191 protein-coding genes, 6 pseudogenes and 1 riboswitch are annotated in these 229499 nt (G+C 74.3%); of the genes and pseudogenes, 91 read left to right on the top strand and 106 right to left on the bottom strand.

The window, feature by feature from the left end; all coding sequences use genetic code 11:
- Positions 1-135: 135 nt before the first annotated feature.
- Together RM844_RS13080 and RM844_RS13085 are read right to left on the bottom strand one after the other, a co-directional pair.
- On the bottom strand, positions 136-1725 hold the full coding sequence (locus RM844_RS13080) for an AMP-binding protein (RefSeq protein ID WP_311667283.1): 1590 nt from the start codon (positions 1723-1725) through the stop codon (positions 136-138).
- Between the two features lie 331 nt (positions 1726-2056).
- Complete coding sequence (locus RM844_RS13085; RefSeq protein ID WP_311667284.1) at positions 2057-2608, bottom strand: hypothetical protein; 552 nt, start codon at positions 2606-2608, stop codon at positions 2057-2059.
- 95 nt (positions 2609-2703) lie between these two features.
- Between RM844_RS13085 and RM844_RS13090 the strand changes: the two are divergent.
- Positions 2704-2918 (top strand): annotated as a pseudogene (locus RM844_RS13090) (IS5/IS1182 family transposase); the annotation flags it as partial.
- Positions 2919-3144: 226 nt separating this feature from the next.
- Positions 3145-3459: pseudogene (locus tag RM844_RS13095) on the top strand (type II toxin-antitoxin system PemK/MazF family toxin); the annotation flags it as partial.
- A gap of 774 nt (positions 3460-4233) precedes the next feature.
- Here the strand turns inward: RM844_RS13095 and RM844_RS13100 are convergent.
- The 8 genes from RM844_RS13100 to RM844_RS13135 form a co-directional block, all read right to left on the bottom strand.
- A complete protein-coding gene (locus RM844_RS13100) occupies positions 4234-5178 on the bottom strand; it encodes a C40 family peptidase (protein ID WP_311667286.1) in 945 nt (314 codons plus the stop codon).
- Positions 5175-6017 carry a replication-relaxation family protein gene (locus RM844_RS13105; protein WP_311667287.1) on the bottom strand — a complete coding sequence of 281 codons (843 nt, stop codon included), beginning with the start codon at positions 6015-6017 and terminating at the stop codon, positions 5175-5177. Before RM844_RS13105 ends, RM844_RS13100 begins: the two co-directional genes overlap by 4 nt.
- Complete coding sequence (locus RM844_RS13110) at positions 6014-8482, bottom strand: type IV secretory system conjugative DNA transfer family protein (protein ID WP_311667288.1); 2469 nt, start codon at positions 8480-8482, stop codon at positions 6014-6016. Before RM844_RS13110 ends, RM844_RS13105 begins: the two co-directional genes overlap by 4 nt.
- Positions 8479-10284 carry a VirB4 family type IV secretion system protein gene (locus RM844_RS13115; RefSeq protein ID WP_311667289.1) on the bottom strand — a complete coding sequence of 602 codons (1806 nt, stop codon included), beginning with the start codon at positions 10282-10284 and terminating at the stop codon, positions 8479-8481. Before RM844_RS13115 ends, RM844_RS13110 begins: the two co-directional genes overlap by 4 nt.
- Positions 10281-11186, bottom strand: coding sequence for a PrgI family protein (locus RM844_RS13120; protein ID WP_311667290.1), 906 nt, complete (start codon positions 11184-11186; stop codon positions 10281-10283). Before RM844_RS13120 ends, RM844_RS13115 begins: the two co-directional genes overlap by 4 nt.
- The gene (locus RM844_RS13125; RefSeq protein ID WP_311667291.1) at positions 11183-12643 is read right to left on the bottom strand and encodes a hypothetical protein; all 1461 of its coding nucleotides are present in this window, start codon (positions 12641-12643) and stop codon (positions 11183-11185) included. The genes RM844_RS13120 and RM844_RS13125 overlap by 4 nt, the downstream gene beginning before the upstream one ends.
- A gap of 233 nt (positions 12644-12876) precedes the next feature.
- Positions 12877-13224 carry a pilin gene (locus RM844_RS13130; RefSeq protein WP_311667292.1) on the bottom strand — a complete coding sequence of 116 codons (348 nt, stop codon included), beginning with the start codon at positions 13222-13224 and terminating at the stop codon, positions 12877-12879.
- A 245-nt stretch (positions 13225-13469) separates the two neighbouring features.
- Positions 13470-14159: a hypothetical protein gene (locus tag RM844_RS13135; protein ID WP_311667616.1), complete on the bottom strand. Its 690-nt coding sequence runs from the start codon at positions 14157-14159 to the stop codon at positions 13470-13472.
- Between the two features lie 533 nt (positions 14160-14692).
- On the opposite strand from RM844_RS13135, the pseudogene RM844_RS13140 reads away from it, so the two are divergent.
- From RM844_RS13140 to RM844_RS13180, 9 genes and pseudogenes are all read left to right on the top strand, one after another.
- Positions 14693-14986, top strand: a pseudogene (locus tag RM844_RS13140) (urease subunit gamma); the annotation flags it as partial.
- Between the two features lie 42 nt (positions 14987-15028).
- The gene (locus RM844_RS13145; protein ID WP_311667617.1) at positions 15029-15496 is read left to right on the top strand and encodes an urease subunit beta; all 468 of its coding nucleotides are present in this window, start codon (positions 15029-15031) and stop codon (positions 15494-15496) included.
- A gap of 35 nt (positions 15497-15531) precedes the next feature.
- The gene (locus RM844_RS13150) at positions 15532-17541 is read left to right on the top strand and encodes an urease subunit alpha (RefSeq protein WP_311667293.1); all 2010 of its coding nucleotides are present in this window, start codon (positions 15532-15534) and stop codon (positions 17539-17541) included.
- 110 nt (positions 17542-17651) lie between these two features.
- Positions 17652-18326 (top strand): urease accessory protein UreF, encoded by a 675-nt coding sequence (locus tag RM844_RS13155; RefSeq protein WP_311667294.1) that lies wholly within the window; start codon positions 17652-17654, stop codon positions 18324-18326.
- Positions 18327-18352: 26 nt separating this feature from the next.
- A complete protein-coding gene (ureG, locus tag RM844_RS13160) occupies positions 18353-19051 on the top strand; it encodes an urease accessory protein UreG (protein ID WP_311667295.1) in 699 nt (232 codons plus the stop codon).
- Positions 19048-19902, top strand: a complete 855-nt coding sequence (locus RM844_RS13165) for an urease accessory protein UreD (protein ID WP_394814497.1) — start codon at positions 19048-19050, stop codon at positions 19900-19902. The genes ureG and RM844_RS13165 overlap by 4 nt, the downstream gene beginning before the upstream one ends.
- A 373-nt stretch (positions 19903-20275) precedes the next feature.
- Positions 20276-20953, top strand: coding sequence for a hypothetical protein (locus tag RM844_RS13170; RefSeq protein ID WP_311667297.1), 678 nt, complete (start codon positions 20276-20278; stop codon positions 20951-20953).
- A gap of 14 nt (positions 20954-20967) precedes the next feature.
- On the top strand, positions 20968-21834 hold the full coding sequence (locus RM844_RS13175; RefSeq protein ID WP_311667298.1) for a hypothetical protein: 867 nt from the start codon (positions 20968-20970) through the stop codon (positions 21832-21834).
- A 30-nt stretch (positions 21835-21864) separates the two neighbouring features.
- Entirely contained in the window at positions 21865-22470 is a 606-nt protein-coding gene (locus RM844_RS13180; protein ID WP_311667299.1) for a dihydrofolate reductase family protein, read from the top strand.
- A gap of 141 nt (positions 22471-22611) precedes the next feature.
- Here the strand turns inward: RM844_RS13180 and RM844_RS13185 are convergent, their stop codons facing one another.
- On the bottom strand, positions 22612-22920 hold the full coding sequence (locus RM844_RS13185; protein ID WP_311667300.1) for a hypothetical protein: 309 nt from the start codon (positions 22918-22920) through the stop codon (positions 22612-22614).
- Between the two features lie 128 nt (positions 22921-23048).
- Here RM844_RS13185 and RM844_RS13190 point away from each other — a divergent pair, with 128 nt between their 5' ends.
- The gene (locus tag RM844_RS13190) at positions 23049-23279 is read left to right on the top strand and encodes an e9imm peptide (protein WP_311667301.1); all 231 of its coding nucleotides are present in this window, start codon (positions 23049-23051) and stop codon (positions 23277-23279) included.
- A gap of 225 nt (positions 23280-23504) precedes the next feature.
- Here RM844_RS13190 and RM844_RS13195 read toward each other — a convergent pair whose 3' ends face one another.
- Complete coding sequence (locus tag RM844_RS13195) at positions 23505-24518, bottom strand: saccharopine dehydrogenase (RefSeq protein ID WP_311667302.1); 1014 nt, start codon at positions 24516-24518, stop codon at positions 23505-23507.
- 157 nt (positions 24519-24675) lie between these two features.
- On the opposite strand from RM844_RS13195, the gene RM844_RS13200 reads away from it, so the two are divergent.
- Together RM844_RS13200 and RM844_RS13205 are read left to right on the top strand one after the other, a co-directional pair.
- The gene (locus RM844_RS13200) at positions 24676-24879 is read left to right on the top strand and encodes a helix-turn-helix domain-containing protein (protein WP_311667618.1); all 204 of its coding nucleotides are present in this window, start codon (positions 24676-24678) and stop codon (positions 24877-24879) included.
- Positions 24839-25213 carry a hypothetical protein gene (locus tag RM844_RS13205; protein ID WP_311667303.1) on the top strand — a complete coding sequence of 125 codons (375 nt, stop codon included), beginning with the start codon at positions 24839-24841 and terminating at the stop codon, positions 25211-25213. Before RM844_RS13200 ends, RM844_RS13205 begins: the two co-directional genes overlap by 41 nt.
- Positions 25214-25444: 231 nt before the next feature.
- Here the strand turns inward: RM844_RS13205 and RM844_RS13210 are convergent, their stop codons facing one another.
- Entirely contained in the window at positions 25445-26833 is a 1389-nt protein-coding gene (locus tag RM844_RS13210; RefSeq protein ID WP_311667304.1) for an FAD-dependent oxidoreductase, read from the bottom strand.
- An 84-nt stretch (positions 26834-26917) separates the two neighbouring features.
- Between RM844_RS13210 and RM844_RS13215 the strand changes: the two genes are divergently transcribed.
- Positions 26918-27289 (top strand): ArsR/SmtB family transcription factor, encoded by a 372-nt coding sequence (locus tag RM844_RS13215; RefSeq protein ID WP_311667305.1) that lies wholly within the window; start codon positions 26918-26920, stop codon positions 27287-27289.
- 39 nt (positions 27290-27328) lie between these two features.
- On the opposite strand, the gene RM844_RS13220 is transcribed toward RM844_RS13215, so the two are convergent.
- The 3 genes from RM844_RS13220 to RM844_RS13230 form a co-directional block, all read right to left on the bottom strand.
- Entirely contained in the window at positions 27329-27862 is a 534-nt protein-coding gene (locus RM844_RS13220; RefSeq protein WP_311667306.1) for a GNAT family N-acetyltransferase, read from the bottom strand.
- 154 nt (positions 27863-28016) lie between these two features.
- A complete protein-coding gene (gene arsB / locus RM844_RS13225; RefSeq protein ID WP_311667307.1) occupies positions 28017-29129 on the bottom strand; it encodes an ACR3 family arsenite efflux transporter in 1113 nt (370 codons plus the stop codon).
- Complete coding sequence (locus RM844_RS13230; protein ID WP_311667308.1) at positions 29126-29440, bottom strand: ArsR/SmtB family transcription factor; 315 nt, start codon at positions 29438-29440, stop codon at positions 29126-29128. The genes arsB and RM844_RS13230 overlap by 4 nt, the downstream gene beginning before the upstream one ends.
- 97 nt (positions 29441-29537) lie before the next feature.
- Between RM844_RS13230 and RM844_RS13235 the strand changes: the two genes are divergently transcribed.
- Entirely contained in the window at positions 29538-29966 is a 429-nt protein-coding gene (locus tag RM844_RS13235; protein ID WP_311667309.1) for an arsenate reductase ArsC, read from the top strand.
- Positions 29967-30074: 108 nt separating this feature from the next.
- Here the strand turns inward: RM844_RS13235 and RM844_RS13240 are convergent, their stop codons facing one another.
- Both RM844_RS13240 and RM844_RS13245 read right to left on the bottom strand, forming a co-directional pair.
- Positions 30075-30758, bottom strand: coding sequence for a response regulator transcription factor (locus RM844_RS13240; RefSeq protein ID WP_311667310.1), 684 nt, complete (start codon positions 30756-30758; stop codon positions 30075-30077).
- Positions 30755-31939: a sensor histidine kinase gene (locus RM844_RS13245; protein WP_311667311.1), complete on the bottom strand. Its 1185-nt coding sequence runs from the start codon at positions 31937-31939 to the stop codon at positions 30755-30757. Before RM844_RS13245 ends, RM844_RS13240 begins: the two co-directional genes overlap by 4 nt.
- A 134-nt stretch (positions 31940-32073) precedes the next feature.
- Between RM844_RS13245 and RM844_RS13250 the strand changes: the two genes are divergently transcribed.
- A complete protein-coding gene (locus RM844_RS13250) occupies positions 32074-33246 on the top strand; it encodes an alpha/beta hydrolase (RefSeq protein WP_311667312.1) in 1173 nt (390 codons plus the stop codon).
- A 94-nt stretch (positions 33247-33340) separates the two neighbouring features.
- Positions 33341-33685, top strand: a complete 345-nt coding sequence (locus RM844_RS13255) for a VOC family protein (RefSeq protein ID WP_311667313.1) — start codon at positions 33341-33343, stop codon at positions 33683-33685.
- Positions 33686-33724: 39 nt separating this feature from the next.
- Here the strand turns inward: RM844_RS13255 and RM844_RS13260 are convergent, their stop codons facing one another.
- The 5 genes from RM844_RS13260 to RM844_RS13280 form a co-directional block, all read right to left on the bottom strand.
- The gene (locus RM844_RS13260) at positions 33725-34066 is read right to left on the bottom strand and encodes a hypothetical protein (protein ID WP_311667314.1); all 342 of its coding nucleotides are present in this window, start codon (positions 34064-34066) and stop codon (positions 33725-33727) included.
- Between the two features lie 233 nt (positions 34067-34299).
- The gene (locus RM844_RS13265) at positions 34300-35550 is read right to left on the bottom strand and encodes a caspase, EACC1-associated type (RefSeq protein WP_311667315.1); all 1251 of its coding nucleotides are present in this window, start codon (positions 35548-35550) and stop codon (positions 34300-34302) included.
- Positions 35550-36053: an effector-associated constant component EACC1 gene (locus RM844_RS13270; RefSeq protein ID WP_311667316.1), complete on the bottom strand. Its 504-nt coding sequence runs from the start codon at positions 36051-36053 to the stop codon at positions 35550-35552. The genes RM844_RS13265 and RM844_RS13270 overlap by 1 nt, the downstream gene beginning before the upstream one ends.
- A 130-nt stretch (positions 36054-36183) precedes the next feature.
- Entirely contained in the window at positions 36184-36693 is a 510-nt protein-coding gene (locus tag RM844_RS13275; protein WP_311667317.1) for an AAA family ATPase, read from the bottom strand.
- Between the two features lie 49 nt (positions 36694-36742).
- Positions 36743-37366, bottom strand: a complete 624-nt coding sequence (locus tag RM844_RS13280; protein WP_311667318.1) for a GNAT family N-acetyltransferase — start codon at positions 37364-37366, stop codon at positions 36743-36745.
- Between the two features lie 192 nt (positions 37367-37558).
- Between RM844_RS13280 and RM844_RS13285 the strand changes: the two genes are divergently transcribed.
- Both RM844_RS13285 and RM844_RS13290 read left to right on the top strand, forming a co-directional pair.
- The gene (locus RM844_RS13285; protein ID WP_311667319.1) at positions 37559-38611 is read left to right on the top strand and encodes a DUF1996 domain-containing protein; all 1053 of its coding nucleotides are present in this window, start codon (positions 37559-37561) and stop codon (positions 38609-38611) included.
- Positions 38612-38789: 178 nt separating this feature from the next.
- Positions 38790-40628, top strand: coding sequence for an adenylyl cyclase (locus tag RM844_RS13290; protein ID WP_311667320.1), 1839 nt, complete (start codon positions 38790-38792; stop codon positions 40626-40628).
- 166 nt (positions 40629-40794) lie between these two features.
- Here the strand turns inward: RM844_RS13290 and RM844_RS13295 are convergent, their stop codons facing one another.
- The 3 genes from RM844_RS13295 to RM844_RS13305 form a co-directional block, all read right to left on the bottom strand.
- Complete coding sequence (locus RM844_RS13295) at positions 40795-42564, bottom strand: galactose-binding domain-containing protein (RefSeq protein ID WP_394814503.1); 1770 nt, start codon at positions 42562-42564, stop codon at positions 40795-40797.
- Positions 42565-42828: 264 nt separating this feature from the next.
- Positions 42829-43890: a LacI family DNA-binding transcriptional regulator gene (locus RM844_RS13300; protein WP_311667321.1), complete on the bottom strand. Its 1062-nt coding sequence runs from the start codon at positions 43888-43890 to the stop codon at positions 42829-42831.
- A gap of 116 nt (positions 43891-44006) precedes the next feature.
- Positions 44007-45233 (bottom strand): phospholipase D-like domain-containing protein, encoded by a 1227-nt coding sequence (locus tag RM844_RS13305; protein ID WP_311667322.1) that lies wholly within the window; start codon positions 45231-45233, stop codon positions 44007-44009.
- A gap of 246 nt (positions 45234-45479) precedes the next feature.
- On the opposite strand from RM844_RS13305, the gene RM844_RS13310 reads away from it, so the two are divergent.
- Together RM844_RS13310 and RM844_RS13315 are read left to right on the top strand one after the other, a co-directional pair.
- A complete protein-coding gene (locus tag RM844_RS13310; protein ID WP_311667323.1) occupies positions 45480-46214 on the top strand; it encodes a hypothetical protein in 735 nt (244 codons plus the stop codon).
- A gap of 78 nt (positions 46215-46292) precedes the next feature.
- Positions 46293-46886, top strand: a complete 594-nt coding sequence (locus RM844_RS13315) for a hypothetical protein (RefSeq protein WP_311667324.1) — start codon at positions 46293-46295, stop codon at positions 46884-46886.
- A gap of 16 nt (positions 46887-46902) precedes the next feature.
- On the opposite strand, the gene RM844_RS13320 is transcribed toward RM844_RS13315, so the two are convergent.
- Positions 46903-47538, bottom strand: a complete 636-nt coding sequence (locus tag RM844_RS13320; protein WP_311667325.1) for a hypothetical protein — start codon at positions 47536-47538, stop codon at positions 46903-46905.
- A 749-nt stretch (positions 47539-48287) separates the two neighbouring features.
- Between RM844_RS13320 and RM844_RS13325 the strand changes: the two genes are divergently transcribed.
- Positions 48288-48740: a LytR C-terminal domain-containing protein gene (locus RM844_RS13325; RefSeq protein WP_311667326.1), complete on the top strand. Its 453-nt coding sequence runs from the start codon at positions 48288-48290 to the stop codon at positions 48738-48740.
- 121 nt (positions 48741-48861) lie between these two features.
- Here the strand turns inward: RM844_RS13325 and RM844_RS13330 are convergent, their stop codons facing one another.
- The 3 genes from RM844_RS13330 to RM844_RS13340 all read right to left on the bottom strand — a co-directional run bounded on the left by RM844_RS13330 (position 48862) and on the right by RM844_RS13340 (position 51900).
- Positions 48862-49686 (bottom strand): carbohydrate ABC transporter permease, encoded by an 825-nt coding sequence (locus RM844_RS13330; RefSeq protein ID WP_311667327.1) that lies wholly within the window; start codon positions 49684-49686, stop codon positions 48862-48864.
- Positions 49683-50498, bottom strand: a complete 816-nt coding sequence (locus tag RM844_RS13335) for a carbohydrate ABC transporter permease (RefSeq protein ID WP_311667329.1) — start codon at positions 50496-50498, stop codon at positions 49683-49685. The genes RM844_RS13330 and RM844_RS13335 overlap by 4 nt, the downstream gene beginning before the upstream one ends.
- A gap of 103 nt (positions 50499-50601) precedes the next feature.
- Positions 50602-51900, bottom strand: coding sequence for an ABC transporter substrate-binding protein (locus RM844_RS13340; RefSeq protein ID WP_311667330.1), 1299 nt, complete (start codon positions 51898-51900; stop codon positions 50602-50604).
- 178 nt (positions 51901-52078) lie between these two features.
- Between RM844_RS13340 and RM844_RS13345 the strand changes: the two genes are divergently transcribed.
- Complete coding sequence (locus RM844_RS13345; protein ID WP_311667331.1) at positions 52079-52699, top strand: TetR/AcrR family transcriptional regulator; 621 nt, start codon at positions 52079-52081, stop codon at positions 52697-52699.
- Positions 52700-52715: 16 nt separating this feature from the next.
- Here the strand turns inward: RM844_RS13345 and RM844_RS13350 are convergent, their stop codons facing one another.
- The 5 genes and pseudogenes from RM844_RS13350 to RM844_RS13370 all read right to left on the bottom strand — a co-directional run bounded on the left by RM844_RS13350 (position 52716) and on the right by RM844_RS13370 (position 60840).
- Positions 52716-53489 (bottom strand): alpha/beta hydrolase, encoded by a 774-nt coding sequence (locus RM844_RS13350; RefSeq protein WP_311667332.1) that lies wholly within the window; start codon positions 53487-53489, stop codon positions 52716-52718.
- Between the two features lie 181 nt (positions 53490-53670).
- A pseudogene (gene serS, locus RM844_RS13355) lies at positions 53671-54906 on the bottom strand (serine--tRNA ligase); the annotation flags it as partial.
- 472 nt (positions 54907-55378) lie between these two features.
- Positions 55379-57565: an MMPL family transporter gene (locus RM844_RS13360; protein WP_311667333.1), complete on the bottom strand. Its 2187-nt coding sequence runs from the start codon at positions 57563-57565 to the stop codon at positions 55379-55381.
- Between the two features lie 142 nt (positions 57566-57707).
- On the bottom strand, positions 57708-58268 hold the full coding sequence (locus RM844_RS13365; protein ID WP_311667334.1) for a TetR/AcrR family transcriptional regulator: 561 nt from the start codon (positions 58266-58268) through the stop codon (positions 57708-57710).
- Positions 58269-58431: 163 nt separating this feature from the next.
- Positions 58432-60840: a PEP/pyruvate-binding domain-containing protein gene (locus RM844_RS13370; protein WP_311667335.1), complete on the bottom strand. Its 2409-nt coding sequence runs from the start codon at positions 60838-60840 to the stop codon at positions 58432-58434.
- A gap of 87 nt (positions 60841-60927) precedes the next feature.
- Between RM844_RS13370 and RM844_RS13375 the strand changes: the two genes are divergently transcribed.
- On the top strand, positions 60928-61503 hold the full coding sequence (locus tag RM844_RS13375; RefSeq protein WP_311667336.1) for a TetR/AcrR family transcriptional regulator: 576 nt from the start codon (positions 60928-60930) through the stop codon (positions 61501-61503).
- A 210-nt stretch (positions 61504-61713) separates the two neighbouring features.
- Complete coding sequence (locus RM844_RS13380) at positions 61714-62178, top strand: DUF3885 domain-containing protein (RefSeq protein ID WP_394814504.1); 465 nt, start codon at positions 61714-61716, stop codon at positions 62176-62178.
- A 12-nt stretch (positions 62179-62190) separates the two neighbouring features.
- On the opposite strand, the gene RM844_RS13385 is transcribed toward RM844_RS13380, so the two are convergent.
- The gene (locus RM844_RS13385) at positions 62191-63000 is read right to left on the bottom strand and encodes an inositol monophosphatase family protein (protein WP_394814505.1); all 810 of its coding nucleotides are present in this window, start codon (positions 62998-63000) and stop codon (positions 62191-62193) included.
- A 115-nt stretch (positions 63001-63115) separates the two neighbouring features.
- Between RM844_RS13385 and RM844_RS33550 the strand changes: the two are divergent.
- A pseudogene (locus RM844_RS33550) lies at positions 63116-63323 on the top strand (Tn3 family transposase); the annotation flags it as partial.
- Between the two features lie 37 nt (positions 63324-63360).
- On the opposite strand, the gene RM844_RS13395 reads toward RM844_RS33550, so the two are convergent.
- Positions 63361-64002 (bottom strand): TetR/AcrR family transcriptional regulator, encoded by a 642-nt coding sequence (locus RM844_RS13395; protein WP_311667339.1) that lies wholly within the window; start codon positions 64000-64002, stop codon positions 63361-63363.
- Between the two features lie 137 nt (positions 64003-64139).
- On the opposite strand from RM844_RS13395, the gene RM844_RS13400 reads away from it, so the two are divergent.
- Together RM844_RS13400 and RM844_RS13405 are read left to right on the top strand one after the other, a co-directional pair.
- Positions 64140-65009 carry an NmrA family NAD(P)-binding protein gene (locus tag RM844_RS13400; protein WP_311667341.1) on the top strand — a complete coding sequence of 290 codons (870 nt, stop codon included), beginning with the start codon at positions 64140-64142 and terminating at the stop codon, positions 65007-65009.
- Between the two features lie 324 nt (positions 65010-65333).
- Positions 65334-65549: a Rossmann-fold NAD(P)-binding domain-containing protein gene (locus tag RM844_RS13405; RefSeq protein ID WP_311667342.1), complete on the top strand. Its 216-nt coding sequence runs from the start codon at positions 65334-65336 to the stop codon at positions 65547-65549.
- Positions 65550-65871: 322 nt separating this feature from the next.
- Here RM844_RS13405 and RM844_RS13410 read toward each other — a convergent pair whose 3' ends face one another.
- From RM844_RS13410 to RM844_RS13425, 4 genes are all read right to left on the bottom strand, one after another.
- Entirely contained in the window at positions 65872-66618 is a 747-nt protein-coding gene (locus RM844_RS13410) for a phosphotransferase family protein (RefSeq protein ID WP_311667343.1), read from the bottom strand.
- Between the two features lie 111 nt (positions 66619-66729).
- Complete coding sequence (locus tag RM844_RS13415; RefSeq protein ID WP_311667344.1) at positions 66730-67578, bottom strand: DeoR/GlpR family DNA-binding transcription regulator; 849 nt, start codon at positions 67576-67578, stop codon at positions 66730-66732.
- 75 nt (positions 67579-67653) lie between these two features.
- A complete protein-coding gene (locus RM844_RS13420; protein ID WP_311667345.1) occupies positions 67654-69033 on the bottom strand; it encodes a GntP family permease in 1380 nt (459 codons plus the stop codon).
- Positions 69034-69143: 110 nt separating this feature from the next.
- On the bottom strand, positions 69144-70526 hold the full coding sequence (locus RM844_RS13425) for a homoserine dehydrogenase (RefSeq protein WP_311667346.1): 1383 nt from the start codon (positions 70524-70526) through the stop codon (positions 69144-69146).
- Between the two features lie 192 nt (positions 70527-70718).
- Here RM844_RS13425 and otnK point away from each other — a divergent pair, with 192 nt between their 5' ends.
- The 4 genes from otnK (at position 70719) to RM844_RS13445 (ending at position 74941) form a co-directional block, all read left to right on the top strand.
- Positions 70719-71990, top strand: coding sequence for a 3-oxo-tetronate kinase (gene otnK, locus RM844_RS13430; protein ID WP_311667347.1), 1272 nt, complete (start codon positions 70719-70721; stop codon positions 71988-71990).
- Positions 71991-72090: 100 nt separating this feature from the next.
- On the top strand, positions 72091-72795 hold the full coding sequence (locus tag RM844_RS13435) for a class II aldolase/adducin family protein (protein ID WP_311667348.1): 705 nt from the start codon (positions 72091-72093) through the stop codon (positions 72793-72795).
- Positions 72796-72856: 61 nt separating this feature from the next.
- Positions 72857-73774 (top strand): AEC family transporter, encoded by a 918-nt coding sequence (locus RM844_RS13440; protein ID WP_311667349.1) that lies wholly within the window; start codon positions 72857-72859, stop codon positions 73772-73774.
- Positions 73775-73966: 192 nt separating this feature from the next.
- Entirely contained in the window at positions 73967-74941 is a 975-nt protein-coding gene (locus tag RM844_RS13445; RefSeq protein WP_311667350.1) for an alpha/beta hydrolase, read from the top strand.
- 231 nt (positions 74942-75172) lie between these two features.
- On the opposite strand, the gene RM844_RS13450 is transcribed toward RM844_RS13445, so the two are convergent.
- Both RM844_RS13450 and RM844_RS13455 read right to left on the bottom strand, forming a co-directional pair.
- The gene (locus tag RM844_RS13450) at positions 75173-76360 is read right to left on the bottom strand and encodes an MFS transporter (protein ID WP_311667351.1); all 1188 of its coding nucleotides are present in this window, start codon (positions 76358-76360) and stop codon (positions 75173-75175) included.
- 196 nt (positions 76361-76556) lie between these two features.
- Positions 76557-77444, bottom strand: a complete 888-nt coding sequence (locus RM844_RS13455; RefSeq protein WP_311667352.1) for a formate/nitrite transporter family protein — start codon at positions 77442-77444, stop codon at positions 76557-76559.
- Positions 77445-77764: 320 nt separating this feature from the next.
- Between RM844_RS13455 and cynS the strand changes: the two genes are divergently transcribed.
- The gene (cynS, locus tag RM844_RS13460) at positions 77765-78214 is read left to right on the top strand and encodes a cyanase (protein WP_311667354.1); all 450 of its coding nucleotides are present in this window, start codon (positions 77765-77767) and stop codon (positions 78212-78214) included.
- Between the two features lie 104 nt (positions 78215-78318).
- Here the strand turns inward: cynS and RM844_RS13465 are convergent, their stop codons facing one another.
- Positions 78319-80067, bottom strand: a complete 1749-nt coding sequence (locus RM844_RS13465; protein WP_311667355.1) for a glycoside hydrolase family 6 protein — start codon at positions 80065-80067, stop codon at positions 78319-78321.
- Positions 80068-80588: 521 nt separating this feature from the next.
- Here RM844_RS13465 and RM844_RS13470 point away from each other — a divergent pair.
- From RM844_RS13470 to RM844_RS13515, 10 genes are all read left to right on the top strand, one after another.
- Positions 80589-81671, top strand: coding sequence for a FecCD family ABC transporter permease (locus tag RM844_RS13470; RefSeq protein WP_394814498.1), 1083 nt, complete (start codon positions 80589-80591; stop codon positions 81669-81671).
- A complete protein-coding gene (locus RM844_RS13475) occupies positions 81668-82522 on the top strand; it encodes an ABC transporter ATP-binding protein (protein ID WP_311667357.1) in 855 nt (284 codons plus the stop codon). Before RM844_RS13470 ends, RM844_RS13475 begins: the two co-directional genes overlap by 4 nt.
- Positions 82519-83565 (top strand): ABC transporter substrate-binding protein, encoded by a 1047-nt coding sequence (locus tag RM844_RS13480; RefSeq protein WP_311667358.1) that lies wholly within the window; start codon positions 82519-82521, stop codon positions 83563-83565. Before RM844_RS13475 ends, RM844_RS13480 begins: the two co-directional genes overlap by 4 nt.
- A 6-nt stretch (positions 83566-83571) precedes the next feature.
- The gene (locus RM844_RS13485; RefSeq protein ID WP_311667359.1) at positions 83572-85341 is read left to right on the top strand and encodes an ABC transporter ATP-binding protein/permease; all 1770 of its coding nucleotides are present in this window, start codon (positions 83572-83574) and stop codon (positions 85339-85341) included.
- Positions 85338-87038, top strand: a complete 1701-nt coding sequence (locus RM844_RS13490) for an amino acid ABC transporter ATP-binding/permease protein (protein ID WP_311667360.1) — start codon at positions 85338-85340, stop codon at positions 87036-87038. The genes RM844_RS13485 and RM844_RS13490 overlap by 4 nt, the downstream gene beginning before the upstream one ends.
- A 245-nt stretch (positions 87039-87283) precedes the next feature.
- On the top strand, positions 87284-88528 hold the full coding sequence (locus RM844_RS13495; protein ID WP_311667361.1) for an AAA family ATPase: 1245 nt from the start codon (positions 87284-87286) through the stop codon (positions 88526-88528).
- Positions 88529-88548: 20 nt separating this feature from the next.
- Positions 88549-90168, top strand: coding sequence for a VWA domain-containing protein (locus tag RM844_RS13500; protein ID WP_311667363.1), 1620 nt, complete (start codon positions 88549-88551; stop codon positions 90166-90168).
- A gap of 216 nt (positions 90169-90384) precedes the next feature.
- A complete protein-coding gene (locus tag RM844_RS13505) occupies positions 90385-90780 on the top strand; it encodes an MmcQ/YjbR family DNA-binding protein (RefSeq protein ID WP_311667364.1) in 396 nt (131 codons plus the stop codon).
- Entirely contained in the window at positions 90777-91145 is a 369-nt protein-coding gene (locus tag RM844_RS13510; protein WP_311667365.1) for an MmcQ/YjbR family DNA-binding protein, read from the top strand. Before RM844_RS13505 ends, RM844_RS13510 begins: the two co-directional genes overlap by 4 nt.
- A 508-nt stretch (positions 91146-91653) precedes the next feature.
- Complete coding sequence (locus RM844_RS13515) at positions 91654-91776, top strand: hypothetical protein (RefSeq protein WP_311667366.1); 123 nt, start codon at positions 91654-91656, stop codon at positions 91774-91776.
- A 284-nt stretch (positions 91777-92060) separates the two neighbouring features.
- On the opposite strand, the gene RM844_RS13520 is transcribed toward RM844_RS13515, so the two are convergent.
- Together RM844_RS13520 and RM844_RS13525 are read right to left on the bottom strand one after the other, a co-directional pair.
- Positions 92061-92948, bottom strand: coding sequence for a GNAT family N-acetyltransferase (locus tag RM844_RS13520; RefSeq protein WP_311667367.1), 888 nt, complete (start codon positions 92946-92948; stop codon positions 92061-92063).
- A 504-nt stretch (positions 92949-93452) separates the two neighbouring features.
- On the bottom strand, positions 93453-94202 hold the full coding sequence (locus tag RM844_RS13525) for a class I SAM-dependent methyltransferase (protein ID WP_311667620.1): 750 nt from the start codon (positions 94200-94202) through the stop codon (positions 93453-93455).
- A gap of 236 nt (positions 94203-94438) precedes the next feature.
- Between RM844_RS13525 and RM844_RS13530 the strand changes: the two genes are divergently transcribed.
- Positions 94439-94936 carry an ArsR/SmtB family transcription factor gene (locus RM844_RS13530; RefSeq protein ID WP_311667368.1) on the top strand — a complete coding sequence of 166 codons (498 nt, stop codon included), beginning with the start codon at positions 94439-94441 and terminating at the stop codon, positions 94934-94936.
- 90 nt (positions 94937-95026) lie between these two features.
- Here RM844_RS13530 and RM844_RS13535 read toward each other — a convergent pair whose 3' ends face one another.
- Positions 95027-95692, bottom strand: coding sequence for a TetR/AcrR family transcriptional regulator (locus RM844_RS13535; RefSeq protein WP_311667369.1), 666 nt, complete (start codon positions 95690-95692; stop codon positions 95027-95029).
- Positions 95693-95792: 100 nt separating this feature from the next.
- Here RM844_RS13535 and RM844_RS13540 point away from each other — a divergent pair, with 100 nt between their 5' ends.
- Both RM844_RS13540 and RM844_RS13545 read left to right on the top strand, forming a co-directional pair.
- Positions 95793-96716, top strand: a complete 924-nt coding sequence (locus tag RM844_RS13540) for an SDR family NAD(P)-dependent oxidoreductase (RefSeq protein WP_311667370.1) — start codon at positions 95793-95795, stop codon at positions 96714-96716.
- Positions 96717-96768: 52 nt separating this feature from the next.
- A complete protein-coding gene (locus tag RM844_RS13545) occupies positions 96769-97569 on the top strand; it encodes a hypothetical protein (protein WP_311667371.1) in 801 nt (266 codons plus the stop codon).
- A gap of 72 nt (positions 97570-97641) precedes the next feature.
- On the opposite strand, the gene RM844_RS13550 is transcribed toward RM844_RS13545, so the two are convergent.
- Positions 97642-98214 (bottom strand): TetR/AcrR family transcriptional regulator, encoded by a 573-nt coding sequence (locus RM844_RS13550; RefSeq protein WP_311667372.1) that lies wholly within the window; start codon positions 98212-98214, stop codon positions 97642-97644.
- Between the two features lie 38 nt (positions 98215-98252).
- Here RM844_RS13550 and RM844_RS13555 point away from each other — a divergent pair, with 38 nt between their 5' ends.
- Positions 98253-99140, top strand: a complete 888-nt coding sequence (locus RM844_RS13555) for an NAD(P)H-binding protein (RefSeq protein WP_311667622.1) — start codon at positions 98253-98255, stop codon at positions 99138-99140.
- A gap of 98 nt (positions 99141-99238) precedes the next feature.
- Here the strand turns inward: RM844_RS13555 and dnaE are convergent, their stop codons facing one another.
- The gene (gene dnaE, locus RM844_RS13560; protein WP_311667373.1) at positions 99239-102835 is read right to left on the bottom strand and encodes a DNA polymerase III subunit alpha; all 3597 of its coding nucleotides are present in this window, start codon (positions 102833-102835) and stop codon (positions 99239-99241) included.
- Between the two features lie 89 nt (positions 102836-102924).
- Here dnaE and RM844_RS13565 point away from each other — a divergent pair, with 89 nt between their 5' ends.
- Positions 102925-103884, top strand: coding sequence for a LysR family transcriptional regulator (locus RM844_RS13565; RefSeq protein ID WP_311667374.1), 960 nt, complete (start codon positions 102925-102927; stop codon positions 103882-103884).
- Between the two features lie 10 nt (positions 103885-103894).
- Here the strand turns inward: RM844_RS13565 and RM844_RS13570 are convergent, their stop codons facing one another.
- Complete coding sequence (locus RM844_RS13570; protein ID WP_311667375.1) at positions 103895-105079, bottom strand: S8 family peptidase; 1185 nt, start codon at positions 105077-105079, stop codon at positions 103895-103897.
- Positions 105080-105366: 287 nt separating this feature from the next.
- Between RM844_RS13570 and RM844_RS13575 the strand changes: the two genes are divergently transcribed.
- Together RM844_RS13575 and RM844_RS13580 are read left to right on the top strand one after the other, a co-directional pair.
- Positions 105367-105900 (top strand): EF-hand domain-containing protein, encoded by a 534-nt coding sequence (locus RM844_RS13575; RefSeq protein ID WP_311667376.1) that lies wholly within the window; start codon positions 105367-105369, stop codon positions 105898-105900.
- 56 nt (positions 105901-105956) lie between these two features.
- Complete coding sequence (locus RM844_RS13580; RefSeq protein ID WP_311667377.1) at positions 105957-106613, top strand: hypothetical protein; 657 nt, start codon at positions 105957-105959, stop codon at positions 106611-106613.
- Between the two features lie 67 nt (positions 106614-106680).
- Here the strand turns inward: RM844_RS13580 and RM844_RS13585 are convergent, their stop codons facing one another.
- On the bottom strand, positions 106681-107751 hold the full coding sequence (locus RM844_RS13585) for a LacI family DNA-binding transcriptional regulator (protein ID WP_311667378.1): 1071 nt from the start codon (positions 107749-107751) through the stop codon (positions 106681-106683).
- Between the two features lie 205 nt (positions 107752-107956).
- Between RM844_RS13585 and RM844_RS13590 the strand changes: the two genes are divergently transcribed.
- The gene (locus RM844_RS13590) at positions 107957-109996 is read left to right on the top strand and encodes a glycoside hydrolase family 127 protein (RefSeq protein ID WP_311667379.1); all 2040 of its coding nucleotides are present in this window, start codon (positions 107957-107959) and stop codon (positions 109994-109996) included.
- A 56-nt stretch (positions 109997-110052) separates the two neighbouring features.
- Here RM844_RS13590 and RM844_RS13595 read toward each other — a convergent pair whose 3' ends face one another.
- The gene (locus RM844_RS13595) at positions 110053-110418 is read right to left on the bottom strand and encodes a hypothetical protein (protein ID WP_311667380.1); all 366 of its coding nucleotides are present in this window, start codon (positions 110416-110418) and stop codon (positions 110053-110055) included.
- A gap of 141 nt (positions 110419-110559) precedes the next feature.
- On the opposite strand from RM844_RS13595, the gene RM844_RS13600 reads away from it, so the two are divergent.
- Both RM844_RS13600 and RM844_RS13605 read left to right on the top strand, forming a co-directional pair.
- Positions 110560-111495 (top strand): MerR family transcriptional regulator, encoded by a 936-nt coding sequence (locus RM844_RS13600; protein WP_311667381.1) that lies wholly within the window; start codon positions 110560-110562, stop codon positions 111493-111495.
- Between the two features lie 77 nt (positions 111496-111572).
- Positions 111573-112139 (top strand): GNAT family N-acetyltransferase, encoded by a 567-nt coding sequence (locus RM844_RS13605; RefSeq protein WP_311667623.1) that lies wholly within the window; start codon positions 111573-111575, stop codon positions 112137-112139.
- A 161-nt stretch (positions 112140-112300) separates the two neighbouring features.
- Here the strand turns inward: RM844_RS13605 and RM844_RS13610 are convergent, their stop codons facing one another.
- On the bottom strand, positions 112301-113944 hold the full coding sequence (locus tag RM844_RS13610) for a phytoene desaturase family protein (RefSeq protein WP_311667382.1): 1644 nt from the start codon (positions 113942-113944) through the stop codon (positions 112301-112303).
- A gap of 97 nt (positions 113945-114041) precedes the next feature.
- Entirely contained in the window at positions 114042-115247 is a 1206-nt protein-coding gene (locus RM844_RS13615) for an epoxide hydrolase family protein (RefSeq protein ID WP_311667383.1), read from the bottom strand.
- Positions 115248-115329: 82 nt separating this feature from the next.
- On the opposite strand from RM844_RS13615, the gene RM844_RS13620 reads away from it, so the two are divergent.
- Positions 115330-115905, top strand: coding sequence for a CGNR zinc finger domain-containing protein (locus tag RM844_RS13620; protein ID WP_311667384.1), 576 nt, complete (start codon positions 115330-115332; stop codon positions 115903-115905).
- A 379-nt stretch (positions 115906-116284) separates the two neighbouring features.
- On the opposite strand, the gene RM844_RS13625 is transcribed toward RM844_RS13620, so the two are convergent.
- From RM844_RS13625 to RM844_RS13640, 4 genes are all read right to left on the bottom strand, one after another.
- A complete protein-coding gene (locus RM844_RS13625; RefSeq protein WP_311667385.1) occupies positions 116285-117337 on the bottom strand; it encodes an NAD(P)/FAD-dependent oxidoreductase in 1053 nt (350 codons plus the stop codon).
- Between the two features lie 288 nt (positions 117338-117625).
- Positions 117626-118138: a hypothetical protein gene (locus RM844_RS13630; protein ID WP_311667386.1), complete on the bottom strand. Its 513-nt coding sequence runs from the start codon at positions 118136-118138 to the stop codon at positions 117626-117628.
- A 317-nt stretch (positions 118139-118455) separates the two neighbouring features.
- The gene (locus tag RM844_RS13635; RefSeq protein ID WP_311667387.1) at positions 118456-119130 is read right to left on the bottom strand and encodes a hypothetical protein; all 675 of its coding nucleotides are present in this window, start codon (positions 119128-119130) and stop codon (positions 118456-118458) included.
- 190 nt (positions 119131-119320) lie between these two features.
- Entirely contained in the window at positions 119321-120373 is a 1053-nt protein-coding gene (locus tag RM844_RS13640) for a helix-turn-helix transcriptional regulator (RefSeq protein ID WP_311667388.1), read from the bottom strand.
- A 226-nt stretch (positions 120374-120599) separates the two neighbouring features.
- Here RM844_RS13640 and RM844_RS13645 point away from each other — a divergent pair, with 226 nt between their 5' ends.
- The 6 genes from RM844_RS13645 to RM844_RS13670 all read left to right on the top strand — a co-directional run bounded on the left by RM844_RS13645 (position 120600) and on the right by RM844_RS13670 (position 128890).
- Complete coding sequence (locus tag RM844_RS13645) at positions 120600-120860, top strand: phosphopantetheine-binding protein (RefSeq protein ID WP_311667624.1); 261 nt, start codon at positions 120600-120602, stop codon at positions 120858-120860.
- Complete coding sequence (locus tag RM844_RS13650) at positions 120853-122448, top strand: acyl-CoA ligase (AMP-forming), exosortase A system-associated (protein WP_311667389.1); 1596 nt, start codon at positions 120853-120855, stop codon at positions 122446-122448. The genes RM844_RS13645 and RM844_RS13650 overlap by 8 nt, the downstream gene beginning before the upstream one ends.
- Positions 122442-123275 carry an ABC transporter ATP-binding protein gene (locus RM844_RS13655; RefSeq protein ID WP_311667390.1) on the top strand — a complete coding sequence of 278 codons (834 nt, stop codon included), beginning with the start codon at positions 122442-122444 and terminating at the stop codon, positions 123273-123275. Before RM844_RS13650 ends, RM844_RS13655 begins: the two co-directional genes overlap by 7 nt.
- Complete coding sequence (locus tag RM844_RS13660; protein WP_311667392.1) at positions 123265-124050, top strand: ABC transporter permease; 786 nt, start codon at positions 123265-123267, stop codon at positions 124048-124050. Before RM844_RS13655 ends, RM844_RS13660 begins: the two co-directional genes overlap by 11 nt.
- Before the next feature lie 27 nt (positions 124051-124077).
- A complete protein-coding gene (locus RM844_RS13665) occupies positions 124078-127335 on the top strand; it encodes a beta-ketoacyl synthase N-terminal-like domain-containing protein (RefSeq protein WP_311667394.1) in 3258 nt (1085 codons plus the stop codon).
- Between the two features lie 100 nt (positions 127336-127435).
- Positions 127436-128890, top strand: coding sequence for a prenyltransferase/squalene oxidase repeat-containing protein (locus RM844_RS13670; RefSeq protein ID WP_311667396.1), 1455 nt, complete (start codon positions 127436-127438; stop codon positions 128888-128890).
- A 7-nt stretch (positions 128891-128897) separates the two neighbouring features.
- Here the strand turns inward: RM844_RS13670 and RM844_RS13675 are convergent, their stop codons facing one another.
- A complete protein-coding gene (locus tag RM844_RS13675) occupies positions 128898-129419 on the bottom strand; it encodes an NUDIX hydrolase (protein ID WP_311667397.1) in 522 nt (173 codons plus the stop codon).
- A 214-nt stretch (positions 129420-129633) separates the two neighbouring features.
- Here RM844_RS13675 and amcB point away from each other — a divergent pair, with 214 nt between their 5' ends.
- From amcB to RM844_RS13700, 5 genes are all read left to right on the top strand, one after another.
- The gene (gene amcB, locus RM844_RS13680; RefSeq protein WP_311667398.1) at positions 129634-130785 is read left to right on the top strand and encodes a cyclophane-forming radical SAM peptide maturase AmcB; all 1152 of its coding nucleotides are present in this window, start codon (positions 129634-129636) and stop codon (positions 130783-130785) included.
- Positions 130782-130973 carry a multiple cyclophane-containing RiPP AmcA gene (amcA, locus tag RM844_RS13685; protein WP_311667399.1) on the top strand — a complete coding sequence of 64 codons (192 nt, stop codon included), beginning with the start codon at positions 130782-130784 and terminating at the stop codon, positions 130971-130973. Before amcB ends, amcA begins: the two co-directional genes overlap by 4 nt.
- Before the next feature lie 75 nt (positions 130974-131048).
- Positions 131049-131735, top strand: coding sequence for a pentapeptide repeat-containing protein (locus RM844_RS13690; RefSeq protein WP_311667400.1), 687 nt, complete (start codon positions 131049-131051; stop codon positions 131733-131735).
- Between the two features lie 29 nt (positions 131736-131764).
- Positions 131765-132490 carry a hypothetical protein gene (locus RM844_RS13695; RefSeq protein WP_311667401.1) on the top strand — a complete coding sequence of 242 codons (726 nt, stop codon included), beginning with the start codon at positions 131765-131767 and terminating at the stop codon, positions 132488-132490.
- 44 nt (positions 132491-132534) lie between these two features.
- Positions 132535-133044: a hypothetical protein gene (locus RM844_RS13700; protein WP_311667402.1), complete on the top strand. Its 510-nt coding sequence runs from the start codon at positions 132535-132537 to the stop codon at positions 133042-133044.
- A gap of 486 nt (positions 133045-133530) precedes the next feature.
- Here the strand turns inward: RM844_RS13700 and RM844_RS13705 are convergent, their stop codons facing one another.
- Positions 133531-135207, bottom strand: a complete 1677-nt coding sequence (locus RM844_RS13705) for an ABC-F family ATP-binding cassette domain-containing protein (protein ID WP_311667403.1) — start codon at positions 135205-135207, stop codon at positions 133531-133533.
- A 470-nt stretch (positions 135208-135677) separates the two neighbouring features.
- Here RM844_RS13705 and RM844_RS13710 point away from each other — a divergent pair, with 470 nt between their 5' ends.
- Positions 135678-136328 (top strand): class I SAM-dependent methyltransferase, encoded by a 651-nt coding sequence (locus RM844_RS13710; protein ID WP_311667404.1) that lies wholly within the window; start codon positions 135678-135680, stop codon positions 136326-136328.
- Between the two features lie 703 nt (positions 136329-137031).
- Here RM844_RS13710 and RM844_RS13715 read toward each other — a convergent pair.
- The 8 genes and pseudogenes from RM844_RS13715 to RM844_RS13750 all read right to left on the bottom strand — a co-directional run.
- Entirely contained in the window at positions 137032-137799 is a 768-nt protein-coding gene (locus tag RM844_RS13715) for a thioesterase II family protein (protein ID WP_311667405.1), read from the bottom strand.
- Positions 137796-138878, bottom strand: coding sequence for an HAD-IIIC family phosphatase (locus RM844_RS13720; protein WP_311667407.1), 1083 nt, complete (start codon positions 138876-138878; stop codon positions 137796-137798). Before RM844_RS13720 ends, RM844_RS13715 begins: the two co-directional genes overlap by 4 nt.
- A complete protein-coding gene (locus RM844_RS13725; RefSeq protein ID WP_311667408.1) occupies positions 138875-140005 on the bottom strand; it encodes an acyl-CoA dehydrogenase family protein in 1131 nt (376 codons plus the stop codon). Before RM844_RS13725 ends, RM844_RS13720 begins: the two co-directional genes overlap by 4 nt.
- The gene (locus RM844_RS13730; RefSeq protein WP_311667409.1) at positions 140002-140286 is read right to left on the bottom strand and encodes an acyl carrier protein; all 285 of its coding nucleotides are present in this window, start codon (positions 140284-140286) and stop codon (positions 140002-140004) included. Before RM844_RS13730 ends, RM844_RS13725 begins: the two co-directional genes overlap by 4 nt.
- Positions 140287-140296: 10 nt before the next feature.
- Positions 140297-141145 carry a 3-hydroxyacyl-CoA dehydrogenase family protein gene (locus tag RM844_RS13735; RefSeq protein ID WP_311667410.1) on the bottom strand — a complete coding sequence of 283 codons (849 nt, stop codon included), beginning with the start codon at positions 141143-141145 and terminating at the stop codon, positions 140297-140299.
- Between the two features lie 61 nt (positions 141146-141206).
- The gene (locus tag RM844_RS13740; protein WP_311667411.1) at positions 141207-150548 is read right to left on the bottom strand and encodes a type I polyketide synthase; all 9342 of its coding nucleotides are present in this window, start codon (positions 150546-150548) and stop codon (positions 141207-141209) included.
- A gap of 7 nt (positions 150549-150555) precedes the next feature.
- Positions 150556-155169: a type I polyketide synthase gene (locus RM844_RS13745; RefSeq protein ID WP_311667412.1), complete on the bottom strand. Its 4614-nt coding sequence runs from the start codon at positions 155167-155169 to the stop codon at positions 150556-150558.
- A gap of 72 nt (positions 155170-155241) precedes the next feature.
- Positions 155242-163722 (bottom strand): annotated as a pseudogene (locus RM844_RS13750) (SDR family NAD(P)-dependent oxidoreductase); the annotation flags it as partial.
- A 722-nt stretch (positions 163723-164444) separates the two neighbouring features.
- Here RM844_RS13750 and RM844_RS13755 point away from each other — a divergent pair.
- From RM844_RS13755 to RM844_RS13770, 4 genes are all read left to right on the top strand, one after another.
- The gene (locus RM844_RS13755; protein WP_311667414.1) at positions 164445-165698 is read left to right on the top strand and encodes a pyridoxal-dependent decarboxylase, exosortase A system-associated; all 1254 of its coding nucleotides are present in this window, start codon (positions 164445-164447) and stop codon (positions 165696-165698) included.
- Positions 165699-165784: 86 nt separating this feature from the next.
- Positions 165785-168217, top strand: coding sequence for an AfsR/SARP family transcriptional regulator (locus tag RM844_RS13760; RefSeq protein WP_311667415.1), 2433 nt, complete (start codon positions 165785-165787; stop codon positions 168215-168217).
- The gene (locus RM844_RS13765) at positions 168214-169143 is read left to right on the top strand and encodes a TIGR03564 family F420-dependent LLM class oxidoreductase (protein ID WP_311667416.1); all 930 of its coding nucleotides are present in this window, start codon (positions 168214-168216) and stop codon (positions 169141-169143) included. Before RM844_RS13760 ends, RM844_RS13765 begins: the two co-directional genes overlap by 4 nt.
- A gap of 102 nt (positions 169144-169245) precedes the next feature.
- Entirely contained in the window at positions 169246-169878 is a 633-nt protein-coding gene (locus tag RM844_RS13770) for a dihydrofolate reductase family protein (protein ID WP_311667417.1), read from the top strand.
- A gap of 16 nt (positions 169879-169894) precedes the next feature.
- On the opposite strand, the gene RM844_RS13775 is transcribed toward RM844_RS13770, so the two are convergent.
- The 12 genes from RM844_RS13775 to RM844_RS13830 form a co-directional block, all read right to left on the bottom strand.
- Positions 169895-172858: a helix-turn-helix transcriptional regulator gene (locus tag RM844_RS13775; RefSeq protein WP_311667418.1), complete on the bottom strand. Its 2964-nt coding sequence runs from the start codon at positions 172856-172858 to the stop codon at positions 169895-169897.
- A 69-nt stretch (positions 172859-172927) separates the two neighbouring features.
- Positions 172928-173254, bottom strand: a complete 327-nt coding sequence (locus RM844_RS13780) for a hypothetical protein (protein ID WP_311667419.1) — start codon at positions 173252-173254, stop codon at positions 172928-172930.
- The gene (locus RM844_RS13785; protein ID WP_311667420.1) at positions 173251-176373 is read right to left on the bottom strand and encodes a type 2 lanthipeptide synthetase LanM family protein; all 3123 of its coding nucleotides are present in this window, start codon (positions 176371-176373) and stop codon (positions 173251-173253) included. Before RM844_RS13785 ends, RM844_RS13780 begins: the two co-directional genes overlap by 4 nt.
- A 55-nt stretch (positions 176374-176428) precedes the next feature.
- Positions 176429-177205 (bottom strand): 4'-phosphopantetheinyl transferase family protein, encoded by a 777-nt coding sequence (locus RM844_RS13790; RefSeq protein WP_311667421.1) that lies wholly within the window; start codon positions 177203-177205, stop codon positions 176429-176431.
- Positions 177202-180444 carry a S41 family peptidase gene (locus tag RM844_RS13795; RefSeq protein WP_311667422.1) on the bottom strand — a complete coding sequence of 1081 codons (3243 nt, stop codon included), beginning with the start codon at positions 180442-180444 and terminating at the stop codon, positions 177202-177204. Before RM844_RS13795 ends, RM844_RS13790 begins: the two co-directional genes overlap by 4 nt.
- Positions 180441-181025 carry a GNAT family N-acetyltransferase gene (locus RM844_RS13800; RefSeq protein WP_311667423.1) on the bottom strand — a complete coding sequence of 195 codons (585 nt, stop codon included), beginning with the start codon at positions 181023-181025 and terminating at the stop codon, positions 180441-180443. Before RM844_RS13800 ends, RM844_RS13795 begins: the two co-directional genes overlap by 4 nt.
- Positions 181013-181474, bottom strand: a complete 462-nt coding sequence (locus tag RM844_RS13805; protein WP_311667424.1) for a hypothetical protein — start codon at positions 181472-181474, stop codon at positions 181013-181015. The genes RM844_RS13800 and RM844_RS13805 overlap by 13 nt, the downstream gene beginning before the upstream one ends.
- Positions 181467-181943: a hypothetical protein gene (locus RM844_RS13810; RefSeq protein WP_311667425.1), complete on the bottom strand. Its 477-nt coding sequence runs from the start codon at positions 181941-181943 to the stop codon at positions 181467-181469. The genes RM844_RS13805 and RM844_RS13810 overlap by 8 nt, the downstream gene beginning before the upstream one ends.
- Entirely contained in the window at positions 181940-182443 is a 504-nt protein-coding gene (locus RM844_RS13815; protein ID WP_311667426.1) for a hypothetical protein, read from the bottom strand. Before RM844_RS13815 ends, RM844_RS13810 begins: the two co-directional genes overlap by 4 nt.
- Positions 182440-183579, bottom strand: coding sequence for an acyl-CoA dehydrogenase family protein (locus RM844_RS13820; protein WP_311667427.1), 1140 nt, complete (start codon positions 183577-183579; stop codon positions 182440-182442). Before RM844_RS13820 ends, RM844_RS13815 begins: the two co-directional genes overlap by 4 nt.
- Entirely contained in the window at positions 183567-184169 is a 603-nt protein-coding gene (locus tag RM844_RS13825) for an acyl-CoA dehydrogenase (RefSeq protein WP_311667428.1), read from the bottom strand. The genes RM844_RS13820 and RM844_RS13825 overlap by 13 nt, the downstream gene beginning before the upstream one ends.
- A gap of 67 nt (positions 184170-184236) precedes the next feature.
- The gene (locus RM844_RS13830; protein ID WP_311667429.1) at positions 184237-184422 is read right to left on the bottom strand and encodes a hypothetical protein; all 186 of its coding nucleotides are present in this window, start codon (positions 184420-184422) and stop codon (positions 184237-184239) included.
- A gap of 265 nt (positions 184423-184687) precedes the next feature.
- On the opposite strand from RM844_RS13830, the gene RM844_RS13835 reads away from it, so the two are divergent.
- From RM844_RS13835 to RM844_RS13900, 14 genes are read left to right on the top strand one after another with little or no spacing between them, the layout of a single operon-like run.
- Positions 184688-186316: a condensation domain-containing protein gene (locus RM844_RS13835; protein WP_311667430.1), complete on the top strand. Its 1629-nt coding sequence runs from the start codon at positions 184688-184690 to the stop codon at positions 186314-186316.
- A gap of 53 nt (positions 186317-186369) precedes the next feature.
- Positions 186370-187656, top strand: a complete 1287-nt coding sequence (locus tag RM844_RS13840) for a preATP grasp domain-containing protein (RefSeq protein ID WP_311667431.1) — start codon at positions 186370-186372, stop codon at positions 187654-187656.
- Complete coding sequence (locus RM844_RS13845; RefSeq protein WP_311667432.1) at positions 187653-188954, top strand: type III PLP-dependent enzyme; 1302 nt, start codon at positions 187653-187655, stop codon at positions 188952-188954. The genes RM844_RS13840 and RM844_RS13845 overlap by 4 nt, the downstream gene beginning before the upstream one ends.
- A complete protein-coding gene (locus RM844_RS13850; protein WP_311667433.1) occupies positions 188954-189217 on the top strand; it encodes an acyl carrier protein in 264 nt (87 codons plus the stop codon). The genes RM844_RS13845 and RM844_RS13850 overlap by 1 nt, the downstream gene beginning before the upstream one ends.
- A gap of 1 nt (position 189218) precedes the next feature.
- Entirely contained in the window at positions 189219-190169 is a 951-nt protein-coding gene (locus tag RM844_RS13855) for a 3-oxoacyl-[acyl-carrier-protein] synthase III C-terminal domain-containing protein (RefSeq protein WP_311667434.1), read from the top strand.
- Entirely contained in the window at positions 190166-190774 is a 609-nt protein-coding gene (locus tag RM844_RS13860) for an acyl-CoA dehydrogenase family protein (RefSeq protein ID WP_311667435.1), read from the top strand. Before RM844_RS13855 ends, RM844_RS13860 begins: the two co-directional genes overlap by 4 nt.
- Positions 190771-191901 carry an acyl-CoA dehydrogenase family protein gene (locus tag RM844_RS13865; RefSeq protein ID WP_311667436.1) on the top strand — a complete coding sequence of 377 codons (1131 nt, stop codon included), beginning with the start codon at positions 190771-190773 and terminating at the stop codon, positions 191899-191901. Before RM844_RS13860 ends, RM844_RS13865 begins: the two co-directional genes overlap by 4 nt.
- Positions 191894-192655: a hypothetical protein gene (locus tag RM844_RS13870; RefSeq protein ID WP_311667437.1), complete on the top strand. Its 762-nt coding sequence runs from the start codon at positions 191894-191896 to the stop codon at positions 192653-192655. Before RM844_RS13865 ends, RM844_RS13870 begins: the two co-directional genes overlap by 8 nt.
- The gene (locus RM844_RS13875; RefSeq protein WP_311667438.1) at positions 192652-193149 is read left to right on the top strand and encodes a holo-ACP synthase; all 498 of its coding nucleotides are present in this window, start codon (positions 192652-192654) and stop codon (positions 193147-193149) included. The genes RM844_RS13870 and RM844_RS13875 overlap by 4 nt, the downstream gene beginning before the upstream one ends.
- The gene (locus RM844_RS13880) at positions 193146-194723 is read left to right on the top strand and encodes an amino acid adenylation domain-containing protein (protein ID WP_311667439.1); all 1578 of its coding nucleotides are present in this window, start codon (positions 193146-193148) and stop codon (positions 194721-194723) included. The genes RM844_RS13875 and RM844_RS13880 overlap by 4 nt, the downstream gene beginning before the upstream one ends.
- The gene (locus RM844_RS13885) at positions 194720-194980 is read left to right on the top strand and encodes an acyl carrier protein (RefSeq protein WP_311667440.1); all 261 of its coding nucleotides are present in this window, start codon (positions 194720-194722) and stop codon (positions 194978-194980) included. The genes RM844_RS13880 and RM844_RS13885 overlap by 4 nt, the downstream gene beginning before the upstream one ends.
- Before the next feature lie 18 nt (positions 194981-194998).
- On the top strand, positions 194999-196078 hold the full coding sequence (locus tag RM844_RS13890; RefSeq protein ID WP_311667441.1) for a 3-oxoacyl-[acyl-carrier-protein] synthase III C-terminal domain-containing protein: 1080 nt from the start codon (positions 194999-195001) through the stop codon (positions 196076-196078).
- Complete coding sequence (locus RM844_RS13895) at positions 196075-197202, top strand: acyl-CoA dehydrogenase family protein (RefSeq protein ID WP_311667442.1); 1128 nt, start codon at positions 196075-196077, stop codon at positions 197200-197202. Before RM844_RS13890 ends, RM844_RS13895 begins: the two co-directional genes overlap by 4 nt.
- Positions 197195-197950: a hypothetical protein gene (locus tag RM844_RS13900; RefSeq protein WP_311667443.1), complete on the top strand. Its 756-nt coding sequence runs from the start codon at positions 197195-197197 to the stop codon at positions 197948-197950. The genes RM844_RS13895 and RM844_RS13900 overlap by 8 nt, the downstream gene beginning before the upstream one ends.
- A gap of 72 nt (positions 197951-198022) precedes the next feature.
- On the opposite strand, the gene RM844_RS13905 is transcribed toward RM844_RS13900, so the two are convergent.
- Complete coding sequence (locus tag RM844_RS13905) at positions 198023-199354, bottom strand: aminotransferase class V-fold PLP-dependent enzyme (protein WP_311667444.1); 1332 nt, start codon at positions 199352-199354, stop codon at positions 198023-198025.
- A gap of 152 nt (positions 199355-199506) precedes the next feature.
- Positions 199507-199623, bottom strand: a riboswitch (SAM riboswitch).
- Between the two features lie 91 nt (positions 199624-199714).
- Between RM844_RS13905 and RM844_RS13910 the strand changes: the two genes are divergently transcribed.
- From RM844_RS13910 to RM844_RS13920, 3 genes are all read left to right on the top strand, one after another.
- Positions 199715-200698 (top strand): phosphotransferase family protein, encoded by a 984-nt coding sequence (locus tag RM844_RS13910; protein WP_311667445.1) that lies wholly within the window; start codon positions 199715-199717, stop codon positions 200696-200698.
- 72 nt (positions 200699-200770) lie between these two features.
- Positions 200771-201271, top strand: coding sequence for a hypothetical protein (locus tag RM844_RS13915; RefSeq protein WP_311667446.1), 501 nt, complete (start codon positions 200771-200773; stop codon positions 201269-201271).
- An 11-nt stretch (positions 201272-201282) separates the two neighbouring features.
- On the top strand, positions 201283-203148 hold the full coding sequence (locus RM844_RS13920; RefSeq protein ID WP_311667447.1) for a M48 family metalloprotease: 1866 nt from the start codon (positions 201283-201285) through the stop codon (positions 203146-203148).
- Here RM844_RS13920 and RM844_RS13925 read toward each other — a convergent pair.
- The 13 genes from RM844_RS13925 to RM844_RS13985 all read right to left on the bottom strand — a co-directional run bounded on the left by RM844_RS13925 (position 203070) and on the right by RM844_RS13985 (position 214439).
- Positions 203070-203612 (bottom strand): hypothetical protein, encoded by a 543-nt coding sequence (locus RM844_RS13925; RefSeq protein ID WP_311667448.1) that lies wholly within the window; start codon positions 203610-203612, stop codon positions 203070-203072. The two genes, RM844_RS13920 and RM844_RS13925, sit on opposite strands and share 79 nt — an antisense overlap.
- A 61-nt stretch (positions 203613-203673) precedes the next feature.
- On the bottom strand, positions 203674-204684 hold the full coding sequence (locus RM844_RS13930; protein ID WP_311667449.1) for a methyltransferase: 1011 nt from the start codon (positions 204682-204684) through the stop codon (positions 203674-203676).
- Positions 204685-204915: 231 nt separating this feature from the next.
- Positions 204916-205116: an antitoxin gene (locus RM844_RS13935; protein ID WP_311667450.1), complete on the bottom strand. Its 201-nt coding sequence runs from the start codon at positions 205114-205116 to the stop codon at positions 204916-204918.
- 89 nt (positions 205117-205205) lie between these two features.
- A complete protein-coding gene (gene paaE, locus RM844_RS13940) occupies positions 205206-206312 on the bottom strand; it encodes a 1,2-phenylacetyl-CoA epoxidase subunit PaaE (protein ID WP_311667451.1) in 1107 nt (368 codons plus the stop codon).
- A complete protein-coding gene (gene paaD / locus RM844_RS13945) occupies positions 206312-206824 on the bottom strand; it encodes a 1,2-phenylacetyl-CoA epoxidase subunit PaaD (protein WP_394814499.1) in 513 nt (170 codons plus the stop codon). Before paaD ends, paaE begins: the two co-directional genes overlap by 1 nt.
- On the bottom strand, positions 206821-207666 hold the full coding sequence (paaC, locus tag RM844_RS13950; protein ID WP_311667453.1) for a 1,2-phenylacetyl-CoA epoxidase subunit PaaC: 846 nt from the start codon (positions 207664-207666) through the stop codon (positions 206821-206823). Before paaC ends, paaD begins: the two co-directional genes overlap by 4 nt.
- A 50-nt stretch (positions 207667-207716) precedes the next feature.
- Entirely contained in the window at positions 207717-208028 is a 312-nt protein-coding gene (gene paaB / locus RM844_RS13955; RefSeq protein ID WP_449657324.1) for a 1,2-phenylacetyl-CoA epoxidase subunit PaaB, read from the bottom strand.
- Positions 208025-209008 carry a 1,2-phenylacetyl-CoA epoxidase subunit PaaA gene (gene paaA, locus RM844_RS13960; protein WP_311667454.1) on the bottom strand — a complete coding sequence of 328 codons (984 nt, stop codon included), beginning with the start codon at positions 209006-209008 and terminating at the stop codon, positions 208025-208027. Before paaA ends, paaB begins: the two co-directional genes overlap by 4 nt.
- A gap of 71 nt (positions 209009-209079) precedes the next feature.
- A complete protein-coding gene (locus RM844_RS13965; RefSeq protein WP_311667455.1) occupies positions 209080-209886 on the bottom strand; it encodes an enoyl-CoA hydratase/isomerase family protein in 807 nt (268 codons plus the stop codon).
- Between the two features lie 44 nt (positions 209887-209930).
- Positions 209931-211244: a dihydrolipoamide acetyltransferase family protein gene (locus RM844_RS13970; protein WP_311667456.1), complete on the bottom strand. Its 1314-nt coding sequence runs from the start codon at positions 211242-211244 to the stop codon at positions 209931-209933.
- The gene (locus RM844_RS13975; RefSeq protein ID WP_311667457.1) at positions 211241-212260 is read right to left on the bottom strand and encodes an alpha-ketoacid dehydrogenase subunit beta; all 1020 of its coding nucleotides are present in this window, start codon (positions 212258-212260) and stop codon (positions 211241-211243) included. The genes RM844_RS13970 and RM844_RS13975 overlap by 4 nt, the downstream gene beginning before the upstream one ends.
- A complete protein-coding gene (locus RM844_RS13980; RefSeq protein WP_311667458.1) occupies positions 212253-213386 on the bottom strand; it encodes a thiamine pyrophosphate-dependent enzyme in 1134 nt (377 codons plus the stop codon). Before RM844_RS13980 ends, RM844_RS13975 begins: the two co-directional genes overlap by 8 nt.
- A 234-nt stretch (positions 213387-213620) precedes the next feature.
- Positions 213621-214439 carry a class I SAM-dependent methyltransferase gene (locus RM844_RS13985; RefSeq protein ID WP_311667459.1) on the bottom strand — a complete coding sequence of 273 codons (819 nt, stop codon included), beginning with the start codon at positions 214437-214439 and terminating at the stop codon, positions 213621-213623.
- 215 nt (positions 214440-214654) lie between these two features.
- Between RM844_RS13985 and RM844_RS13990 the strand changes: the two genes are divergently transcribed.
- Both RM844_RS13990 and RM844_RS13995 read left to right on the top strand, forming a co-directional pair.
- A complete protein-coding gene (locus tag RM844_RS13990; protein WP_311667460.1) occupies positions 214655-215653 on the top strand; it encodes an aldo/keto reductase in 999 nt (332 codons plus the stop codon).
- A gap of 57 nt (positions 215654-215710) precedes the next feature.
- Positions 215711-216571 (top strand): aldo/keto reductase, encoded by an 861-nt coding sequence (locus RM844_RS13995; RefSeq protein WP_394814500.1) that lies wholly within the window; start codon positions 215711-215713, stop codon positions 216569-216571.
- A 383-nt stretch (positions 216572-216954) separates the two neighbouring features.
- On the opposite strand, the gene RM844_RS14000 is transcribed toward RM844_RS13995, so the two are convergent.
- Positions 216955-217635: a TetR/AcrR family transcriptional regulator gene (locus RM844_RS14000; RefSeq protein ID WP_311667461.1), complete on the bottom strand. Its 681-nt coding sequence runs from the start codon at positions 217633-217635 to the stop codon at positions 216955-216957.
- 257 nt (positions 217636-217892) lie between these two features.
- Between RM844_RS14000 and RM844_RS14005 the strand changes: the two genes are divergently transcribed.
- Positions 217893-218981 carry a zinc-binding dehydrogenase gene (locus tag RM844_RS14005; RefSeq protein WP_311667462.1) on the top strand — a complete coding sequence of 363 codons (1089 nt, stop codon included), beginning with the start codon at positions 217893-217895 and terminating at the stop codon, positions 218979-218981.
- A 119-nt stretch (positions 218982-219100) separates the two neighbouring features.
- On the opposite strand, the gene RM844_RS14010 is transcribed toward RM844_RS14005, so the two are convergent.
- From RM844_RS14010 to RM844_RS14060, 11 genes are all read right to left on the bottom strand, one after another.
- Positions 219101-220057: a C-terminal binding protein gene (locus RM844_RS14010; protein WP_311667463.1), complete on the bottom strand. Its 957-nt coding sequence runs from the start codon at positions 220055-220057 to the stop codon at positions 219101-219103.
- Positions 220054-221262, bottom strand: coding sequence for a fumarylacetoacetate hydrolase family protein (locus RM844_RS14015; protein WP_311667464.1), 1209 nt, complete (start codon positions 221260-221262; stop codon positions 220054-220056). The genes RM844_RS14010 and RM844_RS14015 overlap by 4 nt, the downstream gene beginning before the upstream one ends.
- Positions 221259-221627, bottom strand: coding sequence for a hypothetical protein (locus RM844_RS14020; RefSeq protein ID WP_311667465.1), 369 nt, complete (start codon positions 221625-221627; stop codon positions 221259-221261). Before RM844_RS14020 ends, RM844_RS14015 begins: the two co-directional genes overlap by 4 nt.
- Complete coding sequence (locus RM844_RS14025) at positions 221624-222490, bottom strand: amidohydrolase family protein (protein ID WP_311667466.1); 867 nt, start codon at positions 222488-222490, stop codon at positions 221624-221626. Before RM844_RS14025 ends, RM844_RS14020 begins: the two co-directional genes overlap by 4 nt.
- Position 222491: 1 nt before the next feature.
- Entirely contained in the window at positions 222492-223292 is an 801-nt protein-coding gene (locus tag RM844_RS14030; RefSeq protein ID WP_311667467.1) for an enoyl-CoA hydratase, read from the bottom strand.
- Positions 223289-224500 carry a CaiB/BaiF CoA transferase family protein gene (locus RM844_RS14035; RefSeq protein WP_311667468.1) on the bottom strand — a complete coding sequence of 404 codons (1212 nt, stop codon included), beginning with the start codon at positions 224498-224500 and terminating at the stop codon, positions 223289-223291. The genes RM844_RS14030 and RM844_RS14035 overlap by 4 nt, the downstream gene beginning before the upstream one ends.
- 43 nt (positions 224501-224543) lie before the next feature.
- A complete protein-coding gene (locus RM844_RS14040) occupies positions 224544-225899 on the bottom strand; it encodes an ABC transporter substrate-binding protein (RefSeq protein ID WP_311667469.1) in 1356 nt (451 codons plus the stop codon).
- Positions 225900-225910: 11 nt separating this feature from the next.
- Complete coding sequence (locus RM844_RS14045; protein WP_311667470.1) at positions 225911-226804, bottom strand: carbohydrate ABC transporter permease; 894 nt, start codon at positions 226802-226804, stop codon at positions 225911-225913.
- A complete protein-coding gene (locus tag RM844_RS14050; protein ID WP_311667471.1) occupies positions 226801-227628 on the bottom strand; it encodes a carbohydrate ABC transporter permease in 828 nt (275 codons plus the stop codon). Before RM844_RS14050 ends, RM844_RS14045 begins: the two co-directional genes overlap by 4 nt.
- A 211-nt stretch (positions 227629-227839) precedes the next feature.
- Positions 227840-228706, bottom strand: coding sequence for an NAD(P)-dependent oxidoreductase (locus RM844_RS14055; RefSeq protein ID WP_311667472.1), 867 nt, complete (start codon positions 228704-228706; stop codon positions 227840-227842).
- A 62-nt stretch (positions 228707-228768) separates the two neighbouring features.
- On the bottom strand, positions 228769-229455 hold the full coding sequence (locus RM844_RS14060) for an RraA family protein (RefSeq protein WP_311667473.1): 687 nt from the start codon (positions 229453-229455) through the stop codon (positions 228769-228771).
- Positions 229456-229499 lie beyond the last annotated feature (44 nt).

The following is a 229499-nucleotide window of genomic DNA, read 5'->3' on the forward strand; positions in this document are numbered from 1 at the left end:
CACCGCGCGGCTACCGCGTCAACCCGCCCGACCCACCCACCAGAGGCAGCGCCCCGGTTCCGGCACCTCGATAGCAGACCGCGTGGCGGTGCTCCCACCAATCGGTGGGAGCACCGCCAGGTGAGGGGCAGGGACCTACGTGAGCTGGTTGCCCGCCTGGGCACCGCGTCGCCGCAACAGCTTCTTGTCCGGCTTGCCCGCGTCCGTGAGGGGCAGTGCTTCGGTGAAGTCGATGTGGTCGGGCTCGTACATGGCGCCGCGCCCTTCGCTCACCCAGGTCCGCAGGTCGTCCGCGGTGACGGCGACGGCGGGATCGGTGCAGACGGTGGCGTGGACGCGTTCGTGGCCGCTGTCGCCCTTCACACCGTAGACCGCGCTCTGGCGCACGGCGGGGTGCGTGTTGAGGAAGTCCTCCAGTTCGGTGGTGTACACGTGGCCGCCGACCACCACGATCATGTCTCTGATCCGGTCGACGACGCGCAGGTAGCCGTGAGCGTCCAGCAGGCCGAGGTCGCCGGTGTGCAGCCATCCGTCGCGCAGGACCTGAGCGGTGAGTCCGGGGCTCTTCCAGTAGCCCTCCATCACCTGCTCGGAGCGGACACAGATCTCGCCGACCTCACCCACCGGCAGTACCCGGCCCGCCTCGTCGCGGATCTCGACCTCGACCCCGGGCACCGGCCGCCCTGCGGTGCGCAGAAGGTCGGGGCGGTTGGGGTCGTGTTCGGCGGCGGACAGCACGCTCACCGCGCCGGCCTCGAACTGCCCGTACCCCTGCTGGAGCACGGGCCCGAAGCGGCGCACGGCCTCGGAGATGCGCACCGGCGAGGAAGGGGTGCCGCCGTAGGTGAGCTGGCGGAGGCTGGAGGTGTCGGCCTGCTCGACGTCCGGGTGGTCGAGGAGCTGGTACAGCAGCGGGGGCAGCAGCATCATGTTGGTGATCCGCTCACGTTCGATCGTGGCCAGGATGTCGGCCGGGTCGAAGGCGTAGTGGAGCACGACCGTGCCCCCGGCGGAGAGGGTGCCGTCCGCGATGAACCCGGCGGCGTGGGACAACGGCGTGCACACCAGGTCCCGGCGACCGGTGCCGCTGAACAGCTGCCGAGTCAGGGCGATACCTGCCTGCATCCGGCCGAACGTGCTCCGCACCCCCTTGGGGTGGCCGGTCGTCCCGCCCGAGTGCCGGATGAAGCAGAGGTCATCGGGTCGCGCACCGCTCGGCAACGGGGCGCCCGGCTGTTTCCCGGCGAGAGCGAGGAGGTCGTCGCCGAGGCCTCCCGGTGTGCTGTCACCCCGCGCGCGCACGTCTTCGGGGTCGTCGCCCAGGAGTAGGACGTGTGCCATCGGGGGCACAGCCCGGATCAGTTCGGCGGCTCGCCCGGCGAGGCGCGGGTCGACGACGAGGGCGTGGGTCTCGACGTCGGCCATCATCGCCGCCTGCACATCGGTCCCGAGCCGGTTGTAGAGGTGGTTGAAGTGCGCGCCCAGCAGGTTGACGGCATAGCGCACGGCAATCGTCTCGGGAAGGTTCCCGCACAACAGCGTCACCGTCCGCCCCGGACCGACGCCGCGCTCCCGCAGCACACGTGCCATTCGGTAGACCAGGGAACGGAACTCGGCAGCGGTGAGACGGCGCGTACCGGCCACCACGACCGGGTGGCCCGGCTCGTCGTTCAGGCCGTCGAGGATGATCTCGGCGTAGTTACGAAACACGGGCGACGCAGACAAGACGCATGTCCCTTCCGAAGCGCGGGAGCGGGAACCCGCGGACCATCAGTGGCATCCCCCGGGGCGACCCCTCCCCAACGTGATCGCTCACGGGATGGCTGAACAACCCCCGGCGGCACGCGGTGTCGTCGAAGCCACGACAGCGCGCGGTGGAACAGCGTCCCCGGCCCCTCGGCGTGAGCCGACGCACGACCGTGCCGGAACCAGTGCAGACTCCCGCCCCCTCGCCGGCTGGCACAGTCGCGGCGCTTGGGCCGTCCCTGTGTCTATGGGCTGTCCCGCAAAGATCTTGGCTCCGAGTACGGAGCCGTTTGCAGAGCTGGCGAGGTGCTCAGCCGGCGGTTCGTGAGGTGCCCACGGACCGGGCGAAGTCGGCGAGCGTGTGGAAGTCGTGCTCCCGGAGGCCGGCCCGCGGGTTGATGTGGTGGAGGAGTCCAGGCCCTTGGTGGTGCGCGGTCACGTAGGCCTGATCCAGCTCGCCCTGCTCGTCGTCCACCCAGGCGAAAGGGCGGCCGCCTGCGTAGTCCACTAGCGGTCCGGTCTTCCAGTGCACCCCATCAGGGCGTTCTTGGAGCAGGGCGTCGCCGAAGTCCACGAAGGGAAGTTCCGGAAGGCCGAGGACCGGTGCGATCCACCGGTTGGCGTCGTGCATCCATGTGGTGGCCCAGCACAGCTCGAAGCCGAGCTGGAGCAGGATTCGTCCGTGCTGCGGGTTGAGCCAGACTCGCAGGGGACGTCGTCGGGACGATAGGCCCCTGTCGTCTTGATGGGCGTCGTTCCGGGGGACTCGGAGTGTGGTGTAGCCGTCGGGACGCCTCTCCGGCTTGGCCGCATAGGGGTTGAGCGGCCCGTCCACGTCGAGGAACAGCAGAGGTCGGTTCACGGTTTCCCCCCGGTTCTGCTCACTGCGGACTGCCCCGATCAGCGTAGCTGTGGGCATGCTCCTGAGCGAGCGCCGGCCTGAGTGAAAATCACGATGTGGCAAGTGTGATCACGGCATCGGAGCCGTCCTGGATAACCCCGTTCGCGGGGCCGGGCCCGCGCTGCTCCGGCACACTGCTGACCACGCTCCGACGCGATGGAGCAGATGCGGTCCACCGAGGCCGGCCGTGGAGTCTGCCCCTGGAGGACCGAGTGCTGCCGTCACGGCCTACTGGCGAACGAACCTGACGTTGCGACAGCTCGCTCCGCTCCCCTCGAACGTCTTCTGCCACCGGGCAGGTCTACGCTGTAAGCGGTGGCCATCTTGTGATCTTCGTTTGTCCACACGGTTCACGATGGTCATCGGTGGCCGCAGCCGTCTTCTCACCGGCCCTGACCAGCCAACATCGCGATCTGATCCGGGAGTAGGCGGTGGTCGGAAGGGCGACGCTGGCGCGCCGTCTCGTAGCAGGAGGACATGTGTGACGTGGCGAAGTCTGGTGGGCGAACTTTGACGAGCAGCGGGCAGTCGTGCTGCTTTCGGGAGATGAGGCGTCCGGTTTCCTGGCGATGCAGGTCGTCGCTCCCGCGGGCACCGATATCAGCGGCGTGGCCGTTGAGGTGGCGGTAGGTGCTCCCGAAGGACTGCCCCTCGAAGGCGTCCTGAGAGTCGCGCTTCCCCGTCCCGGCCTCATCCCTTGCACTTGGCTGGTCACCCTGGCCAGGGAAGACCTGATTGGGCGGGCGGGCGTCCTGCCGTCCGCGAAGCTCAGCGAGATCGAGGACGCCCTTCGTCTCGGCGGCCTCACGTAGGCAGAGAAGGATGGACGCCGCCGATGGCGCGGCCGGTCTCGTCGAGATGGTCCATGGTGGCCGTGGCGTGCCAGCGGCGCCCCCAACTCACGAGATCACGATCTACGGTTGGAGTGCTACGGGCCATCATCGGCGCCGGGCAGGGGTTTTGGTGGGGCCGGGGTTGGCTTCTTTACCTCTCCGGCCGTTGGTAACGTCGCTGGCAGGGCCCGGGGCGCGGTGGCGGGCTGGTTGTAGCGTGAGACTCAAGCCTCATCTGAAAGGTTCCCCCTTTGTTGATCGTGCTTGTGTTCATGGGTGTCTTCTTCGTGGGTTTGGGTAACTGGCTCATAGTGGGCTTGTGGAAGAACCGCCCAATCCGCTCCGTTCCAGCTGTCGAGGTAGCGGAGAACACTTACTTCTATCTCAGTAAGCCTCGAAGTCGACGGGCGGCTGTTCGCGCCCTGCCCGTAACACTCGTAGGGGTCGAGTCCATTTGGTGCATCCTGGTGTGGGATGAGCTGGTAAGTGAGTCGATCGGACCGTTCACGATCGTGGCCTTCATGGTGTTCTTCGCGTGCCTTCTCTCAGTCATATCCATTGCGCTGTTCAATCGTCCAAGATCTCTGGTGCCGCCGGCAAGGAGATCGGACACCGGTATTCTCGTCGAATGGTTTCGAGGGAGACGCCGCCGATGAGCATCAGGGGCGCTGGCGCCGAGGTGAAGCAGGAAGCCTTCGCATCGGTCAGCAAATGAGTTCGTTCACCGACTCTTCCTTCTCGCCGTGCGCATGTTCAGGTCCCGGTGGGGTGGGACGCCCAGGGTCGGGTGGCTCCCAGGTAGTCGTCGCCCGGGTAGCGGTAGGGCTCCTCGCGGATGAGTGCGTCTGGGTTCGGGGCGTTGATCATGTGGCCGTTGCCGATGTAGACGCCGACGTGGTGGATGTGGTCGGGGGTGCCGTAGAAGACGAGGTCGCCGGCCAGCAGGGGTGTGTCCGGCGGGAGTTGGGGGCCGTGGGCGTGCTGGTCATGGGCGACGCGGGGGAGGGGGATGCCGGCTTGGGCGTAGGCAGCCTGGGTGAGGCCGGAGCAGTCGAAGCCCGGGTCGCCGGCGGCCGGGCCGTTGCCGCCCCACTGGTAGGGGAGGCCGAGTTGGGCGCGGGCGTAGGCGAGGGCGATGGCGGCCTGGCGGCTCGGCGCGGGGGCGGTGCCGCTGGGTTCGTGGCGGGCGGCGTACTGGTCCGCCTGGTCCAGGACCTGGTCGACGTACCAGTCGGCGTGGTTGTAGTGCCAGATGGCGCGTTCGAGGTCGGCGCCGTGGCGTGCGCCGTGGGCGCAGAGGAGGCGGGCGGCGGCGTGGATGGCGTTGACGGGGTCCCAGGGGGTGGGTGGGTCGGAGCCGCCGGGCGGGACGGGCTGGTCGTAGCGGACGAAGGTGCTGGGGAGGAACTGCATCGGGCCGATGGCGCCGGCGGTGGAGACCATGGTGGGGTGGCGGCCGTGGTCGGTCTCGACCTTGCCGATGGCGGCCAGCACGGTCCAGGGGAGCCCCGGGCATTCGGTGGCGGCCTGGTGGTAGAGGGCCAGGTAGGTGGGTGGGATGTCGTCGAGCGCGGCGCGGCTGGGCGGCGCGGGTGTCCCGGCTCGGGTGGCTTGTTGGAAGAGGCCGGTGATGCCGGCGGCGGTGGCGATGACCAGGGTGAGCGTGGCGGCGAGGGCGGCGCCGATGGCCTTCTTCACCGAACGGTGAGTGGGAGCGGCGGGACGGGGCGCCACTGGGGCCTGCCCTCGGCGGGGAGGTGTTCGGCCTGCTCCGGGGTCAGGGCCGGGGTGAGGTGCGGCCAGTGGTGGGCGAGTTGATCGAGGGTGAGGCGGTCGCGGCTGGGCGGGTTGAGGGGGAGCCAGGCGTGGGGGTGGTGCGCGGTGGCCACCGGCAGGTTCTCGTGTCGGGCGGTGGGGGCGAGGCGCTGGTGGAGGTGGGCTTCGCGGGCGGGGGACGGGGTGTGGATGAGGACGGGGGTGGTGGTGGGGAGGGCGGCGTAGCCGGCGAGTTTGGCTTCGACGCGGCGGAGGGTTTCGCTGCCGGTGTCGTGTTCGAGGAAGAACGGCAGCACGGTGGTGTCGTGTTGCCAGTGGGCGTAGGCATCCGGTCGGGCGTGGTCGCCCCAGAGGCGGGCGGCGGAGCGGGCGGAGAGCCAGAGGGTGAGTTGGCGGTGCGGGTCGTGGTGGTGGGTGGCGGCCAGGGAGGTGAGGAGGGTGGTGGTGGCGAGGTCGTGTTCGAGGGTGGGGGAGAAGGCGGTGCGGGCGGTGCTGTCCGGGCGCCAGCTCAGGTGTTTGACGTCGGTGGCCCAGCGCGCGGCGAGCAGGGCGGCGCCGCGGCGGCCGAGGGTGTAGTGCTCGGGGGCGGAGCCGCGGGGGGTGAGGGGGCGGAAGGAGTCGAGAACGTGGAGTTGGTGGAGTTGACGCAGCCGGCGGTTGGTGACGCGGTGGGCGGTGTGCCACAGGGCGGTGATGTGGTGTGAGGTCAGCACGCGGTGCTCGTGGAGCATCTCCAGCAGCCACAGGTCGCGGGGCGTCACGCGGCGGGCGAGCGCGGCGGTGTCGCGGGCGGCGTGGGGGCGTTGGCGCTGGAGGGCGGCGCGGGGGATGGAGCGGGGGTGGGGGTGGATGAGGTCGCCTCCCGGGTCGTGGGCGGGGGAGTGGCGCCCTGGTTGGCGAGGGCGCGGAGCTGGTCGGCGCGTCCGGGGACGCGCGCGGCCGCCGGGTGGGTGGTGAGGGTGAACGCGGCGGTGGGGGTGTGCTGGACGAGGAGCCGGGCGGCTACCCGGTGGCGGCCGAGGTGGGTGAGGTCGTGGGCCGCCAGGCCGGGCTGGGTGTGGTGTTCGAGGTGGCGGGCGTCCTCGGGGGAGGCGGCGAAGAACACCTTGTTGCGGGCGTTGGTGGAGATGGCCTCGCGCAGCTCGGTGGGGAGTTGGGCGAGGTGTTGGTGGGCCAGGTTGAAGCTCACGCGGTAGCCGCGCGCCTCGGCGAGCATCTCCTCCAGGGGGTAGGGGAGGTGGAGGAAGTTGTGGCATTCGTCGAGGTAGACGGAGGCGTCGATGCGGGCGTGCTCGGGGCGGCGGGCCCGGGCGGTGGCGGCCTGCCAGGTCTGGGCGAGGAGGAAGGAGCCCAGGAGGCGGGCGGTCTCCTCGCCGAGGGAGCCCTTGGGCAGGCGGGCGAGGAGGATGCCGCCGTCCAGCACGTCGGAGAGGTCGGCGGTGGAGGGGCCGTGTGCGATGGCGCGGCGGGCGAAGTCCCGCAGGAGCAGCGCGCGGAGTTTGTTGAGCAGGGGCGCGGTGACGGCCTGGCGGGCGGGTTCGGACAGGGCGTCGTACCCGGCCCAGAAGCCGCGCAGGACCGGGTCGCGCACGCCGGCGGTGACGCGGAGACGGTAGGCGGGTTCGGCGAGCAGGCGCGGGATGTCGGCGAGGGTGACCGGCTGGCCGGTGGCGGCGCGGTGGCGTACCAGGGTCAGGCAGCAGCCGCGCATCAGGTCGTCGGTGCGCGGGCCCCAGAAGGCGTGGTGGATCTTGCGGAAGACGCTGGTGGCGTTGTCCACGACGACGTCGGTGTCCTGGCCTTCGAGGACGTTGAGGCAGGGTGGCGGCCGCGGGTCGTCGGGGTCGATGAGGGTGAGCCGGGAGCCGCACTCCGCCGGCAGGCGGTCCAACAGGTCGGTGACGAGGTCGCCCTTGGGGTCGACGACGAGCAGCCCGCGGCCGTGCCGGACATCGTCCAGGGCCAGGTTGGTGATGAGGGTGGACTTCCCCGAGCCGGTGGCACCCATCAGGTGCAGGTGGTGGCGGGCGTCGCCGGTGGCCAGCGCCACGTGGCGCCGGGCGTCGGTGTCGCCGCGCCCCAAGGGCCGGGCATCCGGTGCGGGGGCGGGGATGCCGGGCGGCGGCGGCAGGGAACGGGCCCCGGCCCTGGCCAGCCCCGGGGCGTCCGGGTCGGTGGGCAGATGCGCCAGCGTGGCCAGTTCGGGAACGGACAACAGTGCCGCCCGCCGGGGGAGGTGCCGCCGCGCCAGGTGCCGGTGGGGGCGGGGAAGTCGGGCGCGGACCAGCCAGTTGCGGGCGGTGTAGAGACCGAACGACGAGGCGAGGGCGTGCGCCCTGGCCCTCGCCCGCCGCCGCGCGTCCGGCCCGGGCGGCGCGCTGACCGCGTACAGGAGCGAGACCGCCCACAGCGAGCCGGAGAGCTTCTCCGCCGCCTGCCGCACCGCGCCGGAGTGTTCGGCGTCCTGCCGCACCTCCAGCCCCGGTTGGGGACGATGGGTGGCCTGCGCCAGGGTCCCGCGCAGACCCCGCAGGGGCTGGGTCCGCCCGGTCTTGAGGACGCGGGCGGCGCGCCTGGTCCGGCCACGACGCCGCCCGGTGGCCGGCCGGGCCAGCACCTGGACGACCGCCCGCTCCGCCCCGCGCAGCCCGGCGGCCGCCTGCAGCAGGGCGCGCAGCGGGTCGTTGCGGTGGGCGGTGCGCAGCGGCAGCACCTCCGAGCGGGCCAGCCGCAGCCGGCCGCCCCGCGCCGCCTGGCCGGCCGGGACCGGGGGCGCGGCCGGGACGACGACGGTGTGGGCACCCGGCCAGGCCGCGTGCACGGCCTGCCGCACCAGCCCGACCGGCACGCACCTCGGCACCCACAGGCGGATGGTCATGCCCTCCCGCGTCCAGGCGTACTCGAACGCCACATGCGGCTGGCCGGCCAGGAGCCGGTGCCACCAGGGGCGCAGTAGCCCGGACAGGGAGGACCACAACACTTCGGCGCCGTGCTCGTCCACCCGGGGCGGCGCCTGGACGACGACGCACCGCCCACCCCTGGCCAGCCGCCGCGCCCGCCACCGGGCCAGCAGCGCCCGGCCGCCGATGACCGTCAGCGTCGCGGCAGGCAGCGCGGTCAGCGGCGCCCGGTGCTCGGCCAGCGCCGAGCGGGCGTGCTCGGCGACGGCCGGCCACACCGCCACGGGGTCGACCAGGTAGGTGGTGAGCCAGTCGGGCGCGGTCACCGCTCCGCCACCTCCTGCTCGGCCTCGCGGGCGGCGAGTTCGGCGGGGTCGGTGGTGACCAGGTGGTGTTCGTGGCCGGCGGCCACGGCGGTGACCGCGGCCCGGTGGCGGTGGCCGGCCAGGAGCAGCGTCTCGCCCCTGCGGGCGGTCAGCAGGAAGTCGCGCTCGCCCCGGGAGAGGAGGAAGGTCTCGGTGATCTGGTCGATGGCCTGCGCGGACTGCCGCAGCAGCAGCTGGGTGGCGGCGTTGGAGACGATCGCCCGGCCCAGCGGCGAGGTCAGCACGTCGTCGGCGTCCTGGGTGACCAGCGAAAGGCTGCACCAGTACCTGCGGCCCGACTTCGCCAACCGCAGCAGGAAGCGGGCGCCCTCCCGCTCCCGCATCAGCAGCCACGCCTCGTCCACCACCACGAGGTGTCGCCGCCGGGGCCCGGTGGTGACGCGGCGCCACACGGCGTCCAGGGCCAGCACCATCGCCGGCGCCCGCACCTCCTCCGGCAGGTGCCGGACGGCGAACACCAACAGGTGGTGTCCGGACAGCTGGCCGCTGCTGGGGCCGTTGAACAGCTGTGCGTGCGAGCCGGAGACATACGGCACCAGCTGGTCGGCCAACTCCCGCGCGGCCGGGCTGGGATGCTCGCCCAGCACCTGGTGCAGGTCGCCGAGGGTGGGGGGCGGGTTGTTGAACGTGGACACGTCGGGCGTGATGCCGGCCCGCTCGTAGGTCAGCAACAGCGCCTGGTCCAGGACGGCCGTGCGCGCCGCGTCCGGTTCGGCGCCCAGCAGGACGGCGAGGAAGCCGTGCAGGAAGAGCACCTTGCGGACCAGGCCCTGGAGGCCGTCGGCCGGGTCCGGTGCCGGCAGGTCGAACGGGTTGATCCGGGCGCCCGCGCCGAGCCGCACGGTGTGCCCGCCGACCGCCTCGGCCAGCCGCACGTACTCGTCCTCCGGGTCGATCACCGCCGCCCGGGCCCCGGTGAACAGCAGCCGCAGCAACTCCAGCTTCGTCTGGTAGGACTTGCCGGCCCCGGAGCGGGCCAGGGTGACCGAGTTGTAGTTGTCCAGGCTCCGGGCGAAACGGTTCCAGAAGACCGGGGTGCGGGAGAGCGCGTTCACCCCGTACAGCACGCCGCCACCGCCCGCCTCGTGGTCGGCGGTGTGCGGGATGTCCGGGCTGGCGAACGGGAAGAACGAGGTCAGCGCGATGGTGTCCACGGTGCGGCGCACCCGCAGCGGGTCCAGGCCGAGCGGACGGGTGGCCAGCCAGCCGGCGAGCGCCCGGAACGTGGTCGGCTCCACCGTCAGCAACAGCGACTCGGCCACCGCCCGCACCGAGGCCACCTCCTCCGCCAACGCCTCCTCGTCCGGCGCGTGCACGGTCACATACAGCCCGACGCGAAAGAGCCGGGACTCCCCGCGGGCGACGCGGTAGGCCAGCTCGGCGGCGTCGGCCGCGGCGGCCTCACCCTCCGGGTCGTCCAGGTGCCCACCACGCACTGCGGCCCGGCGGGCCGACTCCAGCCGCGCCCGCTGCTTCCGCAACCGCGACGCGGCGACCCCGGTGGGCACCGGCTCGATGTGCAGGGCGACATCCAGCCGCCCGGGATGGTTGAGCAGCGGAGCCAGCCAGCCGGGGTTGGCCTCGGCCGGGTAGCCGGTCACCACCAGCGTCCGGGCCACGCCGCCCGCCGTGGTGACCTGGTGCGCGCCCACCTGGATCGCCCGCGGGCCCACCGGCTGGAGCAGGCCCCGTGCCGAGACCGCCTCGGGCCGTCGACGAAGTCGTCGCAGCAGACCGGTCAACGCGGCCCACCGTCCTTCGGAAGTGCGGGCGGCGTCGGGTCGCACGTCTCCCGGAGCGTGGCGGTGACCCGTTCGGCGCCCAGGGGCTGGACGTCGAGGTCGGCGCCGGCGAGGGCCTCGGCCGCCTCCCCGAGTCGTTGCCGGACGCGCCGGTCGGCGAACGCCCGGCGCCCCTCCTCGCGACTGACCAACAGGACCTCCTGGCGCCGCAGGACTTCGCGCTCTCCACCCAGCTGCCCGAGGAAGTCGGCATGGGCCTGGGCGGCGCGCACCAGAGCGGGGTGCCCCAGCCCGTGGGCGGCCCCGCGTACCGCCTCGGTGGCCGGCGACAGGTCCACCGGCCGCGAGCGCACCACGATCTGGGTCGGACCGGTCAGCGAGTTCAACCACCGGCCGAACGAACCGGTCAGCACCGCCTGCTCGGACGCACTGCGCAGCCCGAAGTTCACCGTCGAACACGCGGCGAGCGCGGCCTGCCCGCCGTCCCCGAGGTCCAACAGGCCAGCCCCGTCCACTCCACGGCACGGCACCGCCGGATCGGCGGCCGGTGGGGGGCCCGCGGACCGGGTGAGGGACCTGTTCAGGAAGCTCGGCAGCGCGGGTACCCCCTCGGGGGCGTGCACCATCCTCTTGGCGCTGCCGGCGTGGACGAGACCGGCCAGCACGAACCGATCCATGGTGATGCCTTCGCGGCGCCCGAGCGCGACGGCGACCACGGCGCCGGCCAACGGCACGGCCAGCGCGAGGAACAGCCGCACGTCGACCACCGGCCGGCCGGCCCAGTAGGCGCCGTACAGCAGCAGGCCGCCGCAACCGACGATCGCGGTCTGCCGCGCGGTCAGCGGACCCAGCACGCGGTCCGCCCGCTCGATGTCCGCGGGGATACGTACGGGGTGGCTCATCGCTCAGGCCTTTCCGGTGGATTCTTGGCGCGGTCGGTGTCCTCGGCCGGCTCCCGGAAGAGCGGCCGAGGAGGAGGGAGCGGAGCGGGGGCCCGGCGGGTCGGCGGCGGATCCTCGACGACCGGCGGTCGGAAGAGACCGGGCCCGGCCGGCGGCGAGGGTCTGGGCTTCGCCTGCGCGGGAGGTGGGAGGGCGGCCGCCGGCGGGGCCGGTGGCGGGTTCGGCGGCGCGTCGCCGCGCTGGACCCGCGGCCGGGGGATCACCGGCCGCGGGGCGGCGCCGTGCGGACGCGCGGCGGCGGGGCCGAACGACACCGGGGCAGGGGCGGTCGGCGGGCGCGGGCCGCGCGGCGGACCGGGCCGCCGCCCCAACCCGCCACCCGGAGGAGACGGGGGAGGGGCAGCGCCCGCGGCTCCGGCTCGGCCCGCCGCTCCGGGTCGGCCCGGCAGATACCGGTAGAGCAGCATCGCCATGGCCACCCCGCGCAGCGCCCGCACCGGGGCCGGCGCGTGCGGCATGGACACCGGCGTCCCCCGCAGGATGACCTGCACCACCCAACCGGGAATCTTCCACAGCACCCAGAACAGGCACAGCGCGGACAACAACGTCTCCAACTGGCCCGCCCGGCCGACCAGCAGCGAGTTCCCCGGCGCCAGGAACAGCCGAACCCCCATCGCCAGCGCGGCCGACTGCGCCACCTGGATCAGCAGCGCACCGCCCAACCCGCGCCACCACAGCGTCGCCACGCCCTCGGTCTGCGGCAATCCGTGACAGGACAACGCCAGCGGACCGCAGACCGCCAGCAGCGCCACCACCGCGATCCGCACCAGATAGCCGACCAGCACGGACGCGACCAGGACCACCAACACCAACGCCAGGATGAGGAGATGGGCTGGGTTGCCGCCGCCGAGCGTGTCTCCCATCAGCATCCGCGCCAGGGCCGGGCCGCCGCCGTCGAGGAGACCACCGCCCAGGATCGCGGCGGACAGGGCGTTGGACAGCTCGACGCCGTGCCCGACCACCAGCAGCGACAGGCCGGAGGCCACCAGACCGAGCACCAGGCGCGGCGCGATCTGCTTGAGCGCGTACCGGGTCTGCACCGTCTCGTAGCCCATCAACGTCAGCCCGCCGGCCACCACCAGCAGCACATAGGAACCGAGGGCCACGCCCCACGACGTCGTCCACATGTCGACCAGCACCGAATGCCCCGACAGGTCCGGCGTGGTCAGCAGCGTCTCACCCAACAGGCTGAGAAACGGCTCGCCGGCCGCCTCCACCAGCTCGGCGACGAACGCCAGCAGCGCGTCGGTGACCATGCCCGGCAGATCGAACACGCCGCCGCCGAACAGGCCGCCGAACCAGTCGCCCAACCACCCGAACCCGCCCCCGCCGCCATCCCCCTCGGCCGGCAGGTCCCCCAACTCCTCGGCCGAGGGGGACGGCCCCGGCGTCCCCACCTCCGGGCCTTCGGCCGGCGCCGGCTCACCCGGGCCCTCCACAGCTGGCGGCTCGCCTGGCGGTTCGACCGGCGCCGGCTCCGGCCCTGGCTCGGGCCCTGGCTCCGGCTCCGGCTCCGGCTCCCGAGGGTGGCCCGGCACCGTCACCGGACGGGCCCCCGCGGTCGGCGCCCCCGCCCAACCGGCCACCACCGCCGACACCCACCCCACCAGCGGCGCGCACCCCCACCGGCTCACTCGTCCCCCACGATGCCCCTGAGCACCGCCACCAACACCGGCGCCAGCACGACGATGCCGTAGCCGATCGCAGCCGCCCGCAACGCCCGCTTCGCCGACTCGACCTCGCCCGGATCACCCCCCGCCATCAGATACCGCAGGCCACCCACCGTCAGGAACAACGTCGCCAACAGGGCCACGATCCCGGCGATCCAGGTGATCAGGTTGGTCACCACCGCCTCAAGCGACGCCTCCGCCGCCCGCGCCAGCCCCACCCCGACCGTCACCACCCACACCCCGGCCACCGGCACGGCCAGCGCGAGACGGTGCCGCCAGCACATCGCCGACGAACGCGAACAGCACACGACGCCTCCCGAGAGCACAACCAGAACCAACGGACCAGGCCCCCGCCCCCGGCGACGGCCAAGCCCACGCCCCGCCGGCACGCACCTCCCATCAACGAGGAGAAAGCAGCGGGATGGACTCGGTCGTCAGCACCAGCCAGGAACCTGACCGCCACCGGGAACGAGAGGAGAAGCCCGACGCCCGGGCCCTCGATCCCAATAGGGAAACAGCACCCCACGGTGTGCCAAACCCCAGGTCACAGCCGTTATCGCCACGACCTCGCCAGGTAGGCGACCAGCCCCCGCTCCGCCTGCTCCCGGTACCGGTACAGCTGCCGACGACTGGCCCGCCACTCGTGCGCCAACGCCGTCATCGACTCACCCCCCACCCGCGTCCGCCCGATCAACCGCGCCTGCCGACAGGTCAACGCCCCCGCACGCACCGCCTCCCGCAGCACCCCGTACTCATCGCCCGCCACCACCCCGGCAGCCGCCTCCGGCACCGGCCGATCCACCGCCGCCCCCGCGGCCGTCGTCTCGGCCCGCCGCCGCGCCGCATAGGCGGCACGATGCGCCGCCCGATCCGCCGCCCGGAACAACTCCCGATCCACCCCCGCGCCGGCCGGATCGACCGCCCGCACCGCCGCCACCACGGCCGCCAACATCTCCTGCTCCACCTCACCCCGCTCCACGACCCCCCGCGGAATCCGGGACACCACCCGCCGCAACACCGGCACCGCGAACCCCACCACCACCGTCACCCACGGCTCACCATCCCCCTGCGCCCGCCGCACGGCCGCCCCCCAGATCCGGGCCCGCCGCTCAGGCGTCGTCGCCGCGTGCGCCAACTCCACCCGCAACGCGTCCACCGGCAACCCCGGCCCCTCCTCCGCCGGCAACGGCAACCGCACCGGCGCCCCCGCCCGGCGCCCCAACTCCAGAAACCCCCGGTCCACCTCTTCCAACGGCGAGAACCTCGCCCCCACCTCGGCCACAACCCGCGGACCACGAACCCGACGACGGTGCATGAACGCCTCCAACAGCGATCGGTGCTGCACGAACACCGCCATCCCTCCCAACCACCCCCACCACCTCCGCCCCACCCGACCACCACCCCCCGACCGCCCCCTGCCCACCACCGCGCCACCGCCGCGCGACCACCACGCCACGCCGCTGGCGAACAGGGTGCTGACCTGCACAAGAACGAACGCCGGCGTCGTGGGGGAGCTCTGGCACATCACGAAAAAGACTCTCCCGCGACAGAGCGGCGGCACCGTGCGGCCGGCCCCTGTGCACGGCGGGGCGGGCACCGCACCCCGTTCGCCTCCGGGATCACCTGATCGTGTACGCGATCCGATCCGTGGCCCACCCGACGGGTTCTCGCGCTGAAAGATCGACGCGTGCCGGGCGTCTCGCCGGAACGTCCTTCGTGCCCTTCGGCATGCCCGGCCGCACCCCCTGTCCGCTCCAGAGAAACGGAAACGGCTCAGTGCATTTGACCCCGCATGAGCAGGAACGCTTGCTGATCCATGTGGCGGCTGACGTGGCTCAGCGGCGCCGTGACAGTGGACTTCTCCTCAACTATCCCGAGGTGATGGCCCTGCTGACGGTGCACGTCTTCGAGCAGGCACGCGCCGGCAAGACGGTCAGCGACGTGATGGATTCGGGTCGGCAGTTGTTCGATCGGGAGGAGGTGATGGCCGGCGTCCCGGAGATGATCAAGGACGTGCAGGTGGAGGCTACCTTCCCGGACGGCACCAAGCTGGTCACCATCCACGACCCCTTCCCGGAGGCGGCAGAGGTGCCCGCGGTGCATCCCGGCAAGGTGGAACACCCGTCGCCGCCACGCAGGCCGAGTTGCCCGGTCGACTGCGACGGCGGCACCGGCAACGGTTCGTGCGGTGGCAAGTGCCGGGAGCAGGAAGCGGCGTCCTGGTACAAGGCGATCGAGTTCAACGCGGACCTGCAGGAGGACGCCACCGAGTTGCCGGGTGCGGGCCGGACCAGGATCAGGGTGAAGAACATGTCGGACCGTCCCATCCAGGTCGGTTCCCACTATCACTTCGCCGAGGTCAACCCCGGGCTGAAGGTCCTCAGGGTCGAGGTTCCTCCCGGTCCGGAGTCCGGGCCGCCTCAGGAACTGCGGGACTGCGCGGCGGCCCAGCTGCGGCGGCTGAACATCGCCGCGGGTACGTCCGTGCGCTTCGAACCGGGCGACGAGTGCTGCGTCGAGCTGGTGGAGATCCAGGGGGATCGACAGGTCAAGGGGCTGCGCGAGGTGACGTACCAGTGAGCACCAACTCGGGTACTCCGTCCAGCACCGGGCCCGTGGACAGGCCGAAGACCCAGGCGAGCAACCTGCTGAAGCGCGCCGAGTACGCCACCTTGTACGGGCCGACCACCAAGGACCGCGTCCGGCTGGCCGACACCGCCCTGACCGTCGAGGTCGAGGCGGACTGGAGCGGTGGCCCACAGCACAGCGGCAACGAGATGATCTTCGGCGGCGGCAAGGTGATCCGCGAGTCGATGGGCATGTCCCACATTCCCAGAGGCGGGGACGCCGAAGGCCGCACCCCCGTGGACACGGTCATCACCGGGGCGTTGATCCTGGACTGGTGGGGGGTGGTCAAGGCCGACGTCGGTCTTCGCGGCGGGAAGATCGAGGCTATCGGCAAGGCGTACAACCCCGAGACCATGGACCCGATCCCGGACGCGGAGTTCGAGATGCCGCGCCGTGAGCTCCCAGGCGCCACCCTGCCGGAGACGGCGAAGCCGACGAATTTCGTGGTCGGCCCGAACACCGAGGTCATCACCGGCAACGGGCGGATCCTCACCGCGGGCGGCGTGGACACCCACGTCCATTTCATCTGCCCGGAGCAGATCCACGAGGCCCTCGCCTCGGGCGTGACCACCCTCATCGGCGGCGGCACAGGCCCGGCCGAGGGCAGCACGGCCACCACGGTGACCCCGGGCGAGTGGCACATCACCCGGCTCTTCAAGAGCCTGGACGCGTATCCGGTCAACATCGGCCTGCTCGGCAAGGGCAGCACGGTCAGCACCGAAGCCCTCAACGAGCAGGTCGACGCCGGCGTCATCGGTTTCAAGGTCCACGAGGACTGGGGTGCCACGCCCGCCGTGATCGACGCGGCGCTGGAGGTGTGCGAGGACCGTCAGGTCCAGCTCGCCCTGCACGCCGACTCGCTGAACGAGTCCGGTTTCCTGGACAGCACGCGCGCCGCCTTCACCAAGGACGGCAAGGCGCGTTCCGTGCACATCTTCCATGTCGAGGGTGCCGGAGGTGGACACGCCCCGGACATGATCGAGCTGGTCAAGGAGACGAACGTCCTGCCCGCCTCGACCAACCCGACGCGACCCCTGACGGTGAACACCGTCAAGGAACATATCGACATGATGGTGGTCTGCCACCACCTCAACCCGGATTCTCCGGCGGACATGGCCTTCGCGGACTCCCGGATCCGCCCGTCCACCATGGCCGCGGAGGATCTCCTGCACGACATGGGCGCCATCTCGATGATGTCCTCCGACGCCCAGGCGATGGGACGCATCGGCGAAATGATCATGCGCACCTGGCAGACCGCGCACGTCATGAAATCCCGTTACGGCCCCCTGCCGGAGGACCTCGCCCATGCGCGGATCCACCCGATCGCCGACGACGCGGAGCAGGTCAGTAGGCACGCGCACAACGCTGACCCGCTGGCCCCGAACGACAACTACCGGGCCCGCCGGTACGTCGCCAAGTACACGATCAATCCGGCGATCACCCACGGCATCGACGGCCATGTCGGTTCCGTGGAGACCGGGAAGCTCGCCGACTTGGTGCTCTGGGAGCCCAAGTTCTTCGGCGTCAAGATGCACATGGTCCTCAAGGGCGGGCAGCTCGCCTACGCACAGGTGGGCGACGCCAACGCGTCGATCACGACACCGCAGCCCTACCTGCCACGGCCGGTCTGGGGCGCGACGGGCCGCGCCCCGCTGGGAAACTCGTACAACTTCGTGGCCCCGGGCGTGGCCGCCAAGCTCAACCCGACCGTCCTCACCCTCCAGGACAGCGACGGGAACGCCCCAGCGGCGGAGACCTCAGGGCCCGGTCTCGCCAAGGAGTTCGTGGACATCTCGGCGGACATCCGGGACGTGACAAAGGCCGACATGAAGCTGAACGACATGGTGCCGGAAAGTCTCCATGTCGACCACGACAGCTTCGAGGTCACCATCGGCGGGGCGACGACAGGGGACGTCCGCACGGAACTCAACGGAGCGACCGTGCCGCGCACCTACGTGAGCGAAGTCCCGATGGCACAGCGGTACTTCCTCTTCTGAGACCGGCTTCGTCCGATGGTGAACCTCGTCCCTGTGGCCGTGGCCCGGCCGGCCGACAGCCGGTCCGGACCACGGCACCGTCCGACCCCGCGAAAGGCAGCCGTGCGCCCATGAGCCGTGCTTCCCTGCTCCTGCTGGCCGACGGCCGTTTCCCCGCCGGCGGGTACGCCCACTCCGGCGGTGTTGAAGCCGCCGTCGCACGCGAAGCCGTCCACGACAGTGCCAGCCTCGAAGCCCTCTGTCGCGGGCGCCTGCACACCACCGGCCTGACCGCGGCCGGCCTGGCCGCCGCGGCAGCCACCGGATGCGACCCGCTGCTCCTGGACGACGCCGCCGACGCGCGCACCCCGGTCCCGGCCCTGCGTGCCGTGGCCCGCCGGCTCGGGCGGCAGATGATGCGAGCGGCTCGCGCCACCTTCCCGTCCACCGAACTCGACCGCCTGGCCGCCGCGCGACCCCAGGGTGCCCACCAACCCATCGTCCAGGGCCTGGCCGCCCGGGCCGCGGCTCTCACCCCGATGGACGCGGCCTGCGCCGCGGCGTACGAGAGCATCAGCGGCCCGGCGACCGCGGCGGTGCGCCTGCTCAGCCTCGACCCGCTTGACGCCTCGCGGCTGCTGGCACGCCTCAGCGAAGAGGTGGACGCGGTCGCCGCGGCCGCTGACGACGCGGCGGCCCGGGCGGCCACCGAGGGCCTCGGCGCCCTGCCGTCGGCATCCTCCCCGCTCCTGGATATCACCGCGGAGCAGCACGCCGCCTGGACCGTGCGGCTCTTCGCCTCCTGAACCGACCCCCGCCCCCTGGAGTTTCCATGCACCTGGACCACCCCGAGCGCTACCCGCAGCGCCACAGCTACTCAGCCGCCGGCCCGCACCGCCCCGACGGCAGCCGGCGCGCGCTGCGGATCGGGCTCGGCGGCCCGGTCGGCTCCGGCAAGACCGCCACCGTGGCCGCGCTCTGCCGGGCGCTCCGCGACCGGCTGGCCATCGCCGTGGTCACCAACGACATCTACACCAGGGAGGACGCCGACTTCCTGCTGCGGAACGCGGTGCTGCCGGCCGAGCGGATCGCCGCGGTGGAGACCGGCGCCTGCCCGCACACCGCGATCCGGGACGACATCTCGGCCAACCTGGAGGCGGTCGAGGAGCTGGAGGACCGCACCGGACCACTGGACCTCGTGCTGGTGGAGTCCGGCGGCGACAACCTCACCGCGACCTTCTCCCGCGGCCTCGTCGACACGCAGATCTTCGTCATCGACGTCTCCAGCGGGGACGACATTCCACGCAAGGGCGGCCCCGGCATCACCACCGCCGACCTCCTCGTCGTCAACAAGACCGACCTCGCCCCACATGTCGGCGCCGACCTCGCCGTCATGGCCGCCGACGCCAAGCGGCAGCGCGGCGACCTCCCCGTCATCTTCACCAGCCTCACCTCCGCCGACGGCATCCACGAGATCGCCGACTGGGTCACCGGACACCTCACCCGGTGGCGGGCGAAGGCGTCGACATGAGCACGGGCACCCCACTCGCCGGGCCCAGGACCGGCTTCAACCCTGGCGTTCCCGCCGTCGACAGCGCGGAGCCCTGCGGACACCCGGACGCTGTGCGGGCCACTGCCCGCATCCGCGCCACGTACAACGGGCGCGTCACCACACTCCCGCAACTGAGCAGCGACGGCCCGTTCCACCTCCGACGCATGCGTACCAGCGAGAAGGCCGCCACGGTGGGAATCATCGGGGCGATGAGCGCCCCGCTCGGCGGCGACCGACTCGCCCTGGACATCACCGCCGAGGACCGCGCCGAACTGGACGTCACCACCGCCGCCGCCACGCTCGCCCTCCGCGGCCCCACCACCGCGCCGGCCACCTACCACGTACGGCTGACCGCCGGGGAGCACGCCCGCCTGCGCTGGCTGCCCCAACCACTGATCAGCGCCGCCGGCAGCAACCTGCACCAGACCTATACCGTCAATCTCGCCTCGACATCCCGACTGCTGCTGCGCGAGGAGCAGATTCTGGGCAGAGCCGGCGAGGAACCCGGTCATCTGGTCACCCGGATCCGGGTCCACCGCGCCGGACGCCCGCTGCTCGACCAGCGCACCGCCTACGGGGATCCAGCGCCTGGATGGGACGGCCCCGCGGTCCTGGCCGGACACCGTGCCGTCGGTCAACTTCTCCTCGTGGGCCCAGAGCTGGACGACGGGCGTCCCCCCATCCTCCTCCGTGAAGGGGCCGAGGACGGCTGTGCCGTCCTCGCGCCCCTGGCCGGCGGTCCCGCACTGCTCGCCACCGCCGTCGCACCGACCTCCTCCGCCCTGCGGGAGCTACTCGACGAAGCACTCAGACACGCCTTCGGCGGCTAGCAGGTGAACCACACCGACAACCTTCGGCCAGAGGGGAGGTGAGTACCGCGCTCGTACCGCACCGCGCCACTACGAGCCCAAGGATCAAGTCGTGCACCGTGTGCCTCCCGTGGCCGGCGCCGCTGGCAGCGCGAGGCGTCGAGCCCAACGATTCGGCGCCCGTCCGCGGCAGTGTGCGACCACGCGCACGAACAGCACGAGCTGCGCGGACGGGTGCCCGTCCGCCGTTGGTTCGGTGCTGGCGAACACGCGACTGACCGGCACCGATCGCTGCTGCGGCCGGGCGAATCAGGCCTCTGATCCGGCACGGGCCAGGACGCGTGTCCTCTATCAAGGGGTGTCAGCACCCGTACGCCCCGGTGGCACGTTCCCCATGTGCGCACCACGAGTCCCCCGGCCGCGATCGGCCGGCCAGCGCCAGACGTCCGTCTGGTTCGCTCCGCTCCCACACCAGACGCGGCCGCGGGCCGTCGAGCAGCCCGCGGCGAACGCCGGTTCGCTGCTGCCCCCGTGGGCCGTGCGGCGGCTCCGCGCCGAGTGCACCCCACCCGGCCGGCGGGCCACGGAGACCCCGCTGCTCCGGCTGGACGTGCGGGACAACGGCCTCGGCGTCCGGGAGAGCACCTACCTGCGGGCGTCCTGCGATCACGCCATCCGACGGGGCGCGCCGCTGGTCCTGTCCCAGGTGACGCCCGAACTGGCGCGTGACCTCGTCGACCGCGTCCGCGAGAGTCACCTGGCGCTCGCCGGCTTCTTCCACCGGACCTATCGACTGCTCCACGACTCCACCGGCACCCTCGTCGTCGCCTGCCGGCAACAGCACGCGGCCAGCGCGGAGTTGATCGATTCGTGCCCGGTTCTGATCGCCAGCGCCCGCAGCGTGGGCTTCTTCTACCGCCGACACATCGTCGTCGCCCACACCACCGCCCGGCCCACCGAGCTGGAACCCACGGACGACACGCCCGTCGACGAGCCCGCGGCCAACGCGCGACGACACCGGACCATCCACACCGACCTGCTGGTCTTCACCCCCCGCCTGAGCACCACCTGAGGAGACCCGCCGGCATGCCGTACTCGGTGTGGAACACCATGCCCTCCCGCGCCACCACCGGATTCCGAAGCCCCCACCTTCCGGACGGCTCACCACCTCCCGGCACGACCTTCCCCGCCATCGTCGCGCACGCCGTCCGCCACTACACCCGGCCCGGCGAGCTGGTGCTCGACCCGCGGTGTGCCTCCGGCGCCGCCCTGGCCGAAGCCGTCCGGCTCGGGCGCGGAGCCATCGGAATGGCGCGGTCCCGGCCCCAGGCCGAAGCCGCCCAGACCAACCTCCGCCGAGCCGCGGGCCCGGCGCGGGCCCGGCGCGACGCCGTCGTGGTCAGCGGACACGATGTCGACCGGCTGGAGCGGGTGCTATCCGAGAGGGTCGCGCTGATCGTCATCGCCATGCCCCACCACCCACCCCCGGCGGGACGCGGCGACCCCACCGGCCCGGTCAGCGGCCCACCGAGTCACCTCGGACAGCTCGTCCGAGCCGGCGCGGACCGTGAGCTGTTCACGTTCTCCCGCCTGCTCCGCCGGATGCGTCCGCTTCTGCGCCCGGGAGGAACGCTGCTGGTCACACTCCGCCCCTGGCACGCCTACGGGGAGCTGGTTGACCTGCCCGGCGCGGTTTGGACCCTGGGCCGGCGCGCCGGCCTGCCGCTCAGCGAGCGGTGCGCGGCCCTCCTCGTACCGGTCGGCGACGGGGAGCTGTTGCTGCCCGCGTTCCCCGCCCGTCGGCGCGACCGGTGCCTCGTCGTGCACGAGGACGTGCTGGTCTTCCGCGAGCCGGGCGGCGAACCAGGAGGACGAGAGAAGGGAGGGAGCCCGCCGACGCGTGGTGAACCGCGGCCGATGAGTTCGTGGCCGCCGGCCGGTCAGAGCTTGTGACGCCGTGACGCCCTACGAAAGGACCCCGCCATGTCGGAGCTTCTCGTCGACTTCATCACCTCCCTCGACGGCTACGCGTCGGGAGAGGGCTGGCCCGGGTTCTGGGGCCTGGAGGGCCCGGAGTACCTCGCGTGGCTCGGCGAGCAGCCCAAGGTCACCCACCTGATGGGAGCGAACACCTACCGCCTGATGTCGGGCTTCGCCGCCGGCCAGGTCCCGGACGGTCAGGACGACTTCAGGCCCGAGGAAGAGGCGTCCGTCGACGAGCTCACGCAGGCGCCCAAGGTGGTGTTCTCCTCCTCCCTTGAGGAGCCGCTGACGTGGGCCAACTCCACGCTCGTCCGCGACGACGCCGTCGAGGCGGTCCGCGCCATGAAGGCGAGCGGTTCGGGCCTGCTCAGCACGATCGGCAGCCTGAGCCTGTCCCGGTCCCTGCTGCGCGCCGGACTCGTGGACCGCTTCCGGGTCGTGATGTTCCCGGTGATCACCGGGGCCACGGGCGCGGAACGCATCTACGACGGCTATCCGGACGTCGCCCTTGAGATGACCGAGCACCGCACCTTCGACGGCCGTATCCAACTGGTGGAGTACAAGCCCCGCGTGCTCGAGCACCCGCCGCTCGGCGCTCCCGCGTGATGTCGCCCCGTCCACCGGCCCGGACCACCGCCAGCCCGGCGGGCGCGGAGCGGGCCCCCACCGCCGGGACGGCCGGGTGGCCCGTCGACCGTCACCCACTGCGGAACCTCTGAGGGAACCGCCCCACGCGGCGCCGCGCGGTTACGCGCCGACGCCGCTCAACGGGCGCCAGGTGGGCGTGGGGGTCGGGGTCAGCTCCACCGGGTGGGCCTGTTCGACGCGGTCGCGCCTGGTGTACATGTCCCAGTAGTGATCGGCGAGTTGGTCCGGGTGCACAGTGGGGAAGTCCGCGAGGTGGCCGTCCGGCGCCGGCGCGTCCTGGTCGCCGATCGCCAGCTCGGCCGCCTCACTGTGCAGGACGAGCGCGGCGACGGTGAGGGTGCCCGCGTAGACGCCCGCGTCGGCCAGCTCCGCGTTCAGCGCGTACAGCCAGTTCCGGGCGGCGGCCATGCCCGGACCCGGGCCGCTCAGGTGGGGTACGGGCTGGTCGGCCGAGTAGCCGGTGGTCCTCAGGGCCCTCGACTGGGACCGTTCGGGCGATCACGTGTCCCGTTAGGGTGACTCGGTGGAGGGACGTGATGAGTGCCGGGGAGATGAGTCGGGCGCAGGCGGTCGCGCTCGTGCGGCGGATCATGGACGCGGACTACGCCTCGGACGACGAGGTGGACGGCTGGCTGGACAGGCTGGACAGGGCCCTGGCGTGCCCGTCTGGTCATGTCAGCGGCTTGATCTTCTGGCCGCGGGAGCGGGAGCTTTCTGCTGATGAGGTAGTCGACCAGGCTCTGGCGTACCGGCCGTTCCCTCTGTGAGGGGGGCGGCTCAAGCTCCGGCCAGATGAGTAGAGCCGCGGTGGTGGCAGTGCGCGGAGGAAGACGTGGCCGCGGCACCTACCGTCGGGCGGGTGCCGGGAGGTTCCTCACCCGGGCCCATGCTGCGTGGCCCGGTAACGGTCCAGCAGGACGCGCGGCACCACGATCACCGCCAGCGCGAGCGGGGCCGCCTGATCGGCAGGAACGGGCACGTTGGCAGGGCGCTCAGCTGTTGACCCGCGGGTTGACGAAGGCAGCGCCGATCTCCAGCAGCCGCTCGACCGCGTAGGTCGGGTCGACCAGTGCTTCGGGGGTGTGGATACCCGGCCGGGCGGCTTCGCCGCGCAGCCCCAGCAGCCGCTCGACCCCGAGGGCGATGCCCAGTGCCGTCAAGGGGCGCTGCCCCGCCGGGTGGACGAGGTAGCGACTCGTGCTCAGCGGTGCGCCGGCCGGATCGGCGCCTTCGAGGTCGATCCGGACCTCGAAGGAAGCGGGTGCGCCGCGGCGGCGGCCCGCGGACTCACCCACCGCGAAGTCGAAGCGGACGTTGGGCGCGCCCGTCGCGTGGGCGAGGCTTGGCACGTCGAGGACGGCGATGCTCTGGCCGGGCAGCACGGTTCCGTCGACGCTGGTCACCTCCGCCTGGGCGGCGGAGCCGTCGATCCAGGTGAAGACGCCGTCACGACGCACCAGCCCCGCCGAGGTGGCGGTGGACCACCGCTCCAGATCCGCTCGTCCCGCGGGTCCGCCGGTGTCCGACGCGTCCAGTACGGCGCTGATCCGGATGGTGTCGATCCGGTCGAGCTCCCGGGCCGCGCCCAGCGCCGCGAGGACGGCTGCCCCGGCGCAGTAGTGGCTGGCCACCAGGACCGGCGCGGCGTCCGCTCGCTGGGCGCTCGCGACGACCTCGGGGGCGATCTCCACCAGACCGCTGGAGATGCTGAGGTAGGGCAACCCGCGGTCCTGCGCGTAGCGCAGCCCGTTCAGGCGGTCGTCCCACAGCGCGGCGACCACCGCCGAGGAGCGGTGGTCTCCCGGCAGACCGAGATCGCCGCGCCGCAGGTCGACGGTCACGGCGGTGGCGGCGCCGAGTGCGTCGGCCATCCGCCGCGCGCGGTCGAGGTCCCGGCCCGCGATCGTCAGCGGCAGCGTCGGGTGCCAGCGGCGCAGGAGCGCCGCGGCGTCCCCGCCCGCCTGGCCCGTACCGCCCAGGATCAGTACCGATTGCGACTGCTCCACTGTGGTTTCCCCTCACGCCCATGAAACTACACTTTGTAGCTTACTTTTTGTAGCCTAACCTGTGGCACGACGCAAGGGAGAGGCCATGGCCACCACACCGACCCGCCTGTCCCGGCAGGCCAGGCGGGAGTAACTGCTCGACGTCGCCGTGGCGATCGTGCGCATCCGGGGCGCCGACGGCCTGACGCTGGTCACCCTCGCGGAGGAGGCCGGGGTCAGCCGGCCGATCACCTACGACCACTTCGGTACGCGCCCCGGCCTCCTGCTCGCCCTCTACCGACGGCTCGACGGCTCGACGACTCGACGACCGCCACCGAGCCGTGGTCGCACGGGCGTTGCAGGCCGCCGGGCCCACCGTTGACGAGGTCGCCCGCGTCGTCAGCGCCGCCTACTTCGCCTGCGCCACCGACATGCCCGAGTTCGCCGCCGTCTCCGCCGCGGTGAAGGGGAATCCGGCGATGGAGGCGGTCCAGCACGAGATGCTCGACAGCTACACGGACCTGATAGCCGCCGCACCGCGGCCCTGCTCCGGCCGCCCGCCCGAGGCCCCCCGGCTGTACCGCGTCGGCGTGTTGGGCGCGGCCGAAGCGCTCGCCGCCGAGCTGAACCGGGAGCGGGTCACCGTCGACGGCGCGGGCACCGCACTGACCGACCTGATCGTGGGCGGCCTCGCGGCCAGGTCCGACCGCGCGTAGGCCTGGTCGTGTCCGGACCGGGTGTGGCCGTGCCATCGTGATCGGCCGTGTCGCCGACCGTGCCTGCCGAATGGGGAGTTGGCCGTCGGCCTTGCCGCTGCTGACGACGAGCACGCGTCGCCGTGCGCACGATCCGCCTCGGACGGTGTCGACCGGTGCAGCGCTGCTTCGCCCGTTCCGCCTCGGCGCGGATCGGCTCCGGCGGGTCGTCGCCCCCCTCAGCTCTGGCGGTCACCCGCCGCAGCAACCGCCGCCCTCCGAGGGCTCCTTGCCGGCGGCCGGGGCCGCGGTGAGGGGGACGAGTCGCGGTGCGGCGCGGCAGCCGGACTCCTGTTGCTGGGCGGGGGTGTCGAAGAGCCCGGCGCCGCCGCAGACTCCCGTCTCCGGCAGGGTCAACTCCACCCGGCGGGCGGCCGCCAGATCGCCGGCCAGGGCGGCGGCGAGGGAGCGGACCTGCTCGTAGCCGGTCATGGCGAGGAAGGTCGGGGCGCGGCCGTAGGACTTCATCCCGGCGAGGAACAGGCCCGCTTCGGGGTGGGACAGCTCGTCGAAGCCGTGCGGGTAGACGGTGCCGCAGGAGTGGACGTTGGGGTCGATGAGGGGGGCCAGGGCGGTGGGGGCGGAGAGCCGTTCGTTCAGGCCGAGGCGGACCTCGGAGAGGAAGGAGAGGTCGGGCCGCAGGCCGGTGAGGACGAGCACGTGGTCGACGGGCTCGGTGCGGCGGCCGTCCTCGCCGACCAGGATCAGCCGGTCCTCGGCGTCCCGTTCGACGGCGGCGGTGCGGAAGCCCGTGACGGCCCGCGCGTGTCCCGCCTCGACGGCGGCCTTCGCGGCCAGCCCCAGGGCGCCCCGGGCCGGGAGTTGGTCGGCGGTGCCGCCGCCGAAGGTGGCGCCGGAGACGCCGCGCCGGCTCACCCACAGCGCGCTGGTGCCGGCGCCCTCGCCGGTCCTGGCCAGCTCGGCGAGGCCGGCGAGGGCGGTGAAGGCGGAGGCGCCGGTGCCGACCACGGCGGTCCGCCTGCCGGCGAACGCGGCGCGCACGGCCGGGTCGTGCAGGTCCGGGACGCGGTAGCTGACGCGTCCCCGCGCGGCCAGGGCGCGCTCGCCGACGGCGGGCAGCCCGTCGGTGCCGAGCGGGTTGGGGGTGGCCCAGGTGCCGGAGGCGTCGATGACGGCGCGGGCGCGGACGCGCTCCTCGCCGCCGTCGGCGGTGGTCAGGTGGAGGGTGAAGGGCTGGTCGGCGCGGCCGGCGTCCACCACCCGGTCGCGGCCGGCGCGGGCCACGCCGGTGACGGTGGCGCCGTAGCGGACGCGCTCGCCGAGGGCGTCGGCGAGCGGCTGGAGGTAGTCAACGACCCACTGGGCGCCGGTCGGGTAGTCGCCGGCCGGCGGTGGGGTCCAGCCGGTGGGGGCCAGGAGCTTCCCGGCGGCCGGGGCGACGAGTTCCGACCAGGTGGAGAAGAGCCGCACATGCCCCCAGGAGCGGACGGCGGTGGCGGCCGTCGGCCCGGCCTCCAGGACCAGCGGCTCCAGGCCGCGCTCGACGAGGTGGGCGGCGGCGGCCAGGCCGACGGGGCCGGCGCCGATGACCGCGACCGGGAGCGGGGTGGTCTCCGACATGAGCGACACTCCTTCGCTGATTCGACGTTTGTCGATGTCCAGCGGAGCTTGCCACTCGATATTGATGAGTGTCAACATAGACGCATGTCGAAGAAGAGTGGGCGGTTGCCGACGCCGGAGCCGGCGGACGTGGTCGTGCCGTGCTGCCCGCCGCTGACCGCGGGGGAGTTGTCCGAGGCGGACGCCGAGCGGATGGCCGGCATGTTCAAGGCGCTGTCCGACCCGGTCCGGCTGCGGCTGTTCTCCCGGATCGCCTCCCACCCCGGCGGCGAGGCCTGCGTCTGCGACATCGCCGATGTCGGCGTCTCCCAACCCACCGTCAGCCACCACCTGAAGAAGCTCCGCGAGGCCGGACTCCTGACCTCCGAGCGCCGCGGCACCTGGGTCTACTACGCCGTCGCCCCCTCGGTCCTCGCCGCGCTGTCCGCGACGCTCGCCCCACGCGTCGCTCCCTGACGCGAAGGGGGTATCCGCCGCCCGCCGGCGTCGGGCGTGTCAGAGCCGTCTCGTGGTGAACAGCATGGTCCCGTGCACCGCGTCCACTTCTTCTCGATCGGTCTCGGTGAACCCGACCTTGGCCAGCACGCGGCGGGAGGCGGTGTTCCAGTCCCAGACCGTGGCCCACAGGCGTTCGTGCCCAGACGATCGCGCCCATTCCACAACCGCCACCGCGGCCTCGGTGGCGTAGCCCTGACACCAGACCCGGCGTAGCAGCTCGAATGCCAGCTCCGGTTCCCCCGCCGACCCCCGACCGCTGTCGACCAGCCCGCAGTAGCCGATGACGTCACGGGAGGTCGTCCGCTCGACCGCCAGCAACCCGGTCGACCACATCCGGTTGGTGCGGATCGCATCCGCGAGCTCCGCGACCGTGGGGCGTCCGTCCTTGTCGATGCGGCGATGCGGCGGGACGCGTGGATCACGTTCGGTCCACAGTTCACGCAGGACGCCTGCCTCGGCTGCCCGCCACGGTCTGAGCAGCAGGCGACTTGTCTCAAGCACGACTTCGCTACCCGGCGCGCCAACTGTCATGACAGCAACCCTTTCACGGGCGAACGCGTTGTCCCACCACGGGGCGCGGTCGGCCCTGACGACCGTGGAGCGCTTGATGCCCGGGACAGTCGAGATCCGTTCCCCCGAGGGGACACGCGGGCGCGGCGCCGCCCGTCGGCCCCCACCGCGCCCTTCAGGCCGCGGTGGCGCGGCGCCGCAGGGCGAGGGAGACGTAGACCAGGGCGACCAGCACCGGGACCTCGATCAGCGGGCCGACGACCCCGGCCAGCGCCTGGCCGCTGGTCACCCCGAAGGCGCCGATGGCGACCGCGATGGCCAGCTCGAAGTTGTTGCCGGCGGCGGTGAAGGCGAGGGTCGCCGTGCGGTCGTAGGGCAGCCCGGCCGCCCGCCCCAGGGCGTAGGAGCCGAACCACATCGCGGCGAAGTAGACCAGCAGGGGCAGCGCGATCCGGGCCACGTCCCACGGCTCGGAGGTGATGCGGTCGCCCTGGAGGGCGAAGAGCAGCACGATGGTGAACAGCAGGCCGTACAGCGCCCACGGGCCGATCGCCGGCAGCACCCGGGCCTCGTACCGCTCGCGCCCCAGGCGGCGCTCCCCGAGGTGGCGGGTGAGGAAGCCGGCGAGGAGGGGCACGCCGAGGAAGACGGCCACGTTCAGCACGATCTTCCCGGTGGAGACGTCGAGTTGTTCGCCCTCGCCCAGGCCGAGCCAGCCGGGCAGCAGGTCCAGGTAGAACCAGCCGAGCAGGCCGAAGGCCAGCACCTGGAAGACGGAGTTGAGCGCCACCAGCACCGCGGCGGCCTCCCGGTCGCCGCGCGCCAGGTCGTTCCAGATGATCACCATGGCGATGCAGCGGGCCAGCCCGACGATGACCAACCCGGTGCGGTACTCCGGCAGATCGGCCAGGAAGAGCCAGGCCAACGCGAACATCACCGCCGGCCCGAGCAGCCAGTTGACGACCAGGGAGAGGACCATCAGCCGGCGGTCGCCGGTGACGGCACGCAGGCTGGTGGCGTCGTAACGCACCTTGGCCAGCACCGGATACATCATGACCAGCAGGCCGACGGCGATCGGCAGCGAGACGCCGCCGACCTCCAGGTCGGCCAGGGCCTCGTCCAGACCGTCCACGGCCCGGCCGAGCAGCAGCCCGGTGAGCATGGCGGCGATGATCCACACCGGCAGGAAGCGGTCCAGGGTGGACAGCCCCGACACGATGCCGGACGGCTCGCGCGGGTCCCCGCCGCTCGAACGTCGGGGTGGGGCGGGCGGCTTGACGGTGGTCACGGGCAGGCCCGCTTCCGGTCCGAGTCGACGGTGGCGCGGGCGGCGGCGGCCAGCTCGGTGAACTGCCCGGCCAGGGCTTCGAGGGCCGCCGGCCGCAGGCGGTAGTAGGTGAAGCGGCCACACGGCTCGGTCTCCACCAGGCCGGCCTCCCGCAGTACCCGCAGGTGGTTGGAGAGGTTGGTCTGCTTGGCCCCGGTCTCCTCGACCAGATGCGTGGTGCAGAGCGTCTCGCGGGCCAGCAGGGCCACGATCCGCAGCCGGAGCGGGTCGGCCAGCGCCCGCAACGGATCAGCGTCGACTGAAGTCAGCATGCGCTGATACTGTCACATCAGTCACGGCTGATGCCAGCTCCGGTTGATGCCGGTGACCTCCACCCCGAAGCCCGTCCGCCCCGAGGGAAGTAACGCCATGCCCACTGACCCGACCCCGCCGCTCGCCTCGGTGCTCTTCGTCTGCGTCCACAACGCCGGCCGCTCCCAGATGGCCGCCGGCTTTCTCGGACACCTCGCCGGCGACCGGATCGAGGTCCGCTCCGCCGGCTCCCTCCCCGCCGACCAGGTCAACCCCGCCGCCGTCCAGGCCATGGCCGAGGTCGGCGTCGACATCTCCGCCGAGCGGCCGAAGCCGCTCACCACCGACGCCGTCCAGGCGTCCGACTACGTCATCACCATGGGCTGCGGCGACGCCTGCCCGGTCTTCCCCGGCAAGCGCTACCTCGACTGGACACTCGACGACCCGGCCGGACAGGGCCTCGCGGCCGTCCGCCCCATCCGGGACGAGATCCGCGCCCGTGTCGAGCGCCTGATCGCCGAGATCGACAACGGGCCGGCGGCATAGGTCCCGTCGTCAGATGGCAGACCCATATCCGCTGCGAGGTGCTGGGAGTGCGGCGCGAGGTGCAGGGGCAGGGAGGAGGGCGTAGCCTCCCGAGCGTGCGCCACCCGCTCACTCCCGGCGCCTACCGGGGGTGACAAGCCCTGACTCAAAGGCGAACACCGCCGCCTGGGTGCGGTCCCGCAGCCCCAGCTTGTGCAGAATCCGCCCCACATGTGTTTTGACGGTCTCCTCCGCGACCACCAGAACTCGGGCGATCTCCGCGTTGGACAGCCCCTCCGCCACGCGCGCCAGCACCTCCGTCTCCCGGGCGGTGAGCCCCGACGCCGGCGCCCCCTCCCGGGCGGGGGCCGCCCCCGGCGCCGGGGACAGCCGGGCGAACTCGGCGATCAGCCGCCGGGTCAGCTCCGGCGACAACAGCGCCTCACCGCCCGCCACCACACCCACCGCCTCGGCCAACTCCCCGCCCGACGCCTCCTTCAGTAGAAAACCAGCGGCGCCGGCGCGCAGCGCCTCGTACACGTACTCATCCAGATCGAACGTGGTCAGCACCAGAACCCGGGTGCCGGACCCCGCCCGCCCGACGATCCGCCGCGTCGCCTCGATGCCGTCCAACACCGGCATCCTGATATCCATCACCACCACATCCGGGACCAGCTCCCCGGCCAGTGCCACCGCCTGGGCCCCGTCCTCGGCGGCGCCCACCACCTCGATGCCGGGCCGAGCCGCGAGCAACACCGACAGCGCCTCCCGCACCATCGCCTGATCGTCCGCGATCAGCACCCGGATCGTCATGCCACACCCCCTGCCGCCGGCACCGGCAGCACCGCCGACACCTCGTACCCGCCGCCCGGCACCGGCCCGGCCGCCAACTCCCCGCCCAGCATCGCGGCCCGTTCCCGCATCCCGGTGATCCCGTGCCCGGCACCCGGCGACGGCACGGCTGGGGACCCGGCCGCCGCGCCGTTGCGTACCCGCACCGTGAGCGTCGCCCGCCGATAGCCGATCACCACCCCGGCCTCCGCGCCCGGAGCGTGCCGCAACACATTGCTCAGCGCCTCCTGCACGATCCGGTACGCAGACAGTTCCACCCCCGGTGGCAGCGGCCTGGCCCGCCCCTCGACCCGCACACGGACGTTGCCCCCGGCCGCCCGTACCTGCTCGGTGAGCGCGTCGAGCTGCCCCAGCGACGGCTGCGGGGCGGTGCTACCCGCCGGCCCGGTGACCCCCTCCGGTCGCAGCAGCCCCAGCAGCCGGCGCAACTCGGCCAGCCCTTCGAGCGCGGTGGTCCGGATGGTGCCGAACCGGTCGACCAGCACCGGCGGCGGATCCGGCGTCCGGTGCGGCGCCGCCTCCGCCTGGAGGGCGATCACCGACATGTGGTGGGCCACCACATCGTGCAGCTCCCGGGCGATCCGGGCACGCTCCTCCCACACCGTGCGCAGCGCCCGCTCCCGCGCGGTGGCGGCGATCTGTTCGGCCAGCCGCTCCCGGTCCCGGCGGCGTTCCCTGGCCAGCACGCCCAGCAGCAGCGCGACCGCCGACAGCACGGCGCTGGCCAACACCAGCCGCCAGGAGCCGACGCCGGCACCGGCCCACTTCAGTGCCACAGCCGCCAGCGGCCCCGCGCCGGCCGCCACCGCCGCCACGAGCGGCGGCAGGCGCAGCGCGAGCAGCAGCACCACGGACGCCTGCACCAGCCACGCCCACAGCTGATTGTCATGGCTGGGCGGATGGCCGACAGCGATGCCGACGACAAAGCCCAGCGACAGCCACCAGGCCGTCACCGGCCACCGCAACGCCACCACGAGGGTGGCGGCGTGTGCGATGGCCAGCAGACGGGCGACCGTGTCCGCCCCGGTGAGCGACAGCGAGACGGCCGCCAGCACCGCCAGCACGTGTGGCGACCGGCCCAGCCAGCGTGGCCAGGCCAGCGACGGCAGCGGCCGGGCCCGGAAGGAGATCAGCTCATGCACCCGAACATTGTGAGCCGGGCGCCTCTCCTCCCGGAGCAGGAACTTTCCCGCCCGGGTAGCTCCGCGGAGCTACCCACGAACCCGGCTCTGCCGGGGGACGACCGGCAGGGGGCCCGGCGGCGAGAGTCAACGGCATGAAGACGCTCTTTCGCACCACGGCCAGGACGGCCGCCGCACTGCTGGCATCCCTGCTGGCCCTGCTCACCGGACTGATCATGCTGGGCGCCTATGTGCCGGCCATCCCCAAGGTGGGCATCATCGGCCCGGTGCTGGGCGGCCAGTACCCGTTTCACATGGCGCTGTTCGCGCTGGCCGGCCTGGGCCTGGCACTACTGGCGTGGCGTGGCCGGCCGCGCCGCTGGGGACGGGCCGTGACCGTGATCACCGCCGGGTCCACGGTGGCCGCGCTGCTCATCGGCGGCGTCCAGCTGAACGCCGCCGTACGGGCCGGAGCCCAGATCTCCCCGCGCGACATTCTGACCCAACTCGCCTACCCCGGCGCGACCCCGGACCGTACCGAGACATACGCCGCCCGGAACGACCAGAACCTGGACGTGGACATCTACCTCCCCGAGCACACCGAGAACGCTCCGGCGATCATCCTGGCGCACGCCGGCGGCTTCCACGTCTTCGACAAGAGCGACCTGCGCGGCACCGGGCGCTGGCTGGCCGACCACGGGGTCGCGGTCTTCGCCATCGACTACCGGCTGGCTACCGAGGACCGTCCCACCTGGGACAAGGCGCCGCAGGACCTGCTGACCTCACTGCGCTGGGTGCGGGAGCACGCCGACACCCTCGGGATCGACCGGGACCGGATAGCGATGGGCGGCATGTCGGCGGGCGGCACCCTGGCCATGAACACCGCCTACCGGCTCCAGAACGGCACCATCACCGCCACGGACGGCCCCACCCCCGAACCCCCGGCCACGGTGGTCGGCTTCTACCCCGGCACGGACGTCACCCACATGTGGCAGCGGGACGTGGCCGGCAGCCGCAACGCCGCCGAACTCTTCACCGGTGGGACCCCTGAGCAGTACCCCGACCGTTACCGGGAGGTCTCCCCCCTGGCGGAGGTACGCCCCGGCCTTCAGCCGACCCTCATGGTGGTGGGTGACCGTGACCGCAGCGCACCGCCCGCGACCATCAGGCAACTGGCGGACGCGCTGCACGGGGCCGGCGTGGACACCACGGTGAAGGAGCTCCCCTTCGCCGAGCACGCCTTCGACGACGCCTACGGCAGCCTCACCTCGCAGACCAGCCGGCAGCTGCTGCTGGACTTCCTCACCGACGGGGAGCCCACCCCATGAAGTGAGAACGGCGTCATCCGCCGAGCGCCGGCGCACTCGCCCCGCCCAACCGCCGCCCTTGGAACCGGCGGCGGCCCGGCCTAGGCTCCCGCCCATGCGCGCGCGCCTGCAACAGATCGTCGTGGACTCCCGTGAACCGCGGACCCTGGTCCGGTTCTGGGCCCGGCTCTTCGACGCCGACCCCGTCGACCGGGCCCACGACTGGTCACACATCGAACTGCCCGGCGTCGCCCGGCTCGCCTTCCAGCCAGTACCCGAGGACAAGGCCACCAAGAACCGGCTCCACCTCGACATCGAGGTCGACGACATCCAGGCGGCGGCCACCGAGGCGGTGGGCCTGGGCGCGACGCGGGTCGGCGGGACCGTCACCGACGAACAGGGGTCCTTCCAGGTCATGCGGGACCCCGAGGGCAACGAGTTCTGCTTCGTCAGCGGCTGAGCCCGGCCCGCGACAGCGCCCCGGCCGGGACACGGGCCGTCAGAGCACCTTGTAGGTCAGCTCGTAGAGGGACAGCGACAGCGCGCCGATGGCCTGCTTGCGTTCCCCGAGGCCGACCTCGGAGGGGATGATCTTCGCCCCGCCGATGAAGTTGACCTTGCCGGTCGCCTCGTTCACCTCGTGCAGCACGATATCGATCGGCGCCTGGTTGACGAACGGCACGAACCGCTCGTCGAACTCGTACACGTCCCCCTTCCGCAGGCGGACCTTCTCGAAGGTGCCGCCGTCCCCCCGGCCGACGAGGATCTCGTCCGCGCCGTCGGGGTCCTGAACTCGCTGCGCTTCCAGCCACAGAAGCTTGGCGAAGGCCGCGTCTGCCATGGGGTTCTCCTTTCGCTCCCGTGCGGCGCAGCCTATGGCGGCGGGGTGACACAGCTCTTGAGGCGGCGCACGCCGGATGCTGACCGCCGGCCGGGAGAGGCGGCGTATCTGCTGGTCAGAGCGGGGCAGGGCCGTGCGGATTCACCGATCCGGCCGCTGCCTGGTCGGCTCAGCGGCACCCGCGGGCCGGCGATCCGCACGCCTGCACCCGGCGGCCGGACCCGTCACCGCGCTCACCAGGACGCCCCCCGCCGCTGGTCGGACGGCTGACGCGACGGCACCACCCGGACCACTTCCTCCATGACGCGGGCGTCGGAGATCCGGTGGGAGCGCAGCTCGACGCTGTCCGGGTCGGGAATGGCGACGATCACGAGATGACGGCCGTTGCGGTCCTCGTCCAGAAAGGCGATGTCGAGCTTCGACAGGTAGGCGCCCGGCTCGGGACGCGAATGGTAGACGACGACCAGATCCTCGCCGTTCCGCTCCATGCGCCGATACGCCCTGACCGTCTCCATGGCGTCGAACTCCCACCGCGTCTCGGGCGCGGGGGACGCGTTGGTGATCCGGATCAGGTGCTCGGGGCGATCCGAGCCGGCCGGGCCCACCACCATGCCGCAGGCCAGTCGGGGATACTCCTCCCTGGCGTGCGCGACGATCTGGTCGCAGACGTCCTGGCTGATGGTCAGCACGACACGCTGGTCCGGGCCGCGCACCGACGCGGGGCGCGGCGGCTCGTGGAGCACGACGTCGGGCGGCGCCCAGGAACGGTTCCGGCCGAGGGCGAGACGCTTGGCCGTGTTCCGGAACGCGCTCTGCGGCGCCGGCCGCCCCTTCGCCCGCAACGCGCGCTCCATCCCGCCGAAAAGGGTCTCCAGATCGAGCAGTTCCGGCCCGCCCGGGATACCTCGGGAGAGCAGCTCGACCAGCTCACCGGTGAACGCGGTGTACGGCTCGCCCGGCGGCGCGACGGCCACCCGGTTCTCGTGCGCGGCGGCGAGCACGGCGGTGCCCTCCGCCGCGGTGACGGCCGTGATCCGGTCGTCGGCCATGCTGTTCAACGCCCGTCCACTGAAGCAGCAGTCGAGCATGACCAGGCGTCGTTCCGGCCCCCGCGGCAGGCTGCGACGGACCCATTCGTACGGAGTCGCGGTCGCGTGCACCCGGGCCGGGTCCGTACGGTGCGAACCGAGGTGCAGCGTCCCGTCGTACTCGTCGATCAGGCCGTGCCCGGCGTAGTAGACGATCAGGGTGTCGGTCGCCTCGGCCGCCGCCGCGACGATGGCCCGGTCCATCTCATCCGGGGAGACCGAGCCGTCCAGGACCGTGCAGCGGTCGGGCGGCAGGCCGAGCAGATCCGGGGCCGTGAACAGCGTGTACAGGGCGGACAGGTTGTTGGTGACGCCGGGGAGTTCGGGCAGCAGCTCGTACGCCCCGACGCCGATCAGCACGGCACGGGTTCCGCCCGGGTCCGGGAGCCCGCCCATCAGTCGCTTCCCCCCTGCGCCGCGTCGCCGCCCCGGATCTCCTGGCCTCGGCTCTCCCGCTCCGCGGCCAGCACGGTCTCGATCAGGGCGGGAGCGTCCCGCACCCGCTGCGCGGTGACCGACACGTGCCTGCCGTCGCTCGCCGTGATGTCGATCCGCACGTCTGACCGGCGCTGCCGCAGCCACCCGGACAACGAGCCCGCCAGCACCGTGACCGCGCCACCGGCCCCCAGCGCCACCGTCAGCGTGTCCGCCAACGCCCCCATCTCCCCGGTGCCGACCGGGCGTCGCTCGACGTCGACGGCGCCCCGCAGCCCGGCCTCGGCCGCCAGCCAACGCCGCAGCGACGCCAACTCCCGTGCCCCGTCCTCGCCTGCCACGACGCGCATCCGTACCCGCATGCCCACCCCCGTGTGCCCCGACCGCCGACTGCCCTGCCTCGCCTCGATGGTGTCACAGCCGGGGGTCACGCCGTGGCTGATCGCGACGTCATCCGGTGCCATGGCGTGGGGGCCACGCCGGGGGAAGACCCGGGCGCGGCACGGGAGTTGCCTGGCACTGGCGCGCCGGGCGCGACGAACCGCCCGCAGCCGCCGCCGACACCGGTCCCGCCACGGCGAAGTCCGAGCGGCCTCACCGAAGGTGCAGCACGGCCTCCGCGGTCTTCTCCGGCGTGAGGCCGGTGGAGTCCAGGACGTTCTTCTCGTACGGGCCGAGATCGGCGAAGCCGTCGTAGATCTGGCTGAGGATCTGCCGGTCGGTCAGCGGGTGCGGGGAGCGGGACGCCCCGCGATCCAGCGCGGTCTCCCGGTCGGGCCGCAGCACCACGTAGACAAGCCCGACGCCCGCGGCCCGCGCCGCCTTCTCGTACACCTCCAGGAACCACGGCCCGATCACGCCGTCGACCACCGTGTGGTAACCCCCCGCGGCGTAGCCGGCGGCGGCCTGGGCGATCACCCCGGTGACGACCTGGTTCTGCGCGTGCGCCTCCGGCAGATACGGCGCCAACGCGCCCTGCCTGATCGTCGCGTAGAAGTCGTCGGTATGCAGATGCGCGCTGGGGGAGAGCCGGCTCTCGGCCAGGATGCGCGCCACGGTCGTTTTGCCCGACCCCGAGGGCCCGCTCAACAGGATGATCCGCACCCTCCGATCCTAGGCTCCCCGCGGTGCCACGGTCATCCGAGATGACTCGTCAACCCGCGCTGCCACCGGACCCCGCCGCACCGCGGGCGTCGACCTCCGCGGGGGAGCGCCCCGCGGCCTGGGGCGACGGCCGCCAGTCGCGCCTGAGTAGCCCGAACACCCAGGTGTCGGAGACCTCACCGTCCACGACGCACTCCTCCCGCAGGGTCCCCTCCCGCACGAATCCGTTCTTCTCCAGCACCCGGGCGGACGCCCCGTTGCGCGTGTCGGTCTCGGCCTGGACCCGGTTCAGGTCCAGCGTGTCGAACGCCCACCGCAGGACCGCGTGGGCGGCCTCGGTCGCGAAGCCGTGGCCCCACGCCGCGTCGTCGAGGCAGTAACCCAACGACGCGCTGCGGTAGTCCGGGTTCCAGTGGGACAGCGTGCACCAGCCGACGAAGGTCCCGTCCGAAACCCGGTCGATGGCCACCCGCACCCCGGTGCCCTCGTCCGCCAACGTGCGGCACATCGTGAGGAAGCGTTCGGCACGGGCCCGTTCGTGCCACGGCGGGGAGTCCCAGTACCGCATCACGTGGGCGCTGCTGTGCAGGGCGAAGAGGGCGTCGGCGTCGGCGTCGCTGAAGGGGCGCAGGCGCAGGCGGGCGGTGTGCAGGGTGGGAGTGGTCAGCGTCATGACCACCATCCTGGGTCCCAAAGAGGAAGCGGGACAGCGAGTATCCGCCCCCGGCTCCGGCCCGCCGAACCGCCGCCGGTTCCGGGAAAGTTCCGGTCCCGTGGGGCCGCTCGCCGAGCATTGACACGTTCGCGTCATCCCGACAACACTGCCCGCAACGGGAGAGCGCTCTCCCAGACTCGGAGGTCCCGCATGCCACGGAGAACGGCCCTGAAGTCCAGCACCCTCGCGGCGGCGGCGTTCGCGCTCGTCGTCGCCGGGTTGGGCACGATGGGCGCCGAAGCCGCGCCGGCCGGGGAGGCCGCTCCCGCCCCGGTGGCGGCGGAACACCTGAACCACCAGATGATGGAGCCGCCCCCGCCGGGGGAGTGGGTCCCGGTGGACGAGCCGGTGGCGGGCATCCCGCCCAACCCGGACGCACCCTTCCGCGAGCACCGCGAGTTCCAGGCCAACTGCTCGGTGACCCATACCGGCGACGACGACCCGATCGTCTACCCCGGGATGCCGGGCGCCTCACACAACCACACCTTCATGGGCAACGACACCACCGACGCGTTCAGCGATGTCGAGTCCCTGAACGAGGGCACGACCAGCTGCAAGGTCCCCGCCGACCTGTCGGCCTACTGGATGCCGACCATGTACAACGGCGACGAGGAGATCCGCCCCGCCGGTCCCCAGGTCATCTACTACAAGTCCGGCATCCGCGACCACGAGTCGGTGCGGCCCTTCCCCACCGGCCTGCGCTACGTGGTCGGCGACCCGATGCAGAGCGCCGACGAGTTCCTGGCCCACCCCGGCTACGTCCAGGGCTGGGAGTGCGGCGACGACTACGACAACGTGCGGTTCCCGACCGACTGCCCGGCCGGCTCCCAGATGAACGTCCGCTTCCAGGCGCCGAGTTGCTGGGACGGCCGGCACCTGGACTCGCCCAACCACCGCGACCACATGGCCTACCCCGTGGTGGTGGACAACCAGGACGTCTGCCCGCCCGAACACCCGGTCGCCGTGCCGATGATCGAGTTCAAGATGGCCTTCCCGGTGGACGGCGACACCTCCCAGGTGCGGCTGGCCAGCGGCGACGCCTACTCCTTCCACTACGACTTCTTCAACAACTGGGACGAGGCCACCCTCGCCGCCCTCGTCGAGCACTGCGTCAACGGCGGCCTCCAGTGCGACACCCGCGGCTACGACCAGTTCCACCCCGAGGAGGGCGCCGCCCTCAACGAGGACCACGAACTGCCCTGAGCCCGCCGGCCCGCACCGGCAGTCCGCAGCTGATCCCGGCCGACCCGGCACCCCGCCGGGTCGGCCGTGCCAGGCCCGGCGAGGAACGCGCCCGCACCCCCGGCCCCCACGACCCGGTCAACCCCGCCCCACCAACCGGCCCGGCCCGTGCACGGCCGGGTGGAACAAGGAGATCCCCGTGCCATCCCCCCAAACCCCCGCGGCCTCCGAACCACGCCGCCCCCACCGGCTCAGCCGACGCGCCGCCCTGGCCGGACTGGCCGCCACCGTGGTCACCGCGACCGCCGCCCCCGCCGCACTGGCCAACGCCCCCGCCCCGGCCACCGCCAGGCGCCCCGCCCACCGCCCGACCGGCACCCCCATCACCCAGGCGGACCCGGTCCTCGGCCCGCACGTCACCGTCTTCGACCCCTCGATGCCCATCGGGGACATCCAGGCCACCCTGGACGCCGCCTTCCGACAGCAGGAGACCGCCCAGTTCGGCACCGGCCGCTTCGCCTTCCTCTTCCGGCCCGGCCACTACCAGGACCTGGACGTCAACATCGGCTACTACACCCACGTCGCCGGTCTCGGGCGATCGCCCGACGACGTCGACATCACCGGCTGGGTCCGCGTCGAGGCCGACTGGTTCGACGGCAACGCCACCCACAACTTCTGGCGCACCGCCGAGAACCTCTCCGTCACCCCCTGGGACGGCTACAACCGGTTCGCCGTCTCCCAGGCCGCCCCCGTCCGCCGGCTGCACATCCGGGGCGAGATGCCGCTGTGGAACGGCTACGACGGCTGGGCCAGCGGCGGCTTCATGGCCGACAGCAAGGTCGACCGGGTGGTCTCCGGCTCCCAGCAGCAGTGGCTGACCCGCAACAGCGAACTCGGCGAGTGGGCCGGCTCGGTGTGGAACATGGTCTTCGTCGGCGTCGACGGCGCCCCGCCGCACCACTTCCCCAACCCGTCGCACACCGTCGTCGACCGGGCTCCGCTGGTCAAGGAGAAGCCCTACCTCTACCTGGACGACGCCGGCGAGTACGCCGTCCTCGTGCCCGAGATCCGCCGCGACGCGCGCGGCACCAGCTGGAGCGGCGGCCCCACCCCCGGCACCTCGCTGCCGCTGAGCGCCTTCCACGTGGCCCAGGAGGGCGACACCGCCGCCGACCTCAACGCCGCGCTGGCCGCCGGCAAGCACCTGCTGCTCACCCCCGGCGTCTACCGCGTCACCGAGACCCTCCAGATCACCCACCCCGGCACCGTCGTGCTCGGCATCGGACTGGCCACCCTGGTCCCCGAGGGCGGAATCAACGCCGTCAAGATCGCCGACGTGGACGGGGTGCAGCTCGCCGGCGTCCTGATCGACGCCGGCCCCGGCGGCTCCGAGACGCTGCTGGAGATCGGCGACGCCGGCACCACCACCCGCCACCGGGACGACCCGATCCACCTGCACGACGTCTTCGCCCGGATCGGCGGCGCCGGCCCCGGCAGCGCCGAGCGCAGCGTGGTGGTGCACAGCCACGACACCCTGATCGACCACGTCTGGCTGTGGCGCGGCGACCACGGCGAGGGCGTCGGCTGGGACGTCAACCCGGCCACCAACGGCCTGGTCGTCAACGGCGACGACGTCACCGGCTACGGCCTCTTCGTCGAGCACTACCAGGGTCACCAGGTCATCTGGCGAGGTGACCGCGGGCGCACCTACTTCTACCAGTGCGAACTGCCCTACGACCCGCCGGACCAGGCCGCCTGGATGAACGGCGACGAACTCGGCTGGACCGCCTACGTGGTGGCCGAAGACGTCACCGAGCACACCGCCTACGGCCTCGGCGTCTACACATTGATGCTGGAGGACGAGACCATCACCACCGAGCGGGCCATCGCCGCCCCCGACGGCGCCGGCATCGACTTCACCAGCATGGTCATCGTCTCGCTCGGCCAGCTGGGCATCATCAACCACGTCATCAACGACCTGGGCGGCCCGGCCGGCCCGGGCCTCAACGACGGCATCTTCTACCTGCCGAGCAACTGACCCACCCCACCCCCGCAGGCCGCGCGCCCACCCCGGGCCCGCGGCCTGCGGCCTGCGGCCTGCGGCCTGCCAGGACCGGCCCTTCCGCCCGCGGTGGCCGCCGGCACGGGAACGGCCCCGGCGCGTGCCGCGCCGGGGCCGTCGTCGGGCCGGGCCCGACGGGGACTCAGGAGGAGTACACCCCGAACTCGTAGAGCGAGTACCCCCAGCCGGTGCCCCGTTCGGTGCCCAGCACCCGGACGTACCGGCCCGTGGCGTCGACCTCGACCGTCTCCACGCCACCGGCGCCGCCCGTGACGGTGTGGATCGACGTCCAGTCCTGTCCGTTCTCCGAGACCTGTACCTCGTAGGCCCGGGCGAAGGACGTCTCCCAGTGCACCTGGACGGTGTCGATGGCGGTGCTGGCGCCCAGGTCCACCTGGAGCCACTGCGGGTCCGACCAGTCGCTGGCCCACCGGGTGGTCGGGTCGCCGTCCGTGGCGTGCTCCGGCAGGAACGGCGCGCCGTCGCCCTGCTCCTGGAAGGAGGACGCGGTGGTCGGGGCGCCCAGCGCGACGTTGGTGCCGTCCACCGGCGGGGCCACCACCCGCACGGACGTCGTCTCGATGCCCAGGTTGCCCTGGCCGTCCCGGGCCGCCAGGTAGACCTTCCACACCCCCGGCCGGGTGGGCGCGGTGACCGTGAAGCCGCCGTCGCCGCGCTCGGTGAACTCGGCCGGCGCCAGGGCGCCGCTGTCGTCCAGGTACTTGCTGTTGAGCAGCACCTGGTAGGCGATCGGGTCGCCGTCCGGCTCCGCGACCGAGGCCCGCACGGTGAACTCGCCGCCCGCCGGGACCGCGGTGGCGTCGCCTTCGACCGCGAAGTCGGTGATCACCGGCGGGGTGTTGGCCGGCGCCGCGCCGCCGAAGAGCTCGGACACCGCGTAGTAGGAGAGCCGCTTCTCGCCGCCCGGCAGCAGGTTGAACCACACGCCGCCGAAGTCGTACTCCAGCCCGTAGTGGAAGAGGGTGCCGCCCAGCGCGACCCCCTCGTGGTCCATCAGGCACTCCCAGGCGGCCCGGTAGCCGTCGGCCTTGGCCACGTCGGTCGGCTCCAACGGGACGCCGTTGATGTCGTCCTCGACCTCCCACTCACCGGCGGGGCCGCCCTCGGTGAGCAGGTAGGGGCGGGTGTAGCCCTCGTCGATCCAGGTCTGCTGGATGTCGCAGACCGCGTCGTAGGAGTTGACCTGGAGCAGGTCCAGGTCCGGCGCGTACGCCTCGTAGTACTCCCAGGCGCCGGTCCAGGCGTCCGTCGAGGTCACCGGGTGGTTGGGGTCGAGCGCCTTGATCTCCAGCGCGGCGATGTTCACGAACTCGGCGTAGGCGACCCGCTGGGCCTCCAACTCCGCGCCGCTGTAGCAGTTCTGCAGGCCGAGCACGGACTCGTTGCCGACGCTCCACATCAGCACGCCGGGGTGGTCCCGGTAGGCGGCCACCCAGGTGTTCATGGCCGCCAGCTGCTCGCCCTTGTAGTCCCAGTCGTTGACGTAGTCCACACAGCCGCCGCTGCCGGGCCCGCCACCGGGCTGCAGCCAGAAGCCGGCGATCACCCGGATACCGTGCGCGGCGGCGGCGTCGAGCAGCGGCTCGCTGCTGGCGTCGGTGCCCCAGGTGCGGGTGGTGTTGACGCCCATGGAGGCCAGGTCGGGCATGAAACGGTCGGCCTGGTCGGCCGGCGGGCCCCAGGTCAGGCCCTCGACGGTGTAGGGCGCGCCGTTCACGGTCAGCTGCCAGGCGCCGTCACCCCCGGTGACCTCGACCACGCTGGCGGCGGTGAGGGCGACGTCCGAACCGGCCGGACCGGCGGCCTCAACGGCGTGCGTGGTCCCGGGGGTTGGGGGCGCGGCGGTCGCGGTCTGGCCCGTCACCGTGAGGGCGCCGCCGAGCAGCGCCAGGACGGCGCCGGCGACGACGCCCCGGCGTCCTCGGCTGCTGCGGGCCGTCCGTTCCGAGGTCTGTTTCCTGTGCGGCACAACGTCTCCTTAGCGCGGGGGGTGGCCGTGGCACGCGTCCGGCGGTGCGGAACGGCCGGGAGAAAGGTGTTGGAGAGCGCTCTCCCGAAGAGGGTGGCCCGGGCGTGGGGGAGTGTCAACGGCCGTGCGCGGTTCCGGATCGGGAACGGCGGGCGCCGCGCGACGGCCCAGGGCCGGCCTGGCCGGTCAGGCCGACTGGCGTACGACCAGGGTCGGTTCGAAGATCACCGAGGTCAGCCGGCGGTCGGGCTGGTCCACCCGGTCCAGCAGCAGCCGGGTCATCTCGGCCGCCATCTCCTCGATCGGCTGCCGCACCGTGGTCAGCGCCGGCCGGCTGGAGACCGCCGCGCTGCTGTCGTCGAAGCCGACCACCGCCACCTGCTCCGGCACCCGCCGGCCCTGCTCGCGCAGCACGTGCAGGGCACCCTGCGCCATCAGGTCGTTGGCGACGAACAGGCCGTCCAGGTCGGGCTGTTCGGCGAGCAGCCCGGCCATCGCCCGCTCCCCGCTCTCCAGCGTGAAGTTCCCCTCCACGGCCGGCACATAGGGGTGGCCGTGCCGGGCCATCGCGTCCTGGAAGCCGGCCAGCCGCTCCCGGCTGGCCAGCACGTCGAGCGGCCCCGTGACGCTCGCGACGCGCTGACACCCCCGTGCCACCAGGTGGTCGGCGGCCAACGCGCCCCCGTCCCGGTGTGCGACGTCCACATAGCTGATCGGCAGCGGCCTGGCCGGCCTGGCGAACAGCACACAGGGCAGCCCCGCCCCGACCAGCAGCTCCGGCAGCGGGTCCCGGGCGTGCGTGGAGACCAGCAGCGCGCCGTCGGCGTGCCCCTGGCGGAGGTAGTCGACCACCTGCTTCCTGGCGTCGGTCGAGTCCGCCAGCATCAGCACCGGGTGCATGCCGCGAGCGCGCAGGAACCCGACCACGCCGGTGGTGATCCGGCCGAAGAACGGGTCGGCCAGCACCTGGCCCCGGAACGGGGCCTGCGGCCCCTCGCCCGCCGCCTCGTCCTCGCCGGCCCCGGAGACCACCAGCGCCACCGCCCCGGCCCGGCGGGTGACCAGCGAACGGGCGGCGCGGTTGGGCACGTAGCCGGTGGCCTCGACGGCCCGGCGCACCACGTCCTGGATGCCCGGGTCGACGTTCCGGACGCCGTTGATCACCCGCGAGACGGTGGCCCGGGAGACGCCCGCCTCCCGGGCCACGTCCTCCAACGTCGGGGACGCCTTGGCCGGGCCATCGTTCATGGGGGCTTTTATAACACACTCAGAGAGCGCTCTCCCAGGTGCCGACCCGGCCGTCTCCCGGCCATCTCCCGAGCATCTCCCAGGGGTGCCAAGGCACTTGACCACGACCGCCGGCCTCACCCCCGAGGCGCCGCCCCGACCTCCCAGAGCCGCTCGAAGTTCGCCGCGTAGGAAGCGACGACCTCGGGGAGGGCGACATCCACCAGCGCCTCGTCGTTCCGGTACAGCGAGGTGGCGTTGAAGTTGTGGCTGCCGGTCAGCACGAAGCCGCGCCCGGAGCCGCGGCCCGTGGCGTCCCTGACCACCGTGTACTTGGAGTGCACCCGGCCGGCCTCGGTGGACCCGTCCAGCAGCCGCCGCTCGACGCCCGAGGCGTCCAGCACCGCGGCGACCTCGTCGGCCAGCGGGCCGTGCGCCACCCGCACCCGGCAGCCCTCGGCGGCCAATCCGGCCAGCAGCTCGGCGATCGCCACCCGCTCGGCGTCCCACTCGGACATGCCGACGTCCACCTGGGTGCGGCCGTTCCGCTTGCAGCCGATGCCGTCCAGCCGCTCGACGATCGGGTCCACCTCGGCGCTCGGGAAGAAGTGCGCGGTCACCCGGCCGCCGCGCATCCCCGTGGTCACCGTGCGGTAGTAGTCCGGGTCCTGCACCTCGGCCGCCAGGTCGGCGAAGTAGGCGCCGTAGGCGTCGAACAGCCGCCCGTTGCCCGGCAGCACCACGGCGTTGTTCCAGTACGTCCGGGAGTTGACGTCGGTGAGGTTGTTGGACGCCTGCACCACCACGTCCCGCCGGCCGCCCGTCTCGGAGAACAGGTAGAACTTGTTGTGCTGGCCCTTGGTGCCCTGGCAGGAGGAGGTGTTGCCCTCCGGCGACAGGTGCGAGCAGACGTGCACCCAGGAGCGGGCCGAGCGGTCCTGGCCAAGGCCGGCCAGCATCGCCTGGGCGGCCGGGTTGTCCATCTGGTAGCCGTCCATCACCACCCGCACGTCGACCCCGCGCCGGTGGGCGTCCAGCAGGACCTCGACGAAGTCGGCCCCGGCGTCGCCGGAGATCACGAACTGCGCCAGCTCGATGGACGAGCCGGCCGGCGCCTGCTTGATGAGCGAGCACAGGTGCGCCACCACCGCGGTCGGGGTGCCGGCGACCGGATCGTTGAACACCGCCCCGGTGGCGACCGGCACCTCTGCCGCGTCCCGGCAGGCGCTGGCCGCCGGCCCCTCCAACGCGGCGTTGGCGGCCGGGGCGAGGGCGAACTGGGCGGAGACGAGGGCGGCCAGCGCGGCCAGGGCCGCCACGGGAGCCGGTGCGCGGAGCCGGGTGGGACGGGGAGTCGCGGCCATCGTGGTGCCTCCAGGGCGATCGTGCCGTTGCCGGAGGCAGAACCTACGGACGCCCGCTGACCACCGACCGAACGGCACGGCGCGCTCAGGTGAACGCCAGGGTGGCTGCCGTGGCGCACGGGACCGTCCCGTTTCTGAGCCCCCGTGCGGACTGCCGCTGGGCCGCGACGCGCGACGACGCCATCGGTGAGGGGGTGGCGGGCCGTCAAAAGTGGATTATCAGTGCCGGGTCGTAGGGTCCCCGACATGATCACGCGTCCCACAGGGAAGGCGGCCGGTCCGTACGAAGCCGCCTTCCTCCCACGCCGGCAGTTGGTTCTCCGAGCGCCCGAGCGGCCGATCACCGATCCGGTGGCGAAGCTCGGCGGCGATCCGGTCTGGCTGTCCGAGCCCACCTGGCCCGTGGACCCGTGCACCAAGGAGCCCTTGGTGTTCATCGGCCAGTTCCCGGTCCCGGGTGACGAACTTCGCCTGGCCTACCTCTTTCTCTACGAGGAGGGCATGATCATGGGCGGGTTGGGCCCGGAGGACGGAGACGGTGTCCTGCTGATCCAGCCTGGTGGCCGCATCCCCTCCTCCGCCGAGATCGGGCCGCCCGGGACGCGCGGTCGGACGCTCTGGCGCTACGGGCCCGACTGGCATTCGGAGATACCCGTCGAGTGGCATCTCGACCTGGAACCGGTATCGCCGGAGGTCGACCGATCGATTGACGAGCAGGCCGCCTGGGAGCGGAGCATGCGCGGGGAAGGACCTGACGTCGAGCTTCCCGACGGCCCGGAGCTGAACGACTACCTCGGCGGTATCGCCTGCTACCCCAACTTGCGCGCGGGGATCGACGCTCCCTGGCAGTTTCTTTTCAAGATCAGGGACTCCTGTGATGGCGGGGACGACCCGTACTTCCTCAACTTCGGCTACGGGTACGGATTCGGTTTCGTGAGTCCCGACCACCGCGAAGGGCGCTTCTACTGGGAGCGCTCGTAGCGGCGGGGTCCTCCCGGTGGGGTGCGCGTTCCGGCCGCCCTCGCCGCCGGCCGGAGACCGTGGGCCAGAATGCCGGGCATGGACGTTCCTCAGTTGCTGGAAGCCGCGTCTCTGCTGGTGCCGGAGGAGATCGCCACGGAGAACGACATCACGGTGAGCGACGTCTGGGAGTACCTCATCCACGACGAGTGGGAAGTCGCCCTGAGCCTGCTGGAGGAGCTGGGTGACGACCACCCGCTGCCGCACGGCTTCTGGGACGCGCTGGCCGGCGCGGCCGAGGCGATGCGGCTGGAGCGGAGCGCCGCCTGGTGCCACTGGCGCGGCTACGAGACCCGTCACGGGGTGATCCGCGCCGACCTCACCCTCCCGCCGCCCGCCGAAGCGCGACGGCGCACCCCCATCGCGGGAGCCGGCGTGCTGCGACCGATGTGGGACATCGGCAACCGGACCGCGACCGGCGGACCGGTGCTGAACATCGCCCGCCTCTGGGTGGAGGGCGCGCCGTTCCTGGCGCCCGGGGGACAGGCCCCGGTACGCCTCGCGCCCCTGGACCCGTCGGGCTGGCAGCACCTTCGGCCCGGCCAGCTGATCACCATGCACGAGGACCGATCCGTCGCGGGAACGGCGGTCGTTCGGCAGGTCGAGCGCCCTCCGGCCACGCCCGGCCCGTAGGAGCGCCCTTCGGAGGTCAGCCGGTGAGCCGCTTGGCCAGACGCGCCAGGTCGGCCAGCCGGCCGTCGAGGTCGACCGGGTCGCACAGGCCGTCGAACCGCAGGGACAGGACGCCGTCCCGCAACGTCCAGCCCGGCAACCGCAGGTCGAGCGTCGCGGCCCTGACCTCCTCGGTGACCAGCGCCCGGGCCTGCGGCTCGCGGGTGACGATCCGGTAGCGCCGGTCGAACGCGTCGCGCCCGCGTAACAGCTGCCTGGCGAGCGGGTTCCGGACGACCAGCCGGACCCGGGGCGCCCCCTCGGCCGCATGCCTGGGCCGCAGGTGCAGGCCGAGCGAGTGGAGCACGGCGGAGCCGCCCGGACCGGTGGTGTGCGCCTCCCGGCACACCACCCACATGTCCACGTTCCGCGCCCGCCGATGGGCCAGCAACCAGACGTCGCCGCCGCGCGCGCCCTTCCGCACCACCTCCGGCGACTCCGCCGTCTCCTCGACCTCCCGCCAACCGGCCCGATGGGCGCGGGCCCTGCGCGGCGCGAGGGCGCGTCGCTGGGCCTCCCGCTGGCGCCGCATTGTCGCGGGCATCCGGAACATCATGTAGAGGACGGCTCCGAGGAACAGCAGCACCGCCGGGATGAACAAGAACCAGGACATGCCTCCTCTCTACCCGACCGGCCGCCGTGAACGACAGGCCCCGGGGCGGACGGGCCGGGCCCCGACTCCGATACACATCTCGCGGAAGGCACGAGCGAGCGCCGTGACGTGCGACCTCAGGGGTATCTACGTCGCTGACCTGCAAGTGCGTTCTTTTTTGGGGGCGTGCGTGCGCTCTCATGCGGCCGAGAGCCCCAGAGACCGTCAGGTCCTGTAGCCGCCGTTCCCTCATCCGCGTCGCGGGAACGTAGCTTCTCGGCGGTGGCCGAGTAGCCGCCGTGTGCCGCGAGGTGGGGCCACCTTCTGCGCATCCGCGCGGCCGTGGTCCGTGGAGCCAGGTCGTCCCGTCTGGCGAGGTACTCGATGGGTGACGCGGGGCGGTCGGCGGGGCCGGTGTGGAGCCCCTGATCGTGTTGCCCCACTGACAGGGCATCATCTTCACACGGCGTGCTGAGATTCGGTGGCCGCCTCGTTCACCGTTCGACCAGAGGACGCCCGTGGCCCACGTATCGACGCCTGTCAGTCTCCGCCGCTGTCCGTGGTTCGCGAGCGTGCTGTACCTGGCCGCCGGGTGTCTGCTGCTGCTCCTGCCGCTTCTGCCGGGTTCGGCCACCCGGCCTCCGCAGGGCGGGCTGCCGGGGACCCTCGTGTCCGCCGAAGTGGCCACTCGGTCCCCGGGCTCAGCGGCCCGGCAAACTCTGTTGCCCGGCACCCACATATCGGCGGGGTACCACGGTGTCGCCGACGGGATGCCCTGGGACACCCAGGGCCAGCGCCCGCGTGGCTCCGCCGTTCTCGGGCCACGCGCGGCTCCCCGCCGCCCGCAGCCGCGTCGGGACGGTGACGCCGTCGAACAGCGTGTCCAGGCGAGCGTCGAGGCCTCCGACGTGGCGCCTGGCGAGGTCCGGGTGCACCTTCGCAACGGCACCGGCGACCCCGAACTCGCCCTCCGGGCCGCGACCGCGCTCCGGGCCCTCGGGTTCGACGTGGTCTCCAGCGACGACGCCCCGGGGCCGGCGTCCGCTACGGTCATCGGCGCTCCCGTCGCTCGCGCCGGACAGGCCCGTGCCCTGGCCGCACGGGTCCCCAACGCGGTCATCCACCTCGCTCCGGGGACGACCGACGCGCTCACCCTGACCCTCGGCCCGGACTACACGGGGGTGCGCGCGCCCCTTCCCGGTGTCCCGAGACAGCGCGGCTGACCGAGAGCGTCGGTGTCCCCGATGGCGGCCGTTTCCCTCATGGGGAGCGTAGCCCCGGGCGGCGGCCGGGTGACCGGATGCCCCGCTCTCGTCGTGCGGTCCACCGCGTGGGCGTGGGGGCTCACCCCTTGACGGCGCCGGCGAGGAGCGCGCGGACGAAGTACCGCTGGAGGATGAGGAACACGACCACGGTAGGGGTCATGATCAGCAGCGCACCGGCGCACAGGAGCACGATGTCGGTGCCGTGTTCCCCCTGGAACGCGCCGAGCGCTCCGGCCATGGTGCGCTTGGCCGGGTCGTCGACGAGCACGACGGCCAGGAGGAACTGGTTCCAGGCGTTGATGAACTGCAGCAGGCCGAGGGTGGTCAGCGCGGGGACCGCCAGCGGCAGGTGTACGTACCGGAAGAGTCGCCAGCCGTTGGCGCCGTCGATGCGTGCGGCGTCGGTGAGGTCCGGGGGCACGCTCGCGAAGTGGCCGCGCATCCAGAAGACACCGAACGGGACGAACAGCCCGATCAGGGGGAGCACGATGGCGAGGCGGGTGTTGAGCAGGCCCAGTGACTGCATCTGCTCGTAGAGCGGGATCACGGTGGACTCGAACGGAATGGCCATGCCCAGCAGGATCAGCGCGTACAGGGCCGCCCCGCCGGGCACCCTGAGGTGGCCCAGACCGAAGCCGGCCATGGTGCACAGCAGCAGCGAGGCCGGCACGACGCCGAGGACGATCAGCGTGCTGGACCTGAGGAGCACCTCGACGTTGGCCTGGTCCCAGGCGAGGGAGAAGTTGCCCCAGTGTGGGTCCTCGGGCCAGGTCAGGCCGGCGGGCTGGGAGCCGGGGGCGTGCAGCGCGGTGACGAACATCGAGACGAGCGGAACGACGGTCAGGACCATCATCATCAGCAACATCAGGGTGCTGGTGGTTCGTCGGGTTCGGCTGGTGATCATCGCGACTTCCGGTTGAGTAGCTGAATGGGCAGCGCGACGACGATCACCAGCAGGAGGAGCACCACGGCCAGGGCGGAGGCGAGGCCGACGTTGTTCTCGGTGAACGCGAGCCGAACGATCTGGACTCCGGGCACCATGGTGGAGTAGCCGGGTCCGCCCTGGGTGGCGACGTAGACGATGTCGAAGCTGGCCAGGGCGGCGATGGTGGTCACGGTGAGCGCCACGGTGATCTCGTGGCGCAGGTTGGGCAGGGTGACGGCGAAGAACTCCCTGACCGGCCCGGCCCCGTCGAGCTGGGCGGCCTCGTACAGGGTCGGTTCGATCCGCGCGATCCCGGACAGCATCAGCACGGTGCAGAAGCCGGTGGCGACCCAGCAGCCGATGAGACCGATGGCGGGCAGCGCGGTGCCGAAGTCGCCCAGCCACCCCCGGCTCAGCTGGTCGAGGCCCACCCAGCCGAGGGCTTGGTTGACCAGGCCGTCCTGGGCGTAGAGCCAGCGCCAGGCGATCGCGGCGCCGACCAGGGGGATGATCTGGGGCAGGAACAGCACCGTGCGGGACACGGTGCTGAACGGGCCCTCCTGCAGGCCGCGCAGCAGCGCTCCGATCAACAGGCCCAGGGCGACGGGGATGAAGCTGAAGAAGATCACCAACTGGAAGGAGTGCAGGACCGACCCGTACAGCTGGGGGTCGTCGAACACGGTGAGGTAGTTGCGGATCCCGACCCAGGTGGCGGTGCCGATGCCGTTCCAGTCGTAGAAGGAGTAGCGCACCGTCTGCGTCAGCGGGTAGAGCACGAACCCGGCGTACATGACCAGAGCCGGAAGTACCCACAGCAACCCGGCCCACCGTGTGCCGCGGCGTTCGCGGGAGACCCGCCGCGGGAGAACGCGGTGGGGTGCGGCCGGGGTTGGGCTAGTCGCGGAGGTCGGACTCATACTCGGCCTGGAGATTGGCGATGTACTCCGCGGGCGTGATCTGGCCGCTGACGAGGAGCTGGGTCTGGGGGTTGAGGGTCGCACTGAGCATTCCCGGGGTCGCGTTGGGTAGGAAGTCGATCAGGGTGTCCTGCTCGCTGGCGACGGCGAAGGCCTCCAGCGTCTGCGACAACACGCTGCCGGGGGCGGCTTCGGGGGTCGGTAGGTCGGTGCTGCCCCCGGGTGCGAGCCCGGCCTGGTCGACCTGGATCTGGCGTCCCTCCTCGGAGGTGTTGGCCCAGTTCAAGAACGCGGCCGCCTCGTTCGGGTGCTCAGCCGCCTCGGGGATCACCAGACCGTTGGGCGCCGACATCGCATAGCGTGGATCACCGGCGGTCTCGGGCGGGAACAGCACGAACCCCACCTTGCCGGCCAGGTTCTGGTCCATCGCGCCGGCCAGCCAGCCCCCTTGGTACAGGAACAGGGCCTCGCCCTCGAACCAGTTCCCCAGGGCCTGCTCGTCGTCGAGGGAGAGCGGGTCCTCGGGGTAGTAGCCCGCCTCGACCCACTCTCGCACGGTGCTGGCGGCCGCGACGGTCTCCGGGGTCTGGATGCTCGCCCGCGGGGCGTTGCCGACCCAGGCGGAGACCTCCTCGGCGGCGCCGTAGGCGTGCATCAGCGCCTGCAGCACGAAGGCGTTGTTGCCCGAGGCCATCATCGGAGTCTTTCCGGCCGCGGCGGCGTCGTCCATCGCCGCGACCAGTTCCTCGATCGTCTCCGGCGGCGTCTCCATGCCGATCTGTCGAGCCAGGTCGATGTTGTAGTAGAGGCCGGTGAGTTGGAAGCCGATCCCGACGCCGTACAACGCCCCCTGGCCGCGGTGGCGGCCGTCGTCGGAGACGCGCAGCTGCTCGAGTTGACTCTCGGGCCACTGGTCCCAGCCGTAGGCGTCGGCGTACTCGTCGAGGTTCAGCAGCAGTTGATCCTTGACCGCGTCACCAGGGGCGGGCAGCCGCAGCAGGTCCGGGGGGTTCTCCGCGGCCAGGTACCGGGGGGCGTTCTGCTGGAGCGTGGCGAAGTCCTCGGTGGTCAGCTGGATTGTGACCGAGGGCTCGGCTTCCTCGAATCCGGCGGCCAGGGCGCTCCACAGCGCCTCTTGGTCGGTGTTGACCCGCATGGTGAGGGTCACCGGGTCCGGGCCGATCGTGGTGCTGACGTCGCTGGGGGTGGTGTCCCGATCGGTCTCGGAGCCGGGATTCCCGCAGCTCGCCACCGCCACCACGCCGGCGACCAGCACACCGGCCCTCCGCCAGGACCGACATCGTCGAGAGGATCGAACGCGCATCGCTTGCACCCTTCACCGAAGAGTTACCTACTGAGCACTCAGTAGAAACGCCCCGAGCCTACTGACTGCTCAGTTGGCTGTCTAGAATGCTCTCCGGACGGATTGGTTTCGGCAGCCCAGGAGGCCCCACATGCCCACCCGACTTGAGCCGGGACTCAAGAGCCCGACCGCCAAAGGCGCCGCCCGACGCGCGATGCTCGTCGAAGCCGCCGCGACCTTCGTCGCCCGCAACGGAGCCCGGGGCACCAGCCTGGCCCAGATCGCCGAGGCCGCCGGGGTCTCCCAGGCCGGGCTGATCTACCACTTCCACACCAAGGAAGAGCTGCTGCACGCGGCCCTTGACCTCCGCGACGAGGCCGAGGCGTACCTGGCCTGGCCGGAGGAGGAGAACCCCGGGCTGGCGGCGTTGGACATCATCGCCACCGCGATCGGGAACTGGTCAGAGGAGCCGAGCCACGTCGGAATGCACAGCGTGCTCGTCGCCGAGAACGCCGCCCAGCGGGACTCCCCGATGCACGCCCGCCTGACCGCCCGGTACGAGGCGGGCGTCTCCCAGCTCGCCGCCGCACTCGAACAGGCCCAACAGGCCGGCGAGGTGCGCCGGGACCTGGATCCGCGGCACAAGGCGATGGAGGTGCTGGCGTTCGTCAACGGGCTGGAGACCGCCTGGCTGATGAACCCCGAGATGCCGGCCAAGGAGATCGCGCGACAGTGGCTCGCCGACCAGAAGGCGGCCCTGCGACCTGGGTGATCCGACGGCCGGCGGGTCACGCGCGGGGTTCGGGCAGCCACTCCAGGATGGTCCGCAGGTGGTGGTCCCAGTAGGACCACTCGTGGGCGCCCTCGTCGAAGACCGAGGTGACATCGACCCCCGCCTCCCGAGCGGTCCCGCAGAACAGCACGTTCTCCTCGTACAGCGGGTCCTGGACGCCGCAGCAGAGGAAGAGGTCCGGCGGCGCGACCGCCCGGGAGGGCGCCTGCCGGACCAGCCACATCAGGTCGTCCTCGGTCCCGACCGCCGACCGGCGGTCGAAGATCTTGTCCCACAGCCGGCTCTCCAGCGGGCCGGTGGCATCAGGCGCGGTGCGCTGGGCAACCCCCATGGCCCCGGACATGCTGGCCGCCGCCGCGAACAGCTCGGGATGGCGCAGCGCCCACTTGAACGCTCCATAGCCACCCATCGACAACCCCGCGACGAAGGTGTCCGAGCGCCGCTCCGAGAGTCGGAACAGCCGGCGCGCGGTGGCCAACACCTCCTCGGTCAGATAGGTCCAGTAGTCGCCGCCGTGCGCCTCGTCGGTGTAGTAGCTGCGGTGCACCTGAGGCATCACGACCGCCAGGTCCCGCTCCCGGGCATAGCGCTCCAGCGAGGTCATCCGCGTCCACATCGAGTCGTCGTCGCTGAGCCCGTGCAACAGGAACAGCGTCGGATAGCCGTCCACCGGGACCGGGGAATCCGGCAGCAGCACCGTCATCGACGTGCCGAGCTCCAGCACTTCGGAACGAAAGGAGCAGAGCAACTTGGTCATGGTGAGCGCCATCGCGTGTCCTCAATCTCGAAACCGACTGACTACACGGTAAGTTATGTGTCAAGATGGCGAGAGCCCGACTCGGCGGCTGCTGTCGCACGGGAGCGCGTGGCTCGGTCGCCGTCGGCGACAGCCTTCGGCCGCACCCCGGGACGCCGGCTGACGCGACGGCCTCGGGGAACCAGGGGCGCAGCGCCTCCGGCACGGCGACCGTCCCGTCCGGCCGCTGGTGTTGTTCGAGGAGGGCCGGCAGCAGGCGGCTGGTGGCCAGGCCCGAGCCGTTCAGCGTGTGCACGAAGCCGGACCTGCCCCGGCGGGGCCGGTAGCGGATGTTGCCGCGTCGCGCCTGGTAGTCGCGGGCGTTGGAGACCGAGCTGACCTCCACGTAGCCGCCGATGCTGGGCAGCCAGACCTCGACGTCGAAGGTGCGCGCCATGGCGGCGCTGGTGTCCCCGGCGGCGAGGTGGGTGACCCGGTAGGTCAACCCCAGCTCGGCGACGAGGCGTTCCGCCTTGGCCAGCAGCTCCCGGTGGGCCTCCTCCGACCGCTCCGGATGGGCGAACTGGAACATCTCCACCTTGTCGAACTGGTGCCCGCGCAGGGTGCCGCGCTCGGCGGCGCGGTAGCCGCCGATCTCCTTGCGGTAGCAGGGGGAGTACGCGAAGTACCGCAGGGGCAGTTCGGCCTCCGGAAGCGTCTCGTCCCGGTGCAGGTTCACCAGGGCGGTCTCCGAGGTGGGCAGCAGGAACCGCGCCGGCCCGGCGTCCCCCTGCTCGACGGTGAAGACCTCGTCCGCGAACTTGGGGAACTGGCCCGCCGTGTACCCCGCCTCCTGGGTCAGGATGTGCGGCGGCAGCACGAACTGGTAGCCGTCGCGGAGGTGGGCGGCGACGAAGTAGTTGAGCAGGGCCCATTCGAGCCGAGCGCCGTTGCCGCCGTACACCCAGAAGCCGCTGCCGCCGAGCTTGGCGCCCCGCCGGTAGTCGACGAGGTCGAGGGCGCGGGCCAGCTCCACGTGGTCCCGCGCCGGGGACGGCAGGGCCGGTGGGGTGCCGACCACCCGCAGCACCTCGTTGTGCTCCTTTCCGCCGGCGGGCACGTCCGCGTCCGGGAGGTTGGGCAGCGGGTCGAGGAACGCCTGGCAGGCGCGCTCCAGCTCCGTCAGCCGCGCCTCGTGCTCGGCCAGGCGCACCCCCAACGCCTTTGCCTGGGCGTGCAGTTCGTCCGTGTTCTCGGCCTGCCGCCGGGCGGTGGCGACGCGTTCGGAGACGCGTTTGCGTTCGGCCCGCAGGCGTTCGGTCTCGGTCCTGGTGCCGCGCCGCTCGCCGTCGAGGGCCAGGAAGGCCGAGAGGTCGACGTGCACGCCTCGCTTGGCCAGGCCCTCGCGCACGCGGTCGGGGTCCTCCCGGATCACGCTGACGTCCAGCATCGTTGCCGCGCTCCCTCTCACTCGTCCGTCAGTTCGCTCCCTGGGGAGCGCGGGCGAGCGGGGTACTCGCGGTGCCACCGCGCTTCACCGCCGCACGGGGCGGCGGCCTCGTTGGGCCCGGTGACGGGGGCTGGCCGGCGGGGCATGGGGCGTGGGGCACGCCGTTCCTCCCCGCACTCGGGAGGGGATTCGCCTCGGGCGCGAGGCTGTCTTCTCAGCTGCCGACAGCTCTCTGGACTCGCGTGATCCCGTGGTTACTCGGCTCCGTCATCGCGTTGCGGGCAGCGTAGACGAGCCCCCGCCGGCCGGCAACGACATAGGCGCCGGCCCCACCCTGGCGAGCGGCCCCCGCACGGGGAGTTGACGTTTCCACCGGGCAGAGCGGTGGGCGCGACGGGTGTGCCGAACCACCGGGTGGTCGGCCCCGGGCAACGACGGGGCCGACCACCCGGCGGACGCGCCGGGGCGGTGACTAGGCCGACCGCGCGGGCTCGCTCGGTTCGCTCGGTCGGGCGGCGAGTTCGCGCTGGAGCTGCTCGCCCTCGATGTCGAGGTTGGGCAGCGCCCGGTCCAGGAAGCGGGGGAGCCGCCAGGCGGTGCGGCCGAGGAGGGCCATCGTGGCGGGGACGAGGGTCATTCGGACGATGAACGCGTCGATCAGGACGCCGACCGCGAGGGCGAACCCGATGGACTTGATGATGGGGTCGTCCGCGAGGGCGAAGCCGGCGAAGACCGCGATCATGATGACGGCGGCGGCGCTGACGACGCGGCCGTTGTGGCCCAGGCCGTTGACAGTGGCCTGGCGCGGGGTGTGGCCGTGGACGTAGTCCTCGCGCATCCGGGAGACGAGGAAGACCTCGTAGTCCATGGCCAGGCCGAAGAGGATGCCGATGAGCAGGATCGGCAGGAAGCTCACCAGCGGGCCCGTGGTGTCCAGGCCGATCAGCCCGGCGAGGTGGCCCTGTTGGAAGACGGCGACGGTGAGGCCGAACGTGGCGCCCACGGTCAGCAGGAAGCCGACGGCGGCCTTCAGCGGGACCAGGACGGAACGGAAGACCAGCATCAGCAGGAGCACGGACAGGCCGACGACCAGCAGGAGGTAGACGGGCAGCGCGTCGGCGAGCTTCTCGGAGACGTCGATCCCCACGGCGGTGGTGCCGGTCAGGGCGATGTCGACGCCCTCGATGTCGGCGACCTGGTCGCGGATGGCGTGGACGGTGTCCTCGGTGGCGGCGTCGGTGGGGCCGGTGGCCGGGGTGATGTTGAGCAGCGCGGTGGTGCCGGTCTCGTTCGGCTGCGGCGGCGTGACCGTGAGGACGCCGTCGGTCGCGTCGATGACGCCGGCCGCCCGCTCGGCGGCCTGGCCGGTCGCCTCGGGGGTGTCGCCGGTGACGACGGCGACCAGGCGGGCGTTGAAGCCCGGGCCGAAACCCTCGGTGGTCAGGTCGAACGCCTGCCGCTCGGGGCTGTCCTCGGCGGCGGTGGAGGCGTCCGGCAGGGCCAGCCGCATGTCCTGCATGGGCAGGGCCAGCAGCCCGAGGCCCGCCACGCCGACCAGGAGGACGGGGATCCGCAGTCGGGTGACGAGGCGGCCCCAGGCGAAGCCGGCGCCCTGCTCGGGGCGTCGCTGCTCGGTGCCGGTGCTGGCGTTCGCCTTGCCGCGCTGGGCGCGGGGCAGCACCCGGTCGCCGGTGAAGCCGAGCATGGCGGGCAGCAGGGTGAGCGCGACCAGCACGGCCACGGCGACGGTCGCGGCGGCCGCCAGGCCCATCACCGTCAGGAACGGGATGCCCACGACGGACAGGCCGCACAGGGCGATGACCACCGTGGCGCCGGCGAAGACGACGGCGGACCCGGCGGTGCCGGTGGCGCGGCCGGCCGCGTCCTCGGGGGCCACCCCGTCGGTGAGGAACTGGCGGTAGCGGGAGGCGATGAACAGCGAGTAGTCGATGCCGACGGCCAGGCCCAGCATCAGCGCCAGGATGGGGGCGGTCGAGCTGAGTTCGACGGACCCGCTGAGCGCGAACAGCCCGGCCATCCCGACGCCGACGCCGATCAGCGCGTTGAGCAGCGTCATCCCGGCCGCCACGAGTGAACCGAAGGTGATGACCAGCACCACGGCGGCGACCAGCACGCCGATGACCTCGGTCGCACCGGTGTGGACCCCCGCGTGGGCGGTGACGATCTCGCCGCCGTGCTCCACCCGCAGGCCCTCCGCGTCGGCGCCGACCTGCTCGAAGGCGTCGGTCTGGGCCTGGGTGATGTCGGCGGCGGGGCTGTCGAACTGCGTCTGGATCAGGGCGTAGCGGCCGTCCTCGGAGACCGCGCCGGTGGCGAAGGGGTCCATCGCGGCGACGACGCCGGGGATGTCGGCCGCCTCCTGGAGCAGGGGCGCGAGGTCCGCCGGGGCGAGTATGTGGCCCTCGGGGGCGGCGACCACGACGGTTCCGGAGGCGCCGGACGCCTGGGGGAAGTCCCGCTCCAGCGCGTCCATCGCCTGCTGGGACTCGGTGCCCGGCATGGTGAAGTCGTCCGTCATCGTTCCGCTGAAGGCGCCGGCGGCGCCGCCGAGCAGGCCCAGGAGGAGTAGCCAGGCCGCGAGCACCCGCCCGCGGCGGCGGAACGCCGCGCGGCCGAGCCGGTAGAGCAGGGTAGCCATGGTGGGTGGTTCTTCCTTCGGCAGGTCGTTCGGGTCGTTCGGGTCGTTCGAGTTGTTCGGGTCGTTCTGGTCGGTTGGGTCGGCAGGTCGGTTTGGTTGTCGAGTCGGAGGCGTCGGGTGTGCGGCGCGGGCTCGTGGCGGATCAGTGGCCGAGGGCGCGGAGGGCGGCGTCGATCAGGCCCTGTCGCAGGTCCGTGTCGGAGACGTCGTCGCCCAGGGCGGCGTCGGCCGACGCGCCTGCGGTCAGGGCGATTCCGGTCAGCACCATCCACGCTGCCACCCGGGCCCGGGGATCGCGCGATCTGCCGGTCAGACAGTCCAGCGTCCGCTCGGTGGTGTCGGGGACCAGGTTGAGCTCCGGTCGGTGGGGCAGCCGGGGCAGGTCCTCGAACAGCAGGCGGATCTCCAGCCGGTACTCCACCGCGCTGTCCACCAGGGCGGACACGGTCGCCCTGACCAGAGCCTCGCCCGCCAGCGGCGCGACCTCGTCCAGGAGGCCGGCCAACCGCCGCGTCACGGGGGTCAGCAGCTCGATGAGCAGCGCGTCCTTGTTCTTGAAGTGGTAGAGCAGCGACGCCTTGGAGCAGCCCACGTCGGAGGCGATGTCCTGTAGCGATGTCGCCTCGTAGCCACGTTCGGAGAACAGGCGGCGGGCGGAGTCCAGGATGTTGCCGCGCAGGGCGGCGGAGGAGCGAGGAGACACGCCCCCCACCGTAACTGACCGATCGGACAGATTTGACCGATCGGTCAGTGACGAGGTTCACGTGGCGCACCGCTCAACCCGGGTGCCACGTTTCGCGTCGCCCGGCCGCCGGCGCGCATGGCGCCTGACGAGGGGCGACGTCCGGCCTCCTGCCTCCGCCCCGCTAGCCGGCGGTGTCCGGCGCGTGCACGGTGACCGTGCCGGCGGCGCCGTCGACGGTGACCAGGGCTCCGGTGCGCAGCCGCTCGGTGGCGCCGGGCACGCAGATCACCGCCGGGATGCCGTACTCCCGCGCCACGGTCGGGCCGTGCGCCATCACCGCCCCGGTCTCGGTGACCAGCCCGCCCGCCGTGAGGAACAGCGGCGTCCACCCCGGGTCGCTGGTCGCGGTGACCAGGATCTCGCCCGGCTCCAGGCGCGCGTCGGCCGGATCGTGGACCACCCGGGCCCGGCCGCTGACCCGCCCGGCCGAGGCGCCCATACCGGTGAGCGTGCGGGCGTCCGCCGGCGGCGCCGGGAGCAGCGTCTCCACGTCGGTCCCGTCCGAGAGCAGGGCGACCGGCACCGCCCGGCGGCGCGACTCCCGCGCGTACCCGGCCCGCCGGCGGGCCACCGTCGCCGCCGGGTCCGTGTCGCCCTCGACCACCGTGCGCAGCTCGGGCAGCGTCAGGAAGAAGACGTCGTCGGCGCGCGCCAGCCGTCCCGCCGCCCGGAGTTCGGCGCCGATGAGCAGCAGCCGCCGGCGGCGGTCGCGCAGCGGGTAGAGCCCGGCGAACTTCCCCGCCTCGCGCAGCCCGGCCAACTCCCGGGCCCGGCGCAGCAGCAGGCCGGCGAACCGGCCGCGCACCGGCCGCCGGCGGCGGGCCCGCCGCGCCAGCTCGTCGAGCTTCGCCTCCGCCTCCGCCGCGGCCCGCGCGAACCGCCGGTCCGGCGCCTGCTCCGGGTCCGCCACCCGCAGGTAGTTGGCGAGCATCGCGAAGACCGGGGCCGGCTCCTCCGACCAGCGGGGCACGCCGACATCGACCTCGGCCGCCGAGCGGTGGCCGTAGGTGTCGAGGAACCCGGCGAGGCCGAACTCGGGCAACCGGCCCGCGAGCTGGGCGGCGGCCAGGTCCTCCGGCGGGGTGTGCAGCAGCAGTTCGCGGTGCGGCGCCGCCCGCTCGGCCACCCGCCACAGCGCCAGGCCCATCTCGATCGTGACGTTGTGCGGCACGCCGCCGAGCACGGTCCGGATCTCCTCCTCGTCGGCGACGCCCCGCAGCAGCGGGGGCAGCACGGCGGACGCCAGGAGCCCGGAGACGACCGGCCAGGTGAGCGCGGCGAGCCGGGGGTCGGGCCGGCCGGTCTCCTCGACCAGCGGCAGCAGTTCGGCGGCGGTCGTCGGATCGGCGACCGGCGCCCGGTGCAGCGCCTCGATGGTGCCGAACACCCGGGCCCGGGCGGCCGCCGGCCGGACCAGCGCGCGCAGGACGCCGGCCACGGCCCTCGGCGTGGTCCCCCAGGCGGCCGGGTCGCGCCGGCGGCTGCGGCGCTCCGGGGCGAACCGCGGGTCGGTGAGCAGGTGCGCGACGACGGCCTGGGCGCGCGGCCCGAAGTCGACCGCCATCAGCCGCACCAGCCGCTTGCGCGTCGCGGGATCGCGCAGCGCGTCGGTCAGGTCGCCGTAGAGCCGGCCCCCGATGTCGACGATGTCCACCCGCAGGCCGAACGCGGCGAGCACGCCGGCCAGCAACTCCCGCAGCGTCGACATGCCCATCGGGGTGGCCGGTCGCAGCATGCCCTGGACGTGCCCGAACTCGACGTAGAGCCGGGTGCCGGGGCGTTCGCTCGGCGGCGGCGCCGGGAAGAGCGTGGTGATCGGCCGCGCCTGGAGCAGCCACAGCGTGCCGGCCCGGTCGTAGGCCCACTCGATGTCCTGCGGTCCGTCCAGCGCCTCTTGTAGCCGCTCGCCGGTCGCGCGCAACTCCGCCAGTTGGGCGGGGGTCAGGCAGCCCCGTTCCTCGGGGGCCGAGTCGTCGGTCAGCACGTAGTGGTCGACCGGGCCGGCGCCGTCGACCACGGCGGTGCCGGGCCCGGGAGCGGCGTCGATGATGTACTCACCGCGGCGCCCGGTCAGCGGGTTGGCGGTGAACAGGACGCCGGCGACCTCGGCGTCGACCATCCGCTGGACGACGACCGCCATCCGCGCCTCCCCGTCCCCGATGAGCGCGGCGGCCCGGTAGGCGCGGGCGCGCTCCCCGTGCAGCGAGTCCCAGCAGCCCCGGATCGCCGTGCCCAGCTCCGCCGCTCCTTCGACGTTCAGGAAGGTGTCCTGCTGGCCGGCGAAGCTGGCCGCCGGCAGGTCCTCGACGGTGGCGCTGGAGCGGACCGCCACCGGCCCGCCGCCGAGCCGCCGGTAGGCGGCGCTGAGCTCGCCGCCCGGTATCGCGGCGCGGCGGTGTGCCTCGGTGGTGAGGCAGAACCCGGCCGGTACCCGTTCGCCCAGCCGGATCAGCGCGGCGAGCCCGGCGGCCTTGCCGCCCACCAACTCCCGCTGCCGTGGGTCGATCGCGGTCAGGTCGAGCACGTCCATGGGGCACCCCCGGTTTCCATACGAGTGCAATGCAATACGGGTGCAATGTAACCCGGAGTCATGGCGGCCGCAAGGTAAAGTGACCCGGTGCCCCGCAGAGTCGATCACCGAGAGCGCCGGGAGCTGCTCGCCGACGCGCTGATGCGACTGGCCGCCGCGCGCGGGCTGGAGGGCGTCAGCCTGCGGCAGGTCGCCGCCGAGGCCGGGGTCTCGACCGGGATGGTGCAGCACTACTTCCGCACCAAGGACGAGATGATGACCTTCGCCCTCGCCATGGTCATGGACCGGGTCCGCGAACGGTCCGGAGCCGAGCTGACGTCGACCGCGCCGCGCGAGCTGGTGCGCGGCCTGCTGTGCCAGGTCCTCCCGCTGGACGAGACCCGCCGGCTGGAGAACCACGTGGTGCTGGCCTTCCTGGCCTACGCGGCGGTGAAGCCGTCGATCGCCGCAGGACTGCGCGAAGCCGCCGCCCAGACCAGGACCTTCCTCGCCGAGCAACTGCGGGCCGCCGGCCCGCCGGCCGGCGTGGACCCCGACCGCGCCGCCGCCGGACTGCTCGCCCTGGTCGACGGGCTGGGCCTGCAACTCCTTTCCTCGCAGTACACCGAGGAGGCGGCCCTCGCCGCGCTCGACGCCCAACTCACCCTGCTCTTCGGCGCGTAGCCGCCGGACGCGGCCGGCGGCCAGGCCGTTTCGCCCGGGCGCGCGGACGCCGGCCATGATGGCGGTCGACACGGTCCAGGCACGAGACGGGGGGCGAGTACTGCCGTGACGGGAGACTCACAGCCGGCCCTGACGGAGCTGTGGCAGCGGCGCTGGCCCCACTGCCCGCCGGTGGGCCACCTGCTCCGTGACCCGTATCAGAACGTGTGGGTGCGCTTTCACAGCCTGCCGGGGTCGAAGCGGTACCCGCAGGACGAGAGCGAGTACGCCATCCTCCTGGAGCGCCACAACACGGTCCTGGACGAGCTGTTCGCCGGCACGGACGTGTACGTGATCACGCCCCGCTGGTCGAGCGAGGCCGAGCCGCCACCGGCCCAACTCACCCCCGACTACTGGCGGACGCTTCTGGTGGCGGACGACCCGGACCCGGAGTTCCGCACCTACTGCCACCTCTTCGCCGCCCGCCGGCCCTGGCGACGCGGCTGCGTCGACCCGCTGCTCCGGGACATCGCCGACGACAAGGTCGCCGGAGTCCTCATCACCGACACCGCGCTACGGCGCGTCCACCACCCCTACGACGGCGGCGCCGACGTCTTCCTCCCCACGCCCGACGAGCGGGACCGGACACGGGCCCGGCACACCGACTGGCTCTCCCGCCACCCGTCGGGCCTCTGACCGGCAGCTCCGCTATGCGCCGCGGCGCAGCATCGACAGCAGCAGCCCGTGGGTCCCGGCGTCGGCGGCGGCCACCAGCCCGCGCCCCGCTTCCCCCAGCGGGGCGCCGTCGATCCCGGTGACCACGCAGCCGGCCGCCCGGCACAGCGCGATCCCGGCCGCGAAGTGCACGCTCCCGGAGAGGTCGCCGCCGTCGGTGACATACGCGGCGCGCCTGCCGGCGGCGACCCAGGCCAGCGCCAGCGTCGTGGACACCACCCGCGGCCGGAAACGCTCGACGAAGTCGGGATGCGCCAGCAGCTCGACGGCCCGCAACCCGGGGGCACTTGGGAACGGCGGGTCCAGGTTGACGTCCACCAACCGGGAGGTGGACGTGGGCACCAGCGGCCCGTCGGCGGCGCCGTCCCGCCGCACCCGGGCGATCCGCCCGTCGGTGAAGAAGACCTCGCCGCCGAACGGGTCGGCTACCGCCGCCGCCCCGCCGCGCAGCGCCACGTTGACCGCCACCAGCATGCTGCCGACGGCGTAGTTGAGCGTGCCGCACAGGGGGTCCACCAGCCACTGGCGCCGCGCGCCGGCCGCCCCCCGCTGCCCGCCTTCCTCCCCGAGCACCGCGTCATGCGGCCGGGCGGCCCGGATGACGTCGACGATCGCCTTCTCGGCCGCCACGTCGGCGGCGGTGGCGAAGTCCCCGTCCCCCTTGTCGACGCGCTCCAGCCGCCGGCCGTACCGGGAGCGGACCACGTCCGCGCCGGCCCGCGCCCCGGCTATCGCGACCTCGGCGTCGTCAGCGGGTAGATGGGGATCGATCACGGCGGGCAGCCTAACGACTTCCCGGTCGTGGCGGCGTGTCACTCCCTCTCCTCGACGACATCGACCAGGACCTGATCGCGCTCCGACACTCTGCACTACCCACTCGGCTTTGCCCTGATGTGCACTGCTCTGGACCACGAAGTACATCGACGCCGCCGTCGCACAGCTCCGCGCCTCAGGTGACGAGATCCGTGACGAGGATGCCGCCCGCCTGTCCCTGCTCAGACATCCCAACCTGAACCTGACCGGCCGCCACGGCTCACCCCCCTACCCCGGCCGCCGGTGTCCCACGCCCGCCGCGCGACCCGGACTCGCCGGAGCCGGACGAGGACGGAAGAGATCAGCAGCGGGTTCCGTCCGGCCAGGCGGTCAACGAGGGGGAAGATACGAGCCGGTGGGAGCCTCCCCTGTCTCCCGGGAGCTGCTGCCGGGCAGGGTGGCCAGTCCGTCCAGCAGCAGTCCCACCACCCGGTCGGTCTGGGCACGGGATGCGGGGGTGTCGGGCAAGTCCCACACCCCGCACAGGGCCAGCAGCACGTCGCCGCCCCTGACGTCGGGACGGGCGTGCCCGGCGGCCGCCGCGCCGGCGATCAGCAGGTCCAGGGCCTGGACGGTGACCTGGTAGGTCTCCTCCAGCAGTTCCTCACCCGTGAGGGCGGCGGTGCGGAAGGCGTCTCCCAGGCCCGGGCGGGTGCTGCCGTACCGGCCAAGGCGGTGCAGCCAGCGTTGCAGGGCCTGTTCGGCGGGGAGGGTGGCCGCCAGTTCCCCGGCCTCGTCTGCGAGCGAGGTCATCTCCTGGTGGTGGACGGCCAGGATCAGGGCCTCTCGGGTGGGGAAGTGCCGGTAGAGGGTGGCGATGCTCACCCCGGCCCGGCGGGCGACCGCTTCCAGGGACAGCTGCGAGCCCTTCTGCGGCAGCAGGGCGATGGCGGCCGCCAGGAGCTGGTCGCGGTTGCGTCGGGCGTCGGCCCGCAGGGGCTTGACCGCGGCCCTGGCCGTGGTGCGTTCCATGTGTCCTCCCTCGAACCAGATGACTGCGCCAGGTGCACACCCGGGCCGTAAGCGTAGGGCCCTTCGTTTAATGTACCGTCGAGTGAAACGGAGGGGCCTACGTTTAAGGCTCCGGTGCTCACCGAAGGGAACCTGACATGACCACCATCGCCGTGACCGGTGCGACCGGACGCCTGGGCGGACGCATCATCGAGCAGCTACTCGACGCCGGAGTGGCCGCCGCCGACATCGCCCCCCTGGTTCGCACCCACGACAAGGGCGCCCCGTGGCGCGAGCGCGGCATGGACGTGCGCGTGGGCAGCTACGACGACCCCATCGCCTTGACAGCGGCGCTGGCCGGGGTCGACAAGGTCGTTCTGGTGCCCCCGCCCTCGCTGGACAACGCCGTGCGCGTTCACCAGCAGCACCAGGCGGTGCGAGCCCTGCACGCCCTGGGGGTCTCCCATCTGGTGTATGTGAGCCTGGCCGACCCCGAGCGGCGGCCCTTCGACCTGGAGGACGTGGACCTGGCCACCGAGCACATCATTCGGGCGGTGGGGCTGCCCTTCACGTTCATGCGCAACAGCGTCTACATGGACGAGCTGGGGCCGGAGCTCAGGGTGGCCGCCAAGACCGGTGCGCTGGTTTCGGCGACCGGCAACCGGCCGCTGAACTGGGTGTGCCTGGACGACCTGGCCACGGCCACCGCCACGGTGCTCGCCGGGCGGGGACATCAGGGGCTGACCTACCAGCTGACCAACACCGAGCTGTTCACCTACGACGACCTGGCCGACCTGCTCGCCGAGGCGACCGGCCGCACCATCAACCACCGCCCGGCCTCGCCCCAGCAGGCAGTGCAGGCCCTGGCCGAAGGGGGCATGGACGCCCACCACGCGGAGATGATGGTCGGTTCCTTCCACGCGGCCATCGCCAAGGACACCTTCGACACCACCTCAGCCGACGTGCGGAAGCTGACCGGCCGCGCCCCGGCCGTGTCGGTCGAGCGGGTGCGCCGACTCCTCGGCTGAGCACACCCCGATCCGAGGCGGCCCGGCCCTGCTTCGCCGGCGCCCGGGAGGGACCCGACCCTCCGGGTCCGGGCCCCGCCGGCGGGAAGGCATCCCGTTCACCCCCTGCGCTGCGGCCGGTGCCTCCGACGGAACCGGGAGCGGTGCGCGACCAGCCCCAGCACCCGAAGGACTCCCTCATCAGGTGGGACACCCACCTGAACACGACCGACACCGGCAACCGCCCGCGTCGTCGATGCCCGAAGCGTCCCTCGGCTTCGCGCTGGCCGCGGCTTGACTCACGAAGAAATCCACCGAAAGCCGGAAAACCATGCATGTCAGAGCGTGCTCTTCGGCGTCGCCGCCACCGACCTCGCGACGGACGGCTATGACGGACCCGTGATCGATCCGCGTGAAGTACCCCGTCGCTCCTTCGATGGACTGGCCTCGGGATCGATCGAGGTCATCGTGGACGACACGACCGCCATGGTGAAGGAAGCACTCGCCGGGGACCCCGCCCTGTTCTACGCGCAGATCACCGACAGGCTCGGTGTCAGCTGAGCACGGCGACAGGCGCCCGGCGGTCGCCGGATCGCGAACCATCGTGCCCCGGATGACCGCAGCCCTGTCGCACACAATCGTTTGCCGCCAGGCAGGCGACGCCCCCAATGACCCCGGACCTTCTCCCGGCCGTGCACCGCGGGCTCCTCGCCAGCCGCCAACCGCTCGACATCCAGTGCTTTCCTTCCCTTCCCACACAGGGTGGGGCCCGCCGCTGCCAGAGCGCCCCGCGCCCCACGCGGCGCCCGGACGCGGCACCGGCAGCACCGCTCCGGCACGGGCGCCCGTCAGAACCCACGCGCGGCAGTCGGGGCGCGCGGCCTCACATCCGGGACTTCAGCACGTCCACCTCACAGCCCGGCGCGAACGCGTCGAAGCCGTGCTCGACCAGCCAGCGGACCCCGAGCAGGCTGCGCAACGACCACCACGCGCGGATCACGTCGAGGTCCACGTCCGTGCCGTAGCCGGCGAGGACGTCACCCAGGTGTTCCTCGTGTCCGAGCGTGACGGTGGCGAGGTCGAACAGGGCGTCACCCGGGCCCGCTTCGGACCAGTCGATGATGCCCGTGACCTCGTCGCCATCGACGAAGACGTGATTGATCTGCAGGTCGCCGTGTGCGAACACCGGCGTCCACGGGCGGATCGCGGCCTCGGCGACCTGGCGGTTGCGGGAGACCAGGTCGGCGGGCAGGACACCGTTCGTCACCAGCGCCGCGCACTCGCCGTCGAGTTCGGCCGCCAACTCGGCGGGATCCCGTCGGCGCCGGCCGGGCCAGGGCGGCAACGGCGCCTCGTGCAGCCTCCGGATGGCGGCACCCGCCGCGGCCCACGCCGCCGGGGACGCGGTCGACGGCTCACCGAGGCGGCCGAGCGCCGCCCCCGGGAGTGCGGCGATCGCGAGCGCCGGCGGCTTGCGCCACAGGACCTTTGGGGTCGGGACCGGCACCAGGGCCATCGCCTCGACCTCGACGTCGAGGCGCGCCTGATCGGCGTCCACCTTCAGAAACACGTCACCGACGCGCAGAGTGGCGCGCTCGGAATGGGCGACGACGACGTTGACCTCATCCATGGGTGACGAGTATCCCGGGGACGACGGCCGCCGTCGCCGGGTTTGTCGCGTGCGAGCGCGCGGCCGACCCGGCCCGACGCCGCGGAGGCGACGCGGCCGCCCCGCCGGCTGTCAGGCCGGGGTGGTGGCCGGGTGGGCCTCGTCCGTGGGGGGTGTGCCGTCCGGGGGTTCGGCGATGAGGGTGTCGGCCTTCAGGCCGCGCAGGCCCTCGCGGGCCGAGGTCGGCAGGCCGGAGTCGGTGACGATGGCGTCGAACTCGTCGAGGCCGGCGACCCGGTACATGCCGAACGAGCCGTACTTGGCGCTGCCGCCGACCAGCACGGAGCGGGCGGCGCCGGCCATCGCGGCCCGTTTGACCTCGACCTTGGCGGCCGAGGGGGTGGTGACGCCGTGCCGCAGGTCCCAGGAGCTGGTGGAGACGAAGGCGATGTCCAGGGCGAGTTGGGCGAGGGTCGCGGCGGCGAGGCGGCCGACGGCGGAGCGGTTGGCCTGTTCGATGCGGCCGCCGGTGTGGATGACGTGCACCTCGGGGTTGCCCATCAGCGCGTTGGCGGTGATGAAGTCGTTGGTCACCACGGTCATGCCGCGCAGGGCGGCCAGGTGGGGGACCAGCGCCTGGCAGGTGGTGCCGGCGTCGAGGTAGACGGTGGTGTCCTCGTGCAGGAAGGTGGCGGCCAGCTCGGCGATGGCGAGCTTGGCCGGGGTGTCCATGGTGCTCTTGTCGGCGAAGCTGGGCTCCTGGTGAAGCTGGCCCGCGATCCGCACCCCGCCGGGTACGGAGACGGCGCGGCCCTGGCGCTCCAGCGCGGCGATGTCCCGACGGACGGTCATGTGGGAGACGCCCAGCAGCTCGGTGAGCTGGTGGACGCTCAGCACGGCGTGGTCCCGGAGCAGGGCGATCAGCAACTCGCGGCGCTGGTCCGGGATCAGCGGGGCCTCACGGCCGTGCTCGGGCGGCATGGTGCTCCTCGGCGGCGTCGGTAAGGGGGAGGCCGGGGCGGTGTCCGCCGCGGTGTGCGGCGGACACCCGCTCCGTCATATCAGGCCAAGACCGTACAGCAGGTAGACGATGGCGAAGCCGGTCACCCCGGAGAGCGCCGAGGCGACGCCGACCGACCGGATGCCCTGGCCCACGGTGAGGTTGGACAGGGTGGTGGTCACCCAGAAGCCGGAGGAGTTGGCGTGCTTCATGATCTGCGCGCCGGTGCCGCAGGCGAGGTAGATGGCGAGCATCGAGATGCCGAGTCCCTCGGCGAGCGGCTCCATGATGGCGGCCGCGGTCATCACGCCGAGGATGTTGGACCCGGTGATGGTGCAGATCGCGGCGGCGACCAGGAACGGCACGATGATGGGGGAGACGCCCCAGTTGCCGATCATGTCGGCGACGGACTCGGCGACCTCGGTGTCCCGGATGACGGCGGCCAGCGCGCCGCCGACACCGGTCAGCGCGATGGGCAGCGCGGCCAGCCGCAGGCCGGCCTCGAACAGGTCGTTGAGGGTCTCCTTGCTGTTCCACGCGCGGCCGAAGAGCGGCAGGGCGGAGAGGCAGCCGAGGAAGAGCGCGATGGTGGGCTCGCCGACGAAGGCGATGACCCCGCCGACGGCGTTGTCCAGCTCGGCCATGTCGATCACGTAGGAGCTGACGACGATCAGGACGATCGGCAGCAGCACCGGCACCAGCGACATCCACAGCGGGGGCAGTCGCTTCGCCTCGACCTCGCCGTCCCCGCCGGTGCCGGCACCGGCACCGGTGCCACCGCCGGCCGGCTGCTGCAGGTGGGCGACGAACTCGGGCTTGGGGTCGACATGGGTCTTGATGGTCAGCAGGTACAGGGTCGCGACGAAGATGCCGGGCAGCGCGACCAGCGTGCCCCACAGCATGGCCTCGCCGAAGTCGACGCCGAGCAGCCCGGAGGCGGCCAGCGGCCCGGGGCCCGGCGGCACCAGGGAGGTCATCACGTAGGCGCCGATGTAGAGGATCGGACCCAGCTTCATCATGGAGATCTTGGTGCGGTAGGCCAGCGCGGAGACCACCGGGATCAGCATCACCACGGCCGTGTCGGCGATCAGCGGGATGCCCAGCACGACGGAGGCGACGGCCACCGCCCAGGGCGCCCGCTTGCCGGGGAAGACGGTCAGCGCGGACACCGTGATGCGTTCGGCGGCGCCGCTGAGTTCGAGCATCTTGCCGAGCACGCACCCGAAGATGACCAGCAGTCCGACCTTGGCGAGGGTGCTGCCGAAGCCCTCCGAGACCAGCTCGACGGTCTTCGTCCCGCCCATGCCGAGGACCAGGCCGAGCGTCACCACCACGAGGAAGAGCGTGGCGACCGGATGGACCTTGAACCTGGCGATCAGCAGCACCAGGGCCGCGATCGCCACCGCGAACGCGCCCAGCGTGTAGATGTCTGACATGACGTACCTCTTGCGGGTCGGGACCGCGACTGCGCGGTTCCACTGGGAAGGGGGAGGAGCGGGAGGGGCGGCCGGGCCGCCCGGTGGTCACCCGGGTCGGGTGGCCGGGGTCAGCCGCGGGGGACGGCCAGGCCGGCCTGCCAGGCGGCCAGCAGCGCGGGGTCGGCGCCTTCGAGGTCGTCGAGGGTCAGCAGCGTCCCGGCCGGCACGTGCCGGGCCAGTCGGGTGCCGGCGGCCAGGTAGAAGGGGGCGACGTCGGCCGGTACCGCGTCGGTGTCGCAGAGCGCCGGTGCCACGCCGGCGACCTGGTGGTGGTGGCCGTAGAGGGTCAGCTCGGTGCCGGCGGCCAGGTCGGTCTCGGCGCGGCCGGCCAGCACCGCGTGCTGGCGCGGCGGCCGGGGTGAGGCGCCGACACCGTGCCGGACGGCGTCCACCAGGGTGCCCGGGGTCTCCAGGCCCATGGCGTGGTAGGGCAGGTAGAGGCAGCCGTAGCGGCCGTCCCGGCTGACCACATGGCCCTTGGCGCGCAGCAGCTCCCAGGTGGCCGGGTCGTGGGTGCGCACCACGGCGAAGACGCCGCCGGCGAAGCTGGCCTCGTCGGGCAGGCGCAGCACGCTGAAGACGTCCAGCACCCGGTCGCGGGTGCGGATGCCGCCGTGCTCGCGGTGGGCGTAGACGTCGGCCAGCTCGGCGACCCGGGCCACGGGGTAGTGCAGCTCGGGGCGGTCGGCGGTGAAGCCGGTGGCGGAGGCGACGACGGCCATCTCGCAGTGGTCGGCGGCGGCCGAGCGGGTCAGTCCGCTGACGGCGGCGGCCCGGGCGGCGAGGGTGGCGCGCGGGTCCTCGCCCAGTCGCAGCAGCCCGGCCAGTTCCGGCGCCGGCAGGGTGGTGTCGAGCTGGGTGACGGTGCCCTGCTCCGGGTCGTAGACCAGGTCGTACTCGCTGGACTTGCCGAGCGCCACGATCTCCAGGCCGAGTGCGGCCAGCCGCTCGTACCAGCGGATCAGGTTGGCCGGCTGGTCGCCCTCGGCCGGGGTGTAGACCACGCCGTGCTCGGTGGCGAGCCGGGCCAGCTCGACGCCGGCGACGGAGTCGACCTCCTTGCTGACCATGGCGACGTGCCGGCCGTCCAGCAGCGCCTGGCGGGCGGCGCGGTAGCCGGCGGCCGGGTTGCCGGTGGCCTCGACGAGGATGTCGTACTCCGCGCCGGCCAGCAGGTCGAGGTCGGCGACGACGGCGATCCGGCCGGCCTGGACGGTGGCCCGCACCGTCTCGGGGTCGGCCGCGGTGACCAGCTGGTCCGCGGGGTAGCCGAGGTCGGCGGCGAGCGCGTGCACCCCCTCGACGTCCCGGTCGCACAGGACGGTGGGGCGGACGGCCCGCGCGCCGCGGGCGGGGGCCAGCAGCGTGCGCGCGAAGCCCCCGCACGCGCCGGTGAGGGCGTACGTGACCGTGTGGCCCTGCGGGGTCCCGCCGCTGGTGAGGGAGGTCATGGGGTGCCTTTCGATCAACTCGGGAAGCGGACTATCTCGCCTCCCGGACCAGGAACGTAACGTCGATTAACATGTGCGTCAACTGTAGTAACATAAATTCACAGGCTCACGGTGCTGGGGTCGGGGCATGCCGCCCGCCGCTCACCGAGACCGCCATGGAAGACGACTCTTCGTGACGAGGAATGGTGACGCATGGTCACATGGGGCGGAATCGCCGATGATTTCACCGGTGCTACCGATCTGGCCGGCAACTGGGTCGCCCGCGGGCTCCGCACCGTGGTGACGCTCGGCGTCCCGGACGCGGCGGACCTGGCCGGGATCACCGACGCCGACGCCGTCGTGATCGCCCTGAAGTCCCGCACCGCGCCGGTGCGCGAGGCGGTGCGCGAGTCCCTCGACGCGCTGGCCGCGCTGCGCGCCCTCGGCTGCACCCGGTACTACCAGAAGTACTGCTCGACCTTCGACTCCACCCCGGCCGGCAACATCGGCCCGGTCACCGACGCCCTGCTGGCCGCCCTCGACACCGACCGCGCGGTCGTCGTCCCCGCCTTCCCCGACGCCGGGCGCACCGTCTACCAGGGCCACCTCTTCGTCGGCGACCGGCTGCTCTCCGACAGCTCCATGCGCCACCACCCGCTCACCCCCATGACCCGCTCCGATCTGCCCGGCCTCCTCGGCCCGCAGACCAGCCACGGGGTCGCCGTCGTCCCGCTGCCCGTGGTGCGGGCCGGCGCCGCGGCGCTGGGCGCGGAGCTGGACCGGATCGCCGCCGAGACCGACACCCCCGTGCTGCTCGTCGTGGACGCCGTCGAGAACGCGGACCTGGCCGTCATCGCCCGCGCCACCGCACACCACCCGCTGGTCACCGGCGGCTCCGGGCTGGCGCTCGGCCTGCCAGCCACCGGCGAGCCCGCGCACGCGGCCATGCCTGTCGAGGACGGCCACCGGGTGATCCTCGCCGGCAGCGCCTCCACGGCCACCCGCGCCCAGATCGCGCACGCCCGCGCCGCCGGCGTGCCGGCCCGCAAGCTCGACCTCGCCGCGCTGCGCGCCGACCCGGACGCCGAGGTCGACGCCATCGTCGCCGAGGTCACCGCCGCCTGGGCCGCGGCCCCGCGCACCCCCTTCCTCGTCTACGCCGTCGGCAGCCAGGACGACATCCAGCGGGAGACCGCCCCCGACCAGACCCCCGCCGGCGAGCTGGTCGAGGCGGCGCTCGCCGACTGCGCCCGCCGGCTCGCCGACGCCGGCGCCCGCCAGTTCATCGTCGCCGGCGGCGAGACCTCCGGCAGCGTGGTGCGGGCGCTGGACGTCCGCCGCCTGGAGATCGGCCCGGCGCTGGCCCCCGGCGTCAGCTGGGCCCGGGCCACCACCGCCGACGGGCTGCCCTTCAACCTGGCACTGAAGTCCGGCAACTTCGGGGCGACCGACATCTTCACCGACGGCTGGCAGGCGCTCGACTGAGCCCGGGCCCACCCCTGAGCCCGGCCCGCGCCGTCCCCCTGTCCCCGTACCGCCCCACCCCGGCCCCCGCGCCGGGGCGCCCTCCCCAAGGAGCCCGAACATGACCGACCCGCGCACCGACCTCGTGGCCGCGGGCCGCGCCCTCACCGCCGCGGGCCTGAGCCCCGGCGCCTCCGGCAACCTGAGCGTGCGGGTGGGCGACCACGTCCACATCACCCCCACCGGGGTGCCCCTGGACGCCCTGGAACCCGACGGGCTCGCCGTCCTCGACGCGGCCGCCGGCCCCGCGACCCCACGCGAGGCCGCCCGGCTCGCGGGGCCGCCGCCCTCCAAGGAGTTCCCGCTCCACCTCGCGCTCTACCACCGGGACCCCACCGTCACCGCCGTCGTCCACCTGCACAGCGCGCACGCCGCCGCCCGCTCCTGCCTGCCCGCCTGGTCCGAGCGCAGCGCGATACCCCCGCTCACCCCCTACTTCGTGATGCGCGCCGGCCAGACCCCGCTGATCAGCTACGCCCCGCCGGGCGACATCGCGCAGGCCACCGAACTGGCCGCCCTCGACTTCCCGTTCCGCGCCGCGCTGCTCCAGAACCACGGCTCCCTCACCTGCGGCCCCGACATGGCCACCGCCGTCGGCGCGGCCGTCGAGGTCGAGGAGACCAGCCGCCTCCTGCTGCTGCTCGGCACCCAGACCCCCCGACTCCTCACCGAGGCCGAGACCACCGCGCTCGCCGAGCGCTACCACAGCCCCTGGACCCCCGCCGGCGCGACCCCGGCCGGCGCGCCGCCGGCCGCACCGCGCTGACCGCACACCGGGAGAGACAGACGGAGAGCCCCCGACGGAGGGGGAGAGGGAGGAGAACGGCGTGGGCGACGTGCTCGCCGGCTTCCTGACCATCGGCGTGATCATCACCGTCGGCTACCTGGCCGGCCGCCGCAACGTACTCGGCGAGACCGGCCCCCCGGTCCTCACCCGACTCGCCTTCTCCGTCGCCACCCCCGCGCTGCTCTTCACAGTGCTGGCGGACGCCGATCTCGCCACCGTGCTCTCCGCCCCGCTGCTGGTCATCGCGCTCAGCTCGCTGGCCGTCGCCCTGCTCTTCCTGCTCGCCGCCCGCGTCCGCCGGTGGGGCGTCGGCTACGCCACCATGGGCGCCCTCTGCGCCAGCTACGTCAACGCCGGCAACCTGGGCATCCCCATCGCCGCCTACGTCCTGCACGACGCCTCGCTGGTCGCCCCCGTGCTGCTCCTCCAACAGCTGGTCATCACCCCGGTCGCGCTCACCGTGCTCGACCTGACCACCGCCGAACAGCGCCCGGGACCGCTCCGCCGGCTCACCACCCCGTTCCGCAACCCGGTCGTCATCGGCTCCCTCGCCGGCCTGGCCGTCAACGCCGCCGGGGTCACCGTCCCCGCCCCCGTGCTGGACCCCATCACCCTGATCGGCGGCATGTCGGTACCGGCCGTGCTGCTCGCCTTCGGCATCTCCCTGCACGGCCGGAGCGTGCCGGCCCGCGGCCCCGACCGCTGGCCGGTGCTGCTCGCCGTGCTCCTCAAGACCGGCGTCCAACCCCTGCTGGCCGCCCTCATCGGCCACGCCCTCGGGCTCGACGGCGCCACCCTCTTCACGGTCACCGTGCTGGCCGCGCTCCCCTCGGCCCAGAACCTCTACACCTACGCCGCGCGCTACGCCACCGCCACCACCCTCACCCGCGACGCGGTGCTCCTCTCCACCCTCCTCGCCGTCCCCGCGCTGCTGCTGATCACCCTCCTGCTGGGGTGAGGAGGCGGTACCCAGAACGCGACACCAGCGCAGCCGCGAGCCCGCCCTCGGTCACCCGGTTGGGCGAGCGGAGGACGGGAGCGCCCCCTGTCGGCTTGCCGGGTCGGGCGCGGGAGCTTTCAGTCGTATGGAGGCCACTCGGGGGCGAGGGCCACGCGAGGCAGCCCGTTGACCCGCTCGTAAGGAGCCAGCATGACCGCCGTCATCCCCCCGCCCGTCACCCCCCACCTCGAACCCGCGGCCAGGGAACTGGCGAAGGCGACCGACCCGCATCCCCGCATCTACGAGGTCCCGCCGGAGAAGGGGCGGGAGATCCTGCTCGACCTCCAGAACGGCAAGGACGTGCCGCGGCCCGAGGTCGACGAGGAGTGGGTGACCGTCGACGCCGGCGAATGGGGTCAGGTCCGCACCCGGATCATCAAACCGAAGGGCGCCACCGGGCCGCTGCCCGTGGTCTTCTACATCCACGGCGCCGGCTGGGTGTTCGGCGACGACAAGACGCACGACCGACTCTTCCGGGAACTGGCCGTCGGCGCCGGGGCGGCGGGAGTGTTCCCCGTCTACGACCGCGCGCCCGAGGCGAAGTACCCGACCCAGGTCGAGCAGAACTACGCGGTCGGCCGGTGGCTGGCGGAGCACGGCGCCGAGCACGGTCTGGACACCAGCCGCGTCGCCGTGACCGGCGAGTCGGTCGGCGGGTGCATGGCGACCGTCTTCGCGCTGATGAACCAGGAACGTGGCGGCCTGGACCTCAAGGCACAGGTACTGCTCTACCCGGTCACCAACGCGGACTTCGACACGCCCTCCTACCAGCAGTTCGCGGAAGGCTACTACCTCACCCGCGACGGCATGATCTGGTTCTGGGACCAGTACTCCGAACCGTCCCAGCGCACCGAGGTACACGCCTCGCCGCTCCAGGCGGACAGCAAGCAGCTGAGGGCCATGCCCAAGACCCTGATCATCACGGACGAGGCGGACGTCCTGCGTGATGAGGGCGAGATGTACGCGAACAAGCTGCGCGACGCCGGAGTGGACGTCACGGCCGTTCGGGTCGCCGGCATGGTCCACGACTTCCTGCTCCTGGACAGCGTCCGCGACACCAAGGCCGCCAACGTCGCCCGGCACCTTGCCATCGACGCTCTTCGCGACGCGCTCCACGAAGCCTGACGCGGAAGCCGTCACCCGGCACGCCCGGCCGGAAGGCCAGCCCGGTTTCCCGGGCGAACGGCCCGTGCACCGGCCGGGCGGGCCACCTCGAAGTGCCGGTGGCCACCCTGGCAGGTCCCGCGCTGGTGGTGCGAGAACCGGGGCCGGGCCAAGAATTTCGGTGGTGGTGGCACCCGCCACCACCACCGAGGTGGGGCGTATCCGACCTGGCCGGACACCGGCCGGCCCCGGTCACCCCCGGCGCCCGGCCCCCGGGCGCAGCAGGGCCGCCGAGGCGGTGAGGGTGACCGTGGCCAGGGCCGCGAAGCCCATCGCGAACGAGCTGACCTGTGCGCTGAACCCGAGCAGCAGCGAGCCCAGGCCGGTGCCCGCGTCGAAGCCGATGTTCCACGCGACCGACGCCGTGGTGCGGCTCCGCTCGCCCGCCAGGTCCAGGGCCTGGACCAGGGTGACCGTCTGCAGCCCGCCGTAGGCCGTGCCGAGCAGGAGGATGCCGGCCAGCAGGGCGGGCGCGGACATCGCGTCCGACCGCAGCGCGAACGCCACCAGCAGCAGGCCGGCGCCGGCGACCGGCAGCAGCACCGCGCCCAGCAGCCGCGGCGAGAGCCGGTCAGCCAGCGTGCCGAACGCCCACCGGGCCACCGCCGCCGGCCCGGTGAAGGTCAGCAGCGCGCCGGCGGCCAGCGCCGAGGAGGACACGAACTGCGGGGTGAAGGTCAGTACCGCCCCGCCGCTGGTGGTGACCAGCAGCAGGAGCAGCAGCGGCCGCCGGACGCGGCGCAGCGTCGCCGCCGCCGAGCCGGCCGCCGGCCGCGGCGCCTGCGGCGCGTCACCGGCCCCCGCCAGCCCGGCGGCCTCGACCGCGCGCCCCAGCGGCAGCACGCCGGCCAGGGCCAGGACGGGCACCGCGCCGCAGGCGATGATCGCCGGCAGCGCGAAGCTGTCCACCAGCCAGGGCGCGGCCGGGGTGAGCACGATCTGCGGCACCGCGATGGCCAGCCCGTAGAGCCCTATCACCGCGCCCCGCCGGCCGGGCGGCGCCAGCGCCGCCGCCGCGATGGAACCGCAGACGGTGATCACGCCGAACCCCGCCCCGCGCACCGCCGTGGTCAGCAGGATCAGCCACAGCTCGTCGCCCAGCGCCTGGACCAGGGCGGGCAGGCCGAGGAGCAGGGCGCCCAGGGCGAGCGTCCGGGCCCAGCCGAGCCGGTGCAACACGGCGTTCAGCGCCAGCTGGGCGAGCACGGTGGTCAGCATCAGCACGGCGGTGACCAGCCCGGAGCCGAACTCGTCCGCCCCGCCGTGCCGCGCCCAGGCGGGCGTGACGGGCAGCAGCAGGGCGAATCCGGAGAAGCAGCAGAGCGTGACCAGCAGCAGGCTGGCGATGCCGGAAGTGCGCAGGGTGGAGCGGTGGTGCACGGGGGTCCTTCATGGCCGGCGGTGCCGGCGGTTCGCGGGTGCGCCACGGGCGGCTCGGTGGCGTCCCTCGCATGGTAGGCCGACCTGGCCCCGCGCCCGCCGCCGGGTCCGGCCCCCCCGGCCGGCTGACCAGCGAACACGACGAAGCGCCCGCCTCGGAAGGCGGGCGCTTCGCGGTGCGCTGGACGAGCCGGGGTCAGCCGACCTTCGTCTGCTCCGCGGCCGACGGCTCCACGGGCTCCGCGGCCTCGGCGGGCTCCGCCGGCTTCGCGGCGGGCCGCGGCCGGGCCGCGCCGGTACGGGCGTGGGTCGCGTACAACGTGAACCCGACGAACGTCAGGCCGCCCACCAGATTGCCTACGACGGTGGGGATCTCGTTCCACACCAGGTAGTCCATGACCGAGAAGTCGCCGCCGAGCATCAGGCCGGAGGGGAAGAGGAACATGTTGACGATCGAGTGCTCGAACCCCATGTAGAAGAAGAGCAGGATCGGCATCCACATGGCGATGACCTTGCCGGAGACCGAGGTCGACATCATCGCGGCGACCACGCCGGTGGAGACCATCCAGTTGCACAGCACCCCGCGGATGAACAGGGTCAGCATGCCAGCCGCGCCGTGGTCCGCGTACCCGACCGTGCGGCCCTCCCCGATGTCGCCGAGCCGCTGGCCGACCTCGTTCGGGTCGACCGAGAAGCCGTAGGTGAGGATCACCGCCATCATCACCGCGACCAGGATCGCGCCGGCGAAGTTGCCGACGAAGACCAGGCCCCAGTTGCGCAGGATCGCCCGGGGCGTGACACCCGGCCGCTTGTCGAGCCAGGCCAGCGGGGTCAGCGTGAAGACGCCGGTGAGCAGGTCGAAGCCGAGCAGGTACAGCATGCAGAAGCCGACCGGGAACAGCAGCGCCCCGAGCAGCGGCTGACCGGTCTCGACGGTGATGGTGACCGCGAACGCGGCGGCGAGCCCCAGGATCGCGCCCGCCATGGTGGCGCGGATCAGGGTGTCGCGGGTGGACATGAAGACCTTCGACTCGCCGGCGTCGATCATCTTGCCGGCGAACTCCGGCGGACTCAGATAGGACATCTCGTGCGCATCTTTCACGGAGGGGCAGAACGCACGCGGTGGCATGCATCGATCGTTATGGCCTGATCAAGACCGTCCGGACGAGATTGGGCTCCGGACATTTCCGCGCCGTGACGGCGAGGGAAGCATCAGATCACACCGGTCGCCTCGCTCGAACGTCGCCTCGGCGAACAGTGTTTCCCACGCGTTTCCGCACGGACGGCGCGACCCGTCCCACGTTGAGTTCCCGTTAAACACTCATGTCAGGAATGCCCCGAGCTGGCCCCCCGCCGCGTGCGCGGGACAGGCTGTTGACGCTCGTACCAAGCAAGGAGTTCGACATGACCCCGATCATGAGCAAGTCCACCGCCGCCGAACTGGTCGTCTCGGCGCGCATCCGGCGCGGCCTGACCTGGGCCGGGATCGCCGAGCAGCTCGGCACGCCGGTCGTGTGGACCACCGCGGCGCTGCTCGGCCAGCACCCGATGAGCGCCGAGCAGGCCGATCGGGCCTGTCAACTCCTCGGCCTGGGCGAGGAGGTGGCCGAAAGCCTCCAGCTCCAGCCGTCCCGGGGCAGCGACCCGGCCACCATGGCCGATCCGACGATCTACCGCTTCTCCGAGGCGCTGTCCGTCTACGGTCCGGCGCTGAAGGCGCTGATCCACGAGGAGTTCGGCGACGGGATCATGAGCGCGATCAACTTCCAGGTCGACATCTCCCGCCGCCCCGACCCGGACGGCGACCGCGTCGTCATCACCTTCGACGGCAAGTTCCTCGACTACAAGTGGTGATCTCCCGCTGAGCAGGGCCGGGCCCCGGCGGCACTGCCGCCGGGGCCCGGTGCGGGGAGTGGTGATCCGGTCAGGGAGTCACCGCGGGGTGGTCCGCCGTTCGATCACAGCGGAGGGTAGGCGTTGGCCAGCAGCTCCTGGAACTGGGCGGAGAACCAGTGCCCGGAGATCGGAGCGTCGGGCAGCGCGCCGGACATGTTGTGGTTGTTGCGCGGGTTCCCCTCGTAGGTGGGGTCGCACATCCGGTCGAAGCCCTTGCCCTCGTTGTTCGGGATCTCCTCGCTGGAGCCGTCCGACTCACCCGGGGGCTTCACCCACACGTAGGCGTCGATCCCCGGGGCGGGCGCGACCTCGGGCCGCTCACCGAGACCGGCACCGGCCTGGTTGCACCAGTTGCCGGTCTGGAAGCGCTGGTCGACGCGGCTGCCCTCGACATAGGCGTTCACGTCGGTCAGCGGGCCGGGGCCGGTGGGACGGTCGGGGCCGCCCCAGCCGCTACGGGAGGTGTCGATCAGCATGCCGATGTCCGAGTTGAAGCCCTGGGACACCAGCTCGGTGCGGAACGCCTGGGCGAAGGACTGGTTGTCCACGTAGCGGTTCCAGTCGACCCACTCGCTCTGCCGCACCGAGGTGCCGCCCACCGAGTCGTTGATGTCGTAGTGCGGCTCGACCGCCGGGCCGTAGTTGGCCGTGTTCACGATGAAGCCGTGCACGTCGTCCACGCTGGCGCCGCCGGTGTTGGCGGTCTCGGCGAACAGCTCGGCCGAGGCGCCGAAGTTGTCGTCCCAACCGATCCAGCCGTAGTGGCCGGCGTCGATGTAGTTGTAGACGTTCGGGATGTCGCCCAGCGTGTCGATCGCGTAGGAGACACCGTTGACGTAGTTGCCGTTGGCCAGCATCTCGTCGCACTCGGGCGTGGCGGTGGCCCGGGGGCTGACGTTGGTGACCAGGTTCGGCAGCGAGTCGATCTCGATGACGGTGACGATCCGCAGGTCGGCGTAGGCCGGGTCGCCGAGGATCTCCGCGATCGGGTCGATGAACTCGGACTGGTAGACGTCGAGTTCGTCCGGCCCCAGCTCACCGTTGGAGGCGAGCGCGGCACAGTCGCGACCGGGCAGGTTGTAGATCACGACCTGGAACACGAAGTTCTCGTGGTCCTGGGCCTGGACCAGCGCGTTGTCGAGGTGCTCGCGCAGGCCGGTGCTGTTGCCGGCCGAGCCACCCTCGATCGCGGCCCGGCGGTCCAGCCAGACCGCGGTCGGCTGGTCGGCGATGGCCTCGCCGCCCGGCTCGGCGGCGGCGTTCGCCGACCAGTCCGGGTTCACGTAGACGCCGGCGTCCTCGTACGGGTTGTTGACCCGGTCGCCGGGCTCCGGGTCAGGGCCGGGGCCGGGGCCCGGGCCAGGACCGGAGCCGCCGTCCTCACCGCAGACGACCCCGTTGACGGTGAACTCGGTCGGTGCCGCGTTGCTGCCCGAGTAGGTGAACTGGCCGCCGACGCTCACCGAGCCGCCGGCCGCGACCGTGCCGTTCCAGCCGGTGTCGGTGACGGTGACGGTCTGCCCGGACTGCGACCACACGCCGTTCCAGCCCTGCGCCAGGCGCTGGTTGCCGGTGTAGGAGTAGGTCAGCTCCCAGCCGTTGGCCGCGGTGGAGCCGGTGTTGGTGATGGTGAGGTCGGCGGTGAAGCCCGAGCCCCAGTCGTTGGTCGAGTAGTCGACCTCACAGGCGAAGTCGGCGGCGGACGCGGTGCCCTGGAGCATGGTCCCGGTGCCCAGTGCGGTGACGGTCATGACCCCGGCGGTCAGCAGCGCGCGGCGTCTGCGTCGGGGTGGAGGGGTGGTGCGGCTCATGGAGTGTCCTTTCGGTGAAGACCGAGTCCGGTGCCGTGCACGACGGCCGGTGGCGAATAGCCGGGACGAACGATGCGTGACTGACAGCCAGGCGGATGGAAGCGCTCCCACTTGCTGAAGGGAAGTTAGCGCCAAGTGGAGGGCGGCGCCAGACTTCTGTGCGAGAAATGTGACGGCGATGCAACCGGCAAGTGGCCTCTCACCGTGGGTGCTGAGGGTTTCTCACAACCTGTCGAGGGTGGTTTCCAGGTCCCCGCACCGTGGTCATATCTCTGGGAGCGCTCCCAGAAGTGGCGCCGCGGACGACGTTTTCCCGGGCGCCCTGGCGTGGCTGGGTGTGGGCGGCGGTCGCTCCTCGCGGGTCAGGCGGGTCGATCGCGGGTGACGCCGGGGTGTACGTGACCGGGGTCACGGTCGACGGGTCGCGCGTTGCGGTCCGTTGCGCGGAGCGCATATGGTCATGAAAACCGTTTTCCCGTTGTTGAGTCGGCAGGGTCATGTCCAGGCCGCCGAAGGAGGCCATGCCCGTGTCCACCCCCGCCCGAGGGGTCCGCCGCTCCAGCCGGGTGCCGCTGATCGCCCAACTCGGCCTCGGTGTCGGCATCCTGGCCGTCATCGTGGTCTCAGGCGCGACCGGCCCGGTCGAGGTGTCGGTGCCCGACGCCGGCCGGATCATCCTCGGTCACCTCTTGCCCGACGCCCCCTGGATGCGCGACGGCTCGCTGACCCGGCTCCAGGACCAGGCCGTCTGGCAGTTCCGGCTGCCGCGCACCCTGCTCGCCGGGCTGGCCGGCGCCGGCCTCGCCCTGGCCGGCGCGCTGATGCAGGCGGCGGTCCGCAACCCGCTCGCCGAGCCCTATGTGCTCGGCGTCTCGGCCGGCGCCGGGCTCGGCGCCGTCGCCGTGATCACCCTCGGCTCGGCGGCGGTCGCCGGGCTGACGCTCAGTGGCGCCGCGTTCCTCGGCGCGCTCGCCGCCACCGCCGCAGTCGCGCTGCTCTCCCGGCAGCACGGGATGCTCGCGCCGACCCGGATGATCCTCACCGGCGTGGCGCTGGGCTCGCTGCTCTCCGCGCTCACCAGCTACCTCACCCTCACCACCGAGGCGCAGAACGTCTTCAGCGTCCTGTTCTTCCTGCTGGGCAGCGTCTCGGCCGCCTCGATGGAGCAACTGGCCGTGCCAGCCGTGGCGTTGCTGCTGGTTGGCGGCTTCGCGCTGGGCCGCGCCCGGGCGTTGAACGCGCTGCTGGCCGGCGACGAGAGCGCCACCGCGCTGGGCCTGCGGGTGCACCGGCTGCGCGGCCAACTGATCGTCGCGGCCTCGCTGTTGACCGGCTCCGTGGTGGCGGTCAGCGGCGGCATCGGCTTCGTCGGGCTGGTGGTCCCGCACACCGCGCGCATCCTGGCCGGCGCCGACCACCGCCGGATGCTGCCGGTCACCGTGCTGGCCGGCGCGCTCTTCCTGATGGTCGCCGACCTGCTGGCCCGCACCGTCGCCACCCCCACCGAGATCCCGCTGGGCATCGTCACCGCCGTGGTGGGCGCCCCGTGCTTCCTGTGGCTGCTGCGGCGCGGCCGCGCCGGCCGGGCGGGGATGCCGCGGTGAACGTCGACTTCGAGCGGGTCTCCGTCGCCGTCGGCGGCCGGACCGTCGTCCACGAGGCCACCCTCCGGGTGCCGACCGGCCGGTTCCTGGGGCTGGTCGGCCCCAACGGCAGCGGCAAGTCGACCCTGTTGCGCACCCTCTACCGAGTGCTGCGGCCGAGCGCCGGCACCGTCCGGCTGGCCGGCGACGACGCGTGGCGGCTGCCGCCGCGCGAGGTGGCCCGGCGGGTCGCGGTGATGACCCAGGAGACCAACGCCGACTTCGACCTGGACGTGCTCGACGTGGTGCTGCTGGGCCGGCTGCCCCACCACGGCGGCTTCGGCGGCGACTCGGCCCGCGACCTCGCCCTGGTCGGCCGGGCGCTGGACCAGGTCGGGGCGGACGGGCTCGTCGACCGGCCGTTCGCCGCGCTCTCCGGCGGTGAACGGCAGCGGGTGCTGCTGGCCCGCGCCCTCACCCAGCAGAGCCGGGTCCTGGTGCTGGACGAGCCGACCAACCACCTGGACATCGCCTTCCAGCTCGAACTGATGCGGCTGATCGGCGGCCTGGGCATCACCACCATCGCCGCCCTGCACGACCTGAACCTGGCCGCCGCCCACTGCGACCTGGTCGCCGTGCTGCGCGACGGCCGGATCACCGCGTTCGGGCCGCCCGACGAGGTGCTCACCCCCGAGGTGATCCACGACGTCTTCGGCGTCCGGGCGCACCGGCTGCGCCACCCGGCCAACGGCCGTCCCCTGATCGCGTTCTCGGGCGCCACCCAGGACACCCCGGGCAGCCCGAAAACCCCGGACGGCCCGGTTCTCCCCGGCGCCTCCGACACCCATCCGCCTCAGGAGCACCAACCATGACACCGTCCCGTCCCCGTCCCCGTCTCCGGCTGCCCCGCGCCGCGCTCGCCGCCACCGCCACCGCGCTGCTCACGCTCAGCGCCTGCGGCTCGGGGGTGAGCGACCCAGCCGACCCGGCCGACGACCCGGCCGCCGAGGGAACCACCGAACAGGCCGGCACCACCTTCACCAACTGCGGCCGGGAGGTCACCCTCGACGCCACCCCGCGGGCCGTGGTCGGGCTCAGCCCCGCCCAGACCGAGCTGCTGCTGCGCCTCGGCATCGGCGACCGGCTGGTCGGCCAGGCGCAGACCGCGACCGCGCCGCTGCCCGACGACCTGCGGGACCAAGCCGCGGACATCCCGGTGCTCAGCGAGGACGCCCCGCCCAACCGCGAGGTGCTGCTGGAGGCCGCCCCCGACCTGGTCACCGCGCCCACCGCCTACGAGTTCTCAGCCGAGGCCGGCTTCGCCGGGCTCGACCAGCTCGAACAGGCCGGCGCTGCCGCCTACATCGCCACCGGCGGCTGCGCCGAGCGGCGGATGACCGCCACCGTGGACGACCTCTTCACCGACCTGGAGACGCTCGGCCGGATCCTCGACGTCGAGGACGCGGCGACCGAGGTCGCCGCCACCCAGCGGGCCGCGCTGGACGAGGTCGACGCGCGCGTCGCCGACCGGTCGCCGGTCAGCGTGGCACAGGTCTACGTGGAGGGCGAACGACTCTCCGCCGTCGGCGCCGGCGTCGAGTACGACATCGTCCGCCGGGCCGGCGGCGCGAACGTCTTCGGCCCCGAGGACGCGGCCTTCGCCGACTTCTTCGCCGCCGAGATCAACCCGGAGGAACTGGCCAACCGCGACCCGGCGGTGCTCGTCTTCGGCGTGCACGACGAGGCGCACGAACAGGCCACTCGCGACTACCTGACGCGCACCTTCCCCGACCTGGCCGCCGTCCGGGACGACCGGCTGGTCGCCGTCTCCAGCGCGGACCTCTTCCCCGGCACCATCGGCAACGTCCGCGCGGTCACGGCCATCGCCGACGGCCTGCACCCCGAGGCGTCCTGACCCGCGATGCTGCACCGCCGCCTCCTCGTCCTGGCCGGGGCCGCCGTCCGCCCCGTGGCGCTGTGCGCCCTGCTCGGCCTGCTGGTCAGCGCCGCCTCCCTGGTCCAGGCGGTCGCCCTGGCCCGGGCGTTGGCGGAGCTCTTCCCCGGGGGCGGCGGCGCCACGGCGGCCGGCACCGCGCTGGCCTGGGCCGCCGGCGGCATGCTGGCGCGGGCCGCGCTGCTGCGGGTGGACGCCCCGCTGCGCGCCTGGTGCGGCACGGAGATCCGGGCCCGGCTGCGGGACCGACTGGTCGCCAGGCTCGGCGAGTTGGGACCGGCCCACGCGGCCGGCGCCCGGGCCGGGCAGGTCCAGCACACCCTGGTGACCGGCGTGGAGGGGCTGGACGCCTACTACACCCGTTACCTGCCCCAACTGCTGGTGGTGGCGGTGGTGCCGGCGGCCGTCGTCGGCTGGCTGGCGACGGTGTACGCGCCGGCCGCGCTGGTGCTCGGCGGCGCGCTGGCCGTCGCCGTGCTGCTGCCCCGCTGCTGGGACGCGACGCTGCTGCGGCGGGGGCGGGAACGCTGGGCCGGCTGGGGCCGGTTGGGCGCCGACTACCTGGAGGCCACCTGGGCCGTCCCGACGCTGCGGGTGCTCGGCGCTGGGGAGCGGGTCGGCGCCCGGCTCGCCGCCCGCGGCGCGCACCTCTACCGCACCACCATGGCGCAGCTGCGCGTCTCCCTGGTCGAACACGGGATCAGCGCGCTCGCCCTGCACGCCGGCACGGCGGCCACCCTGCTGGTGGTCGCCGGGGCCGCGCTCGACGGTGACCTGTCGGCCGGCGGCGCGTTCCTCTTCCTGCTCTGCGGGCGGGAGTGCTTCCGGCCGCTCAGCGACCTCTCCGCCGCCTGGCACGCCGGCTACCAGGGTCTGACCGCGGTCGACGGGATCGAGGAGCTGTTCGCCGCCACCCCGACCGTGCCGGACGACGGCACCCGGCCGGTGCCCGCCGGGGTGCCGGAGATCCGCTTCGACGCGGTGGTCTTCCGGCACCCGGACGGCGCCGGCCACCCGGCGCTGGCCGGGGCGAGCCTGCGCTGCCCGGCCGGCGCGCTGGTCGGCGTCGTCGGTGCCTCCGGCGCGGGCAAGAGCACCCTGGCCCGGCTGCTGGCGCGGCACCACGACCCGGACGCCGGGCGGATCTCGCTCGCCGGGCACCCGCTGCCCGACTACCCGCTGGCCGAGCTGCGGGCCACGGTCGCCGTCGTCCACCAGGACCCCTACCTCTTCCAGGCCAGCGTCGCCGACAACATCCGGCTGGCGCGGCCTGGGGCCACCGACACCCAGCTGCGCCGGGCCGCCGAACTCGCCGGCGCGCACGGTTTCGTCAGCGCGCTGCCGGCCGGCTACGCCACCGTGCTCGGCGAGCGCGGCGGCACCCTCTCCGGCGGCCAGCGGCAACGCCTCGCGCTGGCCCGCGCGTTCCTGTCCACCGCGCCCGTCCTGGTGCTGGACGAGGCGACCTCGCAGCTGGACGCCGAGACCGAGAACGCCGTCACCGAGGCGCTCGCCAGCGCGCCCGAGCTGGCCGGCCGGACCCGGATCGTCGTCGCCCACCGGCTGTCCGCCGTGCGGCACGCCGACCTGATCGCCGTGGTGGACCGGGGCCGGGTGGTGGAGTGCGGCGACCACGCCGAGCTGATGGGCCGGCCCGGCGGCGCCTACCGCGCGCTGGTCCACCGGCAGCGCGGCGCCGCGCCGGAGACCCGGGCCGCGTCGGAGCCGGCCGGGTGACCGCCGTCCGGGCCGCACTGGCCCCGCTGTGGCGGCTGTTGCCGCTGGTCACCCGGCACCGGGGCGCGTTCTGGTGGACCCTGGGCGCCGGCCTGCTGACCCAGCTGGGGGTGCTGGCCCTCGGCCTGCTCGGCGCCTGGCTGCTGACCTCGACGCTGCGCGGCGACCGGGCCGCCGTCGTCCCGCTCGCCGCCGCGCTGCTGCTCACCGCGGCGCTGTGCGCCCTGACCAGCTGGCGGGAGGCGTATGTCGCGCACGACCTGGCCTACCGGGTGCTGGCCGACCTGCGCGGCCGGGTCTTCGGCGCGCTGCGCCGCTCGCTGCCGGCCCGCCGGCGCCAGCGGCACAGCGGCGACCTGGGCGCGGTCGCGCTCGGGGACGTCGAGACCCTGGAGTGGCTCTACGCCCACACCGCCGCCCAGGCGCTGGTCAGCGGCGTGCTGCTGGCGGTCACCACCGGGTTCTCGCTCCTCCTCACCCCCTGGCTGCTGCTGGCCTGGGGACCGGCGCTGCTGGTGATCGTGGCGCTGCCCTGGTGCACCGGGCGGATGGCGGCCCGCCGGGGCGCCGAACTCGCCGCCGCCAACGCCGGGTTGCACGCCCAGGTCGTGGAGACGGTGGCCGGCCTGCGGGAGTTGACGGAGGCCGGCGCCCTGGGCCGGCACCGTGCGCAACTGGCCGACGGCACCCGTGCGTTGAGCCGGGCGCAGCGCCGGGTCGCCGCGGTCGGCGGCCTGGAGACGGCCGTCGCCGACCTGGCGGTCGCCGTCGCCGGCGCCGCCGCGCTCGGCATCGCCGCGACCGGTATGGCCGGCGACCCGACGCTGGCCCCGGTGACGTTCACCCTGGCCACCGTCGCGCTCGGCCCGATCGGCCAACTCTCCAACCTGCTACGGAACCTGGGCAGCCTGCTGGCCTCGGCCGGGCGGATCGACGCGGTGCTGGCCGCGCCGCCGGCCACCGTCCCGCCGGCCGCCCCGGCGGCGCCGGCCGACGGCCCGCTGGTCTTCGAGCGGGTCGGCTTCCGCTACCTGCCGGACGGGCCGGCGGTGTTGACCGACGTCGCGCTGACCGTGCGGCCGGGCGAGACGGTCGCGCTCACCGGCCCGTCGGGCGGCGGCAAGTCCACCCTGGTCAGCCTCGCGCTGCGGCTGTGGGACCCGGACCAGGGGCGCGTCACGCTGGGCGGGGTCGACCTGCGCGAGCTGGCCGACGCCGAGCTACGCGCCCGGGTCACCGCCGTGCCGCAACAGGTCGACCTGCTGACCGGCACCGTCGGCGAGAACATCGCGCTGGCCGCGCCCGAGGCGTCGGCCGAGCGGCTGCGGGCGGCGGCGGCCGCCGCCGGGCTGCTGGACCCGGCCGCCGGGCTGCCGCGCGGCCTCGACACCCCGGTGGGGGAGCGCGGAGCCGGGCTGTCCGGCGGCCAGCGGGCCCGGGTCGGCCTGGCCAGGGCGCTGCTGCCCGAGCCGAGGGTGCTGATCCTGGACGAGACGCTGGCGCACCTGGACGCGCACGCGGAGGCCGCGCTCACCGCGGTGCTGCGGGCGCGGTCCGCCGACCGCGTCACGCTGGTGGTGACGCACCGGGCCAGCACCCTGCGGGCGGTCGACCGGGTGCTTGGGGTCCACGGCGGCCGGGTCACCCCGGCGGACGCCGTGACCGGACCGGACCCGGGAGCCGCGCCAGCCCACTGACCCCCACGCGGCTGCCCCCCGTTGACCCCCACGCCGGCTGACCCCGTTGACCGCCGGCCGCCTGACCGCCTGCCCGTTGACCGACGCCCGTTGACCGACCCCCGCCGGCCGGCCGCCGCACCGGTTGGGAGAAGCTGACCGGATCGGGACCCGCCCTGGAGCGCCGTGGCTAGTTTGGTGTTCTTCGGCGGGGCGCCGTCCTCCGTCGCGGCGCGCGACCGGACGGCACGGGCAGGGAAGGGTCAATGGGCACACAGGACGAGCGGGCCGGCACCGACGACGCGTGGGCGGACGCCCCGCCCGACGCGGCGGACACCGGGCGCCGGCTGCGGGCGATCAGTGAGGAGCTGTCGGACCGCTTCTACGAGCGGGACGACGTGGTGCGCACCCTGCTGGTGGCGCTGCTGGCCGGCCAGCACTCGCTGCTGCTCGGCCCCCCGGGCACCGCCAAGTCCGAGCTGGCCAGGGAGTTGACCAGCCGGATCGACGGCGCCGCCTACTGGGAGATCCTGCTGAGCAAGTTCACCGCCCCGACCCGGATGTTCGGCCCGGTGGACGTCGCCGCGCTGGCCCGTGGCGAGTACCGGCAGGTCTACGAGGGCCGCGCCACCACCGCGCACATCGCCTTCATCGACGAGATCTTCAAGTGCTCGACGGCCGCGCTCAACGAGACGCTCGGCTTCCTCAACGAGCGGATCTACCACCCGGAGAGCGGCGGTGAACCCATCCGCTGCCCGCTGATCGGAGCCATCACGGCCAGTAACGAACTGCCCGACGGCCAGGACACGGCCGCGATCTACGACCGGCTGCTGGTGCGGATCGAGGTCGGCTACCTGGCCGATCCCGCCAACTTCGCCGCGCTGGTCCGCTCGGCCGTCCGCCGCCCCACCCCGCGCGCCAGGACCACCGTCGAACTGGCCGCGCTCCAGGGGGCGGTGGCCGAGGCCGTGCCGGCCACCGAGGTCCCCGACGACATCGTCGACGCGGTCTGCACGCTGCGGGCCGCGCTGCGGGGCCGGGAACTCGTCGCCTCCGACCGCCGCTGGCGGCAGGCGGTGGGCCTGCTCCAGGCCGCCGCCTACCTCGACGGCCGCCCGGCGGTCGCCGAGGCCGACCTGTCGGTGCTCACCCACGTGCTGTGGGACACCCCCGCCCAACGGCCCACCGTGGAACGGGAGGTGCTCCAGCTGGTCCACCCGGACGCCAAGGAGGCGCTCGACCTGGCCGACACCATCGAGGAGCTGGCGGCCCAACTCGACACCATGGCCGGCCAGTCCCGCGAGGCGCTCAGCGAGTGGGTGATCAAGCAGGCCCACAACCGGCTGGCCAGGGCCGGCCGGCGGCTGGAGGAACTGCGCCGGGAGGCGGTCGGCGCCGGTCGCTCCACCGCGGCCGTCGACCGGGTCATCGGCCAGCAACGCGCCGTCCGGGCCAGGGTGTTGACCGAGGCCCTCGGCGTGGACGCCCGCGCGGTGCAGGCCCAGCTCTGAGCCCGGTGAGGAGGACGACCATGGGCGGCACACCCGAGGAGCCGACCGGGCTGACCGAACGGGCCGCGCGGTGGCTGGCCCACGGCGCCGCCGAGCCCGAGCGGCACACCACCGCCGTGGTCGGCGACCACTTCGACCGGCTGGCCTGGCGCGACACCTTCGCCCAGTCGGCCGGGCTGCGCGAGCTGGCCGCCGAGCTGACCGCCCGGCACCCTTACGCCGACGAGCTGCTGGCCGACACCTTCCTGACCGCCTACCAGGCCAACCCCAGGCTGCGCGACCGCGCCGCGATGGACCCGAGCCGGCTGGTCAACCACCAGGTCGTCGGCGCGCTGCTGGACTCGCCCGGCTGCGCCGAGCTGCGCCGGGAGACCGCCGGCGACCCGTACGCCGCCGCCCTGGCCGTGCTCGCCCAGGCCGCCGCGCTGCGCCGGATGCTGACTCACGCACGGGACGCCCAGGCCCGGGCTGACCAGGCGGACGCCGCCGCGCGAGCCGCCGGGACGGCGGCCGACGCCGTCGCCGCCGCGCTCCAACGGGCCGCCGAAGCGGGCGCGTTGGCCGGCGCCCCGGCGGCCGGGGAGGCCGCCGCCGTCCAGCGGGCGACCGAGGCCGCCGAGGCGGCCGGCGCCGCGGCCCGGCAGGCCGCCGACGCCGCCGCCCGGGCGCTCGACGCGGCGGCCCCCGAGGTGCGGGCCACCGCCCGGCGCGCCACGGCACGGGCCGCCGCAACCGTCCGGGACGAGACGGAGCTACTGCGGGCCTGGGGTGTCGAACCCGGCGAGCTGGAGCGGATGCCGTTCGACGAGCGCGCCCGACTCGCCGAACGGCTCCGCACCGGCCGGCTCGCCCGGTGGGCCGGGCTGATCGGCCGGTTCCGGCAGCTGGCCAGCGGCGAACGCGCCCGCCGGGTGCCGCACGCCACCGGCGAGCTGGTCGGCGTCACCCTCGGCGACGACCTGGCCCGGATCGTCCCCTCGGAACTGGCCAACCTGGGCCTGCCCGTGCTGCGCGCCGTCTTCGCCGCGCGCTACGCGGCCGGGGAGCTGATGCTCTTCGACAGCCAGGGCGAGCAGACCACCGGCCGGGGCGCCATCATCGCCTGCGTGGACACCTCGCACTCCATGTACGCGGAAGGGCCGGGCGGCGTCACCCGGGAGGCATGGGCCAAGGCGTGCGCGCTGGCGCTGCTGGACCACGCGCGCGCCACCCGGCGGGACTTCGTCGGCATCCTCTTCTCCTCCGCCGACCGGCTCCAGGTCCACCGCTTCCCGGCGAGTGGGCGCGCCGGCATCCACGAGGTGCTCGACTTCGCGGAGACCTTCCTCGGCGGCGGCACCAGCTACCAGAGCCCGCTGAGCGCGGCCGGCGCGCTGCTCGCCGAGGAGTTCGACCACGCCGCCCGGGCGCGCGGCGACATCGTGCTGATCACCGACGACGAGTGCCAGGTCACCGAGGCGTGGACGCGGGAGTGGCACGCGGCCAGGCGCCGGCTGGACTTCCGGGTCTTCGGGGTGGCCGTCGGCGCCCCGACGGCCGCCGCGGACGGCTCGGTGCTGGACGCGCTGTGCGACAACCTCCGCTCCATCGAGGACTTCACGGACGTCCACGCGGCGGCCGACCTGTTCCGGCTGATCTGACCCCCGACCGCTGCCACGTCCTCGCGCCACGGAACGCACGCCGGCGGGCGGGACCGGCCCCGGCCGGGGACCTCTGGGTTCTCCACCTTCGACAAGATGGCCTCGAAGATCCGCACGATGTGTCGGCTTCCGCGCGAGGATGGGCAGTGCCGCCGCGACCGCGCGGCGAGCCCTTCGATGCCGCAGACCGTCACCGCCCGAGGAGCTTCGCCACCCATGAACGGTCCGACCCTGCACAAGACCGCCGCCGACTGCGCGGAGCAACTTCCCGGAGCCCACCTGGGGCATCCCTTCGGCCCCGACTGGGAGGTCTTCAAGGTGCGCGACAAGGTGTTCATGCTGCTGACCGAGGTCCTGGGACGTCCCGTCGTGATCCTCAAGGCGGACCCCGGCGAGGCCCTCGCCCTGCGGGAACACAACAGCCACATCACCCCCGGCTACCACATGAACAAGAAGCACTGGATCACGCTGGAAGGCGGGGACGGCATCGACAGGAGGCTCGTCCAGGAACTCGTCACCGAGTCCTACCGGCTCGTCGTCGCCCACTTGCCCAAGGCCGAGCAGCCCGTCGACCCGCACACCTACGGCACCAGCACGAAGGCGGCCCGGTGAGCGCGGCCGGCGACCGGCTCCAGGACACCGCCCGCCGATCGGCCCTCGCCCTGCCCGACGTCAGCCACGGACGCCCCTTCACCCCCCGACTCGACGTGTACAAAGTCGCGGGCAGAGTGTTCCTGATCGTCACCGACGACCCGGACGAGCAGATCATCACCGTGAAGTGCGAACCCGAACACGCGCGGGCCCACGTACACGCGCACGCCTCGATCACCCCGGGCCGCTACCTCGACAAACGCCACTGGATCACGCTCGGGCCGGGCCCCGGCATCACCAGAAGCCTGGTCACCGACGCGGTCGAAGACTCCTACGACCTCGTCGTCGAGCGGCTGCCGCGACGCGACCGCCCGCGTGCGCGATGAGCGCGGACAGGTGGTTGGGGCCGAGCGGCTGGCCGGTCCGGCGGCCGGGGAAGAGCCAGTGGGATGCCGGGTTGGTTGTGGTGTTCGCAGAGCCGTCCGCCCAGGAGCTTGCCCTCGAAGCCGCAGCGTGAGCAGTGGAAGGACTGGGAGAAGCCGGCGCAGGTGGTGCGGATCGCGCCCCCGTCACCGGGGCGGAACCCGGGAAGGGCACGGTCCTGGCCGCATCCCGGGCAGGTGCCCCGTGTCCGGACGGCGCGGTCCGAGCAGGTCCGGCAGACGTATCCGTCCGGCCACCTGCCGGCTTTGTGCCTGCGGCGACCGCAGCGGCAGCACTCGGTCACGAACCAGCGTTGGTACTGCTCGTCGGTGGCGTAGGGGCGGGTCATGCGTCGGGCAGGATGCGGGCGGCGCGGGGGCGGGGCTTGGCGACGTTCGCGGGCGGGGTGGGCAGGTCGCCGGGGGCGGTCCTGCGGGCGCCGGCGTTCTCGGCCGCAGGGTGCGGGTGCGGGTGCGGAAGTCCGAGGACTCGCAGGGCCGCTGGCAGCCGATACGCAGCGACCAGGGAATGGGGTTGGGCGGGGGTGGTCGTGCCGGGCACACCATCCGCCTGGACCGGATACGCGCCCACTGAGGCGACATGCTCCGCGTGGCAGGCTCCCTGATCCTGGGCGAGGTCCGCGGACACTTCAGTACGACCACACCAACTTCCTCGCCCGCTACGCCTTCACCCGGCCGACCGCGCCGGCTTGCGGCAGCCACGTGACCCGCACACCGATGACGAGGGCGACGACGGCGAGCAGGACTGAGCGTCACCGACCAGAAAGCTGACCAGAGTGCCCGCCACCGCTTTCGTGAGCCGCTCCGCGACGGTCACAGCCGGTACTGGGGGCAGGTGTGTGCGGGGCGATCAAGAACTCACCCGGCTTGTGGTGCGCCGTGGGAGAACTTGTACCCGGCGAAGTCGGCGATGTGGACGTACCCTATGCGCTGGTAGAGGGCGTTGCTGGTGGGGTTGTCCGGGTCAGCGAACAGGACGACGTCCGTCGCGCCCGCGGCCAGAGCAGCCCGGCTCGCTTCGACCGTCACGGCGCCCGCGTAGCCGCGGCCCCGGAGGTGGGCCGGGGTGTAGACGGGGTCGATCCGGACCATGCCGCCGACGACCGAGGTCGCGGCCGCCATCGAGACGGGGGTGCCGTCCGGGGTCTCCCAGAAGGTGAAGTGCCGGTCGCCGAAGCGCGAGCCGTCCCAGGCGCCGGCGTCGATCACGTCGATGGAGGACTGCTCCCCGACATCGACGCAGAACTCACGGCACCAGCGCACCACGTGTTCGCGGTCTGTCCCGCCCGTGAGTCGGCCCCGGCCCTCCGGGTGCGGCTGTGGCGGGGTGATTCTGCCGAGACGGTAGAGATGTGTCCGCCAGAAGAGTGCTGCCGCCGCGCCCGTGTGCCGCTGCCAGGAGTCGGCGAACGCGGTGGCGGTGTCGTGGTCCGCGATGACGTTGGCGGGCGAGTGGCCGAGGACGGCCAAGTGGGCGGCGAGAGCGTCGGTCTGCTCGACAGAGAGGGGGGTGAGGCCCAGGCGGCCGCGCGACGTGAGGTAGAAGAGCGCGTGGACCTCGCCGCCGGCCTCCAGTCGGCCGAAGACGCCGGTGACGGGGCCGTGTGCGTCCGGCCTGCGTATCCGCAGTTTCTCGATGTCCGTCAGCGGCGTGTTGTGCAGGGCGGGGCGCGAGCGCAGGAAGTCCCCGGCTCGGGCGAGGAAGTCGTCAACGTCTTGGGTGAGGTGCCAGTCGTCCGGGAGCATGCTTCATGATCCCGGATCTCCGCGACTCGGGGAGCACCTGCTCAATGCCTTTCAGCCACGTGCCACAGCTGCCCCGATCAGCCGCAGGTTCTTGTCGGCAAAGGTTGGCGACAGGCGGCCGAGGCGACCAATGAACCGGTGCAATCCGAGGGTTCGCGGCGGCGCGAACCCAAGCAGATCCGGTGCCAGTTGCTGACAGCGTTTGGCGACAGAAAGGGTCCGAATCCTCCGCACGGAGGGGGCCCTCGGTGGCGAACCTGGTCCACAAGCGGGTCTCGACCGATCAGCAGTCCACCGCCCGGCAGAACCTCGTCCTGGACGAGGCCGGGATCGAGGACCCGGTCGTCTTCGAGGAAGACCCGGGCACCTCAAGCCGCCTCCATCCCCTCCCAGGGCCGAAGTTCCGCGCGCTCCTTCGACGCCGGGGCCTACCCGCTGTGGGTCCGCTTCGAGGCGTGCGTGGGGCCGGCTCCTGAGCCGACGGCCCGCGCCTCCGGGCGGAGGCTATGCCTTCGTGAGGACGAAGAACAGGAAGCACAGGAACTTGCCCGACTCCTTCTGCTCGAAGACCTCGGGGAACCGTTCGCGGGCGCCGGGCCCCGGGGCCGGTTCGCTGATGACGTCGATCCGGAAGCCGGCCGCGGTGAACGCGTCGGTGATCGCGTGCAACGGCCGGTCCCAGAAGGTCATCAGGTTCTTGGTGCCGCCGAACTCCCACCACTGGGAGGTGGCGCGGATCGCGAAGTAGTCGGTTCCGGGCGGCGCCGTCAGGTGCTGGACGAAGGGGTGGTGGACGGACCCGATGAGGCGGCCGCCGGGCTTCAGCACGCGCCGTAGTTCGGCCAGGGCCGTCGTCCAGTCCTCCAGGTAGTGCAGGACCAGGGAGGCGACGACGTCGTCGAACCCGGCGTCGGCGAAGGGCAGCGGGCCGCCCAGTTCGGCGTGTTCCAGCACCACGTCGTCGCCGAGCCGCCGCCGGGCCAGCGCCAGCATCCCGGCGCTGGAGTCGAAGCCGGCGACGACGGCGCCCCGCTCGCGCAGGTCCGCGGCCACGGGGCCGGCGCCGCAGCCGGCGTCGAGGATGCGGCGGCCCGTCACGTCGCCGGCCAGGTCCACGATCGCGGGCCGCGCGTAGTAGGCGTTGAGGAGGCTGGTCTCGTTCTCGGCCGCGTACGCCTCGGCGAAGCTGTCGTAGTCGTTCGCCCTTTCCCCGGGCCCCGGGGGAGCCTCGACGGGACTGACCCAGGACGCCATCTGCCGGTTCGGCGGGACATCCGCCTGTTCTGCGGGGTTCTCGGGAGCGGCGGTCCCGCCGGTCGTTCCGGGACGGTTCGGCATGGTTGACCTCGTTCGTTCGGACCACGGTGGGCGTGGCGGGGATCCCTCAGCTGTAAGGGGCACAGCGGCACCCTGGCCGAGTGATTGGGTTTTGTCAATCACTCGTGTCCGGGCCTTCACCGGGCCGTCCGCTCTTGAGTAGGCTGCTCGGCATGACCGAACGCCGGCTGGCGACCGACGCGGAGGCGAAGGCGCTCGCCTCCGCCCTCCGCCTGCGCATCCTGCGCATCTGCGTGCGGCAGCCGCGCACGAACAAGGAGATCGCGGAGATCCTCGGCCGCGACCCGGCCAGCGTGCTGCACCACACCAGAACGCTGGTCCGCACCGGGTTCCTGGAGGCGCAGGAAGAACGGCGCGGCGCGCGCGGAGCGCGAGAGATCCCGTATCTGGCGACGCGCAAGAGCTGGCACCTCGAAGCGCCCGCGCTGGACCGGTCGATGCTTGACGCGTTCCTGGAGGAACTCGCCCTCGTCCCCGCGAGCGAGGCCGAGGGCACCAGGATGGCGCTTCGTCTGCCACCGCCGCAGATGGAGGAGTTCCGCACCCGGCTCAAGGATCTGCTGGACGAGTTCGCCGCCCGCCCGGACGACCCGGCCGCGCCCGCCTGGTCGCTCTTCCTGGTGGTGCACGCCGACCCGAACCGGCCCTGACGGCGGCATCCGGCGGCTTCCCCCGCCCAGGGGGATTCAAAATCAACTCGTGGCCCCGTGGCGCGCGTCTGGGGCACGCCCCGGCAGCGTTCAGGCGCGCGGCAGCACGCCCAGCAGCGTCGAGGTGAGGGCGAGCCGCAGGGCGTCCCGCAGATCCGGGTGGAGCGCGCTGAGGGCGGGCTCCTCCGCGTAGGCGGCGAGGAGATTGGGCGCCGGCGGGACGTATGCCGACAGGGCGCCCGCGGTCATCAGGCTCATCATGCAGAACACCTGTGCGCCGTCGCCGAGTTCGGGCACGTGGCGGCGGACGAGCGCGGTCATGGTCGCGAGCTGCGCGTGGGTGGCCCGCTTGTGCCGCTTGATCGCCTCGACCGAGACGTTGTGCTCAAGCACGCCGCCCTGCGCGCCGAAGAGGTCGCACAGCACCAGCTGGTCCGCCAGTGACCGGCCGAGAACCTCGGCCAGCTGGCCCGCCCGGGCCTCAGGGGCCGCGTCCGCCTCGATGCCGGCGGCCAGCTCCTCCGCCAGCTCGGCGAGCCAGCGCTCCAGGAAGAGGTTCAGCAGTTCGAGCAGCACCGCCTCGCGCGACTCGAAGTAGCGCAGGACGTTCGACTTGGCCAGGCCCACCCGTCGGCTCAGCTCGTTGAGGCTCACCTCGGCCACGGGCATCTCGTCGAGCATCGCCGCCGCGGTGTCCAGGATCGCTTGGCGGCGGATCTCCCGCTGCTCCTCGCTTCGCGCCCGCTGGAATGTCACGCCCCCAGCCTAGCTTGGAGACCGCCGGTCCCTTGACAGGAGACCGGCGGTCTCTTAAGTTGGTCCGCGTAACAGACCGATGGTTCTTTAGGGGTGCGTCGTGAGCGACAACTGGACTGAGCAGCACATTCCCGATCAGCACGGCCGCGTGGCGATCGTGACCGGAGCCAACACCGGGCTGGGCTTCGCGACCGCCCAGCTGCTCGCGGCGCGCGGCGCGACGGTGGTCCTGGCGGTCCGCGACGTCGAGAAGGGCGAGCGGGCAGCCGCCCGCATCACCGGCGACGTCACCGTCCAGGCCCTCGACCTGGCCTCCCTGGACTCGATCCGGTCCGCGGCGGCCGAGCTGCGCGCCGCCCACCCGCGCATCGACCTGCTGATCAACAACGCGGGCGTGATGTACACCCCGCGGCAGACCACCGCCGACGGCTTCGAGCTGCAGTTCGGCGTCAACCACCTCGGCCACTTCGCCCTGACCGGCCTGCTGCTGGACCGGCTCCTGCCCGTCCCCGGCTCCCGCGTCGTGACGGTCAGCAGCAACGGTCACCGCATCCGGGCCGCCATCCACTTCGACGACCTGCAGTGGGAGCGCTCGTACAGCCGCGTCGGCGCCTACGGCCAGGCCAAACTCGCCAACCTGCTGTTCACCTACGCACTGCAGCGCCGACTCGCGCCGCACGGCACCACGATCGCGGTGGCCGCCCATCCCGGCGCGTCCAACACCGAGCTGGCCCGCTACACACCCACCGCGTTGCGCGTGCCCGTCGGCTGGGTCACGCCGCTGTTCACCCAGAAGGCCGAGATGGGCGCCCTGCCCACCGTGCGCGCCGCCACCGACCCGGCCGTCACCGGCGGCCAGTACTACGGCCCCGCCGGCCGCGCCCAGGTCCGCGGCTACCCGCGGCTGGTCGCCTCCAGCCCCGCCTCCCACGACCAGGCCGTCCAGCAGCGCCTGTGGACCGTCTCCGAGGAACTGACCGGCGTGACCTTCCCGACGCTGACCCCAGAGCCCAAGGCCTCCTGAGCCCACCCCCTGGGAGCTGCCCCTGGGCGCTGCTCCCTGAGATCATGGCCGGATGCCCGAGGAGCCGAACCCGTTCCCTGACGTGTGGTCGCTCGTGCCGCCCGGGGCCACCGACTGGCTGCGGGAGCTGTGTGGCGACGGTCTGACCGGATTCATGCCGCCGGCGATGCCGGACGCGGTGTGGGTGCTCAACGCCATGTACGAGCACGAGTTGGGGCCACACGAAGCGTCGTACGACGAGTATCACCGGGCCCGTCTCGCCGACGGGAGCACCCAGCCCCACGTCGTCGGCGGCATCGACCTCGACGCCGTCAGCATCGTCACGGGGGGAGGTCTGGGCCGTGCCCGGCACCCCGGCCCCGGCTGGCGGCGGCTGCGCTGGGCCGAGCTGGCCCGGCGGACCGGCGACCCGATCGTGCCCGACGGGCTGATGCCCTCCTACCGCTGCTTCCCCTCGGCCAAGAAGGCGGGCAGCTGGCCACCGAACATGCTCCCGCCGACCGAAGGAAGCCTGGACCGGGAGACCTGGCACCGGCTGATCGCCACCCTCACCGAGCACAGCCCCGCTGGCCCGGCCACCCGCTGCCTGGCCTACTACAGTCCGCTGACACTCGGCGCCACGGACTTCGACACCCCGCACGTGCGAGCCGGCCGGCTCGGCGACGCTCAACTCCTCTACGACCAGTCCGACGCGGGCTTCAGCCCGTCCAACCTCTGGCCCGTTGACCGCTCCTGGCTCCTGTGCACCGACTACGACCTGTGGGCCACCAAGGTCGCCGGTTCCCCCACCCTGATCGACGCGTTGCTGAACGACTCCGAGATCGAGGCGGTTCGCCTGCCCTGGGCCTCCTGACGGCGGGCCGCCCGCTACCCGACCCCGGCGCGCGCACGATCCGATGACCCGCGGCCTCAGGTTGGCGGCAGCTCAGCGTTGCGGTGCCGAGCCGCCGACCGCTCGGCGGAGGGTTCGGCGGATCAGTCGGTCTGCCCCGTGTCGGGGTATGAGGCCGTCAGAGATCGCCTGGAGGCCCGTGTAGACGGTGCTCCAGATCATCAGCTCGATCCATCGTGCCGGGACTGTCGCGTCGAGCGTGCCTTCGCGCTGGCCGCGTTCGATCTCGGCGAGGAGGATGTCGTCGACCTCCTGGGCGACGCCGGCGTCGGCTTCGGAAGGTGTTCCCTCGGTGGCGGCGAACAGGAAGCGCACCCGGTCACCGGCGTGCACCATGGCCGTGACGATCCGCTGGATCACGTCCAGCGCCGAGCCGGTGGTCGGGTCGGCTTCGTCGATCATCGCGCGCAGCGTTCGCCACGAGTCCGACACGAGCGCGGTGTGCAGGGCGTGCCGGTCGGAGAAGTACCGGTGCAGCGTCGCTCGCCCCACTCCGGCGACGGCGGCGACATCGCCCAGGCTCGCGGTGGGATCGCGGCACCACTGCGCTGCCGCGGCATCGAGGATCGCCTGACGGGTACGGGCGCGCTGTGGTGAAAGATCCATTGCGGCATGGTACTTGGGCCGCTTACATTGAGACGGTGATGTCTCGGGAAGAGTCGGATGATCTCGTGGTGGTCACAGGTGCGACCGGGGCCGTGGGTCGGCTGGTCGTGGCAGGACTGCTGGCAGCCGGCAGGTCGGTGCGCGCGGTGTCACGGCGCCCGCACCGGGCCTCGCTGCCCCAGGGGGCGGAGGTGGTCTTCGGCGACCTCGACGCGCCTTCCACGTTGGCGGCCGCTTTCGACGGCGCGCGGCAACTCGTGCTGATCGCCGTCCCCGACACCGTCGAAGACGTCGTCACCCGCGCCCGGCTCGCCGGCGTCGAGCATGTGGTCGTGGTCTCCTCGGCGGCGGTCACGGCGGGCTACGACACCACATACCACGCGATCGTCGAACAGGCCGTGAGGGCCTCCGGGTTGGCGTGGACGATCGTGCGGCCCGGCGAGTTCGCGACGAACGCGCTCCTCATCTGGGGGCCATCGATCAGGGCGGACCGTCGCGTCGTCGAGCCCTTTCCCGATCAGATCGGACATCCCCTCCACGAGGCCGACATCGCCGACGTCGTCCTCGCCGATCTGGTCGATCCCCATCGCCGTGGGCGGGTTGACACGATCATCGGACCCGACGTGCTGACCAAGCGCGAGCAGGTCGCGGCGATCGCGGACGCGATCGGGGAGCGGATCGCCCTCGACGACGTCTCCCCCGAGCAGGCCCGCTCCTTCTACCAGGCCCAGGGAGGCTTCGCGGCGGCGAACGCGGACTTCCTGTTCGGCTTCGAGAGCTACGACGGCGTCGAGGGCGCCGCCGACGAGCCGCACGCGACCAGCGCCCCGGACGATGCCGCCTACCGCACCCTCGCGCAGGTGACCGGCGCCCCGGCCCGCACCTACCGCCAGTGGGCCCGGGACCACAGCGCCGACTTCACCTGAGGGCCGCTCACCCGGGGCGAGGACGGTGGCAGGCCACTGTGGCCTCGGCCGGCACCCGGCTCGCGGGCCCACGGTGGCCGCGGACCCGATCTGGGAGGCTACGCGGTGCCCTGCCAGGCGTCGGCCCCGAAGGTGCCTTTGATCTCGGAGGCGATGGTGGTGGGGTCGACGGTCGCCTGGAGGGCGAAGACGGTGGTCTTGTGCGGGCCGCGGACGCTGAGGTGCACGGGGCTGCTGCCCGGGTGGGCGGCGAGGATGTGCTTGAGTTCCCTGACGGTCCGCTCGGTGACGCGATGCAGGGGCAGGGCGAGCTTCACCGGCGGCAGGCCGCCGTGCGCGGCCGAGGAGATGTCGAGGACGGAGAGTTCGCGGCCGTGCATGCTCAGCGTGCCGTCCCGGTCCTCGATCCTGCCCCGCACGGAGATCACGTTGTCCTCGGTCAGGGCGTGCTGGACGAGTGGGTAGGCGGCGGGGAAGAAGAGGACCTCGATGCTGGCGTCGCGGTCCGCGAGGTGCACGATGGCCCAGTGTTTGCCCTGCTTGGTCAGCTTGAGCTGGACGCCCGTGATCAGTCCGGAGAGCTGGACATCGCCGGTGACGCGGCCGGCGGTGAGCAGTTCGGCGATGGAGCGGTCGCGTGCGCGGGAGAGGATGTGCTCGGCGCCGTCCAGCGGGTGTGCCGAGACGTAGAGGCCGAGCATCTCGCGTTCGGTCGCGAGGAGTTGCCGGCGTGGCCACTCCGCCTCGTCGATGGGGAGGTCGAGGCCGAGGACGGGGGCGTCGCCCGCCGGGTCGGTGAGTCCGGCGAAGAGGTCGTCCTGCCCGAAGCTCGCCGCCTTCTTCACCGGGGTGATCGCGTCGATCGCGGCCTCGTGGATCGCGGCGAGACCTCTGCGGGAGTGCCCCAGGGAGTCGAAGGCGCCGGCTTTGACCAGTGAGTCCACGGCCCGTTTGTTCAGCCCGGGCATGGCGACCTTGTCGAGGAAGTCGGGAAAGGACGCGAACTTCCCGGCCTGCCGGCGGGCGCCGACGATGGCCTCGATGACGTGGTCGCCGACGTTGCGGACGGAACGCAGCCCGAACCTGACGTCGTCGCCGATGGCGGTGAACTCGGCGGCGGACTCGTTCACGTCGGGCTGGAGGACGCGGACCCGGTTTCGGCGCGCGTCGGCGAGGTAGACCGCGGCCTTGTCCTTGTCGTCGCCGACGGAGGTGAGCAGGGCGGCCATGTACTCGGCCGGGTAGTTGGCCTTGAGGTAGGCGGTCCAGTACGAGACGAGGCCATAACCGGCGGTGTGCGACTTGTTGAACGCGTAGCCGGAGAAGGGCAGCATCACGTCCCACAGGGCCTTGATGGCCTCGTCGCCGTAGCCGTTGCCGCGCATGCCGTCGTGGAACTTCTCCCACTCCGCGGCCAGCACCTCCGGCTTCTTCTTGCCCATCGCGCGGCGCAACAGGTCCGCGCCGCCGAGGGTGTATCCCGCGAGTTCCCGGGCGATGGCCATGATCTGCTCCTGGTAGACGAGCAGGTGGAAGGTGGTGCCGAGGATGGGTTCCAGGGCGTCCCGGAGGTCGGGGTGGATCGGGGTGATCTCCTGGCGGCCGGTCTTGCGGAACGCGTAGTTGGTGTGCGCGTTCGCCGCCATCGGCCCGGGCCGGTAGAGGGCGTTGACCGCGGCGATGTCCTCGAAGCGGGTCGGTTCCATCAGCTTGAGGAGCACCCGCATGCCGCCGCCGTCGAGTTGGAAGACGCCGAAGGTGTTGCCGTCGGCCAGCAGCCGGTAGGTCTTCACGTCGTCCAGGGGGATGACGTGTGTGGAGGTGTCGCCGTCCAGCGGATCGACCGTGGCCAGGCTGATGCCCCGGTTCTCCCGGATGTTCTCGATCGCCTGGTCGATCACCCCGAGGTTCCGCAGTCCCAGGAAGTCCATCTTGATCAGGCCCATGGCCTCGCAGGACGGGTAGTCGAAGCCGGTGATCTTCACGCCGTCCGAGGCCCGCATGTGCAGGGGGATCCGGTCGGTGAGCCTGGTCTTGGAGAGGATCACGGCGGCCGCGTGCACCCCGGTGCCGCGGGTGAGCCCCTCGACCCCGCGGGCGGTGTCGATGACCCGCCGCACGTCCGGGTCGCTCTCGTACAACTGGCGGATGTCGCCGGCCTCGCCGTACCGCTCGTGGGTGGCGTCGAAGAGGGCCGCCAGCGGGGCGGGCTTGCCGTTCTGGTCCGGCGGGAGGGCCTTGGTGATCCGCTCGCCGTGGGCGTAGGGGTAGCCGAGGATGCGCGACGAGTCCTTGATCGCGTTCTTGGCCTTGATGGTGCCGAAGGTGTTCACCATGGCGGTGTGGTCGCCGCCGTACTTCTCGGTGACGTACCGGACCATCCGGTCGCGCTGGCGGTCGTCGAAGTCGAGGTCGACATCGGGTGGGTTGATGCGTTCGGGGTTCAGGAACCGCTCGAACAGCAGCCCGTGTTCCAGTGGGCACAACTCGGTGATGCGGGTGGCGTAGGCGACGATCGAGCCGGTGCACGAACCCCGACCCGGGCCGAGGGGGACCCGGTTGTCGCGGGCGTAGCGGCAGATGTCCGCGACGACGAGGAAGTAGGAGCTGAATCCCATCGGGCCGATGACCGACATCTCGGTCTCGAAGCGGTCCAGGACGTGTGGGGGAACGGGGTCCCCGTAGCGCGTCGCCAGCCCCCTGAGGGTTTCCGCGCGTAGCCACGACTCCTGGCTTTCGCCGTCGGGCACGTCCGGGAAGCGCGGCATCTCGTCGACGTGGTCGAAGACCTCGTCGTAGGACTCGACGCGTTCCGCGATCAGCAGGGTGCTGTCGCAGGCATCCGGGAGTTCCGCGAACAGCTCGCGCATCTCCGCCGCGCTCTTGAGGTAGTAGCCGGAGCCGCTGAACCGGAAGCGGCGCGGATCGTCCTTGTTCTTGCCGACACCGATGCAGAGCAGGCTGTCGTGGGCGTCGGCCTGGTCCTCGGTGACGTAGTGCGCGTCGTTCGTGGCCAGGAGCGGGATCCGCAGGTCCCGGGCGAGTCGCAGCAGGTCGTCGCGGACGACGCGTTCGATGTCCAGGCCGTGGTCCATCAGCTCGAGGAAGTAGTTCTCGCGGCCGAAGATCTCCTGGTACGCGGCGGCCGCCTTCCTGGCCTCCTCGTACTGGCCGAGGCGCAGTCGGGTCTGGATCTCGCCGGACGGGCAGCCGGTGGTGGCGATGATGCCGCCGGGCCGCTCGGCGATGAGCTCGCGGTCCATCCGGGGCTTGCCGGCCGGGAACTGGCCCTCGTAACTGGCGTGGGTACTCAGCCAGAAGAGGTTGCGCAGCCCGCCGGCATCCCGCGCCCACATCGTCATGTGAGTGAAGCGCCCGCCGCCCGAGACGTCCTTGGACCCCTCTCCGTCCTCGCTCACGGCCCGGCGTCCGCCCGGCCCCCAGAACTCCTGCTGGCGCGAGAAACGCGACGAAGGAGCCACGTACGCCTCGATGCCGATGATCGGGGTGATGCCGTCGTGGCCCTTGGCGACCTGCGCGAACTCGTACGCGCCGAACATGTTGCCGTGGTCGCTCATGGCGATGGCGGGCATCTTCTGGCGGGCGACCTCGGCGAACATCGGCCGGAGTTTCTGGGCGCCGTCGAGCATCGAGTACTCGGTGTGGTTGTGCAGATGAACGAACGACTTCGGCATGGCGCCATAAAAGCCCTGCTGGGAAAGGAGATCAAACAACCAACTGTTCCGGTGTAACAACTGCTGGTTGTACGCATAGGGTGATGGCCGTGGATCTCAACGCCGTCCGTACCTTTGTCGCCGTAGCCGAAGCGGGACAGTTCCAAAGAGCCGCGGCCGACCTCTCGGTGACGCAGCAGGCCGCCTCCAAACGCGTCGCGGCTCTGGAACACGCCCTGGGCGTGCGGCTCTTCGTGCGCGCCCCCAGCGGAGCGCGGCTCAGCATCGACGGGCAGGCGTTCCTGCCGCACGCGCGGGCGCTCCTGGATGCCGCGGAGCGCGCGGCGGCCTCCGTGCGCCCCGGTAGCAGGGCGCTGCGGGTGGATGTCGTGCACCGGCAGGTCGCCACGGCCAGGCTGCTGCGGGCCTTCCACCGGGCCTACCCCGACACCGCGCTCGACATCGTCACCCTGCACGGCGGCGCCGAGGCGGTGGAGGCCGTGCGCTCCGGCGCCATCGACGCGACGGTCCGCGCGGTCACCCTCCTCGACCAGCCGCTCCCCGAGGGCGTCGCCTCCACCCCCGTGCTGGACGAGCCCCTGCGCCTGTTCACCGGACCCGGCCACCCCTTCGCCCAGGCCCGCTCGGTCACCCCCGCGCAGCTCGCGGGCCACCGCGTCTGGATGCCGGGCAACGCGCCCGGCGCCGAGTGGACGGCCTACTACGAGCGGCTCGCCGCCGAGTTCGGCTTCACCATCGACGCGGTCGGCCCCGACTTCGGTATCGAGGTGCTCTTCGACACCATCGCGGAGTCCTCGACCGTGGCCACCTTCGTCGGCGACGAGACGCCGCTGGTGTGGCCCGTCGGGCACGCCCTGCGCCGCATCCCGCTGGTGGACCCGACCCCCGTCTACCCCGGCGAGCTGGTGTGGCGCACCGACAACGCCCACCCCGGCCTGGCCGCGCTCCGAGGTCACCTCACCGCCGCGTATCCCGGCCGTGCCAACAGCGGCGTCTGGACCCCGGAGGAGGCCGGGCGGGGCGGGTCCCGAACGGGCCTCCCGGCGTGATCTCCGGGCGTCAGTCGACCACCTGGAGCAGCTTGTTGGGGGTGTTCGGCGGGACGCCGGTCAGCCGGTCGAGGACGGCCGCCGCGTCGATGGCCGCCCAGACCTCGGCCGGGGTGGCGGTCGGGTGGTCGGCGAGGTGCAGCGCCGCGACGCCGGCGACGTGGGCGGCGGCGGTCGAGCCGCTGGTGAGGGTGGCGGTCGCCGTGTCGGAGGTGTGCCAGGTGGAGACGATGTCGGCGCCGGGGGCGAACAGGTCGACCGCGGGCCCGTGGTTGGTACTGGGCAGTGCCTGGTCGGCGCAGGTGGCGGCGGCGGTGGTGACGGCCTCGGTGACCCGGGCGGGGGAGATCCCTCCGGCGTCCACGCCGGAGTTGCCGGCCACCACGCTGTAGCTGACGCCGGCCGCGATCGACTGGCGCACGGCGTCGTCCAGCACCGTGCTGGCCGCGCCGCCGATGCCCAGGCTGGCGACGGCGGGACCGTCGGCGTCGGCGGTCAGCCAGTCGATGCCGCCGACCACGCCGGCGATGGTGCCGGCACCGCCCGCGTCGAGGACCTTCACCGACACCAGCGTGGCCCGCTTGGCCACCCCGTGCTCGGTGCCGCCGACCGTGCCGGCCAGGTGGGTGCCGTGCCCGTTGTCGTCCGAGCCGTCCCCGCCGGTCGCGTCGTAGCCCGGTCCGGCCCGGCCGCCGAAGTCCTGGTGGCCGTAGTGGATTCCGGTGTCCACCAGGTAGACGGTGACACCCTCGCCGGCCGAGTCCGGGTAGCTGTAGGAGCCGTCCAGCGGCAGGTCGGGCTGGTCGATGCGGTCCAGGCCGCAGGAGGGCGGGGCGGGCTGGGTGAGGTCGGCGGTGCCCACGGCGGTGTTCTGCTCGACCCGCGCCACGGCCGGGTCGCCGGCCAGCAGCCGGGCCTGCGTCGGGGTGGCCTCGACGTGGTAGCCGGTCAGCGCGTTGTGGTAGCTGTCCAGGACCCGCGCTCCGTAGCGCTCGGGCAGGGTGTGGTCGTCGGCCGTCCGGCCGTCGGCCAGGACGACGAGATAGCTGCCGGGCACGGCGTTCGGCGCCTGGGCGTTGGCGACCGGACCGGTCCTCTCCTGGGGTGTGGCGGACCAGGCGGCGCCGGCCGGCTGGGCGACGGCGGCCAGGCCCAGCAGGGCGGCGACCAGGGCGAGGCGTCTGACGGGTTTCACGGAACTCCTCGGGGTGCGGATGGTGGCGCGGACATGACAGATCTGACCAGCGTCCCGCATCCGGACCGCCCCGGGCAAGCACCCGCCGCCCCGGGCCGGCGCGCCCGGCGCACGCCGGGGGCGCTTGCCTGGGCGCCCGCTCCGAAATCCCCCGATCGAATGGAGCCGGCGCCCGGCCGGTCCCCAACCACCCGGCCACGCCCGATAGTTGGGGGCGGCCCGCCCTGGAAGGGGCCGGCCTGGGGGTGTCGTGTCGTCGGACGCGGCCGGGAGAGAGCGGGACGTCGATGCGGGACGAGGCGGTCAACCGGGCGCGGGGCATCTTCACCGTGCTGGACGCCGACGGCAACGGTGTCCTGGAGGAGGCGGACTTCCACCTGCTCAGCAGCCGGCTGGAGGCGGCGGCCGTTCACTCCACGCCCGCCCAACGGGAGGCCGTGCGCGTCTCCCTGCGCGACTGGTGGACCGCGCTGGTCGCCGGCCTGGACCAGGACGGCGACGGGCGGGTCGACTTCGAGGAGTACCGGGGCGGCGTGCTCTCCCCGCAGCGGTTCGGGGCGACGGTCGCCGCGTTCGCCCGGGCGCTGGCCGCCCTCGGCGACCCGGAGGGTGACGGGACGGTGACCCGGGAGCGGTTCACGGCGCTGATGACCGCGATCGGCTTCGCCCCGGACCGCGTCGCGGCCGTCTTCGACGCCTTCGGCCCGTCGGCCGACGACCGGATCGAGGCGACCGCCTGGCAGGCCGGCGTGCTGGACTACTTCGACCCCGCCAAGACCGACATCCCCGGCGACCACCTGGCGATCCCACCCGCGAGCTGAACCGGCCGACCGGCCCGCCCCGGCCGACTGTCAGCGCCCCGACCTAGACTCGCGGCATGTCAGCGCTCTCCCGGCTCGCCGCCCTTCCCGCGCCGCACCGCATCCGCGCGCGGCTGCGCACCCTCACCCTCCTTGAGGTCTGCTTCGACCCCAAGTGGCCCCGCTACACGTACACGCCGGCCGGCGACGACGGCTTCGAGCGGTTCGTGTTCAAGAACGCCGGCGGCGCCAGCTACCGGGTCTACCTCGGCCGGTCGCTGACCTTCCTCCGCGCCTTCGACCCGCAGTCGCCGCTGAGCCCCTACGCGTACGGCGACATCTGGCCCGGACTGCTCGACGGGCTGCCCGAGCCCCTCGTGCCGCTGACCCGCCTGCCGGACGAACGGCCCTACCCGCACATCACCCTGGCGCTCTGGCACGACGGCGCCTCCTGGAAGCACGGCGACCCGCGCCCCCTCGACGGCGAGGAGGCCCCGCTCAGCCGCTGGCTGCTCGGGCCCCTGCCGGACTTCACCGCCACCGCGATAGCCGACCACCTCAACTACTTCTACGAACGTCCGGTGGACCCCGAGGCGGTGTCCGAGGTCATCGGCGGGGCGCCGATCGACGGCGCGCTCCTGGAGCGCCTCGCCCCGGGCGCGGACCTCGCGCCGGTCCAGGAGATCGCCCGCGTTCTGGACGGCCGGCCGGCGACGCCGAGCACCACGTCCTGACCCCGGGGCGGGCCAGGTGGAGGGGGGCCGCGCTGACCGCCGCCACCGCTACCCGCCCCTGGCCCCGCTACCCGCCGTCGCCCGCGCGGCGCTGCCGCGGTTGCGCCGTCGGCACGCCGGTGGAGTCGCGGACGACGAGACGGCAGGGGACCGTCCGCACCCCCCGGGCGGGCCGGCCGTCGATGGCGTCCATCAGGGTGAGGGCCGCGGTGCGGCCGAGTTCGGCCAGGTTCATGTCGACGGTGGTCAGCGTGGGCCGGCAGGCCTCCGCCATGACGTCCCAGTTGTCGTAGCCGACCAGCGCGATCTCGTCCGGCACCCGGCGGCCCGCCTCCCGCAGCGCGTCCGCCGCGCCCCGGGCGATCTGGTCGTTGCCGCAGAACAGCGCGTCCACCGCCGGGTCGGCCAGCAGCGCCATCCGCGCGGCCTGCCGGCCCCAGGCCTCGTCCCAGGAGCCGAAGTGCACCCGGCCGCCGGAGAGTTCCACACCGGCCTCCCGCAGCGCGCGCACCGTGTGTTCGGCCCGCACCGAGGCGGCCAGGTGGTGCTCGGGGCCGGTGAGATGGGCGATCCGCCGCCGGCCCGTGGCCAGCAGGTGCGCCACCACCAGTCGGGCGCCCTCCGCGTCGTCGGTCACCAGGGAGACGTCCGCCGGATCGGTGGACGGGCCCAACGCGTAGACCACCGGCACCGGTTGGGGCAGCCGCAGCGGCGGGCGCGGGTCGGTCCTGCGGCCGGTCACGATCAGCCCGTCGATCCGCCGGTCCAGCAGGGTGCGCACATAGTGCTGTTCGCGGATCTGGTCGCCCCGGGTGTCGCAGAGGAAGACGGAGATCCGCCCGGCCCCCAGGGCGTCCTCGGCCCCCAGCAGCACCGGCAGGCTGAACCGGCCGACGCTGTCGGTGGTGACCAGCCCCACCGTGAAGGACCGCCCCGAGGACAGGCCGCGGGCCATCTCGTTGGGCCGGAAACCCAGCCGCCGGGCCGCGTCCAGCACCCGCTCCCGGGTCTCCGGGCGCAGCTTCCCGCGCCCGTTGATGGCCTTGGAGACGGTGCCGGGCGAGACCCCGGCCAGCGTGGCGACATCGTGGATGGTGACCGCGCGCCCCGCGGCGCCGTCCGCTGCTGTCGGGGGCATCGGAAACCCGTTTCCCTCCTGCTCGCGCCGGGGGCGGGCCGCACCCCGGGGCGCGCCATCATGCCACGCCCCGCCGGCCGCCGGCCACTTGGTGGGAACGGGGATGCGGCCGGGCTCCCTTGACGCCCCCGCGGGGCCGCTCCTAGCATCGCCGTGCAGGAAACCGATTTCCCCAGTTTTCCCGTCCGTTGATCGGAGCCGCGCCTTGACCGCCGTCCCACCCACCCCCACGCCGGGCGCCGACCAGGCCGCACCCACCAGGACCGCCGGCCCGGTCCGCCTCGGCCCGGACGCGCACGCCACCCTCCGGCCCGACGCGCGGGCCACCATCAGCGACGGCTTCTGGGCCGACCGGCGCCGCACCAACGCCGAGACCAGCCTCCGGCAGGGCCCGCAACGGCTCGCCGAGGCCGGCAACCTGGAGAACTTCCGGCGCGCCGCCGACCGGGAGACCGGCGGCTTCCTCGGCGGGCACCCCTTCCAGGACACCGACGTGCACAAGTGGCTGGAGGCCGCGGCCTGGCAGCTCGGCGACCCGGACCTCACCCCCGAGCGCGCCGCCGAACTCGCGGGCTACGTCGAGGAGTTCACCGCCCTGCTGGGGCGCGCCCAGGAGCCCTCCGGCTACCTGAACAGCTTTTACCAGGTGGCCAAGCCCGAGGTACCGCACTTCACCGAGCTGGCCTGGGGCCACGAGCTGTACACCGCGGGCCACCTGATCCAGGCGGCCGTCGCGCTCAGCCGCACCACCGGCCGCCGGGAACTGCTCGACCTCGCCGTCCGGTTCGCCGACCACATCGACGAGAGCTTCGGCCCCGCCGGCTCCGGCAAGCCGGTGGACAGCGTCGACGGCCACCCCGAGATCGAGACCGCGCTGGTGGAACTCGCCCGCGAGACCGGCCAGGCCCGCTACACCGCGCTCGCCCAGTACTTCGTCGACCGCCACGGCGGCGCCCTGGACACCAAGGGCCGGCGCAGCGGCCACGGCAGCCCCGGCTACTACCAGGACCACACCCCGCCCCGCGAGGCCCCAGCGGTCACCGGGCACGCCGTGCGCCAGCTCTACCTGCTGGCCGGCGTCGCGGACGTCGCCACTGAAACCGGCGACGCCGAACTCCGCGCCGCAGCCGAGCGGTTGTGGACCGACATGGCCGCCCGCCAGACCTACCTCACCGGCGGCATCGGCGCCCACCACTCCGACGAGGCCTTCGGCGACCCCTACGAGCTGCCCAACGAACGCGCCTACGCCGAGACCTGCGCCGCCATCGCCTCCGTCCACCTCAACTGGCGCATGACGCTGCTCACCGGCGAGGCCAGGTACTCCGACCTCGCCGAACGCACCCTGTACAACGGCGTGCTGTGCGGCGTCTCGCTCAGCGGCGACCAGTACCTCTACGACAACCCGCTGCACGTACGGGACACCTACGCCGACCGGGAGGGCGACAAGCCGCGCCGCACCCCGTGGTTCTCCTGCGCCTGCTGCCCGCCCAACCTGATGCGGCTGCTCGCCAGCCTGCCCCACTACCTGGCGTCCACCTCCGCCGACCGCTCGGAGGTGCAGGTCCACCAGTACGCCACCGGCACCGTCCACGCCGAACTGGCCACCGGGCCGGTCGCGTTGCGGGTGGCGACCGACTACCCCTGGCAGGGCTCCGTCGGGTTCACCGTGGAGACCGGCGGCGCCGGCCCGTGGACGCTGGCGCTGCGGATCCCACACTGGTCGGCCGGCACATGGAAGCTCACCCTGGACGGCACGGAACTGGCCGCCGACACCCACCAGGAGCGCGACGGCTGGCTGCGCGTGACCCGCGACTGGCGCGCCGGCGAGATCCTCGTCCTTGACCTGGACGTCACGCCCCGGCTCACCCGCGCCGACTCCCGGGTGGACGCCGCCCGCGGCTGCGTCGCGATCGAACGCGGCCCCCTCGTCTACGCGGTCGAACGCCTCGACCAGCCCGCGCTGCCCGCCGGTTGCGGCCTGGACGACCTGGTGGTCGACCCGGCGACCGAGCTGGCCAGCGTCCACCGCCCCGACCTTCTCGACGGCGTCACCACGGTGACCGCCACCGCCCGGGTCCGCCCGCGCCCGGCGCCGGCCGACCGGGGCGACTGGTGGCCCTACCGCCCCGCCGACGCCGGCCACCCGGCGCCGACCGGCGAACCGATCACCCTGACCGCGATCCCCTACTACGCGTGGGCCAACCGGGAGAACAGCCCGATGCGGGTCTGGCTCGCCGCCGAGTGACCACCGCGCCCCGCCCGGGCACCGAACCCGGGCGGGGAACAGCCGGCACGACGGCCTCAGTTGGCCGGCGCGACCCGGTAACTCAGCGCCGGGTAGGGGAAGGTGCCGGTGTGCAGACCTCCCAGCACATACGTCAGGTCACCGCCGCCTCCCGGGGCGCCCGGCCGGCAGTCCGCGTGGAAGTAGAGGGTGACGTCCTGGCCCGACAGGTTGACGCCGGACCGGGCGGGCTCCGGCAGCGCCTGGCAGGTCCCGGCATCGGCCAGGTCCAGGTCGATCGCGGCGCCGGTCAGCTCGGGCCCGGTGTGGAGGGTGGCACCGCCGGGCGCGGCGGCGGCCTGGCCCGCGCCGGCCAGGCCAAGCAGCACGGCGGCGGCGGTGGCCGCGACGGCGCGCACACGGTTGCGGGGCAGGGCGGTCATGGGCGTGCTCCTTCGGCTCCGGGACGGGGAACGGACCCGGGGCGCCGCCGGGTCCAGGGCCAGGATGGCGGAGCCAGCCCGGAAGCGGTACCGGGCGTCGGGGCTTGAGCCTCCAGTAGGGGGAGACACGAAGGTGGGGGCATGGACGGCGACACGCTCTACTCGATCGGCGAGCTTGCTCAGCAGACGGGTCTCACGGTCAAGACCATCCGGTTCTACTCCGATCGCGGAATCGTGGCGCCGGCAGACCGCAGCCCGGCCGGCTACCGCCGGTACGACACCGACGCCGTCGCACGCCTGGACCTCGTGCGGACCCTGCGCGACCTGGGACTGGACCTCCCGACGATCCGCAAGGTCGCGGACCGCGAGCTCTCGCTTTCCGAAGTCGCCGCGGCGCACGCCGACGCACTGGCAGCACAGATCCGCGTCCTGCGCCTACGGCGCGCGGTGTTGATGGCGGTGGCGGAGCGCGGATCCACACCCGAGGAGATGGCACTCATGCACCGGCTGGCCCAACTCTCCGAGGACGAACGCCGACGTCTGATCGGTGATTTCCTCGATGCCGTCTTCGGCGGACTTGCCGCCGTCCCCGCATGCGCGGCGGCCATGCGCTCGCTGACCCCCGAGCCGCCCGACAGCCCGGAGAGGGAGCAGGTCCAGGCGTGGGTGGCGTTGGCTGAGATGTCCCTGGACCCGGATTTCCGCGCCATGATGCGGCGCATGATCGAGGAACTGGCAGCCGATCAGGCCCGAAGCGACGTGCTGGGCCCGCGCCGCGACATCGCCGCCGTCGTGCGTGACCAGGCACGCCCGGCCCTGGCCGCCGGCCTTGATCCGGCCTCGCCCCAGGCCGATCCGATCGTCGCGGCGTGCACGGCGCACTACGCGCGCCTCCTCGGCTGCCCAGACGACGTCCAGCTTCGCCGCCGGCTGGTGACGCGGCTGGAGAGCGTGAACGACCCCCGCAGGGAGCGTTACCTCCACCTGCTGGCAGTGGTCAACGGCTGGCCGGCCCCGGAGAGTCTGACACCGGCGTTCGACTGGTCCGTCCAGGCCCTGAGCGTCCGGACGCGGTAATGACGGGGCGGTCGCAAGGCGGTATGGGCCGGACGCGGCTGGCGTCGGGTGAGAACACCGCCGCATATCGTCGGTTGCTGAATGCCCCTGTCGTACTTCGGGTAGCCGCCACGCCGGCTCTTCCCGCTCTGGTTCTTCGCCCCTGGCGGATGGCGGACGTTGCCGCATTGGTCGAGGTGAGCCGGGATCCCGCACTGCGTCAGTGGGCAAGCTCTGTCGTGGACAACGACGCTGACGGGGCACGGTGGGTGCGGGCCCAGCAGCGGGGCTGGGCAGCGGGGGACCGGTTCGGCTTCGCCGTCCTTGAGGCACAACGCGGTTCAGCTCGCGAACAGTTGGTGGGCAACGTGGTCCTCAAGGAAGTCGTCCCCGGCAAACCCGCGGCCGAGGTGGGCTACTGGACCACGGCGCACGCTCGCGGGCGGGGAGTGGCCCCGCGCGCTCTGGAGGCGCTCACCAACTGGGCCTTTCACACCTTCGAAGCCGCCGGGCTGGAGCGTCTCGAACTCCTGCACCAGGTGGACAACCTGGCATCGTGCCGGGTCGCGCAGAAGAGCCGCTACGACTTCGACACCGTCCTGCCCGCGGCACCGCCCTCCTTCCCCCGCGATGGCCACCTGCACATACGGCGCACGCGTGCCTGAGATCCCCCCGGCTTCCCCAGATCGGCCGAGGCCGCGCACGCCGAGAGGGGTTCGGGCGTTCGACGAGGTGGCCGCGTTCGAAGCGGGTCCGGTGGGATCCGTGGTCCGCGGACGGATCCCGTGCCCGGCGGGGACGTCGCGGGCACGAAGTCCCCACACCGTCACCGCGCGGCCGGTCGCATCCCCCGGCGCAGCAGTCCCGCCCACAGGCGGGCCCGATCGACGCGGCCGAGGGCCTCGTGCGCTGCCAGCAGGCCACCGGTGACCGCGCCGAGGAAGCCGCCGGCCAGGCAGTCCTGGCCCGAGAGGTAGAGGCCCTCGACCTCGGTGCGCGGGCGCAGCCAGTGCGCGTGGCCGGCCCGCCGGCCGGTACCGAAGCCGGCGACGTCCTTGGCCAGCCCGTAGAGACTGCCGCCCGGCCAGCCGCCGAAGTGCTCGGCGGTCAGCGGAGTGCCCAGTTCGTGGTAGGCCACGCGGCCCCTGGTGCGTGGCAGTTGACGGTGCAGCTGGTCGAGCAGCTCGGCGGTGAGGTCGGCCTTGAGGGCCTGGTACGCCGGGTCGCGCTGACCCGACCGCGACCCCCGGAAGGGCTCGAACAGCTCGGGCCGCACGTAGGCGAGCACCTCGCCGGTGGACCGTCCGGGATGGCGTGCGCTCCAGGTCGGGTCCTTGGCGCAGGAGAACGAGAGGAACAGGCCACTGGTGCGACCGGCCGAGCCGTCGAAGAAGGCGTCGCAGTCGCCGTCGGTCACCATCAGGTTGTGCCGGGGCAGGCCGAGCTCCGCCGGGTCACCGTCGAGACCGAGGAAGAGCAGGACGAACGGGAAGCCGCGCCGCATCCCGGCCGCCCGGCGGGCGCTGCCGGGTCGGTGGGGGAGCAGCGTGTCGAAGGTGTTCTGCGCGCCGGCCGCGCTGACCACCACCGGTGCCCGCACCCGGGTGCCGTCCGCGAGCACCACGCCCACCGCCCGCGCGCCGGCCAGCTCGATCCGGTCCACCGGTGCCCGCACGAACACCTCGCCGCCCGCGGCCCGGATCGGCGCGAGCATGGCGCGCGCGATCGCCGCACTGCCACCGACCGGGTACCAGGCGCCGGTGCGGAAGTGCTCGAACAGCACCGCGACCATGAAGAACGGCAGCCGGGCGGTGGAGTCGGCGAGCAGCAGCGCGCTCGGGGTGAGCACCGCCTGCCGCAGCCGCTCGTCGCCGACCAGTTCGCCCACCACCTCGCGGGCCGGCCGCAGCGCCCGCGGTGGCACGGCGGCCGCCCGCAGCACCCGGGCCAGGCGCCGCACCACCGGTCCGGACAGTCGCCCGAGCGCGAGCGTCGGCAGCACCGCCCGGCACCGGCCGATCAACGCGAACAGCGCCTCGATGCCGGCCCGCTCGGCCGGGAAGCGCGCGATCAGCCCGGCGCGGTAGGCGTCGAACCCGACCGGCGCCCGGTGCACCTCCCCGCCCAGTCGGTACTCGTCATACGGATCACCCAGCGGTGCCCACTCCAGCGTGCCGCCGGTCAGGTAGTCGGAGAGCACCCGCACCGGCTCACGCTCCGACAGCTGGCCGACGTAGTGGATGCCGACGTCCCACTCCCAGCCGCGCCGCCGGTAGGCGTGGGTGTAGCCGCCCGCGGTGTAGTGCTGCTCGAACACCGCCACCCGCCGGCCCTGGCGCGCCAGGCAGACCGCCGTGGTCAGCCCGCCGACCCCGGACCCGACCACCACCGCGTCGTACCGACCCGCCACCCCGCCCGCCGACAGGGGCCGGCCCACCCGCACGCCGCTCGCCACGTCCACCGCCTTCACCGAAGCTCCTCGTGCCCGGGGCAACGAGTCGTGGCCGGTCATGTCACGGGACCGGGCCGGGACGCGCTGGGCGCGGCGGCTCACTGACCGTGGCCGCTCACACCGCCGACCGCCGACCGACCGCCGGGTCGCCGTCCCCCGAGGCCAGCACCGCCGCGAGGCCATCCCGCAGATCCCTGACGAAGTACTCGGGGACCTCCAGGGACGGGAAGTGCCCGCCGGCTGGCGGGGAGTTCCACCGGACGATGTGGCGGTACCGCTCCCGCGCCCAGGGCTGCGGGCACTTCTCGATGTCGCGGGGATACATGGTCACCGCCGACGGGACGTCGACCCGGAGGTCGGGGTCCAGCGCGTTGTGACTCTCGTAGTAGATGCGGGCCGCCGACGCGCCGCTCCGGGTCAGCCAGTACAGGGTGACGTTGTCGAGAATCCGGTCTCGGGAGATCGTCTCGAACGGGCTGTCCTCGGTGTCCGACCACTCGGCGAACTTGTCGAGGAGCCAGGCGAGCAGCCCGACCGGCGAGTCGACGAGCGCGTAGCCGATGGTCTGCGGCCGGGTCGCCTGCTGCTTCGCGTACGCCGCGCGGTGCCGCCAGAAATGGCGGGTCTGCTCGGTCCACTCGCGCTCGACCGCCGTCAGCCCCTCGGTCGTCAGCCCGGGCGGCGCCTCGGCGAACGTGGTGTGGATGCCGAGCACGTGCGCCGGGAACCTGCCGCCGAGCACCGTGGTGATGTTCCCGCCCCAGTCGCCGCCGTGGGCGGCGAACCTGTGGTAGCCGAGCCGTCCCATCAGTTCCACCCAGGCGGCGGCGATCCGCTCCGTGCCCCACCCGGTGGTGGCCGGCTTGTCGCTGTGGCCGAAGCCCGGCAGCGACGGGGCCACGACGTGGAACGCGGGCGCGTCCGCGTCCTTCGGATGGGCCAGCTCGTCCACCACGTCGACGAACTCGGCGACGCTGCCCGGCCAGCCGTGCGTCAGGAGCAGCGGGGTGGCGTCGGGGCGCGCGGATCGGCGGTGCAGGAAGTGGATGCCCAGACCGTCGATGGTCGTGCGGAACTGGCCGATCCGGTCCAGGCGCTCCTCGAACAACCGCCAGTCGTAGCCGGTGCGCCAGTAGTGCACGACATCGACCAGGTCGGCGAGCGGCACGCCCTGGTCCCAGCGGCGGGGGTCGGGCGCCGCGCGGTGGACCGTCTCGGCCTCCGGTAGCCGCGCCGCGGCCAGCCGCGCCCGTAGGTCGTCGAGGTCGGCGTCGGTCGCGCGGGCTTCGAAGGGCCGCACGTCGTGGGTGGGACGGGGCATGAGACCTCCTGGCCATTGTGGAACCGGCTAAGCCGGTTCTAGCAGCCTCCGGGGTCGCACCGCAACCGGCTAAGCTGGTTCCATGCGTACTGGGTTCCCTGACTTCCGCCTCGGCAGCGTGCTGGCGACCAGCTTCACGGGGACCCTGTCGGAGCGTCACGGCGACGCCGTGGAGCGCATTCCCGTGCCGCACCGCCTCGTTGACTGGCTGGCGGTCAGCGGCCTCCCCGTCGGCTCCTGCACCGCCGCCCAGCTCGACCTCGCCCGGGAGCTGCGGGAGTCCATTCACGCCGCCGCGACCGCCGCCGCGCTGCGGGAGGCTCTGCCCGCGTCCGCTGTCCAGGTCATCAACGACCGCAGCGTGCGGGGCCGGGCCGCGGCGATCCTGACCCCCGAGGGCGCGCGGCGCTGGCGGCTCGGCTCGACCTCCCGGGTGGAGGACGCCCTCAGCGTGATCGCCGCCGACGCGGTCAGCGTCATCGCGGGCGAACGGGACGGCAGGCTGGCCCTGTGCGCGTCGCCGACCTGCCGGGCCGCCTTCTTCGACACCAGCCAGAGCCGCACCCGCAGATGGTGCGACATGAACACCTGCGGGAACCGTCAGAAGAAGGCGCGCTTCCAGGCCAGACGGCGCGAGATGCCCGGATCGGCGGAGTGAACGAGGGCGCCCCGAGCATCGCCGCGGGCCCGCCCGGCCCGGTGCCCGGTCGGGAGAACGCTCCGCTCGGGTGACGCTTCGTAGCGTGTGGCGAGGGTTCGTGTCGTCTCGGCGATCCGGCCGACTGTCGTCGCGGCGGCACTTCGTGGGGGGAAGGGCTGACGGCCCGACCGGTCGCGGGCGCCCAGGTAGGCTCTCATCGGTGAGGTCGCCCGCACGGTAAAGAACGGGACCCGGGGTGCGGACAGGGTCGTTTGCCTCACCTCCTCCGCGCGGATCGTGTGTCGATGGAATCCGCTCGACCAAGGCGCGCACCACGCGGTGACCCAGCCGGGTGCGGACGGGTTCGACCTCCGGGACGATGAGATGTGAGGGATGTCTACCGGACAGGACCGCGCGGGCGACAGCGCCGTAGCTCGAAGGCCGGTCGGCCGGTCACGAGTTCGTCCGCGACGAGCCGTCCGACGGTGGGCGCCAGGGTCATGCCCGAGTGCATGACGGCCACGTAGACGGATCGGTCTCGTGCCGCGAATCCGACGACCGGCCCCTGAGCGGGCATCGGTGGCCTACAGATGCGGTAGCCGAGGAAGCGGCAACGTTCGCTTCCTCGGAAGGCGGTCCGCACCTGTCGGAGCGCGTCGTGCGCGACCTGCTCGGACGATGTCGCTCGCGGGCCGCCGGCCAGCGGCAGCGTCAGCGAGAGTTCGCCGTCACGAACCTCTCGGACCTCGAAGTCGGGGCAGGCAACGATGGTCCTGACCAGACCCGCTGGCGCGGTGAGCCGCACGTGGCAGACCGGTGGGGTGGCGACCGGCACAGCGGCCAGCAGGGGCTCGCACAGCCGGGGGGTGTCGGTCCCAGCGGCGAGCACGACCGTCTCAGCGGCGTGGAATCCGGTCGCGGACCGCACGCCCTTGACCTGTCCGCCCGCCATCGCCAGGGAGGTCACGGCCGAGTTGTGGATCACCCTTGCCCCATGGGTGCGAGCAGCATCCACGAGCACGTTGGTCAGTGCCGTGGGATCGACGCCTCCGTCGCTGGGCGTATGGACGGCCCGCTCCGGAGGGTTCCGCAGGTTGGGTTCCAGCGCGGCGATCTCACTCCCGCCGACCGGGAACCGGCCGGGCTCCAACGGGGAGTCGTGCCGGGCCCGAGGGTTGGTCCAGGTCAGGGAGCCTGTCCAGCGGACGGCCACGTCAGGTAGTTCGGTCGCCAAACGCCGGTAGTCCGCCAGTACGGATTCGCGCAGATCCCGCGCCCCGCCGGGCCAGTCCCCTCCGCAGCCACCGATCCAGGCGAAAGAGCTGCCCGTCACTCCGGTCGCCGGTGAGGGGCCTCGGTCGAGCAGAGTCACCGGGACGCCCCGGCGCGCCAGGTGGTAGGCCACCGAGGCGCCGACGATTCCCGCTCCGACAACAGCGACAGCTGACATGATCTCCCCTTCCCGGTCAACGACGACGAGACCACAGTCGGGCTACCGCGGGGAGCACGCAACGGATATACGGGGTGCGGCTCTTCCCGCCCGGCCAGCGACGTCTGGGAGAGGAACACGGTTCGCGGTATTCCGGACGCCAACCTCTGCCAGCTGGGAAGCGCCGTGCGGCATCCAGGGAGAGCACCTGCCCTTTGGGCCGGCGACATCCAGGCCGGAAAGGCCGCGGGCCGTGGATATCGCCCCCACGATATCCACGGCCCTGGCGCGTGTGCGCCCCTTGCGGGGTCAGTTGAGAATGGTGCTCTCCAGCGCCGTGAGATCCACGGTCTGGCCCGCGAGGCTTTCCGCCCGGGTCAGCTCCTCGGTCCGGTCGCTCCATTCCACCGCGATGGAGTCGCCGTTGAGGCGGAACGTCGCGTTCTTCGGGGCGTCGGTGCAGGAGAGCAGTGCCGGCTCCCAGTCGAGGCCGCCCATGATGCCGGACCCGGTGCAGACCTCGCCGGTGCCGGCGTTCCCGTAGAGGACGCCGTCCGTGGTGGTGTAGAGGGTGATGCCGCCGGACTCCCAGCGGGCGAGCCAGTCCTCGTTGGCCTCGACCGGCGGCGGGCCGTCCTCGCCCTCGCCGAAGCCGCCCGTGGTCTCCAGTTCGAGATCGCCTATGTCGGGCAGTTCGGCGCCGCCGTCCTCGCCGAGCCCGCCGGAGCTGAGGCCGCCGATCCCGGGGCCGCTGCCGCCGTCATCGTCGTCGCACCCGGTGAGCAGCAGGGCGACGGCCACCGCCGCGGCCGGCGCGATCATTCGCTTCGTTGAGCGCACAGGTAATTCCCCCGTTATCGCAGTGAGTCGGTTCGTTACGCGAGTCGCAGGTTAGTGGAACCCGGTCGGGGAATGCCACTTGATGCCGGCGGGCCGGGGTGACGGTTACGCAGTCGTCGCGAAGAAAGCGTCAGGAAAGAGCGAGGAAAGTCGAATATGGAAGAATGGGCGCGAAAGAAAAGCGCGGTAGCGCGCGGGAATACGGAAAGGCGCTTTGAAAGTCGCCCGGAACGCACCCGGGTGTCCCCGACGTGCCCGGCGGGCGGCGGGTGGGCGGCGCCCGAAGGCCTGCCGCGCCGTCAGGGGGCGCGCAGCCGCCCGATCAGCTCCTCGATCGCGGCGGCGACCCTGGCCGGCTGGGTCAGCGGGCTCAGATGCCCGCCCGGCAGGTGCCGGGTCGGCCGGCCGGCGGCGGCCATCGCCTCCCGGTCGGAGGCGTAGGGGCCGTCGAAGGACAGCCAGGCCAGCCGCGCCTCGGTCCCGCCGTCGGCCGGCACCGGCACCGGGGTGGTGAAGTAGCTCAGCGGCAGCCGGGGCGCGCTCTCGGCCAGGGCCTGTCGGTGCCGTGCGTCGGGCAGCAGCGCGGCGAGCCGCTGCGGACCCCACCACGCGTCCCAGGCCGGCAACAAGCCGTCCGGGTCGGCGAGTTGACGCAGTGCGTCGAGCCGTTCCCCGGCGGCCGAGGCGGCGGGCGCGGGGCCCGGTAGCGCGGCGTCCACCAGCACCCCGACATCGTCCGGGCGCTCCCCGAGCAGGGCGGGCAGGTACAGGCCGGCGTTGCTGTGGGCGACCCAGGCGGCCGGCTCCCCGGGGCTGGCCGCGCGGTACCGGGCTGCGACCTCGGCCGGTGTGGTCGCGCCAGCGGTGTCCGCCACCACGACCGACCGGCCGCGCGCCGTCAACTCGGCGCCCAGCGGCCCCAGGGACGCGGGGCCGAGGAGCACGCTGGGCAGCAACACGACGCTCTCCACCATTCCCGCAGCCTACGGGCCACGCGCCACCGCGCGCGGAACGCGCGGCCGGCGGCGAACTGGCCGCCGGGCGGCGCGCGTTCGGCGGGAACGCGCACCGCGCCCGCCGGCCCGCGCCCGGGAGACCGCCGGACGGGCCGGCGCTTGGCACGACCCGCGGCGGCAGGCCGCCCGGCGGGCCGGCGGGGGGCGGTCAGCCCGCGTCGCCCGCCGGGGACCGCGCGCCGAGCGGGAAGCGGCCGGCGGCCCTGACGCCGGCCTGGAAGCGGCTGACCGCGTCCAACTCCCGTAGCAGGCCGGCGATGTGCCGCCGGCAGGTGCGCACCGACATGCCGAGCCGGCGCGCCACCACCTCGTCGGTCAGCCCCTGCGCCATCATCCTGGCCAGCGACTGCCGCAGGTCGTCGGCCGCGTCCGCGTAGCCGGGCCCGTCGGCGCCGAACGGGGTGGCGTCCGCCCACAGTTGCTCGAACAGCTCCAGCAGGAACCGCACCACGTCCGGGTCCCGCACCTCGCGGGCCGTCGGCTCGCCCTGCTCGGTGAGGCTGATCAGCACCGCCAGCGAGCGGTCGAAGACCACCGCGGCGCGCGGCACCTCACTGAGCGTGCGCAGCTCGGCCCCGGCCGAGGCCAGCCGGGTGGCCCTGGCCCGCGCGGCGAACCCGGTCCGGCTGCGGTGCGGCGCCAGCACCCGGGTGGGCACCGCGCGGTCCAGCACCTCGAAGCAGGGGTCGAGCAGCTCGTCCAGCACCTCCTCCGCCACCTGGCCAGGGCGCAGCACCACCAGCTCCCGCCAGCAGGTTCCGGCGACCGTCTTGAACAGCCCCCGGATCTCGGCCACCCCGGTCAGCGTGCCGCCCCCCGCGGGGGCGGAGGGGCCCGCCGCGTCCGGGCCGGGCGCGGTCACCGCGCGCAGGTCGTCCCGCAGCCGGTCGGCCAGCTCCCGGCGCCGGTAGATGGCCCGTTCGATGGGGGAGACCAGCAGGTCGGTGGCGGCCTCCGGGGAGGTGGGCACCAGCCGGTCCTCGTCGGTGGCCAGCAGCCGCAGCTCCACCAGGCGGGTCGCGGCCACCAGCAACGCGCCCACGGGCACGCCCAGTTCGGCGGCGGCCAGGTCGAGTGGGCCCAGCTCGCCGCGGGCCACGGCGTACCGGTACAGCGCCGAGGCGGTGTCCTCCCGCCGTGCCTCGCCTCGTTCGTCCACGCTCGGGGCCAGTCCGATGAGCGGCAGGGCAGCCGTGGCCATGTCTCCTCCGAAACCTGTGTGCGGGGACCAGAGCCCGGCCACCTTCGCTGGGCCGCCGGGCGGGGACCTGGGTCGGGACACCGTGGCAGAGCCGCTCATCACGCCACTACCAACCCGCCATCGGGCCGGTGGTAGCGGGATGAGAGCGCGGTGAGGTGGGCCGGTGGTTGGCTCGGGCGCGCACCGGCGGGTGACCCCGCAGTCCGAGGAGAACTGGGTGACGACGATGGACATACCCCGCACGTTCCGGAAGGCCCTGGTGGCGCATCTGCCCTACGCGAGCGACGAGAACCTCGCCCCGGCGGACGACCTCGCCGCGCTGGGGCTCGACTCGATGGGCGTGGTCCAGCTGCTGACCCACCTGGAGGAGACCTTCGGCCTGGATCTGCCCGACGAGCTGATCACCGAGGAGACCTTCGAGACGGTCGGCTCGCTGTGGGCGGCGGTCGGCGGGGTCCTGCCGGCCGAGAGGTTCGCCGATGCCTGAGCGGCCCCCGCTCCGCGTCGACCAGCTGCTCGACCGCGGCGAGCCGGACCGCCCGGCCCTCACCTACCGGGACGAGACGCTGACCTACGCGCGGCTCGCCGACCAGGTCTCCCGGGTCGCCGCCGGGCTGCGCGCCGCCGGCGTCGGGCGCGGCGACCGGATCGCCGTCTACGCCGAGAAGCGGCTGGAGACGGTCGTCACGCTGCTGGCCGCCGCCGCGGCCGGGGCGGTCTTCGTGCCGCTGAACCCGCTGTTCCGGGCGGGCCAGGTGCGGCAGGTGGTCGCCGACTGCGCCCCCCGCCTGCTGGTCACCACCGGGGAGCGGCGGGCCACCGTCGAGGCCGCCCTGGCCGACGCGGTGGACGGACCCGCCGCAGCCACGGAGCCGCCGCCCCGGGTGGTCGCCTTCGGCACACCCGAGTGGGGCCGCTGGCTGGCCGCCGAACCGCTGGACCGGCACGCCCCCGGACCGGTGATCGACCAGGACCCGGCCGCCATCCTCTACACCTCGGGCAGCACCGGCGGCCCCAAGGGCGTGCTCCTCTCGCACGCCAACCTGCTGGCCGGCGCCGCAAGCGTCGCCGGCTACCTGCGGCACACCCCAGACGACGTGCTGCTCGGCGCGCTGCCGCTCAGCTTCGACGCCGGCCTCAGCCAGCTCACCACCGCGCTGGTCGCCGGCGCCCACCTGGTGCTGGCCAACTACCTCAGGCCCGCCCAACTGGTCCGGCTCTGCGCCCGACACCGGGTGACCGGCCTGACCTGCGTGCCGCCGCTGTGGCTGCGGCTGGCCGCCGAGCGGTGGCCGGCCGAGGCCACCACCGCCCTGCGGTACTTCGCCAACACCGGCGGCCGGCTGCCGCGCGCCACCCTCGACACCCTGCGCCGGATCTTCCCGGCCGCCGAGCCCTACCTGATGTACGGCCTCACCGAGGCGTTCCGCTCCACCTACCTCGATCCGGCGCAGGTGGACCGCCGCCCCGACTCCATCGGGAAGGCCGTGCCCAACGCCGAGATCCTGCTCGTTCGACCCGACGGCACCGCCTGCGAGCCGGGCGAGCACGGCGAGTTGGTGCACCGGGGCGCGCTGGTCGCCCTCGGCTACTGGCGCGACCCGGAGCGCACCGCGCGCCGCTTCCGCCCGCTGCCCGGCGAGCCGCTCGCCGGCCGGCCGGAGACCGCCGTCTGGTCGGGCGACATCGCCTACCGGGACGAGGAGGGCTACCTCTACTTCGTCGGCCGCGACGACGACCTGATCAAGACCTCCGGCTACCGGGTCAGCCCCACCGAGGTCGAGGAGGCCGCCTACGCCTCCGGGCTGGTCGGCGAGGCGGTCGCCTTCGGGGTGCCGGACGAGGAGCTGGGGCAGCGCATCGTGCTGCTGGTCGCCGCCACCGACGACGGCCCCGGCCCGTCCGTGCCGGAGCTGCGCGGCGCGCTGGCCGCGACCCTGCCGGCCTACATGGTGCCGGCCCACATCGAGGTCCGCGCCGAGCTGCCCCGATCCGTCAACGGCAAGTTCGACCGCGCCGCCCTGCGCCGGACGGTGCGGGCGACACCCCCCGCGTCCCAGGAGGTCCCGTGCTAGAAGCCACCGAACTCACCAAACAGTACGACGAGGTCCGCGCGCTGGACGGCTTCAGCCTGTCCGTCGCCGCCGGCGAGATCGTCGGCCTCGTCGGCCACAACGGCGCCGGCAAGACCACCTTCGTGGAGATGGTCTCCGGGCTGCTCAAGCCCGACAGCGGCACCGTGCTGATCGCCGGCCGCTCCCCGGCCGAGACCCGGGGCGAGATCGGCATCTCGCCCCAACACATCGCGCTCTACCGCCCGTTGTCGGTCCGCGAGCACCTCAAGCTGTACGGCGGCATCGCCGGCCTGCGGAAGGCCGCGCTGGCCGACGCCATCGAGGAGCTGGCCGTCGCGCTCCAGCTGACCGACTTCCTGGACCGCCGGGCCGGGCTGCTCTCCGGCGGCCAGCAGCGCCGGGCGCAGGCCGCCACCGCGCTGATCCACCGGCCCAGCCTGCTGCTGCTCGACGAGCCGACCGCCGGCGCCGACCCGGAGACCCGCGCCGCGCTCCTCGACGTCGTCAAACAGCGCGCCGCCGAGGGCACCGCCGTCATCTACACCACCCACTACCTGTCCGAACTGATGGACCTCCAGGCCACCATCGCGGTCGCCGCCAAGGGCAAGATCATCGCCCGCGGCACCAGCGCCGAACTCCTCGACGGCCTGCCCGGCGAGGTGCGGGTGACCGCGGCCGACGAGGAGGTCCACGTCTCCTCCCAGGACCCCACCGGCGCCCTGCTGGAGATCCTGCGCACCGTCCGCCGCCCCGTCGAGTCGGTCGAACTGCGCCACCCCTCCCTCGACGACCTCTACCACTCCCTGGCGGTCAGCCATGTCAACTGAGTCCGCGCCGACGGCCGTCGCCCTCGGCGGCGCCCTGCACCGCACCCGCGCCCTGGTCGGCTACAACCTGCTGCTGCGCCTGCGCGACCCCTCCCAGCTGGTCAGCTACCTGGTGACGCCGATGGTGTTCATGCTGATGCTGCAGCCGCTGTACGAGGAGGCGCTGGAGACCGGCACGGTGCACGCCGTCACAGGACAGCTGGTGATGTTCTCCGTCTTCGCCATGGCCATCGTCGGCAACGCCATCTTCGTGGAACGCGAGTGGCGCACCTGGGACCGGCTGCGGGCCAGCCGGGCCGCCCGCTGGGAGCTGCTGGTCGGCAAGGCGGTGCCGGTCTTCATCGTGCTGCTCTTCCAGCAGACGGTGCTCTTCGTCTACGGGATCGCCGTCATCGGCATGCCGCTGCCCGTCTCGCTGCCGCTGCTGCTGCTGGGCATGTCGGTCTGGGGCATCACCCTGCTGGCCATGGGCGCCGCGCTGGCCACCGTGGTGCGCAGCCGGGGCGACCTGATCGTCGCCTGCGACGTCGGCGCCATCCTGGTCTCCACCATCGGCGGCACCTTCCTGCCGGTGGAGATGATGCCCGACTGGGCGCAGGACGTGGCGCCGTTCTCGCCCGGCTACTGGGGCCTTCTGATGCTGCGCGCCGCCGTCGACGGCGACGCCGCCGGCACCCTCCAACCGGCCCTGGTCTGCCTGGCCATCGCCGTGGCCACCGGCGCCTTCGCCACCTACCGGCTCGCCCACGGGTGGGGCCGCAGCCACCTGGTCTGACCGGCACGAACGAGGCAGGGACCCGCCGTGAACGCAACCGAGCAACAGCACCCGGCGCCGGCCGAGGACGACGCGCACGACGGCGCCGTCGCCATCGTCGGCATGGCCGGCCGCTTCCCCGGCGCCCAGACCGTGGCCGAGCTGTGGCGCGCCCAACGCGCCGGCAGGCCAGGGCTCCGGGAGATCACCGAGGCCGAACGGGTCGCCGCCGGCGTCCCGGCCGGCCCCGGCTACGTGCCCGTCGGCGGCCCGGTGCCGGGCCTTGAGGAGTTCGACGCGGTCGCCTTCGGCCTCGCCGACCGCGAGGCGGAGACCCTGGAGCCGCACCACCGGCTGCTGCTGGAGTGCTCCTGGGAAGCCCTGGAGTCGGCCGGCTACCCGCCGGTCGACCCCGGCCCGCCGGTCGGCCTCTTCGCCGGCTGCGCGTTCCCCGACTACCTCACCCGGCACCTCCCCGACCTGGCCCAACAGCCGGACGGCGGACGGCTGTTGGCGGCCGGCGTGGAACGCGACTCGCTGACCTCGCTGGTCTCGTTCAAGCTCGGCCTCGGCGGCCCCAGCCTCACCGTGCAGACCTACTGCTCCACCTCGCTGGTCGCCGTCCACCTGGCCTGCCAGAGCCTGCTCACCTTCGAGTGCGACCTGGCCCTGGCCGGCGGCGCCCACCTGCCGCTGCCGCAACCCGCCGGCTACCAGCACGCGGTGGGCGACATCCTCTCGCCCACCGGCCGGGTCGCCAGCCTGGACGCCGCCGCCGACGGCACCGTGATGGGCGCCGGCGCCGCCGTTGTCGCGCTCAAGCGGCTGGCCGACGCGCTGGCCGACGGCGACCAGGTACACGCCGTCATCCTCGGCTCCGCCGTCAACAACGACGGCCGCGACCGCGCCGGCTACGCGGCCCCCGGCGTCGCCGGCCAGGCCGCCGTGATCGAGACCGCCCAGGCCGTCGCCGGCGTCGCCCCGGCGAGCATCGACTACGTCGAGTGCCACGCGGTCGGCACCCCGCTCGGCGACGCCATCGAACTCGCCGCGCTCAGCCGGGTGTTCGCCGGCCCACGGGACCGGCCCTGCGTGCTCGGCTCGGCCAAGCCGCTGATCGGCCACCTGGACCGGGCCGCCGGCGTGACCGGCCTGATCCGGGCCGCGCTGGCGCTGCGCGACGGGGTGCTGCCGGCCACCGCCGGCCACACCACGCCCAACCCGGCGCTGGCCGACGCCGCCGACCGGCTCACCGTGCTCACCGAGAACCAGCCCTGGCCCGCCGGCCCCACCCCGCGCCGCGCCGGCGTCAGCGCCTTCGGCGTCGGCGGTACCAACGCCCACGTGGTGCTGGCCGAACCACCCGGCCGGCCGGCCCCCGCCCCGCGCCCGGGCCCGCACCTGCTGACCCTCTCCGCCGCCGACCCGGCCGCGCTGGAGACGCTGACCCGCCGGCTGCGCGCCGAGTTGGCCGAGCGGCCCGCCGACGAACTGGCCGACCTCGCCCACACCCTCCAGGTCTCCCGCGGCGCGCTGCCGCTGCGCCGGGCGGTGGTCGTCACCGACCACGCCGACGCGCTGGCCGCGCTCGCCGACCCGGCGCGCTGGCTGGACGGCCGGGCCGGGCGGCGCCCGCCGAAGGTCCGACTCACCGGCCCGACGGGGCCCGAACTCGCCGCCGCCACCGAACGGTTGCTCGGCACCGCCGAGCTGGCCGACGGGCTGCGCCGAGCCGGCGTCACGCTCGCCGACGACGGCCGGGAGACCCTCGACCCGGCCGAGGCCACCGACGATCAGGCCGGCTGGCTGGTCACCGCGCTGGCCCGGCTCTGGCTGGCCGGCAGCCGCCTGGACTGGGCCGCGCTGCACGGCGGGCGGGGCCGGCGACTGCCGCTGCCCACCTACCCGTTCCAGCGCCGCCGCCACTGGATCGACCCGGTCGCCGGGCCCGGCGGCGAGCTGTGGCTGCCGACCTGGCGCCGGCGCGCGCTGCCCGTGCACGACCTGGACCGGCGGCTGCGGCTGGCCGGCCCCTGGCTGCTGCTGGTCGCCGACCCGGTCGGCGAGGCGCTCGCCGACCGGCTGCTGCGGGCCGGCGCCGAGACGGCCGTCGTCCGGCCCGGCGCGGCCCTCGCGGCGCTGCCCGACGGCGACTTCACCGTCGCCGGCCCCGCCGACCTGGCCCGGCTGCCAGGCGAGCTGGTGGGTGTGCCCCGCACCGTGCTGCACGCCTTCGGCCTGGCCCCGGGCGACGACGACCCGACGGCCTCGGTCGCCACGCTGACCGAAGCGCTGGCCGCCGACGAGCTGACCGCGACGGCCACCACCGTGCTGCTCACCACCGGCGCCCTCGGGGTGCTCGGCCCCGACCTGACCCGGCCCGCCCACGCCCGGCTGGCCGCCCGCACCGGCCGCCACCAGGTCGATCTCGACGCCGCCGCCGACCTCGACCAGGTGCTGGCCGCCGCCCTGACCCCCGAGGCCGGACCGCTCGCGGTGCGCGGCCCCGTCACCTGGCAGCCGCACCGGGAACCGGCCGAACTCCCGCCCGCCGGCCCACCGTCCGGCCTCACCGTGCTGCTGGCCGGCGCCGACCTGGCGCTCGCCGGGCGGCTGGCCGCCGCCGGCCACGAGCTGACCCGGGTGCCGGCCGACGCCCCGCCCGAGACGCTGCGGCGCACGGTGGCCGAGGCCGTCGCCCGCTGGGGCCGGCTGGACGCCGCGGTGCTCGCGCCGGCCACCGAAGCCGCCTTCCACCGCCTCCAGGCGGCACTCGGCGCACACGCGCCGCACGCCCGGCTGGCGCTGGACCCCGACCCCGAGGTGATCGCGCACGCCCGGGCGGCCCGGCAACGGGGCGCCGGCCGCTGGCTGGTCGCCGAGGGGCCGGCCGCCGCCGAGCTGCCCGACCGGCTGCTGGCCGCCGCCGGCCACCTGGACCACGTGCTGGTCGGCGCGGCCCCCGCCGACCGGCCGGCCGCCACCCCGACACCCCGGACGTCCCCGGCGGAACCGGCGGAGCCCGCCGAACTGGCCGAACTAACCGAGCCCGACGAGCGGGCCATCGCCGCGCTCTGGCGCGCCGCGCTGGACCGCCAGGAGATCGGCCTGGACGACAACTTCTTCGAGCTGGGCGGCCGTTCGGCGGTCGCCGTGGAGCTGGCCGAACGACTCGGCACCGCCTTCGGCGTCCGGCTGCCCGCCACCACGGTGCTGCAACACCCCACCGTCCGCGCCCTCGCCGACCACCTCGCGGATCTCCGGTCCGTGAACGGGGACGGGGTGCCGACACGCACGGCTTCATGACCATGCACCGTAGCCTCTCGACCCTGAACGCGCGTCGGGTGTAGGTGAGTTGGGTACGGTCCGACCGGCGGTCCGGGTCGTTCGGGGGCGGAGGCGAATCATGAAGAGTGCGCAGGTGGGGCTCGCGGCGTTCGAGACCAGAGCAGGCGAGGCCGCCCGGACCCTGCTGCACAACCAGGGGTACGACGGCGGGTGGGGCCTCACCCTGACCTCGGTCTCGTCGATCGTCAACACCAGCGAGGTTCTGCCGATACTGCGGGCCGCTGGCATCGCCGGACAGCCGGTTCGCCAAGGGCTCGACTTCCTCACCGGCGCCATCCCGGAGCACTCGCGGCCCCGGCCCAAAGGCGGTCGTGGTGAACACACCCGGTTCATCGCCTTCGGCCTGGCCGGACTGTTGTCCCACCCTCGTTTCTTCCACCACAACGGTGTCGCGGAGACTGCGGCGTGGTGCGTCGGCTGGCTTGAGGACCACCAGGTAGACCACGGCTGGCCCGAAGTCCTCGGACTCGACGACACCTCGCTGCACCAGACTGCCCTGGTGGTGCACCGGCTCGCCGAGCTCAGAGACGCCCTCCACGACTTCGGCCCCGGACTCCTCTTACCCGGCGGGGTGGAGACCACCAGCCTGCTGGAGCGCGTCGAACCGCTGATCGACCGCGGAGTGCACGGCCTGCTCTACCACCGGCGCCCCAGCGGGGCATGGGGGTGGCGTACCTACATCGACACCGACCCGAGCCCGAGCAAGACCGCGCTGTGCCTGCTCGCGCTGTCGGCCGTCTGTTCCGGAACTGGGCCCGGCGGCGAGCCCGCCTACCGGGACGTCCCGCGGGAGGTGGGCGGGGTGCACGGCCCGGCGCAGCACAAGCGGCTGTCCGACGTGGTCGTCGAGGCTGGCCAGTGGCTGCTGCACAACCACCACCGGTGGGAGGAGTTCGTCGAGGACGACAAGGACGTGCAGGGCACGGCCTGGGAGCACATGGCGTACGCGCTGTGCACCCAGGCCGCCATCCGGGCTGGCGCGAGCCCGCGCGATCCCCGCCTCGCCAAGGCATGGAAGTTGATGAACGATCTGTGGGACCCGGAGGCCGGACTGTGGAACGAGCCGGGTGCCTCGGGCAAGCGCGCCACCATCCGGGCCGCGTACTACACGGTGTCGGCCTACGAGGAAGCGATGCAGCGTCTGGCCCGGTTAAACCTTGCCGACCCCGCCTCCGAGGACGCAAGCGAGGCGTCGGCCGAGATGGTCATCGTCCGTGTCACCTTCGGTCCTGGCCGGACCGTCCTCCTCGGGGCGCGCGACAGCGAAGGATGGGTGGCTTGTGAGCTGTCGGAGCGCCTGTTCGACGTGGTGAAGGTCGTGTACGACGCTCCTGAGGCCGGAATGTCGACCGAGGGGATCGCGGCGAAGCTCTACGTCGCCCCGTCCTCGGTGCCCAAGTACGTTCAGCGCCTCAACCGGGCCGTCTCTGCGGCCTTCGGTGGCGCCCCGGCCCGGCTACTGCTGGCCAGCACGGTGGACGGGGCCAGCGGGTATCGCCTCGCGGGGCGGTAGGCGCCGCCTACGCCCTGGCGCGCTCCTCGGCCACCGGGTAGTTCAGCAGGGCGAACCGCGCCAGGGAACGGACCTGGTCGAAGGTCTTGAGGGTGTCGATGTCCTCCAGGCCGAACCAGGCGGCCCCGCGCACCTCTTCGAGCTGCGCCTCCACGGCCTGTTCCCGGGTGCCCGGCTGCCGCTGGACGTAGAAGAACTGGACCAGCGCCGGCGTCGGGAAGCCTTCGCGCTCGATGTCCACGTAGAACGGCACGGGTTCAGGAGTGGCGTTGTGGTCGGCCGGGTGGATGGCCGGCTGGCTGGAGATCGCCTCCACCAGCAGCCCCGTCTCCTCCTTGAACTCGCGCATCGCCGTGCCTGCGAAGGACTCCCCGGGCTCGATATGACCGCCTGGAGGAACCCATTTGTCGAAGCGGTTGTGGTGCACGAGCAGCACTTTGCCACGCTCGACGAGGTAGCCCGAGCAGCAGTACAGCAGGCCGATGTCGCGGGCGGTCTGGCCGTCGTGGATCAGAATCGAGCGAGGCACCCCGCCACGATAGCCCACCGGGAAGCACTCGAACTCCCGTGCAGGCGAAGCGACTTCAGCGCAGTGTCAGCGCCGCGCCGATGACATGTCATCGGCAATGACAGCGCGATGTCATCGCGTACAGGTCATCGTGGGACGGATCGTGGTCGCATCCCGCTCCGCGGCACCCGCCGCGGGCCGGCGTTGCCCTCTGTCCGTTGAGGAGAGGACCCCGATGCGCTCTCGCCCCCTCCCGTGGCGTGCCCGGTACCAGCAGCGGTTCGCGGCCCCGCAGACCGTGGTGGTACAGCCCACGACCTGGTGCAATCTGGACTGCCGGTACTGCTACCTGCCGTTTCGCAAGCTCAAGCACCAGATGCCCCTGGAGGTGGCCGAGGCCCTGGCGCAGGCGGTGGCCCAGTTCGACGACAGCAGCCATCCGATCGGCGTCGTCTGGCACGGCGGGGAGCCGCTTGCCGTGGGCCAGCAGAAGTTCGCCGCCCTGCTCGCGCCGTTCGAGGCCCTGCGGCGGGCGGGCCGAGTCCACCACTATGTACAGACCAACGCGACGCTGATCACCGAGACGTGGTGCGACCTGCTGGCCGCGTACGACGTCCGCGTCGGGGTGAGCATCGACGGCCCGGCCGCCTTGAACGCCGAGCGCGTCGACCTGCGAGGCAAGCCCGCCTTCGACCGGATCCTGCGCGGCATCTCGCAGCTGCGCGAGCACGGCATCCCGTTCTCCGTCATCTCGGTGGTCGGCACCCTGGGCATCGCCATGCCGGAGGAGCTGCTGGAGTTCCTGACCTCGCAGGGCGGCCATTCGGTGGGCTTCAACATCGAGGAGATCGAAGGGGTCAATACCGACCGGCAGCCGCCCACCGCCGTCCAGGCCGAGGAGTTCTGGCGCCGCACCCTCACCTGGACCCGCGAGCATCCTGGCGCCCCGGCGGTCCGGGAAGTCGAACGGCTCGCCGAGTACCTCCAGCTGATCCGTTCCGGCCAGAGAGCTGAGTGGGACGGGCGCCGCCTCGACCCGATCCCCACCGTCTCCTGGAAGGGCGACGTGGTCCTGCTCTCCCCGGAACTCGCGGACACGGCGGCGCCCGAGTATGGCGACTTCGTAGCCGGCAACGTCCTCGACCGCCCCCTGCCTGAGATCCTCCGTGATGCTCACCGGCTGCGCTACGTACGCGACTTTCTCACCGGCCTGGACCGCTGCCAGGCCGAATGCGAGTTCTTCGACTTCTGCCGCGGAGCACAGGCCGCCAACCGCTACTTCGAGAACGGCGACCTCACGACCACCGAGACCAGCTACTGCCGGGTCTCCCGGCAGGCCCTGGCCACGGCCCTGTTCACGCTCGCAACCAAGGAGGCTGCTGCATGAAGATCCTGGACCGACTCGCCACATCCGACACCCCCGTCGTGATGGAGTTGATAGCCACGCACGACGCCCTGCCCCCGGTGATCGTTGAAGGAGCGTGGGACAACCGGCCCACGTGGGACAACTGGGCGAAGAACCCGGCTCCCTTCGACAACCGCCCGACCTGGGACAACTGGAACAAGAAGAAGTGAGTTGTCCCGCTGCTGGCATACCCCTGGGCATGCCAGCAGCGCCGGCGACCGAGCCACTGCGCTGAAAGGCTGTTGATGGACACCCGCACGATCCGCCGTACGAGCGTCACGCTCCCTGCCCTGAACGAGCCGGGCCGCTACCTCTCCAACGTCACCTCGCTGGAGGGCGGCCGTGGCCGGGTGGCGGAGTTCCACTACGCCGACGCCGACCTGCGGGACCTCGACCTGGCCGACACCCACCTGATGGATGGGCGGATCACCAGCCTCAAGGTCCAGCGCACCCGCCTGGAGAAGCTCCGCGTCGACTCCGTGGAGTTCACCGGCTGCGACCTGGCCTCCCTGCGGTGGACCGACAGCAAGATCTCCCGAGCTGTCTTCCGCGACTGCAAGCTCATGGGCGCCGCACTCGAAGACGTGACGCTCGACAACGTCCTGTTCGAGAACTGCAAGATCGACTACAGCACCCTCACCCGTGTCCGGGCCACCGGCCCCGTGATCTTCGCCAAGTGCTCGCTGTGGGAGACCACCTTCGCCGCCGCTGACCTCGGCGCTGCTCTGATCGACGACTGCGATCTACGGCTGACCGAGTTTGACGGCGGGAAGTACCGCGGCCTGGACCTCCGGAGCAACGACCTCTCCCAGCTTCGCGGCCTGGCCTCGCTCAAGCAGGTCGTCATCGACCACGCCCAGGCACTCCAGCTGGCCGAGGCCCTCGCCGCCGAGCTGGACGTCACCTTCGGTGAAGACCTCGACGACAAGTAGTTTCGCACCTGCCCTCGGGAGGCACGGCCATGGGCCCGCGACTCGTATTCGACACGTACGACGACATACGCGGCCGGTGCGACACCGCACCGGTCCGGCAGCCCGGCAGTAAGCCCGGCTACGACCACGGCGCCATCGTCCCCAGCGGCGACTGGGTCCCCCTCACCGCCGACGAGGCCGAGCGGCACCAGGCCGACGACTCGGCGTCGGACAGCATCCGCATCGAGTTCGTACGCCGGCCGCTGCCGCCGCTCGACCCGGACGACCTGTCCGGCCGGCTCGAAATCGCCGCCCGCCTCGACCCCCTCAACGGCCGCTGGCCCACCACCCTCCTGGGATGCGCGTCCAGCCCCGGCAACTGGACCACCACCACAGAGGACTCCACCACCGGCCGACGCATCGGCCTGCATATCGACAACTTCGACCGGCTGCCGTACCCCAGACGCCACCAGAGCCGCCGCCGTCTCTGCCTCAACCTCGGACCCGGCCCGCGCTACCTGCTCATCGCCGACCACGACATCCAGCAGATCTGCCGCACGCTCCACGCCGACCTGGACCGCCACCACCCCCACACCGAGGACATCCGCCGGTACGTCGCCGCGGGGTACCCGCTGCGCTGTCTGCGCATCCGCCTCGAACCAGGCGACGGCTACATAGCTCCGACCGAATTCCTTGCTCACGACGGCTCGACCGCCGGAATCGACCAGCCCTCGGTCGCCGCCTTCTGGCTCGGCCAGCCACCGAACGCGTCATGACCGATCAGCCACGAAACCGAGTGCAAGGACCGGGAGACCCGAGCATGGACGCGAGGGCGCAGCACCCCGCGCTCGACCCCGCCATCGCCTGGCCCACGCTCGGCATGTGGGTTCGATGGGACCGCGAGCATCTCGACCTCGTGTCGCTGGCGCCCGCACGTGGCGCCAAAGCGGATCAAGTCCTGCTGCCGTGCTCCCCGGAACTCCTGGTACAGCTCGGGAAGATCTCGCTCGGCGGTAGCCGTGCCGGCCTGTACGCCGTGCGCCTGACGGAAGACGGTGCGGACCACCGTCTGGTGCTCTGTCAGCGAGGTTCGGAAGGTTCGGTCCGGATCAGCGGAGCCATGTCCTCGATAGCGGAGCCGTTGTACGGGAAGACGCGGGCGGCCATGCTCGCGGCCGGCCGGGAGAAGAGAGCTGCGGGGAACCAAGATGAGGCAGCGCAGTGGAGCACGATGGCCCGTCAACTGCTGATGGCCAAGCGGGCGAGTCGGCGCGGGCGCAGTGTCCGAACGGTCTCGGGCGGACTGCCGACACTCGGCAACCGCGGATGACTGGAAGGACGAACTATGGCAAAACTCCGGACATTCCGAGAGATCCAATATCCAACGCTACCGCCAACCTAGGAAGTCGACCTCGACCACCTCCACGACATCCACCGGCGCGTACATCGAGTCCGCCCCAGCCACGCGCCGCTGCGCGTTGACGCGGTCGAACTCGTCGATGCCGCCGCCGGATTGGCAGAGAAGACGATCACCTGGGACTCCCTCGCATCCCCCTCGGCGCGAACTGACGACCACAGGGGCAATGACCTGCATCACACTCGCATCCGTTGAGTCGACCTCCCATGCGACACCGCCGAAGCCGAGCACAACACGTAGCTCCCGCGAGCCGTGGGCCAATGCGACACGACCTGCGGGGGACACGGCCTGTGCCGCGACTTGGGCTGGGGTGATCGCGGACCTTCACCCGAACGGGGCTCAAGGCGACGGTCCCAGTGGCCGTTGTCCTCCGGACCGGCGCCCGGGCAGGGGGCGCTTTTACTCCCGCTTCGCCCCCGTCAGCTCCAGGCGGGGCCAGTGGGCCAGGTCGCGGAGCAGCTGCCGGTCGTGGGTGGCCAGTACGACCGCGCAGGGGGTGCTCGTCAGTGCCCGGGTGAGTTCGTCCACCAGGGTGGCGGACAGGTGGTTGGTCAACTCGTCGAGCATCAGCAGGTCGGGCCGCTCGGCCAGGCACATCGCCAGGTGCAGGCGCCGCTGCTGGCCCTGGGACATGCGTCCCACCGGGGTGCGCAGGGTGACCGCGTCCAGCAGGCCCAGCCCGCTGAGCGAGGGCGCCTCCGCACGCAGGCCCCGGGCGTGGAGCCATTCCACCCGCGCCTGGTAGGCCCGGTAGGCGGTGTGCTCCGGGTCCCGGGCGGGCACCTCCTGGGACAGCAGGACCACCCGCGCGTCGGGGTGGACCCGCAGGTCGCCCCCGGTGGGGCGCACCCGCCCGGCCAGCACGCCCAGCAGAGTGGACTTGCCCGCCCCGTTGGGGCCGGTCAGCAGCAGCCGGTCACCCCCGTTGAGCGCCACCTCGACCGGCTGGTGCAGCCGGCCGGCGACCGTGAGCGCCCGCCCGTGCAACACCGGGCGCCCGGCCCGGGTCGGCAGCTCGGGCCAGGACAGGCTCCTGGGCGGCTCGGGCACGGTGATCCGGTGCCGCTCAAGGTCTTCCACCCGCCGGTTGAACGCCTGCACGACCCCGGCGGCACGGGTGGCGCGCTGGTGCTTGCCGGTGCCCTTGTCCGGGCGCCAGCTGGTCCGCAGCCGCCCGCGGGCCTCCTCGGCGGCCCTGGTCAGTTGGGCGTGTTCGGCCTGCTGGGCGGCGTGTTCCTGCTCCCACCGCTCCCGTTCCCGACGGCGGCCGTCGACCCAGCCGTCGTAGCCGCCCGCGAAGAGGCGGGGCAGGCCGTCCCGGCTCGGGTCCAGGTCCAGGAAGGTCGTGGCGACATCCCGCAGCAGGGCCCGGTCGTGGCTGACCACGGCCACACCCCCGGGGTGCTCGCGCAGCCCGCGGGTCAGGAAGTCCAGGGCGGCGGCGTCCAGGTGGTTGGTGGGCTCGTCCAGCAGCAGCAGATCGGTGGTCGATCCCAGCACGACCGCCAGCCGCACCCGGTAGCGCTGTCCGACCGACAGGGTGGCCAGGCGCCGGTTCCGGTCGGTGCAGGCTCCCAGTCCTGCCAGGGCGACATCGACGCGCCGCTCGGCGTCCCAGGCGTCCAGCGCGGTGGCGGCCTCCAGGGCCCGGGCGTAGGCGTCCTCCGCGCCGGGCGTGCCCTGGGCCAGGGCCTCGGTCGCGCGCTCCAGCAGCTCCAGGGCGGTCAGCGAGTCCCGGACGGCCTCGGTGAGCAGGTCACCGACGGTGCGTTCGTCCTCGACGTGCAGGGTCTGCTCGACCAGCGCCAGCGTTCCGGTGCGCGAGACCGTGCCCGCGTCGGGCGTCAGGGTGCCGGCCAGCACCTGGAGGAGGGTGGTCTTGCCTCGGCCGTTCTCGCCGACGACGGCCAGCCGGGAACCGGCCGACACCGTCGCGTCGGCGCCGGCGAGGACCGTGCGCTCGCCCAGCCGGACCACGATCCCCTCGGCGCGCACATGTGCGCCGGCGCCGGCGGGAAGGTCCCGCGACAGGGCGGAGACAGGGGCAACGGGGGAAGAAGGGGTGGTACGTGACATTGCGTGTGTTCTCTCAGCTCGTCTTGGAGCCGGGCAGCACGCGGAGGCGCCCGGCACAGGGCCAGGACGGCGGGCGAGAAAAAAATCAGTCGGGTTCTGCCGCCGTCAGCGGCAGAACCAGGGCTTCACGCAGTAAGGCATGCCCCGCACTGTACGGGCGGGCCCCGAGGGGGTGCGAGCGAATTAACCGTTCATCGGACCGCGCGGAGCCTCGGACCTGGGGTTCGGCATCGCCGCGGTGGCCAGACGGTCTCGACACCGGTGGTCAGCGCGTACGGCGCGGATCCGGCCGGGGCGGTGTCCCACAGCCGCTGACCTGGGCCGCCAGGCCGGCGTCGACCTGCCCGCCACCACGGCGCCGCGACACCTCACCGTGCGCGCCCTCGCCGACCACCTGGCGGCCCCGCGCACCGGCTGAACCCGCCCCGGGCCCGCGGCCGTTGTCAGTGCCTCCTGGCAGGATCCGGGACATGACCGATTCCGCCGCCGCCAGGGCGTACTGGGACGCCGCCGCCGACGCCTTCGACCAGGCGCCGGACCACGGGCTGCGCCAGGCCGCCACCCGCGGGGCCTGGGCCGCCCGGCTGGCCTCCTGGATACCGCGGGCCCCGGCCGACGTCCTCGACGTCGGCTGCGGCACCGGCTCCCTCACCCTGCTGCTGGCCGAGGCCGGACACCGAGTCACCGGCGTGGATCTCGCCCCCCGGATGGTGGGGCACGCCCGGGCCAAGCTGGCCGCCGCGGGCCTGGCCGGCCGATTCCTGGTGGGGGACGCGGCCCAGCCGCCCACCAGGGCGGCCGCCTTCGACGTGGTGCTCTCCCGTCACCTGGTGTGGACGCTGGCGGATCCGGCCGCCGCGCTCCGCGCCTGGGTCGCGCGGCTGCGCCCCGGCGGCACGCTGGTCCTGGTCGAGGGCCGCTGGCGGCAGGCCGGCGAGGCCGCGCCCTACGTGCCGGGCGCGGAGCGGCTGCCGTGGCACGGCGGCGTCACCGCGCGGGAGCTGACCGACGCCGTCCGCCCCCTGGTGTCCGAGGTCCGTGTCGAACAGCTCGGCCACCGCCCGCTGTTGTGGGGCGGTCCGGTCACCGACGAGCGGTACGCGCTGATCGCCCGCGCCTGACCGGCCGGGGCGCCGGGGCGACCCGGCTCTGCCGTGTGGCGCGGCGCGAGGGCCCCACCGGGCGACCCCTCGGCTCGTCGGTCGGCGCGCCTGGCCTGGCGGCCTTGCCTGGCCGGCGGGAGCGGGCCGCACCGGCCGGGGGCCCCGGCGCCCGGGCCCCCTCGGCTCGGCGGCCCGAGCCGCCCACGCTCCCGACCTCGGCCGTCGGCGGGCCGGTCCCGCCGGCCTTGCCCGGCCGGGGGAGCGGGGGCGCACCGGCCGGGGCCCCTGTGCCCCGGCCCCACCCCGCCGCGCGGCGCGGCGTGAGGGCCCCTCGCCGGTGGCCCCTCGGCTCGGCGGCCGGCGCCGCCGACGCTTCCGTCCGCGTCGGTCGGCGCGCCGGACCTGGCGGCCTGCCCCGCCGGGGCGGGGAGCGGGCCGCACGCGCCCCGCCGCCCCGGTGCGCGGCGCGAGGGCTCCCACCGGGCGGCCCCCTTGGGTCGGCGGCCCGAGCCGCCCACGCTCCCGACCTCGGCCGTCGGCGCGCCCGGCCCGTCGGGGGCCATGCCTGGCCGGCGGGACCGGGGTCGCACCGGCCGGCCGCACCCGCCGGGCCGCCCGCGGCCCCGCCGCGGCGCGAGGGCCCGGTCCCCGCCCGACGCGGCGCGAGGGCCCGGACGGCGATCCGGGGATCGGTCCGGGCCCTTCGGGGAGGCGCGGGTGCTCAGCCGGGCAGTGCGCCGGCGCCGGCGCCGAGATGCGGGCGCAGCGCCCGGTCCAGCAGCGACAGGGTGCGGTCGGCCTGCTCCAGCACCGCGAAGTGCCCGCCCCCGTAGGGGTGCAGCTCGAACCGGCCGATCGTCTGGTCCCGCCAGGCCGCCATCTCCTCGACGGTGGCCCGCGGGTCGGCGTCCGCCGCCAGCGCCGTGACCGGCAGCCGCAGCGGCGGCCCCGGCTGGTAGCGGAAGCTGTTGCGGATCGCCAGGTCGGCGCGGACCCGGGGGAGCAGCATCCGCGCCACCCGGGCGTCGGCGAGGAACGCCTCCGGGGTGCCGCCCAGCGTGCGCATCAACGTCAGCACCTCCTCGTCGCTCACCCCCTCCGGGGTGGTGGCCAGCAGCTGCGGCGCCGCGCAGCCGGAGACCACCAGGCCGACCGGCGGCCGGCCGCCGCGCGCCACGACGGCCCGCACCACCTCGAACGCGGCCAGCGCGCCCAGGCTGTGCCCGTAGACCGCGTACGGCGCGGCCGACGCGTCGGCGACCAGCCGGTCCGCCAGGTCGGCGGCGAAGCCGGCGAGCGTCTCGTGCGGCGGCTCGCCCAACCGGGTCTCCCGGCCCGGCGGTTGCAGCGGGCAGACCTCGACCCCGGCCAGCCGGCCCAGCCAGGGCCGGAACGCCGAGGCCGAGCCGCCGGCGTGCGGCAGGCAGTACAGGCGTGGGCCGTCCCCGGCCACCCGGTAGGGCAGCCAGTCGCCCAGCGCCCCGGTCACGGGCCCAACTCCAGCCGCACATAGGGCGGCGGGGGCTGCACCGTCTCCAGGTCGGCGACCAGCGTGGTCCGCGACCCGTCCCTCGCGACCTCCCGGAAGCCGGCGAAGGCGTAGGTGACCTGCATCATCCGGTTCCGCCCGGTCTCCACGAAGTCCGCCTCCAGGCCGGCCCCGGCCGCCTTCGCCAGGCCCATCACATGGCCGAGCAGCACCGAGCCGACGCCCCGGGAGAGCACCCGGCAGGACATCAGCAGCATATTGAGCCGCCAGTTGGGCGCCCCCCGCTCCACCAGCGCCAGCCCGATCTTCCCGTAGGAGCCGAACCGGTCGGTCAGTGACGCCACCAGCAGCAGGTGGTCGGGGGAGGTGCGCAGCGCGTCCAACTCGTCGTAGGAGTAGGTGCGTCCGGTGGAGTTGAGCTGGTTGGTGCGGACCGTCAGCTCCTCCGCCCGCTGCAGGTCGGCCCGTTCGGCGCGGGCGATCTCGAAGGTCATCCCCAGGCTGGCCAGGAACTCCTCGCTGGTGCCCTCGAACTCCGCCTGCACGTCGTCCCGTCGCAGCTGCCCCCGGTACATCTCCCGCCGCTTGGCCGACTCGTCGGTGACGAACCGCGGCCGGAACTCCGGGCGGCGCAGCGTCCCGTCCAGCTCGGCGGCGTCCACCAGGGTCACCTCGGGCAGCGCGTGCCCGACCTCGGCCAGCTCGAACTCCTGGTCGTCGACGAAGGCGAACGCGTCCAGGCCCAGGTTGAGCTTGGCCGCGATCTCCCGGATCGCCGACGACTTGGGGTTCCACGAGATCCGCGGGTAGAGGAACAGGTCGGCCAGGCCGAACTCGGCCAGCGCGGCCAGCGCCGCCTCCGGATCGTTCTTGCTGGCCACCGAGTTGAGCACGCCCTCGGCGTCCAGCCGGCGCAGGTGCGCCACCACCTCGGGCCGCACCCGGACCCGCTCGTCCTCCAGCAGCACCCCGTCCCACACGGTGTTGTCCAGGTCCCACACCACGCACTTGATCTTGCCCTGGACCGGCTTGACCGGCGCGGCCGGCTCGCTCGCCGGCCCGGTCACGGTGTCCGTCACGCCGCTCGCCTCCGGTACGCCTCGCCAGCGATGGTCAACCGCTGGACCTCGTTGCTGCCCTCGATGATCTCCATGACCTTCGCGTCCCGGTGGTAACGGGCCACCGGATGGTCCGTGGAGCACCCGTTGGCGCCGTGGATCTGCACCGCCTCGGCGGCGTGCCGGGCCGCCGCCGTGGAGGCGAAGTACTTCGCCACCCAGGTGGCGGCCAGCGTCGCCTCGTCGCCCGCGTCCTTCAGCCGGCCGGCCTCGGCCACCAGCAGCCGGGCCGCCCGCAGGTCGGTCACCATGTCGGAGACCTTGGCCCGGATCAGCGGCAGGTCCCTGAGCGGGACGCCGCCGACGGTGCGCCGGGTGGTGTAGTCGGCGCACGCGTCCAGGCTGGCCTGCACGATGCCGACCGAGCCGGCGGCCACGCTGTACCGGCCCAGGTCCAGGGTGCCGGTCAGCAGCATCCCGGAGGCGAAGCCGGCAGGACCCAACAGCGCGTCCTGGCCCAGCCGCACGTCCCGGAACGTGATCCGGGCCAGCATCGAGGCGCGGGTGCCGAGCATGTCGGTGATCGGGGTCACCGTCACGCCCGGCGTGCTCCGCGGCACCAGCAGCGCCACGGTGGCCGCCGGGCCCTTGGCGAACACCAGGAACAGGTCGGCCCGTTGACCGCCGGTGATCCAGGTCTTCACGCCGTCCAGCACCCAGCCGCCGCGCTCCCGGCGCGCCGTGGTGGCGATGCCGGCGGTGTCGCTGCCGGCGTCCGGCTCGGACAGGCAGAACGCGCCCAGCACCCGCCCGGTGGCCACGTCCCGGCCCCAGTGCCGCAGCTGCTCCTCGGTGCCCCAGCGGCGCAGCGCCCACGCCAGCATGGTGTGCACGGTCAGCAGGCTGCGCACCGAGGAGCAGCCGCGGCCGAACTCCTCGTGCACCGCGCCCAGCGTCACCAGGTCCAGACCCGCGCCGCCCAGCGACGGCGGCAGGAACGGCGCCCACAGCCCGGCCTGCCCGATCCGGGACAGCACCTCCTCGGGCACCGCCCCGTCCCGGTCCCAGGCCCCGGCGTGCGGGGCGATGTGCTCGTCCACGAAGCGCCGCGCGGTGGCGCGGTCCCACGTGGTCAGTTGGTCGGTCATCCGGCCCCGCCCGCGGCCACGGCCGGCCGCAGCCGGCCCACCAGGGCGGTCATCGCCGCCACGGTGCGGAAGTTGTCGATGGCCAGCTCCTGGTTGGGGATGGTCAGCGAGAAGGTCCGCTCGACGAACATCACCAGCTCCATCGCGAACAGCGAGTTGATGTAGCCGAGGGCGAAGATGTCCTGGTCGTCGGAGAGTTCGGCCTGCGGGAAGCGGTCGGTGATGAAGCCGGCGATGGTGCCGGCGACGTCATCGGCGCCCGGGGTCACGGTGTCGCTCATGGCTGCTCCCTCAGTTGGTGTAGGTGTAGAAGCCACGGCCGGTCTTCCGGCCGTGCAGTCCGGCGTCGGTCATCTGCTTCAGCAGCGGGCACGGGCGGTACTTGCTGTCCGCGTACGCCTCGTGCAGCACCTCGACGCTGTAGAGGATGGTGTCCACGCCGATCAGGTCGGCCGTCTCCAGCGGGCCCATCGGGTGCCCGAAGCAGCCGCGGAACACCTCGTCCACCGCCTCCGGGGTGTCCACCACGCCCTCGTGCAGCAGGAACGCGGCCTCGTTGACGGTGAGCATCAGCACCCGGTTGGAGACGAACCCGGAGGCGTCCTTGACGTCCACCCAGCGCTTGCCCATCGAGGTCAGCAGCTCCCGGGTGCGGGCCACCGTCCGCTCGTCGGTGTGGAAGCCGGGGATCAGCTCCACCACCGGCTTGGCCGGCACCGGGTTCATGAAGTGCACGCCGATCACCCGCTCCGGGTGGCCGCCCACCGAGGCGAGCCGGGTGATCGGGATGGCCGAGGTGTTGGCGATCAGCACCGTCTCGGGCGGGCACACCTCGTCCAGCTCGGCGTGGACGGCCCGCTTGACCTCCCAGTCCTCGGTGACGTTCTCGATCACCACCTCGGCCTTGGCCAGCGCCCGCACCCCGACCGCGGTGCTGATCGCGGCCAGCACGGCGTCGGTGTCCACCGCGGGACCGCCCAGCAGCCGGCTCATCCGGCAGTTCCTGGCGATGGCCGCCCTGGCCTCGGCCAGCACCGCCTCGTCCCGGTCCACGAGCACCACCTCGTGCCCGCCCGTCGCCAGGTTCTGGGCGACGCCGACGCCCATCACCCCGGCGCCCACCACTCCGATCACTGCCATGACTCCTCGTCTCCTCCGTCTGGTCGGGGTACTGCTCGGGTGTCGGTTCGGCCCCGGCGGCTCAGGCGCCGCGGCGCCTGGCCGCGGCGGCCCGCAGCCCGGAGCGCCGGCGCCTGGCCTGCTCGCCGGCCTCCCGGCCCGGCGGCTGGTCGTCGGCCGGTTCGGCCGGGTCGGGGCCCTCGGCCCGGCGGGCCAGGGCCGCCACCGTCGGGGCCTCGTGGATCACGTGCGGCGGCAGGTCGGCCTCGGGGAACGACTCGCGGAGGGTGGCCAGCAGGCTGATCCCGAGCAGGCTGGTGCCGCCCAGCTCGAAGAAGTTGTCCAGCGCGCCGACCCGTTCCAGCCGCAGCGCCTGGCACCACACCTCGGCCACCGTCTTCTCGGCCGCCCCCTCCGGCTCCTGGAACGGGGTGGCCAGCTCCGGCCTCGCGTGCCGGGTGCCGTCGCCGCCGCCGGCCGCCGGGGCGGAGGTGACCGCCTCGACGCTGAACCGGCTGGCCACCCGCACCACGGCCGGCAGGTCCTGGGTGGAGACCACCACGTGCGGCTCGCCGGCGGCCAGCGCCCGCAGCAGCGTCCGCCAACCCTGCGCGAAGTCGATGCCGAACCTGGCCCGGTGCTCCCGGAAGAACGTCGAGACGGCCTCCTCGTAGCCGGCCAGCCCCTCGTCCCAGGCGTTCCACGTCCACTCGCCCCACGCCATCGAGATGGTGCGCGGCCCGGCGCCGGGCGCCAGCGCGTCCAGGTAGGCGTTGGCGGCGCAGTAGTCGACCTGCCCGGGGCCGCCGCCGGTCACCGAGGTGATCGACGAGAACAGCACCACGAAGTCCGGCTCCACCTCGGCCGCCCGCAGCGCGGCCAGCAGCGCCTGGCCGCCGGCCACCTTGGGCGCCAGCACCTGCTCGGCGTCGCCCGGCCGCTTGAACTGCATCAGCCCGGTGCCCGGCACGCCGGCCGTGTGCAGCACCCCGTGCAGGGCGCCGAACCGCGCCACCGCCTGCCGCACCGCGCCCAGCACGTCGGCCGGTTCGGCGACATCGCCCTCCACGACGAGCACCTCGCCGCCGAGCGCCTCGATCGCCAGGACCCGCGCGACCCGCTCCCTGACCTGGTCAGGCACCGGCTCGGCGCCGTCCGCGATCGCCGCCCACCGCTCCCGGGGCGGCAGCCCGCGCCGGCCCAACAGCACCAACCTGGCCCGGTGTTCGGCGGCCAGCCGCTCGGCCATCGCCAGCCCGATGCCGCCCAGCCCGCCGGTGACCAGGTACACGCCGCCCTCGCGCGGCGCGGTGACCGGCTCGGCGACCGGCGGCAGCGGCTGGTAGTCCGGCAGCCAGCGCCGCCCGGCGCGCAGCGCCACCACCCGGCCGGTGACCGGGCGGCGCAGCTCCGCCACCACGGCCGCCGGGTCCGGGTCCGGCGGCACGTCCAGCAGCCGGGTGGTCACCTTCGGGTACTCCATCGGGATCACCAGCGCCGGCCCGGTGAGGGTGGCCGTCTCCGGGCGCACCTCGCCGTCCGCCAGCACCCGCTGGCTGCCGCTGGCCACGATGTCCAACCGCCACTCGGCGAAGCCGAGTTCACCGGCGGCCCGGGCCAGCGCGGACAGCGTGTGCAGCCCCAGCGCCAGCACGTCCCCGTACCCCTCCCCGCCGGCGGCCCCGGCGTCCGGCGCTTCGGCGCCCAGGTTCCACAGGTGCACCACCCGCTCCGGCAGGCCGCCGGCCGCCCGCAGGGCGCGCAGCAGCGCCAGCGCGTCCGCCAACTCGCCCGGCCGCACCGTGTGCGTGTCGCCGTCCGCCGCGTACCCGGCGCCCGGCCGGACCACGGCCAGCCGCGCGCCGTCCGCGGCGGCCGCCGCCCGCAGCTCGGCCAGCACCGCCTCGCCGGCCCCCGGCCGGGCGAACACCAGCCAGGACCCGGGGGCCTTCGGCTCGGGCGCCGGCGCCGGCACCTGCCGCCACACCGGCAGCTGGAGCCACTCCTCCTCCGGCAGCAGCGGAATCCGGTCGAACTCCGCCAGCGGCCCGTCCGGCGCCACCCCCGCCGGGCCCGCCAGGGCCGGCCGGTCCGCCGCCCGCGCCGGTGCCGGGTCGATCCAGAACCGCTGCCGCTGGAACGGGTAGGTCGGCAGCGGCACCCGGCCCCGCCCCGCGCCCGCGTGGTACGCCGCCCAGTCCACCGGCACGCCCAGCAGCCACAGCCGGGCCAGCGCCTCGGTGAACACCGCGTCGTCCGGCCGGTGGTCGGCCTCGGCCGGCAGCGTCGCGGTGATCGTCGCCCACCGCTCCGGCGGGCAGCCGCCCGAACGCAGCAGCGCGCCCAGCGACTGGCCGGGGCCGATCTCCAGCACCGCCAGCTCCTCGTCGGCGAGCAACTCGCTCGCCGCGGCGTGGAACCGCACCGGCGCGCACATGTGCCGCGCCCAGTAGCCGGGGTCGGCCACCTCGGCCGGCTCCACCAGCCGGCCCGTCACGTTGGAGAAGTACGGCACCGCCGGCGCCTGGGGCCGCACCCGCTCCCGCACCCAGTCGGTCAGCTCCTCGGCCACCGGCGCCAGCATCCGCGAGTGGAAGGCGTGCGAGGTGCGCAGCGGCCGGCACGGCACGCCGGCCGCCTCCAGCCGGGCGGCCAGCGCCGCCAGCCGGTCCTCGGGCCCGGCGACCACGGTCAGCTCCGGGCCGTTGACCGCCGCCACGTCGACGCCGTCCAGCGGGAACCTGGCCAGCAGCTCGGCCTCGCCGAGCGGCACCGCCGCCATGCCGCCCGGCGGCAGCCCGCCGATCAGCCGCGCCCGGTGCGCCACCAGGGCCAGCGCCTCGTCCAGGGTGAGCACCCCGGCCAGGCAGGCGGCGACGTACTCGCCGACGCTGTAGCCCAACATCACCGCCGGCCGCACGCCCCAGGCCGCGAGCGTGCTGGCCAGCGCGTAGTCCACGGCGAAGACCAGTGGCTGGACCAGCTCGGTGCGGCCCAGCCGGTCCGCCCGGGGATCGTCCCGCCGCTGCCGGCCCAGCAGCGCCGCCAGGCCGTCGGGCTCGGCGGCCCGCTCGCCGGCGAGCAGGTCGACCAGCCCGGCCACCCCGAGCCCGTCCGTCGCCAGCCCGTGCCCCGCCAGCCGGTCGAGGCAGTCGTCCAACGCGGCCCGGAAGACCGGCTCTCGCCGGTACAACTCCCGTACCAGGCCCGGGTACTGCTCGCCGACCCCGGTGAACAGGAACGCCACCCGCCGGTCGGTGGCCGGGTCGAACCGGGTCGCCGGCGCCTCGGCCAGCGCCGCTGCCGCGCCCGACCGGTCGTCGGCCACCACCACCCGCCGGTGCTCGAACGTCCGCCGCCCCAGCTGGAGGGTGAACGCCACGTCCCCCAGGTCGAGTTCGGGGTGCGCCCCGAGGTAGTCGGCCAGCCGGCCGGCGCTGGCGTCGGCCGCCGCCGCGGTCCGCGCCGAGACCGGCACCACCTGCTGCCGCCGCCCGGTCTCCGGGTCGGCGGGCCTCGCCGCCCGGCGGGGCGGCTCCTGCACCACCAGGTGCACGTTGGTGCCGCCCATGCCGAGCGAGTTCACCCCGGCGATCCGGGGCCGGCCCGCCTCCTCCCACGCCGTCAGCTGCGCGTTGACGTAGAACGGGCTGTGCGCGAAGTCGATCTCCGGGTTGGGGCGTTGGAAGTGCAGGGTCGGCGGCAGCACCCCGTCCCGCACCGCCAGCGAGGTCTTGATCAGGCCGGTGGCGCCGGCCGCCCGGTCCAGGTGGCCCACGTTCGGCTTCACCGAGCCGATCGGGCAGTACTGGTGCCGCTCCGTCGGTCCGAACGCCCTGGTCAGCGCCGCCACCTCGATCGGGTCGCCGAGCGGGGTCCCGGTGCCGTGCGCCTCCACATAGCCGATGTCCTCGGCGGTGACCCGGGCGTCCGCCATCGCGGCGGCCACCACGGCGGCCTGCCCCGCGACGCTGGGTGCCGTGTAACCGACCTTCAGCGCCCCGTCGTTGTTGATGGCCGAGCCGCGGATCACCGACCAGACGTGGTCGCCGTCCCGCAGCGCGTCGCGCAGCCGCTTCAGCACCACCACGGCCGCCCCGTCGCCGAACATGCTGCCCCGGGCCTCCGCGTCGAAGGTCCGCACATGCCCGTCCGGCGATTCCATGCCGCCCGGCGAGTGCCGGTGCCCGATCCGGTCCGGCACCCGCACCGACACGCCGCCGGCCAGCGCCAGCTCGCAGTCCCCGGCGCGCAGCGCCCGGATCGCGCTGTGCGCGGCGACCAGCGAGGTGGAGCAGAACGTCTGCACCGCGACGCTCGGCCCGCGCAGGTCCAGCAGGTAGGAGACGGTGGTGGTCAGGGCGTCCTTGTCGTTGCCCATCACCAGCTCGTAGATGCTGGCGTCCCGCTCGTCGGTGAACTGGTCGGCGATGCCCAGCAGATAGGTGCTCAGGTTGCAGCCGCCGAAGACGCCCACCCGGCCCCGGTGCTCGGGGCGGGCGTAGCCGGCCTGCTCCAGCGCCTCCCAGCAGACCTCGAGGAAGAGCCGCTGCTGCGGGTCGGTCAGCGCCGCCATCCGCGGGCTGAGCCCGAAGAACGCGGCGTCGAAGCCGGTCACGTCGTCCAGCACCGGACGGGCCGGCACATACGCCGGGTCCCGCACCAGCTCCGGATCGACGCCGGCCGCGGCCAGCTCCTCCGGGCTGAAGAAGCTGATCGACTCCACGCCGGCGCGCAGGTTCGCCCAGAACGCCTCGACATCCCCGGCCCCGGGGAACCGGCCGGCCATGCCGACGACGGCGATGTGCCGGTCCAGGTCCTCCTCGCGGTGGTCGCCGCCGAGGCCGTCGCGGTGGTCGTCGCGGGCGGTCCCGCGCTCGGTCGCCCGCGGGGCCACGTGGCCGGGCCGCTGGTCGGCCGCGGGTGGGGCGGCGCTCCGGCGGGTCAGGCCGGCGACGCAGGCCGGCAGCGGGGAGTCGCCGCCCGGCAGCCCGGCCGCCCGCGGCTGCGGGGCCCGCTCCCGTGCCGGCTGCGGGGCCCGCTCCCGTGCCGGCTCCGGCTTCGCGACCGGCTCGGGTATCGGCTCCGATGTCGGTCCCGGCTCCGGGGCCAGCGCGGTCGCCGACTCCGCGTCGAGCAGCCCGGCCAGCGCCCGCACCGTCGGGTGCTCGAACAGCGCCACCGTCGGCACCGCCACGCCCAGCCGCCGCCGCACCTCGCCCAACATCTGGAGCGCCAGCAGCGAGTTGCCGTTCAGGTCGAAGAACGCGTCCCGCGCCCCGACCGGTTCGACACCCAGCGTCCCCGACCAGATCTCGGCCAGCAGCCGCTCGGTCGCGGTGCCCGGCGGCACATACGGCTGCGCCAGCTCCGGGCGCGGGAACCGCGCCGCGGCCGGCGCCACCGGCGCCGGCTCGGCGACCGAAGGCAGCCGGTCGGCCAGCCCGCCGACGGCCGCCACCAGAGCGCCGGCGCCCCGGGTGAGCACCCGGTCGAACGCCTCGGCGGCCTCCGCGCCGCTCATCGCGTGCGCGGCCAGCGCCGCGCCGATCCGGCCCTCGACCCGGTCAGCCGTGCCCGGCCAGGTGTCCCAGGCGACGGTGTACCAGCGCACCGCGCCGCGCCGCCCGCGCACCAGGCTGGCCAGCGCCGCGTTGGCCGCCGCGTAGCCGCCCAGCGTCACCCCGCCCAGCACGGCGGAGGTGGAGGAGAACAACACGCACCAGTCGGGGCGCCGCCCGGCGGGCAGCGCGTCGACCAGCTCGGCCAGCACCCGCGCGCCCTCGACCTTGGCCCCGAACTGCCGGCCCAGCACGGCCTCGTCCAGCTCGGCCAGCGGCAGCAGGGTCGCCGGCCCGGCGTCGGCCGCCGCGTGCACCACCCCGTCGACACGCTCGCCGGCCAGCAGCTCCCGCATCGCCGCCCGGTCCCGCACGTCGATCCTGGGGGTGACCACCTCGGCCCCCAACTCCCGCAGCCGGTCGGCCCGGTCGCCCGGCTCGCCCCGGCCGGTGAGCACCAGCCGGCCGGCGCCGCGCCGCGCCAGGTGCTCGGCCAGCAGCAGCCCGACCGGGCCCAGCCCGCCCGTCACCAGGTAACTGCCGCCGGCCCGCACCGTGGTCGTCGGCCGGGCGGGCGCCGGCTCGTAGGCCGGCAGCCGGCGCTGGCCGGCGCGGTGCGCGGTCAGCGCCGTCTCGGCCGGCGCGGCCAGCTCGGCGGCCACCGCCCGGGCGGCGGCCTCCGGGCCGTAGGCCGGGTCCAGGTCGAGGCAGCGCCGGGTCACCCCGGGGTGCTCCTGCCCGGCGACCACCGGCAGCACGGCCAGCGCGGCCTGGGCCGGCGCCGCCGGCTCAAGGCCGGTGACCCCCTGCCCGCCCCGGGTCACCAGCAACACGGGCGCGACCGCCCCGACCAACCGCCCCGCGACGGCGGCGAGGCCGCCAACGGCCGCGCGGTCGCCGGCCGTACCACCGCCGCGGCCACCGCCGTCATCCGGCGAGCCGGCCGCGTCGCTCGGCGGGCCGCCGGCCAGTGGGCGTGCGGCGGGGGAACTCCCGCCGCCGCCAGCGCTGTTCGGGCCACCGGCCGGTTCGGCGGTGGCGAGCTGGCCACCGGTCCCAGCGGTGGTCCCGGCCGCCTGGCCGCCCGCGAGGGCGGCGCCGCTCGGTGCACCGTCCGCGTCGCCGCGGCCGTTCGCCACGTCGGTGGCCTCGCCGGCGCCGAGCGGAGTCTCGGCTGATCCGTCACCGGAGCCGTCGTGGAACGAACCACCGTCGCCGGCACGGTCGTTCGCCGCGTCGGCTGCCTCGCCGGCGCCGAGGGCGTCCTGCCGCGCACCGGCACCGGCGGTACCGGCTGCGGTGGTCCCGGCGGCTTCGCCGCTCGCCGCCAGCGGCGAGAGGTCGATGACCGTGTCCGGGCGTTCGGTGACCAGGGTGCCGCCGTCCCGGCGGATCAGCGCGGTCAGCGCCTCGGCGACGCCGCCGGCGTCGGCGTCGGGGACGATCAGGTAGCGCCCGGTCAGGGCCGCCCGTTCCGCCGGCTCGGGTGCCAACCGCCACTCCGGACGCAGGAGTTGGACTCGTTCGGCGGTGGCCGGCGCGGCCTGCGGCGGGTCGATCCAGTAGCGCTCGCGCTGGAACGGGTAGCCGGGCAGCCCGACCCGGCGGGGTGACTGGCCGGCCTGGTAGGCCGACCAGTCCAGGGGCGCCCCGGCCACCCACAGCCGGCCGGCCGCCTCGGCGAGCAGCCGCCGCGCGGTGGCCGGGTCGTCCTCGGCGGGCAGCAGCGGCAGCGCGCCGGCCCGGCCCGCGCCCACCTCGACGGTCAGGTCCGGCGGGCCGGCCGGGGCGGCGAAGTCCGCCGCCGCGCAGGCCTGTTCGCTCCAGAACGCGGGGTCCGTCGCCCGCTCGGCGGGCACCGCACGGCCGGTGGTGACCGACCACAGCGGCAGCGGCCGGGTGGCCGGGCTCAGCCGGCCGGTCAGCCAGCGGGTCAGCGCCCCACGCTCCCCGGAGGAGGGCGTGGCGCCCAACCGGGCGCGGCGCGTCGCCAGTTCGGCGGCGTCGCCGGCGCTCAGCACGCCCAGCAGGCGGGCCACCGCCGCGGCGCCGGTGCCGCCGCCGGCCACCGCCGCCGGGGAAACGCCCCAGGAGTCGAGCAGGCCGGCCAGCGCCAGCGCGTGCGCCAGCCCGGCGGCCCACGGCTTCGGCGGTTCGCCCGGCGGCGTGTGCCGGTCCTGTTCCGCCCGGAACGCCGGCTGCTCGGCGCGGAGTTCGGCCGCGCCGGCGGGCTGCGCCGGCAGTCCGCCGAAGAGCAGCGTCACGCCGGGCGCGCCGGCCAGGCCGGTCGGCCCGGCGTCGGCCCGCAGCGCCGCCGCGGCCTCCCGGGCCGTGCCGGCCACCAGGGCGCGCCGGTGCGGGAGTTCGCGGCGGCCGGACTGGAGGGTGTGGGCGATGTCGGCGAGCGCGTCGTCGGTGTCGGCCAGGTGGTCGGCGAGCGCGGCGGTGGCCTGGTCGAGGGCGGTCGCCGAGTGCGCGGACCAGACCAGCAGCCGGGGCCGCCCGGCCGGGGCGGGCCGGCTCGGCGCCGCCGGCGCCTCCTCGACCACCACGTGCGCGTTGGTCCCGCCGATGCCGAAGGCGCTGACGCCGGCCCGCCGGGTCCGCTCCGGCGCGCGCCGCCACGGCTGCCGCTCGGTGACCACGCTCAGTCGGGCGGTGCCGTCGGCCAGCTGCGGGTTGGGCCGTTCGAAGTTGAGGGTGGCCGGCAGCTCGCCGTGGTGCAGGGCCAGCGCGGTCTTGATCAGGCCGGTCACGCCGGCCGCCCGGTCCAGGTGGCCGACGTTGGTCTTCACCGAGCCGATGCGCAGCGACTCGCCGGCGAAGACCCGTTGCAGCGCCGCCAGTTCGGCGGCGTCGCCGAGGGCGGTGCCGGTGCCGTGCGCCTCCAGGTAGTCGAGGTCGCCGGGCGCCAGGCCCGCGGCGGCCAGCGCCTCCTCGATCACCGCGGCCTGCCCGTCCACGCCGGGCGCGGTGAAGCCGACCTTGTGCCCGCCGTCGTTGTTGACGGCCCAGCCGCGCAGCACCGCGTAGACCCGGTCGCCGTCGGCCAGCGCGTCGGCGAGCCGGCGCAGCGCGACGACGCCGACCCCGCTGCCCAGCGGGGCGCCCAGGCCGGCCGCGTCGAACGCCCGGCACCGGCCGTCCGGCGGGGCGATGCCGCCCTCCTGGTAGAGGTAGCCGACCCGCTGCGGCACGGCGACCGAGACGCCGCCGGCCAGCGCCAGGTCGCACTCGAAGTTGGCCAGGCTGTTGGCCGCGACGCAGACCGCGACCAGCGAGGTGGAGCAGGCGCTCTGCACGCTGAACGCCGGGCCGGTCAGCCCCAGCAGGTGCGCGACCCGGGTGGCCAGGGTGTCCTTCTCGTTGCCGAGGGTCACCCCCATGTCGGCGGCGACCCCGGCCGGCGTCAGGTTGTTGGTGAGGTAGGTGCTCCAGGCGCTGCCGGCGAACACGCCGACGGAGCCGTCGAACCTGGCCGGGTCGCGGCCGGCGTCCTCCAGTGCCGCCCAGGCGTGCTCCAGGTACAACCGGTGCTGCGGGTCGAGGAGTTGGGCCTCGCGCGGGTTGATGCCGAACAGGCCGGCGTCGAACTCCTCGACGCCGTCGATGACGGCGCCGGCCCGCACGTAGGCCGGGTCGGCCAGCGCTTCGGCCGGCACGCCGGCGGCCCGCAGCTCGCCCTCGGTGAACTCGGTGATCCCGGACCGGCCGGCCCGCACGGCCGCCCAGAACTCCGCCACGTCACGGGCGCCGGGGAACCGTCCGGCCAGGCCCACCAGGGCGATGTCGGTCGGCGCCGCCTGGTCGTCGCCGGCGGCCCCGCCGGGCTCGGCGCTGTCGGTCTCGGTGTACTCGCTCACGTCATCCTCACTTCCGGGTGCGGGACCGTCGGGCACGGCGCTGCTCGCCCCGTGTCGTGCCGGTGGCCCGCCGGGGCTGGGAACCGCCGTCCAGCGCGGTGGCGAACGCCGCGACGGTGGGGTGCTCGAAGAGGACGGCCGGCGCGATCGGCCGCTCCAGGCGGCGCTCGAACTCCGCGACCATCGCCATCCCGACCAGCGAGTTGCCGCCGAGGTCGAAGAACGCGTCGTGCACGCCGACCTCGTCGATGCCGAGGAACCGGCCCCACAGGTCGGCGACGGTGTGCTCCCACTCGGTGCGCGGCGCCACATAGGCGGTGCGCAGCGCCGGGCGGGCGAACCGGGCGCCGGCGTCGGCCGGTTCGGCCCCCGCGCCCCCGCCGGTCTGCCCGGCCTGTCCGGCCTGTCCGGCCTGTTCGACGAGGCTGGTCAGGCTGTTGAGCGCGGCCAGCGCGCGGACCGTCTCGGGCAGCGGCCGGCGCAGCGCCACGGTGGCGCCGGCCGCGTCGGCGGCGAGCCCGTCCAGCAGGGCGCAGCCCTCCTCGGCGGTGAAGCCGTGCCGGCGGCGGTGCTCGACGCGGTCGGCGCCGGTGTTCTCGTCCGCCCAGGCGTCGTGTTGCCAGTGGCCCCAGGCGACGGACAGCACCCGGGTGGCGGGGGCCGCGCCGGCCAGCGCCTGCGCGTAGGCGTCCAGCACCGCGTTGGCCGCGCAGTAGTCGGCCTCGCCGATCCCGCCGACCACGCTGGCGATCGACGAGTACAGCACCAGCCAGCGCGGTGGCGCCGGCAACGGCCCGTCGGGGCCGAGGAGTTCGACGAGCGGGCCGAGGCCGACGACCTTGGGGTCCAGCGCCGCGCGGGCGTCCGCCGGGTCGAGGCGCGCGGTGAGCCCGCCGCCGGGCCGGCCGGCCGCGTGCACCACGCCGTCCACGGTGCCGAACCTGGCCACCGTCGCGGCGACCGCCCGGCGCAGCTCGTCTGGCACGCCCACGTCCGCCGCCAGCACCAGCACCTCGGCGCCGGCCGCGGTCAGCTCCGCCACCTCGGCGGTGCCGCTCCGGCCCACCAGGGCCAGCCGGCGCACGCCGCGGGCCACCAGGTGGTGGGCCAGGGCCAGGCCGAGGCCGCGGGTCCCGCCGGTGATCAGGAAGGTGCCCGCCGGGTCCCAGACCGCGCCGGAGGCCGGCAGCTCGGTGTGGCCCTTCAACCAGCGCCGGCCGGCCCGCCAGCCGGCCAGCACCGGCTCGGTCACCGGGTCGCCGGCCTCCCACGGGCCGTGGCCCAGCTCCCACAGCAGCGCCTCGGCCTGCTCCCCGGGGTCGGCGTCCGGTGCCAGGTCCACGCCGCGCCAGGCCAGCTCCGGGTACTCGGCCCGCGCGCCCCGGCCCAGCCCGTGCGGCAGGGCCCGGGCCGGCGCGGTGAGTTCGCCGCCGGTGATCTCCTCGGCGCCGGCGCTGACCGTCAGCAGCCGGGCCGGCGAGCCGGCCAGCGCCCGCACGGTCAGCAGCGGCGCGTCGAAACCGAGCCGCAGCGCCGCGCGCAGCGCCTCGTCGCCCGCCCACACGCCGTCGTCCGGCCCGAGCAGGCTCCACAGGTGCACCACCCGCGGCGGCCCGGCCAGCCCGTCGAACACCGCCCGGTGGTGCGCCGGGTCGGTCGGGTCGATCTCGATCCGCCGGCCGTCCCGGCGCAGCGCGGTGCCGGCCAGCACCTCGACCGCGTCGCCGCCGGCCAGCTCGACCAGCCGGCGGCCGAGCACCCCGTCGCTGAAGACCACCAGGGTGCCGGCCGGCGCCTCGGCCGGCCCGGCGCCCGGGCAGCGCCGCCAGACCGGCGCGTACCGGTGGGCCCCGGTGGCGCGGTCCGGCTCGCCCGCCGTGTCGGCGGCCGACGCGGCGGCCGTGGCCTCGGGCCAGAACCTGGTCCGCCGGAACGGGTAGGTCGGCAGCGGGACCGGCCGGCCCGACCCCCCGTCCAGCGCCGTCCAGTCCAACTCCACCCCCCGCTCCCACAGCCGCCCGCAGGTCTCCAGCACGGCGGTCGCCTCGTCCGGGCGGCCGGTGGCCGGCCACGGGCCTGGCAGCGTGCCGAGCACCGCGGGCCGGGCGTCGCCCGGCAGGTTCTGCCGCACCAGGCCGCCCAGGGTCTGCCCCGGGCCCAGCTCCACATAGGCGTCCACGCCGGCCGTCGCGCAGTGCGCCACGCCGTCGGCGAACCGCACCGGCAGGCACAGGTGGTCCGCCCAGTACCGGGGATCGCGCGCCTGCTCGTCGGTCAACGGCCGGCCGGTCGCGTTGGAGACCACCGGCACCCGGGGCACCCCCCGGGCGACGCTCGCCACCAGAGCGGCCAGCTTGTCCTGCGCGGAGCGCAGCAGCGAGGAGTGGAACGGGTGCGCCGAGCGCAGCGGCCGGGCCGCGACGCCCGCCGCGACCAGCCGGCGGGCCGCGGCCTCGGCGGCCGCCGGCGGGCCGCTGAGCACCGTCATGTGCGGCCCGTTGACGGCCGCCACCTCCAGGCCCTCCTCGGCGAGCGTGTCGGCCGGCGCGGCCACCGCGAGCATCCGCCCGGCCGGCGCGGCGGCGATCAGCCGGGCCCGCTCGGTCACCAGCCACAGCGCGTCGGAGAGGGTGAACACCCCGGCCAGGCAGGCCGCGACGTACTCGCCGAGGCTGTAGCCGACCAGCAGGTCGGGTTCGACGCCGCGGGCGGCCAGCAGCCGGGCCAGCGCGTAACTGACGGTGAACAGCAACGGGTGGGCCAGCTCGGCCTGTTCCAGCGCCGGCTCCGCCGCCGGCACCAGCGGCGAGCCGGCCGGCGCGGCATCGGCGTCCGGTACCGCGTGGAAGACCGCCGCCAGGTCGATGCCGCACCGTTCGCCGGCCAGCGCCAGGCAGTGGTCCACCGCCCGGGCGAACTCCGGCTCGTCCCGGTAGAGGGCCTGGCCCAGCCCCAGGTACTGGTCGCCGACGCCGGGCAGCAGGAACGCCACCCGGGGCCGGTCGGCCGCCCGGGCGGGCTCGTGCGGCGCGGCCAGCCGGGCCGCCGCCTCGGCCGGGTCGGCCGCCACCACGGCCCGCCGGTAGGGGTGCTGGGCCCGGCCGGCCTGGAGGGTGTGCGCCAGCTCGGGCAGCGGGCGGTCGCCCGCCACCTTGGCCAGCCGGGTCAGGGACGCGGCGAGCGCCTCGGGGTGCCCGGCCGAGACCGGCAGCAGCCGCGGCCCGCCGGTGGCCGGCACGGCCGGCGGCGGGCCGGGCGGCGCCGCCTCCAGCACCACGTGCGCGTTGGTGCCGGACCAGCCGAACGAGCTGACGCCGGCCACCGGCCGCGCCGGCAGCCCGGTGGCGTCGGTCAGCGGCGCCACCGCCGCGTTCGCCCCCACCATCTCGGCCGGCTCGCGCTGGTTGAGGTTGGCCGGCGCCAGGCCGTGCTCCAGCACCAGCACCGTCTTGATCAGCCCGGCGATGCCGGCCGCCGTGTGGGTGTGGCCGATGTTGGTCTTCACCGCCCCGACCCGCAGCGGCTCGGCCGCCGGGCGCTGCCCGAACACCTCGTGCAGCGCGCCCAGTTCGATCTCGTCACCGAGCCGGGTGCCGGAGCCGTGCGCCTCCACGTAGGCCACCTCGCCCGGCGTCGCCCCGGCGTCGGCCAGCGCCTGCCGCACCACCGCGACCTGGGCGCCCTGGTTCGGCGCGGTCAGCCCGTTGCTGCGCCCGTCCTGGTTGACCGCCGAACCGCGCAGCACCGCCCGCACCCGGTGCCCGGCCCGCTCCGCGTCGGCCAGCCGGGTCAGCAGCACCATCCCGCCGCCCTCGCCCATCACATAGCCGTCCGCCGCCGCGTCGAAGGTGTGGCAGCGGTCGGTGGGGGAGAGCAGCGCGTTGGCGCCGCTGTAGAGGTACAGGAACGGGTGCAGCGCCAGGAAGCCGCCGCCGGCCAGCACGTAGTCGCACTCCCCGGCGCGCAGCGCGCGCACCGCCAGGTGCGTCGCCACCAGCGCGGACGAGCAGGCGGTGTCCAGCGAGAACGCCGGCCCCCGCAGGTCGAAGTGGTACGCCAGCCGCCCGGCGAGCACGCTGCCGAGGCTGCCCTGCCCCATGTACGGGTCGGCCCAGATCCCGGTGCCCTGCCGCTCCACCTGCGTCTGGCCGTACTGGAAGGCGTCCGAGAAGCCGAGCAGCACCCCGGTCCTGCTGCCGGCCAGGCGCGGCGCCGGCGTCCCGGCGTCCTCCATCGCCTCCCACGCCAGCTCCATCATCAGCCGCTGCTGCGGGTCCATCCGCAGCGCCTCCTGCGGCGCGAAGCCGAAGAACTCCGCGTCGAAACCGGCCACATCGGGCAGGAACGCGCCCCGGCGCGGCCGGAACCTGGCGCGTTCCTCGGGCGACAGGTCCAGCGTGAACCGGTCCGGCGGCACCTCGTCGATCGACGCGGCCCGGCCGGCCCGCAGCAGCTCCCAGTAGGCGTCCACGTCGGGGGCGTCGGGGAAGCGACAGGACATGCCGATGACGGCCACCGGTTCGTGGGCGCGGGCGTCCGCGTCGGCGAGCCGCTGACGGGTGTCCGTCAGCTCGGCGGTCACCCGCCGGAGGTACTCGCGCAGCTGGTCCTCGCCGGCCATGGAAACTCCCTGGGCTCAGTGGGCTGGGGTGGGGTGGATGGTCGAGGGGCGGCCGTGGCCGGCCCGCCGTTCTCAGAGCTGGCTGTCGATGAACGCGAAGAGTTCCTCGTCGCTGGTGGTCGGCGGCGGTGGCGCGACCGGCCGGGGCGGCCCGGTCCGCACCGGCGCGCCCAGCCCGGCCAGCGCCTCGGTCAGCAGCGCCACCGCCCGCTCCGCCGGCAGCGCCGGCAGCGTCCGGGCCAGCGCCTCGGCCAGCTCGGCCGCCGGGTCGGGCGCCAGCCGCTCCGCCAGGTGCCGGCCCAGCAGGGTCACCGTCGGGTGGTTGAAGACCAGCGAGGCCGGCAGCCGCAGGCCGGTCGCCGCGCTGATCCGGTTGCGCAGCTCCACCGAGGTCAGCGAGTCCAGGCCCAGCTCGCTGAACGGCCGGTCCGGGTCGACGGTCGCCCCGCTGGCGTGCCCCAGGGCCTCCGCCACCCGCTCCCGGACGAACGCCGTCACCGCCTCGGCATCCGCGAACCGGGGCCGCCCGGCGGCCGGTTCGGCCGCCCCGGCCGCGGGCTCCGCGTCCCGGCGCGGCGCGGGCGCCAGGCCGCGCAGCACCTCGGGCAGCTCCCCGCCCAGCGCGCGCAGCACCCGCCGGTCGAACCTGCTGGCCACCAGCGTCGGCTCGGCGTCCGCCCGCAGCGCCGTGTCGAACAGCGCCAGGCCCTCCCGTTCGGTCAGCGGCACCAGCGCCGCCAGCCGGCGCCGGTCGGCCCCCGACAGGCGCCCGGTCATGCCGGTGGGCAGCTCCCACAGCCCCCACGCCACCGAGACCGCGGGCCGGCCCGCCGCCCGGCGCCGCCGGGCCAGCCCGTCCAGCCGGGCGTTCGCCGCCGCGTAGGCCGCCTGCCCCGGGTTGCCCAGCACCCCGGCCACCGAGGAGAACAACACGAACGCCCGCAGCGGCGCCTCGGCGGTCAGCTCGTCCAACAGCTCCGCGGCCTCCGCCTTCGGCCGCTGCGCCGCGGCCAGCCGCTCCGGCGTCAGCTCCGCCACCGTCCCGTCGGCCAGCTCGCCCGCCGCGTGCACCACGCCCACCAGCCGGCGGCCCGACAGCACCGCGGCCAGCGCCGCCCGGTCGCCGACATCGCAGGCCGCGACCGTGACCGAGGCGCCCAGCGCCGTCAGCTCGGCGGTCAGCTCCGCCGCGCCCGGCGCGGCCGGCCCCCGGCGGGAGACCAACAGCAGCTCGACCACCCCGTGCCGGGCCACCAGATGCCGGGCGACCAGCGCGCCCAGCCCGCCGGTGCCCCCGGTGACCAGCACCGTGCCGTCCGTCAGGTCGACGCCGGCGGCCTCCCCCGCCAGGGCGCCGCGCACCAGCCGGGGCAGCTCCGTGCGGCCGTCCCGCACCCGGAACTGGTCGGCCGGCCCGGCCCCGGCCAGCTCCGCCGGCGCGTCCGCCAGCCCGAACCGGCCCGGATGCTCGGCCATCGCCGACCGCACCAGGCCCCACACCGCCGAGCCGGCCGGCGCGTCCGGGTCGGCCGTGAACACCAGCCGGGCGTCGCCGAACCGCTCCTCGGTCACCCACCGCCGCACCGTCGCCGCCGCCCAGCCGGCCGCCTCGCCCGCCGGCCCGTCCGGCCGACCCACCACCACCAACGGGGGTACGCCGTCGGGGAGTTCGGCGCCGAAGGGCAGCACAAGCGGCGCCGCGTCGGCCGCCCCTGGCACCGGCGCCGGGCCCGCGTCCGCCCAACTCATCCGGTACCACTCGGCCGCCCCGGCGGCCGGCGGGCGCAGCACGGCGTCCTCGATCCAGGCCACCACCGCGCCCCGCTCGTCATAGAGCACCACCTCGCCGCCGCGCACCCGCACCCGCAGCCGCTCCACGCCGGCCCGCACCACCCGCACCCCGCTGACCGCGAACGGCAGCAACAGCCCCTCCGCGGCCAGCAGCAGCGGGTGCAGCGCCGCGTCCAACAGCGCCGGGTGCACCGCGCACGCCTCCGCGCCCGTCACCGGCGCGGCGATCTCGCCCCACCAGCCGTCCGCGTCCCGCCAGGCGGCGGTCAGGCCCCGGAACGCCGGCCCGTACCCGTACCCACGGGCCGTCAGGCCCGCGTAGGCCTCCGCCACCTCGACGGGGGTGGCGTCGGCCGGCGGCCACTGGGCCAGCGGCCCCGGCGCGGCCGCCGGCGCCGTGCTCAGCGCGCCACTGGCGTGCCGGGTCCACGGCCCGTCGTCGCCAACCCTGGCGTGCACCGTCAACGCGCCGTCGACCACCTGCACCTGGAGCGCGACCGCGCCGTCCGCCGGCAGTTCGAGCGGCTGGTGCAGGGTCAGCGTCTCCACCCCAGGCGCCCCGGCCTCGGCCGCCGCCCGCAGCGCCAACTCCACGAACGCGGTGCCCGGCAGCAGCACCCGGCCGTCCACCGCGTGGTCGGCCAGCCAGGGCGCGCCGGCCAGCGACACCCGACCGGTCAGCAGCAGGCCCGCGCCCTCGGCCAGCGGCAGCACGTCCGCCACCAGCGGATGCCCGGCGTGCCGGCTGGCGTGCAGCCAGAACCGGCGCCGCTCGAACGGGTAGCCCGGCAGCTCCAGTTCGGCCCGCACCGGGCCCAGCAGCGCTGGCCAGTCCACCGGCGCGCCCCGCGTCCAGGCCGCGGCGAGCGCGGTCAGGAGCCGGTGCCGGCCACCCTCGCCCCGCCGCAGCGTCCCCACCGCCGCGCCGGCCACCCCCGCGTCGTCCAGGATCTCCGCCACCGCGTTGGTCAGGATCGGGTGCGGGCTGACCTCGACGAACAGCGGCGCGCCCGGCCCGTCCGCCGCCACCGCCCGGACCGCCGCGTCGAACCTGACCCGCTCGGCCAGGTTCCGGTACCAGTAGCCCGGGTCCAGCCGGGAGCCATCGACCAGTGTGCCGGTCAGCGCCGAGCCGATCGTCACCTCGGTGTCCCGCGGCGTCAACGCGCCCAACCGGTCCAGCAGTTCCTCGCGCACCGCGGTCACGTGCGGGGTGTGCGCGGCATACGCCACCGGGGCGCGACGCAGTTGCACCCGGTCCCCGCAGTCGGCGGCGAACTCCTCCATCGCGGCCAGCTCGCCGGCCACCACACAGCCCACCGGGCCGTTGTCCACCGCCACCCACAGCCGGTCCGCCCACGGCGCCAGCCGCGCCTCGACCTCGGCCACCGGCAGGCCCACCGCCAACACCCCGCCGGTGCCGTCCAACGAGCCCACCACCTGGGCTCGCAGCGCGCTGATCCGGGCCGCCTCGGCCAGCGACAGCGCGCCGGCCACCGCCGCCGCGGCGATCTCACCCTGCGAGTGCCCCACCACCGCGGCCGGCTCCACCCCGGCCGCCCGCCACCGGCCGGCCAGCGCGTACATCAGCGCGAACAGCACCGGCTGCACCACGTCGGTCGCGTCCAGCGAGGGCGCGCCCGGCGCACCCCGCAGCACCTCCGTCACCGACCAGCCGGTGTGCGGCGCCAACGCCGCCCCGCAGCGCGCCACGTCGGCCGCGAACTCCGGGTCCTGGTCCAACAGCTCGGTGGCCATCCCGACCCACTGCGCGCCCTGCCCGGGAAAGACCAGCACCGGCCGGGTCTCCGCCGGGGCCACCGCGACCAGCAGCGCCGAATGTGCCTCACCAGCCGCCAACGCGCCCAGCGCCGCGACCAGTTCGGCCCGGTCGGCGGCCACCACCACGGCCCGGTGCGCGAAGCTGGCCCGCCGGGCCAACAGCGGCGCCACGTCCGCCGGCTCGGCGTGCTCCGCCAGCGGCAGCAGCCGGCCCGCCTGTGCCCGCAGCGCGGCCGCCGAACGGGCCGACAGCACCCACACCAACGGCCCGGCCGGCGCCCCGGCCACCTCCGCCGCCGGCGGCGCCTCCTCCAGCACCAGGTGCGCGTTGGTGCCGCTGATCCCGAAGCTGGAGACCGCCGCCCGCCGCGGCCCGGCGCCGGCCGGCCAGGGCCGCGGCTCGGTCAGCAGCCGCACCGCCCCGTCCGACCACCGCACCCGGCCGCTGGGCCGCGCCACGTGCAACGTCCTCGGCAGCAGCCGGTGCCGCAGCGCCAACACCATCTTGATCACGCCGACCACGCCCGCTGCCGCCTGGGTGTGCCCGACGTTCGACTTCACCGAACCCAGCCACGCCGGCGCCTCCCGGTCCTGCCCGTAGGTGGCCAGCAGGGCGTGCGCCTCCACCGGGTCGCCCAGCGCGGTGCCCGTGCCGTGCGCCTCGATCGCCGCCACGTCGGCGGGGGCCAGGCCGGCGTCGGCCAACGCGTCCCTGATCACCCGGCCCTGCGCCTGCCCGTTCGGCGCGGACAGCCCGTTGCTCGCCCCGTCCGAGTTGACCGCCACGCCCCGGATCACCGCCAGCACCCGGTGCCCGTTGCGGCGCGCGTCGGAGAGCCGCTCCAGCAGCAGCACCCCGGCGCCCTCCGCGAACGAGGTGCCGTCCGCCGACTCGTCGAACGCCTTGGCCCGCCCGTCCGGCGCCAGCCCGTTCTGCCGGCTGAACTCCACCAGGTGCCCGGGGTTGGCCATCACCGCCACCCCGCCGGCCAGCGCCAGCGAGCACTCGCCGCGCCGCAGCGCGGCGGTCGCCAGCTGCACCGCGACCAGCGACGAGGAGCACGCGGTGTCCACGGTGAGCGCCGGGCCGCGCAGCCCCAGCGTGTACGCGATCCGGCCGGAGACCACGCTCAGCGTGGTGCCGGTCAGCAGGTGCCCGTCGGCCGCCCCGGTCGGCTGGTGCAGCCGCGGACCGTAGTCGCCGGCCATCGCCCCCACGAACACCCCGGTCGCCGAGTCGGCCAGCCCGGTCGGGTCAAGCCCGGCCCGCTCCACCGCCTCCCAGCAGATCTCCAACATCAGCCGCTGCTGCGGGTCCATCGCCAGCGCCTCGCGCGGGCTGAGCCCGAAGAACTCCGGATCGAAGGCGTCGGCCTCGTGCAGGAAGCTGCCCTGCCGGGTGGCGCAGGCCCCGCCGTGCAGTGCGGCCAGGTCCCAACCCCGGTTGCCAGGAAGCTCGGAGAGGGTCTCCCGCCCCTTGGCCAGCAGCTCCCAGAACCCCTCCGGCGAGTCGATCCCGCTCGGCAGCCGGCACCCCATCCCGACAATGGCGATCGGCTCACCAGCGGCTGCCGCGGGGCCCGCGGCCGGCGCCGCGTCGGAAGTCCCGCCCTGCGCCTGCGCCTGCGCCGGAGCCGCGGCGGCGTCCGGTGACGTGCCCGTGACTCCGCCGACTGTGGCCGGCGTCCGGCCCGTCGCCCCGGCGCCGAACGCCGAGGCTGCCGCCGGCGATGTGCCGGCGCCTCGCGTCGCAGCCGGGCTCGCCGCCGAGGCGTCCGGCCCCTGGCCGGCCGCCGCGCCCGTGCTCTCAGCGCCCTGCGTCGGGCTCTGGCCAGCGTCGGCACCGCCGCCCGTGGCGGGGGCCCCGGCCCCGTGCGTCAGGCCCGCCGCCGAGGCGGCCCGCGCCGCGCCCGTTGTCTCGGCGCCCTGCCCGGCACCGACCTCGCCGGCCGCCCCGGCGCCCCGCACCGTGTTCCCTGCCGCATCCGCGCTCCGCGCCCGCGCCCGACCCGCCGCCCCGGCGCCCAGCGCCGAGGCCGGTGTCGCGCCTGCGGCGGGCGCCTCGTTCAGCGGCACCGCCCCGGCCCCGTGCGTCAGGCCCGCCGCCGAGGCGGCCCGCGCCGAGGGCGGCGTGGCGTCCCGCCGCGCCGCGTGCGCGGCGAGCAGCGTGCGGAGGTGTTCCGCCGCCCGGCGCGGGGTGGGGAAGTCGAAGAGCAGGCTCGACGGGAGTCGCAGGTCGGTCAGGTATTCCAGACGGCGGTGGAGTTCACTGGTCAGCGCCGAGTCGAAGCCCAGGTCGCGGAAGGCGCGGCCCTGTTCCACCGCGTTGGGGTCGGTGTGCCCCAGCACGCCGGCCACCGCCTCGGCCACCAGCGTCCGCGCCTGCCGGGGCGTCGCCCCCGGCGCCCGGCGCCCGGCGGCCTCGGCCACCGGCGCCTCGCCCACCCAGTGCCGCTGCCGCTGGAACGGGTAGGTCGGCAGGTCGACCGGCCGCCCGTCCGGCACCGCCGGCCAGCGCACCGGCAGCCCCGCGACCCACGCCTCCGCCCGGCACGCCGCCCAGCGGGCGGCGCCGCCCTCGTCCCGGCGCAGGGTGCCGACGGTCGCCACCTCGACGCCGGCCCGCTCGGCGGTCTCCGCGATCCCGCCGAGCAGCACCGGGTGCGGGCTGACCTCGACGAACCGGGTGACGCCCCGGCCCAGCGCGGCCTCGGTCGCGGCGCCGAACCGCACCTCGTGCCGCAGGTTCTCGTACCAGTAGTCGGCGTCCAGCCGCGCGGTGTCCAACGGGCCGCCGGTCAGCGTCGAGAGGAACGTGACCTCGGTGGCGACCGGCCGCACCGGCGCCAGCAGCTCCGCCAGCTCGGCGCGGATCGCCGCCACGGCGGGGGAGTGCGAGGCGTAGCCGACCGGCAGCGACTTCACCCGGTGGCCGGCTTCGGCCAGCGTGGCGGCGAGCGCGTCCAGCGCGGCCCTGGGGCCGGAAACCACCACGGAGCGTGGCCCGTTGACGGCGGCGACGCCCACCTCGGGCGCGCCGGGCAGCAGTTCCTCCAGGACCGCGACCGGCGCCCCGACGGAGAGCATCCCGCCGCCGTCCAGCGCCCGCAGCGCCCGGCTGCGCAGCGCCACCACCCGGGCCCCGTCGTCGAGGCTGAGCGCGCCGGCCACGGTGGCCGCCGCGATCTCGCCCTGCGAGTGCCCGATGACGGTCTCCGGCGCCACGCCCACCGACCGCCACAGTTCGGCCAGCGACACCATCACCGCCCACAGCGCCGGCTGCACCACGTCGACCCGCTCCAGCGAGGGGGCGTCCGGCGCGCCGCGCAGCACGTCCAGCGGCGCGTAGTCCACGAACGGGGCCAGCGCGTCCGCGCAGGCCGCCAGGCGGTCCGCCACGGCCGGCGGCCCGGCCAGCAACTCCCTGGCCATCCCGGCCCACTGGGTGCCCTGGCCAGGGAAGACCAGCGCGGTCGCGCCGGGGACGGCGGTGCCCACCACCACGCCGTCGGCCGGCCGCCCCGCGGCGAGCGCGGCCAGCCCGGCGGGCGTGCCGTCCAGCACCACCGCGCGCCGCTCCAGCGCGGCCCGGCCGTGCCGCAGGGTGTGCGCCACGTCGCGCGGGTCCGGCGCCCGGTCGGCGGCCAGCCGCTCGGCCAGCGCGCCGGCCTGGGCGCGCAGCGCCGCCGCCGACCGCGCCGACAGCGGCAGCGCCGGCGCCTCGGCGACGGCCGGCCGGCCCCCGGCCGGTGCCGTCGCGGGCGGTTCCGCCACCACCAGGTGGCAGTTGGTGCCGCCCACGCCGAACGAGCTGACCCCGGCGATCCGCCGCCCCGCCCCCCGGGGCCAGGCGCGGGGCTCGGTCACCACCGCCAGGTTCAGCTCGTCCAGCGGGATGTCCGCGGGCGGCTCGGTGAAGTGCAGGCTGGGCGGCAGCGTGCCCTCGCGCAGCCCCAGCACCACCTTGAGCAGCCCGGCCGCGCCGGCCGCGCCCTCCAAGTGGCCGATGTTGGTCTTCACCGAACCGACCAACAGCGGGCCGGCGGACCGCCGTTCCTCGCCCAGCGCGGCGCCCAGCGCGGCCGCCTCCACCGGGTCGCCGGCCCGGGTGCCGGTGCCGTGCAGCTCCACGTAGGAGACGTCGGCCGCGCGTACCCCGGCGTCCCGGCAGGCCCGCCGGATGACGGCGGCCTGGGCCGGGCCGTGCGGCACGGTCAGCCCCTCGCCGCCGCCGTCGTTGTTGACCGCGCCGCCAAGGATCACCGCGTGCACCCGGTCGCCGTCGGCCACCGCGTCCGCCAGCGGGCGCAGCACCAGCAGCACGCCGCCCTCGCCGCGCGCGTAGCCGTTGGCCCGGCGGTCGAAGGTGTGGCAGCGGCCGTCGGGGGAGAGCGCCCCGAACGCGTCCAGCACCGCGCCGGAGCGCGCGCCAGCGATCAGGTTGACGCCGCCGGCCAGCGCGGTCCGCACGGTGCCGGCCCGCAGGTCCTGGCAGGCGGTGTGCACCGAGACCAGCGACGAGGACTGCCCGGTGTCCAGCGTCAGGCTGGGCCCGCGCAGCCCCAGGTGGTAGGAGACCCGGTTGGCGAGCAGGCCGCGCTGGGTGCCGGTGAAGGTGTGCGGCCCGGGCGGGCCGGCCAGGTGCTCCCAGTCGTTGGCGATGGCGCCCAGGTAGACGCCGGTGTCGCTGTCCCGCAGCGCGGTGGGCGCCACCCGGGCGTGCTCCAGGGACTCCCAGGCCAGTTCGAGGACCAGCCGGGCCTGGGGGTCGAGCACGGCGGCCTCGCGCGGCGAGATGCCGAAGAAGCCGGCGTCGAAGCCGTCGATCGCGGGCAGGAAACCGCCCCGCCGCGGGGCGCCCGCCGGCCACCGCCCGGGCGGCGGCTCGGCCACCGCGTCACCGCCGGCGGACAACAGCCGCCAGAACTCGTCGGGGTTCGCGCCGCCCGGCAGCCGGCAGGCCAGACCGACGACGGCGATCGGCGCACCGTGCGCGCTTTCCGCACTCCTGGAGGACATTCACTCACCAACCGTCGCGAGGCGTTGCGGACAGAACATCGAACAGCACATCGGGCAGACATCGAACGGCGAACCGGCCAGTGGATCGACCGGCCTACCGGGTGGCACGACCCGCGGCCAACCGGACGGAAAAGCGGCCGGCAAACCGCGCGGTGACCCGTCGGAAACCCAGCGGAGAACCGAGTGGATAACCGAAGGGAAAAACCGAAGGGAACGAACGAGAACAGGGGTGATCGAGCGGTGACAAAGGTGCGGTTCACCGAGGAGGGGAAACGCGGAATCGTCGTCGCGCCGCCCCGTTTCACCCCGGCCTGATGGACACCGATCCTGGGCCGCCGCCGCCCGGCCGGTCAAGAAGAGCACCCCCGGGGCCGGTGACAGGAAACGCTGGTCAGGAAGTGGTCAACGGCCCCACCCACGCCGCACCCGGCCCCTACCCAGCCACCTGAGCTGCACGGATGTGGCCATTCGGTGGACCTGCGGGGGAGGTGTGCGGGGGTCGGCCGGGGAATATGGGGAGCCGCTACCCATGCGGAACGCGGCCCCGGTTGGGAACGTGCAGGGAGCGTCGCCGGCCGGTTCTGGCCGGCCGCCAGAACGCTTCGGTAAGGCCCGCCCGGGCCGGCCGGAAAAGGCCGGACCGAGCAGGCGACAGCGCGCAGCGCGCACAAGGGGGATGAGGTATGGCCGCCACGACCACCGCGACAACGCCGGACGAGACGCTTTTCGAGCGCGCGGCCGGCGGCCTGCACATCGGCGGAATTCCCGCCGGGCGACTCGCCGAACGGGTCGGCAGCACCCCGTTCTTCGCCTACGACCGGGCGCTGATCACCCGCCGGGTGGCCGCCGTCCGGGCCGCGCTGCCCGCCGACGTCCACCTCAGCTACGCGGTCAAGGCCAACCCGATGCCCGCCGTGCTGCACCACCTGGCCGGCCTGGTCGACGGCTTCGACGTCGCCTCCGGCGGCGAGCTGCGGCACGCCCTGGACACCCCGGTCAGCGCCGACCGGATCAGCTTCGCCGGCCCGGGCAAGAGCACCGCCGAACTCCGCCAGGCGGTCGCCGCCGGCGTCACCGTCGAGCTGGAGTCGGCCACCGAGCTGGCCCGGGTGCGGGAGCTGGCCGACGACCTCGGCCGGCCGGCCCGCCTCGCGCTGCGGGTCAACCCCGACTTCGCCCTCAAGGGCGCCGGCATGCGCATGGGCGGCGGCCCCCAGCAGTTCGGGGTGGACGCCGAACGCGTCCCCGAGCTGGTCGCCGAGATCACCGCCGCCGGCCTCGACCTGCTGGGCTTCCACGTCTTCGCCGGCTCGCAGAACCTCCGCGCGGACAGCATCCGGGAGGCGCAGACCGCCACCGTCGAACTCCTGCTGCGGCTGGCCGACACCCTGCCCGGGCCACTGCGCTACCTCAACCTCGGCGGCGGCTTCGGCATCCCCTACGCGACCAGGGACACCCCGCTGGACCTGCCAGGCGTCGGCACCCACCTGGCCGACCTGCTGGCGACCCGGATCCGCCCCCGCCACCCGGCCGCCCGGGTGGCCCTGGAACTGGGCCGCTACCTGGTCGGCGAGGCCGGCGTCTACCTGACCCGGGTCGTCGACCGCAAGGAGTCAAGGGGCACCACCTTCCTGGTGGTCGACGGCGGGCTGCACCACCAGCTCGCCGCCTCCGGCAACTTCGGCCAGGTGATCCGCCGCAACTACCCCGTCGCCGTCGCCCACCGCGCGGCCGGCCCGACCGCCGACGCCCCGTCGGAGACCGTCACCGTCGTCGGCTGCCTGTGCACCCCGCTGGACCTGCTCGGCGACCGGGTGGAGCTGCCGCGCGCCGAGATCGGCGACCTGATCGCCGTCTTCCAGGCCGGCGCCTACGGCCGCACCGCCTCGCCCAGCGCCTTCCTCGGCCACCCGGAGCCCGTCGAGGTCCTGGTCTGAAGCACGCGCCCGCCCGGCCCACCACGCACCCGTCCACCCGCGGCCGGCCCACCGGCCGCCCACCACCCGAACCCAGGGGGTTACCAGTGCGGACTCTCGACCCGAGAGACGTGCAGCGGACCGGCACCGTCCACCCGTCGGCCACCGCCGCCCAGCCCGGCACCACCCACCCGCACCCCGAGGCCCCCCAGCGCCCGGCCGCCACCCTCCGCGCGGTCCCCGACGACCTGCCGGCCGCGCCCGCCTTCCGGGTGCTCGGCCTGCTCCAGGTCGTCGGCGCCGAGCAGGTGTTGGTCACCGCCCGCCGCCAACAGGTGGTGCTCGCCCTGCTGTTGCTCAACGCCAACCGGCTGGTCACGCTGGACGGGCTGGTCGCCGGCCTGTGGGACGGCGACCCGCCGGCCACCGCCAGGGCCCAGGTGCAGACCGCGATCTCCGCGCTGCGGCGCCTGCTCGCCCGCGCCGGCCTCGGCGAACGCATCCACACCCGGGGCGTCGGCTACGTCATCGAGGTGGCGCCAGGCGAACTCGACCTCACGGTCTTCGACGAACTGCTCGCCCGCGGCCGGGCCGCCCTGGACACCGCCGACCCGCACCGGGCCCGCCGGGCGTTCCGGGAGGCGCTGGCGCTCTGGCGCGGCGAGCCGGTCGCCGGCGTCGACGGCCGGCTGGTCGCCGCCCACCGGGCCCGGATCGCCGAACGCCGGGTCGGCGCCGTCGAGGAGTGCGTCGAGGCCGAACTCCGCCTCGGCCTGCACCGCGAGACCCTCGGCGAACTGACCCAGCTGGTCGCCGAACACCCCCTGCGGGAACGCCTCGTGGGCCAGCTGATGACCGCGCTCTACCGGGCCGACCGGCGGGTCGAGGCGCTGGCCGCCTACCGCGCGCTGCGCGCCGCCCTCGTCACCGAACTCGGCCTGGAGCCGAGCGCCGCGCTGCGCCGACTGCACCAGGACGTGCTGGCCGACCGGGTCGACCACGGGCCGTCCCAGCCGGCCGCCGGCGCCGCCCGCCCGGTGCCCAGGATGCTGCCCGCCCGGCCGGCGGGACCGCTCGCCCACGCCGACCGACTCGCCGCCCTGCGGCGGCAGTTGCTCGCCGACCCCGCCCCGGCCGGCGCCCGGGTCGCCGTCCTCACCGGGCGGGCCGGCGTCGGCACCTCGACCCTCGCCGTCGCCGCCGGCCACGCCCTGGCCGACGACTTCCCCGACGGGCAGCTCTACGCCCGGCTGACCGACCGCGCCGGCCGCCCCAGGGACAGCGCCGAGGTGCTGGAGGGGCTGCTGCGCGGGCTCGGCCTGGCCGTCGCCGAGATCCCGCCCGACCTGGGGGCCAGGGCCGCCCTCTACCGCAGCGCCCTCGCCGGCCGCCGGGTGCTGGTGGTGCTGGAGGACGCCGCCGACGAGGCCCACCTCGCGCCCCTGCTGCCCGGCGACCCGCGCTGCCCGCTGATCGTCACCACCCGCTGCCGCACCCTCGCCCCGGCCGGCGCCGCCCGGCACGAACTGGCCCCGCTGGACGCCGACCGGGGCGCCGAACTGCTCGCCACCCTCCCCGGGTTGACCCCGGGCCCCGACGAGGACGCGGCCGCCCGCCAGCTGGTCGAACTCTGCGGCGGCCTGCCGCTCGCCCTGGCCGGCGCCGCCGCCCGGCTCGCCGCCCGCCCGCACTGGCGCCTCACCGACCTGGTGGCAGGGCTGCGCGCCGAGGACACCCGCCTGGACCGGCTCGGCCACCACGGCGTGGACGTCCGCGCCAGCCTGCGCCGCACCCTGGACCAACTGCCCGCCCCGGCCCGCCGCCTGTTCGCCCGGCTCGGCCTGCTGCCGCCCGGCCCCTTCCCCGGCTGGGTCGCCCAGGCGCTGCTCGGCGACGCCTCCGGCGCCCCGGCCGAGGTACTGGAGACGCTGGTCGAGACCCGGCTCGTCGAGGCCACCAGCCGCGCCCGGGGCGCCGTCGGCTACCGCCTCCACCCCCTCGACCGGGTGCTGGCCCGCGAGTTGGCACACGGCCGCGAGACCACGGAGGAGCGGGCCGCGGCGCTGCGCCGGGTCTTCGGCGGCTGGCTCGCGCTGGCCGACCAGGCCGCCGACCGGCGGGGCCGCCCCCGCGCCCCCGGCCGCGCCCGCCGCTGGCCCCCGGCCGCCCCCCTGACCACCGGCGCACCCACCACCGCCGAGGAGTGGCGGGACGGCCTGCTGGCCGCCGCCGAACTGGCCGAAGCGGCCCAGGAGCCCGGCTACTGCTGGGAGTTGGTGCTCGCCGCGGCGGGAGCGCCGGCGCCGGCCCGCCACCCGGCCGACTGGCCGGCCGCCGTCGAACGCGCCCTGCGCGGCGCCCGCACCGCCGGCGACCCGGCCGGCGAGGCCGCGCTGTCCCGGCTGCTGCCGTCCCGGCCGGCCACCAGCGGCGCCGAACCGTGCGCCCACGTCCTCGCCGGCCGGGCCTCCGGCCGGTTGGAACCCCGCCGGCCGCCACTCGGCCAGTCGGCGCTCGTCAGGAAGGAACCGACCCCATGACCGTCGGAGTGGCCCTGCCGGCCGGTGACACCGCGGGGACGACCAACGCGGTGACCGAACTCATCGCCCAGACCCGCCAGTTCGCCGAGCTGGGCGGCACCGCGGTCTGGTTCAGCCAGCTCTTCGACCACGACGCCGTCACCCTGGCCGCGCTCGCCGGCCGCGAGGTGCCCGGCGTCCGGGTCGGCACCCAGGTGGTGCCGCTCTACCCGCGGCACCCGCTGACCCTGGCCGCCCAGGCGCAGACCGCGGCCGCCGCCACCGGCGGCCGCTTCACCCTGGGCGTCGGCACCGGCGTGCGCGGCCTGCTGGAACCCGCCTACGGCACGCCCTACCCGCCGCCCATCGGCCACCTGCGGGAGGCCCTCACCGTGCTCCGGCAGGCCCTCGACGGCGGCCAGCCCCGGTTCGCCGGCCGCACCGTCACCGCCCGCCCGCCGCTGCCCACCGCCGTGCCGGGCGGCGCCGGCACCCCGCTGCTGGTCGCCGCGATGGGGCCGCAGGCCCTCCAGGTGGCCGGCGAACTGGCCGACGGCACCCTGCCGTTCCTCGCCGGCCCCCGCACCCTCGCGGAGCGGATCGTCCCGGCCCTCACCCGGGCCGCGCGGGACGCCGGCCGCCCGGCACCCCGGATCGTCGCCGCGGTGCCCGCCGTGGTCACCGACGACCCGGAGGTGGTGCAGCAGATCGCCGCGGTGCGGCTGGGCGCCTACGCCGACATCCCCTCCTACCGCCGGATGGTGGCCGCCGAGGGCGCCTCCCACCCGGTGGAGCTGGCCCTGGTCGGCGACGAACGGACGGTGACCGCCGGCATCCGCCGCTACTTCGACGCCGGCGCCACCGAGGTGGTCCTCACCCAGACCGGCCTCCGCTCCACCTCCGACCGCCTCCGCACCTGGCACCTCGCCGCCGACCTGACCCCCTGAAGGACCGACCCCGGCCCGCTGCGCCTCGCTGCCGCCTCGCCGGCGGCGAGCCGTCGCTGGCGGCGGCGATGAGTTTCTGGGGCCGGCCGGGTCTGACCTGGTATGACGCGCATCATCGCTGACATCTCGGTCTCCCTGGACGGCTTCGTCACCGGGCCCGATCCCGGCCCCGACAACGGGCTGGGGGACGGCGGCGAGGCCCTGCACACCTGGGCGTTCTCCGACGACGCCGACGACCGCCGGATCCTGCGGGAGGCGACGGCCCGTTCGGGGGCCGTCGTGCTCGGGCGCCGGCTCTTCGACGTGGTCGACGGGCCGCACGGCTGGGACGCGGAGACCGGCTACGGTGCCGGCGAGGCCGGCGAGCCCGCGTTCTTCGTGGTGACCACCGCGCCGCCGCCGGCGGTGCGGCTGGCCGACCTGGACTGGACCTTCGTCACCACCGGCCTGCCCGCCGCCGTCGCCGCCGCCCGGGAGGCCGCCGAGGCGGCCTCCCTGGCCAGCGGCCTGGACCTCGACGTCGTGCTGATGGGCGGCGGCGCGACCATCCGCTCCGCGTTCGACGCCGGGCTGGTCGACCGGCTGACGCTGCACCTGGCGCCCGTCGTGCTGGGCGGCGGCACACCGCTCTTCCACGGCGCGGCGCCGCGCGGCCTGGTGCGGCGGAGCGTCACCGTGACCTCGACCGTCACCCACCTCACCTACGACGTCGGCGGACCCCACGACGCCGGCTGAGCACCACCCCGACCGGTCAACGGCGCCCCGGCCGGGCGTCGTTGACCGGGTCGTCCGCCGCCTCGGCGTCCAGCGCGGCGGCCAGCGCGCACACCGCCTCCCGGTTGTTCTGGGAGGTCTTGGTGATCAGGCTGGCGACGTGCTTCTCCACCGTGCGCGGCGAGATGTGCAGCCGGCGCGCGATGTCCTTGTTGCTCGGCTGGTCGGCCAGCATCAGGAACACCTCGTACTCCCGCACCGTCACACCCGCCGTGCGCAGCGGCAGCGGTATCCGGTCGGCGCCCGTGCGGTGCTGCGGCACGGAGGCACCGGCCCGCCGCAGCAGCGCCCGGCAGGCCCCGGCCACGGTCGGGATCGAGGTCTGCTGGAAGTAGTGCTCAGCGCGCCGCAGCCACGGCACCGGATCGCCCCAGCCGCCGCGCAGCGCCTCCTCCGCCAGCAGCCGCAGCCCCAGGTGCAGCGCCAGCGGGTGCGGCGCCGCCAGCTCCTGTGCGGCCTGCGCCGCCGCCAGCGCCTCCCGGGGCCGCTCCTCCCGGCTGAGCAGCACCGCGTGCGCCAGCAGCACGAAGTGCCGGTTCCACCGCATCCGGCCGGCCGCGGTGTCCACCACCTCCTCGTACCTGGCGCGGTCGGCGGAGCCGTCCAGCACCTTCAGGAACAACTCAAGGCCGTGCCGGCCGCCGAGGTGGAAGACGGTGGGGCTGCGGCGGGCCAGCTCGGAGAGGCTGGCCAGCTCCGCCAGGGCGCGCTCCCGGTCCTCCTCCAGCAGCGAGCAGAACACCCGGCCCAGGCCGATCACCAGCGGCTCCTCCGGCGAGCCCCGGCCATCCCAGCGCTCGAACTCGGCCAGCTCCCGCTCCATCGTCGCCCGGTCGCCCCGATGCGCCGCGGCCGTCGCCCGGGTCATCAGCACGTAGCGCACCACCGATTCGAGCCGCAGCCGGCTGGCCGTCGCCAGCGTCTCGTCGATCTGCCGGGCCAGCTCGGCCTGCCGGCCGGTCAGCACGGCGTTCAGATAGAGGATGCCGTCGCTGATGTAGACCACCGGGACCGCGCCGAGGCGCAGCGCCTCCTCCCTGGCCTGCACCAGCCCCTCCGTCGCCCCCTCGGCCAGCCAACGGTCCCCGCCGATCCGGGACATGGCGTAGATCCGCAGGATGGGCAGGTTGTGCCGCTCGGCGAGGCGCAGCGCCTGCCGGGAGCAGCCCGTCGCCTCGTCGAGGTTCCGCTCCCGGGCCAGGATGCCGCGCAGCTGCCAGGCCTCGCAGGCCACCACCGGCAGGTCGTGCCGGTCGGCCGCCTCGATGGCCCGCCGGGCCAGCCGCTCGGCCTGCCGGATCCGGCCCGGCCCCGGCGTCTCCACCGCCAGGTACGCCTCCACCACGTCGATCCGGGCGGACTCCCGCTCGTCGGGCTCGGCGCTGAGCAGCCCGCGCGCCAGCGCCACCTGCTCGTTGCCGTCCGCCCAACGGCCGGCCACATAGGCGGCCTTGGCGAGCTTGGTGTGCAGCGCGGCGACCTGGAGGGTGGCCAGCCCGGCGTGCACCAGCTCGGCGGGGCGCTGCACCAGGGCGAACGCCCGCTCGAAGTCACCGCCCTCGGCGAGCGCCGGGACCAGCTGCTGGAGCGCCTCGGCGCGCGCCGCGAGGTCCGAGCCGCCGGCCAGCAGCCGCTCCGCGCGCTCCAGCAGGGTGACCGCCGAGCCGACCGCGCCGCTGGACAGCGCCCGCCGGCCGGCCTCCGTGAAGAGCCGGCCGGCCCGCCCGCCCTGGCCGGCGGCGGCCCGCAGCTCGCCGGCCAACGGGCACCAGGCGCCCGGCAGTTCGGGATGCAGCTCCTCGATGGCGTCGGCCGCCTGGGCGCTGAGCGTGGCGCGGCTGCCCGGCGTCAGCTGGGCGAACATCGACTCCACCGTCAGCGGGTGGCGGAAGGCGTACCAGTCGGGGGCCGGCTCGTCCGGCACCACCAACTGGGCGGCCACCCCCGCGTGCAGGTGGCTGAGCAGGCTGCGGTCGTCCACGCCGGTCATCCGCTGGAGCACCGACAGCGAGAAGCGCCGGCCGAGCACGGCGGCGGCCGACAGCAGCCGCAGCCCCTGCGGACCCAGCCGGTCGACCCGGCGCACCGTGCCCCACAGCAGGGCGCTGGAGACGTCGCTGTGCGGCGCGCCGTCGGTGCGCCAGCCGTCCCCGGCCCGCACCAGCGAGCCGCCGCTGATCATGCCCTGCAGTAACTCCTCGACCAGGAACGGGTTGCCGGCGCTGTCGTTCCACACGTAGTCGAGCGCGGCCTCGGGGACGTCCCGGGGGGCCACGCCCAGGCAGGAGCCGACCAGCCGGCCCACCTCGGCGCGGTCCAGCGGGGCCAGCCGGAACAGGGTGCTGATCCGGCGCCGCTCGGTCGCCGTGGCCAGCGTCATGGCCGGGCAGTCCTCGGCGCGGATGGTGGCCAGCAGCAGCACCGGCAGGCCCGGCGCGTTGTCGATCAGGTACTCCAGGACGGCCAGCGTCTCGGTGTCGGTGTCGTGCAGGTCCTCCAGCACGAGCAGGAGGCCCCGGTCCCGGCCGAGCGCGGTCAGCAGCCGCAGCAGGGCCTCGCCGAGCACCACCATGGAGCCGCTGTCCTGCTGGTCCCCGGCGAGGTCGGGCACCAGCCGGCCCAGCACCGTGCGGTACGGCCCGAGGTGTGGGTCGGCGAGCAGGGCGTCCGCCTCCTGGCCGCGGAACAGCGGCAACAGTGCCTCGCTGAGCGGCCGGAGCGGCGTCACCGGACCGATGGCGCTGCTCCGGCCGCGCAGGACCCGCATCCGCTCCTCGAAGGCGGCACCGGCTATCTCCGCGGCCAGCCGCGACTTGCCGATGCCGGCCTCTCCGACGAGGAAGACCCCGCTGCCGCCGCCGTGCCTGGCTGCGCGCAACAGGTCGCCCAGTTGGGCGACTTCCGAGTCACGACCGATGATGTGGGTGGCATGGACTGGCATGGGCCCGGATCGTAGCGCCTGGGGCTGACACAACGGGGATAACACGGATAACGGGGGGCATCAGCGCGGTCAGATGATGGATACCGAGGTGTTGGGAAGGTCGCCCAGGCTGGCGATCATGCCGCTGCCCAGGGCGAGTCCGGCCAACACCCGCACGCCGGCGCCGACCCGGTTGCGGCCCCGCAGCGGCGGCGGCCCCGCCGGGTCGTCCGCGTCGTCCTCGGCCGGGGTGGCGCCTTCCCGGGTGCCGGGCTCGGCCGACGCCAGGAGCGCGGCGTCGTCGGCCGCGTCGGCGGATCTGGGCGGGTCGTTGGGGCCGGTCGTGGGCGCGAGGTGGGGGGTCTCCGGCGACGCCGACGGGTGCTCGGGACGCTGGGGGACGATCGGCTGGCTCATGGAAGGTCCGTTTCTGTGAGGGAGCGGGAACCATGCTGGTGGATCTGGCGTGGGGCGGAACGCCCCGGCGCCGGCTGGAGCAGCAGCACCGAGGGGACGATGTCGGGCAGCGCCAACCGGAGCAGTCCGTAGCCTATGCCGGACAGGCCGCTCAACAGCCCCGGCGTGGGCAGGTGTTGGGGCGTGCCACAGCGGTGGCCGTGCCGGTGCAGGGAGCCGAGGAGGGCGCCCGAGCGGCGGGTGAGGGCGGCGGCGGCCGGCGGGTGGCCGTGGGCGGCGAGCGCGGCCAGCGCCTCCAGCACGCCGAGTTCGCCGTGACAGGGGCTCAGGTCGGCGCTGGGCGGCGTCCGGGTCAGCAGGTCGAGGGCGCGGGCGGTCTCGGCCGGCGCGCCCGGGCCGGCGGCGGAGGCCAGCAGCACGCCGGCCAGCCCCGCGCACCAGCCGGCGTCGGCACCGGGCCGGCCCGTCACCTCGGCGAGGGCGGCCCGCAGCGCCGCCGCCCCGGCCGGCGCGGTCGCCGGCCGGCGGAGCAGCGCCCAGCCGACCCCGGCGCGGCCGGCGGCGAAGCCGGGCCCGGCCGCCGGGCCGGCCGCCGCGTCCAGCGCGTCGGCCAGCCGGTCGGCGAGCGCGCCGGCCGCCGGCAGCCCGTGCTCCCGGTGGACGGCGTCGGCCGCGGCCAGCGCCCCGGCCGTGCCGGCCGCGAGGCCGGGCGCCGGGCCCTGGCTGGCCAGCGCGAGCGCCTCGACGGCCGTCGGCAGCAGCCCGAGGTCGTCGCCGAGGAGGGTGGCCAGCCGGCTGGTCGCGTAGGTGAGGCCGCCCAGCCCGTGGAAGGCGCCCGGGCCGACCGCCGCGCCCAGCGCCGGGTCGGCCGCCAGCGCGGGCAGCAGCCCGGGCAGCGCGGCCAACGCGCGGCCGGCCAGGTCGGTGTAGCGGCCGACGCCGGTCAGCCGCCCCAACTGGGCGAGGAACAGGGCGACTCCGGGGTAGCCCTGGCCGAGCCCCGCGCCCATCGGCAGCACCGTCCAGCAGCGGTCGTCCACCAGCTCAAGACCCAGCCAGTTGGCCCGCCCCGCGCCGTGCACCGCGCGGCCGACGATCTCGTCGGCGATGCCGCAGGCCGCGGCGAGGAACTGCTCGGGGTCGGGCACCACGGCCGGTGCCGGCGGCCCGGCGGGGGCCGGCCGGTGGAACGGCGCGCCGGCCGACGGCCGGGTGGTGGCCAGGCTGGCCGAGACGATCCACTCCTGGCCGTGCCGGTCCACCTCGTCCATGGCGGTGAGCTTGCGGCGGGTGCCGGTCAGCGCCGGCTCGGCGAGCAGCCCGGGCAGCCGGGTGCCGTCCGCGCACCACACGTCGGCGGCCACCGGCCGGTGGAAGAAGACCGGCAGGTCGCCCGCCCACAGGTCGGCGACCTCCGCCTCGATCAGCGCCGTCCGCAGCGGGTCCCCGGCCGAGTCGGCGCCCAGCACGGCGAAGACGGCGTCCCGGTCCAGCGCGTCGGCCAGCACCTCCGGATGGCTGGCCTCGAAGAGCAGCGTCGCGTACAGCCGGGACGGGCGGACGATCAGCCGGGCCGGCAGCGCGCCGGCCCCCGCCAGCGGCCCGCCCGGGCCGAGCAGCGTGCCCCGGTGCGCGACGATCGCGTCGTAGGCGGCGCGGAACCCGATCAGCAGCGCCGCCTCGAAGTCCCCGGCCGGCACCGCCGAGCCGTCCGGCACCGGCAGGTTGTGGGCCGCCGCGTGCGGCACCGGGCCGCGCACCAGCCGCATCCGGTCGGTGCCGGCGTCCCGCCAGGTGTAGCCCTCGCCCAGGCCGCCGCCGCGCCCGCCGAGCGCCGAGACGTCCCGGACGCCGTGCTCGTCCACCAGGGGCAGCGGCAGCGCCCCGGTCCGGTGCACCGAGGCGGCCAACGCCTGGGCCGCCGGGTCGGGACCGGCCAGGGTGGCCTCCGGCAGCGCCGGGTGGAGCAGCGTCTCGGTGTCGATGGGCACCGGGTGGTCGCCGTCCGCGACCAGGTTCTCCAGGTGCAGGTCGGTCGCGTCCACCGCGTGCAGCAGCGCGGTCAGCGCGCCCTGCCGGCGGTAGAACCTGGCCAGTTCGCCGGTGCCCCGGCAGGGCCGGTGGGCGACGAACTCCACCCAGCCGTAGCCGTCGCCGGTCACCAGCCGGGGCGTACGGGTGCCCAGCCCCGGCAGTCGTTCCTCCAGCCAGCCGGTCAGCTCGCCGAGCAGGCGCTGTCCGTCCTGGGCGCGGGGCTTGGCCAGCACCCGCCGGCCGTCGGCGAACCGCAGCAGGGTGGTGGAGCGGCCGCCCTGGTGCGGGTCGCCGAGCCCGGGCTCGACCGCCACCAGCGGCCCCGGGTCAACGCCGGCCAGCAGCTCGGCGACGATCCGGGGGCGGTCGGCGGCGAACCGGGTCAGCAACTCGTCCACGGTGGCGACCGCGGCCAGGCACTCCTGCGCCCACAGCCGGGCCAGCACGGGGTAGCGGGTGACCAGCGCGGTCAGCCCGGGGCGGGCGGCGGCCCTGGCGAGGAAGTCGGCGAACCGGTCGGCCGGTTCGGCGCCCCGCAGCCGGCCGGCCCGGCCGGCCCCGGCCAGCTCCCGGACCAGGACCCGGGCGCCGCGCTCGGCGAGCCGGCCGGCCAGCCGGCGCTCAAGCCCGGCCAGCACCTCGGTCAACGCGACTGGCGCGTCGGGGAGTTGGCGCAGCCGCCGGGCCAGGTCGCGGTCCGCCAGCCGGCTCAGCGGGCGCACCACGGGCAGGAACACCCGGGCGTCGCCGGCCGCCTCGTCCGTCGTCGCCGGCGTCGGCCAGTCGCCGTCCGGGGTGGCCAGCGCGCGCTCCACGAACTCCGCCCACGGCGGGCGGGCGCGGCGCGCCGCCAGGCACTCGGCCGGCTCGGCCCGGAGCGCGGCCAGCGCGCCGGGAGGTAGACCGAGCCGGGCCGCGCGCTCGGCGAGCCCACCCTGGTCCGGCGCCGCCCACGCGGGCTCGCCGGCCGGCGTGGCCGGCGGCACGGCGGGGGCCGGCAGCCGCTCCACGAGCGCCAGGCCGCGCGCCCACCACCAGGTGGGCGGCGGGGCGTCAGGCTCGTCGGGAACCGGGGGAGGGATCACGTGGGCATGCTGGCAGAAACGGTGGGTGATCCGGATGGGTAGTCACTACCCGCATTTAGCCGCGCGGCCCAGCCGACACCCCCACGCCCAGGTCAGCGGCCCCGTCCGGCATCCCGGCCGGCACCGGCGCCGCCTCGACCGCCGCCGGCAGGGACCGCCAACGCAGCCGGGTCACCGGCCGGGTGGTGGCCAACGCCCCCACGCAGCCGTCCGGCAGCGGCAGGTCCCGCAGCAGCACCGGCCCGGCCGGCCAGCCCGGCACCCCGTCGGCCACCGCGCGCGGGCCGGCGACGTCCACCAGCCGGGGCGCGGCCCGCAGGCCGAGGCCGGTCAGCTTCATCGCCGCCTCCTTGCGGGTCCACGCCGACAGCAGCCAGCCGGGCCGCTCGGCCGCCGGCAGTTCGGCGCACCGCCGCCGCTCGTCGGGCGTCAGCGACGCCCGGGCCAGCCCCACCGGATCGCGCGCGGCGCCCGGTGCCTCCAGATCGACGCCGACCGGCGCGCCCCCCGTCACCGCGACCAGCAGCCAGCCGCCGGCGTGCGCCACCGAGTGCACCAGGTCGGGTCGCCCGACGAACCGGGGCGGCCCGTGGCCGCGCGCGCCACAGTGCGTACAGGACCGGTCGGTGCGCACCGCCGCCGGCGGCCCGCCCAGGTACCTGGCGCCGATCAGCCGTTGCGCGGCCCGCGAGGTGACCAGCTCGGCGGCGGCCGGGGTGCCGGCCAGCCGCTCGGCGCGGGCCCGCTCCGCCGGGTCGAGCAGCGGCAGCCAGCCGGCGCGCGGCCGGACCGGGACCAGCCACAGGTGGCACTCGCCGGGCGGCGGGATCACGCCGGCCCCCGCGCCGCGCCGCGCGCGCCACCCGCCGGTGCCCCGGCGGCCAGCTCCGCCAGCAACAACCGCACCGCGACGTGCAGTTGCTCGTCCTCGGCGGCCGGTCCCAGCCGTGGTGGCCGCGCCACCTCGCGGTCCGGTAGCACCCCCCGGTTCTCCAGCAGGTCGCCCACACCGTCCAGGTAGAACCGGAACTCCGGCTGGGTGGTGACCGTGCCGTCCGCCAGCAGCTGCCGGGGCCAGGTGGCGACCACCCCGCCCCAGGTGCGCCGGCCCACCAGCCGGCCCAGGCCCCGCTGGCGGAAGCCGTGCGCGAAGATTTCCCCGTCGGAGCCGGTGTGCTCGTTCACCAGCACGGCCAGCGCCCCGGTGCTCGCCTCGGCCGGGTGCCTGGTCCGCGCCCCGCGCCGGCCCCGGCGCTCCCCGCCGCCGCGCCGGGCCAGCAGGTCCAGCAGCAGCGGCGAGATGTGCCCGCCGGTGTTGTACCGCACGTCCACCAACAGGCCCTCGTGGTCCAGTTCGCCGAGGAAGCCGCGCACGAAGTCGGCGTAGCCGGTGCCGAGCATGTCCGGCACGTGGAGATAGCCGAGCCGGCCCGCCGACAGCTTCGCCACCAGCTCCCGGTTGCCGGCCACCCAGTCCAGGTGCCGGGCCCGGTACTCGCTGTCGGCCGCCCGCACGGTCACCCGCCGGGCCGGGCCCCCGCCGTGCCGCAGGGTCAGCTCGACCTCCCGGTCGGCCTGTCCGACCAGCAGCTCTCCCGGCCCGGCCGGGCCCACCGGCCGGCCGTCCACGGCGGTCACCGTGTCACCCGGCCGCACGTCCACGCCCGGCCGCCGGCACGGCGAGGTGGCCTTGGCCTGCCACGGGTCGCCGCGCAGCACCCGGGCGATCCGCCACTCGCCGGCCGGCGCCGTCTCGTCCCAGTCCACGCCCAGCAGGCCCTGGCTGTGGCCGGGCCGGTCCGGGTACTCGCCGCCCTGCTCGTAGGCGTGCGAGGTGCCCAGCTCGCCCTGGAGTTCCCAGATCAGGTCGGACAACTCCGAGCGGCAGGCGACCCGTTCGGCCAGCGGCGCGTACCGCTCGTAGACCGCCGGCCAGTCCAGGCCGGCCATGTCGGCGTCCCAGAACGACTCCCGTTGCAGCCGCCACGCCTCGCGGAACATCTGCCGCCACTCGCCGGCCGGCCGCAGCGGCACCCGCGCCCGGTCCAGGTCGACCCAGCCGGTGTGCGCGCCGGTCGGGGCGTCCGTCCCCGGGTGCTCGGCGACCAGCCGGGCCACGGAGTCGGTGGGCAGCAGCCGCAGCCGGTCACCGCAGCGGTAGAGCAGCGTCTCCCCGTCCGGGGCGGCGGCCAGCTCGTCCAGCGGGCCGAGCCACTCGGCGGTGGCGTCAGGGCCCGCCCAGGTGACGAGCGTGACCTGGGCCTCCGGCGCGCCGGGCTGCCGGTCGTCGGCGGCCGGCAGCAGCGGCTGGGTCAGCAGCAACGCGCCGCCCGGCACCCCGAACAGGCCGGTGTAGCGGCCCTCCGGCACCGGCATCGGTGTCGCCCGGTCGGCGATCCCGGCCAGCTCGATCTCCACCGGGCCGCTCTCCCCGCCGTCGCCGGCCCCGCCCTCGCCCTCCGTCTCGGCCTCCGCTTCGGCCTCCGCTTCGGCCTGGGCCCGGGCCGAAGCGACCAGCGCGGCCTGCCCGGCCGGGCCGAAGGGCACCGGGTCGGCGGCCCGCAGCGGCACCAGGTACGGCCGGGTGCCGAACGGGAAGCCCAGGTCGAACCGCACCTGGTCGTACTCCGCGTGCAGCTCACGCTGGCCCAGGAAGTACAGGAACCGGCCCTGCGGATCGAAGGCCGGGCAACTGTCCCGCAGCACCGGCTCGCTGACCTGGTGCACCCGCCCGGTCGCCGCCTCCGCCAGCCGGATCGCCGAGCGGTGCTGGTCCAGCGGGAAGGTGTAGGCCAGCCAGCGGCCGTCAGGCGACCACGCCAGCTCGCCGATCCGGTCCGCGTCCGAGGTGTCCACCAGGCGCGGCGTCGCGCCCTCGGCCGAGGTGTCCACCAGCCACAGCTGCTGCCGGTTGGTGGCGTACCCGACCAGCGGTCCCGCCGGCGCGGCGGCCAGCTCGCTGACGCAGCCGAAGCCGCCGCCCACCAGCTCGTCCTCCGCCGGCCCGCCCTCGGCGGCGAGCGTCACCAGCCGCTCCTCCGGCCCCTCGTCGGCCGCCACCGCCACCAGCCGCTCGCCGTCCGCCAGCCAGTCCAGCAGCCGGTAGCGCACCCCCTCGGCCCGGCCGTGCCACCGCACCGGGCCCGACCACGGGGCCAGCGTCACCGCCTGGCCGCGGGCCGCCACCGCCAGCCGGCCGCCGTCCGGGCTCAGCCGGACGTCGTCCAGGTACTCGCCCGGCGGCACGAACCGGCGGGCGCAGCCGGCGCGCGCGCCGGCCAGCTCCACCTCCACCGGCCGGGCCGGCCCGTCGCCCGGGGTCAGCAGCCACAGCTCGGCCCCCGACTGGTAGCTCAACCGCCGCCCGTCGCTGGTCAACTGGCGGGCGTAGTACGTCTCGTGGTCGGTGTGCCGGGTCAGCCCGGTGCCGTCCGGGCGGCAGGAGTAGACCTGCGCGACGCCCTCGTGGTCGGACAGGAAGTAGACCTCCTCCCCGGCCCAGCACGGGCTGGCCAGATTCCCCGGCAGCTCAAGCAGTCGCCGCGCCGGCGCCAACTCGTCGTCGGCCAGCCACAGTTCGCCGGCACTGCCGCCCCGGTACCGCTTCCAACGGGCCGGGTCGCCGGTGTTGTGGCCGATCACCACCCGGCCGCCGGGGCCGAAGGCCACACTGTCGGCCGGGCCGCCCAGCAGCCGGGGGCGGCCGCCCGCCGGGTCGACCGCGAACAGCCGCTGCCCGAAGCCGTAGGGCAGCCCCGCCGCGCTGGCGTAGACGATCTCCCCGGTCCGCGGGTGCCAGTCCACCGTGGCGCAGCGCGCGCCCTGGAACGTCAGCCGCCGCGCCGGGCCGCCGGCCGCCGGCATCACGTACACCTCGGTCGGCCCGTCCTCGGTGCCGGTGAACGCGATCCACGCCCCGTCGGGGGAGACCCGCGCCCGGGTGGCCTCGCCCCGGCCGGCCGTCAGCCGGCTGGCCCGGCCGCCCGCCGCCGGCACCGACCACAGGTCGTCCTCGCAGGTGAAGACGATGCCCTCGGCGTAGGGCACCGGAAACCGCAGATAGCCGCTCACCCGGCGTCCCCCGTCCTGGCCCGGATCCGCTCGGCCACCCGCCGCCGCCGGTCGGCCCGCAGCGCCCGGTCGGCCGCCACGTCCTCCTCGGTCAGCGTCCAGTAGCAGGTGGCCCGCCACTCGCCGACCGTGTACGAGTCGTAGGCGCACCTGACCTGCCGGTTGGCGGCCAGCGAAGCGGCGGACTGGAGCATCGTGTTGTGCTCCAGCACCTGGTTGACGACCACCCGCATGTTCAGCTCGGCCCGCACGTAGTCGTGCGCCGCCTCCACGGCCAGCGCCCCCAAGCCGCCCCGGTAGCGGGGCAGCATCCCGAAGGACAGCTCGCAGCTCTGGTGGCGCCAGTCGACCGAGGTGATCCAGGCGAAGCCCATCACCCGCCCGCCGGCCGTGCAGAGGGTGAAGATCCGCCGCTCCGCCTGCCGTTCGGCGATCGTCCGGTGCACGTCGGCCACCAGGTCGGCGTCCGCCGCCTGCACCGCGAAGTCCGACAGGTTCGCCTGGAACCTGGCCTCCCGCAGCAGTTCGAGCCGGAGCGGGATGTCCTCCGCCGCGAAGTGCCGCACCGTCACGGACGCCATGCCGCCACCGCCTTCCCGAACCCGGCCCCGAACAGGACCCGCACGTCGTGGTACGCCCCCGAGCCGTAGCCGTGGTCCCGCAGCACCCCGAGCTCCGTGAAGCCGGCGCCCCGGAACGCGGCCACCGCCGGGGCGCCGTCCGGCACCAGCGCCAGCCCGGAGGTGGTCCTGCGGTAGGTCACCAGGAACCCCACCAGGGCGCGCACCGCCGCCGGCTCGTCCGAGGTGCAGGCCACCAGCGCCTGTCGTGGCTGGCGCGGGTTGGGCGCGGCGCCCACCAGCGCGTCGCCGGCCCGGAACACCCGCCCCTCGACCCCCGCCAGCGTCCGCGCCAGCAGCGCGTCGTTCTGCGTCACCGGATCGAGGTCGAGGAAGCCGCGCGCCGCGGCGCCCGCCGCGCGCAGCGCCGCCGCGGCCCCCGCGTCGTCCAGCGCGGTCAGCTCAGTCATCCCGGACCACCCCCCAGATCTCCCGGTCCACCGCGCGGCCGGCCAGCCACAGGTGCTCCGGCACGGTCGCCTCCCGCACCAGCCCGGCCTTGGACAAAGTCCCGGCCAGACCCCCGTCGGCCGGCGCCACCAGCGGCGTCACCCAGCCGTGGAGCCGGTGCAGGTTCAACCGGCGCAGCCCGTGCGCCACGGCGGCGGCCAGCAGCGCGTCCAGCCCCTCGGGCACCGGGTGCCGCACGCCGATCTCCAACCGCGCCCGCCGGCGCACCCAGTCGATGTCGGTGTACCGCACGAAGGCGGCGTCCCCCGCCACACACAGCTCCTCGTCCCCCTCGCCGGACGGCGGCGGCACCGAGGTGAACGGCGCCAGCGCCGGCCAGTTCGGCAGCGGCAGCCCCAACAGCTCGCCCGGCGGCCACGGGCCGCTCAGCAACTCGGCGTCCCGGTCGCGGTATCCACGCAGTCTCATCCCGCCGGACTCCAGACCCGGGCGAAGAAGACCTGCCCGAACCGGTCGCCGTCCCGTGCCGTCACCTCGGCCAACACGCCCTCCTCGACCAGCGGCAGCCGCCGCGCCACCCGCAGGCCCCTGGCGTCGTGGCTGGCGAACCGGGTGGACAGCCGCACGATCTCGTGGTGCCAGTGGCCGGCCAGCTCCACCTCCGCGTAGGCCGCGGCCCACCAGGACTCCGGCACCGCTCGGGAGAGCCGCAGGGTCAGCAGGAAGCCGCCGCCGTGCTCCGCCCCGTCGGGGCTGAGCGCGTACAGGCCGACCACCCGCCCGCCGGCCAGCAGCACCCGGGTGTCGTCGCCGAGCAGCGCCACGATCTCCGCGGTCGAGCGGGTGTCCGGCTGGTCGGTTCGGTAGTGGAAGTCCGGCTCCTCGAAGAGCGCGAGCACCGCCGCCAGGTCGGCCGGCCCGAAGGGGCGGCTGGACCAGGGCGGCGGGCTGGTGTGGGGGTCGGTCAACGGGATCCCTCCCTGCGGGGCGCCGCGTCCGGCGCGACGGTCAGACGGAGCATGTGACTGGTGCCGTCCATGAACTCGAAGGCCATGACGTCCCGGCACCACTTCTCCAACAGCGGCCGCTCCACCAGCGCGCCGGCCGGCAGCACCGACTCGGCCCACCGGCCGACCTCGACGGCCAGCGCGGCGGTGTGCAGCTTGGCGAGCGACGGGGGCCGCCGGTCGTCCGGGTCGGCGTCGGAGGCGGCCGCCAGGTCGTAGAGCAGCTCCCGGGCGGCGTCCAGCCGGGCGGTGACCGGCCGGTGCCCGTCCCAGCCGGGCCGCAGCGCGCGCACCTCGTCCCGCATGGCGTAGCCGGCGCCCAGCGCCTGGGCGGCGATCTGCAGCCGCACCACGCCGAACGCCCGGTTGGCGCCCCACAGGCCGCGCCGGGAGGCCGGCAGCCGCCGGCCCAGCAGGTGCTCGGCCGGCACCGGCACGCCGTCGAAGGTCAGCTCGCCCAGCCTGGCGCCGCGCAGCCCCAGCATCTCCAGGTCGGACCCGCCGAGCCCGGGCGCGCCCCGGCGCAGCAGCACCGCCCGGATGGCCAGCGGGGTCGGGCCGGTCCTGGCGAAGACCACGCCGATCTCGCCGCGCACCGCGTTCGCCACATAGCGCTTGACGCCGTGCAGCCGGTAGCCGCCGGCGTCGTCCCCGGCCAGCCGGGTGCGCATCGCGGTGGCGTCGCTGCCGTGCTCCGGCTCCGTCATGCCGAAGAACGTCCAGCAGCCGTGCCGCGCCAACGTCCCGTAGAAGTAGTCCTGTTGGTCCCGGTCGCCGAGGGCGTCCACGGTGAGCCCGGCCAGCGAGGGCGCGGCGCAGGCGTTCAACGCGCCCACGTCGCCCCGGGCCAGCTCCACGTTGCCCACCACCCGGGCCAGGGCGCTGTCGGCGAACGGCTCGGCCCAGCCGGGCACCGCCGCGGCCCGGTGCCGCCGCGGGGTGCCGACCACGCGCAGCAGCTCAAGCGCCGCGTTGGCCCGCAGCCGGTCGGTGTCCCGCGGCTCGGCGTCCACCGCCAGCGCGATCTCCCGCAGCTCGCCGGCCAGTTCACGGCAGCCGGCGCGCAGCTCCCGCAGCTCGGCGGTCAGCCTCGCCACGACGCGACCTTCCCCGGCAGCCAGCAGTTCGCCGTCAGTCGGGCCACGAACGCGGTCCGCGCCGCGCCCGGCCCGGCGTAGCCGGAGGCGCCCAGCAGCTTGGTCAACTCCCAGTCCAGCTCGGTCAGCCGGTGGTGGCACTCGACGACGGTGCCGGTCAGGTCGCCGGCCACCAGCAGGGTGCGGCGCACCGTCTCGACGGTCACCTGCGCGTCGGCCAGCGCGCCCTGCACCAGCTGCTTGCGGAGCGTCGGCTCGCCGCCGGAGACCCGCGCGGCGAGGTGGGCCACCACCCGGTCCCGCAGGCCGCGGGTGGTGCCGAGCCGGAGGGCGGCCAACCGGGCGGCCAGCCGGGTCCTTTCCTCCTCCGGCAGCGCCCGCCGGGTGGTGCGACGGACGAAGCTGACGCCCTCCCGGGCGGCCAGCCGGTGCGTCACCAGGGTCGCGCCGGGCGGCACGGCGTCGCTCGGCAGCGCGGCCAGCCGGCCGGGGGCCGCGTCGGCGCCGGCCCCGTCCAGGGCCAGCGCGAGCCCGGCGGCCAGGCCCTGGGTGCGGCCGGCGCGTTCACACGCCTCGATCGCGTCTCGCATGGTTCCTCCGTGACGGCGAGCTGGCGGTGTGGCGCCGGAGCGGACTCCGCCGCCACACCGCCGGGGATCAGGCGACGACCTTGTGGGCGATCGCCTTGTGCGCGATGGCCTTGTGCGCGATCGCCTTGTGGGCCACGATCTTGTGGGCCACGATCTTGTGCGCGATGGCCTTGTGGGCGATCGCCTTGTGCGCGATGACCTTGTGCGCGATCACCTTGTGGGCGATCGCCTTCGTGGCGACATGCTTGGTCATGTGACTCTCCTTCGTAAAACGGCGAGTTCTCACTGGAATTCAGCCCGACTCCGGCAGCCGCCGGTGCCGGGACGAAAAAGAGACTCCTCTTGTCGAATTCCCGCTGTCAACGGCAGCAATATGCCGCCCGGTTGATGTCACCGCCGACCTGAAGACGAAATGCGTCGGCGTCGGCGACTATTCAGCTGACCACCGGCCACCGCCGAACGAGCGGTGCCGGTCGGGCCAACAGCCGACGACCAACAGCGGACGAGGGGAGGCGCGCATGCCACCGGTGCGGAGCGCGAACCTGTGCTGGGGCCAGCACCACCATGTGCTGCGCTACCTGGCCGCCCCGGCCGCCTCCCGGCACGAGGCGCACATCGCGACCAGCTACCCACTGCCCCCGGGCTGCACCACCGAGCACGTGCGGGCCGCGCTCACCCACCTGGTCCGCCGGCACGAGGGCCTGCGCACCGTCTACGACCTGAACGCCGCGCCCTGGCCGCGCCAGCTGGTGCGGCCCCCCGCGCCGCCCCCGATGGTCGAGGTATCCGTCGAGCAGGACCCGGCCGCCGAGGTCAGGCGGCTCACCGAGACCCCCTTCGACCTGGCCGCCGAGGGCCCGCTGCGGGCCTGCCTGATCACCTCGGGCGACCAACTCCGGCGGCTGCACCTGGTCTTCAACCACCTGGCCTTCGACGACGTGGCCCTCGACCAGCTCAGCGCCGAACTCGACGCGCTGCTGGCCGCCCGGGTCGCCGGCCGGCCCGCCGCGCTGCCGCCGGTCGCCGACCAGCCCGTCGACCTCGCCACCCGGGAGGCCGGCACCCACCCGGAGACCGCGCTGGCGCACTGGCGCGAGGAGATCCGGGCGCTGCCCACCGACATCCACGCCGCCCGCAGGACCGCCACCGGGACCGCCGCCAGGGCCGCCGAACCCGCCGCGCACAGCGCCTCGTTGACGGTGCCCGGCCTGCTGGCCGCCACCCGGGCGATCGCCGCCAACGCGCACGTCTGGCCGGCCGCCGTACATGTCGCCGGCTACGCCGTCGCGTTGGCCGCGCACACCGGCCGGCGCCGGGTGCCGCACCGGCTGTACACCAGCCAACGCGCCGCCAGCGCCCTGCCGTCCGTGCTGACCTGCATGTCCCACCCGCTGCTGTGCGCGCTCGACCTGACCGACGACCCGCCGTTCAGCGAGGTGCTGCGGCGGGCCGCCACCCGGGTGCGGCAGGCCATGGCCAACGGGCACGTGCCCTTCGACCGGATCGACGAGCTGGTGGCCGCCGAAAGCGCCCGCCGCGGCCAGTCGGTGCGGGTCGCCTCGGAGCTGAACTTCCTGGACAACGCGCCCCGTTCGTGCCGCACCGGCCGCGACCGCTTCGTCTGGAACGCCGCCCCGCTGGACTGGGCGCGCGCCGGCTCCGACCTCTACCTGCGGGTCTACGAGTGGTCCGACGGCGTCACCCTCGCCCTCCAGGCGCTCGACGAGATCGCCGACCGCGCGGCCGTGGAGCGGTTCCTGCGCGGCTACGCGGCGCTGCTGACCGCGCACGCGGACCCGACGGTCGACCTGCGGGTCGAGGAGGCGGTCCGGCTGGTGGGCCTCACCCCGCCGGCCGAGACCGCCACCCCGGCGCCCGCCGACGCCACCCCCGGTGCCGCCCCGCACCCCGCCCACCCGGCGCTGGCCGCGGCGGTCGCCGAGGTCAACGGCCTGGACCTGGTCGACCTCGCGGACTCCTACCCGGCCGCCGGCGGCCGGCTGCTGCGGCTGCCCCGGGTGCTGGCCGCGCTCGCCGACCGGGGCTGGACGGGCACCCTCGGCGACCTGGCCGCCCCCCGTCCGCTGCGCGCGGTCGCCGACACGCTGCGCCCCTGCCCACCGTCGAACTCCGGGAGAACCCGATGAATTTCGTGGAACGCCTGAAACAAGACCTGACCGGAGACCCAGGATCGCGTTTCGTGTTTCTCAACAACTTCGAGGTGGAGAGAAGTTGGGCGGTCGGGGAGCCCAAACTCCCCGGCGCCGGAATTTCCTTCGCCGGCACCACGGTCAACCGGATGGAGGAAATGGGCGCGCTGCTGGCCGACACCGGCGACCTGGTGCTGCTCAAGGCCCCCATGGACGCGGCGTTCACCGACTACCTCGGCGGTCTGGGCGCCGCCGCCGGCCAGGTGCTGGCCGCCGAGCGCAGCACCCCCGAGCACACCGTCACCGAGGACGCCCTCGACTCCCCTGAGCTGCTGGGCCGGCTGCGTGCGCTGGCCGACGGCCGCACCTACCTGATGCCGCTGGGCATCTCCCCGGCCGAGGAGGCGCTGGCCAAGGAGACCGGGCTGCCGCTGGCCGGCCCGTCGGCCCAGGTCTGCAAGCACGTCAACGGCAAGATCTTCAGCCGCCGGCTGGTCGAGCGCCTCGGCCTGCGCGCCGTGCCCGGCGCCGTCTGCGAAACCGTCGGCGAGCTGCGCGGCACCCTTGAGGCCCTGCTCGCCGGCGGCGGCCGGGTGGTCGTCAAGGAGTCGCTCGGCGTCTCCGGACGAGGCATGGTCCAGGTGCGCGACGAACGCGGCGCCGCCCGCCTGCTGCGGCTGATCGAACGCCGGGGCGCCGACGCCCCGGCCCGGCTGGTCGTCGAGAGCTGGATCGAAGGTGCCCAGGACCTCAACTACCAGCTGGTGGTGGGCAGCGGGGGCCAGGTCAGGTTCGAGACCGTGAAGGCGGCCGTGCTGCGCGAGGGCGTCCACCAGGGGCACCGCTTCCCGGTCGAGCTGCCCGCCACCGCCGAGGCCGAGCTGCGCACCGCCGTCGAGCTGATCGGCGCCGCCCTCTTCGAGGAGGGCTACCACGGCGTCGTCGGCGTGGACGCCATGCTCACCGCCGACGGCACCCTCTACCCCTGCCTGGAGATCAACGCCAGGTTCAACATGTCCACCTACCAGAGCCGGATCGCCGAACGGTTCATCCCCGCCGGCCACCACGCCATCGCGGCCACCTTCGGGCTGCGGCCCAGCCGGCCGCACACCTTCCCCGAGGTCGCCGACGCCCTCGGCGAGCTGCTGCTGCGCACCCCTGGCCGGTCCGGCGTGCTGATCAACAACTTCGCCACGCTGAACGCGGCGGCCACCGGGACCGGCAGCTTCCACGGCCGGCTGTACGGCATCTGCGTCGCCCCCACCGCCGAGGCGGCGCTCACGGTACGCGACACGGCGGAGCACCGCCTGCGGGAGCTGACGGAGGGTCAGGCATGAACGTCCAGGGCATCAGCTACGAGGAGCTGGCCGAGGAGTTCGGCACCCCGCTCTACGTCTACGACGCCGAGCGGCTGACCGGCGCCGTCACCGGCCTGCGCACCGCGCTCCACCCGCGCCTTGAGGTCTTCTACTCGCTTAAGGCCAACCCCAACATCAGCGTCTACGCCACCCTGCGGTCCGGCGGCGCCCGCGCCGAGGTGTCCTCCCTGGTCGAGCTGCGCACCGCGCTGACCGCCGGCACCCCGCCCGAGGACGTCATCTTCCTCGGCCCTGGCAAGAGCCAGCGGGAGCTGACCGCCTGCCTGGACGCCGGCGTCTACGCGATCGTCTGCGAGTCCTTCGACGAACTCGACGACATCGAACGGTTGGCCGCCGAACGCGGCCAGCGCCAGCGCGTCCTGCTCCGGGTCAACCCGGCCCTGGCGATCAGCGGCTCCCGCCTGACCATGGGCGGCAAGCCCCGCCAGTTCGGCATCGACGAGGAGCAGGTGCTGGCCGCCGGCGACCTCACCGCCCGCTACCGGCACGCCGACGTGGCCGGCGTCCACGTCTACCTCGGCACCCGCATCCTGGACGCCGAGGTGGTCGGCAAGAACACCCGCTACATCCTGGACCTGGCCGAGCGGGTCGCCGCCGCCACCGGCATCCGGCTGGACGCCGTCGACATCGGCGGCGGCCTGGGCGTGCCCTACTTCGACGGCGAGGAGGAGCTGGCCGCCGCCGACGTCGCCGACCAACTCAACCCGCTGCTCGACAAGTTCGCCGGCGCCCACCCGGAGACCCGGCTCATCATGGAGTCCGGCCGCTACCTCGCCGGCGGCGCCGGCACCTACGTCTTCCGGGTCCGCTACGTCAAGGAGTCCATGGGGGAGCGGTTCGCCGTCGCCGACGGCGGCACCCACCACCACATGGCGGCCGTCGGCATCGGCTCCTTCGTCAAGCGGAACTTCCCCGCCGAGCTGCTCACCGAACGCCCCACCGGCGAGGTCGGCCCGTGGAACGTCACCGGGCCGCTGTGCACCCCCAACGACTCCGTACTCAAACGCGCCGAACTGCCCGCGCTGCGCCCCGGCGACCTGGTCGGCCTGCGCAACTCCGGCGCCTACGGCCCGACCGCCTCGCCCGGCCTCTTCCTCAGCCACGGCTACCCCGCCGAGGTCCTGGTCCGGGCCGGCCGCGCCCACCTGGTGCGCGAGCGCGATCAGCCCGACGACCTGCTGCGCCCGCAGCGCCTGATCAGCCCCACCGACGAAACCGCCGCAACCGCCGAAACCGCCGAAGGAGAGCAGCCCTGATGGACCGTTCGGAGATCGTTGACCAGCTGCGCGCCGCGCTCTCCGCGGTGCTCAACCGACCCCTCGACCGGTTCGACCCCGACCTGAGCCTCTTCGACGACCTCGGCCTGGACTCCACCAGCGTCATCGAGCTGCTGATGAGCCTGGAGGACACCGTCGGCCTGGAGATCGACCCGGACGAGCTGGGCCCCGAGGTCTTCCGCACCGTCGGTTCCCTCACCGACTACGTCGAGGCCGGTTTCGGCAAGGCGACCGCGGTCTGACATGGCCGTCGGACTCTCCCGAATCGCGGTGCGGCTGCCCCGCCGGACGGAGCCGGTCGCCGACGTGCTCGCCCGCACCGGCCACGGCCCGCTGGAACGCAAGGTGTTCACCCGGATCTACGGCCTGCGCGACACCCCGACCCTGGCCCCCGACGAACGGATGGCCGACCTGCTCGTCGAGGCTGGCACCGCCGCCCTCGACGGCGGACAGGCGCAGCTGGTGCTCTACGGGCACACCATGCTCACCCAGGAGTTCCAGCTGGACGGCGGCTTCGCCGACCGGCTCCGGGCGGGCCTGGGCCTGCCGGACGCCGAACTCTACGGCGTCAGCCACGTCAACTGCGTCTCCGTGCTCCGCTCCCTGGAGCTGGCCCACCGCTACCTGCGGCGGCCCACCGCCACCCAAGAGGACCGGGTGCTGGTCATCGGCGGCGACCAGGCCAGCGTGCACGAGGCGTCCCGGGTCATCCCCGCGATGGCCGTCGGCGGCGACGGCGCGGTCGGCGTCGTCGCCCGCCGGGGCGCCGGCCGCTACCGCTACTTAGGCGGCGCCACCCTCCGGGACGTCCGCTTCCACCGCAACCTCCAGCTCTCCCGCGACGACAGCCGCCTCTTCGGCGAGGTCTGCCAGCGCGGCGCGGTCGAGGTGGTGACCCGCGCCGCGCTCGCCGCCGGCCTGTCGACCGGCGACATCGACTGGGTGATGCCGCACCTGTCCAACCGGATGTTCTGGCGCACCTTCAGCGCCGGCACCGGCATCCCGGCCGACCGGATCTGCCTGGACCTGATCGCCGAACGCGGCCACAACTTCGGCGGCGACGCCCTGATGGCCCTCGAACACGCAGACCGCGCCGGCCAGTTGCGGCCCGGCGACCGCTGCGCCCTGGTCTCCCTGGCGTTGGGCGCCTACTTCCAGGCCACGCTGGTCGAAGTTCAGGAGGATTCCCGATGACAACCGCCCTACGGGACGCCCTGCCGGAGTGCGAGCGCCTGGCCCGCCAGGAGGGCCTGGCCGCCGGGCTGGCCGCCGCCGTCGCCGACACCGAGGTGGCCGCCACCGCCCCCGGCCGGTACGCGGCCGTGCCCGAGGCAGGCCTGTCCGCCGACGCCCCGGTGCGCCGCCACCGCCTCGCCGACCACGAGGGGGTGGTCTTCCTGGCCACCCCGGGCACCGCCCCGCACCCCCCGGCCGCGCTGGTCGACGTCGGCCGGCGGCTGGCCGCCGCCCGCATCGGCCTGGTCCGCCGGCTGCTGGACCAGGCCGTCGAGCACCTCACCGGCCGGGTCTCCGGCGACGAGCCGCTGATCCGCAAGCAGCTGGTCACCGGCGCCATCGCCGACGCCCTCACCGAGATCGAGCTGCTCCGCGTCCAGGTCCACGGCCAGGACGACCCGGGCGCCCTCGCCGACGCCCACGACCGGCTCGACGACCTCGGCTGGGAGGTGCTGAAGCTCTTCGGCGCCGCCGGCTACATCGCCGACCACCCGGCCCGGGCCCTGCACGTCTCGGTCCTGGTCGGCAACACCTGGGTCGTCCGGGACGGGGGCCAGCCGTGATCGAGCTCGACGCGCGCCTGCGCGCCATCCGCGACACCCACCGCGAGGCCGCCGCCGACCTGCGGGCCCGCGCCCTGGCCATCGACACCGACCCGGACGCCATGGCCGAACACCTGGACTCGCCCACCTACGCGCTGATCCGCGAGTCCAGCATCCCCGCCGCCCACCGTGCCCCCGACGCCGCGGCCCGCCCGGACCGGGGCACCTGCCTGGAGAGCATCGTCGGCCTCGTCGAGCTGTTCCAGGGCGACGTCGCCACCCTGCTGGCCTGCCCGTCCCCCGCGCTGGCCGGCGTCTTCGTCGAACTCCTCGGCGACGAGGAGCAGAAGGCCCGCTTCTACGGCCGGCTCGCAGACGGGCAGACCTGGTCCTGCTTCGCCATGTCCGAGGAGGCAGCCGGCAACGACGCCACCGCCATGACCAGCCGGCTCACCCCGGACGGCGCCGGCGGCTGGCTGCTGCACGGCGCCAAGCGGTACATCGGCCACGGGGCGCGGGCCGGCGTCGGCGTGGTCTTCGCCCGCACCGGCCGCTCCGCGCTGTCCATCCGCGCCGTCCTCGTCGAACTGCCGCTGCCCGGCTGGCACGCCGAGCGGCTGGAGATGGTCGGCCTGCGCGGCGCCTACCTGAGCGAGCTGCGCTTCGACGGCGTGCCGATCCCCGGCGACGCGCTCCTCGGCCAGCACCTGCCGGTCACCCGCCGCGGCATCTGGGGCGCCATGACCACCTTCCACAACATGCGGATGCAGCTGGCCGCCGCCGCCGTCGGCACCAGCCTGGCCATGGCCGAGTACGTCGCCGAGCACCGCAAGACCGCCGCCGGGCTGCCCCTGGTGCTGGCCCGCGCCGAGGCCGCCCGCCAACTCGTCTACCAGGCCGCCGCGCAGCTCGACGTCACCCCCGAACGCGGCTACCTCTCCAGCGTCGCCAAGCTGGGCGCCACCCGGCTGGCCACCGACATCGCCCGCTGGGCCGGCGCCGCCCTCGGCCCCGCGGGGCTCGTCGAACACCCGCTGTTGGAGAAGTGGACCCGCGACGTGCGGGCCCTGGAGTTCATGGACGGCACCAGCAACATCCAGCGGCTGCACATCGCCCGCGGTCACCAGAGCGGCCACGCCGATGACTGACCTCAGCGTGCACGCCCTGTCCGTCGCCGCCACCCCGGCCACCGCCTACCGGCCGCTGGCCGAGACGTCCGACCCCGCCGCCCTGGACCTGGCCCGGCTGGTCGCCGCCGCCGGCGGCCCGCCGGTGGGGGAGCAGCTGCTGCTGCCGGTCGACCCGGCCACCGACGTCGCCGCCCGCGCCCTGACCGCGCTCCTGACCCTGGGCCGGCCGGTCGGCGACGAGCCGCTGTTCCTGGTCCGCTCCGGCCCGGCCCGCGACCACGCGGTCGCCGAACTCGGCCGGCTGGTCCACGACTTCGACTGGCCCGGCGCCGAACTCGGCCTCACCCACCTCGACGAGCTGGGCGGCCTCCTCGCCCCCCGGCTGCTGGACTGGGCCATCGAGGACCGCGCCACTGTCCTGCTCTGCGACGACCCGACGCTGACCGCACGCGCCCACCCGCGCCCCGCACACGCCGTCGCCCTCCGGGTGCGTCGCGGCCCCGGCCCGCTGCGGCTGCTCGACAGCGGCGAGGGCCCGCCGCCCGCCGGCCTGCCCGGCACCCCGCTGACCGGCACCGGCCCCTGCGACAGCTGGCTGGCGCTGGCCGCCGCCCTCGCCGGCGGCCAACTCGCCACCGGCGAACGCCTGCTGATGCACACCCGTGGGCCACACCGGGAGGGCTGGCTGGCCCTGGCCGCCACCGACCCGGCCACCCTGCGCTTCGCGCCCGCCCCCCGCCCCACCGCCCAACCCGTCGGGAGCCCGGCATGAGGATGGGCGTGGACCTGCTGTCGGTGCCCCGCTTCACCCGGGTCGCCGAACACCGCCGCTACCGGCGGCTGGTCTTCACCGAGGCCGAACTGGCCCAGGCCGGCGAGATCGGCGCCCCCCGGCACGCCGAACGGCTGGCCGGCCGGTTCTGCGCCAAGGAGGCGGTCTGCAAGGTCCTCGGCCGCGGCTTCGGCCAGGGCCTGCGCTGGCGCGACATCGAGGTCACCACCGACCGCTGGGGCGCCCCGACCGCCCGGCTGGCCGGCGGCGCCGCCCAACGCGCCGCCGAGATCGGCCTGTACGACCTGGTGATCACCCTCACCCACCAGGCCGACCTGGTCGTCGCCGTCGCCGCCGCCCAGACCCGCGCCCACGCATCCGCACCACGGCCCGCTCCCGCCCCGCGGTCGGCGGCCGCACCGCACCCAGACCCCGGGCAACACCGAGGACCCGCACCGCACCGAGGACCCGCGCAGAACCGAGGACCCGCATGAACGCCCCGACCACCCCCCGGCCGCCCGCCGGCGGCGCCGGCCACCTGCACGGCTGGTTCCTGCGCGGCCTGGCGCTGGCCCCCGACGCCACCGCCCTGCGCGTCGGCCGCACCGCCGTCAGCTACCGCGAGCTGCACCAGCGGGCGCTGATCCTGGCCGGCGCGCTGCTCGCCGGCGCCGACCAGCCGCCCCGCCGGGTCGGCCTGCTCACCGAGCGCGGCCTCGACGGCTACGCGGGCATCCTGGCCGCCGGCTACGCCGGGGCCGCCGCCGTGCCCCTCAACCCGGCCTACCCCGCCGAGCGGACCCGGGCCATGATCCGCGCGGCCGGTCTGGACGCGCTCCTCGTCGACCCCGCCGGCAGCGAACAACTCCCGGACCTCAAGGAGGAGTTGACCGACGTCCTGGTGCTCGACCAGCCCACCGGGCCGCCGCTGGCGCAGCCCCGCTCACCGCACCCGGACGAGACCGCGTACATCCTCTTCACCTCCGGCTCCACCGGCCGCCCCAAGGGCGTCCCGGTCCGCCACCGCAACGTCGACGCCTACCTGCGGTTCGTCCACGACCGCTACCGCTTCACCCCCCAGGACGTCTTCTCCCAGACCTTCGACCTCACCTTCGACCTGGCCATGTTCGACCTGTTCACCGCCTGGGGCGCCGGCGGCACCCTGGTCTCGCTGCCCGCCCAGTCCTTCCTCACCCTCCCCGACCGGCTGGCCCGCGAAGGCGTCACCGTCTGGTTCTCCTCACCCAGCGTCATCTCCCTGCTGCGCCGGCTGCGCGCCCTCACCCCCGGTGCGCTCGGCGGTCTCCGCCTCAGCCTCTTCTGCGGCGAACCACTGCTGCGCCACGACGCCGCCGACTGGCAGGCCGCCGCGCCCGCCTCCCGGCTGGAGAACCTCTACGGACCCACCGAGCTGACCATCTCCTGCACCGTGCACCGCTGGGACCCCGCCACCTCGCCGGACGCCTGCGTCCACGACATCGTCCCCATCGGCACCCCGCACCCCGGCCTGCGCGTGCTGCTCGCCGACGAAGGCGGCCGGCCCGTCCCGGAGACCCCGGACGCCACCGGCGAACTCTGCGTCACCGGCGACCAGCTGTTCCCCGGCTACCTCGACCCCGCCGACGACCGGGGACGCTTCCTGGAGCACGCCGGCGCCCGCTGGTACCGCACCGGCGACCTGGTCCGCCGACTGCCCGACGGCGAACTCGCCTACCTCGGCCGCCGCGACCACCAGGTCAAGATCAACGGCATCCGGGTCGAACTCGCCGAGGTCGAGACCGCCCTGCGCCGCCTCCCGGGCGTCACCGACGCCGTCGTCGTCGCCGTAGATGGCCAGCTCTTCGCCTACTACCTCGGCCGGCCCCGCCCGGCCCCCGAACTGATGGAGGAACTCGGCGCCCTGCTGCCCCGGCAGCTGATCCCGCTCGGCTACCGGCACCTGGACGCCTTCCCCCTCAACGCCAACCGCAAGACCGACCGGCCGGCCCTGGCCGCCGAGGCCGCCGGCCCGCGCGGCGGACGCCGGCAACCCCCCGCCACCACCACCCAGGAGGAGAAGACCTCATGACCCGAACCGAGATCGTCGAGCACCTGCGCGTCGCGCTGTCCGCCGTCCTCAACAAGGAGTTCCCCGCGCTCACCCCCGAGCTGCGACTCTTCGAGGACCTGGCACTCGACTCGACCAGCGTGATCGAGCTGCTGATGAGCCTGGAGGACACCATGGGCCTGGAGATCGACCCGGACGAGCTGGGCCCCGAGGTCTTCGAGAGCGTCGGCTCCCTCACCGACTACGTCGAGGACGGCTTTCGGAAGGCCGTGGTCTGAGCCGATGGCCCTCCTGCCGTGTCGGGCACCACGCACGGTGCCCCCGGGCCGGCCGCCCCGCGCGGCCGGCCACCCGGCGCCGCCCCGCCCGACCCGGCGGGCCGCCTCGTGAACGTCGGACTCTCCCGCGTCGCCGTCGCGCTCCCCGGCCACTCCGAGGCCGTCGACGACATCCTGGCCCGCGCCGGCTGCGGCCCCCTGGAACGCCGCATGTTCGCCCGCGTCTACGGCCTGCGCACCTCACCCACCCTCGCCACCGACGAACGCATGGAGGAACTCCTGGCCCAGGCCGGCGCCGCCGCCCTCGACGGCGGCACCGCCAGCCTCGTCCTCTACGGCCACACCCTGCTGATGGCCGAGGGCGACCTCGGCGACGACTTCCCCGACCGGCTGCGGCACCGCCTCGGCCTGCCCGCCAGCCCCCTCTACGGCGTCAGCCACGTCAACTGCGCCTCCGTGCTGCGCTGCGTCGACCTCGCCCGCCGCTACCTGCGGCGCCCCGACGCCCGCCCCGACGACCGGGTCCTCGTCCTCGGCGGCGACCAGGGCAGCGTCAACGACGCCGCCCGCTACATCCCCGGCACCACCGTCAGCGGCGACACCGCCGTCGGCGTCGTCGTGCAACGCAGCGGACCCGCCGGCCTGGCCGGCTACCGCTACCGCTACCTGGCCGGCGCCGGCGCCCGGGACGCCCGCTTCCACCGCAACATGCGGATGACCCCCGACGAGGTAGCCCGGTTCAGCCGGGTCTGCGCCGAGCTCACCACCGACACCGTGCGGCGGGCCGTCGCGGCCGCCGGCCTCACCCCCGAACGCCTCGACTGGGTGATGCCGCACCTGTCCAACCGCATGTTCTGGCGCACCTTCAGCGCCCACACCGGCATCCCCACCGACCGGATCTGCCTGGACCTGATCGCCGAACGCGGCCACAACTTCGGCGGCGACGCCCTGATGGCACTCGAACACGCCGACCGCACCGGCCGGTTGCGGCCCGGCGACCGCTGCGCCCTGGTCGCCATCGGCCAGGGCGCCTACACCCAGGTGGCCATCGTCGAGGTGGTCGCCGACGACCTGGAGACCACCGAGGGAGCCCGATGATCGACAGCGACCCGCGGCTGCGCGCCATCCGGGACACCGCCCGCGAGGCCGCCGCCGACCTGCGGGCCCGCGCCCTGGCCATCGACGCCGACCCGGACGCCATGGCCGACCACCTCGACTCGCCCACCTACGCCCTGATCCGGCGGGCCGAGACCCCCGGCACCCCCCAGGACCCCGACCGCCCCCTGCCCACCCCCACCGCCTGCCTGGAGAACGTCGTCGGCATGGTGGAGCTGGCCCACGGCGACGTCGGCACCCTGCTGGCCTGCCCCTCCCCGGGACTGGCCGGCGTCCTCGTCGAACTCCTCGGCGACGCGGACCAGAAGGCCCGCTTCCACGCCCGGCTCGCCGACGGCCGCGGCTGGTCCTGCTTCGCCATGTCCGAGGAGGCCGCCGGCAGCGACGCCACCGCCATGACCACCCGCCTCACCCCCGACGGCGCCGGCGGCTGGCTGCTGCACGGCGCCAAGCGCTACATCGGCCAGGGCGCCAGGGCCGCCGTCGGCGTCGTCTTCGCCCGCACCGGCCCCTCCCCGCTCGCCATCCGCGCCGCCCTCGTCGAACTCCCGCTGCCCGGCTGGCACGCCGAGCCGCTCCAGATGGTCGGCCTGCGCGGCGCCCACCTCAGCGAACTGCGCTTCGACGGCGTGCCGATCGCCGCCGCCGACCTCCTCGGCCAGCAGCTGCCGGTCACCCGCCGCGGCATCTGGGCCGCCACCCGCACCTTCCACCGGATGCGGGTCCGGGTCGCCGCCGCCGCCGTCGGCACCGCCCTCGCCATGACCGGGTACGTCGCCGACCACCGCAAGACGGCCCCCGAACTGCCGCTGGCCCAGGCCCGCGCCGAGGCCGCCCGCCAACTCGTCTACCAGGCCGCCGCCCGCGTCGACGCCGACCCCGACCGCGGCCACCCCGCCCACCTCGCCAAGCTGGGCGCCACCCGGCTGGCCACCGACCTCGCCCGCTGGGCCGGCGCCGCCCTCGGCCCCGCCGCCCTCCTCGAACACCCCCTGCTGGAGAAGTGGACCCGCGACGTGCGCGCCTTCGAGTTCATGGAGGGCACCGGCACCATCCAGCGCCTGCACATCGCCCGCGGCCACCGGAACGGAGACGCCGATGGCTGACCTGAGCGTGCACGCCCTGTCCGTCGCGGCCCTCCCACACACCGACTACCAGCCGCTGCGGGACTTCCCCGACACCCTGCTGCCCCGCGCCCGCCGGGTCGCCGCCGCCAGCGGCATCCCCCTGGACCACCTGCTGGTGGTCACCCCCGACGACGCCGCCGAGGCCGGCGGCCCCGACGTCAGCACCCTCGCCCTCGCCGCGCTCGGCCAACCGGCCGACGACGAGCCGCTGTTCCTGGTCCGCTCGGGACCGCTCCGGGACGCCAAGGTGGCCGCCCTGGCCGGCCTGGTGCACGCCTTCGACTGGACCGGCGACGACCTCGGCCTCACCCACCTCGACGAACTCGGCGGCGTGCTCCCCTTCGACCTGCTGCGCTGGGTGCTCGACGAGGACGCCCGCGCCACCGCGCTGGTCTGCGACGAGCCGCTGTTCGCCGACGCCCGCCTCGGCATGGCCTGGTTCACCGCCATCGGCCTGCGCCTGGTACGCGGCCCAGGACCGCTCACCGTCCTCGGCTGCGGCGAGGGCCCACCCCCCGCCGAGCCACCGGACCCCGGCCCCCCCGCCCGCTACCTGCCGGGACGCGCCCCCTGCGACAGCTGGCTGGCCCTGCGCGCCGCCCTCCACCAGGGCGAACTCGACGCCGGCGACCGCCTGTTGATCCACACCCGCGGCCCGCGCCGGGAGGGCTGGCTGGCCCTGGAAGCCACCGACCCGGCCGGCGTCCACCTGCCCGACCTCCCGTAGCCGGGACCCCCAGACGCCTCCCGGGCCCGGTGAGGGGCCATGGCCCGGCGGGCACCGCGGGCGGGCCCGGCCTCAGCCGGCCCGCCCGCCGGTCAACTCGGCGACCGCCGCCAGCAGCCGCTCCACGTGCTCGGCCGGCGTCCCCGCCCCGAAGCTCACCCGCACCGCCTGCAACGGCCCACCGCAGTCGTCGGCCGGCCCGTCCGCCCCCAGCAGCCGCCGCACCAAGGGCTGGGCGCAGAACATCCCGGACCGCACCCCGATCCCGTACCGGTCGGCCAACGCCCGCGCGAACTCCGCGCTGTCCCAGCCGGCCACGGTGAACGAGACCACCGCCACCCGCTCCGCCGCCGGCCCGAACAACGACAGCTCCCGCACCCGTGGCAGCTCCGCCAACCCCGCCCGCAGCCGCCCCAGCAACGCCCGCTCGTGCGCCACCAGCGCCCGGTACCCCTCGCCCTCGGTCAACGCCCGGCAGGCCGCCGCCACCGCCAGCGCCCCGATCACGTTCGGCGAGCCGGCCTCGTGCCGCGTCTCGCCGTCCGCCCACACCACCCGCACCGCCGCGCCCGCCTCCCGGGACACCACCCGGGTCGCCCCGCCGCCCGCCAGATACGGCGGCGCCGCGTCCAGCCAGTCCGCCCGCCCGGCCAACACCCCCGCGCCGAACGGCGCGTACAGCTTGTGCCCGGAGAACGCCACCCAGTCCACGTCCCAGGCCCGCACGTCCACCGGCCGGTGCGGCACCAACTGCGCCGCGTCCAGCACGATCCGCGCCCCGTGCCGGTGCGCCGCCGCCGCCAACTCCCGCACCGGCCACAGCTCGCCGGTCACGTTCGAGGCGCCCGTGACACAGAGCAGCGTCGGCCCCACGGGCCCGTCCGCCAGCGCCTCCTCGACCGCCCGCACCGCCGCCGCCGGGTCGTCCGGCGTCGCCAGGTAGTCGACCCGGTGCCCGTGGTGCGCCCACGGCAGCAGCGCCGCGTGGTGCTCGGTCTCGAAGACCAGCACCCGGGTGCCGGCCGGCAGCGCGGCGGCCAGCAGGTTCAACGAGTCGGTGGTGGACCGGGTGAACAGCAGCCGGTCGGTCGGCCGCAGCCCGAGGAACCCGGCCACCGTCGCCCGGCTGCGCTCGAACAACTCGGTGGACAGCCGGGAGAGTTGACCGGCCCCCCGGTGCACGCTGCCATAGCTCGGCGCGTACCGGGCGACCTCGTCCCAGACCCGGCTCAGCACCGGCGCGCTGGCCGCGTAGTCGAGTGCCGCGTAGCCGACCACCCGCCCGTCGGCGAGCGGCACGGTCACCCCGGCGCTCAGCACGGCGCGCGGGTCGGTCGCGGTTTCGGAACCGGTGGGGTCGGTGTGATGGGTGTGGGCGGGAGTGGCTTCAGCGCGGACGGACATGACGATGTCTCCGAACGAGATCGGCAGGAAACAGCCACGGCGGAACGGACCCACGCCGTGACGGAGGACGGGAGCGAGCTGGGGGAGGGGAGCCGAACCGGGGGAGCCGGACGGCTCCTAGCGCATTCGCTGCTGCACGAGGATCTCCTGGGAGGCCGCACTTGCCGTGAACCCTGCTGTCCACGGCCCGGTCATCACCCGGGGCACCCCGCCGCGACGGAGGGTTGCCGGACAGCGGGCCGGGGCCCTTCTCGCTGTCACTCGTGACCTTGCCGGGATTCTGTCACAACCACCCGCCGGGCGGTACCCGGCCCCGGCGGCCCCGGGTAGGGATCACCGCGACCCGGCGAGAGGAAACACATGGAAAGCGTCTCCAAGAACCGCCAGTCGCCCGCCGCGCTGCGCGCCATGATCGAGCGCGCCTACGGCCCGGAGCGGGTCCCGGTCGGCGACGGGTGGGCGACCGAGCTGACCTTCGGCTGGTTCAACGTCGCCTACCGCGTCCGGCTGCGGGACGGCGCCGAGGTCGTCCTCAAGATCGCCCCGCCGCCCCACGTGGACGTCATGACCCACGAGCGGGACGCCATGGGCACCGAACTGCGCGCGCTGGAGCTGATCCGCGCCCACACCGACGTGCCGGTCGCCGCGGCGCACTTCGCCGACCACAGCCGCGAGCTGTGCGATGCCAGCTACTTCTGTATGCCGTACGTCCACGGCGAGAACCTCGGCGTGCTCCGCGACCGGCTCTCCACCGCCGAGCACGACGCCTACCTGGCGCAACTCGGCGCCCGCAACCGGGAGATCAACGCCGTCCGCGGCGCCGCCTTCGGCCCGCTCGCCGGGCCGGGCGACGCCAGCTGGCGGCGGGTCTTCACCGGCATGGTGGAGCACATCCTCGCCGACGGCGAACGCCGCGCCGTCGCGCTCGGCTGGGACCACGACACCATCCGGGCCGTGCTGGCCGAGCACGCCGACAGCCTCGACGAGGTGACCGAGCCCCGCCTGGTCGAGTGGGACCTGTGGGATCCCAACGTCCTGGTCCGCGACGGGCGGATCGTCTGCGTCATCGACCACGAGCGCGCCTTCTTCGGCGACCCGCTGATGGAACGGCTCTTCGGCGGCACCCAGCTGCCCGCCTTCGGGCCCCACGACGCCTTCATGCGCGGCTACGGCCACCCCCCGCTGACCCCCACCGAACAGACCCGCCGCCGGCTGTACTGCCTCTACCTGGTGCTCGTCCTGGTGGTCGAGACGGTCTACCGGGAGCACGAGGGCACCGCGACCTACGACTGGGCCAGGACCCAACTCGACCACGCCATGGCCCTCTTCGGCCGCACCCGCTGACCTCCGCTTCCGCCCCGTGGTTCCGGTGAAACCCGGACAAGGAGGGGTGTCGCCGCCCTAGGATCGGGGGCCATGGAGATGACGGTGCGGGCGGTGGTGCGGGACTTCGTGGAAGCGTACGCGCCGGACGAGCTGGAGTTGCTCGACAGCGTGGCGGGGCTGAGCGACGCCCAGATCACCCGGCTGATGCGGCGCCGCTCCCGCTCCACCGACCAGGTCGGGTTCGGGGCGGCGGCCGAAGCCGTGGCCCTGGTGACCCCGGTGGTCTGGCTGGCCGTCACCGGAGTGGCGGTCGGCGTGGTCGACCGCGGCGTGGACGCGGCCGCGGACGGGATCACCGCCCGGCTGCGCGGCCTGGCCGGCCGGCTCCGCCGCCGGAAGCGCGCGACGGAGCCCGAACCGGAGCCGGACGGGGCCGCGCGGCCCACCGTTCCGGTCCTGTCCGCGGCGCAGTTGAAGCAGGTGCACGCCACCGTCCTGGCCCGGGCCGAAGCCGCCAAGATGCCCGAGCCCGAGGCCGAGGCGCTGGCCGACGCGGTCGTCTCCCACCTCGCCCGCGCCTGCGACGACTAGCGGGAGTCCGGGTGGCCAGGAACGTCCGGTGGATGGTGGGGCGCGGCACGACGCGGCGCTTCGTCCTGCTGATCGTGCTGCTCGTGCTGGCCTGCGTCGCCCTGGTGACGCCGACCGTGCTGGCGCTGCGGGCGGACGCCGCCTTCCCCCGCTGCGCGCGGGCCGGGGACGTCGCGCTGGACGACGACCCGGCGACGGTCTGGCTGCGGCTGACCGGCAGCGCCGAGTACGTCGCCTGCACCGCCGACGAGGTGTCCCTCGCGCTGTGGTGTGGGCTGGTGGCCACCGCCGTGGTCGTCCTGGCCGCCGTGCTGACCGGCTGGGCGCTGCCGGCCTGGCGCACCCGCGGCGGCCGGCTGCCGGCCGTGTCACCCGCGGCGCCCACCCCCGTCCCCGACCTGCTCGGGACGTGGCCGCCGAGCGGCCTTCCGCCGTTCGCCGTGCCGCGCCGGGGGCCCGTCGAACTGCCCGCCCGGCTCGCCGAGTTGGTCGAGCGGAGCGGGCTGCCCAGGCACCGGGTCCCGGAGTTCGTGATCAATCCGTCCGCCTCCGCCGCCAGCGCGGTGGCCTTCGGCCGCCCGGGCCGGTCCGTGGTCTGCCTCAACGCCGGCCTGGTCAAGCTCCGTTCGAAACGGCCCGAGGTGTTCGACGCGGTGGTCACGCACGAGCTGGCCCACGTGCGGAACCGCGACGTCGGGCTGGCCTGGTTCACCTTCCTGTTCTGGCGGTTCTTCGCCGCCCTGGTCCTGGTGCCGTTCGTCGCCGTGCAGGGCTGGCTGCTGCTGGAGAGCGAACTGCTGGGCGCGGAACGGGACTTCTGGCCGGAGGCCGCCCCCGGGGTGGGGGACACGCTCATCGGGGTGGCGCTGGCCGCCGGGGTGGCGCTGGTGCGGTCGGCGACGCTGCGCCAGCGGGAGCTGGTGGCCGACCTGGACGCGGTCGCGCTCGGCGCCGAGCCGCGGGTCTGGGCGGAGCGGGCCGACGCCCAGCCCCGGCCCGACTCCCGGCGGGCCGCCGTGGCCCGGGCGCTGCGCGAGCTGGGGCGCCCGCACCCGCCGTGGGAGGAGCGGGCGGGGATCCTGTCGACGGGCCCGGTCTGGTACGGGGGTGGCGGCTGCGGGGCCGTCGTGCTCTACCTGGTGGCGGCGCTCACCACGGCGCACCTGCTCCTCACGCGGCTCGATCCCATCGCCTTCACCGGGGCGTGGCGGGCGCTGTTCTACCTGGTCGTGCCACCGATGGTGGCCACCGGCTCCGCCGTGCTGCCCGAGAAGCACCCCGAGCGGTTGGCGCCGGTGGAGCGGTCCGATGACGCCGGCCCACCGACCGCCACCACCGGCCGGCGGCTGGGCGTGATCGTCCTGCTGGTCGGGGCGCTGCTGGTCGTCGACCCGGTGGGCCGGGCCTTCGGTCCCGCGTCGCCCGGCGGGTTGGACCCGCCCCCGCCGTACGTGCTGCCCGAGGCCGGGCCGCTGTCCGGTCCCGAGGCCGTGGCGGCCTTCGTGGACGCCGGCGGCCGCACGGTCCTGACCCGGCTGAGCAGCGAACTCGCCGTCGATCTCGGGGAGTTCCGCGGCCTGCGCCCGGATGACGACGCCGGCCTGGCGGAGCTGGACCGGCACTGCGTGGCGACGGCCGCCGCCGTCGCCGTCGCCGAGCGGCTGCCCGACTTCCCGGGCGAGTCGGCGGCGGAGCTGTGGTCGACGCACCTGACGCTGATCGCGGACACCCGCGCCGCGCTCTGCGAGCTGACGCCGGGCCGCGAACTGGACTCGGGACTGCCGATCGCCGGACTGCTCTACACCGCGGCCCGGGAGAACCTGCGCTTCCTGGACCAGGCCCTGACCCTGGACGAGTTGCGCACCGGCTCGGAGTAGCGGCCCCACTCCCGGGCCCGGGCCCGCTCGGGGTCACCGACCGGGCGGCCCGCCGGGTTCGCCCTCGACCGGCCCGCGGAGGTCGAAGCCGGCCCGGTGCCGGTGCACCACCATCCCTGGCCGAGCCCGGCGCGGACGGCGGCGCCCGGCCGGGGGACGCCGTCGACCGCGAGGCAGCTGCCGAAGATCCGGTCGTGGCTGGTCCAGCCGTTGACGCGCCCCCGGTTGTCGCTGATCCGCACCCGCTTCCCGGGCGGGTCGAGTGACGACACCAGGTGGAGGTAGACCGTCCCGGCGACCCGGTCGAGCACGATGTCCCCGACCGTCAGCCGCGTCGGGTCGACCGGCGCGACGACCACCTGCTGCCGACCGAGGATCAGCGGGACCATCGAGGAGCCACTGGGCCGGAACGTCACGGTGGCCCCGCCCGCGACCCTGCCCGCCACCGCGTCCAACGCACCCATCCGCTGATCGTGGCAGATCTGCCGGCGGCACCTCTCCGGTTCACCGAGCCGGCCGCGCCCGTCAGTCGCTCGGCGCGCACTCGAAGAGGTGGTGGCCGCAGGCCAGTTGGCGACTGTCCAGGACCGGGAGGCCGGCGCCCGCCAGCACCCCCCGCAGCTCGTCGGCCAGGAACGGCCGGGCGCCGTCCGCGCAGACCACCCGCTGGGCCAGCGCGTGCGCCGGGCCGTGTTCCTGGTCGAAGAGCGGCTCCAGGACCAGCAGTCTGGCGCCCGCGGTGCGGACCAGCGCGGCCCGGACGCTCGCCAGCAACCGGGACTGGCTCGCCGCCGACCAGTCGTGCAGCACGTTCTTCAGCAGGAACCGGTCGCCGGTGACCGGCAGCTCGTCGAAGATGTCCGCCGGACGGAAGGTCAGCCGGTCGGCGGCCGGGTGGTGCGCGCCGGCCGCGCGCCGGCACACCGACGGCCGGTCCACGCACACCCCGCGCAGCGCGGGCTGGGCCGCCAGCAGCGCGGCCAGCAGCGTGCCGTCCCCGCCGCCGACATCCACCACGTCCCGCACGCCACGGAAGTCGTAGCCGGCGGCCAGCGCCGCCGCGGTCGGCCGGCACAGCTCGGCCATCGCCGCGTCGAAGAGCCCCTCGGTCCCCGGGTGCGCCGCCAGATACGGGTACAGCTCGGTGCCGAAGACCTCCCGGAAGCCGGAGGAGCCGGTGGCGACCGTCGCCTGGAGCCCGTTGAACGCGTCCGTGTAGAGCCCGGCTTGCAGGACGCAGAAGTTGCGCAGCGAGTGCGGGTGGTCGGCGCGGAGCGGGGCGAAGGCCGCCGCCAGCCGGAAGTGGTCGGCCGGGCCCGGCTCGAAGACCCCGACGAACGCCAGCGTCCGCAGCAGTTCGCCCAGCACGTCGGGCCGGGTGCCGGTGGCCCGGGCCAGCTCGGCCACCGGGACGGGGGAGTCGCCGGTCAGGTCGGCCAGACCCAGCCGGGCGGCCACGGCCAGGGCCTTGGCGAACTGGCCGCCGCTGGCCAGCCGCAACAGGGGTGGGACATCGGACTCGTCGATCGTGCGCACGGAAGCCTCCAGCCAGGCGTGAGGTCGCCTCACTCCGCTGGCTTGCCGCCCCCCGCGCGCCGCAACCCCGGTGCGCTCCCGTGCCCCCCGCGGAAGCCCCCGACCGCCGGCGGCCGAACCCCCGACCGCCGGCGGCGCCGCCCCGCGCCGCCAGCGGAGAGAGGCCGGCCCGGCGCGACCGCACCGGCCGGCGGCGCCGCACCTCGTGCGGGCCGCCGGCCGGCGTCGGGGTCACTTCTTCTTGTCGTCGCCCAGCTTCTCGACCAGGCCCTGCGTCTTGTCGACGGCCGAGTCGATCTTGTCGCTGTGCTTGCCCTTGGTCTTGTTGTCGACGAAGTCGCCGACCTTCTCCACCCCACCGGCGATCTTGTCGCCGTGCGTCCCGGCGATCTCCGCGACCTTCCCCTTGAGGTTCTTGAGGGCTCCGAACATGTGGGTTTCCCTTTCGCTCCCGGAACTGCCTGGTCACCCATGATTCCACGCCCCGGCGGCGAACGCCCGCCCCGGCCGGCCGCCCTCGGTCAGCCGTCGTAGTCCACCGTCAGCCGCTCCCCGTCCGGCTCCGCCTGGCAGGTCAGCACGTAGCCGGCCGCCACCTCCGCCGGCTCCAGCGCGAAGTTCCGCCGCATCACCGCCCGGCCCTCCGTCACCCGCGCCCGGCAGGTGCCGCACACCCCGCCCCGGCAGGCGAACGGCGCCTCCGGCCGGGCCCGCCGCGCCCCGTCCAGCACCCGCTCGCCCCGGGGCAGATCCACCGTGGAGGCCCGGCCGTCCAGCACCACCGTCAGCCGGCTGGCCGGCCCCGCCACCGCCGCCGGCGCCTCCCGGGCGGCCGGCGCCGGCCCGGCGTCAGCGTCGAAGAACAGCTCCCGCCGCACCCGCTCCGGCGCCACCCCGAGCCCCAGCAGCACCCGGCGCGCCTCCGCCACCATCGGCGCCGGCCCGCACAGCCACCAGTGGTGCGCCACCCGCGGGTCCAGCAGCGCGGCCAGCAGCGTCGCCAGCCGCTGCCCGTCCAGCCGCCCGGACAGCACGTCCACCTCGCGCGGCTCCCGGGACAGCACGTGCACCAGCTGGAACCGGGTGGGGTGCGCGTCCTTCAAATCGGCCAGTTCGTCGGCGAACATCACCGAGTCGCTGGCCCGGTTCCCGTACAGCAGGGTGACCCGCGCCGCCGGGTGGCCGGCCAGCACCGAGGCGGCGATCGACACCATCGGCGTCACCCCCGACCCGGCGGCCACCAGCACATGGTGCCCCGGCACCCCCAGCTCGGGGGTGAACCCGCCGGCCGGCGGCGCCACCTCCAGCGCGTCGCCCGGCGCCACCTCCCGCACCAGCCACGGCGAGACCAGACCGCCCGGCACCAGCCGCACCCCGATCCGGGGGGCGGCGCCCAGCGGCGCGCAGATCGAGTACGAGCGCCGCTCCTCCCGCCCGTCCACCCAACGCCGCAGCGTCAGCGACTGCCCGGGCCGGAACGCGAACTCGCCGGCCAGGCGGGCCGGCACGGCGAAGGTCACCGCCACCGCGTCCGCGCACAGCCGCTCCACGCCGGCGACCCGCAGCCGGTGGAACACCCCGAGGCGGCGCGCCCTCGGCGCCACCCCGACCGTCGTCCGCATCTGCATCAGACCTCCCTGACCCGCTCGAACGGCTCCCGGCACCCGAGACACCGCCACAACTCCGTGCACGCCGCCGCCCCGAACCGGGACCACGGCTCGGTGTCGTCCGCCCCGCACCGCGGGCAGACCACCACCCGGCGGGGCGCCGACAGGGTCAGCGGCACCGGCCCGCCACCCGCCGCCCGGCCCGGCGGCGCGATGCCGGCCGACGCCAGCTTCCGCCGGCCCGCCGGGCTGATCCACTCCGACGACCACGGCGGCGCCAGCACCGTCACCACCTCCACCGGGTCGAACCCGGCCGCCCGCAGCGCCGCCGCCACCCCCGCCCTGATCTCCGCCACCGCCGGGCACCCGCCGTAGGTCGGCGTCAGCCGCACCACCACCCCGCCGGCCCCGTCGCACGCCACCCCGCGCACCATCCCCAGCTCCGCCACCGTCACCACCGGCAGCTCCGGGTCGGGCACCGAGCCGGCCACCCGCCAGGCCGCCTCCTCCGCCGTTTCCTCCGCCACCGTCACCACACCGCCCCTGGATGCTCGCGCGCCACGCTCTGCAACTCGGCCAGCAGCGGCGCCAGATGCTCGGTGTGCCGGCCCGCCCGGCCGCCGGCCTCCCGCCGCGCCGGGCCCGCCGGCACCGGCAGTGCCACCCCCGCCTCCCGCCCCACCAGCCGCCAGTCCTCGGCGCAGGCCGCGCGCACCGCGCCGGGCGCCACCCCGAGCCCCGCCCCCACTCCGTCGTCCAGCACCTCGCCCAGCCACGGCTCGACCGCCGCCACCGCCGCCGCCAGCCGCCGCCCCGACTCCGGCGTGCCGTCGCCCAGCCGCACCACCCACTCGGCCGCGAACAGCCGGTGGTAGGCCACCTCCCGCACCCCCCGCTCCGCCACCGCCGCCAGCACCGGGTCGGGCGCCGCCCGCAGCCCGGACAACAGCGCCAGCCGCGCCGAGGACAGCACCAGCAGCCGCAGCACCGTGAACGCGAAGTCGCCGCGCGGCAGTTCGGCCAGCCGCAGGCAGCGGAACGCGTCCGCCGACCGGCGGTAGGCGAAGTCGTCCTCGCCCCACCCCGAGCCGTCCACCCGCCCGGCCCGCGCGTACAGCAGCCGCGCCTGCCCCAGCAGGTCGAGCCCCACGTTGGCCAGCGCCAGCTCGATCTCCACCTCCGGCGCCCGGGTCACCCACTCCGCCAGCCGCTGCGCGCCGACCAGCGCGTCGTCGGCCAGCGCCAGACAACAGCCGGCCACCGCCGCCGCGTCGAGACCCGGCGGCAGCTCCGTCGGCACCCCGTGCAGCGGGTCCTCGAACCCGGTGCCGAAGGCCCACCGCGCGTCACCGAACGCGGCACCCGCCTCGTCCACGTCACCCACCCCTCAGCCACGCCCGGCGGCGGCCCGCGACCGCGCCGGACTCAGATATGCGGCACATCGTCGGGAATCTCGTAGAACGTCGGATGCCGGTAGACCTTGTCGCCGCTCGGCGCGAAGAACGGGTCCTTCTCGTCCGGCGCCGAGGCCGTCACGTCGGCGCTGCGCACCACCCAGATGCTGACCCCCTCGTTCCGGCGGGTGTACAGGTCCCGCGCGTGGGTCAGCGCCATCCGGGCGTCCGCCGCCCGCAGCGACCCCACGTGCACGTGGTTCAACCCCCGCTTGCCGCGCACGAACACCTCGAACAGCGGCCAGCCCTCGTCCACGGCGCCCGCCGCCGGCTCCCCGCTCACCCGGCCACCTCCGCCCCGGCGCGCTCCCGCGCCGCCCGCCGGGCCGCGTGCGCCGAGGCCGCGGCCCGCACCCACGCGCCGTCCTCGTGCGCCGCCGTGCGCCGCGCCAGCCGCTCCGCGTTGCACGGCCCGTCCCCGCCGATCACCCGGGCCAGCTCGGCGAAGTCCGGGGTGCCGAAGTCGTAGTGCCCCCGCTCCTCGTTCCAGGCCAGCTCCGGATCGGGCAGCGTCACCCCCAGCCGCTCCGCCTGCGGCACGGTCATGTCGACAAAGCGCTGCCGCAGCTCGTCGTTGGAGTGCCGCTTGATCCGCCAGGCCATCGACCGCGCCGAGTTCGGCGACGCCGCGTCCGGCGGCCCGAACATCATCAGCGACGGCCACCACCAGCGGTCCACCGCGTCCCGCACCAGCTCCCGCTGCGCCGGCGTGCCCCGCATCATCGTCCACAGCAGCTCGTAGCCCTGCCGCTGGTGGAAGGACTCCTCCTTGCAGACCCGTACCATCGCCCGCGCGTACGGGCCGTACGAACTCCGGCACAGCGGCACCTGGTTGCAGATCGCCGCCCCGTCCACCAGCCAGCCGATCACCCCGACGTCGGCGAACGTCAACGTCGGGTAGTTGAAGATCGACGAGTACTTCTGCCGCCCCGACAGCAGCCGCCGGGTCAGCTCGTCCCGGTCAGCGCCCAGCGTCTCGGCCGCCCCGTACAGGTACAGCCCGTGCCCCGCCTCGTCCTGCACCTTCGCGAACAGGATCGCCTTGCGCCGCAACGACGGCGCCCGGGTGATCCAGTCGCCCTCCGGCTGCATCCCGATGATCTCCGAGTGCGCGTGCTGCGCGATCTGCCGCACCAGCGTCGCCCGGTAGCCGTCCGGCATCCAGTCCCGCGGCTCCACCCGCCGGTCCGCCGCCACCGTCGCCTCGAAGTGCGCGCGCAGCTCCGCCTCGTCGTCCTCGGTCACCTCGGTCGTCCCGGTCATGTTCCGCCTCCCGATCGTCTCGCCGGCCCGGCACCGACCCCGGTACCCGTCGCCACGCCGCCCACCGCCGGTCACCGGCCCTCGAACGTGGGGCGTTCCCGCGCCAGGAACGCCGCCACCGCCGCCCGGTGGTCGGCCGTGCCACCCAGCCGGGTCTGGGCCGCCGCCTCCCGGGCCAGCACCGCCGGCAACCCCGCCTCACCACCGGCCCGGAACAGCTCCTTCACCTCGGCGAACGCCGCCGTCGGCCCGGCCGCCAGCCGCTCGGCCAACGCCAGCCCCTCGGCGCCCGCCGTGCCGGCCGGCACCACCGCCTGCGCCAGCCCCCAGGTCAGCGCCTCCTCCGCCCCGAACCGGTCACCCAGCAGGAACAGCGCCCGCGCCCTGGCCGGCCCCACCGCGCGCGCCAGCGAACAGCTCAACCCCGAGTCCGCCGCCAGCCCGACCCCGGTGAACGCCGTCGCGAACCGCGCGTCCCGCCCCACCACCCGCACGTCGCCCGCCAACGCCAGCCCCAGGCCCGCACCCACACACGCTCCGTCGACCGCCACCACCACCGGCTGCCGCACCGCCTGGAGCGCCGTCACCAGCGGGTTGTACTCGGCCGCCACACACGCGAACGCCGCCTCGGCGCCCTCTTCCAGGGCCGCCGCGTGCTCCCGCAGGTCCTGGCCCACGCAGAACGCCCCGCCGCGCCCCGCCAGCAGCACCGCCCGCACCGCCGCACCGGCCGCGGCGACCTCCGCCAGCGCCGCCAGCAGCGCCCGCCGCATCGCCGCGTCCAGCGCGTTCCCCGGCGGCCGGTCCAGCTCGACCACCGCCACCGCGCCCACCCGGCGGCACCGCACGCCGTCCCGCGCCTCGGTCTCCCGCTCCATGTCCGACTCCCTTCCGGGCCCGCCCCGGCCGGCCTGGCCGGCGCTCACAGGTCCGCCAGCAGCAGGCCGGGCCGCTCCACGCAGTCCGCCACATACCGCAGGAACCCGCCCGCGACGCCGCCGTCGCACACCCGGTGGTCGAAGGTCACCGAAAGCTGCGTCACCTGGCGCACCGCCAACGCCCCGTCCACCACCCACGGCCGCGCCACGATCCGCCCCATCCCCAGCATGCCCGCCTCCGGGTGGTTGATGATCGGCGTCGAGCCGTCGACCCCGAACACCCCGTAGTTGTTGACCGTGAACGTGCCGCCGGTCAGCGCCGCCGGCGGCAGCGCCCCGGCCGCCGCCCGCTCCTTCAGCCGGCCCAACTCGGCGGCCAGCGCGGCGGTGTTCAGCCCCTCGGCGCCGTGCACCACCGGCACCACCAGGCCGCGCTCGGTCTGCGCGGCGAAGCCGAGACCCACCACGCGCGAGCGCACCAGCTCCCCGCGCTCGACGTCCACCCGCGCGTTCAGCTCGGGGAACCGGGCCAGCCCGGCGACGCAGATCCGGGCGAGCAGCGCCAGCAGGCCGATGCCCGCCCCCGGCCTGGCCGCCCGCAGCGTCTCGCGCACCGCCAGCAGCTCGGTCGCGTCCACGTCCACCCAGGCCGTCGCCTCCGGTATCTCCCGCCGGCTGCGCGTCACCCGCTCCGCCATGGTGCCCAGCAGGCCCCGCAGCGGCACCCGCTCCTCCCCGCCGCCGACCGGCGTCGCCGGCGTCGCCGCGGTCTCCGTTGCCGCCGCCGGCTTCGCGCGGGCCGCGATCGCCGCCTCCACATCCCGCCGGCGCACCACCCCGCCCGGCGCGTCGCCGGCCAACTCGGCCAGCCGCACGCCGTGTTCGTCCGCCAGCCGGCGCACCAACGGCGAGATCGCCCGCGGCGCCAACCGCCCGCCGCCGCCCGCCGCCGGGGCCTGGGCGGCAGCCGCCCGCGCCGGCCGCCGCACCCGGCCCCGCCGCCCACCGCCGCCGGCCACCGTCCCGTACCCCACCAACACCGGCCCCGAGCCCGATCCGTCGGCCGGCCCCGCCCCGGTCGGCGCGGCCACCCCGGCGTCCGCCGCCACCGACACCAGCGGACCACCCACCGGCACCCGACCGCCCTCCGCCGCGTGCAACGCCACCACCGTCCCCCCGAACGGCACCGGCACCTCCACCGCCGCCTTCGCCGTCTCCACCTCCACCACCACCTCGTCCACCGCTACCCGCGCCCCGACCGCCACCCGCCAGCTCAACACCTCCGCCTCCGTCAGCCCCTCGCCCAGGTCCGGCAGACAGAACACCCGCTCGCCCACCCCCACCTCGACGCCCGTCACGACGCCACCCCCGGCACCGCGTGCGTCAGATCCGGCTCGTCGTCGAACTGCAGCCGGTACACCGCGTCCAACACCCGGTCCACACCCGGCAGATGCGCCCGCTCCACGACCGGCGGCGGATACGGCACGTCGAACCCGGCCACCCGCAGCACCGGCGCCGCCAACGAGTGGAAGCACCGCTCCTGCACCCGGGCCGCCACCTCGGCGCCCACCCCGGCGAAGCCCTGCGCCTCCTGCACCACCACACACCGCCCGGTGCGCCGCACCGACGCCATCACCGTCACGTCGTCCAGCGGCACTACCGACCGCAGGTCCACCACCTCAAGCTCCAGCCCCTCCCGGGCCGCCGCCTCGGCCGCCTCCAGCGCCACCGGCACCGCCGGGCCGTAGGCCACCAGCGTCGCGTCCACCCCCGACCGGCGCACCACCGCCCGCCCCAGCGGCGGCACCGATCGCGTCTCCAGCGCCACCTCATCGCGCGCCCAGTACAGCCGCTTCGGCTCCAGGAACACCACCGGGTCCGGATCCTCGATCGCGTCCCGCAGCAGCCAGTACGCGTCCGCCACCGTCGCCGGCGTCACCACCTTCAACCCCGGCGTGTGCGCGTAGTACGCCTCACTCGAATCGCAGTGGTGCTCCACCCCACCAATGCCCCCACCAAACGGGACCCGTATCACCAGCGGCGCCGGCAGCCGGCCCCTGGTGCGATTCCGGGTCTTCGCCACATGGGACACGATCTGCTCGAAAGCCGGATAGGCGAAGGCGTCGAACTGCATCTCCACCACCGGCCGAAAACCGCCCATCGTCAATCCCACCGCCAATCCCACGATCCCCGCCTCGGCCAACGGCGTGTCAAAACAACGCTCCTCGCCGAATTCGGCCGTCAACCCGTCGGTGATCCGGAAAACCCCACCCAGCGGACCGACATCCTCACCGAACACCAACACGTTCTCGTCCGCCCGCAGCGCGTCCCGCAACGCGGTGTTCAGCGCCTGCGCCATCGTCAGCTCAGCCATCCCGACCGACCTCCTCGCCACCGGCGCCGCCGGCGGCCAACTCCGCCGCCAGCTGGGCCCGTTGCTCCACCAGCTGCGGTGTGGGCTCGGCGAACACATGGGTGAACATCTCCAGCGGATCCACCTGCATCCGCTCCCCGAGCCCCTTCCGCAGCTCCTCCGCGGCCCGCTCGCCGGCCGCCTCGGCCGCCGCCACGTCCGCGTCCGTCAACAGCTCCCGACCCCGCAGATAGCGCTCCAGCCGCTCCACCGGATCGGCCGCCCGCCACCGCGCCACCTCCGCCTCCTCGCGGTAGCGCGACGCGTCGTCCGCGTTGGTGTGCGCCGACACCCGGTAGGTGTGCGCCTCCACCAGCGAGGGGCCACCCCCCGCCCGGGCCCGCTCCACCGCGGCCGACAGCACCGCCAACGTCGCCACCAGGTCGTTCCCGTCCACCTGCTCGGCGCTCACCCCGTACCCCACGCCGCGGAACGCCAGCGCCGGCGCCGCCGACTGCCGGGCCAGCGGCACCGAGATCGCGTAGCCGTTGTTCTGCACCAGGAACACCACCGGGGCCCGCAGCACCCCCGCGAAGTTCAGCGCCTCGTGGAAGTCGCCCTCGCTGGTCCCCCCGTCACCCACCAGCACCAGCACCACGCCGCCCCGCCCGCGCCGCCGCAGCGCGTCCGCCAGCCCCACCGCGTGCACCGTCTGGGTCGCCAACGGGGTGCACTGCGGCGCGGTCCGCCAGACCGTCGGGTCGTAGCCGCAGTGCCACTCGCCGCGCAGCAGCGTCAACAGCTCCACCGGGTCAAGACCCCGCGCGAACAGCGCCATCGAGTCCCGGTACGTGGGAAAGAGCCAGTCCTCGGCCCGCAGCGCCAGCACCGAACCGATCTGGCACGCCTCCTGACCCCGACTCGACGGATACACCGCCAGCCGCCCCTGCCGGGTCAACACCGTCGCCTGCGCGTCGAACCGCCGCCCCACCACCATCCGGTGAAAGGCCTCGACCAACACGGCGTCCGGCGGCCGCGAATAACCCGCCGGCGGCTCCAGAGCGGACCCGTCAACCGCCACGAAACGCACCGGATCAAACGACGGAAGCAATTGATCGACCGATTGTCGAAGAGATTCTGACGACATGAGCGGCACTCCCAGCCCTGGGGGACCAGACACATTTCATGGTCGCCCCAACCGAAGACCCGCTACAAGACACCGGAATACCGCGGGAACAACGCGCGACGTATTGCCGAAACCACCCGGCGCCGCGCGTCACCCGTCCACCAAACGACGCTTTTCCCGCCGAACAACGAGACGATCGGCCACCCGCCGCCCACCCCGGCGACCGATCGTCGCCCCCACCCGCCCCGCCGCGGACTACCCCGCCGGCCGCCGCGCCCGCAGCGAGTACATCAACGGCACCCGCGGCCGCCCGGCCGGGAAGCCGAACTCCCCACCCGGCCCCCGCCGCAGCGACGAGAACCGCTGGAACAACGTGGCCGGCCGCTCCCGCAGGAACTCGATCCGCAGTCCCGCCACCGCCAGCGCCGTCACCACCTCGCCCAGCGGATGCCGCCACTGCACCGTCTCCCGGTGCCGCAGCGCCGGCCCGTCCGTGTACGTGTGCGCCGTCTCCCACCGCTCCGGACGGTCGTCGAAGTAGTCAGCCACCACCCGCTCCCCGGCCTCGTCCAGCGTGTCCGTCACCGGATGGAACTCCGACACGTAGACGAACCCGCCGGGCCGCAGCGAGTCCGCCACCACCTCCGCCCACCGGGCCAGGTCCGGGAGCCACACCAGCGACCCGCCGCCGGTGAACACCACGTCGAATCGTTCCCCGTCCAGTGCCTCCCGCGCCCGGTACACGTCCGAGACCACGAACCTGGCCCGCTCCGCCAGCCCCAGCTCGGCCGCCAGGCCGCGCGCCACCTCGACCGCCGCCGGCGCGAAGTCCACCCCCGTCACCCACGCGCCCCGCCGCGCCCAGGCCAGGGTGTCCTGCCCCATATGGCACTGGAGGTGCAGCAGCCGCCGCCCCGACACGTCCCCCACCTCGGCGACCTCGGTCGCCCGCAGCGGGTCACCGCCGGCCAGGAAACCCGGCAGGTCGTAGAAGTCGCTCTCGGCGTGCACCCGCACCCGGTCGTCCCAGTTCGCGCGGTTCACCCGCAGCCAGTCCCGCTCCTCGTCCGCCATGCCGGCCACCGTAGCCAGCCCGAACGCCGCCCCGCACCGGGATTCCGGGTCTGCGGAGTCGGGGTACCGGGACACTGATCACCGTCCTCGCCGCCGGCCATCCGTCACCTCGATCCGTCACGTCACCGATCCGGCCGACACCGGCCGCGTCGGTCCCACCCCCGAGCCGTCGGTCCGCCAACGCTGATCACACCCCCTTCCCGAAGGAGCACACCATGCGCTACCGCAAGCTCGGCAGCTCGGACCTGGAGGTCTCGGAGATCTCCCTCGGCTCCTGGCTGACCTACTCCGGCGGCATCGAGGCCGACCGGACCCGCGCCTGCACCGAAGCGGCGTTCGACGCGGGCATCACGTTCTTCGACACCGCCAACGTCTACGGCCAGGGCGCGGCCGAGACGGCATGGGGCGAGATCCTCTCCGCCCATCCGCGTGACTCCTACGTCCTGGCCACCAAGGTCTGGGGGCCGATGTCGGACGACCCGGCAGACCGGGGACTGTCTCCGGCGCAGATCGCCAAGCAGCTCGACGCCTCCCTCACCCGGCTGAAGACCGACTACGTCGACCTCTACCAGGCACACCGCTTCGACCCCGCCGTGCCGGTCGAGGACACCGTCGAGGCGTTCCGACAGGTCGTGGAGCAGGGCAAGGCCCGCTACATCGGCTTCAGCGAGTGGACCCCCGAGCAGATCCAGGCCGGCATCGACATCGCCGGCCCCGACCTGTTCGTCTCCTCCCAGCCGCAGTACTCCATGCTCTGGCAGGCCCCCGAGGCCGAGGTCTTCGGCCTGTGCGCCGCGAACGACATCTCCCAGATCGTCTGGTCCCCACTCGCCCAGGGCGTCCTCACGGGCAAGTACCAGCCCGGTCAGCCCGTCCCCGAGGGCAGCCGTTTCGCCTCCGCCGACATGGCGATCTCCCAGGACCTCGTCTACAGCGAGGCCGCACTGGAAGCGGTCCAGCGCCTCGTCCCGATCGCCGAACAGGCCGGGATGAGCATGCCCACCCTGGCCCTCGCCTGGGTCCTGCGCCGCACCGAGGTCGCCTCCGCCATCACCGGCGCCTCCCGCCCCGAACAGGTCCACGCCAACGCCGCCGCCGCCGGCATCGCGCTGTCCGACGACCTGCTGGCCGCCGTCGACCAGGCGCTCGGCGACGTTCCCGTCACCACCCCCACCCTCGCCCCCGGCGCCCAGCCCGGCGTCCTGCACCGCTGACCACCACACCGGTCGACACACCGGTCAACCGAGCCACCGGAAAGAGCAGGCCCACCCATGACCGCACAGATCCCACACGTCACCCTCCACCACGGCGTCCAGATGCCGCTCCTCGGCTTCGGCGTCTTCCAGATCCCCGACGACCAGACCCAGCAGGCGGTCGAGTCCGCACTCGAAGCCGGCTACCGTCTCATCGACACCGCCGCGGCCTACGAGAACGAACGGGCGGTCGGCCGGGCCATCGCCGCCAGCGGCATCCCCCGCGACGAACTGTTCGTCACCACCAAGCTGTGGGTCCAGGACTACGGCCAGGACAGCGCAGCGCGCGCCTTCGACCGCTCGCTCGACCGCCTCGGTCTCGACCACCTCGACCTCTATCTGATCCACCAGCCCTTCGGCGACTACTACGGCGCCTGGCGGGCGATGGAGGACCTCAACCGGGACGGCCGCACCCGGGCGATCGGCGTCAGCAACTTCTATCCCGACCGGCTCGCCGACCTGATCAGCCACAACGAGATCGTCCCCGCCGTCAACCAGATCGAGACCCACGTCTTCTTCCAGCGCACCGACGACCACCGGCTGATGCGCGAGTACGGCGTCCAGCACGAGTCCTGGGGACCCCTGTCCCAGGGCGGCCGGGGTTTCTTCGACAACCCCGTCCTCGCCGACATCGCCCGCGCCCACGGCAGGACCATCGCCCAGATCGCCCTGCGCTGGCTCGTCCAGCAGGAGATCGTCGTCATCCCGAAGTCGGTGCGGCCGGACCGCATGGCGGAGAACCTCGACATCTTCGACTTCCGGCTCACCGAGGACGACCTGGCCCGCATCGCCGACCTGGACACCGGCCGCAGCCAGGTCTTCGACCACCACGACCCCGCGGCGGTCAGGCAGCTCGGCGGAGTACGGTTCGACACCTGATCCCACCCCGCACCGGCGAGACCCGCGCAGGGTTTGCGCCACCGCGGCAGCAGGACGACCTGTCGTCAAACGATCGGGTGACGACGGGCGGCCGGCATGTTCAGCGGCCCGCGCGACCCGCGGTTTCGCGGCCGCCGGCAGCTCTCGCGATCGCGGGCGGTCGCTGACCGGGTTTGCTGACACCTGAGGTCCGATCCGCCGTACGGCGGGGGCTTTCGGCGGCGAACCTGGTCGGCGCGCTGGTCCCGACCGAACCGTGATCGTTCGCACCGGGACTTCCGGTAGGCCAACCACGCACCCGCGGACTCCCGTCCGGGCCCGGCCGCCCCGTCCGCTCGGCTCCCCGAGCACCCAACGGCCGCCCCCGTCCGGGGGCTTCGTGGCTACCTCCCGCCGTGCCCGGACGCGGTGGCCAGCCACGGCGGGAGCGCGGCGGCCGCCGCGGCGACGAAGAGGCGGTGCTCGCGCGGCGCCGGCCGGGACAACCAGGCCTCCACCAGCCCCGCCTCGCCGTGCGCCAGGAAGGCGCTGTGCGCCTCGACCCGCCACTCCCGCGGGCCCTCGCCCGCCGGCAGCAGCCCGGGGTCGCGATCCAGCAGGGCGCGGACGGAGGCGGTGAAGTGGTCGACGAGCAGATGGTGCAGGATCGCGCTGCGCCGCCCCACCAGGCCCGCGGTGTAGACCGCGTCGTGCCGCTCCAGGTGCGCGATCAGGGCGGTCGAGGCCCGCTCCCAGATCGCCTCGACCGGGAGCCGTGCCGCCTCGACGTCGGCGATCCAGCCGGCCCTGACCTCGTCCAGCTCCGCGTACAGCACCTGTTCCAGGACGGCCGCCGGACTCGTGGCGTGCTTGTAGAACGTGGTGCGGTTGACCCGGGCGGCGCGCACCAGGTCGGCGACCGCGATGTCCTCCACCGGCCCCTCGGCGGCCAGCCGCAGCACCGCCTCCCGCAGCCGCGCCCGGGTGCGCCGGGTCCGGACGTCCAGCGCCGCGTCCGTCGCACCCGTCGCGTCCGCGCTCGCCTGCGGGGCCGGGGGAGTGGGGGCGTGCTCCTTGCCTGGCATGGCGCGACCCTACTACGACGCCCCGTAGCACCCCTCTGAACAGCGATGATCAACAGGTGTCTCTTTTCTTTCCGGGTCTGCGGTGCGACAATCGATCCTGCGGAAGCGACCCGAAGGCCCCGCCGACCGGGCCGCCGCCGCGACCGCGCCCGCCCGAGCCCGCCGACCCGCGTCGCGCCCGCTCGCCCCGCGCGGCCCGCCTCGGTCGGCCCGCCCCACGGCGACGCCGACGGTCACTCAGGGAAAGAAGCAGGAACATGAAGGCATCCGTCACCAAGGGACTCGGCCAGGGCTTCGTCGTCGAGGAGGTGGAGCTCGCCCAGCCGCTCGGCCACGAGGTCCGCGTCCAGGTCAAGGCCTCCGGCCTGTGCCACTCCGACCTCAGCGTCGCCACCTTCATCGGCGAGGACTTCCCCGTCGTCCTCGGGCACGAGGTGGCGGGCGTCGTCGTCGAGGTCGGCCCCCAGGTCACCCAGACCAAGGTCGGCGACCACGTCGTCGGCAGCCTCATCCAGTACTGCGGCGCCTGCGTCAACTGCCTCAGCGGACGCACCTTCGTCTGCCTCCGCCCCGAGGCCACGCTGCGCCCCGCCGGCCAGCCCTCCCGGCTCAGCTGGCAGGGCGCCCCCGTCGCCCAGGGCATGGGCCTCGGCGGCTTCGCCCAGGAGACCCTGATCCACGAGAACCAGCTCGCCGTCATCCCCGACGAGATGCCCTGGGCCCCGGCCGCCCTCATCGGCTGCGGCGTCCTCACCGGCGCCGGCGCCGTCCTCAACAGCGCCCAGCTCCAGCACGGCGAGACCGCCGTCATCATCGGCGCCGGTGGCGTCGGCATGAACGCCGTCAGCGGCGCCCGCGTCGCCGGGGCCGAGACGATCGTCGTCATCGACATCGAGGACGGCAAGCTGGAGCGCGCCAAGGCCTTCGGCGCCACCCACGTCGTCAACTCCCGCACCACCGACCCGGTCGAGGCCGTACGCGACATCACCGGGCACGGCGCCGACCACGTCTTCGACTTCGTCGGCGCCCGCCCCGTCACCGCCCAGGCCCTCCAGATGGTCGCCAAGGGCGGCGGCCTCTACCTGATCGGCGTCAGCACCGGTGACGCCGGCGTAGAGGTCAACTCCATCGCCACGCTCAGCGCCTCGCAGAAGGTCCAGGGCGTCTACATGGGCTCCTCGAACCTCAAGCGGGACATCCCGCTGTACGCCTCCCTCTACCTCCAGGGCCGGATGAACCTGGACGACCTGGTCTCCAAGGAGATCGGGCTCTCCGACATCACCGCCGGCTACGAGGCGCTCAAGGACGGCAACACCGCCCGCGTGGTCATCACCGACTTCGCCTGACCGATCCCGTCCCCGCCCCCGGGCGAGAACCACGGACCGAGCCGAGGTGGCGGGCAGCACCCCGCGTCCGCCGGCCGGGAACGGGCCGGCGGACGCGGGTGCGTGGGCGGGTTCGGGGGTCAGGCGACCTGGCAGCGCAGCGGCTGGCCAGCCAGGGCGCGGGCGGCTTCCTCGGCGGCCAGCCGCTGGAGGGCGTCGAGCGACTCGGTCGAGTAGAACGCGGCGTGTGGGGTGAGCAGGGCCCCCGGGGAGGAGCGGAGCGGCGAGTCATCGGGAAGCGGTTCCGGGTCGTGGACGTCGAGCGCGGCGCCGGCGAGCTGCCCGGTGCGCAGCGCCTCGGCCAGGGCGTGCGGGTCGACGAGGGCGCCCCGTGAGGTGTTGACCAGCACCGCGCCGGGGCGCATCCGGGCCAGGTTGCCGGGGCCGATCAGCCGGTGGGTCGCCCGGGTGGCGGGGGCGTGCAGCGAGACGGCGTGGGAGCGGGCGAGCAGCTCCGGCAACGCCACGCACTCGATCCCCCGTTCGGCGAGTGCCGCCGGGTCGGCGTAGGGATCGCTGGCCAGGACCAGGCAACCGAAGGGGCGGAGCCGCTCCCGCACGGCGAGCCCGATCTTGCCGGTACCGACCAGGCCCACCGTCGTGGCGGTGAGACTGGGCAACGGGCCCACGTCGGACGGCCCGACCCAGCCGTCCGTGCGGATGGCGCGGTCGTAGGCCGGCAGCCGGCGCAGCAGCGTGAGCAGGCAGGCGACGGCGTGGTCCGCGACGGTGTCGGTGCCGTAGTCGGGGACGTTGGCGACCCGCACCCCCAGGGCCCGGGCGGCGTCCACATCCACGTTGTCGTAGCCGATGCCGTAACGGATCACGGTGGCGCCGGGCGCGAGGGCGGCGAGCACGGCTCGGGTCACGGGTGCGAAGTTGACCAGGGCGACGTCGGCGCCTCGGACCGCCTCGACGGTCGACGGCTCGTCGGTGCAGTGATGTGCGCTGAAGGTCGCGGCGAACCGTTCGGCGGTGGCTCGCTCGCGGCGCACCTGGCCGAACGCCTGGTCGGTGACGACGACCCGGGGCGTCATGGGGTGCCCCCGAGCAGGCCCCGCCGGGCGAGGTTGGCCATCAGGGCGCGGATACCGAAGGTCCACGGCGGGGCCTCCTCCGCGTGGGCCACCACGTTGGCGAGGCTGCCCAGCCGCGGCGTGCTGATGTGCACGAGGTCGCCCAGGTGGTGGGTGAAGCCCTCGCCCGGGGCGTCGCGGTCCTGGGTGGGGGCGAACATGGTGCCGGTGAAGAGCAGCACGCCGTCGGGGTACTGGTGGAGCCGGCCCATGGTCTGCCGGACGAGGTCGAGCGGGTCGCGGCTGATCTCGCTGAGGGAGCTGACGGCTTCGAGCTGGAAGCCGTCGGGTCCGGTGACGCGGAGGGTGATGTCGAGTCGTCGCGCGTCGTCGAGGGTGAAGGCGTCGTCGAAGAGGCGGAGGAACGGGCCGACGGCGCAGGACGCGTTGTTGTCCTTGGCCTTGCCGAGCAGGAGGGCGCTGCGGCCCTCGACGTCCCGGAGGTTGACGTCGTTGCCGAGGGTGGCGCCGACGGGCCGGCTGGTGGAGTCGACGGCGAGCACGAGTTCGGGCTCGGGGTTGTTCCAGACGGAGCGGCTCCAGATGCCTATCTCGGCGCCGAGGCCGACAGCGGAGAGCACCGGGGCCTTCGTGAACACCTCCGCGTCCGGCCCGATACCGACCTCCAGGTACGGGGACCACAGGCCCTCGGCGGTGAGGACCTCCTTGACCCGGGCGGCCTCGGCCGATCCCGGCACCAGGTGGTCGAGCTGGCCGCCCAGCGCGTCCAGGACCCGGGCACGGACGCCGGCCGCGCCCGCCCGGTCCCCGCCGGCGCGTTCCTCGATCACCCGCTCGACCATGCTGCGGACGAAGGTGACACCGCACGCCTTGAGTACCTGGAGGTCGCCCGGGGCCAGCAGACGGGGGCGGTCGTGCTGGCCGGCGAGCGTGGCCCGCACCACCTCGGCGAGGTCGAAGTGGCGGGCGGCCGGGGCGTGTCGGACGAGGTCGGTGGCGTCCTGGCGCTCCAGCAGGTCGGCGACGGTGGGGGCGTGGTGGGTGAGGTCGGCGAGTCGGTCGCCACGGACGGCGACGACGCTGGGGCCGCCGGTCGCCGGGTCGTGGACACGGCCGACCAGGGTGGCGTGGCGCGCGTCCTCGGGCAGGACGTGCGGCGCCAGCGTGGACAGCTGGGGCGCGCGGTCGGAGGCGGTGGTGGTCACGGGATGGCGTCTCCTTCGTCGGACCGTGCCTGTCGGACGGCCAAAGTGCGGTAGTGCGCGGCGTTCCGACGCGTGGCGTCGGCCTCCCGCGCGGTCAGTTCGCGGCGCACCTCGCCCGGCACGCCGGCCAGCGGGGTGCCGGGTGCGGCGCCCGCCCGCGGCACGGTGCCCGCGACGACGAGCGAACCGGCGTTCGCCCGGCGGCCGTTGAGGAGGATAGCCGCCGTGCCGATCGGTGAGTCGTCCTCGTCGCCGCCCAACGAGACGCTCGCCTGCTCAGCGACGCCGACCAGGGTGGCGTCCGGCGCCGGGCAGGCGGTGTCGCCGACGCCCTGGACGCGGCCGTCGAACGGGAACGGGGTCATGCGCCGATGCCGTACCAGTGGGCGGCCGTCTGGCCGCGGACCATGGCGACGGCCCGCGCGCCGAGCCCGGCCCGGGCCAGCAGGTCGGTGAGGTCGGCGAGGGTTCCGACGTAGTCGCGGCGCAGCAGGGACACCGGCCAGTTGCTGGCCAGCATCAACCGCTCCGGGCCGAAGTGCCGTACCGCTTCGGCGACATGGGGCAACAGCGCGTCGCGGTCCCAGTGCTCCCAGGCGGTCAGCACGTCGATCCCGACGGAGACCTTGAGCGCGACCGCGGGGTGGGCGGCGAGCGCGGCGAGGCGTTCGGACCAGGCGCGGTGGTCGCCGCGTTCGACGGGCGGACGGGCCAGATGGTCGATGACGATCCGCAGTTCGGGTACGGCGCCGGCCAGCGCGGTGACGGCGCGCACCTGTTCGTCGGTGACCGGGACGACGTCCCAGGCGAGGCCGCGTTCGGCCAGCTCGTGGCAGAGGCGTACGGTGCCCGGTTCGGTGAGCCAGCCCAGCGGGTCGCGGGCGACGAGGGTGCGCACCCCGCACAGCGCTCCGGTCTCGATCCGGTCCAACTCGGCGCGCGCCGCCTCCGGTCGGGCGAGCGGGAGCCAGCCGACGAAGCCGGCGACGAAGGGCGCTTGGCGGGCGTACTCGGCCAGCCGGTCGTTCTCCTCCGGGCTGTCGACGGACTGGACCAGAACGGTGCTGTCCACGCCGGCGCGGGCCAGTTCGGGGCGCAGGTGCTCGGGCTCGAAGTCCCGGGCGATGGCGGCGTGCTGATGGGTGCGCCAGGGCTGGTCCTGGCGGGAGACCTGCCAGAGGTGGTGGTGGGCGTCGATGACGCGGCCGCCGGCGGCGGGGGTGGGCATGTCAGCGGCCTTCCCATCGGGGGGTGCGGTGGTCGAGAAACGCGGCGACGCCCTCGCGGAAGTCGGCGCTGCCATAGGCGCGGCGCAGCAGGTCGTCGGTGTCGACACGCGCGGCGGCAGCGGTGAGCCGGCGCTCGGTTTCCTTGAGCGCGGCGAGGGTCAACGGCGCCTGACCGGTGAGCCGTTGCAGGAGCGCGTCCAGCTGTGCCGGCAGTTCCACTGGGGTGGCCAGCCGGTGGACGAAGCCGGTGGTGTGCGCGGTGGTGGCGTCGAGGTGGTCGCCGGTGAGCAGCAGCGCCATGGTGCGGGCGGTGCCCAGCCGGTCGGCGAGGCGGGCGACGACGGGCGCCGGCAGGCAGTTGCCGAGCGTGCGGGCGATGGGCGCCCCGAACGTGGCGTCCGGGGTGGCGAGCAGCAGGTCGCAGGCCGCGGCCAGGGCGAGGCCGCCGCCGAAGGCCGGGCCCTCGACGACGCCGAGGAGGGGGGCCCGCAGCCTGAGCAGCCGAGCCAGCACCCGGCCGACCCGGCGCTCGTAGGCCAGCCCGGCCTCGCCGGCGGCCTCCGGGTCGCTTGGGAAGTCGGCGAAGTGCCGGATGTCGGTGCCGGCCGCGAAGGCACGGCCGCCGGCACCGCGCAGCACCACGGCGCGGACGCCGGGCTCGTCGGCGATGTCGCAGCCGGCGGCGAGCTGCTCGTACATGGGATACGTCAGGGCGTTGCGGCGGGGTTGGTTGTCCAACAGCAGCTCCACCACGGGCCCTCGACGGGTGACGTGGACGCTGCCCTCGGTCGCCCGGTTCACGAGGTGCTCCCCTCTTCCGCCGCCGCCCGGGCCGCGTGGACCTCGGCGAGCACCTGGTCGGTGTGTTCGCCGATCAGCGGCGGATGGGCACGGATGCTGGCCGGGCTGTCGCTGAGGTGCAGCGGCGAGGCGAGCACCCGCACCCGGCCGGCCGTCGGGTGGTCGATCTCGCGCACCAGCCCCCGGGCGGCGACCTGCGGGTCCTGGTCGAGGACCTCGGCGTAGTTCTGGATCGGGCCGGCCGGGACGCCCGCGTCGAGCAGGACGGTGACCCAGTGGGTGGTGGGCTGGCCGCGGAGCCGGTCCTCAAGCAGCGCGGCGAGTTCGTCCCGGTTACGCATCCGGTCCATGTTGGTGGCGAACCTCGGGTCGTCCGTCAGGGCAGTCAACTCCAGGGCGGCGCACAGCCGTTGCCACAGTCGCTGGTTGTTGGCGCCGACGGTGAGGTAGCCGTCGGAGGTACGCAGCGCCTGGTAGGGGGCGGACATCCGGTTGGCGGAGCCGAGCGGCTCCGGCGGGCTGCCGGTGGCCCAGTACTCGGTGGACTCCCAGACGGACATGGCGAGTACGGCCTCGAAGAGGGAGGTCTCGACGCGCTGGCCGCGTCCGGTGCGCAGTCGGTGCACGTAGGCGGCGAGGATGCCGCTGAGCAAGAGCATGCCGGCGCCGAGGTCGCCGACGGGCAGCCCGTTCTTCACGGGCCGCCCGCCGGGTTCGCCGGTGACGCTCATCGCGCCGGCCATCCCCTGCGCGACGAGGTCGTAGCCGGGCCGGTCGGCGTAGGGGCCGGTGCCGCCGAAGCCGGAGATGTTGGCGTAGATCAGCCCCGGGTTGAGCGCGGCGAGGGTGTCGTAGTCGGCGCCGAGGCGCTCGGCGACGCCCGGCCGCCAGTTGTGCACCACCACATCGGCGGTGCGGGCCAGGGCGTGCAGGTCGGCGAGACCCCGTGGGGTCTTGAGGTCGAGCAGCACACTGCGCTTGTTGCGGTTGAGGGCGAAGAAGGCGGTGCTGTCGCGGCCCTCCCCGGTCGCTCCCCAGGAGTGCCGGGTCTGGTCGCCGCCGCCCGGGTTCTCGACCTTGATCACGTCGGCGCCGAGGTCGGCGAGGAGCATGGTGCAGAACGGGCCGGCCATCACCTGGGTGAGGTCCACCACCCGCATGCCGGTGAGCGCGGCCGGTGGGCTGGGTTCCTTCGCGTCGTCAGACATGGTGTCTCCTCCTGGCTGGGTGCGCGGGCGTGGGTGCGCTGGGTCAGCGGGCGAGGCCGGCGTTGGCCTCGGCGAAGAACGTGTCCACGGCCTCGGGCACGGTCTGGTGGCCAAAGGCGACGTCCTGGTAGGCCCGGGTGAAGGCGGACTCGAAGACGGCCAGATAGCCCGGCGGATAGACCACGTTGGGCGGGTCGTCCGCCACGATCCGCTGGTAGAGGGCGAGTTCGCGCTTCTTCAGGTCGGGCAGATCCGGGTCGTCCAACTGGCGGCGCAGCAGCGTGGTGTTGGTGACGGCGCCGTTGTCCGACGCGTAGGTGTCGCCGCTGCGCGGGTCGTTGGCCCAGAAGTCGATGAAGGCCGCGGCGGTGGGCACGTTGTCGCAGTTGCGGGGGATGGACAGGCCGGAGGCGATGAGCACGTTGCCCGATCCGGCGGGGCCGCTGGGCAGGGGCAGGCTGGTCATCCGATGGCCCTGGCCCTGACCGTCGAGGGTGCCCTGGATGGGCGTGAGCGCGTTGCCTGGCCGGTTGTCGGAGAGGACGTCGCCGCTGGCCACATAGCTGGCCTCGGGGGACGGCGGCTCCTCGGCGTTGGCGGTGGGGCTGTTGGCCAGTCCCCTCGCGCGGATCTCCTCCCACATCTCCCAGTACCCGATGAGCAGTTCTTCGGAGAAGCCCAGCGCGTCGCCGGAGAACATCTCCTCGCCGAGGCCCTGCACGTAGGCGATGAAGAAGTTGGGCAGCCCGCCGCGGAGCGACGTGGCCGGTATGCCCTCGGGCAGTCCGTCGGCCGCCTGACTCAGGAAGTCGATGTAGTCGTCCCAGTCGTAGCCGGGTTCGGGCAGCGGCGCGTCAGCCTCCCGGGCGAGGGTCTCGTTGACCAGCAGCGCGTCATAGGCGGCGCCGGTGGGCAGCATGTAGAGCTTGCCGTCCGCCCCCCGGCCGGTGTCCAGCACGGCGTCGGGGATGTCGCTCACGTCGATGGCGCCGGACTCGATCATCGGATCGAGCGGCAGCAGCACGTCCCTGGCCGTGAAGTCGCCCAGGGTGCGGGCCTGCAACTGGGTGACGCAGGGCATGTTGCGGCCGGCGCCCTGGACGTTGAGCCGCTTGAAGTAGTTGCCGAAGTCGGCGGTCTCGCGGCTCACCCGCACACCGGGGTGGTCCGCCTCGAAGATGTCGGCGACCGCGTTGGTCCGCTCGTTCCTCGTGCCGGAGCCCCACCAGGAAAGGCGGATGTCACCGGTGATCTCACCCTGGCCGCCCAGCTCCTCGGGGCTGTGATCGGGCAGCCGCTGGCCGCAGGCCGCGACGGCGGCGGCGCACAACACGGCCAGCGAGCCGGCGACCACCCGGCGCGCACCAGCCCGCCGGGGCCCTCTTCCGCGTGCTTGCATGGGTTTCCTCCTCACTTCAGCCCGCTGGTGGCGATGCCCTCGACGAGCAGCTTCTGGGCCGCGATGAAGAACGCCAGCACCGGCACCAGGGAGAGCGTCGACATCGCGAACAGCGAGCCGTAGGCGGACTGGCCGGTGGCGTCCAGGAAGGTGGCCAGGCCCTGGGAGACCGTCCAGGCGTCCGGCTCGGTCAGGTAGAGCATCGGACCGAGGAAGTCGTTCCAGGTGTTGATGAAGGTGAACAGCGCCGTGGTGCCGAGCGCCGGGACGGACAGCGGGATGACCACCCGCCAGAAGATGCCCCAGTGGCCGCAGCCGTCGAGGCGGGCCGCGTCGTCCAGACTGGGCGGCAGGGCCCGGATGAACTGCACCATCAGGAAGATGAAGAACGCGTCGGTGGCCATGAACTTCGGCACCACCAGCGGCAGCACGGTGCCGACCCAGTCCAGCTGGTTGAACAGGATGTACTGCGGCACCAACGTCACGTGGTAGGGCAGCAGCAGGGTGCCGATGACGAGGGCGAACAGCGGCTTCTTGAAGCGGAACTCAAGCCGCGCGAAGGCATAGGCGGTCAGCGCGCACGCGATCAGGTTGCCGACGATGCTGAGCACGGTGATCGTCAGCGAGTTGAAGAAGAAGCGGGAGAAGTTCAACTGCCCGCCGCCGGCCCAGCCGTCCGCGTAGTTGTCCCACGTGAGGTCCCCGGTCCACAGCCCCAGGGTGTTGAACACCTGGTTGTCGGGGCGGAGCGAGGCACCGAACATCCACAACAGGGGATAGAGCATCAGCGTCAGCGTGACGATCATGACGCTGTGCTTGGCCAGGCCGCGCAGCAGCCGGCTACGGGTGGGTCGGTTGCCGAAGAGGAGCCGACGCGGGCGGGGCGGGGCGCTGGTCGTGCTCATCGTTCGTCTCCGTAGTGGACCCAGTAGCGGGAGCTGAGGAAGAGGCAGCCGGTGAAGAGCGCCAGGCCCAGGACCAGCACCCAGGCCATGGCCGCGGCATAGCCCATGTTCAGCTGGGCGAAGCCCTGTTCGTAGAGGTAGAGGGTGTAGAAGAGCGTCGAGTCCGATGGCCCGCCGCTGCCGTTGCTCACCACGTAGGCGCTGGTGAACGCCTGGAACGCGTTGACCACGCTGAGCAGCAGGTTGAAGAAGATCAACGGGGACAGCATCGGCAGCGTGACGCTGCGGAAGCGGCGCAGCGCGCCCGCGCCGTCCACCGAGGCCGCGTCGTACAGCTCCTGCGGGACCTGCCGCAGCCCGGCCAGGAAGATCACCATGGCCGAGCCGAACGTCCAGACCTGGAGGATCACGATGGTGTACAGGGCGGAGTCGGGGTCGCCGATCCAGCTGGTGTGCTCGATCCCGACCAGCGCCAACGCCTTGTTGACGATGCCCTCCTCGCCGAAGATCTGCCGCCACAGCGCGGCGACCGCCACGCTGCCACCGATCAGCGAGGGCAGGTAGAACAGCGCCCGATAGCCGGTGAGGAAGCGCAGCCCCCGGTTGAGCAGCATGGCCAGCCCCAGCGACACGGCCAGCAGCAGCGGCACCGACCAGGCCACGTAGGTGAGGGTGACGCTCACCGAGTCCAGGTAGCGCGGGTCGGTGGTGAACATCCGCTCGAAGTTGGCGAAGCCGACCCATTCCGGCGCGCCGGACAGGTCGTAGCGGGTGAACGCCAGATAGAGCGAGAACAGCATGGGGCCGAGGGTGAAGACCAGCATGCCGATCAGCCACGGCGTCAGAAAGGCGAAGGCGGCCCGGTTTTCCGAGCTCGCCCGGCGTGAACGCCGGCGCGGCCCGGCTGGGGGCCTCCCCTGAGGGGTGGGCGGGGGCGGCGGAAGGACCTGCGTTCTTCCGCCGTCCGGGCCCGTGTCGTTCTTCTTCATCGCGAAACCTCCACTCCGGCGTGGGGTCGTGGGGCAGCTGGCCGCGTCAGCGCGGCGGGTGCTCCCGGGCCGCGCGCGCGTGGTGCTCCACGCGGTCGGCCATGATCTGGGTGAGGAGACCGGCCAGCGGGAGGCGGACGCCGGCGGCGCGGGCCGCGGCGGTCACCTCCCACAGGTCCTTGCTCCAGGGACGTTCGCGCACGGGCGTGCCCCCGGCGTCGTAGGCGTCGGCGACCCGGTCGAAGAAGCCCCAGTTGCGGGCGACCCAGGAGTCACCGGTGCCGCCGGCCACCACGGCCAGTACCGCCTCTTCGGCGACGCCGTGTGCGGCGGCCAGCTCCAGCGCCTCGTGGGCGCCGGCGAGCGCGGCGAACATCATCAGTTGGTTGGCGAGTTTGACGGCGGCGCCCGCCCCGGCGGGGCCGACGTGACGGACGTCGTTCCCCACCGAGTCGAGCAACGGGCGTGCCCGGCCGAGGACGTCGGCCGGGCCGCCGACCATCACGGACAGTTCTCCCCGCGCGGCGCGCTCGGCGCCGCCGCTGACCGGCGCGTCCAGCAGGCTCACACCGGCCCGCTCCGCCTCGGCGGCCAGCTCGCGCGCCGTCGCGGGCAGCACGGTGCTGTGCACCAGCACCACGGCGCCCGGCGTGAGTTGGGTCAGCAGGCCGCCCTCTCCGGTGAGCAGCCCGGCCACCGCCGCGTCGTCGGGCACGGCCAGGCAGAGCGCCTGACAGGCGGCCAACTCGGCGATGTCGGACACCCGTTCGGCGCCGGCGGGGATGTCCCGCTCGGGTGCCACATCGTGTGCCACCAGCTGCCAGCCGTCCGCCGCCAGGGCACCGGCCATCGGTAGCCCCAGGTTGCCGAGACCCACAAAGCCGACGCGGGTGTGCTCACGGTGCAGCGTCATGTCGCTCGAACTCCTGTCGGCGGTGGACGGTTGGCGGGCGGTGGGAGTCGGTCTGGGAGGGGTCAGCGGACGCTGTCGTCCAGTGGCCGGCCGAGCTTCTCGTAGAGCCGCCGCCGGCCGATCTTGTCGTTCTCCAGCTCCTGCCTGGCGTACTTGGCGACCGTCTCGGCGTGCTCCACCGGGACCGCCACCACACCGTCGCCGTCACCGACGACGATGTCGCCCGGTCGGATCAGGACCCCGCCGATGTCCACCGGCACCTGGAGGGCGTCGAACTCGACGCGGCCCTGCACCATCGACTGCGCGCGGTAGCGGCAGAAGATCGGCACCCGCTGCATGACGCACTCGTCGGTGTCCCGCACCCCACCGGTGGTGACGATGCCGGCGGCCCCGGCGGCATGCCACTCCAGGGAGTTGTTGGAGCCGATCTCGCCGACCGGCAGTCCGGCGGACTGGATGACGACGATGTCGCCGTCCTCGATGGTGGGGGTGATCCTGTTGGGATAGATGTTCCGGTACCAGTCGTTCGCCCAGCTCGTGTACTCCTCCGGAGTCAGCGGGGGCACGGCCTTCTCGGTGGGCTTGAACCGCATGGTGCGGGCGATGCCGGTGAAGCGGGCGCCCTCGTACAGCGGGGTGATCTCGGGCGAGACAGTGCCCTTGGCGTGCAGCCCGGCCCAGTCCAGACCGTCCCGCACGTCGGCGACGCGCAGGCCGTCGAACAGGCGCAGCAGTTCGGCTTTCTCCATCGATCTCAGTCCTCAATCGCGTTGGGTCCCGGTCGTCTTGCCTA

Origin of the sequence: Streptomyces chisholmiae (assembly GCF_031845445.1) — a bacterium.
In the GTDB taxonomy this organism is placed as follows: Bacteria; Actinomycetota; Actinomycetes; order Streptomycetales; family Streptomycetaceae; genus Streptomyces; species Streptomyces chisholmiae.

Bases quoted from the DNA above. Each gene is read 5' to 3' on its own strand.
- amcB (WP_311667398.1), top strand. From the start codon at position 129,634: ATGCGCTCTCGCCCCCTCCCGTGGCGTGCCCGGTACCAGCAGCGGTTC.
- RM844_RS13710 (WP_311667404.1), top strand. From the start codon at position 135,678: ATGACCGATTCCGCCGCCGCCAGGGCGTACTGGGACGCCGCCGCCGAC.
- RM844_RS13695 (WP_311667401.1), top strand. From the start codon at position 131,765: ATGGGCCCGCGACTCGTATTCGACACGTACGACGACATACGCGGCCGG.
- amcA (WP_311667399.1), top strand. From the start codon at position 130,782: ATGAAGATCCTGGACCGACTCGCCACATCCGACACCCCCGTCGTGATG.
- RM844_RS13400 (WP_311667341.1), top strand. From the start codon at position 64,140: ATGACCACCATCGCCGTGACCGGTGCGACCGGACGCCTGGGCGGACGC.
- RM844_RS13280 (WP_311667318.1), bottom strand. From the start codon at position 37,366: ATGACGCTGACCACTCCCACCCTGCACACCGCCCGCCTGCGCCTGCGC.
- RM844_RS13625 (WP_311667385.1), bottom strand. From the start codon at position 117,337: ATGTCAGCTGTCGCTGTTGTCGGAGCGGGAATCGTCGGCGCCTCGGTG.
- RM844_RS13640 (WP_311667388.1), bottom strand. From the start codon at position 120,373: ATGGCCACGGCTGCCCTGCCGCTCATCGGACTGGCCCCGAGCGTGGAC.
- RM844_RS13250 (WP_311667312.1), top strand. From the start codon at position 32,074: ATGAAGACGCTCTTTCGCACCACGGCCAGGACGGCCGCCGCACTGCTG.
- RM844_RS13320 (WP_311667325.1), bottom strand. From the start codon at position 47,538: ATGTCCTGGTTCTTGTTCATCCCGGCGGTGCTGCTGTTCCTCGGAGCC.
- RM844_RS14050 (WP_311667471.1), bottom strand. From the start codon at position 227,628: ATGCTGGTCTTCACCCTCGGCCCCATGCTGTTCTCGCTCTATCTGGCG.
- RM844_RS13480 (WP_311667358.1), top strand. From the start codon at position 82,519: ATGACACCGTCCCGTCCCCGTCCCCGTCTCCGGCTGCCCCGCGCCGCG.
- RM844_RS13325 (WP_311667326.1), top strand. From the start codon at position 48,288: ATGCCCTGGGACACCCAGGGCCAGCGCCCGCGTGGCTCCGCCGTTCTC.
- RM844_RS13755 (WP_311667414.1), top strand. From the start codon at position 164,445: ATGGCCGCCACGACCACCGCGACAACGCCGGACGAGACGCTTTTCGAG.
- RM844_RS13445 (WP_311667350.1), top strand. From the start codon at position 73,967: ATGACCGCCGTCATCCCCCCGCCCGTCACCCCCCACCTCGAACCCGCG.
- RM844_RS14060 (WP_311667473.1), bottom strand. From the start codon at position 229,455: ATGGAGAAAGCCGAACTGCTGCGCCTGTTCGACGGCCTGCGCGTCGCC.
- RM844_RS13415 (WP_311667344.1), bottom strand. From the start codon at position 67,578: ATGCCGCCCGAGCACGGCCGTGAGGCCCCGCTGATCCCGGACCAGCGC.
- RM844_RS13995 (WP_394814500.1), top strand. From the start codon at position 215,711: ATGACCGCACAGATCCCACACGTCACCCTCCACCACGGCGTCCAGATG.
- RM844_RS13360 (WP_311667333.1), bottom strand. From the start codon at position 57,565: ATGGCTACCCTGCTCTACCGGCTCGGCCGCGCGGCGTTCCGCCGCCGC.
- RM844_RS13165 (WP_394814497.1), top strand. From the start codon at position 19,048: ATGAGCACGGGCACCCCACTCGCCGGGCCCAGGACCGGCTTCAACCCT.
- RM844_RS14000 (WP_311667461.1), bottom strand. From the start codon at position 217,635: ATGCCAGGCAAGGAGCACGCCCCCACTCCCCCGGCCCCGCAGGCGAGC.
- dnaE (WP_311667373.1), bottom strand. From the start codon at position 102,835: ATGCCGAAGTCGTTCGTTCATCTGCACAACCACACCGAGTACTCGATG.
- RM844_RS13335 (WP_311667329.1), bottom strand. From the start codon at position 50,498: ATGTACGCCGGGTTCGTGCTCTACCCGCTGACGCAGACGGTGCGCTAC.
- RM844_RS13180 (WP_311667299.1), top strand. From the start codon at position 21,865: ATGTCGGAGCTTCTCGTCGACTTCATCACCTCCCTCGACGGCTACGCG.
- RM844_RS13845 (WP_311667432.1), top strand. From the start codon at position 187,653: ATGAACGTCCAGGGCATCAGCTACGAGGAGCTGGCCGAGGAGTTCGGC.
- RM844_RS13700 (WP_311667402.1), top strand. From the start codon at position 132,535: ATGGACGCGAGGGCGCAGCACCCCGCGCTCGACCCCGCCATCGCCTGG.
- RM844_RS14020 (WP_311667465.1), bottom strand. From the start codon at position 221,627: ATGACCCCGTTCCCGTTCGACGGCCGCGTCCAGGGCGTCGGCGACACC.
- RM844_RS13660 (WP_311667392.1), top strand. From the start codon at position 123,265: ATGTCAACTGAGTCCGCGCCGACGGCCGTCGCCCTCGGCGGCGCCCTG.
- RM844_RS13830 (WP_311667429.1), bottom strand. From the start codon at position 184,422: ATGACCAAGCATGTCGCCACGAAGGCGATCGCCCACAAGGTGATCGCG.
- ureG (WP_311667295.1), top strand. From the start codon at position 18,353: ATGCACCTGGACCACCCCGAGCGCTACCCGCAGCGCCACAGCTACTCA.
- RM844_RS14045 (WP_311667470.1), bottom strand. From the start codon at position 226,804: ATGAGCACGACCAGCGCCCCGCCCCGCCCGCGTCGGCTCCTCTTCGGC.
- RM844_RS13915 (WP_311667446.1), top strand. From the start codon at position 200,771: ATGGAGATGACGGTGCGGGCGGTGGTGCGGGACTTCGTGGAAGCGTAC.
- otnK (WP_311667347.1), top strand. From the start codon at position 70,719: ATGGTCACATGGGGCGGAATCGCCGATGATTTCACCGGTGCTACCGAT.
- RM844_RS13775 (WP_311667418.1), bottom strand. From the start codon at position 172,858: ATGCCAGTCCATGCCACCCACATCATCGGTCGTGACTCGGAAGTCGCC.
- RM844_RS13615 (WP_311667383.1), bottom strand. From the start codon at position 115,247: ATGCCCCGTCCCACCCACGACGTGCGGCCCTTCGAAGCCCGCGCGACC.
- RM844_RS13770 (WP_311667417.1), top strand. From the start codon at position 169,246: ATGACGCGCATCATCGCTGACATCTCGGTCTCCCTGGACGGCTTCGTC.
- cynS (WP_311667354.1), top strand. From the start codon at position 77,765: ATGACCCCGATCATGAGCAAGTCCACCGCCGCCGAACTGGTCGTCTCG.
- RM844_RS13705 (WP_311667403.1), bottom strand. From the start codon at position 135,207: ATGTCACGTACCACCCCTTCTTCCCCCGTTGCCCCTGTCTCCGCCCTG.
- RM844_RS13235 (WP_311667309.1), top strand. From the start codon at position 29,538: ATGCCCACTGACCCGACCCCGCCGCTCGCCTCGGTGCTCTTCGTCTGC.
- RM844_RS13580 (WP_311667377.1), top strand. From the start codon at position 105,957: ATGTCAGCGCTCTCCCGGCTCGCCGCCCTTCCCGCGCCGCACCGCATC.
- RM844_RS13455 (WP_311667352.1), bottom strand. From the start codon at position 77,444: ATGTCCTATCTGAGTCCGCCGGAGTTCGCCGGCAAGATGATCGACGCC.
- RM844_RS13875 (WP_311667438.1), top strand. From the start codon at position 192,652: ATGAGGATGGGCGTGGACCTGCTGTCGGTGCCCCGCTTCACCCGGGTC.
- RM844_RS13780 (WP_311667419.1), bottom strand. From the start codon at position 173,254: ATGAGCCAGCCGATCGTCCCCCAGCGTCCCGAGCACCCGTCGGCGTCG.
- RM844_RS13495 (WP_311667361.1), top strand. From the start codon at position 87,284: ATGGGCACACAGGACGAGCGGGCCGGCACCGACGACGCGTGGGCGGAC.
- RM844_RS13645 (WP_311667624.1), top strand. From the start codon at position 120,600: ATGGACATACCCCGCACGTTCCGGAAGGCCCTGGTGGCGCATCTGCCC.
- paaA (WP_311667454.1), bottom strand. From the start codon at position 209,008: ATGACCGGGACGACCGAGGTGACCGAGGACGACGAGGCGGAGCTGCGC.
- RM844_RS14010 (WP_311667463.1), bottom strand. From the start codon at position 220,057: ATGACGCCCCGGGTCGTCGTCACCGACCAGGCGTTCGGCCAGGTGCGC.
- RM844_RS13155 (WP_311667294.1), top strand. From the start codon at position 17,652: ATGAGCCGTGCTTCCCTGCTCCTGCTGGCCGACGGCCGTTTCCCCGCC.
- RM844_RS13825 (WP_311667428.1), bottom strand. From the start codon at position 184,169: ATGCGAGACGCGATCGAGGCGTGTGAACGCGCCGGCCGCACCCAGGGC.
- RM844_RS13230 (WP_311667308.1), bottom strand. From the start codon at position 29,440: ATGCTGACTTCAGTCGACGCTGATCCGTTGCGGGCGCTGGCCGACCCG.
- RM844_RS13850 (WP_311667433.1), top strand. From the start codon at position 188,954: ATGGACCGTTCGGAGATCGTTGACCAGCTGCGCGCCGCGCTCTCCGCG.
- RM844_RS13435 (WP_311667348.1), top strand. From the start codon at position 72,091: ATGACCGACCCGCGCACCGACCTCGTGGCCGCGGGCCGCGCCCTCACC.
- RM844_RS13420 (WP_311667345.1), bottom strand. From the start codon at position 69,033: ATGTCAGACATCTACACGCTGGGCGCGTTCGCGGTGGCGATCGCGGCC.
- RM844_RS13980 (WP_311667458.1), bottom strand. From the start codon at position 213,386: ATGTCGTCAGAATCTCTTCGACAATCGGTCGATCAATTGCTTCCGTCG.
- RM844_RS13175 (WP_311667298.1), top strand. From the start codon at position 20,968: ATGCCGTACTCGGTGTGGAACACCATGCCCTCCCGCGCCACCACCGGA.
- RM844_RS13425 (WP_311667346.1), bottom strand. From the start codon at position 70,526: ATGACCTCCCTCACCAGCGGCGGGACCCCGCAGGGCCACACGGTCACG.
- RM844_RS13990 (WP_311667460.1), top strand. From the start codon at position 214,655: ATGCGCTACCGCAAGCTCGGCAGCTCGGACCTGGAGGTCTCGGAGATC.
- RM844_RS13120 (WP_311667290.1), bottom strand. From the start codon at position 11,186: ATGAGCCACCCCGTACGTATCCCCGCGGACATCGAGCGGGCGGACCGC.
- RM844_RS13925 (WP_311667448.1), bottom strand. From the start codon at position 203,612: ATGGGTGCGTTGGACGCGGTGGCGGGCAGGGTCGCGGGCGGGGCCACC.
- RM844_RS13910 (WP_311667445.1), top strand. From the start codon at position 199,715: ATGGAAAGCGTCTCCAAGAACCGCCAGTCGCCCGCCGCGCTGCGCGCC.
- RM844_RS14025 (WP_311667466.1), bottom strand. From the start codon at position 222,490: ATGCCCACCCCCGCCGCCGGCGGCCGCGTCATCGACGCCCACCACCAC.
- RM844_RS13170 (WP_311667297.1), top strand. From the start codon at position 20,276: ATGTGCGCACCACGAGTCCCCCGGCCGCGATCGGCCGGCCAGCGCCAG.
- RM844_RS13555 (WP_311667622.1), top strand. From the start codon at position 98,253: ATGTCTCGGGAAGAGTCGGATGATCTCGTGGTGGTCACAGGTGCGACC.
- RM844_RS13635 (WP_311667387.1), bottom strand. From the start codon at position 119,130: ATGGTGGAGAGCGTCGTGTTGCTGCCCAGCGTGCTCCTCGGCCCCGCG.
- RM844_RS13905 (WP_311667444.1), bottom strand. From the start codon at position 199,354: ATGTCCGTCCGCGCTGAAGCCACTCCCGCCCACACCCATCACACCGAC.
- RM844_RS13190 (WP_311667301.1), top strand. From the start codon at position 23,049: ATGAGTGCCGGGGAGATGAGTCGGGCGCAGGCGGTCGCGCTCGTGCGG.
- RM844_RS13545 (WP_311667371.1), top strand. From the start codon at position 96,769: ATGCCCGAGGAGCCGAACCCGTTCCCTGACGTGTGGTCGCTCGTGCCG.
- RM844_RS13395 (WP_311667339.1), bottom strand. From the start codon at position 64,002: ATGGAACGCACCACGGCCAGGGCCGCGGTCAAGCCCCTGCGGGCCGAC.
- RM844_RS13265 (WP_311667315.1), bottom strand. From the start codon at position 35,550: ATGGGCGGGCTCCCGGACCCGGGCGGAACCCGTGCCGTGCTGATCGGC.
- RM844_RS13330 (WP_311667327.1), bottom strand. From the start codon at position 49,686: ATGATCACCAGCCGAACCCGACGAACCACCAGCACCCTGATGTTGCTG.
- RM844_RS13855 (WP_311667434.1), top strand. From the start codon at position 189,219: ATGGCCGTCGGACTCTCCCGAATCGCGGTGCGGCTGCCCCGCCGGACG.
- RM844_RS13630 (WP_311667386.1), bottom strand. From the start codon at position 118,138: ATGATCGCGCCGGCCGCGGCGGTGGCCGTCGCCCTGCTGCTCACCGGG.
- RM844_RS13550 (WP_311667372.1), bottom strand. From the start codon at position 98,214: ATGGATCTTTCACCACAGCGCGCCCGTACCCGTCAGGCGATCCTCGAT.
- RM844_RS13800 (WP_311667423.1), bottom strand. From the start codon at position 181,025: ATGGCGTCCGTGACGGTGCGGCACTTCGCGGCGGAGGACATCCCGCTC.
- RM844_RS13215 (WP_311667305.1), top strand. From the start codon at position 26,918: ATGTCGAAGAAGAGTGGGCGGTTGCCGACGCCGGAGCCGGCGGACGTG.
- RM844_RS13670 (WP_311667396.1), top strand. From the start codon at position 127,436: ATGAAGAGTGCGCAGGTGGGGCTCGCGGCGTTCGAGACCAGAGCAGGC.
- RM844_RS13350 (WP_311667332.1), bottom strand. From the start codon at position 53,489: ATGGCGCTCACCATGACCAAGTTGCTCTGCTCCTTTCGTTCCGAAGTG.
- RM844_RS13885 (WP_311667440.1), top strand. From the start codon at position 194,720: ATGACCCGAACCGAGATCGTCGAGCACCTGCGCGTCGCGCTGTCCGCC.
- RM844_RS13260 (WP_311667314.1), bottom strand. From the start codon at position 34,066: ATGGCAGACGCGGCCTTCGCCAAGCTTCTGTGGCTGGAAGCGCAGCGA.
- RM844_RS13255 (WP_311667313.1), top strand. From the start codon at position 33,341: ATGCGCGCGCGCCTGCAACAGATCGTCGTGGACTCCCGTGAACCGCGG.
- RM844_RS13220 (WP_311667306.1), bottom strand. From the start codon at position 27,862: ATGACAGTTGGCGCGCCGGGTAGCGAAGTCGTGCTTGAGACAAGTCGC.
- RM844_RS13300 (WP_311667321.1), bottom strand. From the start codon at position 43,890: ATGAACGATGGCCCGGCCAAGGCGTCCCCGACGTTGGAGGACGTGGCC.
- RM844_RS13895 (WP_311667442.1), top strand. From the start codon at position 196,075: ATGATCGACAGCGACCCGCGGCTGCGCGCCATCCGGGACACCGCCCGC.
- RM844_RS13500 (WP_311667363.1), top strand. From the start codon at position 88,549: ATGGGCGGCACACCCGAGGAGCCGACCGGGCTGACCGAACGGGCCGCG.
- paaE (WP_311667451.1), bottom strand. From the start codon at position 206,312: ATGCAGATGCGGACGACGGTCGGGGTGGCGCCGAGGGCGCGCCGCCTC.
- RM844_RS13835 (WP_311667430.1), top strand. From the start codon at position 184,688: ATGCCACCGGTGCGGAGCGCGAACCTGTGCTGGGGCCAGCACCACCAT.
- RM844_RS13530 (WP_311667368.1), top strand. From the start codon at position 94,439: ATGACCGAACGCCGGCTGGCGACCGACGCGGAGGCGAAGGCGCTCGCC.
- RM844_RS13305 (WP_311667322.1), bottom strand. From the start codon at position 45,233: ATGGCCGCGACTCCCCGTCCCACCCGGCTCCGCGCACCGGCTCCCGTG.
- RM844_RS13185 (WP_311667300.1), bottom strand. From the start codon at position 22,920: ATGGCCGCCGCCCGGAACTGGCTGTACGCGCTGAACGCGGAGCTGGCC.
- RM844_RS13650 (WP_311667389.1), top strand. From the start codon at position 120,853: ATGCCTGAGCGGCCCCCGCTCCGCGTCGACCAGCTGCTCGACCGCGGC.
- RM844_RS13805 (WP_311667424.1), bottom strand. From the start codon at position 181,474: ATGACTGAGCTGACCGCGCTGGACGACGCGGGGGCCGCGGCGGCGCTG.
- RM844_RS13870 (WP_311667437.1), top strand. From the start codon at position 191,894: ATGACTGACCTCAGCGTGCACGCCCTGTCCGTCGCCGCCACCCCGGCC.
- RM844_RS13410 (WP_311667343.1), bottom strand. From the start codon at position 66,618: ATGGATGAGGTCAACGTCGTCGTCGCCCATTCCGAGCGCGCCACTCTG.
- RM844_RS13730 (WP_311667409.1), bottom strand. From the start codon at position 140,286: ATGAGCGACACCGTGACCCCGGGCGCCGATGACGTCGCCGGCACCATC.
- RM844_RS14055 (WP_311667472.1), bottom strand. From the start codon at position 228,706: ATGACGCTGCACCGTGAGCACACCCGCGTCGGCTTTGTGGGTCTCGGC.
- RM844_RS13690 (WP_311667400.1), top strand. From the start codon at position 131,049: ATGGACACCCGCACGATCCGCCGTACGAGCGTCACGCTCCCTGCCCTG.
- RM844_RS13470 (WP_394814498.1), top strand. From the start codon at position 80,589: ATGCCCGTGTCCACCCCCGCCCGAGGGGTCCGCCGCTCCAGCCGGGTG.
- RM844_RS13315 (WP_311667324.1), top strand. From the start codon at position 46,293: ATGGACGTTCCTCAGTTGCTGGAAGCCGCGTCTCTGCTGGTGCCGGAG.
- RM844_RS13965 (WP_311667455.1), bottom strand. From the start codon at position 209,886: ATGGAGCGGGAGACCGAGGCGCGGGACGGCGTGCGGTGCCGCCGGGTG.
- RM844_RS13595 (WP_311667380.1), bottom strand. From the start codon at position 110,418: ATGACCGCCCTGCCCCGCAACCGTGTGCGCGCCGTCGCGGCCACCGCC.
- RM844_RS14035 (WP_311667468.1), bottom strand. From the start codon at position 224,500: ATGTCTGACGACGCGAAGGAACCCAGCCCACCGGCCGCGCTCACCGGC.
- RM844_RS13240 (WP_311667310.1), bottom strand. From the start codon at position 30,758: ATGACGATCCGGGTGCTGATCGCGGACGATCAGGCGATGGTGCGGGAG.
- RM844_RS13985 (WP_311667459.1), bottom strand. From the start codon at position 214,439: ATGGCGGACGAGGAGCGGGACTGGCTGCGGGTGAACCGCGCGAACTGG.
- RM844_RS13900 (WP_311667443.1), top strand. From the start codon at position 197,195: ATGGCTGACCTGAGCGTGCACGCCCTGTCCGTCGCGGCCCTCCCACAC.
- RM844_RS13935 (WP_311667450.1), bottom strand. From the start codon at position 205,116: ATGTTCGGAGCCCTCAAGAACCTCAAGGGGAAGGTCGCGGAGATCGCC.
- RM844_RS13860 (WP_311667435.1), top strand. From the start codon at position 190,166: ATGACAACCGCCCTACGGGACGCCCTGCCGGAGTGCGAGCGCCTGGCC.
- RM844_RS13745 (WP_311667412.1), bottom strand. From the start codon at position 155,169: ATGGCCGGCGAGGACCAGCTGCGCGAGTACCTCCGGCGGGTGACCGCC.
- RM844_RS13370 (WP_311667335.1), bottom strand. From the start codon at position 60,840: ATGGACGTGCTCGACCTGACCGCGATCGACCCACGGCAGCGGGAGTTG.
- RM844_RS13505 (WP_311667364.1), top strand. From the start codon at position 90,385: ATGAACGGTCCGACCCTGCACAAGACCGCCGCCGACTGCGCGGAGCAA.
- RM844_RS13880 (WP_311667439.1), top strand. From the start codon at position 193,146: ATGAACGCCCCGACCACCCCCCGGCCGCCCGCCGGCGGCGCCGGCCAC.
- RM844_RS13210 (WP_311667304.1), bottom strand. From the start codon at position 26,833: ATGTCGGAGACCACCCCGCTCCCGGTCGCGGTCATCGGCGCCGGCCCC.
- RM844_RS13345 (WP_311667331.1), top strand. From the start codon at position 52,079: ATGCCCACCCGACTTGAGCCGGGACTCAAGAGCCCGACCGCCAAAGGC.
- RM844_RS13285 (WP_311667319.1), top strand. From the start codon at position 37,559: ATGCCACGGAGAACGGCCCTGAAGTCCAGCACCCTCGCGGCGGCGGCG.
- RM844_RS13310 (WP_311667323.1), top strand. From the start codon at position 45,480: ATGATCACGCGTCCCACAGGGAAGGCGGCCGGTCCGTACGAAGCCGCC.
- RM844_RS13520 (WP_311667367.1), bottom strand. From the start codon at position 92,948: ATGCTCCCGGACGACTGGCACCTCACCCAAGACGTTGACGACTTCCTC.
- RM844_RS13485 (WP_311667359.1), top strand. From the start codon at position 83,572: ATGCTGCACCGCCGCCTCCTCGTCCTGGCCGGGGCCGCCGTCCGCCCC.
- RM844_RS13525 (WP_311667620.1), bottom strand. From the start codon at position 94,202: ATGGCGTCCTGGGTCAGTCCCGTCGAGGCTCCCCCGGGGCCCGGGGAA.
- RM844_RS13465 (WP_311667355.1), bottom strand. From the start codon at position 80,067: ATGAGCCGCACCACCCCTCCACCCCGACGCAGACGCCGCGCGCTGCTG.
- RM844_RS14005 (WP_311667462.1), top strand. From the start codon at position 217,893: ATGAAGGCATCCGTCACCAAGGGACTCGGCCAGGGCTTCGTCGTCGAG.
- RM844_RS13765 (WP_311667416.1), top strand. From the start codon at position 168,214: ATGACCGTCGGAGTGGCCCTGCCGGCCGGTGACACCGCGGGGACGACC.
- RM844_RS13975 (WP_311667457.1), bottom strand. From the start codon at position 212,260: ATGGCTGAGCTGACGATGGCGCAGGCGCTGAACACCGCGTTGCGGGAC.
- RM844_RS13810 (WP_311667425.1), bottom strand. From the start codon at position 181,943: ATGAGACTGCGTGGATACCGCGACCGGGACGCCGAGTTGCTGAGCGGC.
- RM844_RS13600 (WP_311667381.1), top strand. From the start codon at position 110,560: ATGGACGGCGACACGCTCTACTCGATCGGCGAGCTTGCTCAGCAGACG.
- RM844_RS13735 (WP_311667410.1), bottom strand. From the start codon at position 141,145: ATGGCAGTGATCGGAGTGGTGGGCGCCGGGGTGATGGGCGTCGGCGTC.
- RM844_RS13620 (WP_311667384.1), top strand. From the start codon at position 115,330: ATGCGTACTGGGTTCCCTGACTTCCGCCTCGGCAGCGTGCTGGCGACC.
- RM844_RS13585 (WP_311667378.1), bottom strand. From the start codon at position 107,751: ATGCCCCCGACAGCAGCGGACGGCGCCGCGGGGCGCGCGGTCACCATC.
- RM844_RS13725 (WP_311667408.1), bottom strand. From the start codon at position 140,005: ATGACCGACCAACTGACCACGTGGGACCGCGCCACCGCGCGGCGCTTC.
- RM844_RS14040 (WP_311667469.1), bottom strand. From the start codon at position 225,899: ATGCAAGCACGCGGAAGAGGGCCCCGGCGGGCTGGTGCGCGCCGGGTG.
- RM844_RS13575 (WP_311667376.1), top strand. From the start codon at position 105,367: ATGCGGGACGAGGCGGTCAACCGGGCGCGGGGCATCTTCACCGTGCTG.
- RM844_RS13270 (WP_311667316.1), bottom strand. From the start codon at position 36,053: ATGGCACCGGATGACGTCGCGATCAGCCACGGCGTGACCCCCGGCTGT.